The sequence below is a fragment of the Variovorax sp. 01T432 genome (assembly GCF_056398605.1).
This window is the reverse complement of sequence record NZ_JBFTPS010000002.1, coordinates 1-220,229: the sequence shown is the minus strand read 5'-3', so window position 1 is coordinate 220,229 and position 220,229 is coordinate 1. Positions and strand designations below refer to the sequence as shown.

218 protein-coding genes and 3 pseudogenes (1 of these 221 running past the window's edge) are annotated in these 220,229 nt (G+C 68.1%); 109 read left to right on the top strand and 112 right to left on the bottom strand.

Annotated features, from left to right (window positions below; translation table 11 throughout):
- Together AC1DNF_RS02695 and AC1DNF_RS02690 are read right to left on the bottom strand one after the other, a co-directional pair.
- On the bottom strand, positions 1-577 hold the 5' portion of the coding sequence (locus tag AC1DNF_RS02695; protein WP_478146994.1) for a glutathione S-transferase family protein. It extends 107 nt beyond the left edge of the window; only the first 577 of its 684 coding nucleotides appear in the window; the start codon lies at positions 575-577; its stop codon lies off the left edge, out of view.
- The gene (locus AC1DNF_RS02690; protein ID WP_478146993.1) at positions 577-2,583 is read right to left on the bottom strand and encodes a lytic transglycosylase domain-containing protein; all 2,007 of its coding nucleotides are present in this window, start codon (positions 2,581-2,583) and stop codon (positions 577-579) included. Before AC1DNF_RS02690 ends, AC1DNF_RS02695 begins: the two co-directional genes overlap by 1 nt.
- Positions 2,584-2,619: 36 nt before the next feature.
- On the opposite strand from AC1DNF_RS02690, the gene AC1DNF_RS02685 reads away from it, so the two are divergent.
- From AC1DNF_RS02685 to AC1DNF_RS02675, 3 genes are all read left to right on the top strand, one after another.
- Positions 2,620-3,237 carry a 5-formyltetrahydrofolate cyclo-ligase gene (locus AC1DNF_RS02685; protein ID WP_478146992.1) on the top strand — a complete coding sequence of 206 codons (618 nt, stop codon included), beginning with the start codon at positions 2,620-2,622 and terminating at the stop codon, positions 3,235-3,237.
- A gap of 373 nt (positions 3,238-3,610) precedes the next feature.
- Positions 3,611-4,405 carry an ESPR-type extended signal peptide-containing protein gene (locus tag AC1DNF_RS02680; protein WP_478146991.1) on the top strand — a complete coding sequence of 265 codons (795 nt, stop codon included), beginning with the start codon at positions 3,611-3,613 and terminating at the stop codon, positions 4,403-4,405.
- The gene (locus tag AC1DNF_RS02675; RefSeq protein WP_478146990.1) at positions 4,362-5,567 is read left to right on the top strand and encodes an autotransporter domain-containing protein; all 1,206 of its coding nucleotides are present in this window, start codon (positions 4,362-4,364) and stop codon (positions 5,565-5,567) included. The genes AC1DNF_RS02680 and AC1DNF_RS02675 overlap by 44 nt, the downstream gene beginning before the upstream one ends.
- Before the next feature lie 15 nt (positions 5,568-5,582).
- Here AC1DNF_RS02675 and AC1DNF_RS02670 read toward each other — a convergent pair whose 3' ends face one another.
- Positions 5,583-6,566, bottom strand: coding sequence for a LysR substrate-binding domain-containing protein (locus tag AC1DNF_RS02670; protein ID WP_478146989.1), 984 nt, complete (start codon positions 6,564-6,566; stop codon positions 5,583-5,585).
- Positions 6,567-6,725: 159 nt separating this feature from the next.
- Here AC1DNF_RS02670 and AC1DNF_RS02665 point away from each other — a divergent pair, with 159 nt between their 5' ends.
- The gene (locus AC1DNF_RS02665) at positions 6,726-7,055 is read left to right on the top strand and encodes a DUF2917 domain-containing protein (RefSeq protein WP_478146988.1); all 330 of its coding nucleotides are present in this window, start codon (positions 6,726-6,728) and stop codon (positions 7,053-7,055) included.
- Between the two features lie 3 nt (positions 7,056-7,058).
- Here the strand turns inward: AC1DNF_RS02665 and AC1DNF_RS02660 are convergent, their stop codons facing one another.
- Positions 7,059-7,454, bottom strand: a complete 396-nt coding sequence (locus AC1DNF_RS02660; protein ID WP_478146987.1) for a BLUF domain-containing protein — start codon at positions 7,452-7,454, stop codon at positions 7,059-7,061.
- A 102-nt stretch (positions 7,455-7,556) separates the two neighbouring features.
- Between AC1DNF_RS02660 and AC1DNF_RS02655 the strand changes: the two genes are divergently transcribed.
- Positions 7,557-8,327 (top strand): Crp/Fnr family transcriptional regulator, encoded by a 771-nt coding sequence (locus AC1DNF_RS02655; RefSeq protein ID WP_478146986.1) that lies wholly within the window; start codon positions 7,557-7,559, stop codon positions 8,325-8,327.
- Between the two features lie 115 nt (positions 8,328-8,442).
- Positions 8,443-9,711 carry a polysaccharide biosynthesis protein gene (locus tag AC1DNF_RS02650; RefSeq protein WP_478146985.1) on the top strand — a complete coding sequence of 423 codons (1,269 nt, stop codon included), beginning with the start codon at positions 8,443-8,445 and terminating at the stop codon, positions 9,709-9,711.
- 28 nt (positions 9,712-9,739) lie between these two features.
- On the opposite strand, the gene AC1DNF_RS02645 is transcribed toward AC1DNF_RS02650, so the two are convergent.
- A complete protein-coding gene (locus tag AC1DNF_RS02645; protein ID WP_478146984.1) occupies positions 9,740-10,672 on the bottom strand; it encodes a hypothetical protein in 933 nt (310 codons plus the stop codon).
- Positions 10,673-10,839: 167 nt separating this feature from the next.
- Between AC1DNF_RS02645 and glmU the strand changes: the two genes are divergently transcribed.
- Positions 10,840-12,276, top strand: coding sequence for a bifunctional UDP-N-acetylglucosamine diphosphorylase/glucosamine-1-phosphate N-acetyltransferase GlmU (gene glmU, locus AC1DNF_RS02640; RefSeq protein WP_478146983.1), 1,437 nt, complete (start codon positions 10,840-10,842; stop codon positions 12,274-12,276).
- Positions 12,277-12,287: 11 nt separating this feature from the next.
- On the opposite strand, the gene AC1DNF_RS02635 is transcribed toward glmU, so the two are convergent.
- Positions 12,288-12,770, bottom strand: coding sequence for an Lrp/AsnC family transcriptional regulator (locus tag AC1DNF_RS02635; protein ID WP_478147029.1), 483 nt, complete (start codon positions 12,768-12,770; stop codon positions 12,288-12,290).
- A 136-nt stretch (positions 12,771-12,906) separates the two neighbouring features.
- Between AC1DNF_RS02635 and glmS the strand changes: the two genes are divergently transcribed.
- Positions 12,907-14,784 (top strand): glutamine--fructose-6-phosphate transaminase (isomerizing), encoded by a 1,878-nt coding sequence (glmS, locus tag AC1DNF_RS02630; protein ID WP_478146982.1) that lies wholly within the window; start codon positions 12,907-12,909, stop codon positions 14,782-14,784.
- Between the two features lie 83 nt (positions 14,785-14,867).
- Here glmS and AC1DNF_RS02625 read toward each other — a convergent pair whose 3' ends face one another.
- The 6 genes from AC1DNF_RS02625 to AC1DNF_RS02600 form a co-directional block, all read right to left on the bottom strand.
- Entirely contained in the window at positions 14,868-15,341 is a 474-nt protein-coding gene (locus AC1DNF_RS02625) for a DUF6130 family protein (RefSeq protein ID WP_478146981.1), read from the bottom strand.
- Between the two features lie 24 nt (positions 15,342-15,365).
- Complete coding sequence (locus AC1DNF_RS02620) at positions 15,366-15,767, bottom strand: cupin domain-containing protein (RefSeq protein ID WP_478146980.1); 402 nt, start codon at positions 15,765-15,767, stop codon at positions 15,366-15,368.
- A 358-nt stretch (positions 15,768-16,125) separates the two neighbouring features.
- Positions 16,126-16,356, bottom strand: coding sequence for a hypothetical protein (locus AC1DNF_RS02615; protein WP_478146979.1), 231 nt, complete (start codon positions 16,354-16,356; stop codon positions 16,126-16,128).
- An 86-nt stretch (positions 16,357-16,442) separates the two neighbouring features.
- Entirely contained in the window at positions 16,443-17,522 is a 1,080-nt protein-coding gene (gene hppD, locus AC1DNF_RS02610) for a 4-hydroxyphenylpyruvate dioxygenase (protein ID WP_478146978.1), read from the bottom strand.
- Between the two features lie 106 nt (positions 17,523-17,628).
- On the bottom strand, positions 17,629-18,780 hold the full coding sequence (locus AC1DNF_RS02605; RefSeq protein WP_478146977.1) for a CaiB/BaiF CoA transferase family protein: 1,152 nt from the start codon (positions 18,778-18,780) through the stop codon (positions 17,629-17,631).
- A 26-nt stretch (positions 18,781-18,806) separates the two neighbouring features.
- Positions 18,807-19,760 (bottom strand): hydroxymethylglutaryl-CoA lyase, encoded by a 954-nt coding sequence (locus AC1DNF_RS02600; RefSeq protein ID WP_478146976.1) that lies wholly within the window; start codon positions 19,758-19,760, stop codon positions 18,807-18,809.
- Between the two features lie 332 nt (positions 19,761-20,092).
- Here AC1DNF_RS02600 and AC1DNF_RS02595 point away from each other — a divergent pair, with 332 nt between their 5' ends.
- Complete coding sequence (locus tag AC1DNF_RS02595; protein ID WP_478147028.1) at positions 20,093-20,470, top strand: VOC family protein; 378 nt, start codon at positions 20,093-20,095, stop codon at positions 20,468-20,470.
- On the opposite strand, the gene AC1DNF_RS02590 is transcribed toward AC1DNF_RS02595, so the two are convergent.
- The gene (locus AC1DNF_RS02590; protein ID WP_478146975.1) at positions 20,448-21,407 is read right to left on the bottom strand and encodes a LysR family transcriptional regulator; all 960 of its coding nucleotides are present in this window, start codon (positions 21,405-21,407) and stop codon (positions 20,448-20,450) included. The genes AC1DNF_RS02595 and AC1DNF_RS02590 overlap by 23 nt on opposite strands.
- Positions 21,408-21,472: 65 nt before the next feature.
- The gene (gene ilvB / locus AC1DNF_RS02585; protein ID WP_478146974.1) at positions 21,473-23,254 is read right to left on the bottom strand and encodes a biosynthetic-type acetolactate synthase large subunit; all 1,782 of its coding nucleotides are present in this window, start codon (positions 23,252-23,254) and stop codon (positions 21,473-21,475) included.
- A gap of 64 nt (positions 23,255-23,318) precedes the next feature.
- On the opposite strand from ilvB, the gene AC1DNF_RS02580 reads away from it, so the two are divergent.
- The 9 genes from AC1DNF_RS02580 to AC1DNF_RS02540 all read left to right on the top strand — a co-directional run bounded on the left by AC1DNF_RS02580 (position 23,319) and on the right by AC1DNF_RS02540 (position 31,432).
- Positions 23,319-23,813, top strand: coding sequence for an Lrp/AsnC family transcriptional regulator (locus AC1DNF_RS02580; protein ID WP_478146973.1), 495 nt, complete (start codon positions 23,319-23,321; stop codon positions 23,811-23,813).
- Between the two features lie 191 nt (positions 23,814-24,004).
- A complete protein-coding gene (locus AC1DNF_RS02575; RefSeq protein ID WP_478146972.1) occupies positions 24,005-24,955 on the top strand; it encodes an NADP-dependent oxidoreductase in 951 nt (316 codons plus the stop codon).
- 156 nt (positions 24,956-25,111) lie between these two features.
- Positions 25,112-27,382, top strand: a complete 2,271-nt coding sequence (locus tag AC1DNF_RS02570) for a TonB-dependent receptor (RefSeq protein WP_478146971.1) — start codon at positions 25,112-25,114, stop codon at positions 27,380-27,382.
- A gap of 38 nt (positions 27,383-27,420) precedes the next feature.
- Positions 27,421-28,107 (top strand): Fe2+-dependent dioxygenase, encoded by a 687-nt coding sequence (locus AC1DNF_RS02565; RefSeq protein ID WP_478146970.1) that lies wholly within the window; start codon positions 27,421-27,423, stop codon positions 28,105-28,107.
- 201 nt (positions 28,108-28,308) lie between these two features.
- Entirely contained in the window at positions 28,309-29,028 is a 720-nt protein-coding gene (locus tag AC1DNF_RS02560; protein WP_478146969.1) for a pirin family protein, read from the top strand.
- A 165-nt stretch (positions 29,029-29,193) separates the two neighbouring features.
- Positions 29,194-30,015, top strand: coding sequence for an alpha/beta fold hydrolase (locus AC1DNF_RS02555; RefSeq protein ID WP_478146968.1), 822 nt, complete (start codon positions 29,194-29,196; stop codon positions 30,013-30,015).
- A 163-nt stretch (positions 30,016-30,178) separates the two neighbouring features.
- Positions 30,179-30,496: a hypothetical protein gene (locus tag AC1DNF_RS02550; protein ID WP_478146967.1), complete on the top strand. Its 318-nt coding sequence runs from the start codon at positions 30,179-30,181 to the stop codon at positions 30,494-30,496.
- Complete coding sequence (locus AC1DNF_RS02545) at positions 30,493-30,807, top strand: GNAT family N-acetyltransferase (RefSeq protein ID WP_478146966.1); 315 nt, start codon at positions 30,493-30,495, stop codon at positions 30,805-30,807. The genes AC1DNF_RS02550 and AC1DNF_RS02545 overlap by 4 nt, the downstream gene beginning before the upstream one ends.
- Positions 30,779-31,432 (top strand): antibiotic biosynthesis monooxygenase, encoded by a 654-nt coding sequence (locus AC1DNF_RS02540; RefSeq protein ID WP_478146965.1) that lies wholly within the window; start codon positions 30,779-30,781, stop codon positions 31,430-31,432. Before AC1DNF_RS02545 ends, AC1DNF_RS02540 begins: the two co-directional genes overlap by 29 nt.
- Positions 31,433-31,452: 20 nt before the next feature.
- Here the strand turns inward: AC1DNF_RS02540 and AC1DNF_RS02535 are convergent, their stop codons facing one another.
- A complete protein-coding gene (locus AC1DNF_RS02535; RefSeq protein WP_478147027.1) occupies positions 31,453-32,157 on the bottom strand; it encodes a YoaK family protein in 705 nt (234 codons plus the stop codon).
- 112 nt (positions 32,158-32,269) lie between these two features.
- On the opposite strand from AC1DNF_RS02535, the pseudogene AC1DNF_RS02530 reads away from it, so the two are divergent.
- Positions 32,270-32,422, top strand: a pseudogene (locus AC1DNF_RS02530) (helix-turn-helix domain-containing protein); the annotation flags it as partial.
- 159 nt (positions 32,423-32,581) lie between these two features.
- Positions 32,582-34,408, top strand: a complete 1,827-nt coding sequence (locus AC1DNF_RS02525) for a tannase/feruloyl esterase family alpha/beta hydrolase (protein ID WP_478146964.1) — start codon at positions 32,582-32,584, stop codon at positions 34,406-34,408.
- A gap of 28 nt (positions 34,409-34,436) precedes the next feature.
- On the opposite strand, the gene AC1DNF_RS02520 is transcribed toward AC1DNF_RS02525, so the two are convergent.
- Positions 34,437-35,210: a M23 family metallopeptidase gene (locus AC1DNF_RS02520; protein ID WP_478146963.1), complete on the bottom strand. Its 774-nt coding sequence runs from the start codon at positions 35,208-35,210 to the stop codon at positions 34,437-34,439.
- Between the two features lie 129 nt (positions 35,211-35,339).
- On the opposite strand from AC1DNF_RS02520, the gene AC1DNF_RS02515 reads away from it, so the two are divergent.
- Positions 35,340-36,662, top strand: coding sequence for a lytic murein transglycosylase (locus AC1DNF_RS02515; protein WP_478146962.1), 1,323 nt, complete (start codon positions 35,340-35,342; stop codon positions 36,660-36,662).
- A gap of 13 nt (positions 36,663-36,675) precedes the next feature.
- Here AC1DNF_RS02515 and AC1DNF_RS02510 read toward each other — a convergent pair whose 3' ends face one another.
- Positions 36,676-36,912, bottom strand: a complete 237-nt coding sequence (locus tag AC1DNF_RS02510; RefSeq protein WP_478146961.1) for a hypothetical protein — start codon at positions 36,910-36,912, stop codon at positions 36,676-36,678.
- 172 nt (positions 36,913-37,084) lie between these two features.
- Positions 37,085-38,128: a D-cysteine desulfhydrase family protein gene (locus tag AC1DNF_RS02505; RefSeq protein ID WP_478146960.1), complete on the bottom strand. Its 1,044-nt coding sequence runs from the start codon at positions 38,126-38,128 to the stop codon at positions 37,085-37,087.
- A gap of 180 nt (positions 38,129-38,308) precedes the next feature.
- Here AC1DNF_RS02505 and AC1DNF_RS02500 point away from each other — a divergent pair, with 180 nt between their 5' ends.
- Genes AC1DNF_RS02500 through AC1DNF_RS02490 form a run of 3 tightly spaced genes read left to right on the top strand, consistent with a single transcriptional unit; the run spans position 38,309 to position 40,925 of the window.
- The gene (locus AC1DNF_RS02500) at positions 38,309-39,766 is read left to right on the top strand and encodes a sensor domain-containing diguanylate cyclase (RefSeq protein WP_478146959.1); all 1,458 of its coding nucleotides are present in this window, start codon (positions 38,309-38,311) and stop codon (positions 39,764-39,766) included.
- Between the two features lie 60 nt (positions 39,767-39,826).
- Positions 39,827-40,267: a CBS domain-containing protein gene (locus AC1DNF_RS02495; protein WP_478146958.1), complete on the top strand. Its 441-nt coding sequence runs from the start codon at positions 39,827-39,829 to the stop codon at positions 40,265-40,267.
- Between the two features lie 25 nt (positions 40,268-40,292).
- Positions 40,293-40,925, top strand: coding sequence for a class I SAM-dependent methyltransferase (locus tag AC1DNF_RS02490; protein ID WP_478146957.1), 633 nt, complete (start codon positions 40,293-40,295; stop codon positions 40,923-40,925).
- 8 nt (positions 40,926-40,933) lie between these two features.
- Here the strand turns inward: AC1DNF_RS02490 and AC1DNF_RS02485 are convergent, their stop codons facing one another.
- Positions 40,934-41,944, bottom strand: coding sequence for a class I fructose-bisphosphate aldolase (locus tag AC1DNF_RS02485; RefSeq protein ID WP_478146956.1), 1,011 nt, complete (start codon positions 41,942-41,944; stop codon positions 40,934-40,936).
- A gap of 183 nt (positions 41,945-42,127) precedes the next feature.
- Here AC1DNF_RS02485 and AC1DNF_RS02480 point away from each other — a divergent pair, with 183 nt between their 5' ends.
- Positions 42,128-44,170: an AsmA family protein gene (locus tag AC1DNF_RS02480; protein ID WP_478146955.1), complete on the top strand. Its 2,043-nt coding sequence runs from the start codon at positions 42,128-42,130 to the stop codon at positions 44,168-44,170.
- Here AC1DNF_RS02480 and AC1DNF_RS02475 read toward each other — a convergent pair.
- From AC1DNF_RS02475 to AC1DNF_RS02450, 6 genes are all read right to left on the bottom strand, one after another.
- Complete coding sequence (locus tag AC1DNF_RS02475; RefSeq protein ID WP_478146954.1) at positions 44,167-46,533, bottom strand: gluconokinase, GntK/IdnK-type; 2,367 nt, start codon at positions 46,531-46,533, stop codon at positions 44,167-44,169. The two genes, AC1DNF_RS02480 and AC1DNF_RS02475, sit on opposite strands and share 4 nt — an antisense overlap.
- Positions 46,530-47,378 (bottom strand): Cof-type HAD-IIB family hydrolase, encoded by an 849-nt coding sequence (locus AC1DNF_RS02470; RefSeq protein WP_478146953.1) that lies wholly within the window; start codon positions 47,376-47,378, stop codon positions 46,530-46,532. Before AC1DNF_RS02470 ends, AC1DNF_RS02475 begins: the two co-directional genes overlap by 4 nt.
- Positions 47,375-48,355, bottom strand: coding sequence for a phosphogluconate dehydrogenase (NAD(+)-dependent, decarboxylating) (gene gnd, locus AC1DNF_RS02465; protein WP_478146952.1), 981 nt, complete (start codon positions 48,353-48,355; stop codon positions 47,375-47,377). The genes AC1DNF_RS02470 and gnd overlap by 4 nt, the downstream gene beginning before the upstream one ends.
- A 16-nt stretch (positions 48,356-48,371) precedes the next feature.
- Positions 48,372-49,517 carry a transaldolase gene (gene tal, locus AC1DNF_RS02460; RefSeq protein WP_478146951.1) on the bottom strand — a complete coding sequence of 382 codons (1,146 nt, stop codon included), beginning with the start codon at positions 49,515-49,517 and terminating at the stop codon, positions 48,372-48,374.
- Positions 49,514-51,613, bottom strand: a complete 2,100-nt coding sequence (tkt, locus tag AC1DNF_RS02455; protein ID WP_478146950.1) for a transketolase — start codon at positions 51,611-51,613, stop codon at positions 49,514-49,516. Before tkt ends, tal begins: the two co-directional genes overlap by 4 nt.
- A 117-nt stretch (positions 51,614-51,730) precedes the next feature.
- Positions 51,731-52,942, bottom strand: coding sequence for a YbfB/YjiJ family MFS transporter (locus tag AC1DNF_RS02450; RefSeq protein WP_478146949.1), 1,212 nt, complete (start codon positions 52,940-52,942; stop codon positions 51,731-51,733).
- A gap of 100 nt (positions 52,943-53,042) precedes the next feature.
- Here AC1DNF_RS02450 and AC1DNF_RS02445 point away from each other — a divergent pair, with 100 nt between their 5' ends.
- The 7 genes from AC1DNF_RS02445 to AC1DNF_RS02415 all read left to right on the top strand — a co-directional run bounded on the left by AC1DNF_RS02445 (position 53,043) and on the right by AC1DNF_RS02415 (position 58,718).
- Positions 53,043-53,990 carry a LysR family transcriptional regulator gene (locus tag AC1DNF_RS02445; RefSeq protein WP_478146948.1) on the top strand — a complete coding sequence of 316 codons (948 nt, stop codon included), beginning with the start codon at positions 53,043-53,045 and terminating at the stop codon, positions 53,988-53,990.
- Positions 53,991-54,129: 139 nt separating this feature from the next.
- Positions 54,130-54,882 carry an SDR family oxidoreductase gene (locus tag AC1DNF_RS02440; RefSeq protein WP_478146947.1) on the top strand — a complete coding sequence of 251 codons (753 nt, stop codon included), beginning with the start codon at positions 54,130-54,132 and terminating at the stop codon, positions 54,880-54,882.
- 19 nt (positions 54,883-54,901) lie between these two features.
- Positions 54,902-55,639 (top strand): SDR family NAD(P)-dependent oxidoreductase, encoded by a 738-nt coding sequence (locus AC1DNF_RS02435; protein ID WP_478146946.1) that lies wholly within the window; start codon positions 54,902-54,904, stop codon positions 55,637-55,639.
- 17 nt (positions 55,640-55,656) lie between these two features.
- Entirely contained in the window at positions 55,657-55,863 is a 207-nt protein-coding gene (locus tag AC1DNF_RS02430) for a tautomerase family protein (RefSeq protein WP_478146945.1), read from the top strand.
- Between the two features lie 9 nt (positions 55,864-55,872).
- On the top strand, positions 55,873-56,907 hold the full coding sequence (locus tag AC1DNF_RS02425; protein WP_478146944.1) for a pyridoxal-phosphate dependent enzyme: 1,035 nt from the start codon (positions 55,873-55,875) through the stop codon (positions 56,905-56,907).
- A 19-nt stretch (positions 56,908-56,926) separates the two neighbouring features.
- Complete coding sequence (locus AC1DNF_RS02420) at positions 56,927-57,754, top strand: oxidoreductase (protein ID WP_478146943.1); 828 nt, start codon at positions 56,927-56,929, stop codon at positions 57,752-57,754.
- A complete protein-coding gene (locus AC1DNF_RS02415; protein WP_478146942.1) occupies positions 57,747-58,718 on the top strand; it encodes a DMT family transporter in 972 nt (323 codons plus the stop codon). The genes AC1DNF_RS02420 and AC1DNF_RS02415 overlap by 8 nt, the downstream gene beginning before the upstream one ends.
- Before the next feature lie 269 nt (positions 58,719-58,987).
- Here AC1DNF_RS02415 and AC1DNF_RS02410 read toward each other — a convergent pair whose 3' ends face one another.
- On the bottom strand, positions 58,988-60,082 hold the full coding sequence (locus AC1DNF_RS02410) for an NAD(P)H-dependent flavin oxidoreductase (protein ID WP_478146941.1): 1,095 nt from the start codon (positions 60,080-60,082) through the stop codon (positions 58,988-58,990).
- Positions 60,083-60,285: 203 nt separating this feature from the next.
- On the opposite strand from AC1DNF_RS02410, the gene AC1DNF_RS02405 reads away from it, so the two are divergent.
- Entirely contained in the window at positions 60,286-61,161 is an 876-nt protein-coding gene (locus AC1DNF_RS02405; RefSeq protein ID WP_478146940.1) for a LysR substrate-binding domain-containing protein, read from the top strand.
- Positions 61,162-61,181: 20 nt separating this feature from the next.
- On the opposite strand, the gene AC1DNF_RS02400 is transcribed toward AC1DNF_RS02405, so the two are convergent.
- Positions 61,182-62,207, bottom strand: coding sequence for a zinc-dependent alcohol dehydrogenase family protein (locus tag AC1DNF_RS02400; RefSeq protein WP_478146939.1), 1,026 nt, complete (start codon positions 62,205-62,207; stop codon positions 61,182-61,184).
- Positions 62,208-62,311: 104 nt separating this feature from the next.
- On the opposite strand from AC1DNF_RS02400, the gene AC1DNF_RS02395 reads away from it, so the two are divergent.
- Both AC1DNF_RS02395 and AC1DNF_RS02390 read left to right on the top strand, forming a co-directional pair.
- Positions 62,312-63,163, top strand: a complete 852-nt coding sequence (locus AC1DNF_RS02395; RefSeq protein WP_478146938.1) for a LysR family transcriptional regulator — start codon at positions 62,312-62,314, stop codon at positions 63,161-63,163.
- A gap of 109 nt (positions 63,164-63,272) precedes the next feature.
- Entirely contained in the window at positions 63,273-63,950 is a 678-nt protein-coding gene (locus tag AC1DNF_RS02390) for a hypothetical protein (protein ID WP_478146937.1), read from the top strand.
- On the opposite strand, the gene AC1DNF_RS02385 is transcribed toward AC1DNF_RS02390, so the two are convergent.
- Positions 63,947-64,714 (bottom strand): IclR family transcriptional regulator, encoded by a 768-nt coding sequence (locus AC1DNF_RS02385; protein WP_478146936.1) that lies wholly within the window; start codon positions 64,712-64,714, stop codon positions 63,947-63,949. The genes AC1DNF_RS02390 and AC1DNF_RS02385 overlap by 4 nt on opposite strands.
- Before the next feature lie 149 nt (positions 64,715-64,863).
- Here AC1DNF_RS02385 and AC1DNF_RS02380 point away from each other — a divergent pair, with 149 nt between their 5' ends.
- The 4 genes from AC1DNF_RS02380 to AC1DNF_RS02365 are packed head-to-tail and all read left to right on the top strand — an operon-like array spanning position 64,864 to position 68,888.
- Entirely contained in the window at positions 64,864-66,135 is a 1,272-nt protein-coding gene (locus tag AC1DNF_RS02380) for a Rieske 2Fe-2S domain-containing protein (RefSeq protein WP_478146935.1), read from the top strand.
- Positions 66,136-66,157: 22 nt separating this feature from the next.
- On the top strand, positions 66,158-67,129 hold the full coding sequence (locus AC1DNF_RS02375) for a Bug family tripartite tricarboxylate transporter substrate binding protein (RefSeq protein ID WP_478146934.1): 972 nt from the start codon (positions 66,158-66,160) through the stop codon (positions 67,127-67,129).
- Between the two features lie 5 nt (positions 67,130-67,134).
- Positions 67,135-67,908, top strand: a complete 774-nt coding sequence (locus AC1DNF_RS02370; RefSeq protein ID WP_478146933.1) for an SDR family NAD(P)-dependent oxidoreductase — start codon at positions 67,135-67,137, stop codon at positions 67,906-67,908.
- Between the two features lie 11 nt (positions 67,909-67,919).
- The gene (locus AC1DNF_RS02365) at positions 67,920-68,888 is read left to right on the top strand and encodes a PDR/VanB family oxidoreductase (protein ID WP_478146932.1); all 969 of its coding nucleotides are present in this window, start codon (positions 67,920-67,922) and stop codon (positions 68,886-68,888) included.
- Here AC1DNF_RS02365 and AC1DNF_RS02360 read toward each other — a convergent pair.
- Both AC1DNF_RS02360 and AC1DNF_RS02355 read right to left on the bottom strand, forming a co-directional pair.
- Complete coding sequence (locus AC1DNF_RS02360; RefSeq protein WP_478146931.1) at positions 68,885-69,571, bottom strand: anti-sigma factor family protein; 687 nt, start codon at positions 69,569-69,571, stop codon at positions 68,885-68,887. The genes AC1DNF_RS02365 and AC1DNF_RS02360 overlap by 4 nt on opposite strands.
- Complete coding sequence (locus AC1DNF_RS02355) at positions 69,558-70,133, bottom strand: sigma-70 family RNA polymerase sigma factor (protein ID WP_478146930.1); 576 nt, start codon at positions 70,131-70,133, stop codon at positions 69,558-69,560. Before AC1DNF_RS02355 ends, AC1DNF_RS02360 begins: the two co-directional genes overlap by 14 nt.
- A 155-nt stretch (positions 70,134-70,288) precedes the next feature.
- Here AC1DNF_RS02355 and AC1DNF_RS02350 point away from each other — a divergent pair, with 155 nt between their 5' ends.
- A complete protein-coding gene (locus AC1DNF_RS02350; protein ID WP_478146929.1) occupies positions 70,289-71,506 on the top strand; it encodes a YVTN family beta-propeller repeat protein in 1,218 nt (405 codons plus the stop codon).
- Positions 71,507-71,520: 14 nt separating this feature from the next.
- On the opposite strand, the gene AC1DNF_RS02345 is transcribed toward AC1DNF_RS02350, so the two are convergent.
- Complete coding sequence (locus tag AC1DNF_RS02345) at positions 71,521-72,291, bottom strand: IclR family transcriptional regulator domain-containing protein (protein ID WP_478146928.1); 771 nt, start codon at positions 72,289-72,291, stop codon at positions 71,521-71,523.
- 202 nt (positions 72,292-72,493) lie between these two features.
- Between AC1DNF_RS02345 and AC1DNF_RS02340 the strand changes: the two genes are divergently transcribed.
- The 3 genes from AC1DNF_RS02340 (at position 72,494) to AC1DNF_RS02330 (ending at position 76,961) form a co-directional block, all read left to right on the top strand.
- The gene (locus AC1DNF_RS02340) at positions 72,494-74,398 is read left to right on the top strand and encodes a bifunctional sugar phosphate isomerase/epimerase/4-hydroxyphenylpyruvate dioxygenase family protein (RefSeq protein ID WP_478146927.1); all 1,905 of its coding nucleotides are present in this window, start codon (positions 72,494-72,496) and stop codon (positions 74,396-74,398) included.
- A 30-nt stretch (positions 74,399-74,428) separates the two neighbouring features.
- Positions 74,429-75,838 carry an MFS transporter gene (locus tag AC1DNF_RS02335; RefSeq protein WP_478146926.1) on the top strand — a complete coding sequence of 470 codons (1,410 nt, stop codon included), beginning with the start codon at positions 74,429-74,431 and terminating at the stop codon, positions 75,836-75,838.
- 130 nt (positions 75,839-75,968) lie between these two features.
- Positions 75,969-76,961 carry a rhodanese-like domain-containing protein gene (locus tag AC1DNF_RS02330; protein ID WP_478146925.1) on the top strand — a complete coding sequence of 331 codons (993 nt, stop codon included), beginning with the start codon at positions 75,969-75,971 and terminating at the stop codon, positions 76,959-76,961.
- A gap of 37 nt (positions 76,962-76,998) precedes the next feature.
- Here AC1DNF_RS02330 and AC1DNF_RS02325 read toward each other — a convergent pair whose 3' ends face one another.
- The 7 genes from AC1DNF_RS02325 to AC1DNF_RS02295 all read right to left on the bottom strand — a co-directional run bounded on the left by AC1DNF_RS02325 (position 76,999) and on the right by AC1DNF_RS02295 (position 84,211).
- Entirely contained in the window at positions 76,999-78,417 is a 1,419-nt protein-coding gene (locus tag AC1DNF_RS02325) for an MFS transporter (protein ID WP_478146924.1), read from the bottom strand.
- Positions 78,414-80,015 (bottom strand): OpgD/OpgG family glucan biosynthesis protein, encoded by a 1,602-nt coding sequence (locus AC1DNF_RS02320; protein WP_478146923.1) that lies wholly within the window; start codon positions 80,013-80,015, stop codon positions 78,414-78,416. The genes AC1DNF_RS02325 and AC1DNF_RS02320 overlap by 4 nt, the downstream gene beginning before the upstream one ends.
- A 61-nt stretch (positions 80,016-80,076) precedes the next feature.
- A complete protein-coding gene (locus AC1DNF_RS02315; protein WP_478146922.1) occupies positions 80,077-80,907 on the bottom strand; it encodes an urease accessory protein UreD in 831 nt (276 codons plus the stop codon).
- 55 nt (positions 80,908-80,962) lie between these two features.
- Positions 80,963-81,379 carry a RidA family protein gene (locus tag AC1DNF_RS02310; RefSeq protein ID WP_478146921.1) on the bottom strand — a complete coding sequence of 139 codons (417 nt, stop codon included), beginning with the start codon at positions 81,377-81,379 and terminating at the stop codon, positions 80,963-80,965.
- Complete coding sequence (locus AC1DNF_RS02305) at positions 81,369-82,505, bottom strand: DSD1 family PLP-dependent enzyme (RefSeq protein ID WP_478146920.1); 1,137 nt, start codon at positions 82,503-82,505, stop codon at positions 81,369-81,371. The genes AC1DNF_RS02310 and AC1DNF_RS02305 overlap by 11 nt, the downstream gene beginning before the upstream one ends.
- A 14-nt stretch (positions 82,506-82,519) precedes the next feature.
- Positions 82,520-83,509 carry a tripartite tricarboxylate transporter substrate-binding protein gene (locus AC1DNF_RS02300; RefSeq protein WP_478146919.1) on the bottom strand — a complete coding sequence of 330 codons (990 nt, stop codon included), beginning with the start codon at positions 83,507-83,509 and terminating at the stop codon, positions 82,520-82,522.
- A gap of 27 nt (positions 83,510-83,536) precedes the next feature.
- Entirely contained in the window at positions 83,537-84,211 is a 675-nt protein-coding gene (locus tag AC1DNF_RS02295) for an HAD family hydrolase (RefSeq protein ID WP_478146918.1), read from the bottom strand.
- Between the two features lie 72 nt (positions 84,212-84,283).
- Between AC1DNF_RS02295 and AC1DNF_RS02290 the strand changes: the two genes are divergently transcribed.
- The 12 genes from AC1DNF_RS02290 to AC1DNF_RS02235 all read left to right on the top strand — a co-directional run bounded on the left by AC1DNF_RS02290 (position 84,284) and on the right by AC1DNF_RS02235 (position 94,637).
- Entirely contained in the window at positions 84,284-85,180 is an 897-nt protein-coding gene (locus AC1DNF_RS02290) for a LysR family transcriptional regulator (protein WP_478146917.1), read from the top strand.
- 204 nt (positions 85,181-85,384) lie between these two features.
- Positions 85,385-86,239 (top strand): glycosyltransferase family 25 protein, encoded by an 855-nt coding sequence (locus AC1DNF_RS02285; RefSeq protein ID WP_478146916.1) that lies wholly within the window; start codon positions 85,385-85,387, stop codon positions 86,237-86,239.
- A gap of 33 nt (positions 86,240-86,272) precedes the next feature.
- Positions 86,273-87,187, top strand: coding sequence for a LysR family transcriptional regulator (locus tag AC1DNF_RS02280; protein ID WP_478146915.1), 915 nt, complete (start codon positions 86,273-86,275; stop codon positions 87,185-87,187).
- Between the two features lie 155 nt (positions 87,188-87,342).
- Positions 87,343-87,762 carry a malonate transporter subunit MadL gene (gene madL / locus AC1DNF_RS02275; protein ID WP_478146914.1) on the top strand — a complete coding sequence of 140 codons (420 nt, stop codon included), beginning with the start codon at positions 87,343-87,345 and terminating at the stop codon, positions 87,760-87,762.
- A gap of 4 nt (positions 87,763-87,766) precedes the next feature.
- Positions 87,767-88,531, top strand: coding sequence for a malonate transporter subunit MadM (gene madM / locus AC1DNF_RS02270; RefSeq protein ID WP_478146913.1), 765 nt, complete (start codon positions 87,767-87,769; stop codon positions 88,529-88,531).
- A 10-nt stretch (positions 88,532-88,541) separates the two neighbouring features.
- Positions 88,542-90,224 carry a malonate decarboxylase subunit alpha gene (mdcA, locus tag AC1DNF_RS02265; RefSeq protein WP_478146912.1) on the top strand — a complete coding sequence of 561 codons (1,683 nt, stop codon included), beginning with the start codon at positions 88,542-88,544 and terminating at the stop codon, positions 90,222-90,224.
- A 12-nt stretch (positions 90,225-90,236) separates the two neighbouring features.
- Positions 90,237-90,566, top strand: coding sequence for a malonate decarboxylase acyl carrier protein (mdcC, locus tag AC1DNF_RS02260; protein ID WP_478146911.1), 330 nt, complete (start codon positions 90,237-90,239; stop codon positions 90,564-90,566).
- A complete protein-coding gene (locus AC1DNF_RS02255; protein WP_478147026.1) occupies positions 90,566-91,444 on the top strand; it encodes a biotin-independent malonate decarboxylase subunit beta in 879 nt (292 codons plus the stop codon). The genes mdcC and AC1DNF_RS02255 overlap by 1 nt, the downstream gene beginning before the upstream one ends.
- 28 nt (positions 91,445-91,472) lie before the next feature.
- Positions 91,473-92,174, top strand: a complete 702-nt coding sequence (locus AC1DNF_RS02250; RefSeq protein ID WP_478146910.1) for a biotin-independent malonate decarboxylase subunit gamma — start codon at positions 91,473-91,475, stop codon at positions 92,172-92,174.
- Between the two features lie 11 nt (positions 92,175-92,185).
- Positions 92,186-92,869: a malonate decarboxylase holo-[acyl-carrier-protein] synthase gene (mdcG, locus tag AC1DNF_RS02245; RefSeq protein WP_478146909.1), complete on the top strand. Its 684-nt coding sequence runs from the start codon at positions 92,186-92,188 to the stop codon at positions 92,867-92,869.
- Positions 92,866-93,738 (top strand): triphosphoribosyl-dephospho-CoA synthase MdcB, encoded by an 873-nt coding sequence (gene mdcB / locus AC1DNF_RS02240; protein ID WP_478146908.1) that lies wholly within the window; start codon positions 92,866-92,868, stop codon positions 93,736-93,738. Before mdcG ends, mdcB begins: the two co-directional genes overlap by 4 nt.
- Positions 93,735-94,637: an acyltransferase domain-containing protein gene (locus AC1DNF_RS02235; RefSeq protein WP_478146907.1), complete on the top strand. Its 903-nt coding sequence runs from the start codon at positions 93,735-93,737 to the stop codon at positions 94,635-94,637. The genes mdcB and AC1DNF_RS02235 overlap by 4 nt, the downstream gene beginning before the upstream one ends.
- A gap of 34 nt (positions 94,638-94,671) precedes the next feature.
- On the opposite strand, the gene AC1DNF_RS02230 is transcribed toward AC1DNF_RS02235, so the two are convergent.
- Entirely contained in the window at positions 94,672-95,184 is a 513-nt protein-coding gene (locus tag AC1DNF_RS02230) for a nucleoside deaminase (protein WP_478146906.1), read from the bottom strand.
- A gap of 155 nt (positions 95,185-95,339) precedes the next feature.
- Here AC1DNF_RS02230 and AC1DNF_RS02225 point away from each other — a divergent pair.
- The 4 genes and pseudogenes from AC1DNF_RS02225 (at position 95,340) to AC1DNF_RS02210 (ending at position 98,286) form a co-directional block, all read left to right on the top strand.
- Positions 95,340-96,414, top strand: a pseudogene (locus tag AC1DNF_RS02225) (aromatic ring-hydroxylating dioxygenase subunit alpha).
- Positions 96,415-96,501: 87 nt separating this feature from the next.
- Positions 96,502-97,110 (top strand): sulfite oxidase-like oxidoreductase, encoded by a 609-nt coding sequence (locus AC1DNF_RS02220; RefSeq protein WP_478146905.1) that lies wholly within the window; start codon positions 96,502-96,504, stop codon positions 97,108-97,110.
- The gene (locus tag AC1DNF_RS02215; protein ID WP_478146904.1) at positions 97,107-97,856 is read left to right on the top strand and encodes a ferredoxin reductase; all 750 of its coding nucleotides are present in this window, start codon (positions 97,107-97,109) and stop codon (positions 97,854-97,856) included. Before AC1DNF_RS02220 ends, AC1DNF_RS02215 begins: the two co-directional genes overlap by 4 nt.
- Before the next feature lie 31 nt (positions 97,857-97,887).
- Positions 97,888-98,286 carry an OsmC family protein gene (locus AC1DNF_RS02210; protein WP_478146903.1) on the top strand — a complete coding sequence of 133 codons (399 nt, stop codon included), beginning with the start codon at positions 97,888-97,890 and terminating at the stop codon, positions 98,284-98,286.
- Between the two features lie 19 nt (positions 98,287-98,305).
- Here the strand turns inward: AC1DNF_RS02210 and AC1DNF_RS02205 are convergent, their stop codons facing one another.
- From AC1DNF_RS02205 to AC1DNF_RS02150, 12 genes are all read right to left on the bottom strand, one after another.
- Positions 98,306-98,620, bottom strand: a complete 315-nt coding sequence (locus AC1DNF_RS02205; protein ID WP_478146902.1) for a cytochrome C oxidase subunit IV family protein — start codon at positions 98,618-98,620, stop codon at positions 98,306-98,308.
- Between the two features lie 10 nt (positions 98,621-98,630).
- On the bottom strand, positions 98,631-99,332 hold the full coding sequence (locus AC1DNF_RS02200) for a heme-copper oxidase subunit III family protein (protein WP_478146901.1): 702 nt from the start codon (positions 99,330-99,332) through the stop codon (positions 98,631-98,633).
- 12 nt (positions 99,333-99,344) lie between these two features.
- Complete coding sequence (locus AC1DNF_RS02195) at positions 99,345-99,974, bottom strand: cytochrome c oxidase subunit 3 family protein (RefSeq protein WP_478146900.1); 630 nt, start codon at positions 99,972-99,974, stop codon at positions 99,345-99,347.
- Entirely contained in the window at positions 99,971-101,749 is a 1,779-nt protein-coding gene (gene ctaD, locus AC1DNF_RS02190) for a cytochrome c oxidase subunit I (RefSeq protein WP_478146899.1), read from the bottom strand. The genes AC1DNF_RS02195 and ctaD overlap by 4 nt, the downstream gene beginning before the upstream one ends.
- Positions 101,750-101,774: 25 nt before the next feature.
- Positions 101,775-102,947 carry a c-type cytochrome gene (locus tag AC1DNF_RS02185; RefSeq protein ID WP_478146898.1) on the bottom strand — a complete coding sequence of 391 codons (1,173 nt, stop codon included), beginning with the start codon at positions 102,945-102,947 and terminating at the stop codon, positions 101,775-101,777.
- A 47-nt stretch (positions 102,948-102,994) separates the two neighbouring features.
- Positions 102,995-103,522, bottom strand: a complete 528-nt coding sequence (locus AC1DNF_RS02180) for a DUF1269 domain-containing protein (protein ID WP_478146897.1) — start codon at positions 103,520-103,522, stop codon at positions 102,995-102,997.
- 97 nt (positions 103,523-103,619) lie between these two features.
- A complete protein-coding gene (locus AC1DNF_RS02175; protein WP_478146896.1) occupies positions 103,620-103,838 on the bottom strand; it encodes a SlyX family protein in 219 nt (72 codons plus the stop codon).
- Between the two features lie 37 nt (positions 103,839-103,875).
- Entirely contained in the window at positions 103,876-104,352 is a 477-nt protein-coding gene (locus AC1DNF_RS02170; RefSeq protein WP_478146895.1) for a nucleoside deaminase, read from the bottom strand.
- A complete protein-coding gene (locus tag AC1DNF_RS02165) occupies positions 104,345-105,115 on the bottom strand; it encodes an ABC transporter permease (protein WP_478146894.1) in 771 nt (256 codons plus the stop codon). The genes AC1DNF_RS02170 and AC1DNF_RS02165 overlap by 8 nt, the downstream gene beginning before the upstream one ends.
- Positions 105,116-105,121: 6 nt before the next feature.
- The gene (locus tag AC1DNF_RS02160) at positions 105,122-105,979 is read right to left on the bottom strand and encodes an ABC transporter ATP-binding protein (RefSeq protein WP_478146893.1); all 858 of its coding nucleotides are present in this window, start codon (positions 105,977-105,979) and stop codon (positions 105,122-105,124) included.
- Positions 105,980-105,982: 3 nt separating this feature from the next.
- Positions 105,983-107,008, bottom strand: coding sequence for an ABC transporter substrate-binding protein (locus AC1DNF_RS02155; protein ID WP_478146892.1), 1,026 nt, complete (start codon positions 107,006-107,008; stop codon positions 105,983-105,985).
- A gap of 87 nt (positions 107,009-107,095) precedes the next feature.
- The gene (locus tag AC1DNF_RS02150; protein WP_478146891.1) at positions 107,096-107,653 is read right to left on the bottom strand and encodes a peroxiredoxin; all 558 of its coding nucleotides are present in this window, start codon (positions 107,651-107,653) and stop codon (positions 107,096-107,098) included.
- Positions 107,654-107,683: 30 nt separating this feature from the next.
- Here AC1DNF_RS02150 and AC1DNF_RS02145 point away from each other — a divergent pair, with 30 nt between their 5' ends.
- Entirely contained in the window at positions 107,684-109,267 is a 1,584-nt protein-coding gene (locus AC1DNF_RS02145) for a phospholipase D-like domain-containing protein (protein WP_478146890.1), read from the top strand.
- Positions 109,268-109,280: 13 nt separating this feature from the next.
- On the opposite strand, the gene AC1DNF_RS02140 is transcribed toward AC1DNF_RS02145, so the two are convergent.
- From AC1DNF_RS02140 to gcl, 4 genes are all read right to left on the bottom strand, one after another.
- On the bottom strand, positions 109,281-111,581 hold the full coding sequence (locus tag AC1DNF_RS02140) for an NADP-dependent malic enzyme (RefSeq protein ID WP_478146889.1): 2,301 nt from the start codon (positions 111,579-111,581) through the stop codon (positions 109,281-109,283).
- 416 nt (positions 111,582-111,997) lie between these two features.
- Positions 111,998-112,888, bottom strand: coding sequence for a 2-hydroxy-3-oxopropionate reductase (locus AC1DNF_RS02135; protein WP_478146888.1), 891 nt, complete (start codon positions 112,886-112,888; stop codon positions 111,998-112,000).
- Positions 112,885-113,652 (bottom strand): hydroxypyruvate isomerase, encoded by a 768-nt coding sequence (gene hyi, locus AC1DNF_RS02130; RefSeq protein WP_478146887.1) that lies wholly within the window; start codon positions 113,650-113,652, stop codon positions 112,885-112,887. The genes AC1DNF_RS02135 and hyi overlap by 4 nt, the downstream gene beginning before the upstream one ends.
- Positions 113,653-113,675: 23 nt before the next feature.
- The gene (gene gcl, locus AC1DNF_RS02125) at positions 113,676-115,469 is read right to left on the bottom strand and encodes a glyoxylate carboligase (protein WP_478146886.1); all 1,794 of its coding nucleotides are present in this window, start codon (positions 115,467-115,469) and stop codon (positions 113,676-113,678) included.
- 206 nt (positions 115,470-115,675) lie between these two features.
- Between gcl and AC1DNF_RS02120 the strand changes: the two genes are divergently transcribed.
- The gene (locus tag AC1DNF_RS02120) at positions 115,676-116,608 is read left to right on the top strand and encodes a LysR family transcriptional regulator (protein ID WP_478146885.1); all 933 of its coding nucleotides are present in this window, start codon (positions 115,676-115,678) and stop codon (positions 116,606-116,608) included.
- Positions 116,609-116,768: 160 nt separating this feature from the next.
- Here the strand turns inward: AC1DNF_RS02120 and AC1DNF_RS02115 are convergent, their stop codons facing one another.
- Positions 116,769-118,499 (bottom strand): peptidoglycan D,D-transpeptidase FtsI family protein, encoded by a 1,731-nt coding sequence (locus AC1DNF_RS02115; protein ID WP_478146884.1) that lies wholly within the window; start codon positions 118,497-118,499, stop codon positions 116,769-116,771.
- A gap of 153 nt (positions 118,500-118,652) precedes the next feature.
- Here AC1DNF_RS02115 and AC1DNF_RS02110 point away from each other — a divergent pair, with 153 nt between their 5' ends.
- Complete coding sequence (locus AC1DNF_RS02110) at positions 118,653-119,462, top strand: fumarylacetoacetate hydrolase family protein (RefSeq protein WP_478146883.1); 810 nt, start codon at positions 118,653-118,655, stop codon at positions 119,460-119,462.
- On the opposite strand, the gene AC1DNF_RS02105 is transcribed toward AC1DNF_RS02110, so the two are convergent.
- From AC1DNF_RS02105 to AC1DNF_RS02075, 7 genes are all read right to left on the bottom strand, one after another.
- Positions 119,463-121,217 (bottom strand): chloride channel protein, encoded by a 1,755-nt coding sequence (locus tag AC1DNF_RS02105; RefSeq protein ID WP_478146882.1) that lies wholly within the window; start codon positions 121,215-121,217, stop codon positions 119,463-119,465.
- A complete protein-coding gene (locus tag AC1DNF_RS02100) occupies positions 121,214-121,639 on the bottom strand; it encodes a MarR family winged helix-turn-helix transcriptional regulator (protein ID WP_478146881.1) in 426 nt (141 codons plus the stop codon). Before AC1DNF_RS02100 ends, AC1DNF_RS02105 begins: the two co-directional genes overlap by 4 nt.
- Positions 121,640-121,808: 169 nt before the next feature.
- Positions 121,809-122,504 (bottom strand): molybdate ABC transporter substrate-binding protein, encoded by a 696-nt coding sequence (locus AC1DNF_RS02095; protein ID WP_478146880.1) that lies wholly within the window; start codon positions 122,502-122,504, stop codon positions 121,809-121,811.
- Between the two features lie 39 nt (positions 122,505-122,543).
- Positions 122,544-124,679, bottom strand: a complete 2,136-nt coding sequence (locus AC1DNF_RS02090; RefSeq protein WP_478146879.1) for a xanthine dehydrogenase family protein molybdopterin-binding subunit — start codon at positions 124,677-124,679, stop codon at positions 122,544-122,546.
- 5 nt (positions 124,680-124,684) lie between these two features.
- Positions 124,685-125,194 (bottom strand): (2Fe-2S)-binding protein, encoded by a 510-nt coding sequence (locus AC1DNF_RS02085; RefSeq protein WP_478146878.1) that lies wholly within the window; start codon positions 125,192-125,194, stop codon positions 124,685-124,687.
- Positions 125,152-126,144 (bottom strand): tripartite tricarboxylate transporter substrate binding protein, encoded by a 993-nt coding sequence (locus AC1DNF_RS02080; RefSeq protein WP_478146877.1) that lies wholly within the window; start codon positions 126,142-126,144, stop codon positions 125,152-125,154. Before AC1DNF_RS02080 ends, AC1DNF_RS02085 begins: the two co-directional genes overlap by 43 nt.
- Positions 126,145-126,182: 38 nt before the next feature.
- Positions 126,183-127,061: a fumarylacetoacetate hydrolase family protein gene (locus tag AC1DNF_RS02075; protein ID WP_478146876.1), complete on the bottom strand. Its 879-nt coding sequence runs from the start codon at positions 127,059-127,061 to the stop codon at positions 126,183-126,185.
- Positions 127,062-127,208: 147 nt separating this feature from the next.
- Here AC1DNF_RS02075 and AC1DNF_RS02070 point away from each other — a divergent pair, with 147 nt between their 5' ends.
- Positions 127,209-127,928, top strand: coding sequence for a FadR/GntR family transcriptional regulator (locus AC1DNF_RS02070; RefSeq protein ID WP_478146875.1), 720 nt, complete (start codon positions 127,209-127,211; stop codon positions 127,926-127,928).
- Positions 127,929-127,933: 5 nt separating this feature from the next.
- On the opposite strand, the gene AC1DNF_RS02065 is transcribed toward AC1DNF_RS02070, so the two are convergent.
- Genes AC1DNF_RS02065 through AC1DNF_RS02055 form a run of 3 tightly spaced genes read right to left on the bottom strand, consistent with a single transcriptional unit; the run spans position 127,934 to position 131,105 of the window.
- Positions 127,934-129,007 (bottom strand): AI-2E family transporter, encoded by a 1,074-nt coding sequence (locus AC1DNF_RS02065; RefSeq protein ID WP_478146874.1) that lies wholly within the window; start codon positions 129,005-129,007, stop codon positions 127,934-127,936.
- Between the two features lie 43 nt (positions 129,008-129,050).
- Complete coding sequence (locus AC1DNF_RS02060; protein ID WP_478146873.1) at positions 129,051-129,749, bottom strand: GntR family transcriptional regulator; 699 nt, start codon at positions 129,747-129,749, stop codon at positions 129,051-129,053.
- 33 nt (positions 129,750-129,782) lie between these two features.
- A complete protein-coding gene (locus tag AC1DNF_RS02055) occupies positions 129,783-131,105 on the bottom strand; it encodes a C4-dicarboxylate transporter DctA (RefSeq protein WP_478146872.1) in 1,323 nt (440 codons plus the stop codon).
- A 138-nt stretch (positions 131,106-131,243) separates the two neighbouring features.
- On the opposite strand from AC1DNF_RS02055, the pseudogene AC1DNF_RS02050 reads away from it, so the two are divergent.
- From AC1DNF_RS02050 to AC1DNF_RS02040, 3 genes and pseudogenes are all read left to right on the top strand, one after another.
- A pseudogene (locus tag AC1DNF_RS02050) lies at positions 131,244-131,367 on the top strand (NAD(P)-dependent alcohol dehydrogenase); the annotation flags it as partial.
- Positions 131,357-131,602, top strand: a complete 246-nt coding sequence (locus AC1DNF_RS02045; protein ID WP_478146871.1) for a hypothetical protein — start codon at positions 131,357-131,359, stop codon at positions 131,600-131,602. The pseudogene AC1DNF_RS02050 and the gene AC1DNF_RS02045, both read left to right, overlap by 11 nt.
- A gap of 57 nt (positions 131,603-131,659) precedes the next feature.
- Entirely contained in the window at positions 131,660-132,163 is a 504-nt protein-coding gene (locus AC1DNF_RS02040) for a carboxymuconolactone decarboxylase family protein (protein WP_478146870.1), read from the top strand.
- A gap of 185 nt (positions 132,164-132,348) precedes the next feature.
- Here AC1DNF_RS02040 and AC1DNF_RS02035 read toward each other — a convergent pair whose 3' ends face one another.
- From AC1DNF_RS02035 to AC1DNF_RS02020, 4 genes are all read right to left on the bottom strand, one after another.
- Positions 132,349-133,572 carry an NAD(P)/FAD-dependent oxidoreductase gene (locus AC1DNF_RS02035; protein WP_478146869.1) on the bottom strand — a complete coding sequence of 408 codons (1,224 nt, stop codon included), beginning with the start codon at positions 133,570-133,572 and terminating at the stop codon, positions 132,349-132,351.
- A gap of 165 nt (positions 133,573-133,737) precedes the next feature.
- Positions 133,738-134,064: a non-heme iron oxygenase ferredoxin subunit gene (locus AC1DNF_RS02030; protein ID WP_478146868.1), complete on the bottom strand. Its 327-nt coding sequence runs from the start codon at positions 134,062-134,064 to the stop codon at positions 133,738-133,740.
- An 8-nt stretch (positions 134,065-134,072) separates the two neighbouring features.
- On the bottom strand, positions 134,073-134,543 hold the full coding sequence (locus AC1DNF_RS02025) for an aromatic-ring-hydroxylating dioxygenase subunit beta (protein ID WP_478146867.1): 471 nt from the start codon (positions 134,541-134,543) through the stop codon (positions 134,073-134,075).
- A gap of 1 nt (position 134,544) precedes the next feature.
- Positions 134,545-135,810 carry an aromatic ring-hydroxylating dioxygenase subunit alpha gene (locus AC1DNF_RS02020; RefSeq protein ID WP_478146866.1) on the bottom strand — a complete coding sequence of 422 codons (1,266 nt, stop codon included), beginning with the start codon at positions 135,808-135,810 and terminating at the stop codon, positions 134,545-134,547.
- A gap of 128 nt (positions 135,811-135,938) precedes the next feature.
- On the opposite strand from AC1DNF_RS02020, the gene AC1DNF_RS02015 reads away from it, so the two are divergent.
- Positions 135,939-136,853, top strand: a complete 915-nt coding sequence (locus AC1DNF_RS02015; RefSeq protein WP_478146865.1) for a LysR family transcriptional regulator — start codon at positions 135,939-135,941, stop codon at positions 136,851-136,853.
- A 153-nt stretch (positions 136,854-137,006) separates the two neighbouring features.
- On the opposite strand, the gene AC1DNF_RS02010 is transcribed toward AC1DNF_RS02015, so the two are convergent.
- Genes AC1DNF_RS02010 through AC1DNF_RS01990 form a run of 5 tightly spaced genes read right to left on the bottom strand, consistent with a single transcriptional unit; the run spans position 137,007 to position 142,004 of the window.
- On the bottom strand, positions 137,007-137,837 hold the full coding sequence (locus AC1DNF_RS02010; protein WP_478146864.1) for an intradiol ring-cleavage dioxygenase: 831 nt from the start codon (positions 137,835-137,837) through the stop codon (positions 137,007-137,009).
- Between the two features lie 45 nt (positions 137,838-137,882).
- Complete coding sequence (locus AC1DNF_RS02005; RefSeq protein WP_478146863.1) at positions 137,883-138,950, bottom strand: maleylacetate reductase; 1,068 nt, start codon at positions 138,948-138,950, stop codon at positions 137,883-137,885.
- Complete coding sequence (locus AC1DNF_RS02000; protein WP_478146862.1) at positions 138,947-139,828, bottom strand: FAD synthetase family protein; 882 nt, start codon at positions 139,826-139,828, stop codon at positions 138,947-138,949. Before AC1DNF_RS02000 ends, AC1DNF_RS02005 begins: the two co-directional genes overlap by 4 nt.
- 43 nt (positions 139,829-139,871) lie before the next feature.
- Complete coding sequence (locus AC1DNF_RS01995; RefSeq protein ID WP_478146861.1) at positions 139,872-141,425, bottom strand: 4-hydroxyphenylacetate 3-hydroxylase family protein; 1,554 nt, start codon at positions 141,423-141,425, stop codon at positions 139,872-139,874.
- A 42-nt stretch (positions 141,426-141,467) separates the two neighbouring features.
- Positions 141,468-142,004: a flavin reductase gene (locus AC1DNF_RS01990; protein WP_478146860.1), complete on the bottom strand. Its 537-nt coding sequence runs from the start codon at positions 142,002-142,004 to the stop codon at positions 141,468-141,470.
- A gap of 337 nt (positions 142,005-142,341) precedes the next feature.
- Here AC1DNF_RS01990 and AC1DNF_RS01985 point away from each other — a divergent pair, with 337 nt between their 5' ends.
- From AC1DNF_RS01985 to AC1DNF_RS01975, 3 genes are all read left to right on the top strand, one after another.
- The gene (locus tag AC1DNF_RS01985) at positions 142,342-143,292 is read left to right on the top strand and encodes a LysR family transcriptional regulator (RefSeq protein WP_478146859.1); all 951 of its coding nucleotides are present in this window, start codon (positions 142,342-142,344) and stop codon (positions 143,290-143,292) included.
- Between the two features lie 151 nt (positions 143,293-143,443).
- Entirely contained in the window at positions 143,444-144,493 is a 1,050-nt protein-coding gene (locus AC1DNF_RS01980; protein WP_478146858.1) for a glycosyltransferase family 4 protein, read from the top strand.
- A gap of 27 nt (positions 144,494-144,520) precedes the next feature.
- Positions 144,521-146,677 carry an amylo-alpha-1,6-glucosidase gene (locus tag AC1DNF_RS01975; RefSeq protein ID WP_478146857.1) on the top strand — a complete coding sequence of 719 codons (2,157 nt, stop codon included), beginning with the start codon at positions 144,521-144,523 and terminating at the stop codon, positions 146,675-146,677.
- Between the two features lie 530 nt (positions 146,678-147,207).
- Here AC1DNF_RS01975 and AC1DNF_RS01970 read toward each other — a convergent pair.
- On the bottom strand, positions 147,208-147,576 hold the full coding sequence (locus AC1DNF_RS01970; protein ID WP_478146856.1) for a hypothetical protein: 369 nt from the start codon (positions 147,574-147,576) through the stop codon (positions 147,208-147,210).
- 177 nt (positions 147,577-147,753) lie between these two features.
- On the opposite strand from AC1DNF_RS01970, the gene AC1DNF_RS01965 reads away from it, so the two are divergent.
- The 8 genes from AC1DNF_RS01965 to AC1DNF_RS01930 all read left to right on the top strand — a co-directional run bounded on the left by AC1DNF_RS01965 (position 147,754) and on the right by AC1DNF_RS01930 (position 156,503).
- Positions 147,754-148,707, top strand: coding sequence for a DUF72 domain-containing protein (locus AC1DNF_RS01965; protein WP_478146855.1), 954 nt, complete (start codon positions 147,754-147,756; stop codon positions 148,705-148,707).
- Between the two features lie 277 nt (positions 148,708-148,984).
- A complete protein-coding gene (locus AC1DNF_RS01960) occupies positions 148,985-150,298 on the top strand; it encodes an MFS transporter (protein ID WP_478146854.1) in 1,314 nt (437 codons plus the stop codon).
- Between the two features lie 21 nt (positions 150,299-150,319).
- Positions 150,320-151,540: a serine hydrolase domain-containing protein gene (locus tag AC1DNF_RS01955; RefSeq protein ID WP_478146853.1), complete on the top strand. Its 1,221-nt coding sequence runs from the start codon at positions 150,320-150,322 to the stop codon at positions 151,538-151,540.
- A 56-nt stretch (positions 151,541-151,596) separates the two neighbouring features.
- Positions 151,597-152,742: a serine hydrolase domain-containing protein gene (locus tag AC1DNF_RS01950; RefSeq protein WP_478147025.1), complete on the top strand. Its 1,146-nt coding sequence runs from the start codon at positions 151,597-151,599 to the stop codon at positions 152,740-152,742.
- A gap of 22 nt (positions 152,743-152,764) precedes the next feature.
- Entirely contained in the window at positions 152,765-153,487 is a 723-nt protein-coding gene (locus tag AC1DNF_RS01945) for a maleate cis-trans isomerase family protein (RefSeq protein ID WP_478146852.1), read from the top strand.
- 37 nt (positions 153,488-153,524) lie between these two features.
- On the top strand, positions 153,525-154,952 hold the full coding sequence (gene hydA / locus AC1DNF_RS01940) for a dihydropyrimidinase (RefSeq protein WP_478146851.1): 1,428 nt from the start codon (positions 153,525-153,527) through the stop codon (positions 154,950-154,952).
- 26 nt (positions 154,953-154,978) lie between these two features.
- The gene (locus AC1DNF_RS01935) at positions 154,979-155,734 is read left to right on the top strand and encodes an aspartate/glutamate racemase family protein (RefSeq protein WP_478146850.1); all 756 of its coding nucleotides are present in this window, start codon (positions 154,979-154,981) and stop codon (positions 155,732-155,734) included.
- Between the two features lie 61 nt (positions 155,735-155,795).
- Complete coding sequence (locus AC1DNF_RS01930) at positions 155,796-156,503, top strand: GntR family transcriptional regulator (protein WP_478147024.1); 708 nt, start codon at positions 155,796-155,798, stop codon at positions 156,501-156,503.
- 96 nt (positions 156,504-156,599) lie between these two features.
- Here AC1DNF_RS01930 and AC1DNF_RS01925 read toward each other — a convergent pair whose 3' ends face one another.
- Positions 156,600-157,583, bottom strand: coding sequence for an NADPH:quinone reductase (locus AC1DNF_RS01925; protein ID WP_478146849.1), 984 nt, complete (start codon positions 157,581-157,583; stop codon positions 156,600-156,602).
- Positions 157,584-157,597: 14 nt separating this feature from the next.
- Positions 157,598-158,815, bottom strand: coding sequence for a cytochrome P450 (locus AC1DNF_RS01920; RefSeq protein WP_478146848.1), 1,218 nt, complete (start codon positions 158,813-158,815; stop codon positions 157,598-157,600).
- A 171-nt stretch (positions 158,816-158,986) separates the two neighbouring features.
- Here AC1DNF_RS01920 and AC1DNF_RS01915 point away from each other — a divergent pair, with 171 nt between their 5' ends.
- On the top strand, positions 158,987-160,195 hold the full coding sequence (locus AC1DNF_RS01915) for an ABC transporter substrate-binding protein (RefSeq protein ID WP_478146847.1): 1,209 nt from the start codon (positions 158,987-158,989) through the stop codon (positions 160,193-160,195).
- Between the two features lie 87 nt (positions 160,196-160,282).
- Here AC1DNF_RS01915 and AC1DNF_RS01910 read toward each other — a convergent pair whose 3' ends face one another.
- From AC1DNF_RS01910 to AC1DNF_RS01895, 4 genes are read right to left on the bottom strand one after another with little or no spacing between them, the layout of a single operon-like run.
- Positions 160,283-162,262: an oxidoreductase gene (locus AC1DNF_RS01910; protein WP_478146846.1), complete on the bottom strand. Its 1,980-nt coding sequence runs from the start codon at positions 162,260-162,262 to the stop codon at positions 160,283-160,285.
- A gap of 13 nt (positions 162,263-162,275) precedes the next feature.
- A complete protein-coding gene (locus AC1DNF_RS01905) occupies positions 162,276-163,007 on the bottom strand; it encodes an SDR family NAD(P)-dependent oxidoreductase (protein WP_478146845.1) in 732 nt (243 codons plus the stop codon).
- 19 nt (positions 163,008-163,026) lie between these two features.
- Entirely contained in the window at positions 163,027-163,857 is an 831-nt protein-coding gene (locus AC1DNF_RS01900; RefSeq protein ID WP_478146844.1) for an SDR family NAD(P)-dependent oxidoreductase, read from the bottom strand.
- Positions 163,857-165,554 carry an FAD-dependent oxidoreductase gene (locus AC1DNF_RS01895; RefSeq protein ID WP_478146843.1) on the bottom strand — a complete coding sequence of 566 codons (1,698 nt, stop codon included), beginning with the start codon at positions 165,552-165,554 and terminating at the stop codon, positions 163,857-163,859. The genes AC1DNF_RS01900 and AC1DNF_RS01895 overlap by 1 nt, the downstream gene beginning before the upstream one ends.
- A 142-nt stretch (positions 165,555-165,696) precedes the next feature.
- Here AC1DNF_RS01895 and AC1DNF_RS01890 point away from each other — a divergent pair, with 142 nt between their 5' ends.
- The 11 genes from AC1DNF_RS01890 to AC1DNF_RS01840 all read left to right on the top strand — a co-directional run bounded on the left by AC1DNF_RS01890 (position 165,697) and on the right by AC1DNF_RS01840 (position 174,312).
- The gene (locus tag AC1DNF_RS01890; protein ID WP_478146842.1) at positions 165,697-166,479 is read left to right on the top strand and encodes an ABC transporter ATP-binding protein; all 783 of its coding nucleotides are present in this window, start codon (positions 165,697-165,699) and stop codon (positions 166,477-166,479) included.
- Positions 166,479-167,192, top strand: coding sequence for an ABC transporter ATP-binding protein (locus AC1DNF_RS01885; RefSeq protein ID WP_478146841.1), 714 nt, complete (start codon positions 166,479-166,481; stop codon positions 167,190-167,192). The genes AC1DNF_RS01890 and AC1DNF_RS01885 overlap by 1 nt, the downstream gene beginning before the upstream one ends.
- Before the next feature lie 14 nt (positions 167,193-167,206).
- A complete protein-coding gene (locus AC1DNF_RS01880; protein ID WP_478146840.1) occupies positions 167,207-168,079 on the top strand; it encodes a branched-chain amino acid ABC transporter permease in 873 nt (290 codons plus the stop codon).
- 149 nt (positions 168,080-168,228) lie between these two features.
- The gene (locus AC1DNF_RS01875; protein WP_478146839.1) at positions 168,229-169,182 is read left to right on the top strand and encodes a branched-chain amino acid ABC transporter permease; all 954 of its coding nucleotides are present in this window, start codon (positions 168,229-168,231) and stop codon (positions 169,180-169,182) included.
- A 31-nt stretch (positions 169,183-169,213) separates the two neighbouring features.
- Entirely contained in the window at positions 169,214-169,537 is a 324-nt protein-coding gene (locus tag AC1DNF_RS01870; protein ID WP_478146838.1) for a 2Fe-2S iron-sulfur cluster-binding protein, read from the top strand.
- Positions 169,538-169,567: 30 nt separating this feature from the next.
- Positions 169,568-170,212 (top strand): VOC family protein, encoded by a 645-nt coding sequence (locus AC1DNF_RS01865; RefSeq protein ID WP_478146837.1) that lies wholly within the window; start codon positions 169,568-169,570, stop codon positions 170,210-170,212.
- Positions 170,213-170,233: 21 nt separating this feature from the next.
- Complete coding sequence (locus AC1DNF_RS01860; protein WP_478146836.1) at positions 170,234-170,701, top strand: DUF3237 domain-containing protein; 468 nt, start codon at positions 170,234-170,236, stop codon at positions 170,699-170,701.
- Positions 170,698-171,486: an SDR family NAD(P)-dependent oxidoreductase gene (locus tag AC1DNF_RS01855; RefSeq protein ID WP_478146835.1), complete on the top strand. Its 789-nt coding sequence runs from the start codon at positions 170,698-170,700 to the stop codon at positions 171,484-171,486. The genes AC1DNF_RS01860 and AC1DNF_RS01855 overlap by 4 nt, the downstream gene beginning before the upstream one ends.
- 19 nt (positions 171,487-171,505) lie before the next feature.
- Positions 171,506-172,270 carry an SDR family NAD(P)-dependent oxidoreductase gene (locus AC1DNF_RS01850; protein WP_478146834.1) on the top strand — a complete coding sequence of 255 codons (765 nt, stop codon included), beginning with the start codon at positions 171,506-171,508 and terminating at the stop codon, positions 172,268-172,270.
- 15 nt (positions 172,271-172,285) lie between these two features.
- Positions 172,286-173,530, top strand: a complete 1,245-nt coding sequence (locus AC1DNF_RS01845) for a cytochrome P450 (protein WP_478146833.1) — start codon at positions 172,286-172,288, stop codon at positions 173,528-173,530.
- An 8-nt stretch (positions 173,531-173,538) separates the two neighbouring features.
- Positions 173,539-174,312 (top strand): SDR family NAD(P)-dependent oxidoreductase, encoded by a 774-nt coding sequence (locus AC1DNF_RS01840; protein WP_478146832.1) that lies wholly within the window; start codon positions 173,539-173,541, stop codon positions 174,310-174,312.
- Between the two features lie 5 nt (positions 174,313-174,317).
- Here the strand turns inward: AC1DNF_RS01840 and AC1DNF_RS01835 are convergent, their stop codons facing one another.
- From AC1DNF_RS01835 to AC1DNF_RS01825, 3 genes are all read right to left on the bottom strand, one after another.
- On the bottom strand, positions 174,318-175,448 hold the full coding sequence (locus AC1DNF_RS01835; RefSeq protein WP_478146831.1) for an ABC transporter substrate-binding protein: 1,131 nt from the start codon (positions 175,446-175,448) through the stop codon (positions 174,318-174,320).
- Between the two features lie 65 nt (positions 175,449-175,513).
- Complete coding sequence (locus AC1DNF_RS01830; RefSeq protein ID WP_478146830.1) at positions 175,514-176,713, bottom strand: cytochrome P450; 1,200 nt, start codon at positions 176,711-176,713, stop codon at positions 175,514-175,516.
- Between the two features lie 4 nt (positions 176,714-176,717).
- On the bottom strand, positions 176,718-177,173 hold the full coding sequence (locus AC1DNF_RS01825; RefSeq protein WP_478146829.1) for a nuclear transport factor 2 family protein: 456 nt from the start codon (positions 177,171-177,173) through the stop codon (positions 176,718-176,720).
- Positions 177,174-177,380: 207 nt separating this feature from the next.
- Here AC1DNF_RS01825 and AC1DNF_RS01820 point away from each other — a divergent pair, with 207 nt between their 5' ends.
- From AC1DNF_RS01820 to AC1DNF_RS01805, 4 genes are read left to right on the top strand one after another with little or no spacing between them, the layout of a single operon-like run.
- Complete coding sequence (locus tag AC1DNF_RS01820) at positions 177,381-178,274, top strand: branched-chain amino acid ABC transporter permease (RefSeq protein WP_478146828.1); 894 nt, start codon at positions 177,381-177,383, stop codon at positions 178,272-178,274.
- Positions 178,271-179,215 (top strand): branched-chain amino acid ABC transporter permease, encoded by a 945-nt coding sequence (locus AC1DNF_RS01815; RefSeq protein WP_478146827.1) that lies wholly within the window; start codon positions 178,271-178,273, stop codon positions 179,213-179,215. Before AC1DNF_RS01820 ends, AC1DNF_RS01815 begins: the two co-directional genes overlap by 4 nt.
- Positions 179,212-179,970, top strand: a complete 759-nt coding sequence (locus AC1DNF_RS01810; protein WP_478146826.1) for an ABC transporter ATP-binding protein — start codon at positions 179,212-179,214, stop codon at positions 179,968-179,970. The genes AC1DNF_RS01815 and AC1DNF_RS01810 overlap by 4 nt, the downstream gene beginning before the upstream one ends.
- Positions 179,971-179,973: 3 nt before the next feature.
- Positions 179,974-180,693 (top strand): ABC transporter ATP-binding protein, encoded by a 720-nt coding sequence (locus AC1DNF_RS01805; protein WP_478146825.1) that lies wholly within the window; start codon positions 179,974-179,976, stop codon positions 180,691-180,693.
- 4 nt (positions 180,694-180,697) lie between these two features.
- Here the strand turns inward: AC1DNF_RS01805 and AC1DNF_RS01800 are convergent, their stop codons facing one another.
- The 7 genes from AC1DNF_RS01800 to AC1DNF_RS01770 all read right to left on the bottom strand — a co-directional run bounded on the left by AC1DNF_RS01800 (position 180,698) and on the right by AC1DNF_RS01770 (position 187,638).
- Positions 180,698-181,672, bottom strand: a complete 975-nt coding sequence (locus AC1DNF_RS01800) for a Bug family tripartite tricarboxylate transporter substrate binding protein (protein WP_478146824.1) — start codon at positions 181,670-181,672, stop codon at positions 180,698-180,700.
- Positions 181,673-181,694: 22 nt separating this feature from the next.
- A complete protein-coding gene (locus AC1DNF_RS01795) occupies positions 181,695-183,479 on the bottom strand; it encodes an FAD-dependent monooxygenase (protein ID WP_478146823.1) in 1,785 nt (594 codons plus the stop codon).
- A complete protein-coding gene (locus AC1DNF_RS01790) occupies positions 183,476-184,048 on the bottom strand; it encodes a hemerythrin domain-containing protein (RefSeq protein WP_478146822.1) in 573 nt (190 codons plus the stop codon). Before AC1DNF_RS01790 ends, AC1DNF_RS01795 begins: the two co-directional genes overlap by 4 nt.
- Positions 184,049-184,164: 116 nt before the next feature.
- Positions 184,165-185,013 (bottom strand): helix-turn-helix transcriptional regulator, encoded by an 849-nt coding sequence (locus AC1DNF_RS01785; RefSeq protein WP_478146821.1) that lies wholly within the window; start codon positions 185,011-185,013, stop codon positions 184,165-184,167.
- 159 nt (positions 185,014-185,172) lie between these two features.
- On the bottom strand, positions 185,173-186,024 hold the full coding sequence (locus tag AC1DNF_RS01780) for an IclR family transcriptional regulator (RefSeq protein ID WP_478146820.1): 852 nt from the start codon (positions 186,022-186,024) through the stop codon (positions 185,173-185,175).
- A 41-nt stretch (positions 186,025-186,065) separates the two neighbouring features.
- Positions 186,066-186,671: an NAD(P)H:quinone oxidoreductase gene (gene wrbA, locus AC1DNF_RS01775; protein ID WP_478146819.1), complete on the bottom strand. Its 606-nt coding sequence runs from the start codon at positions 186,669-186,671 to the stop codon at positions 186,066-186,068.
- Positions 186,672-186,687: 16 nt separating this feature from the next.
- Positions 186,688-187,638, bottom strand: coding sequence for a quinone oxidoreductase family protein (locus AC1DNF_RS01770; protein WP_478146818.1), 951 nt, complete (start codon positions 187,636-187,638; stop codon positions 186,688-186,690).
- An 86-nt stretch (positions 187,639-187,724) separates the two neighbouring features.
- Here AC1DNF_RS01770 and AC1DNF_RS01765 point away from each other — a divergent pair, with 86 nt between their 5' ends.
- A complete protein-coding gene (locus tag AC1DNF_RS01765; protein ID WP_478146817.1) occupies positions 187,725-188,420 on the top strand; it encodes an NIPSNAP family protein in 696 nt (231 codons plus the stop codon).
- A gap of 16 nt (positions 188,421-188,436) precedes the next feature.
- Here AC1DNF_RS01765 and AC1DNF_RS01760 read toward each other — a convergent pair whose 3' ends face one another.
- Positions 188,437-189,624, bottom strand: a complete 1,188-nt coding sequence (locus tag AC1DNF_RS01760) for an MFS transporter (RefSeq protein WP_478146816.1) — start codon at positions 189,622-189,624, stop codon at positions 188,437-188,439.
- Complete coding sequence (locus AC1DNF_RS01755; protein ID WP_478146815.1) at positions 189,621-190,439, bottom strand: SDR family NAD(P)-dependent oxidoreductase; 819 nt, start codon at positions 190,437-190,439, stop codon at positions 189,621-189,623. The genes AC1DNF_RS01760 and AC1DNF_RS01755 overlap by 4 nt, the downstream gene beginning before the upstream one ends.
- A gap of 351 nt (positions 190,440-190,790) precedes the next feature.
- Between AC1DNF_RS01755 and AC1DNF_RS01750 the strand changes: the two genes are divergently transcribed.
- From AC1DNF_RS01750 to AC1DNF_RS01705, 10 genes are all read left to right on the top strand, one after another.
- Positions 190,791-191,414, top strand: coding sequence for a helix-turn-helix domain-containing protein (locus AC1DNF_RS01750; protein ID WP_478146814.1), 624 nt, complete (start codon positions 190,791-190,793; stop codon positions 191,412-191,414).
- Complete coding sequence (locus AC1DNF_RS01745; RefSeq protein ID WP_478146813.1) at positions 191,411-191,956, top strand: N-acetyltransferase family protein; 546 nt, start codon at positions 191,411-191,413, stop codon at positions 191,954-191,956. The genes AC1DNF_RS01750 and AC1DNF_RS01745 overlap by 4 nt, the downstream gene beginning before the upstream one ends.
- A gap of 173 nt (positions 191,957-192,129) precedes the next feature.
- The gene (locus AC1DNF_RS01740) at positions 192,130-192,951 is read left to right on the top strand and encodes an SDR family NAD(P)-dependent oxidoreductase (protein WP_478146812.1); all 822 of its coding nucleotides are present in this window, start codon (positions 192,130-192,132) and stop codon (positions 192,949-192,951) included.
- 10 nt (positions 192,952-192,961) lie between these two features.
- Complete coding sequence (locus AC1DNF_RS01735; RefSeq protein ID WP_478146811.1) at positions 192,962-193,666, top strand: dienelactone hydrolase family protein; 705 nt, start codon at positions 192,962-192,964, stop codon at positions 193,664-193,666.
- Position 193,667: 1 nt separating this feature from the next.
- A complete protein-coding gene (locus AC1DNF_RS01730) occupies positions 193,668-194,168 on the top strand; it encodes a MarR family winged helix-turn-helix transcriptional regulator (protein WP_478146810.1) in 501 nt (166 codons plus the stop codon).
- A complete protein-coding gene (locus tag AC1DNF_RS01725; protein ID WP_478146809.1) occupies positions 194,165-195,058 on the top strand; it encodes a TauD/TfdA dioxygenase family protein in 894 nt (297 codons plus the stop codon). The genes AC1DNF_RS01730 and AC1DNF_RS01725 overlap by 4 nt, the downstream gene beginning before the upstream one ends.
- A 41-nt stretch (positions 195,059-195,099) precedes the next feature.
- Positions 195,100-196,089, top strand: coding sequence for an ABC transporter substrate-binding protein (locus tag AC1DNF_RS01720; protein ID WP_478146808.1), 990 nt, complete (start codon positions 195,100-195,102; stop codon positions 196,087-196,089).
- A 2-nt stretch (positions 196,090-196,091) separates the two neighbouring features.
- On the top strand, positions 196,092-196,949 hold the full coding sequence (locus tag AC1DNF_RS01715) for an ABC transporter permease (RefSeq protein WP_478146807.1): 858 nt from the start codon (positions 196,092-196,094) through the stop codon (positions 196,947-196,949).
- A complete protein-coding gene (locus AC1DNF_RS01710; protein ID WP_478146806.1) occupies positions 196,946-197,725 on the top strand; it encodes an ABC transporter permease in 780 nt (259 codons plus the stop codon). Before AC1DNF_RS01715 ends, AC1DNF_RS01710 begins: the two co-directional genes overlap by 4 nt.
- 15 nt (positions 197,726-197,740) lie before the next feature.
- The gene (locus AC1DNF_RS01705) at positions 197,741-198,571 is read left to right on the top strand and encodes an ABC transporter ATP-binding protein (protein WP_478146805.1); all 831 of its coding nucleotides are present in this window, start codon (positions 197,741-197,743) and stop codon (positions 198,569-198,571) included.
- Positions 198,572-198,666: 95 nt separating this feature from the next.
- Here the strand turns inward: AC1DNF_RS01705 and AC1DNF_RS01700 are convergent, their stop codons facing one another.
- The 9 genes from AC1DNF_RS01700 to AC1DNF_RS01660 all read right to left on the bottom strand — a co-directional run bounded on the left by AC1DNF_RS01700 (position 198,667) and on the right by AC1DNF_RS01660 (position 206,778).
- Positions 198,667-199,683: an isopenicillin N synthase family dioxygenase gene (locus tag AC1DNF_RS01700; RefSeq protein ID WP_478146804.1), complete on the bottom strand. Its 1,017-nt coding sequence runs from the start codon at positions 199,681-199,683 to the stop codon at positions 198,667-198,669.
- Between the two features lie 53 nt (positions 199,684-199,736).
- Entirely contained in the window at positions 199,737-200,612 is an 876-nt protein-coding gene (locus AC1DNF_RS01695) for an ABC transporter permease (RefSeq protein WP_478146803.1), read from the bottom strand.
- A 20-nt stretch (positions 200,613-200,632) separates the two neighbouring features.
- Positions 200,633-201,436 carry an ABC transporter ATP-binding protein gene (locus AC1DNF_RS01690; RefSeq protein WP_478146802.1) on the bottom strand — a complete coding sequence of 268 codons (804 nt, stop codon included), beginning with the start codon at positions 201,434-201,436 and terminating at the stop codon, positions 200,633-200,635.
- Positions 201,433-202,341 carry a LysR family transcriptional regulator gene (locus AC1DNF_RS01685; protein WP_478146801.1) on the bottom strand — a complete coding sequence of 303 codons (909 nt, stop codon included), beginning with the start codon at positions 202,339-202,341 and terminating at the stop codon, positions 201,433-201,435. The genes AC1DNF_RS01690 and AC1DNF_RS01685 overlap by 4 nt, the downstream gene beginning before the upstream one ends.
- The gene (locus tag AC1DNF_RS01680) at positions 202,341-203,381 is read right to left on the bottom strand and encodes an adenosine deaminase (RefSeq protein ID WP_478146800.1); all 1,041 of its coding nucleotides are present in this window, start codon (positions 203,379-203,381) and stop codon (positions 202,341-202,343) included. The genes AC1DNF_RS01685 and AC1DNF_RS01680 overlap by 1 nt, the downstream gene beginning before the upstream one ends.
- Positions 203,378-204,484, bottom strand: coding sequence for an ABC transporter substrate-binding protein (locus tag AC1DNF_RS01675; RefSeq protein WP_478146799.1), 1,107 nt, complete (start codon positions 204,482-204,484; stop codon positions 203,378-203,380). The genes AC1DNF_RS01680 and AC1DNF_RS01675 overlap by 4 nt, the downstream gene beginning before the upstream one ends.
- 439 nt (positions 204,485-204,923) lie before the next feature.
- On the bottom strand, positions 204,924-205,679 hold the full coding sequence (locus AC1DNF_RS01670) for an NAD(P)/FAD-dependent oxidoreductase (RefSeq protein ID WP_478146798.1): 756 nt from the start codon (positions 205,677-205,679) through the stop codon (positions 204,924-204,926).
- A 191-nt stretch (positions 205,680-205,870) separates the two neighbouring features.
- The gene (locus tag AC1DNF_RS01665; RefSeq protein WP_478146797.1) at positions 205,871-206,449 is read right to left on the bottom strand and encodes a GNAT family N-acetyltransferase; all 579 of its coding nucleotides are present in this window, start codon (positions 206,447-206,449) and stop codon (positions 205,871-205,873) included.
- Entirely contained in the window at positions 206,446-206,778 is a 333-nt protein-coding gene (locus AC1DNF_RS01660; protein WP_478146796.1) for a DUF7661 family protein, read from the bottom strand. The genes AC1DNF_RS01665 and AC1DNF_RS01660 overlap by 4 nt, the downstream gene beginning before the upstream one ends.
- Before the next feature lie 64 nt (positions 206,779-206,842).
- Here AC1DNF_RS01660 and AC1DNF_RS01655 point away from each other — a divergent pair, with 64 nt between their 5' ends.
- The 4 genes from AC1DNF_RS01655 to AC1DNF_RS01640 are packed head-to-tail and all read left to right on the top strand — an operon-like array spanning position 206,843 to position 212,028.
- On the top strand, positions 206,843-208,021 hold the full coding sequence (locus AC1DNF_RS01655; RefSeq protein WP_478146795.1) for an alpha/beta hydrolase: 1,179 nt from the start codon (positions 206,843-206,845) through the stop codon (positions 208,019-208,021).
- Positions 208,022-208,024: 3 nt separating this feature from the next.
- The gene (locus AC1DNF_RS01650; RefSeq protein WP_478146794.1) at positions 208,025-209,251 is read left to right on the top strand and encodes an MFS transporter; all 1,227 of its coding nucleotides are present in this window, start codon (positions 208,025-208,027) and stop codon (positions 209,249-209,251) included.
- A gap of 15 nt (positions 209,252-209,266) precedes the next feature.
- A complete protein-coding gene (locus AC1DNF_RS01645) occupies positions 209,267-210,445 on the top strand; it encodes an acetyl-CoA acetyltransferase (protein ID WP_478146793.1) in 1,179 nt (392 codons plus the stop codon).
- On the top strand, positions 210,445-212,028 hold the full coding sequence (locus AC1DNF_RS01640) for an acyl-CoA synthetase (protein ID WP_478146792.1): 1,584 nt from the start codon (positions 210,445-210,447) through the stop codon (positions 212,026-212,028). Before AC1DNF_RS01645 ends, AC1DNF_RS01640 begins: the two co-directional genes overlap by 1 nt.
- Before the next feature lie 27 nt (positions 212,029-212,055).
- Here the strand turns inward: AC1DNF_RS01640 and AC1DNF_RS01635 are convergent, their stop codons facing one another.
- From AC1DNF_RS01635 to AC1DNF_RS01595, 9 genes are all read right to left on the bottom strand, one after another.
- Positions 212,056-213,267 (bottom strand): NAD(P)/FAD-dependent oxidoreductase, encoded by a 1,212-nt coding sequence (locus AC1DNF_RS01635; RefSeq protein ID WP_478146791.1) that lies wholly within the window; start codon positions 213,265-213,267, stop codon positions 212,056-212,058.
- 105 nt (positions 213,268-213,372) lie between these two features.
- A complete protein-coding gene (locus AC1DNF_RS01630; RefSeq protein ID WP_478146790.1) occupies positions 213,373-214,140 on the bottom strand; it encodes an SDR family oxidoreductase in 768 nt (255 codons plus the stop codon).
- Positions 214,141-214,151: 11 nt separating this feature from the next.
- A complete protein-coding gene (locus AC1DNF_RS01625; protein ID WP_478146789.1) occupies positions 214,152-215,153 on the bottom strand; it encodes an ABC transporter substrate-binding protein in 1,002 nt (333 codons plus the stop codon).
- A gap of 11 nt (positions 215,154-215,164) precedes the next feature.
- Positions 215,165-215,929, bottom strand: coding sequence for an ABC transporter permease (locus tag AC1DNF_RS01620; protein ID WP_478146788.1), 765 nt, complete (start codon positions 215,927-215,929; stop codon positions 215,165-215,167).
- Positions 215,926-216,672 carry an ABC transporter ATP-binding protein gene (locus AC1DNF_RS01615; protein ID WP_478146787.1) on the bottom strand — a complete coding sequence of 249 codons (747 nt, stop codon included), beginning with the start codon at positions 216,670-216,672 and terminating at the stop codon, positions 215,926-215,928. The genes AC1DNF_RS01620 and AC1DNF_RS01615 overlap by 4 nt, the downstream gene beginning before the upstream one ends.
- Before the next feature lie 10 nt (positions 216,673-216,682).
- Positions 216,683-218,152: an acyl-CoA reductase gene (locus tag AC1DNF_RS01610; protein WP_478146786.1), complete on the bottom strand. Its 1,470-nt coding sequence runs from the start codon at positions 218,150-218,152 to the stop codon at positions 216,683-216,685.
- Positions 218,149-219,318, bottom strand: a complete 1,170-nt coding sequence (locus AC1DNF_RS01605; RefSeq protein ID WP_478146785.1) for a LuxE/PaaK family acyltransferase — start codon at positions 219,316-219,318, stop codon at positions 218,149-218,151. The genes AC1DNF_RS01610 and AC1DNF_RS01605 overlap by 4 nt, the downstream gene beginning before the upstream one ends.
- Positions 219,319-219,490: 172 nt before the next feature.
- Positions 219,491-219,721 carry a tautomerase family protein gene (locus AC1DNF_RS01600; protein WP_478146784.1) on the bottom strand — a complete coding sequence of 77 codons (231 nt, stop codon included), beginning with the start codon at positions 219,719-219,721 and terminating at the stop codon, positions 219,491-219,493.
- Between the two features lie 46 nt (positions 219,722-219,767).
- Positions 219,768-220,229 (bottom strand): SDR family NAD(P)-dependent oxidoreductase (locus AC1DNF_RS01595; protein WP_478146783.1); only part of this gene is annotated, 462 nt, incomplete at its 5' end.

Genomic DNA, 220,229 nt, shown 5'->3' with positions numbered 1-220,229 from the left:
AGGCGGAGATTGCCGGCGGCACGGGGAGCGCATAGGTGTTCAGCCGTGCGCAGACGGGCGCGTAGTAGGCGTCCGCGATGCCGAACTCACCAAAGAGCATCGGGCCGCCGTGCGCTTCGAGCAGGCTGCTCCACATCTGCACGATACGATCGAGGTCGGCCCGCACGCCGGGCTGATCGCGAAGAATCAGCCGGCCCTGCACGGCAAGTTCGGCCTCGATGTTCATGCCGCAATGGCTGCGCAGCGCACCGAAGCCCGCGTGCATCTCGGCACAGATGCTGCGCGCGCCGGCGCGCAGCACGCGGTCTTCGGGCCAGAGCTTCTTGTCGGGATGGCTCTCGGCGAGGTATTCGCAGATGGCGAGGGTGTCGTAGACGGCAAGATCGTCATCCTGCAGCACCGGCACCGTGCCCGTCGGGTTGACCTTGCGGATCGCTTGCTTGAACTGCGAATCCGCATCGAAGGAATCGAAACGCACCTTCACCTCCTCGAACGCGATGCCGGCCTGCTTCATGAGCACCCAGGGCCGCATCGACCAGGAGGAGTAGTTCTTGTTGCCGATGTAGAGCTTGAGCATCAGGGAAGGTCCTTGGTGGTCTCGGGAACCGCGGCGTCGCGCGGGCCCACTGTGCCCAGGCGGTCCTTGAGCGACTGCGGCCTACCGGTGATCAGGGCCGCATAGTTGGTGGTGTTCGCCAGCACCTTCTTCACATAGTCGCGGGTCTCGGTGAAGGGAACGTTCTCGGCCCAGATCGCGGTCTCCATCACCGGTCCGTTGCGCCAGTTGCGCGGCCGGCCAGGACCTGCGTTGTAGGCCGCGGCGGCCAGCGCCATCGAGCCGTCGAAATCGTCGAGCGCGAGCTTCAGGTAGTTCGTGCCGATGGTGATATTGGTGTCGCGCTCGTTGAGCTGGCCTGGCGTGAAGTCGGAGAGACCGATCTTGCGTGCGGTCCAGCGGGCGGTGGCGGGCATCACCTGCATCAGGCCGGAAGCGCCGACCCCGGAGCGTGCATCCATGACGAAGCGGCTTTCCTGCCGGATGAGGCCGTAGACGTAGGCCGGATCGAGACCGATCTCCTCGCTCTTGCGCAGCACGGTGTCGCGGAAAGGCATCGGGAAGCGCTGGTCGATGTCGATCGTGCCCTTGGTGCGCTCGCTGGTGTTGATGCAGCGGTCCCACACCTCCCGCTGGCAGGCGAGGTCCGCCGCGGCGAGCAGTTCGCGATCGGCCATGCCACCCTTGTCATGAAGATTGGTCGCGTAGTTCCATTCGCGATTGCCTTCGGCGCGCAGGCCGATCGAAATGGCGTAGAGCGCGCGGTTGAGCGCGGGATTGTTGCGTGCGGCGTCCTTTTCCTCGGGCGTGAGCGGGGTGGGGCGCGTCGGCACGTCGGCGCGCTGGCCCAGTTCCTCGAGCGCCAGCAGTTCGTAGAAACCGCGCGTGCCGGCGATGCTTTCATACAGCGCGCGCGCCTGTGCGCGGCGCTCGTCGCCGCCGTAGTTGCTGAGTGCGCGCGCTTTCCAGTAGACCCAGGTCGGGTCCTGCTGGGATGCCTCGCTCATGGCGTTGATGGCGGCCTGCACGATCTTCCAGTCGCCGCTGCGCAGGGCCGCGCGCGCCTTCCAGGCGAGCATGTCGTCGGAGAGATCGCTGTTCTTCGTGACGTTCGCGAAGGCGTTGTTGGCCTGGGGCGAGAGCTTGGTCGCGTATTGCCGGCCGATCGCGCCCCAGAGCCAGTTTCGTTCCTCGGCGCTCATCATCGGACCCCATTTGCGATCGAGCTGCGCGGCGGCCATGTCCGGGTCGGCAATCGTCATCTTGATGAGCGCGAGTACCACGATTTCCTTGCGCGCCTTGGCGGCGACGAAGACGCGGCTGGTCAGGAACTTCGCGACGCTCGCGTTCATCTCGTCGAAGAGGGGAACCGCATCGGGTGCGACCAGCACGATCGCGGCGCGCGCGGCTTGCGGCTTGTTCGCCTCGATGGCGAGCCGCGCCTTCTTCCATGCATCGTTGGGCGACATGAGGCCGGCGGCGATCATGCGGTCCGCGGCGGTCAGGCAACCGTCGTCGAGTTCGCGCTGCGCATGCCAGTTGCGCCGGACCTCGTCGGCCTTCGCCTTGGTGGCGCTGCCGGTGCGCAGCGCGTCGACCAGAATCGCGTAGCAGGCCACCTGCGCGTCGTCGTTCATGCGGAACGACGCGTGGAAGGCGGCAAAGCCGTCCCAGTCGCGGCGCTGGCCGGTGAGCAGCAGCCAGTCGTTGCGCAGGCGGTCTTCCTGGTAGGTGCCGGCATAGCGAGAGAGGAAGTCCTGCACTTCGGCGACACTGGCCTCCTGCAGGCGTGCCTTGAGTTCCCAGTAAGCCGCCCAGGCTTCGAGCGTATGGCCGCGCGCCTGGGGGAGCAGGGCCGTGAGACGAGTCTTGTCGCCGCGCTGGAAGGCCTGCTTCATCTGCACGATCACGTCGTCGTTGAGGTTCTGAGCGCATGCGGGTTGCAGCATCGCCGTGGCCGCCAGAACGAGTGAAAGAGCCAGCGCGGAGAACGGCCTGGAAGTGAGTGCGCGGGGCTGGGCGCGCATGGATGCCAAAATGCTTGCTAACTGCATCGGGGGATTATGGACAAGTCAAAGGGTGCCGACACCTCGGCAACTGCCACATTTCTCAAGGGCCAGCTGCGCGCGGCGTTGATCGAACAACGCCTCGCCATGCCCGATCGACTCGCGCGCGCCGACCTGCTGCAGCGCGTGATGCGCATCTGGCTGGTGGGCAGGCCGGACGCCGTGATCGGCGCCTACTGGCCGATCAAGGGCGAATTCGACCCGCTGCCGGCGCTCCACCGTTGGAAGGAAGACGGCGAGCTGCTCGACGAGCCGCATCGCCGCCGCATCGGCCTGCCGGTGGTCGACCGTGTCCACAAGACGCTGAGCTTCCATTCGTGGTACCCGGGCTGCCCGATGGAGAACGACGCCTATGACATTCCCAAGCCCAAGGACACCGAGCAGATCGTGCCCACGCTGCTGTTCGTGCCCTGCCTGGGCTACAGCGCCGGCGGGTACCGCCTGGGCTATGGCGGCGGCTTCTATGACCGCACCCTGGCGACGCTGGAGCCGCGGCCGTTCACGGTGGGGCTCGGCTTCACGAACGGCTTCCTGGAAGAGTTCGAGCCAGAACCCCACGATCTGCCGCTGGACGCGATCCTGAACGACAACGGCGTCGTCTGGCCGATTTCCTGAATTCCTCCGCCTTTGATCGGCCGTTGCAACCGAGCGGACCGCTTCCGGGCGCGCAATGCGCCAAGGCCACGACCCGGCCGTTGGACCTTCCGTAAGGTTTCAATTCTTCTTGAAACCGCCGCACGGTGGAATCCCTCCTTGAGATCGAAAGTGTGGTGCGCGAACCGCGGGCGCCGACGCCTTTGTACCTTCGATAAGACGTCAGATCTGATTTCTTAGTGCCTTTTGTTTAATTGATTCTCGCCAATTGTCGCGATCAATTCTTTGGGTGCACATCGCTCGGCATCATGCGCGCTCTCCTCACAAGGGAGACCCGAGAGATGGCCATCGCGGAGCCACAAGCATCACAAAAATGATCGAGGACTGACTCACAATGAACGAAATCTACCGTTCCATCTGGAACGCTGCGCTCGGCGCCTGGGTAGCCGTTGCAGAAATCACCAAGACCCAAGGCAAGCAAAGCCGATCAGGGCGGAATACGGATCGCAAAGGTGGAGGGCGGGCACAGCGACCCGCGGTGCGCGAATGGATGTTGGCCCCGGGTCCGGTGGTCGCCGCGCTGTCGTTGGCCTTGACCCCGCTGCAGCAGGCGAGCGCGGCGAGCGCGAGCTGGGACCCCAACGGCGCGGCCGCGGGCAGCGGGGGCAGTGGCATATGGGATGCCACGAGTACGCGGTGGTTCAATGGCACCACCTTCGGCGTATGGAAGAACGGGGCCTTCGATGACGCTGTGTTCAATGCCCCGGTGGCGCCGCTCGCGGGCAATGGTCTCACGCTCTCAGGTGCGATCAATGCGCACAGTCTCACCTTCAACGCCGCATACATGCTGTCGGGCGGTACCCTGAACCTCGGAGGCGTCGCCCCAACCATTGCAGGAGCGCCGCTGGTGACGATCAACTCGGTCATCACGGGCACGGCGGGACTCATCAAATCGGGCACCGGCGTCCTGACGCTGAACGCTAACAACAGCTACACCGGCGGCACGCGATTGCAGCAGGGCGGGCTGACGCTGGGAAGTGCGAGGGCCTTGGGGTCATCCACCGCGGCGGCCGATTTCGACGTGTCGGCCGGAACCTCCGTGACATGGAGCGGTGGCCTGACCTTCAACTACAACCTCACCGCCCATGGCGGAACGGTGGCCTTCAGCGGCTTACCTGCGCTCGCGTGACAACCGACCGCCGATCCTTGGCTCGGTCGATCCGAAAGAGGTGCTGCCGCCGACGGTGGCCGCGGCCAGCCCGGAGGTCTCGCTCAACAACCGCCTGGGCGCGATGACGCAGCTGTGGGGCATGCAGTCGCTGGGCACCTGGCACACCCGCAGCGGCAATGCCGACGAGGGCCAGAAGCGCGGCGGCACCCACTACTGGGTGCGCGGCTTCGGGGCCCACGGCCAGGTCAAGGGCGGCGGCTTGCAGTCGCGAGGCGCGGACTTCGCCTACAACGCGGCAGGCCTGCAGGCCGGCGGCGACGTGCAGGTCTCGCGCAACGGCCCGCTCGAAGACCGCGCGGGCGGCTATGTCAGCGCAGGCAGCCTGCGCGGGGACGTGAAGCACTTCGACGGCAGCGACGCGGGGCGCAATTCGATGCGCGCCTACAACGTGGGCGGCTACTGGACTCGCACCAGCAGCGAGGGCTGGTATGTCGACGCGGTGGCGCAGGCCACACGCTACGACAGCGTCCAGACGCGCTCGGTGCAGGGCATCAACGGCCAGACCGCCGGCTGGGGCGTGGCCGCCTCGCTGGAGGCGGGCAAGTCGATCGCGCTGTCGCAGACACTGAGCCTCGAACCGCAGGCCCAGCTGATCGTGCAGCACAACAGGCTTGACGATGTGCGCGACAGCAACCTCACCGACGCCGCGCTGGGCAACAGCAACAGCGTGCTGGGCCGCGTCGGCGCGCGCCTGGTGAACAAGTGGAACGAGCCCGGCTCGATGCTGCCGGCAAACACCACCTGGCTGCGGCTGAACGCATGGCAGGAGTTCGCGGGCAAGAGCAGCGTGACCTACCAGACCGCCACCGGCCCCCTGGCCTACGGCAACAACATGGGCGGCAGCTGGGGTGAGGTGGAGCTGGGCTTCAGCGCCTCGCTCACGCCGAGCACCTCCATCCACGCCAGCGTGGCCTACCAGCACAGCCTGAGCGGCACGGGCCGCGAGGGCGCCAGCTTCAGCGCCGGCGTCAACACCGGTGGCATGACCGCGATGGGCGTGGGCCTGAGCACCCAGCTCGCGCCCAACGCCACGCTCAGCACCAAGGCGTCCTATGGCAACGGAGCCAAGGGCCAGCCCGGCGTGATGACCGCCAACGTCGAGCTCGCCCTTCGATGGTGAACGGCCTGTCTGAAGTCAGTCCGGATGGTCGACGGTGTCGGGGTCCGGGACCTCGCCGATGGTTTCGCGCGTGATCGCGGCCTGCCCCTGCAGCCATTCGGAGAAGGCCTGGATCTCGGTCCGGGGCGCGCTGCGGGGCCCGGTGATCAGCCAATAGGCCATGGGCGACTCCATGCGGTGCTGCGGCAGGATTTCGATCAAGTCGCCGTTGGCCAGGCTCTCGGCGATCAGCGAACTACGCGCCAGCACCACGCCCTGGCCGGTGAGCGCGGCCTGGACCATCTGATAGGCGTAGTTGAAGTAGAGCCAGCGCCGTGGCTGCGCGCGCTCCAGGCCGTTGTTCTCGAACCAGCGGCGCCAGGTGAGCCATTCGAGGTGCGTGCGATGTGCGTCGCCGGCCTCGATGAGCGTGAAGCGCATGATGTCGGCCGGCACCTTGATCGCCGGATTGCTCTTGATGAGCCAGGGACTCGCCACGGGCGTCAGCGCTTCGCCGAAGAGGCGAACTGCGCCGGCCGGCATGTTCGCGCGGGGGCCATAGCGCAGCGCCATGTCGACGTCGGCGACGCCCATATCGAGCGCCACGTCGCTGGCGTCGATTCGGATATCGATTTCGGGGTTGTCGCGCTGGAAGGCTTCGAGGCGCGGAATCAGCCACATGGACGCGAAAGAGGCGAAAGTGGTGAGCGAGACGCTCTTGCGCCCGGCGCTCTGGCGTATCTGCCGCACGGCGCCATCGATGCGCGGCAGCGACTGCTGCACGGCGAGCAGGAGTTGGGCGCCGGCGCTGGTGAGCTCGACCGCGCGGGTGTGGCGCAGGAACAGGCTCACGCCAACCTCTTCCTCCAGCGACTGAATCTGTCGGCTGACGGCCGACTGGGTGAGCGCCATTTCTTCCGAGGCGGCCCGAAAGTTCAGGTGCCGCGCGACGGCCTCGAAGGCCCGCAGATGCCCTGCCGCGATGGGCCGGGAGCGCAGATGAGTCTGGGAATGCTGCATGCGAGGTAACGGCCGGGCGTCCTGGCGGAAGAGTGGATTGATGCGAATCCGGAATCAGTAGCCTACTGCGTTTTCATTGGACCGCCAACGGGCGGGCGCCGATCATTCATTCCCGAAGCGCGCAATTGCGTTTTGGAAAACCGCTTCAGGAGTCCGATCATGTCCGCCACTTGTGCCCCTTCTTCGCTTCAGTCCCTTCCGCAGGCTGCGCGCGCCGCCGCCATCCCTCCGGCCGTGCGCCGCGGCGCTTGGCGCCTGGAAGCCGGCCAGGCCATGAGTCTCAGGGCGGCCAATACCAGCATGTTGCATATCCGCCAAGGTCGCGTGTGGGTGACGCGCGACGCGACCGCCCACCGGGGCAGCGAAGATCTGGTGCTTGCGCCGGGTGAGTCGCTTCAAGTCCAGGCGGGCGAGCGCATCGTGATGGAGCCATGGGATGGCCATGGCGCCACCTACAACTGGGATGCGGTGCAGGCCGCGAAGGCCTGAATCTCAACCCGAGATGTCGAAGCGGGGGCGCAGCGCCAGAAAATGCGCGAGCGCCTCAGCCCCCGCGAGTTGGCTGAAGTTCGCCAGATCTTCTCCATTTTCGACCTCGGCCAGACCCATTTCGAAGCGCAGGTAGCGCCGCTGCGCCAACATTCCCTCGTACACAACCCGGATCTGCGCATGTCGTGCATCCGCCGCGATTTGGGTCATCAGGCGAAGCACCTCGTCACGCGGCCCTTCCATGTGCTGGCAGAAACGCAATCCGTCGAAAACCAGCAGACCGGTGATGCCGCGTTCCATGTTCCGCGCGCGCGCTGCGGCAACGATCTGTCCGACGACGATGGGTGATTGATCGGAGGCCAGGACACTATAGAAGAGAATTTCTCGGAGTTCGGTCATTGGGAAAGTGAGGCGGACGCATTCGAAGTCGAGCGCAGTGTAAGGACGCCGAAACTTTGCCGAAATGTCAAAAGACACAGGCTGCTGGCCTATAGTGCTCAAGTGAAATTCGAGGACTATCCTGCCCCCGTCTACCCCCCGCGCTGTGCCCATCCCTGCGAGGCATGCGGGTTGCGGGGGAATCCGGCTTTCGTTCCCGTCACTGCGCAAGAGCTGCGCACCATCGAGTCCTTTCGCAGCGGCACGCGCGTCGTCGATGCCGGCCAGCCGGTTTTCGACGAGCACAGGGCCAGCCCCGAGTTGCTGACGCTCTATTCCGGCTGGGCCTTTCGCTTCAAGACGTTAAGCGACGGTCGCCGACAGATCCTGGGCTTTCTGCTGCCGGGCGACTTCATCGGCCTGCAGGACGAGTTTGCGGACGGCCAGACCCATGGCGTCGAGGCGGTGACCGGCGTCACGCTGTGCGCCTTTCCGCGCGACAAGCTCTGGGACTTGTTCCATGCCCATCCCAAGCTCGGCTATGACGTCACCTGGCTGGCGGCACGCGAGGAAAAGATGGTGGACGACAACCTCGTGACCACAGGGCGGCGCAATGCGAGCGAGCGTGTCGCGATGCTGCTGATGCATCTCTATCGCCGCGCGGAGCGTGTCGGCATGGTGCGCGACGGCTGGGCGGAGTTTCCCTTCAATCAGCAACACATCGCCGACGCACTCGGCCTGTCGCTGGTGCATACCAACAAGACCATGCGCAAGCTCCAGCGCCTCGGGCTGTACAAGCTCGACAGTGGGTGGCTGCGCATCCTGGAGCCGCGGGCGCTCGAGACACTGGGTGACTATTTCGAGCGGGCGCTGCGGCCGACGCCCTTGATCTGAGACATCCGAGGCGGCGGTCGTCCATCGCGTATCGTAGAAGCCGTGCCTGACAATCCCGGGTCACCCGCTTCGATCCGGCAGACGCCGGCCATTTCATGACCGTCCCTGCCTGCCAGTGAAACTCCTGTCCCGTCTGCGTCAGATCGCCATGGTTGGCGGTGTCGAATCCTTCGGCGTGGCCGTCGGCGGCATTGCCGGCCTGCTCATCGTCAATCTGATGCCGAAGGAGCAGTACGCCGCCTACACATTCCTTGTCGCCTGCATGACGCTCATCCTCGGCGTGACCGACCTGGGGCTCGTCCATTGCCCGCTGCCGATCGTCGGGCAGCGAAATCGCGACGTGCCATGGATCGTCGGGGCCTGCCAGCAGGTCTTTCGAAAGCGCTGGCTGTTGCTGGCGCTGGGGCTCGCGGTCGTGGGGCCGTATTGGTTCTACACGTCCAACCAGCATGGGTGGTGGGGAGGTGGCTACCTGCTCGCGTCCGTTCTGGTCCTTGCCGTCGTGCTCTTCACTCTCCGGGAGCATTACGCGAGCACGGTGATGCTGATCATGAGCCGCATCACCGAATTGAACCGCGTCGGTTTCTCCTCGCAGATCGTGCGCCTGTCATTCGTTGGCGTGGTGCTGCTGCTGCCGATGACATCCTGGTCGATCGCCGGGCTTCTTGCCGCAGCCGCGGCCGCCGGCTTCGTCAGCGTGATGCTCTACAAGAGACAGTTCAGGCTGCTGGCGATCCCGGACCTGAAGCTCGACGCCGAGGACGCCAGGCGGGTCGATGCGCAGATCATCCAGATCGCGAAACCTCTCGTGCTGCCGGCCATCTTTTATCAGGTGCAGGGTGTGATTACCGTGTTCCTGGTGTCCTTCTTCGGCACGTCGAGCATGATGGCCGAGGTCGGTGCTTTCGGGCGCTTGAGCATGGTGCTCCTTGTGATGGACCGCGTGACCAACATCCTGCTCTTCCCGGCCATCGCGCGCGCGCCCAAAGGACCGCGCTTGCGCAAGATCGTGGTGCATGCGCACCTGGCCTATATCGTCACGATGATGCTGGTCATGTTGAGCTCGGTCGTGTTCCCTCACTACTGGATACTGCTCCTGGGCAAGCAGTACCTGAGCATGGAGCCGCTGGTATGGATGGTGTTCGTCTCGTCGATCCTCATGAACGCCTCGGGCTTTGCCTTTCGCACGCTGTCGGTTCGCGGGGCGACCGGCGGACAGAGCTTCAGCATCCTCGTGACCGTGGCTGCCCAGGTGCTCTACCTCTGGCTGCTGGGTGTGAGCGATTTGCGCTCGGTGCTTGGCTTCGCCATCGCGACCAGCGTTGCCAATTGCGGCTACCAGTACGTGATGCTCATGCTGCACTGGCGAAAGTGGCGCGAGTAGGGACGCGCGCAACAGGAGGCGAAGCGGCTCAGGCTCGCTTGTAGACGCGGCCAATGGCCGCCGCGATCTTCAGCGAGAGCTGGCGTTTTGCCAGGTCGCCATCGGAATACACCCGGATCGGCGCGTTGGCGAAGTGGTAGTACCACTTGCTCGCGGCCGTCGGCGGCCGCCCGCGCAGGGCCTGCTTGATGTGGCCGCCGTGCCATGGCTTGACCGAGCCGATCGCGTGCGAAAGGTAATAGCCGCCCGGCACGAAATCCATCGCCTCCGGGCCGGCCGTGTTCAGGGGCGCCTCCGTCACGGTGAGCGCGAAGTTCAGCGCGTCCTGGTCCGTGGAGTGGAAAAGGGCCGCCGATCCTCCGGCCTTGAGCTGCTTGGCGCCGTCGTTGTAAGCCACGACCAGATCGCACAGTCGACGCCAGAGGTCCAGGAACTCGAGGTGCGCGCGCGACACCGCGATGAAGCCGGCGTTGTAGTAGCGATCCAGACCGCGCCTCGGGATGGCACCGTGGGGTGCGAAGAAGCGGCCCCACAGGAGACGCTTCGGATGCCTTGCCGGAAAACACCAGTTGACGTCTTCGATCAGCGAGATTCCGTCTTCTGTGAACCAGCCCTCCATCGAGGGCCAGTCGCACTTCACGACGATATCGGGATCGATGTACGCCACTACCGTCGCATTGGGCGAATGCTTTTCCAGCATCTCGCGAATGAACGTGGGCTTGTAGTAGGTGAAGTGGAGCGGGGTGTCGAGCAACACCATGCAGAGCTTGAGCGTGGGCGCCACCTGAAACTGGCCGCTCGCGCGGTCGAAGGAAGGTGAATTCACGATCCACCCCGGCAGGGCGCCGCGGTAGCCGACCCAGAGCTCACCGGCATAGCCAGCCTTGATCAGCGAATTCGACAGCGCCGCGACGCCGAAATGGTAGTTTCCCTCGAAGAGCGTGCAGAGCGTGATTTTCATGGGTCAGTGTGTGTAAACGCGCTCAAGTGTAAACAAATGTTGTACTTTTCGGCGTGATTAACTCGCGGATTCCGAGCCTTCCGCAGGAGTGCGACCGGATTTCGGGCAGAAACAACAGCGCGCCGATAATTCGCGCCAGCTTGGCGAAACGCATTCGGGAAGGACGCATGAATCAGATTCCGCAGGACAACCAGGGACCGGTCGACGTCGTCATCATGGCGGCCGGCAAAGGGACGCGAATGAAAAGCAGCCTGCCCAAAGTGTTGCATCGTTTGGGCGGCCGCGCGCTTCTCAGTCACGTAATCACGACGGCCGCGCGTGTCGGCGCCCGCCGCATCGTGGTCGTGACCGGCCACGGCGCGGCCGACGTCGAGGCGGCCATCGAGGGCACCGTGCCGGGCGTGTCGCCCCTGTTCGCTCGCCAGGTGCCGCAACTCGGAACCGGCCACGCCGTCCAGCAAGCCGCACCGCTGCTGCCGGACGACGGCACGGTGGTGGTGCTGTCCGGCGACGTGCCGCTGATCGGCGAGGACACCCTGCGCGCGTTGGTTGCTGAAAGCGCCGGCCGGCGGCTTGCGCTGCTGACCATTCATGTCGACGACGCGACTGGCTACGGGCGGATCGTGCGCGCGCCGGCTTCCCCCGAAGCAGAAGGCGAAGTGCAAGCCATCGTCGAGGAGAAGGACGCCACCGCTGCGCAACGCGCCATCCGCGAGATCTACAGCGGCGTGATGGCGGTGCCGGCCCACCTGCTGAAGACCTGGCTCGCGCGGCTGGACAACCGGAACGCGCAAGGCGAGTACTACCTCACGGATGTCGTCGGCTTTGCCACCGTCGACGGTGTGCCGGTGGTCGCGCATCGCACCGAAGATCCGCTGCAGGTGGCCGGTGTCAACAGTCCGGCGCAGCTCGCCGCGCTCGAACGCGCCTATCAGCGGCGTCAGGCCGAGGCGCTGATGGACCAGGGCGTCCGTCTGGCCGATCCGGCGCGCCTCGATGTGCGAGGCTCGCTGGTGTGCGAATCGGATGTGGAGATCGACGTCAACTGCGTCTTCGAAGGCGCAGTTTCGCTCGGCGCCGGCACGCGCGTCGGCGCCAACTGCGTTATCGCGAATGCGCGTATCGAAACCGGTGCGGTGATCCATCCCTTCACCCATATCGATGGCGAGAAGGCGGGCGTGACGGTGGGCGCGGGCGCGCGCGTGGGTCCTTTTGCGCGATTGCGTCCGGGCGCCCGGCTGGGGGCCGAGGTGCACATCGGCAACTTCGTGGAGGTCAAGAACTCGACCCTTGGCGCCGGCGCGAAGGCCAATCATCTGGCCTACCTGGGCGACGCCACCGTCGGTGAGCGCGTGAACTACGGCGCCGGCAGCATCACGGCCAACTATGACGGCGCCAACAAGCATCGAACCATCATCGGCGATGACGTGCACGTCGGCAGCAACTGCGTGCTGGTCGCGCCGGTCACCATCGGTGCCGGGGGAACGGTGGGCGGTGGCTCGACGGTCACCAAGAGCACGGAGCCGGGCGCCCTGACGATCTCTCGTGCGCGGCAGGTCAGCTTCGCGAACTGGCAGCGGCCATCGAAGATACCGAAACCCTGAACGGCTCAGAGTCAAGGCGCCGCGACGGGGAGTGGGACGCGCGGCGCGAACTTCGCGCGCTTGAGGCTGAAGAACGCCTTCACGTTGCGCACATTGGCGTCGCTGGTGAAGAGGCGCTGCGCCAGCGCCTGGTAGCCGGGCATGTCGCGCACAGTCACGATCAGCACGAAGTCAGGGCCGGGCGAGACGCGATAGCACTGCTGCACGGCGTCGTCGGCGATGACCCGTTGCTCGAAGGCATCCAGAGACTCCGCATCCTGCCGGTCGAGAGAGACCTCGACCACCGCGCTGAGCAGGGCGCCGAGTCTGTCGACGCTGAGAATTGCTACCTCGCTTGCGATCCATCCCGATTCACGCAAACGGCGCACGCGCCGCAGGCACGTGGGTGGGGAGATGTTGAAGCGCTCTGCGAGCGACTGATTGCTCTCCGATGCATCTCGCTGGAGTGCATCCAGAAGGTGAATGTCAGTCTCATCCAAGTTAGAAACCTTCATATGTGTATACATTATGGAAGAAAATTCCATTTTATAGAAACAGAGAAATATATGATCAATAGCGATGAAATATTGATCATTTATTACATTGAATGAGGCCTACCATCGCACCTGACTTCAATCCGTAGGAGCATCCATGTGTGGCATCGTCGGCGCCGTTTCCGGTCGCAACATCGTTTCCGTTCTTGTCCAGGGCCTGCAGCGGCTTGAGTACCGCGGCTACGATTCCTGCGGCGTGGCGGTTCACGTGGGTGGCCTGCAGCGTGCCCGGACCACTTCGCGCGTGGCCGATCTGCTCGCACAGGTGCGTGACGACCACATCGAAGGCACCACCGGGATCGCTCATACGCGCTGGGCGACCCATGGTGCGCCGGCGGTTCACAACGCGCACCCTCATTTCAGCCACGGACCGGGTTCGGACGCGGAAGCGACGCGGCCCGAGCGCGTGGCTCTCGTGCACAACGGCATCATCGAAAACCACGAGGGGCTGCGTGCCGCTCTTCAGGCCAAGGGCTATGTGTTCGTGAGTCAGACCGACACCGAGGTCATCGCGCACCTGATCGACAGCCACTACGACGGCGATCTGTTCGAAGCGGTGAAAGCCACCGTGCGGCAATTGCAGGGCGCGTACGCCATTGCGGCGATCTGCCGCGACGAACCGCACCGCGTGGTCGGCGCCCGCGCGGGGTCGCCGCTGATCCTCGGCGTGGGCAAGGAGGGCGAGAACTTCCTCGCGAGCGATGCGATGGCCTTGGCCGGCGTGACCGACCAGATCGTCTACCTGGAAGAGGGTGACGTCGTCGACATCCAGCCGGGCAAGTACTGGGTCGTCGATCGCGACCACAAACCGGCGAGCCGGGCCGTGCGTACCGTCCACGCGCACAGTGGCGCGGCCGACCTTGGTCCCTATCGGCACTACATGCAGAAGGAGATCTTCGAGCAGCCGCGCGCCATTTCCGACACGCTCGAAGGCGTCGAAGGCATCGTCCCCGAGCTGTTCGACGGCATCACTGCGGACGGCAAGCCGGGCGCGCCAGCCTGGCGCGTCTTCAATGAGATCGACAAGGTGCTGATCCTCGCGTGCGGCACCAGCTACTACAGCGGCTGCACGGCCAAGTACTGGCTGGAGGGCATCGCGAAGATCCCGACGCAGGTGGAGATTGCGAGCGAATACCGCTACCGCGACTCGGTGCCTGATCCGAAGACGCTGGTCGTCACCATCAGCCAGTCGGGCGAGACGGCCGATACGCTGGCCGCGCTCAAGCACGCAAGGTCACTGGGCATGGAGCAGACGCTCACCATCTGCAACGTCGCGACCAGCGCGATGGTGCGCGAATGCAAGCTGGCCTACGTGACGCGCGCCGGCGTCGAGATCGGGGTCGCATCGACCAAGGCCTTCACCACGCAATTGGCGGGGCTCTTCCTGCTCACGCTGGCTCTGGCGCAAGCCAAGGGGCGCCTGACCGCAGAGGATGAGGTGCGCTACTTGAAGGAGATGCGGCATCTTCCGGTGGCGCTCCAGTCGGTGCTGGCGCTGGAGCCTCAGATCATCAGCTGGTCGGAAGACTTCGTCCAGAAGGAGCATGCGTTGTTCCTCGGCCGCGGCTTGCACTACCCGATCGCTCTGGAGGGCGCGCTCAAGCTCAAGGAGGTGACCTACATCCACGCCGAGGCCTACGCCGCCGGCGAGCTCAAGCATGGTCCGCTTGCCTTGGTCACGAGCGAGATGCCTGTCGTGACCGTGGCGCCGAACGACGTCCTGCTGGAGAAGCTGAAGAGCAATCTGCAGGAAGTGCGCGCGCGCGGCGGTGTCCTCTATGTGCTGGCCGATGCAGACACGCACATCGAGAACAGCGAGGGCATCCACGTGATCCGGATGCCGGAGCACTACGGCGCGCTGTCGCCGCTGTTGCATGTGGTGCCGCTGCAGTTGCTGGCGTATCACACGGCTTGCGCGAGAGGGACGGATGTCGACAAGCCACGCAATCTGGCGAAGAGCGTGACTGTTGAGTAGTGGGCACTGATTGATTGGGCGCGCGGGGCCTGGCGGCAATCAGTATGTGGGTAGCGCGGTGCAGCACCGCCGTGCGGCGCAGGTCAATGCGCGTGGGAGTGGGACGATGCCAGACGCTCTGGGACATTCACGGAGAAGGTCTCGCTGGTCAGGATCTTGTGCGTCGGGTCGGCGACTTCGATCAGGAACTTGTGCGCGCCCGGTGTCAGCCCGACCACGATGATCGGGTCGTTGCTGGTGTGGGCCCAGGTGCCCGGCCGATCATCGACCGTCACGTGAAGATGGGCGACACGCGGCGAGACGCCACGGGCTGCTTCGCCGAAGATCGGAATGATCCGAAAGTTCTCCGCGCGGAACTGGACAATGACGACCCCGCGAGCCAGAGCCTCAGGCAAGGGCGGATACACGACGAGCTTCGCTTCCGGCTCCGATGCGACCGGAAGCACCGCCGCGGGGCGGCCGAGGTCCGTGGCGGTCTGCGCGCCGGCAGGGATCGATGCGAAGGCAAGCGCCGCGAACGACGTGGCGGCGGCAATGAGGGAAAGGGAAAGCTTCATGATGATGATCTCCGTCGACAGTCGTTACCTGGCCGGCACCAGGATGGGCTTGCCTGTTTCAACGATGTAGGTGGCGAGTTCCGAGGCACCGCCGGTGCCGACGTTCCTGGCAGAGTGGACTGCGCCCTCCGGTATGAACAATCCGTCGCCGGCCTTCAGCGTGACCGGTGGCTTGCCTTCGATCTGGTATTCGATCGTGCCGTGGATGACATAGGCGACCTCCGCGCCCGGGTGCGAGTGTCCGGCCGCCACCACGCCCGGGGCAAAGTCGACGCGCACCTGGACGACCTCGCGACCGGGAATGCCGAGATCGTGCTGCAAGACGTCGGTGCGTCCCAGCCCTGCCGGCTGCGCCTGCGCCAGTTGCGCGATCAGACCACTGCCGGCGATCAGCACCGCTGCCGTCATGAATCGAGTTGCCTTCATTGGATGTCCTTCAAAGATGGATCGCGTGGAGCTCGCTAGAACCGGTCTCATGCGGGTCTGGAGCGGGTGAACGAATTACATCGGCCGGCTGTATCCCCGATGTGTCCACCTGCAGGGGTCTTTGAAGCCTCATGTGTTTGCGCAGCGTCGAGACACACTGGCATACACAAACAAAGGAGCGCGGCGACGCCGTTCGCCATGGGACAGGGGGGAGCCGTGTGCGCCAGCGTGGTCCGTCAAGGACGCCTGGCAAAGGCCGTCAGGCATCGGACCGATGCCGTGAATGGCGGCGGACGGCGGCAGGTGGCGCCGCCGTGCGCATCCGCGACCATGCGCGGATTGTTGACCGGGCTCTGGGCTAAGCCTTCTTCGACAATCGCTTCCACATCACATTGACGTCCCGAACCCAGGTCTCGATGCGTTGCTGACGAGCACGGTGATCGCCGGCCGGCTTGTGCGCGAGCATCGGCACCTCGCCGATGTCGAGCTTGTACTCCGGCGGCAACTCGCTATAGGGGAAGGGCGGCTCCTTCAACCCGGCGTCCCGGATGGCTTGCAGTTTGGTTCGGAGGCTGACGGGTTCGTTCATGTGTCGAGTATGACCTCGAAATCCGCGCTGTCCCGGCGCCAGCGATCACGCAAGCGGCCCTAGATGATGGGCAGTGGAGTCGGATCTCAGTTCGTCTTCAACACGCCGCGGCGCACCTGGTCGCGCTCGATCGACTGGAACAGCGCCTTGAAGTTGCCTTCGCCGAAGCCGTCGTCGCCCTTGCGCTGGATGAATTCGAAGAAGACCGGGCCTCCGAACGCGGTCTCCGAGAAGATCTGCAGCAGCAGGCGGGGGCTGCCGCCCTCGGTGCTTCCGTCCAGCAAGATGCCGCGTGCCTGCAACTCGGCCACCGGTTGGCCGTGGCCGGGCAGGCGCGTCTCGAGCATCTCGTAGTAGATGTCGTTGGGCGCGCTCATCAGGGGCACGCCGGCGAGGCCGAGCTGGTCGATGGTATCGATCAGGTTGTCGCTGAGCAGCGCGATGTGCTGGATGCCCTCGCCGTTGAACTTCATCAGGTATTCCTCGATCTGGCCGGAGCCCTTGGAAGATTCCTCGTTCAGCGGGATACGGATCTTGCCGTCGGGCGCGGTCAGCGCTTTCGAGGTCAGGCCGGTGTAGTCGCCCTGGATGTCGAAGTAGCGGATCTCGCGGAAGTTGAAGAGCTTCTCGTAGAAGTTGGCCCAGAAGGCCATGCGGCCGCGATAGACGTTGTGGGTCAGGTGGTCGATCAGCTTCAGGCCGTGGCCAACCGGGTGGCGATCGACGCCTTCGATGAATTCGAAATCGATGTCATAGATCGACTTGCCGTCCTCGAAGCGGTCGATGAGGTAGAGCGGCGCTCCGCCGATGCCCTTGATGGCCGGCAGGCGCAATTCCATCGGGCCGGTCGCGATCTCGATCGGCTGCGCGCCGAGTTCCAGTGCCCGCGCATAGGCCTTGTGCGAATCCTTGACCCGAAACGCCATGCCGCAGGCCGAGGGCCCATGTTCAGCGGCGAAGTACGCGGCCGGGCTGTGCGGCTCGCGGTTGACGATGAAGTTGATGTCGCCCTGACGGTACAGCACGACGTCCTTGGACCGGTGCCTGGCCACCAGTTGGAAGCCCAGCTTCTCGAAGTAAGGCTCCAGCGTGTCGGGCGTGGGCGAGGCGAACTCGACGAATTCGAAACCCATCAGGCCCATGGGGTTCTCAAACAGATCGGCCATTGTGTCCTGCTCCGTGAATCAAGGAAGTGAGATGAACGAAGCCATGCTTGGGCTTCGGGTCTGCATTGTCAATCTTTGCTTGCCCATGCTGAGCGCGGGCCTGCCGTCAGGCCACGACGCGGCTTGCGAGGCCGCGGAGGATCTCTTCGGTGTGCTGGCCCACGCTCGGCAGCGCATGCCGCACGCCTGGACGGCGTCCGTCCATCAGCAGCGGCAGCAGAACGACGTCGGTTATCTCGCCGTCGTCGCATTCCATGGGCACCAGGCCGCCGCTGGCCTTGAGGTGCGGATCGTCGAGCAATTGATCGGGCCGTATGATCCGCGCGTAGGGGATGCCCGCGGCTTCGAGCTTGGGCGACAGCTCGTCCGCGCGCTGATGCTGGAGGATGTCGGCGAGCCTCTTGAGCAGTGCGGGCCGCACCGCGACGCGCAGGGCATTGTTGGCCAGCGCCGGATCGGCGGCCATCTCGGGCGCTTCGATGACGCGGCACAGCGTGAGGAACTGCTTGTCGCTGACCGCGCCGATGAAGAGCTGCTCGCCATCGGCCAGCGTGAACACGTCATAGACGCTCCAGGCCGATACGCGCGAGGGCATCGGCGGTGGCGCTTCGCCGGTCATCGAGTACTGCTGCATGTGCTGCGAGGACAGGAACACACAGTTCTCGAAGAGGGCGCTTTGCACCTCCTGGCCCTTGCCGGTGCGTTCACGTTCGCGCAGCGCGGCCAGCACGCCGATGGCGCCGAACATGCCGCCCATGATGTCGTTCACCGACGTCCCGGCGCGCAGCGGCCGGCCGACCGGGCCGGTCATGTACGACAGCCCGCCCATCATCTGAACCACCTCGTCGAGCGCCAGCCGGTTCTCATAGGGGCCAGGCAGGAAGCCCTTGTGCGTCACGTAGATCAGGCGCGGAAACTTCTTCGAGAGCGTCTCGTAGTCGAGGCCGAATCCGGCCATCAGGCCCGGACGGAAGTTCTCGAGCACCACATCGCATTCGCCGGCCAGCTCGGTGGCGGTGGCTCGGCCCTCTTCGGTGGCAATGTCGATCACCACGCTCTTCTTGTTGCGGTTGAACGAGCGGAAGAAGCCGACGCCGAGCCCGGGAAGCTTGCGGGTCTTGTCGCCGCCGGGAGGCTCGACCTTGATCACTTCGGCGCCCAGGTCGGCGAGGATCATCCCGCACGTCGGGCCCATGACCATGTGAGTGAATTCAAGGACGCGCACGCCGGCGAGCGGCAGCGATGTGTGGTCGGTCATGTCGGAGGGTCTCGTGAAGGGTCTGTTCAGCCTTGATGCGCGGCACGCGGGGCGAAGGTCTTGGGCACGCCAGCCCGCCAGAGCGAGCCATGCAGTGTTTCGCCGGCGAGCCAGCCCGCGACGCGCCGGCGCAGCGCGAGCAGCTGCTCGATGTCCACGCCGGTCTCGATGCCCATGCTGCCCAGCATGTAAGCCAGATCCTCCGTCGCTACATTGCCGCTGGCGCCGGGGGCGTGCGGGCAGCCGCCGATGCCGGCGAGGCAGGCGTCGAAGCGGCTGACGCCGACGTCGAGCGCGGCATGGACGTTGGCCAGGCCCAGGCCGCGCGTGTCGTGGAAATGGCCGCACCAGAAGCGGTCGCCGGCAATCTCCAGGGCGTCCTCGAAGAGGTCGCGCACCATGGCCGGGTCCGCATAGCCGACGGTGTCGGCAATGCTCACGCGGTCGGCACCAGCGTCGAGCAAGGCGCGCATGAGACGCAGCACTTCACTTTTCTCGACCTGGCCTTGGATGGTGCAGCCAAAGGCCGTGCCGACGCCGCCTTCGATCAATGTTCTTGACCCGGCCGAGTCCCTCGCGGCGCGGATGCGCGCCAATTCGGCCACCACGTCGTCGGGTGTCTTGCGCAAGTTGGCCAGACTGTGGGCATGGCTGGCGGACAGCGGGACGATCATGAGGTCGGCCTTCGCCGCGATGGCGCTCTCGCCGCCGCGCAGATTGGGGACGAGGACCGAGACGGAGAGCCCGGGGAGAGTCCTGGCGAATGCCACGAGTTCCGCGGTGTCGGCCAGCTGAGGCAAGAGCCGAGCGGGAACGAAGGAGCCGACCTCGATCTCCCGCTGACCCGCGGCATGTGCCGCGCGGATCCATTCGCGCTTCTGCTCGGTCGGAAGTACGGTGGCGATGCTCTGCAGGCCATCGCGCAGGCCAACCTCGCGGATGACGGCGCTGCGCGGGAGGAGAGTGGTGGAAATGCTCATGAACTTGTCTCCGGGCTCTTCGACGCCTGACGCGGTGCCGTGGAGCGACTGTAGAGATTCCCAACAAGCCCAGGAAGCGCTAATTTGGAATGCGGAGCGTTCCGATGCGGAAGCTCTGAATTCGATCGATGGGCGCCAATGGCGCCGAGTCATGGGATGGGGCAGCGCCACTTGGCATCATGAAATTCGATGCTTAGCCACAAAATATATCGTTTTCAATCATGAGATTCATTGCTTACAGTCTCGGCCATCCTGAACCTTCAACTGCGCCGACTCCCATGAGCGAATCCAATACACGAATTCCGTTCCACCTGGCATTTCCTGTCCGCGACATTGCGGAGGCCCGCGCCTTCTATGGCGAGCTGCTGGGCTGCCGCGAGGGCCGAAGCGCGCCCGAATGGGTCGACTTCGACTTCTACGGTCATCAGATCGTGGCGCATCTGGCACCGGATGAATGCGGTCACAGCGGGCACAGCGCCGTCGACGGCCACGCCGTGCCGGTGCGCCACTTCGGCGCGATCCTTCCGATGGACGAATGGCAAGCGCTTGCGGACAAGCTGGTGGCCCGCCAGACCCGATTCGTCATCGAGCCTTACATCCGCTTCAAGGGCGAGCCGGGGGAACAAGCGACCATGTTCTTTCTCGACCCATCGGGCAATGCCATCGAAATGAAGTCCTTTGCGGACCTCAATTCGCTGTTCGCCGTCTGAGAGGGGCTCCGGGCGCCGGGGCCCCAGGGTGTCTTGACCTTTGCTTCGGCGCCGACGAGCTTGCTTGCGGGAGTTCCGCGGCTTGTTGCAGGCACTGAGCGAACCGCGCGACGATGGGCGGGCTCGATCGCGGCTTGCGCTGGAGCAAGCCGATTTCTCGATGGAATGTCAGTTCGCCGAGCGAGAGCATGCGCACGTCCGGAGGAAGAGGAAGGTGTGCCTCGACCAGCGGTACGAGCGCGACGCCCAGGCCCTTCGATGCCAGATGAATGAGTCCTGCAATTTCGTCGACCTCGATGGAGTCCTTGACCGAGATCCCTTGGCGGCGAAGAAATCCTTCCACCAATCGACCGCCAAATGACGAGCGGTCATAGCGCAGGAAGGGGTGCTCCTGGATGAGCGCTCGCCAATCCTTTCCCGGCACGCCTTTGGGCACCAGGAGTACGAAGGGTTCGTGCACCAAGGCTTGCCAGGTCAGGTCCGGGGGCATTCCGAACGGAGGTCGGATGATCAATGCCGCATCGATCATCCCGGTGTCCAACTCATCCATCAGGCGCATCGACACGCCGGGCGCCACATGCACACGCACCAGCGGAAACTCCCTGCGCAACCCGACGAGTGCACGCGCGAGGAGCGTCGACTGCGTCGATGCAATGGCGCCGATGCGTAGGAGTCCGCGAGCGGACGTGTCTTTGGGTGGCTCGCCGAGGTTTGCGTAGAGGGCGCAGATCTCCTCCGCGCGTGCCAGCGTGGTCTGGCCGGCTGCGTTCAATGTGGCGGACCGCCCTGTACGGTCGAACAGCTCGAATCCCAGTGCCTCCTCGAGCCGTTTGATCTGGCTGCTCACAGCCGATTGCGTCAGGCCGATGCGCAATGCCGCAGAAGAAAATGTTCCGTGTCGACACACGGCGATGAATGTCTTGAGTTCGCTGATCACCGTTTGAGCATCTCAAGAATCGATGCTTGGGTCAATGACGCATCGACCTTCATGATTGTCGGCGATCACTTCCCTTCGTACCAGCGATCCTTGCCCAGCATCACCCTGTGGTGGCCGTGCCCGGAGGGCATCATCGGAAAGCAGTTCTCCTGCGCGGCCACCTGCACGTCGAGGAAAAAGGGGCCGTCGAAGGCCAGGCATTCGGCCAGCGCCTTGTCGAGTTCCTCGGGCGCGCTCACGCGCCGCGCGCCCCACCCGAAGGCCTTGGCGAGCGCCACGAAATCGGGTAGCGCCTCGTTCCAGCTGTGGCTCAGGCGGTTGCCGTGATTGAGTTCCTGCCACTGGCGCACCATGCCCATGTAGCCGTTGTTCGAGAGCACGAGCTTGATCGGCGCGCGGTGCTGCATGGCCGTGGAAAGCTCCTGGATGTTCATGAGCACCGATGCATCGCCGCTCACGCAGACGGTGAGGGTGCCGGGGTGCGCGATCTGCGCGCCGATCGCGGCCGGCAGGCCGTAGCCCATGGTGCCGGCACCGCCCGAGGTGAGCCAGTGTCGCGGCTTGTCGAACTGCAGATACTGCGCGGCCCACATCTGGTGCTGGCCCACGTCGGTGGAGACGATCGCATCGCGCCCTTCGATGGCCATCTGGAGCGAGCGCATGAGCTGCTGCGGCAGGATGAGGTCGTCGCGCGGCGCGAAGGCCAGGCAATGCTCCGCGCGCCAGCCGTCGATGCGCTGCCACCACGGCGCGAGCCGTTCCGGCACGAGGGCTTCGAGTCCGGGCATCGTGAGCAGCGCATCGAGCACCGCGCCGCAATCGCCCACCAGCGGCGCGTCGACCTTCACCACCTTGTTGATGCTGCTGGGGTCGATGTCGATGTGGATCTTGCGCGCGTGCGGGCAGAACTCGTCGAGCTTGCCGGTCACGCGGTCGTCGAAGCGCGCGCCCACGCAGACCACCAGATCGGCTTCATGCATCGCGAGATTGGCTTCAAGCGTGCCGTGCATCCCGAGCATGCCGAGAAAGCGCGGGTCGCTGGCCGGGAAGGCGCCCAGGCCCATCAGCGTGAGCGTGCAGGGCGCGTCCAGCCGGCGCACCAGCCGCGTGAAGCCCTCGCAGGCCGCCGGTCCGGCGTTGATGAGCCCGCCGCCGCCGTAGATCACCGGCCGGCGCGCGGTCGACAGAAGGTCCGCCGCGCGTTGCAGGCCTCCGCGCGGCGGGAGCGCGGCGGCCCGGCCGGCGCGCCAAGCCCGTGACGGCGAGGTCGGCGCGTGGCCCAGCGGCGTCAGCTGCACGTCCTTGGGCACGTCGAGCAGCACCGGCCCCGGGCGGCCGGTGATGGCGATGTCCAGTGCGCGCCGCACGGTGGCCGGGATGTCGTCGGCCACGCGCATCTGGTGGTTCCACTTGGTCACGGGTCGCGACATGCCGAGCGCATCGCTCTCCTGGAATGCGTTGGTGCCGATGACCGCCGTCGCGACCTGGCCGCTGATGCACAGCACCGGCACCGAGTCGCTGAGCGCATCGAGCAGGCCCGTGATGGTGTTGCCGACGCCGGGGCCCGAGGTGACGAGCACCACGCCCACGCGGCCGGTGCTGCGTGCGTAGCCCTCGGCCGCATGCACGGCGGCCTGCTCGTGCCGCACCAGCACATGCCGCAGCCGCGGCTCGCCGTGCAATGCGTCGTAGAGCGGCAGGGCCGCGCCGCCGGGATAGCCGAACAGAGTGTCGACCCCGCATTCAACCAGGGTGTCGAGCAGGGCTTCGGCGCCGTTGCGGACACGGGCGACTTGCCTGGAGGTTTCGACGGCGGAGAAGGAAGCTTCGGGTGCGAGTATGTGCATACGAGCATTCTTCTGGTTCTAGTGCAGAATTTGCTTCATTCTTTGGATCAAATCCGCCATTTAGATGAAGAACAATCGGCTAGACAAGGAAGACCACGAAAAATCGTTCGACAAGATCGATATGGCGATCCTGCGCGTTCTCCTGTTGGACTCGCGCAAGACACTGCAGGAGATCGGCACCGAAGTCGGCCTGTCGCCGACCAGCTGCTGGAGCCGCATCAAGAAGCTGGAAGCCCAGGGCGTGATCAAGCGTTACACGGTCGACCTGGATGCCTCCAAGCTCGGCTACCACGACACGGTGATCGTGCAGGTCACGCTGGAGAGTCATAGTGACGAGACGCTCTACGAGTTCGGCCGCGTGCTGGCCACCATTCCTGAAATCCAGGAGGCATATCTGGTTTCGGGCGACTACGATTACTACATCCGCATCGCCGTACGCGATACGCGGGACTATGAGCGGCTCCTGCGCGAGAAGCTCTACAAGATCCCCGGCATCCGCCACAGCCAGTCGCACTTCGTGCTGCGCGTGCTCAAGGAAGCGAGCGTGCCGCTGCTCTGAGCAAGGCCGCGGCTGAGCCCGGTGCTTGTTGCTGCATCGGCGTTGTCGCGCGCGACGTCAGAAGAGGCACATGAGGGCGACTGGTTCGAGCTGCCCATGCCAGGGATCTTCGCCAGCATGCGAATCCGGATCAACCGCCGTTGACCGGTGCGATGATCGTGGCGGCCGCCGATTCTCTTCGACACCCCAGCATGCAAGCCATCCAATTCCAACGCTACGGTCCGCCAGACGTCCTGCAGCAAGTCACCGTGCCCGATCCGGAACCCGGTCCTGGGGAATTGCGCGTGCATCTGCAGGCAGCCGGAGTCGCGCCTGTCGATGCCAAGCTGCGCGCCGGGAAGCTGCAAGCCCACTTCACGCTCGACCTGCCGAAGATACCGGGCCGCGACGGCGTCGGCGTCGTGGACCAGGTGGGCCCGGGCGTGACGGGGTTCGCTGTCGGCGACGCCGTGTGTGTGCTTGCCGACCCCTTGCGCGCCGGTACTTATGCGCAAGCCGTGGTCTGCCCTGCGGAGCGAGTGGTGCGGCGGCCCCGAAACTTGTCGATCCACGAGGCCGCGGCGCTGATGCAGCCGGGCGTCAGTGCTTGGATCGCGGTCATGCAGACGGCCGTCGTCAAGCCCGGCATGCGGGTGTTGGTGCACGGCGGAGCCGGTGCGGTGGGCAGCCTGATGGTGCAACTCGGGCGACATCTGGGCGCGGAGATCTCTGCGACCTGCCGCGCCGCCAACCGTGACTTCGTCCTCGGCCTGGGAGCGTCACGGGTCGTCGCCTACGACACCGAAGACTTCGGTGTGCTGGATGGTCAGGATGTGGTCTTCGACCTGATCGGCGGGAACACGCATGAACGTTCCTATTCGGTGTTGCGCGATGGCGGTCAACTGGTCTACCTGACGGCCGCGCCCATCGTGGACCGCGGCAGCGCATTCGGCGTCCGCGTGAGCCGCGCAGTGGTCGTGGATTCGCCACACGTCCTTGCTGCGGTGCTGCGCGCGGCGGAGGAGGGCATCTTCAGGCCGCAAGTGGCCGCCGTCCTTCCGCTTGCGAACGCGGCGCAGGCCCATGCTGCCCTTGAGGATGGACAAGTCACCCGCGGTCGGCTCGTCCTTGACATCCAGGCGCGGCGGCCAGCCTGCACCTGAGCCCACGAACTTAACACAGGCCGGGCCGGCCGTTGTTTTTTTTGGACAGGCTGATCGTCAAACGGAAATAAGAGTGATTCGCAGTTAAAGTTCCTGGATCGATGGCTCACAGGGCGCCCAGCGGGGCTGCCGGCGCCATCTGCGACCCAGGACATCATGCATTCCATCCCACCGCAGACCCGCTGCCGCACACCCATCGCGGCGGCACTGATCGGCTTGCTCGCCGTGCCCGCCGCCTTCGGGCAGCAAGCCCCCGCGCCTACCGCTTCGCCCGCCGTCGGCACGTCGACACCGGCGACGCTGCGCGAAGTGCAGGTGCAGGATTCAGCCGACAAGGCCGGTTTCGGGGTCAACCCGGTATCGATCAGCCGCCTGCCCGCCGACCAGAAGGACATCCCGCAGTCCATCACCGTCATCAATCAGGCCCTGATGCAATCGCAGGCCGCCACCTCGCTGGCAAGTGCGCTGCGCAATGTGCCCGGGCTGACCATCGGCGGTGCCGAGGGCGGACAGATCGGAACCAACATCAACCTCAATGGCTTCTCGGCGCGCACCGACATCTACCTCGACGGCGCGCGAGATCGCGCGCAGTACTACCGCGACACCTTCGCGCTGGACTCTGTCGAAGTGCTGATGGGTCCTTCCTCGATGCTGTTCGGCCGCGGTTCCACAGGCGGCGTGATCAACCAGGTGACCAAGAAGCCATCGCTCACGCCGGCGAGCGAAGCGTCGATATCCGGCAGCACGACAGGGCTGGTGCGTTCGACGATCGACATCAACAGGCCGCTGTCCGACACGTCGGCTTTCCGCATCTCCGCGATGGGGCAGGGCGGCGATGCCACAACGCGCGACCAGACCAAGCTGCAGGACGTCGGCATTGCGCCGTCGCTCAAGTTCGGCATCGGCACACCGACGCAGGTCACCTTGTCGGCGCTGCTGCAGCACAACCGCGACATGCCCGACTATGGCGTGTCGCCATTGAACGGCAGTCCGGCACGGGTCAATCGCAACAACGCCTACGGCTTCAGCGACGATCGCACGATCTCCGATATCGGCGCCTTCAGTGCGGTAGTGCAGCACAAGCTCACGCCAACGAGCTCGATTCGCAACCAGACGCAATACAACCAGGTGACGACCGACGCGCGCGAGACCGCGCCGCAGGTCATCGGCACGGTCACGGCGCAAGGCTTCCAGCCGCTGTCAACCGGCACCACCGCCGCTCCGGCCGCCGCCTCCAGTACGCTGCCGCTTGGCCAGCTGTGGGTGCGGCAGCAAAGCCATGATCGCGTCATTCACGACAAGTCGCTCTTCAATCTCACCGAGTACAGCGCGAAGTTCGACACCGGCGCCATCAAGCACAACTTCCTCGCGGGCCTTGAACTCGGACGCGACATCTACAGCAACCAGGCCTATTACCGCAACGGGAGCTGCAACGGCGTGGCGCTCAACCCGGCCGGAGGCACGAGCGGCTATGCGTCGTGCACGCCGCTGCTCGATCCGATCGAGGTCGCTTCTCCCGCGACGGCGCCAAGCCTGCCCGGCAACCTCGGCACTGCGAACGCGACGACAGTCGCGGGCTACGTCAACGACAGCATCGATCTCAGCCCGCATTGGAAGCTGGTCGGGGGCGTGCGGCAGGACAACTACCGCGCGAGCATCAACAACACGATCACCAGCGCGACCACCCTGGGCTTCGAGAAGCAGACGATCAATTTCACGAGCGTGCGGGCGGGCGGCATCTGGCAGCCGACGCCGGAGCAGTCGTACTACGTGTCGTACAGCACCTCTTTCAATCCGTCGCTCGAGCAACTGGTCGCGACCACGGGGGGCACGCAGCCGCTGCCGACGCAGAAGAACAAGGCCTACGAGTTCGGCGGCAAATGGGATGCCAACAACGGGGCGCTCTCGTTCACCGCGGCGGCCTTTCAGATCACGCAGTACAACGCGCGCTCGCAGAACTCCGACGGCACCTACAGCGCCACCGGCACCGTGCGGGTGAATGGCGCTCGAGCCGGCGTCGCGGGACGTGTCACTGACAAGCTCCAGCTCTTCGGCGCCTATACCCACCTCGATGCGACCATCGTGGATGGCATCGCTCCGGGTACGCTCGGCAAGACACCGGCCAACACGCCCAAGGACGCCGCCAGCCTCTGGGCCACGTACGAGATCTCACCGGAGTGGGAGATCGGCGGCGGCACGACCTACAGCGCCAAGCGCTTCGCGAACAACACGGACCTTGTGCAGGTGGGCGGCTATGCGCGGCTCGACGCGATGCTCGCCTACCATCAGCCGAAATACGATATCCGCCTGAACCTGTTCAACCTGGCAAACCGCTACTACTACGATGCGTTGATCGCGTCCGACGGCGGTCGCGCGGTACCCGGCTCGGGGCGCTCGGCAACACTGTCGCTGAACTACCGCTTCTGACACCGGCCCGACCGGATCTTTCACACTGCCCGCCGCCCATGCTCGTCTGCATTCCCAACGTCCTCGATGCCGCGTCTCTGGCCGCGGTCCGCGATCGGCTGGACTCGGCGGGCGACGCGTGGGTCGACGGGCGGGTCACGGCCGGGCACCAGGGCGCGCCGGTCAAGTTCAACCAGCAGATCGACGAAGGGTCGCAGGTCGCGCTCGAATGCCAGTCCATCGTGGCCGCCGCGCTGGAGCGCCATCCGACCTTCATCAGCGCCGCCTTGCCGAACATCCTGTATCCGCCGATGTTCAATCGCTACAGCGAGGGCATGTCCTTCGGCCTGCACGTCGACGGCGGCGTACGCATTCACCCGCACAACGGGCGCAAGGTGCGCACCGACGTGTCGGCCACGCTCTTTCTTTCGCCGCCCGACAGCTACGATGGAGGTGAGCTTCAGATGGAAGACACGCACGGCATGCAGAGCGTCAAGCTCGCCGCCGGCGACATGGTGGTCTACCCTGCGACCAGCGTCCACTGCGTCGGGCCCATCACGCGCGGCGTGCGCGTGGCATGTTTCTTCTGGGTCCAGAGCCTGGTACGGGATGCCGGCGACCGCGCCTTGCTCTTTGACATGGACAACGCGATTCAGCGCCTGAACCAGAGCGGTGCCGACGAGTCGGCCCGCCGGACGCTGATCGGGACCTATCACAACCTGCTCAGGAAGTGGAGCGACACCTGAGCTCTTGATCCAGCTGCCGGCGCGTCGAGGCGCGAACCGATGGGTTTGGGTCCGATGTTCGAAATATTCGATCGTGAACCACTAAAGATCTCGTCAAGCCGCCCCTTCGGAAGACAGAAGATCCACTCATGCATTGGAAATTGACTCCGATGCCTACCGTGAATTCAATCGAATTCATCGGAACTGATAAGGAGTGGATCAATGTTGGAAGTTCGCCGCGCCGACGACCGTGGGCTCGCAGATCTCGGCTGGTTGAAGTCGCGCCACACCTTTTCGTTCGGGCACTACCACGATCCCCGGCAACAGGGCTTCTCAGACCTGCTGGTGGTCAACGACGACCGCGTGCATCCCGGTCGCGGCTTCGGCACGCACCCGCACCGCGACATGGAGATCTTCTCGTATGTGCTCGATGGCGCCCTCGAGCACAAGGACTCCATGGGCACGGGTTCGATCATCCGGCCGGGCGACGTTCAGATGATGAGCGCCGGCACCGGCGTGCGGCACAGCGAATTCAATCCATCGTCCACGAGCCCCTTGCACTTCCTGCAGATCTGGATCCTGCCGAATGTCAGGGGTGTCACGCCTCGCTATCAGCAAGTGCACTTCGCGACGGCGGAAAAGCGTGGGCGCCTGCGGCTCATCGTCTCGCCCCATGGCACCGGTGGCTCACTCGCGGTGCACCAGGACGCCCGCGTCCATGCGGGCCTGTTCGATGGCAAGGAAGCGGCGTCGCTGGCCCTCGGTCCCGACCGCTATGCCTATGTGCATGTGGCGCGCGGCAGCATCGAAGTCAACGGAGAGCGCCTGCGCGAGGGCGACGGCGTACGCGTGCGCCATGAGCGGCAGCTCGATCTGGCACGCGGCAGTGATGCCGAAGTGCTGCTGTTCGATCTGCGGCCGCACGAACTGCCCTCGTTCTGAGCCCCGGGGTCCGCGAGGGCGGCAAATATCCAAAGGATCCCACGAATCGACAAGACATGCGTGCGCGCGGAAACGAGGATGCACGGTGTGCACTCGCGCGACGGGGCGCGCACCGGCACCCACGAAATGACGACCGCATCCGCGGGCCCTTCACCAGGAGAATCCATGACCACACTGACATTGCGCGACGGAACCGAGCTCTACTACAAGGATTGGGGAACGGGCCAGCCGATCCTCCTCAGCCACGGATGGCCGCTCAGTGCCGACATGTGGGAGTACCAGATGCTCTTCCTCGCGCAGCGCGGCTACCGCGTCATCGCCTTCGATCGCCGCGGCTTCGGCCGTTCGAGCCAGCCATGGGAAGGCTATGACTACGACACCTTCGCGGACGACATCGCCGAACTTGTCGAAAAGCTGGACCTGAAGAACGTCGTGCTCGCCGGCTTCTCGATGGGCGGCGGCGACGTCGTGCGCTACATCGCGCGCAAGGGCACGGCACGCGTTGCCAAGCTCGCCCTCATCAGCGCCGTGACCCCGCTCTTCATGAAGACAGCCGACCACCCCGAGGGCACCGACAAGGCGGTCTTCGAGGGCATTCGCGCCGGCCTGGCCGCGGACCGGCCGCAGTTCCTGGACGATTTCAGCACGCTCTTCTACGGCACGAACCGGCAGGGCGCCAAGGTCTCGCAGGGCATTCTCAAGCAGACCCTGGCCATTGCGTTGCAGGCCTCGATCAAGGGCACCATTGATTGCGTGACGGCCTTCTCCGAGACCGACTTCAGGCCCGACATGAAGAAGATCGACGTGCCCACCCTCGTCATCCATGGCGACGACGACCAGGTGGTTCCGATGGCTGCCACGGGCAAGCTCGCCGCCGAGTTGATCGCAGGCAGCCGGCTCAAGGTCTATGCCGGCGCGCCGCACGCCACCTGCTTCACGCACAAGGACCAGGTGAACGCCGACCTGCTCGCCTTCATCCAGTCGTAGAGAATCGTCGGGTGCCATCATGCAAGGTGCGGTGAGATGACTTCCCCACTTCCCCACTTCCCCACTTCCCGACGGTACCTGTGGCGACCGGCTGGGGCGGTATTTCGAGTTGCCGGCCGCGCCCGCGCTCGTCATGCTCCCTGCATCGAGCGGCCCGTTCGCGGTGACGCGCATCACCTGCACGCCCGACCAGCTCGGCACGAAGCAGGAAATTCCGGCGGAGGATGCCTTTGTCGTGACGCTGCACCTCGTCGGCATGCGCCACCCTGAACTCTGGGGGCGCGGCTATTCGCGCGGTGCCATCAGCACGCCGATCTGCGCGACGAGGTCGCCAACTACCTCGGCAGTTCGCTGGACGCACTCAATTTCCATGCACCGGCGGCTGGCGCCATGGCATCCTCATCCCACCGATATGCCTTCAACCGTGTGGCCTTGCCGCGGCCCGCATGGCGCGGGCGGCAACCGCATTGAAACACCATGACCCCTGCTTCATCCATTTCCGTTCGCGACAATCCCTCGGAGCACCGTTTCGAAGCCGAGTCCCAGGGCGAACTTGCGGTGGCAATCTACGCGCTGACGGACGAGATCATCACATTCGTCCACACCATCGTCCCGGACGCCTTGCGTGGCCAAGGCATCGCCACGCAGCTCGTGCTCGCGGGTCTGGCCTCTGCGCGCGAACGCGGCCTTCGGGTCATTCCGAAGTGCCCCGTTTTCGCGGCCTACATGCGGGCACATCCCGAGACGCATGATCTGTTGGCCGATGAGGGCCGCGTCCTCCTCGGCGTCTGAGGGGGCGTTCATGGCAACCGAGGATCGCCACCCTGAATTGCGGACAGCGACGCTGGACGAAATCGCCGGACGCGAGCCGCCGAGGCCGGACACCGTTACCGCCGTCATCGAGCAGACCGTCAAGCCGCAATCGATTGCGCAGTATGAGCAGTGGCTGAAGAAGGTGATGCCGATCGCCGCTCGATTTCCCGGGCATCGTGGCGTCAACGTCATCCATCCGGCCGCGGGCAGCCTGCAATACACGATCACGATTCGATTCGATTCCCTGGCGCACGCGCAAGACTGGTTCGCGTCAGCTGCTCGCCGGCAACTGGTCGAGGAGGCTGCCGCGTTCCTGGACGCCGACGAACGGGTGGAAACGCGCACTGGCCTGGAATTCTGGTTCACGCCGCCGGTCGGGCAGAAGCAGGCCAAGCGCTACAAGCAGTTCCTGCTGACCCTGTCGGTGATCTATCCGTTGTCCATGCTGGTTCCGGCCGTGCTGCGCGGAGTGTTCGAACGCGTGCTGCCGACGCCTGGCTACTTCGGCGAGCACCTTGTTGCGTCGGGGGTGATCGTGGCCCTGATGGTGTATGTCGTCATGCCGAGATACACGCGGCTGATGGCCCGATGGCTCTACAAGTAGAAGAAGGCGCGACCTGCCCTTCAGCGCTGAGCGCCGGCTTGTACTTCGGCTTCGCCCTCGCGCGTGCTGTGTTGAAGAATGACAGCGCAGCCGGCCAGAACCGGGGGAACCACGAAGCACCAGACATTCGTCCCGCTGTATGTGAGCGCAGCCGCCGCGCAGCCCGCCGCGAACACGAGGACGCTGCCCGACATTCGCCGCAAGCGCGCGCGCGCGGGGAGGGCTTCCTGAGATGGCAGGCCGCGAAGCAGGTCGGCGATGTCGATCATGATCTGCGTGGTGGTGCCGGTCATGAGGGTTGTCGGCGGGGCGCTCGCCAGATGAATCCGGTGGGCCGCGTTCTGGATGGCCATCGCCGACACCAGCACCATGCCCGTGAGCATCGCGAATCCGCTGTCGCCGTCATCGAAGGGACCGAAGCGGATCGCGATGGCGGCGCTTGCTGCGAGCAGCAGCGTCTGGAGGATCAGCATCGTTCGCAGGATCGGAAGGCCGAAGTCGGGCAGCTTGTAGCTCGACCATCGCGTCAGGACGACGACGGCGCAGAACACCGGCAGTGCAAGAAGCTTGGACAGCGCGCCCGAGGTGCCATGCACCAGCGCCGCCCCGAAGGTCACGAAGTTGCCCGTGACATGGGCAGTGAACAGGCCCTGGAGTGCCAGATAACCGGCGGTGTCCACAAAGCCCGCGTTGAGGCTCATGAGCAAAGGCAAGGATGGTTTCATTGGAGGGTCCTGTGCGCCGCGGGCGGATCGCCTCCTGAACGGCGGGTTGATCTTGCCCCAGGTCGCTCGCCGGGTCTTGTCCGGATGAGCGCCCTTTTGGACATTCTGATGCGCACGCACGCTGCTCATGGAGTTCGAGCGGCCCCTGGCTGAGATCGCAGCGGCGAGCGGCTTCTCGGACCAGAGCCACTTCACACGCGTCTTCACGCAGTCCACGGGCACGCCGCCCGGCCGTTGGAGGCGAAGGACGCGGATCGGCGGCTGAACCCGGGCGGGCAAGCGGGCCCAAGCGATGTGCCAGGTAGGCGACCCCAGGGCGCGAGGGATCGGCATCGTCCTACATCGATCATCCACTTCGCGGGCGATCACCGCTCTGTCACTCCAGCCACGCGATCGTGGCGAGCCGAACACATGGGAGACCGTCATGCGCATGAATCTCGGGTTCGATTCTTCCTCGGTGAAGGCTGTGCTCCGCGTGATGTGTATCGCCGCCGCGAGTGCCCTCGTCGCCTGCGGTGGCGGAGGCCACGACGATCACGGACACGGCGGCGGTGGTGTGGCCAGGCTGGCCTGCGACGACTCGATGAAGACGGCCTTCAGGCCCGACGACAACACGACGGTGCTTCTGGTCAAGTCCTTCAGGAAGGGCGACCCGTTGATCCTGTCCGGCACGGCAAATGCATCGACACCGACGGCCTCCAACGACGTGTGCGTCGTGAAGCTCCTGGTGGGGCCGGGCAACCCGGGCCCGGCCGACGCGCCATCGACATCCCCCGGCATCGGCATCGAGGTCTGGCTGCCCAGCCCGGCGAACTGGAACCATCGCGTGCATGTGAAGGGCGGCGGCGGCTGGGCCGGCGGCGTGCAGGCGTCGTTGACGGCGCTCGCGGGCACGTCGGGCGGCACGGCCGGTGCCCCGGCCACCACGGCGATGGTCGAGGGCGCGGTCTCCGCCAGCACCGACACCGGCCATGCCAACACGGCGAACGGCGGCTCGTTCGCGCTGAACCCAGACGGCACCATCAACACCGTGCTCTGGAACGATTTCGCCGTGCGCGGCATCCACGAGATGGCCGTGAAGACCAAGGCACTGGCCGCTGACTACTATGGTTCGCCGGCCAGGTACGCGTACTGGAACGGCTTCTCCACTGGCGGCCGGCAGGGCCACATGGAGGCGCAGGCGAACCCGGGCGACTTCGACGGCATCCTCGCCGGCGCGCCGGCCATCAACTGGACCAAGTTCATCACCGCCGAGCTGTATCCGCAGATCGTGTACCAGCGCGACCTGGGCGGCGTGGCGCTCACGACCGCGCAGGCGGCGTTGATGGGCAATGCCGCCATCAACGCTTGCGACGTGGTCGGCCGCCAGCACCTGGGCTATATCCCCGACCCCTCGCAATGCCGCTACGACCCGACGCAGGACACCACGGTCCTGTGCTCGTCCGCTGGCGGAACCGGCCCCGCCGGAAGCTGCGTGACGCAGGCGCAGGCCCTCGCGATGAACAAGATCTGGTTCGGCCAGACGCCCGACGGCTCCGTGCCTTCGCCCGCGGCCGACAACGGCTTCGCGACCGTGCCCAGCGGGCAGCTGTGGTACGGGCTCACGCGCGGCACGAGTCTCGCCGGGCTCGGCGGCCCGGCGCCTTTCAGCATCGCCACCGACATGGTCGCGCTGGAACTCCAGGACCCGACCTACGCAACGGTCTCCTTCATCAACGCGACCGGCAATGGCGCGGACCGCTGGAAGACGCTGAGCTACGCCCAGCTGGCCGACGCTTTCGCCAAGGGCATTGCCCTGCAGCCCTCCTTCGCCAACATCAACACCGATGATCCGGACCTGAGCAAGTTCGCCATTCGCAACGCGAAGATGCTGGTCTACCACGGCCTCTCGGATTTCCTGATTCCGCCGCAGGGCACCATCAATTACTACGAGCGCATGGCTTCACGCATGGGCGGCAACTCGGTGGTGCGCAACTTCTACCGCCTGTTCCTCGTGCCCGGCATGACGCACGGCTTCGCCAACGGCACCACCAACACCGCCGCCAATCCGCCGCTGCCGACGATCGACCAGCTCTACAACGCGCTGACGGCCTGGGTCGAGGATGGCAACGCGCCGTCCCGCATCGACATCTCGTCGCAGGTGACGGCGGGATCACCCGTGGCCACCTCGCGGCCGCTGTGCCTCTATCCGAGCAAGGCAACTTTCACGGGGACGAATCCGCTGGTGACCAGTTCCTACGTGTGTTCCTGATGCCGTGAGTCAATGAAGCCCCGCCGGGCTACTCCATCGACGCATCCGTCGCGATCTTGTCGGCACCCGAGGCGGCTGCGGGGGGTGCCGGCGCCTTGGCGGATTCCGAAGGCTGGCCGGACGCGAAGTAGGGCATCGGGTCGACGGCGCTCCCGTTTCTCCTCAGCTCGAAATGCAGCTTGACGCGGTCGGCGTCGGTGCTGCCCATGCGAGCGATCAGCTGGCCCCGCTTGACAGCCTGCCCTTCCTTGACCAGCAGTTGGCTGTTGTGCGCATAGGCCGTCACGTAGTGCGCATCGTGCTTGACCAGGATCAGTTGCCCATAGCCGCGCAGGCCACCGGATGCGTAGACAACCCGGCCTTCGCGACTCGCATACACCGGGTCGCCCTTGGACCCGGTGAAATCCAGGCCCTTGTTCGCACGGCCGTCGAACCGGGCGATGACGGTTCCGGTCGAGGGGCGAAGGAAGTTCTTGTCGGCCTTTCCGACCACCGGCGACTTGCCTTCCCGTGTCCGTGAGGAGACAGCGGTGGAGCGGTCCTTGCGTGCTGTGGCGGCGGCCTTGGAAGCGCCGGTCTTCTTCTGCTTCGCGGTTGCTTGTGCCGACTTCGCCGACCGCGGCGCCGGTGATGACGGCGGCGCGGCCCGTGCGGCCTCGGCTGCGGCGACGGCCGCGGGAGAAGCGGATCGCGCCGAAGGCTTCGAAGCCGGCGTCGAGGCAGGCTTCGTCGCACAACCGATGAGCGCAAGGCTCAAGACCGCGCAGGCGAAGCCCAGCGCGCGCCCGCGAAGGAGGGGCAAGGTCGATCCTTGCCGATGAACTGATTCGGATGTCGTTTGATTTCCTGGCATGGCCTCGACTGTATTCGGACATGGAGGCGCCGACGGGCATCGGCCGCAAGCCCGGCGCGGCGCATCAAAATCGCGGGCATGCACCCATCTCCCTCCCTGCCGTGTCGTTCCACCGGTCTCGCCGCCATTGCGCTGGCGGCGAGCGTCCTTGCAGGCTGCGCCTCCGCGCCGCCCACCCCGCCACCCCAGCCTGCCGGCCCCGCCGTCTCCGCCCAGCCCGCGCCCGCCCAGGCAGCGCCACCCGGCCCCGCGCCGCTCGGCGAAAACCAAGCGCTCCTCGAGCAGGGATTCGCCCGCTGGGTCGCGGACTTCCGGGAGCAGGCGCGCGCGCGCGGCGTCGGCGAGGCGACGCTGCGCGATGCCTTCGACAACGTGCACTACCTGCCGCGTGTGATTGAGCTGGACCGCTCCCAGCCCGAGTTCGTGCGCGCGGTCTGGGACTATCTGGACAGCGCCGTGTCGCCCCAACGCGTCGCGCTGGGAATGGACAAGCTGCAGGAGGTCCGTGTCGAGGCCGATGCCGCGGCGGCCCGTTACGGCGTGGCGCCGAGCATCATCGTCGCCATCTGGGGCATCGAGAGCAACTACGGCAGCAACTACGGCAACATCCCCACCATCGATGCGCTGGCGACGCTGGGTTTCGACGGGCGGCGCCAGGCATGGGCGCGCGGCGAGCTTCTGGCCGCGCTGAAAATCATCGGCAACGGCGACATCGACCACGCGCACATGATCGGCTCGTGGGCCGGTGCGATGGGCCAGACCCAGTTCCTGCCGTCGAACTTCCTGGCCTACGCCGTGGATGCGGACGGCGATGGCCGGCGCGACATCTGGGGCAGCATGGCTGACGTCACGGCCTCGACAGCGAAGTTTCTCGCCAGTTCGGGCTGGCAGGCCGGCCAGCCCTGGGGCGCCGAGGTGCAGTTGCCTGCCGGCTTCGACTACGCCCGTGCCGACGCGGCCCTGCGCCAGTCCAGCGCCCAGTGGGCCGACGAGGGCGTGCGCGGCATCGGCGGACAGGCGCTGCCGGAGTTCACCGACGGCGCGATCCTCCTGCCCGCGGGCGCGCGCGGGCCTGCCTTTCTGGTCGGGCCCAATTTCCGCGCCATCCTGCGCTACAACAATTCGGACAGCTATGCGCTGGCGGTCAGCCTGCTTGCGCAGCGACTGGCCGGGGGGCCCGGGGTGCAAGCGCCCTGGCCGCGCGATCTGCCCACGCTCACGCGCGGCCAGTTGCTCGAAGTGCAGGGCGCCCTGAACGCGCGCGGCTTCGCGAGCGGCGAGCCCGACGGCATGATGGGTCCGGCCACCCGCGCTGCGCTGCGCCGCTACCAGCGCAGTGTCGGATTGCCCGCGGACGGCTATCCCAGCGCGGATCTGCTCGAACGCTTGCAGGCGCCGTAGCAGGCGCCGCGGCTCAGCTCTTGGGAGTCGCCATCGGCGTTTCGGTCGGCCCCGACTGCCACTTCGCTACCAGACCGTCGCCGTTCTTCTGAGCGGCATTCCATTGCAGCAGCCCCTTGATGCGGCGGCCGTCCTGCGAGATGTGCATGCCCGCGCCGCGCAACTGCTCCACGATCGCCCTGTGGTCCAGTTGTTGCAGTTGGGCCTCCGTGAAGGGCACTTCGATTGTTTCGGCTTTGATGATATCCATGGGTCGATGATGCCTGACGCGAGGACGAGATCCATTCTTCGGTCGGAGCCTCGGGTCCCGGCAATGTCCTGCGCGGCTTCCAGGATCACCCGCCGCCCGTCAGCATGGGTCGAGGTGATCGTCAGCGGCCTTGAAGCGCGCAGCCAGGCGGAGCGGGAACGCGCGGGTTGACCTACTGTCCCGGCCCTGGCTCGAAGACACTCCGGTAGGCATAAAGCCCCGGCGTGCCACCTGTCATGATGAACAGCACGTTCTGCCCCGCCGAGTAACGCCCCGCGCGGACATCGGCCAGCAATCCGGCGAAAGCCTTGCCTGAATAGACCGGATCCAGCAGCAGCCCTTCGGTGCGCGCCAGGGCCTTGACCGCATCGATCATTTCCTGCGTTGGCACGCCATAGCCCGGCCCCCGGTGCTGGCCATCCACATCGATGTCCGCATCGGCGAGCTGCGCGTGGATACCCAGAAGGCCCAGGGTCGCGTCGGCCAATTCGTGGGACCGGCGTCGCGCCTGATCGCCGGGCGCCAGGGTCGCGAAGGAGCGCACCGTCGATGCGGGTCGGCCCGCCGCATGGAAGCCCGCGGCCAGTCCGGCATGTGTGCCCGAACTGCCGTTCGCGAGCACCACCTTCGCGAATTCGATGCCGAGCTCATCCTCCTGCCGCAGGATCTCCTTCGCGCAAAGCGCATAGCCCAGCGACCCGACCGGTGTCGAGCCCCCTATGGGCGCGACATAGACGTGGCGGCCCATCGAGCGCAATGCCTCGGCGCGCTTCAGTGCCGCCGCCAGGGCATCCTCGCCGGGCCGCAGCTCATGGACCGTCGCGCCGAAGATCTCGTCCAGCAGGACGTTGCCGTTGCGTTCGTAGTCGATGTCGTCGCGCGGCACCTGCCGGCCCAGCACCAGTTCGCAGGCCAGTCCCGCGCGCGCGGCAGCGGCCGCGGTCAGGCGGGCATGGTTCGACTGCAGGCCGCCCACGGTCACGACCGTGTCGGCGCCTTCGCTCTGCGCGGCGCCGATCAGGAATTCCAGCTTGCGCAGCTTGCTCCCCCCGCCGCCCAGCGACATGTGGTCGTCCCGCTTGACGAAGAGATGGACGCCCTTGAGAGCGGGGCCCAGCGACGCCTCGAGCCGCAGCAGGCGCTGGATCGGCGTCGGTCCGTCGAGCAGCGGAAACCGAGGAAAACGGTCGATGGCGTCAAGCTTGTGGAATGGCACGTTGATGCTCCGAACAAAACCAGATCCGCGGATCTTCGCAGCAGAAGCGCAACGCTGCAGCCGCCAGCGCTCGCGGAGTGTCGGAGCGCGGACGGGGCGCGCGCCAATGCATGGACAATATCCGACTGAGCCGCCCCGGGGCCGGAGTGTCCCGAACGCAATCCAAGGAATATCTGCATCATGTCGTTTTCCGCCGACCTCGAATCGATGTTCGATCTCGCGCCTTCGTCGCTCTGGCTTGAGGATTACAGCGGGGTCAAGCGGCTTTTCGAGGAATGGCGCGCCGCCGGCGTCGTCGACGTGGTCCGGCACCTGAGCGAGGATCCGCAGCGCGTGCAGGAATGCCTGGCCCGGTTCAAGGTGCTGCGCGTCAACCGGAGCACCCTGACGCTCTTCGGCGCTCAAAGCCAGGAATCCCTGCTGGCCCAGCTCGACAAGATCTTTCGCGACGACATGGGTGCCTCGGTCATCCACGAACTCGACCAGCTCTGGCAGGGCAATCTCAGCTTCGACAACGACACCGTCAACTATGCCCTCGACGGGCGCCGGCTCGACGTCCACGTGCGCGTGCGCGTCTTGCCGGGGCACGAGTCGGCATGGGACCGCGTGCTGGTTTCGCTGGAGGACATCACCGCGCGACGGGTGGCCGAGAGGAAGCGCGCCGAGAGCGAGCGCTATGCGCTCGGCCTGTTCGATCATTCGCCGGTGTCCCTCTGGGTCGAGGATTTCAGCGCGGTCAAGCTGCTGCTCGACGACATTCGCGGGCGCGGCATCACCGACTTCACGACCTTCCTCAAGGTCCATCCGGACTTCGTCACCCGCTGCATGCAGGAGATTCGCGTCATCGACGTGAACAACGAGACGCTGCGCATGTTCGGCGCCGCCGACAAGCCCACGCTGTTGCGAGACCTGCAGCGCGTCTTTCGCGACGAGATGCACGACTCCTTCGCCGAGCAGCTGCTGGACCTGTGGAACGGGAAGACCTTTCAGCACCGCGAAGTCGTCAATTACTCGCTCACTGGGGAGGTCATCAACATCCACATGCAGTTCGCGGTCCTGGAGCACCACCTTGCGACGTGGGACCTGGTGCTGGTGTCGCTGGTCGACATCACGGCGCGCAAAAAGGCCGAGGCCTATCTCGAATACCTCGGCAAGCACGACGTGCTGACGCGGCTGTGCAATCGCACCTTCTACACCGATGAACTGAACCGGCTGGCGCGCAAGGGCCCATGGCCCGTGTCGGTGCTGGCGATCGACCTGAACGGGCTGAAGCGGCTCAATGACGAAGAAGGCCATGCCGCCGGCGATGCCCTGCTGCGCCGCGTGGGCGAGGTGCTGTCCAAGGCGGTGGATGCGCCGGCCTGGCCGGCACGCATCGGCGGGGACGAGTTCGCGGTGCTCCTCCCCACGACCGACGAGCGCGGAGCGGAAGCGATGCGCGAGCGCATCATGACCTTGCTCGAGCTCAACAACCAGTTCTATGCCGGGCAAAGCGGGCACGCCCTGAGCCTCGCGATCGGCATGGCGACATGTGCCGCCGGCGACCAGCTGGACGCCGCGCTGCTGCGCGCCGACAAGGCGATGTACGAAGACAAGGCGCGCCACTACCGTGAACATCCGCAAGACCATCGTGCGTGAGGGGCCGGCGGCGATAAAATCGCCGGACGATGGCGCTGGGCCATTGCCGGAGGAATCTCCATGAAAATCGTGGCGGAAATTCTCAAGGCCAAGGGCGACTCGACGGTCCACGCCATCGAGCCCACGGCCACGGTGTTCGATGCCGTCCAGCTGATGGCGCAGAAGAACATCGGCGCGGTCCTGGTCATGAAGCAGGACAAGATCGTGGGCATCCTCACCGAGCGCGACTACGCGCGCAAGGTCGTCCTGATGGCGCGCTCATCCAAGGACACGCCGCTGCGCGACATCATGACCACCTCGGTCATCTACGTGCGTCCCGATCAGACCAGCGAGGAATGCATGGCACTCATGACCGAGAACCGCATGCGGCACCTCCCGGTCATCGACAAGGGCAAGCTGGTCGGCCTGATCTCCATCGGCGACCTGGTCAAGGGCATCATCTCGGAACAGAAGTTCATCATCGAGCAGCTGGAACACTACATCACCGGGGAGCGCAGCTGAGTTCCCCAAAAGGCGGTGCCCTGCCTTGACCCTGAAGCCGCAAGACCTCGATCGGATCGCCGCATCCACGCTCGCGCACTACGACCAGCGCGCGGAAGACTTCTGGGCCGGCACGCGCGACCACGACGTGGGCCAGAACATCGCGGCGCTGCTCCAGGCCATCGAGGGCGCACCGCCGTTCAGGATCCTCGATTTCGGCTGCGGACCCGGACGCGACCTCCAGACCTTCAGGAAGCTCGGCCATGTCGCGATTGGGCTGGAGGGCTCCGCGCGCTTTGCCCAGATGGCGCGCGCCTACAGCGGCTGCGAGGTTCTGCAGCAGAACTTCCTCGCGCTGGATCTGCCCGCCGGCCACTTCGACGGCATCTTCGCGAATGCATCGCTGTTCCATGTCCCGACGCAGGAACTCCCGCGCGTGCTGCGCGAACTGCACGCCACGCTCAGGCCGGGCGGCGTGCTGTTCAGCTCGAATCCGCGCGGCGATGGCCAGGAGGGCTGGGGCGGCGGCCGCTACAGCGCCTTCCACGACCTGGCGGCGTGGCGCGGCTACATGTCGGCGGCCGGATTCGTCGAACTCGGCCACTACTACCGCCCCGCCGGCCTGCCGATCGACCAGCAGCCGTGGCTGGCCAGCGTGTGGCGCAAGCCCGGGTCCTGAGAGCGGCCTCAGGCTTCCATCTCGGCGCTGTATGTCCCCTCGCAGGCCGCGGCATTCAGCCGGGCGCGCATGAGCAGGGCCTCCTGGGCGCGGCCCGCCTGGGCGGCCTGGCCCATCCAGGCCTGCATCGCCGGCTCCTGCAGCGCGCGTCCATACGAGAAAGTCAGCTGCCAGGGCTGGGGGCCCATGCGGTTCAGCGCGTCCAGATTGGCCGTGGCCTCCGCGGGTGACTGCCCGCCGGACAGAAAGTTGATGCTGGGCACCGCCGCCGGCACCGTGCGCCGCAGCACACGCAGCGTCTGCGCAGCGACCTCGGCCGGCGCCGCTTTCGGCCCGTGGGCCTTGCCGGGCAGCACCATGCTGGGCTTCAGCAGCATGTGCTCGAACGCCACCCGGTGGCGATGCAGGGCCACGAACACCTCCTGAATGACCGCCTGCGTGACCTCCGCGCAGCGCTGCATCGTGTGATCGCCGTCGATCAGCACCTCGGGCTCCACGATCGGCACCACGCCCTGCGCCTGGCAGACCGCCGCGTAGCGGGCCAGTGCCTCGGCGTTGGCTTCGATCGCCGCCCGGCTCGGCAGCGTGTCGGAAACGTTGTAGACGGCGCGCCACTTGGCAAAGCGCGCGCCCTGCTGCTTGTAGCGGTCCAGCCGCTGCGCCAGCCCGTCCAGCCCCAGCGTGATCTCGTCGCCGGGCGCCAGCGCAAGCGGGATCTTGCCGGCATCGACCTTGATGCCCGGCACGATGCCCTGCCGCGCGGCCACCTGCGGCAGCGGCTCGCCGGCGTCGCTGCGCTGCCCGAGCGTCTCCTCATAGAGGATGACGCCGCTGACGAATTGCCCGAGTCCCGGCGCGGAAAGGATCAGGCTGCGATAGGCGCGTCGGCTTTCCTCGGTCGACTCGACGCCGATCGCCTTGAAGCGCTTGGCAATCGTCGGACCGCTCTCGTCGGCGGCAAGAATGCCCTTGCCCTTCTGGACCAGTGCGTCCACGGTGGCTTGAAGTTCGGTGCTCATGGCGTGATGTCCCCGTTAGAGCTTTCCAGTCTGCGGCGAGGGCCGCCGCTGCGCAAGCCCTATTTCTGGCCGCACGCAGGCCCCTCGGGATGTCGTCCGACCCTTACACGGGAAGCCGCCCGCCGCGCCATCGGCGCTCGAGCCGCGAGGCTGGGTGCTTTTCCAATCCAGGAGTGGGCCTTCATGGCATCCGTGATGAGAGGATTTCCGCGACGCCATCCCCTGTGGACCGCCTGGGGCGCGTTGGCGCTCGCGCTGGTCGCCGTGGTGATGCTGTTCGACTGGAATTGGCTGCGGCCGCCGCTGGAGCGGTACATCTCGCGCAAGACCCAGCGCAGCTTCCACATCTCCGACCTGCATGTCTCGCTCGGCCTCTCGCCCACCATCCGCATGCGCGACGTCTATTTCGGCAATGCCGACTGGTCGAAGGAGAAGGCGATGGCGCGGATCGAAACGCTGGAGTTCTCGGTGTCGCTGCGTGATCTGCCTGAGAAGATCCTGGTCACGCGCGCCGCGCTGACCCGTCCCGAACTGGTCTTCGAGCGCCAGAAGGACGGCCGCAAGAACTGGAAACTCTCGGATCCCTCCGACACTTCGCCGAGCCGGTTGCGCATCAGCTCGCTGTCCGTCGATCAGGGCGAACTGCGCTATCTCGACCACGGCGAGCCCTTCGAAGTCGACGTGCGGGGCAGCACCTTCGACCCCGAGAGCCAGGCCAAGGTCAGGGATGCCGGTGCCAAGGCCTCGAACACCCGCTACTCGACCCGATACACCTTCAGCGGCAAGTACCACGGCGCGGGCTTCTCGGGCACGGCGCTCACGGGTGAAGTGCTCAGCTTCCAGGAATCCGGCATTCCCTTCCCGCTCAAGGGAAGTCTGGTCGCCGGCACCACGCGCGTCGACGTCGAGGGCACGATCGCCGACGCGGCCAACATCTCGGCCATCGACACGCAGCTGCGCATCCAGGGCCAGACCCTGGCCAACCTTTATCCCTTCCTGCTGCTGCCCCTGCCGGCCTCTCCGCCCTACGAACTTCGCGGGCACCTGATCCTCAAGGGCAAGCACTACTCGATGGACGATCTGGCAGGCAGGATCGGCTCCACCGACATCACCGGCCGCGGCGCCTACATCGACCGGGAGCCGCGCCCCTTGCTCACGGCGGACTTGCACAGCAAGCTCCTCAAGCTCGCGGACCTCGGCCCCCTGGTGGGCGTGCAGACCCGGGAGTCGGGCGGCAAGCCGGCCGTCTCGCAGGCCGAGACCCGAGACCGGCCCGCGGCGAAGGCGGCCGAAAGGGCCGGGGACCCCGGCCACATTCTTCCCGCCGGAAGCTTCGAAGGCAGCAGGCTGCAGAAGATCGATGCCGAGGTGGACCTGGAGGCCGGCAAGCTGGAGGTCCCGCATGCGCTGCCGCTGGAAAGCCTGCGCGCGTCGCTGCGCCTGCACGACGCGGTCCTCAAGCTCGCGCCGCTTGATTTCGGCTTCGCGGGCGGCACCATCGCTTCCCAGGTCACGCTGGATGCGCGCGAGCCGACCCTCAAGTCCGAGCTGCAGGCGAACTTCCGCCGCATCCGTGTCGACCGGCTGATGCCCTCCAGCAAGGAGGCGATCGCCAAGGGGGCCGGGCTGCTCGGCGCGACGATCCAGCTCAAGGGCAGTGGCAATTCGATTGCCGATGCCGCCGCCAGGTCCGACGGGCGCATCTCGGCCGCCATCGCCGGCGGCCGTATCTCGAATCTGCTGGATGCCGCGAGCGGCCTCAACGGCGGCAAGGTGCTGCGCCTGCTGGCGGGCGGCGACAAGACCATCGACGTGAATTGCGGCGGCATGGCCTTCGACGTCAAGGATGGCCAGGGCACCTCGACACTTTTCGTGGTCGACACGGAGCAGACCCAGATCCTGGGCAGCGGCAGCTTCGACCTGGCGCACGAGCGCTTCGACATGACCGTGCAGCCCAAGCCCAAGCACATGGGCATCCTCTCGCTGCGCACGCCGGTGCGCCTCTACGGGAGCTTCAGGCAGCCCGACTTCGAGATCCAGAAAGGGCCCTTGATCGCGCGTGCCGGGGGCGTCATCGCATTGGCGGCACTGGCGCCCATTGCGGCACTGATCCCGCTGATCGAGACCGGACCGGGCGTCGATGCCAATTGCGCGGCTGTTGGCCGCGAGGTCGGCGAGGCGCGCAAGCAGGCCGACGCGCCCGCGCGCAAGGGCCGCAAGCCCTAGCGCCGCGCGCGGGCGGGCCTGTTCCGGCCCGGCCAGGTAAGCCATGTCAGCGCCTGAAGGCAGGCCTCGCCGACGTCGACTTCGCCCTCGATGATCAGCGTCCGCTCCGATGCGTCGGGCTGCTCCAGCGTGTGCAGCTGGCGCCTGAGATCCGAGGGCCGCATCCAGTGGGTCCGGCGCGCGCCGATGCGTTTGAGAAGCACGGCTTCGCTCGGCGCGAGCAGGACGAAGGCCAGGTTCGCGTGGCTCGCGCGCAGGCGGTCGCGAGAGGCCTTCTTGAGCGCCGGGCACGCGATGATCCCGTGCTCACCCGCCCTGGAGCGGGCCGCGATCCAGTCCGCCACCTGCGCCAGCGTTGGCGCGCGGTCGTCCTCGTCGAGCGGCTCGCCCGCGCGCATCTTCCTGGCGGGCGCCGCGGGATGGAGCCGGTCGGCATCCACGAACTTGCATTCGAGCTGCGCCGCCAGGGCCTTGCCGAGCGTCGTCTTGCCGGAGCCGGACACACCGCTGATGACGACGATCAACGGCTCCCCCGAGCTGGCCTTGCCGTCGCGATCGACCAGTTCCCAGACCCCGCCGGCCGCGGAGGACAGCGCATGCACGCTGTTGATCAGGCCGATATGCGAGAAGGCCTGCGGGAAGTTGCCCAGCTGCCGACGCGCGACCGGGTCGTATTCCTCGGCGAACAATCCGAGGTCGCTGCCGAGTGACAGCAGGTGATCGAGCAGGGCCCTGGCCTCCTTGAGCCGGCCCATCGCGACATACACGTTCGACAGCCAGAAGCTGCAGGCGAGAAAGGCGGCCTCGCCGCCCTCGAGGCCGTCGACGCCCTGCTCGGTGCGATAGCGGTAGACGAGTCTCTTGAAGACCAGTTCGCGCTCGATGCGGGCCACCGTCCTCTCGACGCGCGGATCGTGGATCGGCAGGAAGCCCACCAGCGGCATCAGCAGCAGCGCCGCGTCGACCGCGTCCGCGCCGTAGTACTGGACGAAGGAGCCGCTCGCCGCGTCGTAGCCCTTCGCGCAGACATCCGCGTGGATCTCGTCTCGCACCTTGCGCCATTCGTCGACCGGACCATCGAGATGGAAGTCCCGCGCGCTCGCGATCATGCGGTCGAAGGCGAGCCAGCACATGAACTTGGAATGGACGAAATGCCGCAGCTCCCCGCGCACTTCCCACAGGCTGCAATCGGGCTTCTTCCACAGCACCGTCAGCTGCTGGGCAATGGCGCACTCCAGCGGCCAGACCTTGTCCATGTCCTTGAGCCCGGCCTTTCGCGAGGCGTGGAAGGCCGCGATGACCGCGCCATACACATCGAGCTGCCGCTGCGCCTGTGCGCCGTTGCCGATGCGCACCGGCCGGCTGTCCTCGTAGCCCCGCAGCCAGCCCAGTTCGACCTCGGTCAGGGTGCGTTCGCCGTGCAGGCCGTACATCACCTGCAATTCTTCCGGCGAACCGCCGACCGCGCGCATCAGCCACCAGCGCCAGTCGCTGGCCTCTTCGATGTAGCCCGATCCGATCAGCGCATAGAGCGTCAGCGCCGCGTCGCGCAGCCAGCAGAAGCGATAGTCCCAGTTGCGCTCGCCGCCCGGATGCTCGGGCAGCGAGGTGGTGGGCGCGGCGACGATGCCGCCGGAGGGCTCGTAGGTGAGGGCCTTGAGCGTCAGCAGCGAGCGCGTGACGGCCTCGCGATACTCGCCGTCGTAGCCGCAGCGGTCGGTCCATTCGCACCATTCCCCGGCGGTGCGGGCCAGCAGCGCATGGGCGTCGCGCGTGACCGGCGGCGTCTGGTGCGAGGGAAACCACTCGAGGCAGAAAGCGATGGCTTGCCCGGCCGTGACCGTGAAGTCCGCGGTGCTCGCGAAGTTCTCGTTGATCAATTCCACGCCCGAGGTGACGCGAACCCCATCCGGCCCCGCGACCGCGTAGACCGCGCCTTCGCGCCGCTCCACCCACGGGCACCATTCGCCATAGTTGAAGCGGATGCGAAGTTCGGTATGCATGGCCGCCGTGCCCCGCACGCCGCGCACGATGCGCACCACTTCATGCATGCCGTCGGAGGCCGGCCGCGGCATGAAGTCGGTCACGGTCGCCACGCCCTGGGCGGTGCGGAAGGTGGTCTCGAGCACGAGCGTCCCGGGCAGATAGCGCCGCGTGATGCGCGCCTTGCGGTCGCGGGCACGCATGGACCAGCGACCGTTGTTCTCGTCGCCGAGCAGGCTTGCGAACATCGCCGCGGAGTCGAAGCGCGGCAGGCAGAGCCATTCGATGTCGCCGCCGCGATGGACCAGCGCGGCGCTGTGCGTCGAGCCGATCAGCGCGTAATCCTCGATCGGCCGGGCAGGACCTGGCCGGCCGATCATGAGCGCATGTCCCCGATCAGGCGGTCGATCGCCTGCGCGACGCCATCCGCTTCGTTCGACGCGGTGGTCCAGTCGGCAGCCCCTCGCACGGCATCGGGCGCCTGGCCCATGGCGATCGAGAGCCCGGCGCGGGCGAACATCGGCAGGTCGTTGGGCATGTCGCCGATCACCGCGACGGCCGCCAGCGCCACGCCCATCGCAGCGGCCACCGCTGCGACGCCGTCGCCCTTGTTCGCCAGCAGGGCGGTGGCGTCCAGGAAGTAGGGCTGCGACAGGGCGACGGTGGCCTCGCCGCGCGTCGCATCCTGCATCGCCGCTTCGAGCCGCTTCAGCAGAGCGGCGTCGTCGCTCACGCCCACGATCTTGTCGACCGGCGCATCGCACAGGCGCTCAAGGTCCCGGCGCAGCGTCGGCTCCATGCCGGCGGACAGCCTTTCGCGCGGCACGTGCGGGCTGGCGTCGTCGCGCGCATACCAGTGCTCGTCGGCGAACAGCCAGACGTCGATGCCGGCCTCGTCGAGGATCGAGAGAATCCGCCTGGCCACCTCGGGCGCGATCCGCCGGGCGTCGCCGACCACGCCGAGGCGGTTGAAAAGGGTGCCGCCGTTGAATGCGCCGAAGGTGCCGTCCAGCCCCAGCGCATCCACGATCCACAGCATGCCGCTCATCGGCCGCGCGCTGATCAGCGTCATCGCCGTGCCGGTGGCCGTCAGCCGACGGGCGGCGGCGACATTGGCCTCGGACAGGGACTTGTCGTGCCGCACCAGCGTGCCGTCGATGTCGCAGACGAGCAGGCGGACGGCGGCGCCGCTCGCTTGCGCGGCCGATGCCTGGGGCAGCGTCATTTGCGCGGCAGCTCCAGGTGGCCACCGAAGCCGAAGCGCATGGCCGACAGCAGCTTGTCGCCGAAGGTGCTCTCTACCCGGCTGCGGTAGCGCGCGAAAAGGGCCGAGGAGAGAACGTAGGCCGGCACGGCTTCCTCCATTGCCGCGTCGATCGTCCACTGTCCTTCGCCGCTGTCGGCGACCTTGCCCGAATAATTGTCGAGCCCGTGGTCCTGCGCCAGCGCGGATGCGCTCAGGTCGAGCAGCCATGAAGAAACCACGCTGCCGCGCCGCCAGACCTCGGCCACGTCGGGCAGGTTGATGTCGAAGCGCTGGTCCTGCGGCAGCTTTTCCGAGCCCTTGCCCTTGAGGATGTCGAAGCCTTCGGCGTAGGCCTGCATCAGGCCGTATTCGATGCCGTTGTGAACCATCTTGACGAAGTGCCCCGCGCCGGCGGGCCCGGCATGGATGTAGCCGCGCTCGGCGCGGTCGTCCTGGCCTTCGCGGCCGGGCGTGCGGGGGATGTTGCCGTAGCCGGGCGCGAGCGTCTCGAAGATCGGGTCGAGCCTGTCGACCGTCTCCTTGTCGCCGCCGATCATCATGCAGTAGCCGCGCTCCAGCCCCCACACGCCGCCGGAGGTGCCGACGTCGACGTAGTGCAGCGACTTCGATCGGCACGCGGCGGCGCGGCGGATGTCGTCCTTGTAGAAGGTGTTGCCCCCGTCGATGATGATGTCGCCCGGCGCGCACAGCGCCATCAGCGCGTCGATCGTCGTCTCGGTCGGCGCGCCGGCCGGAAGCATCGACCAGAAGATGCGTGGCGCGGCGAGCTTGCCCGCCATCTCGTCCAGCGACGAGGCCGCCGTGGCGCCTTCCTGGCCGAGCGCCGCCACCGCCTTGTCGTCGTGGTCGAACGCCACCACGCCATGGCTGCCGCGCATCAGGCGGCGCGCGATGTTGCTGCCCATTCGGCCGAGGCCGATCATTCCAATCTGCATGGCTGACTCCGTTTTCTCAGGTGAGGCCGCCGCTCAGGAACGCGGCCCGCTTCTTCTCGACAGCGGCCAGCAGTTCGTCGGCGGCATCGGCGAATTGCCGAACGCCATCTTCGACCAAATCGGCCGTCACGCGGGCGAGGTCGAGGCCCAGCCGTTCGGTCTCGGCCAGGATGTGGCGCGCGCCCTCGATGTCCTGCGTGAGCGTGGGAGCCACGACGCCATGTTCGCGAAATGCGTCCATGGTCTTGAGCGGCATCGTGTTCACCGTGTCGGGGCCGATGAGCTGGTCGACGTAGAGCGTCGGGGAATAGCCTGGGTCCTTGGTGCCCGTTGAGGCCCACAGAAGCCGCTGCGGCATCGCGCCCTCGGCCGCCAACGCTTTCCAGCGTGCCCCGGCGATCTGCTCCCGGTACCATGCGTAGGCGAGCTTGGCGTTGGCGATGGCGACCTTGCCGCGCAGCGCCTTGTACGCCGGGCTGCCGGCATCCCGGTCCTCGATTCGCTGGTCGATGGCCTTGTCGATCCGCGCGTCGATGCGGCTCACGAAGAAGCTCGCGACACCGGCGATCCTGTCGATCGGCCGGCCCGTCTTCACCCGGGCTTCCAGCCCCGCGACGAAGGCCTCGGCCACGGCCCTGTACGCGTCCTGGGCGAAGAGCAGCGTGACATTGATGTTGAGTCCGTCTTCGATCAGCTGGCGGATGGCCGGCACGCCCGCGGCGGTGCCGGGCACCTTCACCATCAGGTTCGGCCGGCCGACCGCCGCCCACAGGCGCCGCGCCTGCGCGATGGTGGCCTGGGTGTCATTGGCCAGATTAGGCGAGACCTCGAGGCTGACATAGCCGTCCTTTCCGCGCAGCCGGTCATACACCGGGCGCAAGTCGTCCGCCGCGGCCTGGATGTCGCGGATCGCCTGCGCCTCGTAGATCTCGGTCGCGCTGGCATCCGGCCCGGCTTCGGCCAACCAGGCCTTGAAGCCTTCGTCATAGGCATCGCCGTGGCCCATCGCCTTCTCGAAGATCGAGGGGTTCGAGGTCACGCCGGTCAGCGCGTCGTCCTCGATCAGCCTGCGCAGGCCGCCCTCGGCCAGGAACTTGCGATCGAGGAAATCGAGCCATACCGCCTGGCCCGCCGCATGGAGTTGTCGAAGCGCAGAGGTCATGGCCTGTTCGCCTCCATGCACGCGCGCGCCACCTTCAGGACGTTGTCGAGCGTGAAGCCGAACTTCTGCTGAAGCATGGCGAGCGGCGCGGAGGCGCCGAAGGTGGACATGGTGACCGTCGCGCCCCGCGCGCCGATATAGCGGTCCCAGCCGAGCGCGCCGGCCTGCTCGATGGCGATGCGCGTCTTCACGCCAGGCGGCAGCACCTGGTCGCGATAGGCGCGGTCCTGTTGTTCGAACAGGTACCAGCTCGGCATCGACACGACGCGCGAGCGCACGCCCTGCGCCGCCAATGCCTCGTGCGCCGCGACGGCAAGCGAGACCTCGCTGCCGGTCGCGATGAAGAGGACCTCGGCCTCTCCGCCCGGCGGGTCGGCGAGTACATAGGCGCCTCGGCGCAGCCCCTCGGCGGGAGCGTACTTCGCGCGGTCGAGCGTCGGCAGCGCCTGGCGCGAGAGGATCAGCGCGGTCGGCTGGTGCGTCCGGCCGAGCGCCACCTTCCAGGCGACGGCCACTTCGTTGGCGTCGCAGGGGCGGATCGTGTCGAGCCCCGGGATCGCGCGCAGGGTCGCCAGGTGCTCGATCGGCTGGTGGGTCGGACCGTCCTCGCCGACGCCGATCGAGTCGTGGGTGAACACGAAGACCACGGGTATCTCCATGATCGACGCCAACCGGATGGGGGCCCGCATGTAGTCCGCGAAGACCAGGAAGGTGGCCGTGTACGGACGCAGGTAGCTGAGCGCCATGCCGTTGGCAACGGCGCCCATCGCATGCTCGCGCACGCCGAAATGCATGTTGCGGCCCGCATGGTCCTCGGGCTCGAAGGAGCCCGCGCCTTCGAAAGTGAGCAGGGTCTTGGTCGAGGGCGACAGGTCGGCCGCGCCGCCGATGAGCATCGGCACGTGCGGCGCGATCGCGTTCAGCACCTTGCCGCCCGCGTCGCGGGAGGCGATCCCCTTGGCATCGGCCGCGAAGCCGGGAATGTCCGCATCCCAGCCATCGGCCAGCTTGCCCCGTCGCAGCCGATCGAACTCGGCCGCTTCCTTCGGGAAGCTCTGGCGATAGCGCTCGAACTCGGCTTCCCATGCCTCGCGCGCCGCCTTGCCGCGCCGGGCGACGACGGCGCCGAAGGCCTCTGCGACGCCCTCCGGCACCAGGAACTGCGCGTCCTCGGGCCAGCCGTAAGCCCTCTTGGTGGCGCGGACGTTGTCGGCGCCCAGCGCCTCGCCATGGGCCTTCTCGCTGCCGGCCCTGGGGCTGCCCCAGCCGATGACCGAATGCACGACGATGAAGGTCGGGCGGTCATGCGTATGGCGGAAGTTGTCGAGCGCCTGGGCAATGGCCTTCGTGTCGTTGGCGTCGGCCACGTGCAGCACGTTCCAGCCGTAGGCCTCGAAGCGCTTGCCGACGTCCTCGGTGAAGGCGAGGCGGGTCGAGCCCTCGATGCTGATGTGGTTGCTGTCGTAGATCCAGCAGAGATGGGACAGCGCCAGGTGGCCGGCCAGCGAGGCGGCTTCGCCGGAGATGCCCTCCATCATGTCGCCGTCGCCGCACAGCACATACACATCGTGATCGAAGAGCGTGAAGCCCTCGCGGTTGAAGCGCGCCGCGAGCGCGCGCTGCGCCACGGCCATGCCCACGGAGTTGCCGCAGCCCTGGCCCAGCGGCCCGGTCGTGGTTTCGACGCCGGTCGTCATCCGGTACTCCGGATGTCCGGGGGTCTTCGAACCCAGCTGCCGGAACTGGCGGATGTCGTCCAGGCTCACGGCCGGCTGGCCGCTGGGTTTGCCCTCCGCGTCGATTTCCCGGACCCCGGCGAGATGCAGGAGTGCATAGAGAAGCATCGATGCGTGGCCGGCCGACAGCACGAAGCGGTCCCTGTCCGGCCAGTCCGGCACCTCCGGGTCGTAGCGCAGGAAATCGCGCCACAGGGTGTAGCCGACCGGCGCGAGCCCCATGGGCGTGCCGGGGTGGCCGGAGTTGGCCTTCTCGACGGCGTCGATGGCCAGCGTGCGAATGGTGTCGATGGCCAGGCGCTCCGGGGATCCGTCCTCGTGGACCGATGATGCCGGGGTCGCGATCGATGGTTCGTTCATGCTTGAAACTCCGCGTGTGTTGCCGACGAACAGAAGCACGGACGATAGCCCTTGGCGCTCGTCCGTGAGGTAGTCATTCTTCCTCTGTTGCGTGGCCCGCGCGGCGCGGGCCCGGCCTCAGCCCCGCGCGCGGTGCGCGATCGACGATACGGCGTCGACGGCCAGGGCGAGGACGATCGCGCCCGTCCCGATGCCGAAGAGCAGCGCGTAATTGCCGCCACTGCTCACCAGCAGGAAGGACATGCCATAGGCCGCGGCCGCCTGCAGCACGGCGAAGCCGGTCGTGGCGCGGCTCCACGCCGCGCGGTGCAGCGCGGGATGGTGGGCGAGCAGTTCCTGTACGCGGCCCAGCACCAGCGGAACGATGCCCGGCGTGAACGCGCCGACCAGCGCGCTCGAGACGATCAGCCCGCCGCTGCCGAACAGCCCCAGCGCGGGGATCGCGACGGCGGCGGCCTGGATCAGGAAGGCGAGCCGCAGCGCCGGCCCGAAGCCGGCGCGATCGGCAAGGTGGCCGCTCAACAGCGGCCCGACCACGGCACCGAGGCCGAACACGACCCAGTATTGCGAGCCGGCCGCAAGGCCTTGTCCGAGGCCGCGCGCGACATAGTCGACCAGGAAGATCATGTGTGGCACGAGCCCGGCCGCATTGAGCGCGTATTCCGCGTAGAGCGCGCGCAATTGCAGGGTCGGGTGCGCGGGCGCCATGGCGCGATGCGCCGGGGGCGCCGTCGCGCCGCCGGTCGGCCAGCCGCCCCATGCGACCACGGTGAGCACGAGCGCGAGTGCCCCCAGGCCGAGCCAGGCCTGCGTCAGACCCTGGCGCAGCAGCAGCGGCACGAGCGTGCCCGACGCCGCGATGCCCAGGCCCACTCCCATGAAGATGAAGCCGCTGGCGGCGCCGCGCCGCGCGGGTGGAACGTGCGGCAGGACCGAGGGCGCGGCCAGCACCATCAATGCGCCCCCGCCGATGCCCGAGACGAAGCGCCAGGTGAAGAACCAGGCGAAGTCCACCGGCCGGGCGCAGGCGAAGAGCGCGAGGGTGGTGACCGCCATCATGGCGCGCAGCACGGAGCGCGCCGGCCACCGCGCCGCGAGCGGGCCGGCCAGCAGCGCGCCCGCCAGGTAGCCTCCCAGGTTTGCCGCCCCGAGGTAGGTGGCCTGCGAGGCGCCGAACCAGTGCGCGCCGATGATCGCCGGCAGCAGTGGCGTGTACGCGAAGCGCGCCAGGCCGAGCCCCACGAGGCTCGCGCAGAAGCCCGCCAGCGCGGCGCGCCAGGCGGTGGGCCCGGCGCGATGCGATGGGATGCCGGTTGTCGCTGAAGGCATGGTTTTCTCCTGGGAGGTGATGCGCCCCATGCTACGAATTGCCGGGCCTCGAATGAATGCCTATGCTCCGGCATTCAGTGTTTCACTCTGGGGAAGAGTCTTGGATCGGATCGATGCGATGAAGGTGTTCGTGGCGGCACTCAACGAGGGCAGCCTGGCCGGCGCGGGACGCAAGCTCGGCAAGTCGCCCGCAGCCGTCAGCCGCGCCATCGCCTTTCTCGAGTCTCACGTCGGCACGGAACTGTTGCATCGCACGACGCGGTCGATCAAGCTCAGCGAGGCTGGCGAGCGCTATGCCGTCGCGTGCCGCCGGATCCTCACCGACCTCGAGGAAGCCGACATGGCCGCCGCCGGCGAGCGATCGGCGCCGCGCGGCATGCTGACGATCACGGCGCCGGTCGCCGCGGGCGAGACGCTGCTGCGCCCCGTGCTCGACGCGTTCATGGACAAGTATCCCGCCGTGTCCGTGCGGCTTGACATGCTCGACCGTCCCGCCAACCTCATCGAGGAAGGCATCGACGTGGCGCTGCGCATCGCCCATCTCGCGGACTCCACGCTGGTCGCCCTGCGCGTCGGCGACGTGCGGCGGGTCGTGGCGGCCTCGCCGCGCTACCTCGCGCGCCACAAGCGCATCGCGCAACCCGCCGACCTTGCCGAGCACCAGATCATCGCGATGACGCACTTCGGCATCGACTCGTGGAGCTTTCCGCCGAGCGACGGCTCGACGATCCCGCGAACGGTGCAGTTCACCCCGCGCTTCATCGTCAACAGCATCCGCGCCGCCGTCACGTCCGCGGTGCAGGGGCGCGGCGTGGTGCGCATGTTCTCGTACCACCTGGCCGACGCGGTGGCCGACGGCACGCTGAAGATCATCCTCGCCGAGGACGAGCATGCGCCCCTGCCGGTGCACCTGGTCTCGCCGCACGGCCGCCTTGCCGTTCCGAAGGTCCGGGCCTTCGTCGACTTCGCATTGCCCCGGTTGCGCGAAGGCTTCGAGGCCTTGGCCCAGGCCTGCAACGAGACCGCCAAGGCGGCGCGCGGCAGCTAGCGAGCGCGCGAATTCGATCGATCAAAGGAAGAGTGTCTGCCGGGGGACGGCTATTCACTCGGAGACTGCACGACTCTACATTTCCTTCCAGACGGCGCCGCATCCGGCAGGCGCCGCAGAACCTGGAAAGGAATGGACCATGAGCGTGCAGGACAACATCAGGAACAAGGTCGTCATCATCACCGGCGCGAGCAGCGGCCTTGGCGAGGCGACGGCGCGCCTGCTGGCGCAGCGGGGCGCCAAGCTCGTGCTGGCCGCGCGCCGCAAGGAGCGCCTCGACGAGATCGCCGCAGAACTGCGCCAGAGCGGCGCGCTGGTCACGACCGTCGCCGCCGACGTCTCGCGCCGCGCCGACGTCGATGCGATCGCCGCCGCCGCGCTGCGCGACTTCGGCCGCATCGACGTGCTCGTCAACAACGCCGGCATCATGCCGCTCGCGTCGCTCGACAAGCTCAAGGTCGACGAGTGGGACCGCATGATCGACGTCAACATCAAGGGCGTGCTCTACGGCATCGCCGCCGTGCTGCCGGGCATGCGCGAGCGCGGCCGCGGCCACGTGATCAATCTCTCCTCTGTTGCCGGCTTCAAGGTCTTCGCGCCGATCGGCACCGTCTACAGCGCCACCAAGTTCGCCGTGCGCGCCATCTCCGAAGGTCTGCGCGCCGAGGCTTCCGCCGGCATCCGCAGCACGATCATCTCGCCCGGCGCCATCGACAGCGAACTCAAGCACACCACTTCCGACGCCGACACCGCGGCCGGCGTGAAGGCCTTCTACGAGGCGAACCAGATCTCCGCCGATGCGGTCGCGCGCGCCATTGCCTACGCGATCGAGCAGCCGGACGACGTCGACATCAACGAGATCGTCATCCGCCCGACGGTGCAGGAATTCTGAGAAAGCAGGCGCGGTCATCATGAACACACAACGCAAGATCGCCGTCGTCACCGGGGCCTCCAGCGGGATCGGCCTGGGCATCTCCAAGGCACTGCTCGCACGCGGCTGGAGCGTGGTGGGCAACGCGCGAACCCGCGCTCGACTCGACGAGGCCGCCGCGCGGCTGGATGCCGGGGCGCGCTTCTTCGGCGTGGTCGGCGACATTGCCGAGCCCATCACCGCGAAGCGGCTGCTGGATGACGCGGTCGGCCACTTCGGCCACGTCGACCTGCTGGTCAACAACGCCGGCATCTTCCTGCCCAAGCCCTTCATCGAGTTCACGGCGGAGGAGATCGAGCAGCAGATCGCGACCAACGTGAAGGGCGTCGTCTTCGCCTCGCAGGAAGCGGCACGCCGGATGATCCCGCGCGGCGAGGGGCAGATCCTCAACATCACCGCCTCGCTCGCGATGCAGCCGCGCAGCAACGTGACGGCCTTCCTGGCGGTGCTGCTCAAGGGCGGACTGAATGCGGCGACGCGAGCCCTCGCGCTGGAACTGGCGCCGCACGGCATCCGCGTCAACGCGGTCGCGCCGGGGATCATCGACAGCCCTCTGCATACGCCCGAGACCCACGAGTTCCTCAAGACGCTGCAACCGGCTCGCCGGCTCGGCACGATCGAGGAGATCGCAGACGCCGTGCTCTACCTGGCCGGCGCCCACTTCACCAATGGCATCGTCCTGCCCGTCGATGGCGGCGGCAGCGCGGGCAGCTGCTGAGCAGCGGGGAGACACACATGCCTTACGTCAACGTTCGCATCACGCGCGATGGCGTCACCGTCGCGCAGAAGGCCCAGGTCATCGCCGAGATGACCGAGACCCTGCAGCGCGTCCTCGGCAAGCAGCCCGAGCTGACCCACATCGTCATCGACGAGGTCGACACGGACAACTGGGGCGTCGCGGGCGAGACGACGACCGTCATCCGTGCCCGCGCATCGAAGTGAGGTGCGCGCATGACCGCCGCGACCCGTTTCGATCGCCATCCCCGAGCCCGGCTGCTCGAAGGGCCGACGCCGATCCAGCGGTTGAGCCGGGTCGAGGCGGCGCTCGCCCCCGCGTTGAACGGCGCTCGCCTGTTCGTCAAGCGCGATGACCTGACCGGGCTGGGCGGCGGCGGCAGCAAGCTGCGCAAGCTCGAATTCCTGCTCGGCGATGCGCTCGCGCAGGGCGCGGACACCGTCATCGCCACCGGCCCGCGCCAGTCGAACAGCGCGCGGCTGGCCGCGGCCGCTGCCGCGCGCCTCGGCCTGCGCTGCGAACTCGGACTGCGCCCGCTCGCCGCGGACGACGGCGCCGAGTACGCGCAGGGCGGCAATGCGCTGCTGGCCGGCCTCTTCGGAGCCACGATCCATTCGCTGCCCGACGCCGCTGCCGCCGCCGGCTTCTGCGCGGAGCGGCTGGCGACGCTCGAGGCCCATGGAGGGCAGGGCTACGTGCTGCCTCCCGGCGCCAGCTCGCCGCTGGCGAGCCTGGGCTACGCCGAGTGCGCGCTCGAGATCGCGGACCAGGAGCATGCCCTCGGCATTCGCTTCGATCGCGTCATCGTGGCCAACGGCAGCGCAGGCACCCAGGCCGGACTCATTGCCGGTTTCGCGCTGCTCGATCGGCGCGCCGTCGTGCATGGCTTCTCCGTGCTGGCGGATGCCGCGGCTGCGCATGCGGCCACGCTCGCGCTCGCCCGCGAGTGCTTCGCCCTCCTGGAGGGCGACGGCGAGATCCGCGGAGACCACGTCGTGGTCGACGACAGCCACCGTGGACCCGGCTACGGACGGGTCACGCGCGAAGCCCTCGGCGCGATCCGATTTCTCGCCACGCGCGAAGGCTTGCTGCTGGACCCGGTGTATTCGGCCAAGGCCTTCGCCGGGCTCCTGTGCCAGGCGCGCCGCGGCAAGTTGCCGCCGCAGCGGAACATCCTCTTCCTCATGACGGGCGGCACGCCGGCGCTCTTCGCGTATCGCGACGCGCTGGACTATCCCTCGATCCCATGAAAAGACCTGGAGCACTCACATGCGACGAATCCTGATCACCGGCGTGAGCTCCGGCCTGGGCCGGGCGTTCGCCGAGGCGGCACTGGCCGCGGGCCACGGCGTGGCCGGCACCGTGCGCAACGGCGCCGATGCCGCGAAGTTCGAGGCGCTGCATGCGGCGCATGCCCGGGCGCTCGTCCTCGATGTCGCCGATTTCGACAGGGCCGCGCCGGCCGTCACCGCGCTCGAGCGCAACTTCGGACCGATCGACGTGCTCGTCAACAACGCGGGCTACGGCCACGAAGGCACGGTCGAGGAATCGCCTCTCGATGAACTCCAGCGCCAGTTCGAGGTGAACGTGTTCGGCGCCGTGTCGATGATGAAGGCCGTCCTGCCCGGAATGCGCGCGCGCCGCCACGGCCGCATCATCAACATCACCTCGATGGCCGGGCGGGTCGGGCTGCCCGGCGTGAGCTACTACGCCGGCAGCAAGTTCGCGCTCGAAGGCATCTCCGAGTCGCTGGACAAGGAAGTGAGCGGCTTCGGGATCCGGGTGACGGCCGTCGCGCCCGGCTCCTTCCGCACGGACTGGGCCGGCCGCTCAATGGTGCGGACGGCGCGCTCGATCGCGGACTACGACGCCGTCTTCGATCCGATCCGCCGGCGCAGGCAGCAGGCCAGCGGCCGCCAGGCGGGGGATCCGGCGCGTGCCGCGCAGGCCCTGCTCGCGCTCATCGAATCCGCATCGCCGCCACGGCACCTGGTGCTGGGCAGCGACGCGCTCCAGCTGTTGCACAACGCGTCGATGGAGCGCGCCGAGGAGCGCGCGGCCTGGGACCGCATTTCACGTTCGACTTCTCATGACTGACTCAGACCTCTCTTCCGCGCAGCCCCTGGTGCCCGCTGCCGCGTCGCCGATGGTGCGTTCCGCCAGGGAATGGCAGGGCCTGCTGCTCGCCGCCGCCGGCTCGATCGCCTTCGCCGGCAAGGCGATCATCATCAAGCTCGCCTACCGCCACGGCGTCGACGCGGTATCGCTGATCATGTACCGCATGCTGTTCGCGCTCCCGCTGTTCGTCGGGCTCGCATGGTGGTCGGGGCGCGGACGGCCAGCGCTGACCTGGCGCGACTGGCGAGTCGTCGTCGCGCTCGGCTTCTGCGGCTACTACCTGGCCAGCTTCCTCGATTTCGCGGGACTCGCCTATGTCAGCGCCGGCCTCGAGAGGCTGGTGCTCTACCTGAATCCGACGCTGGTGCTGATCCTCGGTCGCGTCCTCTTCAAGCGCGCGGTCTCTCGCGGACAACTGGTGTCGCTGGCGGTCAGCTATGCGGGCGCGGCGCTCGTCTTCGGCCACGAACTGAGCCTGTCGGGCTCGCATGTCCTGCTCGGCTCCCTGCTGGTCTTCGCGAGCGCCGTCAGCTATTCCCTCTACCTGGTCTTCAGCGGCGAGGAGGTCAAGCGACTCGGGTCCCTGCGCCTGACCGGCCTGGCCTCGACCGTGGCCTGCATCCTGTGCATCGCGCAGTTCCTGGCCCTGCGCCCCCTGTCGGCGGCGATCGTGGATCCGGCGGTGATCTTGCTGTCGCTGATCAATGCGACCGCCTGCACGGTGGCGCCGGTGCTGATGCTGATGGTCGCGATCGAGCGCGTCGGCGCGACGGTGGCGGCGCAGACCGGCATGATCGGGCCGGTCAGCACGATCTTCATGGGCACGCTATGGCTGGGCGAACCATTCACGCCCTGGATCGCGGCGGGCACCGCCTGCGTGATCGCCGGCATCTGGCTGCTGACCCGGCAAGCCGAGCGCGGGCGCGCGCCGGCCGGCAAGTAGGCGTTTGAAGACCTGGCGCGGCCTGGCCCCGGCGCTCACGCCTGGCGACCTCCGGTCAGGTGCCGGGCCGGCTCTGGCACATCCACATCCAAGATGAACAAGGCCGAAATGCGGGAACTCGATCGCCTGCTCCAATGAGCTCCATCAGGCGCGTTCAGGAATGTCGGCCCCTGGGCATGGGCCTCGCCGATTCGCGCTTCGCCGCCGGCGCTCGCCGGGACATCGAATCGCCGGCTTGGATCCCGCGCACGCGACGCGGGTGCTTCGAATCAGGACCTCGTTGTCGCGCCGCCAGGTGGTTCGGACGATGCCGCGAATCCGAGCATCGCCGCGCCGAGTTCCCGGGTGATCTGAGCGGCGGGGGCCTCGCGCAGGTGGGAGGCATTTTGTCCGGCCCACATGGGCGTGAACGCATCGCTGCCCCGCCGCTCGGCTTCGGCGCGCAGGGGCCCGACGCCCGCCGCGCCGAGCGGGAAGGGGGGAGGCTGGTCGCTCATCGGGCCCAGCGCTTCCATGAAGCGATTCAGGATGCCGCGCGCAGGCGCGCCGGTGAACAGATTCGTCAGCGCCGTGTGCTTCGCGCGAGGGCTCTTCAAGGCCGCGCGATGCATGGCGCTGGTTGTCGATTCCGGGCACAGCAGATAGGCGGTGCCGAGCTGGACCGCGCTGGCGCCGAGCGCCAGGGCAGCCTCGATGCCGTGTTCGTCGGCGATGCCACCGGCGGCGATGACCGGCACCTTGACCGCATCGCGGATCTGCGGGATCAACGCGAACGTTCCGATCTGCGTGTTCACATCGCTGCTCAGGAACATGCCCCTGTGGCCGCCGGCCTCGAGGCCCTGGGCAATGATCGCGTCGACGCCGCGCTGTTCCAGCCAGATGGCCTCCTCGACCGTTGTGGCCGACGAGATGATCTTCGCGCCGAGCCTTCGCACGCGCGCCAGCAGCGCTTCCGACGGCAGGCCGAAATGGAAGCTCACCACGGCGGGCGGAAACGCCTCGAGCACCTCGGCCGCTTCCTCGCTGAAGGGCAGGCGGCCAGGGCCGGAGGGAATCGCGGCCGGGTCCAGGCCCAGCTCCGCATAGAAGGGCGCCAGGGCGGCATGCCATCGGCGCTGGCGCTCGCTGTCCAGGCCCGCGGGCGGCACGTGGCTGAAGAAATTGACGTTGATCGGCTTGCGGGTGGCGCCGCGGATCGCCACGAGTTGTTCGCGAAGCATCGGGGCCGTGAGGGTCGCGCAGGGCAGGGAGCCGAGACCGCCCGCGTTCGACACGGCGATCGCGAGCGCGGCGTCCTGCACACCCGCCATCGGTGCCTGTATCAAGGGGTATTCGGTTCCGAACAGGGATGTGATTGGCGTCATGCGGTGCTCCTTGAACTCGACGAAGCGATTCAGCGGCGCCGGCGCCGCTTGCGGCCGATTCTTGCACTTCGTCGGTGACTCATCTTAGGATTGGGAGCTCATTCTTCAAAGTTAATTAAAATGAACCATTGATTCTCTTTTGGTGAATCAAAACCCTCATCCGTCCTCGATGAGGAATCCTCGATCGCAAGGTGTCGAATACCGTGGAACTGTCGGATCTTCAGATCTTCAAGGCCGTCGTGGAGCAGGGCGGCATCGTTCGCGCCGCGCGCAAGCTGCACCGGGTTCCGTCGAATGTGACGCAGCGCGTGAAACAGCTGGAGGCCTCGTTGTCGGTGGAGCTCTTTTCGCGCGATGGCCGTCAGCTTCATCTGACGCCCGGCGGCCACACGCTCCTGAGCTACGCGGACAGGCTGCTTCAGCTGGCGGAGGAGGCCAAGGGCGCGGTCAGCGCAACGCCGCTGCGAGGCACCTTGCGCCTGGGTTCGATGGAGAGCACCGCGGCGACCCGGCTTCCCGGCATCCTCGCGCGCTTCCATGTCGAATATCCCAATGTCCGCGTGGAACTCACGACCGGGACGAACGACGCGTTGACGGCCGCGCTCGCCGACAGAAGCATCGATGCCGCCTTCGTCGCGGAGCCGCCGAAGTCCGCGCGCTTCGCATCCGTGCCGGCCTTCGACGAGCGATTGGTGCTCATCACCGCGCTGGGACATGCGTCGCTCACACGGCCGCGGCAGCTGCAAGGGCAATCGGTCATCGCCTTTCCCCGGGGATGTGCCTATCGGCGCATGCTCGAGCGCTGGCTGGGCGATCGCCAACTCGCCACCGTGAGGGTGATGGAGTTGAGCTCCTACCACGCCATCGTGGCCTGCGTCGCGGCCGGATCGGGTTTCGCCGCAGTCCCTGAATCGCTGCTCGCCACACTCGCTTCGGAGCAAGTCGGCGCGCATGCGGTGCCATCGCTGAGTCGCGCCATCGTGACCTCGCTGGTCTGGCGGGTTTCGGATGCCATGCCCGCGGTCGCGGGATTGCGCAAGCTCCTCGCGGGCGACGACCTGGTCGAAGTCAAGGACTGAGCCGTCGGCTCGCGGGCCGGCTATGCCGCGCCGGATGCCTGCGCCTCGGCCACATCCACCACGACCTTCCCCTCGGCCTTGCCCTGCGCGACCCGTTCGTGCGCCTGCAGGGCGCTGTCGAGCGTGAACCGGCACGCGTCCACGCGCGGCAGCAGAAGGCCGGCCTCGGCGAGCCTGGCCGCCTCCCTCAGGATCTCGCCGTGGTGCGCTCTGCCCGCGCCGGTGAGGATGGGAAGCAGGGTGAAGACGCCTGAGTAGGTGGCGGCGCGGAAGGAAAGCGGCGCCAGCTTGTGGGTGCCCCAGCCCAGGATGCTGAGCACGTGGCCCGTGTAGTTGCGCACGGCGGCGAATGAGGCATCCAGGGTGGCACCGCCCACCGTGTCGTACGCAACGTCGAAGCCGATGCCGTCGGTGAAGTGCTTCACATAGTCTTCCACCGAATACTTCTCGTAGTCGATGGCGGTCGCGCCGTAGCGCTCGACCAGCTCGGCCTGCCGTGCGTTGACGGTGGCATAGGCCTGAGCGCCTCGTGCGCGCGCGAGTTGAACCGCGATGTGTCCGACACCGCCCGCGCCGCCCTGCACCAGCACTTTCTGGCCGGGGCCGACGCGCGCGTGGTCCACGAGCCCTTCCCACGCCGTGATGATGGCCAGGGGGAGCGCGGCGGCTTCGCGCATGCTCAGGTTCTGGGGCTTCAGCGCAATGAGGTCCGCATCGACCGCCGCGTATTCGGCCAGCGTGCCTTGCAGCCCGCCGATGCCTCCGACCATGCCGTACACCTCGTCGCCGACGCGGAAGTGCTCGACGCCGGCGCCGGTGCCGACGACGATGCCCGCCATGTCGATTCCAAGGACTGCCGGCAGCGGCTGCCGCGCATGGGCGGCGGCGCCGGCGCGGATCTTGGTGTCGAGCGGATTGACGCCGCTGGCGACGATGCGGACCAGCACCTGGCCGGCGCCCGCGACAGGCCGGGGGAGGAGGGCATCCGAAAACGGGGCGCCGGCATGTTCGACCATGAGCGCGCGCATGGGGTGGGCTGAGGACATTCGAAACTCCTGATCGGTTGTGAGGCCTCCAGTGTTCTCCTAACGGAATTGCATGAGAAGTCCCGAATGCGCATGGCTCTCATGCATTTATGTATGCTTCGGCCATGGATTGGGACAACGTCAAGGTCTTCCTGGCGGTTGCGCGCCTGGGTTCCCTCGGGGCCGCGGCACGGGCGCTGGGCCAGACGCAGCCGACCATCGGCCGGCGCGTGCGCGCCTTCGAGGCGTCGCTCGGTCAGGCCTTGTTCCAGCGAGGCTCCGAAGGCTTCGTCCTGACGGACGAAGGCGCGCTGGTGCTGGCGCACGCGGAGCGCATGGAGGAAGAGGCGCTGAGCTTCGAGCGGCGCCTGGCCGGGCAGGAGGTGCAGCTCGGCGGGCTGCTGCGCGTGTCCTCCTCGGAGTGGTTCGGCGTGCATATTCTCGCCCCCGTCTTCTCGCGCTTCCAGGAGGCACACCCCAGGGTCTGCATCGAACTGGTCACCGATTCGCGCCTCTTCAGCCTCGCGCGGCGGGAAGCCGACCTGGTCTTCCGGATCCGGCCGTTCGACGATGCCGAGGTTGTGCAGCGGCGCCTGATGCGCATCTCCTATGCGGTGTATGGCGCGTCACATTTGCCCAGGCCCGCCGCGGGTGACGGGGCGGGCGCGACGCTCATCACCATGGACACCGCCTTCGAAGGCCTGCCCGACGTGGAGTGGCTGCGAAGCCGGTTTCCCAATGCGCACGTCGGACTGCGCAGCAACAACCGCGAAGTGCAGGCGGCGTTCTGCGCGGCCGGCAGCGGATGGGCGGTGCTGCCATGCGCGCTCGGCGACCGGCTGCCCGGCGTCGTCCGGCTCGATCTCGAAGCCGCGCCCCCCTCGCGGGAAGTGTGGGTCGGCTTTCACCGTGACCTGCGGCGCCTGCCGCGGCTGCGCGGCCTGCTCGACTTCACGATCGAGGCATTGGGGAACTGAGGCGCGGCGGCGCCCGCGACCACGCCCTCACCGAAGTAGAGCTTCATTCATAGGCCTTCCGGGAACTGGCGCAAGGGCGCCGCATCGCGCACGATCGGGATTTCGACACATGCCCGCCGAATCCTTCAGCATCCGCCCCGCCAGGCCCGGCTTCATGGTCTATGAAGACGGCAATGAGGGTTCCATTGCCTTCGATTGCAGGTCGATGGAGGAGCCCCCGCAGGTCATGGTGCCGGCGCCGGAGCACTGGATGGCGAAGACGCCGCCCTGGGCGCATGCCCGGCGCAAGCGCATCATCGAGCGCCTGCGGGCTGCCGGCTGCGTGGTCTTCGAGGAGGGCGACGAGCTGACGACAGCCCTGTCGCTGGACGGCAGCATCCGTGTGGAGCTCGACCATGTCGAAGACGAGCGCTCGGGTGTCTGGACCACCATCCAGATCGTCCGCGTGCCGGGCGAGGAAGTTCTGGTGAGCGAGACCAACTACGGCGCATCCAGTGCCTTCGCCTTCCCGCGTCCGGGGGTCGTCGAAGTCACCATGACGGACAGCGCGGGCCAGCGGCGAAGCTTCGAGGTCAATGCCGCGTCGCGCAGCTTCCGCATGCATCCATCCGAAGCCGACGAGCCGCTGGCGCTGCTGCCGGCCAGGTTGGGGCAGGTGGATCCGCGGCCGGTGTTCGCGCCTTCGCCGGCCAGCCGCTTCATCGGCGGCTTCGCCGTCCTCTTCCGCGCCATCGGCCGCCACCTGCTGTTTCACCGCCGGCGCAAGCAGGTGGCGAGGCGGCCCTAAGGGCTTCCAAGGGCCTTCGACAGCGCGCGCGCCTCCACCACCAGCAGCTTGCCGATGGTCTCGACTTCCGCCGCGTGCACCCGCGCGCTCGGGCCGAACACCGCGATCGAACCCGCGACCTCGCCCGCGCCGTTGAAGTAAGGCGCCGCGATGGCGACGGCACCCTGCAGCAGTTCGTCGCGGCTGGTCGCGTAGCCGCGCTTGCGGATCGATTCGAGTTCCTTCGGATAGGTGCTCAGGTCCACCTTCGTGTCCGCCGCGTAGGCTTCCAGCTCGCCCTCGCCGAGCACGGTGTGCGCGAGGATCGCGCGCCCGCTGGCGCCCACGACGATGCGCTCGGAGTAGCCGACGCCGCGCTTGAAGCTCAGCGGCTGGTTGCTCGGCAGTTCCGCCACGCAGACGCGATACATGCCCTGCGGCACGAACAGCGCCACCGTCTCGCCGGTCTGTTCGCGAAGCCGCTGCATGATGGGCTGGGCGAGGGCGCCGATGTCCTGCGTCGAAGTCCAGACGTGCGCCAGCCGCGCCACGGACGGCCCCAGGCGAAAGCGCTGCGGTTCACCCACGGAGATGACGAAGCCGCTCTGCTCCAGCGTGTAGAGCAGCCGGTAGAGCGTGGGCCGGCTCAGGTCGACGCGCTTGAGGAGTTCGCCGGCCGACAGCTCGTGGTCGGTCGGGGTGAAGGCCAGCAGGATCTCCAGCGCCCGGTCCACGGCGCGCACGCTGTCATTCAACTTCTCGCTCGACTTTTCATTCTCGGCCACGGGATTCCCTCTTCTGTTTCTTTGGGCATTGACGCCCCGAATGGTATGCGCGGGCGAATCGACCCTTGACTTTAATAGTCCACTGGATGGATACTAGTCTCATCAGACGGACAATCATTGATCTTCATCAAGGAAAGAGGTACCCACGAATGAACAAGGAAATGGCTGAAACGCTGGTTCGAACCGGCCCCGGGACACCCATGGGCAACCTCATGCGCCGCTACTGGGTGCCGATCCTGCAATCCAGCGAGATCGCCGAGCCCGACGGGCCGCAGGTGCGTGTGAAGATCCTGGGCGAGAAGCTGCTCGCATTTCGAGACACCGAGGGCCGTCCGGGCCTGATCAGCGAGTTCTGCTCGCACCGCGGCGTGTCGCTCTATTTCGGGCGCAACGAGGAAAACGGCATCCGCTGCGCCTACCACGGCCTCAAGTTCAACCGCGACGGCCAGTGCGTGGATGTGCCTTCGGCGCCGCAGGCCTGCGCGCGCATGGCCATCACCGCCTACCCCTGCATCGAGCGCGCCGGCCTGGTCTGGGCCTACATGGGCCCGGCCGACAAGCAGCCCGCGCCACCCGGCGTCGAGTGGTGCAACCTGCCGGCGAGCCACATCTTCGTCTCCAAGCGGCTGCAGGAAAGCAACTACCTCCAGGCCATGGAGGGCGGCATCGACACCAGCCATGTGTCCTACGTGCACCGCTACGAGGTCGACATCGACCCGATGCACCAGGGCACCAAGGCCAACGACTACATCAAGGCCGACGGCAACGTCATCTTCGACATCGAGAAGAACCCCTTCGGCCTCACGCTGTTCGGACGGCGCAACGGCGAGCCCGACTCCTACTACTGGCGCGTCACGCAATGGCTGTTCCCGTGGTTCACGCTGATCCCGCCCTTCGGCGAGCATGCGCTGGGCGGCCACGTGTGGGTGCCGATCGACGACCACAACTGCTGGGCATGGAGCATCAACTTCCACCCCGACAAGCCGCTGTCGGCCGAGGAGCGCCGCGACATGGAACTGGGCAAGGGCATTCACGTCGAGTACGAGGAAGGGAGCTTCCGCCCCAAGTCCAACAAGGACAACGACTACCTGATCGACCGCCGCGCCCAGCAGGAAAAGCGCGCCTACAGCGGCGTCTTCGGCTTCTCGATGCAGGACGCCTCGCTCCAGGAGAGCATGGGCCCGATCCAGGATCACGAGGCCGAAAGGCTGCTGCCCACCGACAAGGCGATCGTCATGGCGCGCCGCATGCTTCACGAAGCCGCGCTCGGCCTCGCCGAAGGCATCGAGCCGCCGGCGCTCGACGCGGCCATGCAGCATGTGCGCGCGGCGGGCGTGCTGCTGGCGCGCGAGCTCGACCCGACCGAATGGGCCAAGGCGCACCTCGCGGACGGCAAGAATCAACCGGTCTATTCGATCTGAGATCCACCACAAGAGGCCCCACATGAACGCTTTCTTCAAGGCCCTCGCGGCCGTGACCGTCGGCCTGGCGCTGAGCGCCGCCGCCGCCGCACAGGAGTGGTCGCCGACCAAGCCGGTGCGCATCATCGTGCCGATCACCGGCAGCACCAACGACACGCTCGCGCGCATCGTCGCCGCCAAGCTGGGAGACCTCATCGGCCAGCCGGTGATCGTCGAGAACAGGCCGGGCGCGGGCGGCAACATCGGCGCCGATTTCGTCGCCAAGTCGCCGCCGGACGGGCTCACGCTGCTGGTCGGCTACAACGGCCCGATCGCCATCAACCCGACGCTGTTCGACAAGATGCCCTTCGACCCGGTGAAGGACCTGATGCCCATCACGCTGGCGGTCAACTCGCCGCAGTACCTGGTGGTCACGCCGAGCCTGCCGGTCAAGACGCCCAAGGAGTTCGTCGCCTGGGCCAAGTCGCACAAGGGCCAGCTGTCCTATGCCTCGGTGGCGATGGGCAGCGCCTCGCACCTGACGATGGAGATGTTCAAGTCGGCCGCGCATTTCGATGCCACGCACGTTCCCTACCGCGGCGCCGCGCCGGCCCTGACCGACCTGGTCTCGGGCCAGGTGCAGGCGGCCTTCATGGTGCCGGGCAATGTGCAGCAGTTCGTCAAGGACGGGCGCCTGCGGATGATCGCCACCTCCGGCCAGAAGCGCTTCCCCAGCACGCCCGACGTGCCCACGCTGGCGGAATCGGGCTACCCGGATTTCGTCGCCACTTCGTGGATCGGCTTTCTCGCCCCGGCCGGCACGCCGAAGACCATCATCGACCGCTACAACAAGGAGATCGTGAAGATCCTGCACATGCCCGACGTGAAGGAAAAGCTCGAAGGCATGGAGTTCGAAGTCGTGGCGAGCTCGCCGGCCGAGTTCGGCGCCTGGATCAAGGCCGAGATCCCGCGCTGGGGCAAGGTGATCAAGGCGACCGGCGCCAAGGCGGACTGAACGCGATGACACGACTCTCGAACAAGGCCGCGCTCATTACGGGCGGCGGCGCGGGAATCGGCGCGGCGACGGCGCTGCTGTTCTGCGCCGAAGGCGCCGCCGTGACGCTGGTCGATGCCGACGCGGCGGCGCTCGAAAGAACGCTCGACAACGTGCGCCGCCAGGTGCCCGGTGCGCGCGTGGCGGCCTACGCCGCCGACGTGGCCGATGCGGCCCAGGCGGCGAGGGCGGTCGAGCAGGCGCTCGCGGCCTTCGGCGGCCTGGACGTGCTGGTCAACAACGCCGCGATGCGCAACTACACGGCGCTCGCCGACGCGCAGCCGGCCGAATGGCAGGCCATGGTCGGCGTGAACCTGATCGGCAGCTCGAACTATTGCCGGGCCGCCCTGCCGGCGCTGCGGCGCTCCGGGCGCGGCAGCATCGTCAACGTCTCGTCCTGCTATGCGGTGACGGGCCGCAAGGGCATGGGCCTCTACGACGCGACCAAGGCCGCGCAACTGGCGATGACGCGCACCCTGGCTTTCGAGGAGGCCGGGCACGGCATTCGCGTCAACGCCGTCTGCCCCGGCTCCACCCTCACGGACTTCCACGTCGCCAAGGCCGACAAGGCCGGCAAGAGCGCCGAGGCGCTCAAGGGCGAACGGCAGACCACCTCGCTGCTGGGCCGCTGGGCCGCGCCCGACGAAATCGCCCGGCCCATCCTGTGGTTCGCGTCGGACGAAGCCTCCTTCATCACCGGCGCGACGCTGATGGTGGATGGCGGGCTGTCCATCATGTAGCCCGGGGGCCGATGTCCATGTCCACCATCGACGCACGGGTCCATACCCTGCGCCACGAGGCGCCTGGCGTCATCAGCGTCGAATTGCGCCCGCGGGGCGACGCGGCCGAGCTGCCCGCCTTCGAGGCCGGCTCGCACATCGACCTGCACCTGCCCAACGGCATGGTGCGCAGCTACTCGCTGATCAACCCGGTCGACGAGCGGCATCGCTACGTGGTCGCGGTGCAGCAGGACCGCCAGAGCCGCGGCGGCTCGCGCTATGTGCATCAGCAGCTGCGCGTGGGCAGCACGCTGCCGATCTCGGCGCCGCGCAACAATTTCCGCCTCCGCGAAGAGGCCGAGGCCAGCGTGCTGGTGGCCGGCGGCATCGGCGTCACGCCCTTGCTTGCCATGCTGCGGCGGCTCGCCTCGCTCGGCCGGCCGGTGGATTTCTACTACTGCGCCCGCTCGCGCGCGGAGGCCGCCTTTGTCGGCGAGATCGAGGCGCTGGCGGGCGACCGGATCCATGTCCACTGGCATTTCGACGACGAGGCAGGCGCGCCGCCCGATCTGATGCAATGGCTGCGCGGGCGGCCGGCCGCCGCGCATTTCTACAGCTGCGGCCCGGCGCCGATGCTTGCCGCGTTCGAGCGCGCCTGCGAGACGCTGGGCTACGTCCATGCGCACGTGGAACGCTTCGCCGCCGCGCCCGTGCCGCCGGCGCCGCAAGGGCAAGGGGCCTGCGTGGTCGAATTGCGCCGCAGCGGCCGCACGCTCACGGTCGCGCCTGGCCAGTCCATTCTCGACACCCTGCTCGAGGCCGGCATCGACGCCGACCACAGCTGCAGGGAAGGCGTCTGCGGCGCCTGCGAAACCAGGGTGATCTCGGGTGAGGTCGAGCATCACGACAGCATCCTCACCAAGGCCGAGCGCGCGGCCGGCAAGAGCATGATGATCTGCGTCTCGCGCTGCGCGCGCGGTCCGCTGGTGCTGGATCTCTAGGGCCTCGCGTCGGCCGCCGCCAACTGTTCGCGCACGCGCTGGGTGAAGGTCGCCAGCTCCCTGGCATTCAGGTCCGAGACCGCCCACAGCCGCATGCCGGCCTGCTGCCAGTGTTCCAGGTTGTAGCCGCGCCGCGTGCCGGATTCGGGTGCCGTGTCGGCGCCCGGACCCGGCCACACGAACAGGTTGATGACGTGTGGCCCGCTGGCGTAGACCAGCGCGGCGACCGGCCGCCCGTCGAGGTAGTCGAGCCGGCCGCCGGTTAGGGGCATGCCCTCGTCGGCGAGGTCGATCACCGGCGGCGAGAAATCGAGCTTGCCGGCGAACCATGGCTTGACGGTGTGGCGATCCGACGAGGCGACGTCGGCCAGATGCGAGCCCATGAGCGAGCGCACGTGGCTGGCCGTGACGGCCTCGCTCATCACGTCCTGCGCCGGCGCCACCAGCAGGCTCAGCGCCAGGCCCCACGCGGTGGCGGCACCGGCGCCGAACAGCGCGAGGGCCTGGAGCCAGCGCCATGGTGCGCCTTGCCGCGGCCCTTGCGCCCGCGGCGGCGTCTCGGCCTTCGCCCCGGCCGCGCGCAGCGCGCCCTGGATGCGCGAGCCCAGCGCCGGCGGCGGCGCATGCCGCGCGGCCTCGCGCCGGATCAGCGCGCCGAGCTCGTCGTCTTCAGCCATTGGCATCTCGTCCCCTTTCCGGTTTCGCCTGCGGGGCCTCCGTTCGCAAGGCGTCGCGCAGCAGGGCCCGCGCGCGCGACAGACGCGACATCACCGTGCCGATCGGAATCCCGGCGACCCGCGCGATGTCCTCGTAGGACATCTCTTCCAGCTCGCGCAGCACGATCACCTCGCGAAAGGCCGGCGCCAGCGCCTCGATCGCCGCGTTGACGCGCCGCCCGCGCGTGCGCTGCTCCCACAGCGCCGCGGGATCGCCGCCGTGCTCGGCCTGCTGCGCGATGCCGGGGCCGTCGACATGGCTGTCGCGCAGCTCGTCGAACTCGACCTGGTCGGCCAGGTGGCGGTGCTGGCGCATGCAGTCGTAGCAGGCGTTGCGCACGATGCCCAGCAGCCACGGCCGCGCGCTCTCGCCGCGCAGCTCGTCGTGGAAACGGAAGGCGCGCAGGTACGCCTCCTGCACCGCGTCCTCCGCCTCCCGGTCGTCGCGCAGCAGCCAGCGCGCGAGGTTGTACGCGGCGGGCAGGTGCGGCAGGGCCGCGGCTTCGAATCGGCGGATGCGGTCGTTCAACGGAGTCCTTCCGTGCATGACGGCCGGGCGCGTCGTTTTATTCCAAGGCACCGCCGCGGGCAGGGTCTTCGGGGCCATCGGGAATAGGCGGCGGCGGCGGGCCGTCATGCGAGAGGTCGATTCTGTTCCTTCCACCGCCCCAGAGGAGTTCACCCATGAAGCCGCTTTCGATCCTTGCGTCCGCCTTCGCGGCGCTCTCGCTGGCCACCTCGGCCCTTGCCGCGGGCCCCAAGGCCTATGTCGGGAATTTCAAGGACAACACCGTCAGCGTGATCGACACCGCCGCGCAGCGCGTCGTGGCGACGGTGCCGGTCGCCGCGGGGCCCGACGGCATCGTCGTCGCCCGCAACGATGCGCAGGTGTTCGTCAGCGGCTCCGGCGCATCGAGCCTCAGCGTGATCGACGCGGCCGGCGACAAGGTGTCGCGCACCATCGAGGTCGGCAAGGGGCCGCAAGGCCTGGCGATCACGCCCGACGGCCGCTGGCTGCTGGTGGCCGTCAACGGCGAGGACCGCGTGGCGATCGTCGACACCGCCTCGCTGGCCGTGGCCGCCACGGTGCCCGTGCCCAAGCCGCACACCATCGCGATCCTGCCGAACGGCAAGCAGGCCTACGTGTCGTCGCAGGAGCCGGGACACTTCGGGCTGACGGTGATCGACCTCGCCACGCGCGCCGTCACCGCGAACATCGCGCTCGAGAAGACGCCGCGCGACCTCGAATTCGGCCCCGACGGCAAGGCGCTCTACTTCACGCTGGCGGGCGTGAGCGCGGTGCAGGAGCTCGACCCGGCGATGAACAAGATCGTCGGCCAGATCCCGACCGGCAACTCGCCGCACATCGCCCATCATTTCCCCGGCACCGCGGCCGGCGTGGTCGTTGTCCAGGGGCCCGGCGAGCTCATGCTCTTCGACCCGGCGACGCGCGCGCCCATCCGCAGCATCGCCGTCGGCAAGCAGCCCCACTGGGTCGACGTCCTGCCGGGAGGCCGGAAGGCGATGGTGAGCAACGAGGGTTCCAACGATGTCAGCGTGGTCGACCTGGCCGATCCGGCCGGCCAGACCGCCACCATCGCCGTCGGCAACGCGCCGCGCAAGGTGGCCGTGCAGCACGGGGCGACGGCTGGCGCGAAGGTCTCCATCAAGGACTTCGCCTTCGAGCCCGCGCAAATCACCGTCGCTGTCGGCGAGGCCGTGCGCTGGAGCAACGACGACGGCGCCCCGCACGGCATCGCCTTCAAGGACGGCGCGCCGGGCATGCCGCTGATGCTGCCGGGCCAGGGCTTCAGCCGCAGCTTCGCGAAGGCCGGCGTGTACGACTATGTCTGCGCGGTGCATCCGTACATGACGGCACGCGTGACGGTTCGCGCCCAGTGAGCGGCGGGCCGCCCTCAGATGATCGGCCGCAGCGCTTCCGCCACCTCGCGCAACACCGGCAGCAGCTTCGCGACCAGCTGATCATCCGGGTACATCTGCCGCTGCACCGTCACGCTCAGCGCGTACCCGCAGCGGCCCCGGCGGTCCTTCAGCGCGACAGCCAGTCCGCGCAGCCCGAAGTTGAGGAGCTGGTCCGCCTGCCAGTGGTCGAGCGCGCGGGCGAGCACCACCTCCTGGCGGAACCGGACCGCGTCGACCGGCGCGGAACCGGTGAAGGTGACGAAGTCATGCGCGGCGATCCATGCGTCCAGCGCCGCGTCATCGAAGGTCGACAGCAGCACGAAGCCCTGCGAAACCACGTGGGCCGGCACCCGCGCGCCCGGATGGAAGCCGATCGACACCATCCGCGGCGCGTTGCTGCGGGCCAGGTAGACCACCTCGTGCCCGTCCAGCGCGCCGAGGTTGAGCGTCTCGCCGCACTGCATCGAAGCGCGCTGCAGGTAGGGCTGCACGATGCGCGGCACGCGCGCACCGTCCAGGAAGGCCTGCCCCAGCCGGAGCACGCGCGGCAGCAGCCAGTAGTACTTGCCGTCGGTCGCGGCGTAGCCGAACTGCACCAGGCTCATGAGGTAGCGGCGCGCGGCGGTGCGGGTCAGGGCGGCCTGCTGGCCCGCTTCGGTCGCCGTCATCCGCGTGCGCTCCTCCGAGAACGCCTCGATCACGCGCAGGCCCTTGCCCAGGCCCTCGATGAGGAGCTTGCGGTCGATGTCGGCGCCGTCGCTCATGTCCTAGGTCTAACCCCAATTACGATCGCGCAATGAACACGCGCGATCGATCATCGATCGCGCAGAGACCGCGCGGCGTTGTGGATAACCCTGGGGCTTCCTACAGTCCATGGCATGAACACAGCACATTCCCCACGAAGCGTCTCGGTTGCCACACGCGGCGCCGGCGGCATGCGGACCCACCTCCGCTGAGGGCCGCGCCGTGCATCGCTCCATCGCCACCGTGTCCCTCAGCGGCACCCTGCGCCAGAAGCTCGAGGCCATCTCGGCCGCCGGCTTCGACGGCGTCGAGGTGTTCGAGAGCGACTTCATCAACTTCAACGGCACGGCCTCCGAACTGGGCCGCATCGCCGCCGACCTCGGGTTGTCGATCGACCTGTACCAGCCCTTCCGCGATTTCGAAGGCATGCCCGAGGCGCAGTTCCGCCGCAGCCTGGACCGCGCCGAGCGCAAGTTCGACCTGATGCAGGCGATGGGCGCGCCGCTGATGCTGTGCTGCTCCAATACATCGCCGCTGGTCATCGACGACGCCGAGCTCGCCGCATCGCAGCTTCGCGAACTCGCCGGGCGTGCGATGCGCCGCGGCCTGCGCGTGGGTTTCGAGGCGCTGGCATGGGGCCGCGCCACTTCGCGCTACGGCCAGGCCTGGGACATCGTGCGCCGGGCCGACCACCCGCACCTGGGCCTGATCCTCGACAGCTTCCATACGCTGTCGCTCAAGGACGATCCGGCGGGCATCGCCGACATTCCGGGCGACAAGATCTTCTTCCTGCAGATGGCCGATGCGCCCCTGATGGCCATGGATGTGCTGCAGTGGGCGCGCCATCACCGCTCCTTCCCGGGGCAGGGCGAGTTCGACGTCGAGACCTTCTTCGAGAAGACCCTGCTGGCCGGCTACAGCGGCCCGCTGTCGCTGGAGATCTTCAATGACGTGTTCCGCGAGACGCCGAATCGCCGCACCGCCGTCGATGCGATGCGTTCGCTGCTGTACCTGGAGAGCCGGGTCAGGGACCGTCTGGCGGGCGCCGAGGCCGGGGCGGCCGGCGCGCCGGCGCGGCGCGTCCTCGACAGCATCGCGCTCTTCGACCCGCCGCCGGTGCCGGCGCTCTCGGGCTTCTCCTTCATCGAGTTCGCCGCCGACGAGGCATCGGCCGAGCGGCTCGCCGCGCTGCTGCGGCAGCTCGGGTTCCAGCGCGTGGGTCGGCATCGTTCCAAGGCGGTCGTGCTGTATCGGCAAGGCGGCATCCACCTGATCGTCAATGCCGAGCCCGGCTCCTTCGCCCACGAGCGCTTCGCGGCGCATGGCACCTCGGTCTGCGCGCTGGGCCTGCGCGCCGCCGACCCGAAGGCCGCCGTCGAGCGGGCGACCGCGATGTGTTCGCAGCGCCACGACAGCCCGGTCGGCCCCGGCGAGATGCTGGTGCCGGCGATGGTCTCTCCCGGGGGCAACCTCATTCACTTCGTGGCTTCGGAACTCGGCGCCCGCGGCCTCTTCGAAGCGGATTTCGTGCTCGACGACGCGGCCGACACCTGCGGCGCGGGCCTGCAGTCGATCGACCACGTGGCGCTCGGCCTTGCGCTCGACCAGCTCGACACCTGGGTGCTGTTCTCGCGCGCCGTGCTGGGCCTGGAGCCCGGCGAAAGCCTCGAACTGGCGGACCCTTTCGGCCTGATCCGCAGCCGCGGCGTCGCCAGCGCGAACCGCAGCGTGCGGCTGGTGCTCAACGTGTCGCTGAGCCAGCGCACCCGCACCGCGCGCGCCGTGCGCAAGAGCGGCGGCGGCGCGGTCCATCACATCGCGCTGGCATGCGAGGACATCTTCGAGACGGTGGCCCGGCTGCGCGCCAACGGCACGCGCTTCGTGCCGATCTCGGACAACTACTACGACGACCTGCCGACGCGCCTGGACATCGATGCCGCGCTGCTATCGCGCATGCGCGCGGCCGGCGTGCTGTTCGACCGCTCGGCCGCGGGCGAATACCTGCACATCTACACCGAGAGTTTCGAGCACGGCATCTTCTTCGAGATCGTGCAGCGCGTGGGCCGGTACGACGGGTATGGCGCCAGCAACGCACCGGCGCGCATGGCCTCCCAGGCGCAGGAATGAGTTCTTTCAATCACCCCATGGAGACAGACAATGTCAAGCATCACCGCGCATGAGCCGCAAGGCACGCACCAGTCCAGAAAGGCCACGGCCAGCGGCTGGATCGGATCGGCACTGGAGTACTACGACTTCTTCATCTACGCCACAGCGGCGGCGCTGATCTTCCCGCAGATCTTCTTTCCCAAGGGTGACCCGCAGATCGCGATCATCGCCTCGCTCGCGACCTACGGCGTCGGCTACGTGGCGCGTCCCATCGGCGCCTTCGTCCTGGGCCATTGGGGCGACACCCATGGCCGCAAGCACGTGCTGATCCTGTGCATGTTCCTGATGGGCTTCTCGACCGTGGCCGTCGGCTTGCTGCCGACCTACGATCAGGTCGGCCTGCTGGCCCCGACGTTGCTCGTGATCCTTCGCCTGATCCAGGGCTTCGCCGTCGCCGGCGAGATCTCCGGCGCCAGCTCGATGATTCTCGAGCACGCCCCCTTCGGCCGGCGCGGCTTCTTCGCCAGCTTCACGCTGCAAGGCGTGCAGGCCGGGCAGATCCTGGCGGCGGCCGTGTTCCTGCCGCTGGCGCACTACATGCCGGCGGAGCAGTTCAATTCGTGGGGCTGGCGCATTCCCTTCCTGCTGAGCTTCATCGTCATCGTCGTGGGCTACATCATCCGCCGCGAAGTCAGCGAGACGCCTGCCTTCGCGGAAGTCGACAAGGCCGGCCAGGTGCCCAAGGCGCCGGTCATCCAGGCCATCACCGAAAGCTGGGGCGACATGCTGCGCGTGGTCTGCTGCTCGCTCATGAATGTCATTCCCGTCGTCACCACCATCTTCGGCGCGGCCTACGCGGTGCAGCCGGGCTACGGCATCGGCTTCGAGAAGGACGTCTACCTGTGGATCCCGGTGATGGGCAACATCGTGGCGGTGATCGTGATTCCCTTCGTCGGCAACCTCGCCGACAGGATCGGCCGCAGGATTCCCATCATCGTGGGCTCGGTCGGCTCGGGCCTGCTCTCGTTCGGCTACCTCTACGCCATCAGCGTGCACAACGTGCCCATGGCCATCGTCATGTCGCTGCTGATGTGGGGCGTGGTCTACCAGGGCTACAACGCCGTGTTCCCGAGCTTCTACCCCGAGATGTTCCCCACCCGCACCCGGGTCTCGGGCATGGCCATCTCGCAGAACCTCGGCACGCTGGTGACCGCCATGCTGCCGGCGCTGTTCGTCGCGGTGGCGCCCCCCGGTGCGACCAACATCCCGATGTTGATCGGCGCCATCACGCTGGGCGTGACCGTGGTGGCGGCGATCGCCGCGTTCACCGCCCGCGAGACCTACAGGGTGCACATGAACGACCTCGGCGACGCCCGCGCGGTGCCGGTGCCCAAGCCGGAATACGACCGCATGCGCGTGCAGACGCTGTCGCAGGGCAGGCTGCCCAAGTCCCTGGCCTGACCGGGTTTCCGGTGCGCGGGGGGGACAAGACCCGTCCCGCGCGCTACGCTCGCGCCTGTTCCCACAGCCCGAGTTCGCGCACCATGCTCCTCTTCCCGATCCCGCGCCAGCCGCCCACCGGGAGCGCCGCATGCAGGCGCTGATGACCCTGATGGTCGACCACGCGCTCGCCGTGGTCTTCCTCATCACCTTCGCGGCCCGGGTCGGGCTGCCGGTTCCAGCGGCGCCCGTGCTGGTGGTGGCCGGCGGGCTGGCCGCGGTGGCGCAACCCGTGCTGCTCCTGACCATGGTCCTCGCCGCGGTGGTGGGCAATATCCTCGGCGACAGCGTCTGGTTCTACACGGGGCGCAAGTACGGCTACCGCTTCATGCGGCTGCTGTGCAAGATCTCGATCTCGCCGGACTCCTGCGTGCGCAGCAGCGAATCGTTGATCACCCGCTGGGGCGGCATGTCGCTCGTGGCGGCGAAGTTCGTGCCGGGCGTGTCGGTGGTGGCGCCGCCGATGGCGGGCGCGCTGGGCATGTCCTCGTTGCGCTTCCTGAGCTTCGAGGCCGGCGCATCGCTGTTGTGGACCGGCATCTTCCTGAGCCTGGGCTGGCTCTTTCGCGAGCAGATCCAGGCCGTGCTCGATGCGCTGGCGAATGCCGGCGGTGTCGCCACCGTCGTGCTGATGCTTGCGCTGGCGCTGACGCTGGCCGTGCGCTACTGGCGGCGGCGGGCCTTCCGGCAACTGACCGACATGCCGCGCATCACCGTCGACGAACTGCACGAACTGATGAGCGGCGACCCGCCGCCCATCGTCGTCGACGTGCGGGGCGAGGCGGCCCTGGAGCTCGACGCGCGGCGCATTCCGGGCGCCTTTCCCGTCTCGCTCGCGACGATCCAGCAGCGGCGCTCGCAGCTGCCCTGGGATGATCGGGAGCGAGACATCGTGCTCTACTGCAACTGCCCCAACGAAGGATCGGCCGCGCTGGCCGCGCGCGCGCTCGCCGCACGCGGCATGAAGCGCGCGCGGCCGCTGGCCGGCGGCCTGGAAGCCTGGGTTGCGGCGGGGCGGCCCACCACGCAGCACGGGGGCGCCGTCTCGGCGAGGCCCACCACGCCGCACGAAAGCGCCGCCTAGAGGCGATGCCCCCGCAGCCGGGCGACGCGCGCCGCTTTCAGCCTCGGATGCCAGGCGGCGCCACTTCTTCCAGCGGCTTGCGCTCCGCATTCACCGCATAGCGCAGCGCCAGAAGACCGGCCACGATCACCAGTCCGGCGCCGATCGCATAGCCGACGGCGACCGCCCCCCGGCTGCCCGTCTCGATCAGCGCGCCGAACAGCAGCGGCGCGGCGAAGCCGCCGGCGCCCGTCCCCACCGCGTAGAAGATCGAGATGGCGACGGCGCGTATTTCCAGCGGGAACACCTCGCTCACCGTGAGGTAGGCCGAACTGGCCGCCGCAGAGGCGAGAAAGAACACCGCCGACCAGCACAGGGCCTGGCTGCGCGCGTCCAGCCAGCCTTCCATGAAGGCCCAGCCCGTCAGCGCCAGGCCGACACCGGACAGCACGTAAGTCAGCGCGATCATCCGGCGCCGCCCCACATGGTCGAACAGCGGCCCGAGCAGCAGCGGCCCCAGCACGTTGCCGAGCGCGAACGGAAAGATGTAGAGCGCCACCCGGCCTTCGGGCACGCCATGGAAGCGCGTGAGCACCAGCGCGTAGGTGAAGAAGATCGCGTTGTAGAAGAAGGCCTGGGAGACCATCAGGGCCAGGGCGACCATGCTGCGCTGCGGATAGCGCCGCAGCAGCACGTGCGCGACTTCGCGCCAGTCGGGGCTCGCGCGTTCGCCGCAGGCCGTGCTGCCGATCGCGGGCCGCAGCGCGCCATGGCGCTCGCCCGCCTGCGCCTCGATCGATGCGACGATGCGCTCGGCCTCCTGCGCGCGGCCGTGCGACAGCAGCCAGCGCGGGCTCTCGGGCACGTCCCGCCGCACCAGCAGGATGGCGACGGCCAGCAGGGCGCCGAGCCCGAAGCCGGCGCGCCAGCCCCATACCGGCCCCAGCACGCGCGGGTCCAGCAGCACCAGGCTCAGCCCCGCCCCCAGGGCCGCGCCGATCCAGAAGCTGCCGTTGATCGCCAGGTTCACCCGGCCGCGCATGCGCGCCGGGACCAGCTCGTCGATGGCCGAGTTGATGGCCGCGTACTCGCCGCCGATGCCCAGGCCCGTGACGAAGCGGCACAGCGCGAAGAGGGCGAAGTTCGGCGAGAAGGCCGTGGCCAGCGTCGCGGCCGCGTAGACCGCCAGCGTGACGAGGAAGAGCTTCTTGCGGCCGAGCCGGTCGGCGAGCCGGCCGAACACCAGCGCGCCGACCACCGCGCCGCCGATGTAGAGCGAGCCCGTCCAGCCGACCTGCCCGGCGCTCAGGCCCAAGGTGTCGCTGCGCTCCAGCACGCTGCCGACCGAGCCGACCAGCGTCACCTCCAGACCGTCGAGCACCCATGCCACGCCGAGCGCGATGACCACGCGCCAGTGCCAGCGCGACCAGGGCAGGCGATCCAGGCGTGCGGGGATGTCGCTGCGCGTCAGGCTCATGCGAGCGTGCGCTCGGCCAGCGGCGGCGGCATCCATTCATAGAGCCAGGTCTCGCTGAGGGCGCGCTCGCTGCCGGAGACCGTGCCCTTGAGGTGCATGCGCAAGGTGATCGGCCCGACGAAGTCGCCGGGCACGATGTCGAACATCGCACGCACGCCCTTGACGGCATCCAGCGGCCGGGCCGAAACGATCTCGACCTCGCCGGTGGAAACCGTGATGACCGGTTCGATCTTGGCGTTGAGCACGTCGAGCCCGCTCAGCGGCCCGCCGGCGAAGTCGATCGCGAAGCGGTACGACCAGTGCGCGCGCTTCTGCCCGATCACGCCGCCCACGCCCGTGCGGGTGGCGACGCAGGTGGCGAGTGCCGGGCGAACCGGTGCATCCGTGCCCCAGTAGAGCCGGTAGCCGTACAGAAGCTCCTCGCCGCGCCGCGGCTTCCTCGCCGGATTCCAGAAGGCAACGATGTTGTCGAAGGTCTCGTTCGCCGTCGGTATCTCGACCAGTTGCACCGTGCCCTCGCCCCAGCCGCTCTTGGGCTCGACCCACAGCGAAGGCCGCCGGTCGTAGAACACGCCGTCGTCCTGGTAGTGGTCGAAGTTGCGGTCGCGCTGCAGCAGGCCGAAGCCCTTGGGATCCTTGTCGCTGAAGGCGTTGAAACTCAGCGCGGCGGGGTTCGACAGCGGGCGCCAGATCCATTCGCCGGCGCCGGTCTGCATCGACAGGCCGTCGGAGTCATGGATCTCGGGGCGCCAGTCGTCGGCCACGCGCCGGTCGTTCTCGCCGGTCTGGAACATGCTCGTGCAGGGGGCGATGCCCAGGCGCTCGATCTCCTTGCGCGGGTAGAGCGCCGCGTCGATGTCCATCAGCAGCGGCTCGCCGGGCGTGATGGCGAAACGGTAGGCGCCGGCGATGCTGGGCGAATCGAGCATCGCGTAGACGACCAGCGTGTTCGAGCCGGGCGCCGGTCTCTCGAAATAGAAGTCGGTGAAGTCCGGGAACTCCTCGTCGCGCGGCAGCGCCGTGTCCACCGCCAGGCCGCGCGCCGACAGGCCGTACTGGCCCTGTGCCCCGACGGCGCGGAAATAGCTCGCGCCCAGGAAGGCCGCGACGTCGCTCTTGAAGCCGGGCGCCACGTTGACGCGGAAGCCCGCGAAGCCAAGGTCCTTCGGCTGCTTCGCGCCGTCGAGTCCGCTCTTGCCGTAGTTGAACATCCGCGGGTCGTAGGCCAGCTCCCGGGCCCGGCCATCGGCCACGTCGAACATGCGCACCGGGCGCTTGAAGAACAGGCCCAGGTGGAACAGCCGGATCTGGAAGCGCATGTCCTGGTCGGCCCAGAGCGCGTGCTCGGGCTTGAACTGGATGGCCTGGTAACGGTCCCAGTCGAGTGCCGCCACTTCGAGCGGCAAGGCACGGCCGTGGGCCTTGTAGGGCGCATTGGCAAGATCGCGCGCCGCCTCCTTGAGCCAGGCGTAGTCGAACTTCGCGGCCTGACCGAGGGCCTGCGGGCCGGCGGCCCGCGCGGCCGCATGGGTCGGCGTCCGGGCACAGCCTGCCGTCGCCAGCGCGCCCAGGGCGCCGAGGAAACTTCGTCTCTGCATGGGAAGGCAGTCTAGGCAGGATCGCCGCCCCACGTCGTCGGACGAGCGCCTGTCCCGCGCCCTACATGGCCCAGATTCGCGGCGCGGCGCTGTTCATGCCCCACAGCTCGGCGCGCCACGCCTTCCACACCTGCCGCAGCAGGTGCATGGCCGGCTCGACCACCGGTGCGAGCGCGCGCAGCACGATGATCTCGGCGTGCGGGCTGGTGGCGCCGGCGCTCTCGCGCAGCGCGTGGGCGTCGATCAGCGCGCGCGCGGCGTCGAGCGCCGCATCGCGCCGCGCGCGCGCGATCGGCGTGCCGGCGACGAAGAAGATCGAGGCCAGGCACCGCTGCCCCGCCAGGCCGATCGGGCTTTCGAGCAGGCGCCGGTCGGCGGCGTCGATGCGCCCGCGTTCCAGCCATACCCCTGGCGCCTCGATGTGCTGCAGCAGGCTGCCGCTGTCGAAGGGCTTGCCAGCGTTCGGCAGGCCCAGTGCGCTCACGTCCCAGCCGATCAGTTCGGCGCCGTCGGCGACGCACAGGCTCAGCCGGTTCTCGGCACGGCAGCCGCTGTAGCAGATCGCCTCGAGCGGCAGCCATTCGAGCCGCGCGCCGGCGTCGAGCGTCAGCACCGAGCGCTGCAGCGCCAGCTCGCCATCCGAGCGGTAGAAGCGCGACGCGCCCGGGGTGGTGATGAGCCCATGGCTGCCGGCAGCGGCGCGCACGCGGATGTCCAGCGTGTCGCCGCCGACCAGGCCGCCGGGCGGATGCACCAGCACGTTGTGGCATACCACGTCGCCTTCGGGATAGAGGCTCTGCAGCACGCGCAGCGGGCCGTCGTGGCGGAAGCGGGCGACGCTGCGCCGGGATTCAAGCTGGTAGTCGAGTTCGAGGCGGGCGTGCCAGGGCATGGGCAGGAGTGTAGGAGGTCGTCGGAAGGTGCATCCGCCATGTCGGCGTGCCGCCTCACTGAACGGCGGTCGCCTCCACCTCCACCTTGAATCCAAAGTGGAGCGGCCCTGTCGGCACGACCGCTCGCGCTGGCCGCGAGGCCCCGGCCCACTCGCCGTAAATTCTGTCGAACAGTGGCCATTGGGCGATGTCGTCCAGGTAGACACGAACCTGTACCAGGCGGTCGACGTCCGAACCCGACGCCAGCAGGGCGGCGCGCAGATTCGCCAGCACCTGGGCTGCCTGGACCTCGAAGGCCGCATCGACCAGACGCTCACCGCCCGGCGTGATGGGCAACTGGCCCGAGATGAATACGAGCCCGCCCGCCAGGCTCGCATGGCTGTAGTGGCCGCCCGGCGTGGCAAGGGCGGGCACTGCGAGATGGATGGGGCTGGCCGCCTTGCCGGGCCGGACCATGTCATCACCATCCATGGAAACGGGTCCATGTCTGCAACGAGCCGTCGCCCAGGAGCGCGTGATATTCCGGAAACTGCGCGCCAGTGGCACAGGCATGGTTGGGCAGGATGCGCAGCCGGGTACCTGTCGGAAAACGCGCAACGATGCCGGTGTCCGCGGTGCCTTCGCGCGACAGGATGCCGTGCTCCTGGTTGGCCGCCGACAGCAGATAGCCCTCTATCGGCACCCCATCCACGGTGCACACCTGGCCATAGCCGTAGTCGCGCTGCTGCTTGGCGGTGCCCCGGTCGCGGCTCATGGCCATCCACCCGGCGTCGACGATGGCCCAGCCCTTGTCGGCCTGGTGCCCGATGACGGTGGTGAGCACGCTCAGCGCGATGTCCTCGGCGCTGCAGACGCCCACGTTGCGCATCACCAGGTCGAAGAACACGTACACGCCCGCGCGCAGTTCCGTCACGCCCTCCAGCGTTGCGGCTGCCAGGGCGGTCGGGGTGGAGCCCACGGAGACGACGGGGCACGGCAGGCCGGCGGCGCGCAGGCGCTCCGCGGCCAGCACACAGCCGGCGCGCTCCTGCTCGGCGAGGGCCGCGATGGCCTGGGGGTTGTCCAATTCGTAGCTGGACCCCGCATGCGTCAGCACGCCGGCCAGGCGCATGCCGCCTTCGTGCAGCACGCGGCCCACGTCGAGCAGGACATCTTCCGCGGGCTGGATACCGGAGCGGTGGCCGTCGGTATCGATCTCGATGAGCACCTCGAAGGCGTGCCCGTGTCCGCGACCGTAGTGGGCGATGGCATGCGCACCCTCGACGCTGTCGGTCAGGATCTGCAGTGCGCAGCCGCGCCGGCGCAGGTCCAGCGCATGGGCCAGCCGGTGCGGCGCCATGCCGACGGCGTAGAGGATGTCGGTCACGCCCTGGCCGAAGAACTGCTCGGCCTCCTTCAGCGTGGAAACCGTGATGCCCGCCGCGCCCGCGGCGCGCTGAGCGGCGACCACATCGCCGCACTTGCTGGTCTTGACGTGCGGGCGCAGGCGCACGCCCAAGGCGTCGGCGCGCTGTTGCATGCGGGCGATGTTGCGCTGCATCCGGGAGAGCGAAACGATGGCGGCGGGGGTATCGAGAGTGGCGAGGGTGTTCTCCATGGTGTTCGTTCGATTCAGTCGAGGTATTCGCCTTTGGCCTTGAGGGTCGGCACGTCGTCGCGGATGCCGCGCATGATGAGCGCGGTGACGGCGGCGGGCGTTGCATCGGCGGCCGCGGGCAGTTCCACGCCGAGGCCTTCCATCTGCTTGCGTAGCGCGGGATCGGCGACCGCGTGCTGCAAGGCGCCGGTCAGCCTCGCCAGCACGGGCTGGGGCGTTCCGCGCGGTGCGAAGAAGGCGTTCCATGAGCGCACGTCCAGCGGATAGCCGGCTTCGGTCGCCGTGCCGGTGCGGGGCAGTTGCACGAGACGCGTCCCTGACAGCACCGCGACGGCCTTGATGCGCCCGCCTGCGATCTGGGGCAGGGCGGTGGTGGTCTGATCGCACATGAAGTCGGTCTGGCCGCCCATCAGGTCGTTGACCGCCGGCGCCACGCCCTTGTAGGGCACGTGGGTGGCGTTCTGCCCGATGGAGGACAGCAACAGCACGCAGCCGTAATGGGAGATGGAGCCGACGCCGGCGCTGGCGTAGGAGGCCTTGTCCCTGTTCTTCGCCAGCCATGCGGCGAATTCGCGCAGGTTGCCGGCCGGCAGGTCGGCGCGCGCCAGCAGAAGCATGGGGGCAGCCCCCGCGGGGCCGATGGGGGCGAAATCGGCGACGGGGTCGTAGGGCAGTTTCTTGTAAAGCGCGACGTTGGCGACGTGCGTACCGATGCCCCCGAAGGCGATGGTGTATCCGTCGGCGCCGGCCTTGATGGCCTTGGTCAGGCCGATGACGCCGTTGGCGCCGGCGAGGTTCTCGATGACGATGGGCCGGCCCAGGTTTTCGGCCATCTTCTGCGAGACGGCGCGGGCCAGCGCGTCGCTGGGTCCGCCGGCGGGGAAGGGCACGATCAGCGTGACCGGGCGGGTCGGGAAAGCGGCCTGGGCGATGGCGCCCGGCGTGGTCAGCATGCAGGTGCACAGCGCGGCAAGGCCGGCGATCAGGCGAATGAAGCGTTTCATGAAGAAGTCCTGGTTCGGTGACAGTGGTCAGGAAGCGGCGGCCTGGAAGCGACGCAGCCATGGCAGCGCGTCGTCCAGCGTGGGCGATTCGACTTCCGCCGCCGGCGCGCCTGGCGGGCGGGTGAGACCGACGCGGTTGTGCCAATAGGTTCGCAGGCCGACGCTCGCGGTGCCGAACAGGTCATAGCCCGACCCAGCCACGAAGGCCGCGTCTTGCGCCTGTACGCCCAGGCGTCCCAGAGCCAGGCGGTACGGCCTGGGATCGGGCTTGTAGAAACCCGCCTCCTCGGAGGTGACGACCCCGTCCCAGTCGACGCCCAGCCGCGCAGCGGCGCGTTCGCCCAGGCGCCGCGAGCAGTTGGTCACCACGGCCAGCTTGCAATGCGGTTTCAGCGCGTGCAGAAGTTCGGCCGCGCCGCTCCAGGCGGGCAACTCGTCCCAGTGGTCGTCCAGTGCCTGCGGCGCGGCGGCGGGCAGCCCGACGGTGGCGGCGGCCTGGCGCACCAGGTCCTCGTAGGGCAGGTAGGCGCCGCAGCCATAGGTCAGCCGCAGGTATTCGGCGCGCCAGGTGCGCCCCAGCTGCTCCGAGCCGGCGGCGGCGCTCCAGAGGGTCCAGGAGTCGAGCAGCGCGGTGAGAAGGTCGAACAGCACGGCGCGGGGGTAGCGGTCGGCCGTGACGATGGGAGTCGAGGTGTTTTGCATGGCGTCGACTTTAGGCGTGACGGACCTGCTCCGTGCTTCACTCTTGGGTCATCAATGGTTAAGCTGGCGTGAATGATGCAGATAGAAGATCTCCGCCTGGCCGCCGCGCTGTTGCGCGAAAGCTCGCTCAGCGCCGCGGCGCGTTCGCTGGGCGTCACGCCTCCCGCCCTGTCGATGCGACTGCGCAAGCTCGAGGCGGCGCTCGGCCTGATGCTGGCCAACCGCACCGCGCGCAAGCTGCAGCTGACATCCGAGGGGGAGCGCTTCGGCCGCGAGGCCCATGAACTTCTGCTGAAGATCGACAGCCTGCGCGAATCGCTCCAGCGCGACGACCGGCGCTTGACCGGCACCCTGCGGGTCGCGGCGCCCTTCGGCTACGGGCGCACCCATGTCGCGCCGCTGCTGTCGCGTTTCTCGCGCCTTCATCCGGCCCTTCAGCTGCAACTCGACTTGCGCGAAACGCCCTGGCCCGACCGGCACAACTCCGACGCCGTGGTGCACGTGGGTTCGGTGCGCGATTCGTCCTGGGTGGGCCACACCCTCGCGGCCAACGACCGATGGTTGTGCGCCAGCCCCGGCTACCTGCGCGAGCACGGCACGCCGCGCGGCCCGGCGGACCTGGCTTACCACGCCTGCATCTGCATTCGCGAGAACGATGAGGATGTGACGCTGTGGCACATGCGCCCCGCGGGCAGCAGCACCCGCAAGAGCGAGACGCTGCGAATCAACCCGGCCTTCGTCACCAACGACGGCGGCGTGGCGCGGCAATGGGCCGAGGACGGCATGGGTATCGTGCTGCGCTCGCAATGGGATGCCGCGGAAGCGGTGGCTGCGGGGCGCCTGGAGCGAGTGATGGCGGACTGGGCATTCGGCACCGCGCCGATCGTTGTGCTGGTACCGAATCGCAAGGGACGAAGCGCGCGGGCGCACGCCTTGGTCAGCTTCCTGGTGGAGGCGACGCGCGAATAGCGCGAGCTCCGGGAGGAAGCGCCTGGCCCCGGCCACGGGCCACGGCCGCTCGGAACTTGCCTCGCGGCTCGCCCAGGGGCCCTCTCGTTAGATAAGCCAAATCTATTGAATTGTTCCAATCAATAGATGTAAGAAGATATAAGCATTCCAATGTGCCGGGCAAGCTGCGGCGCGTCGCCGCGGTCACATACCGGAGGGATCGGCGTGCGCGCCAAGGACTTGAGCAAACGAATGGGGCACGGCGCATGGGCTGGCCAGGCGCAGGTTCCGGACCTCGGCGTCATGGACATTCACGCCGGGCTGCAGGTGCTGGTCATCAATCTCGATCGCTCGCCCGACCGCCTGGCCGTGATGCGGCAACGGCTGTCTCGCACGGGCCTGCCTTGGAGGCGCGTGACCGCGGTGGATGGGCATGCGCTGGACCTCCCGGCCTGTGCCGAACTGGACATCAAGGGCTATCAACGCCGCCACGGAAAGGCCCTCAACCCGGCCGAGGCAGGTTGCTACTTCCCGCATATCGAAGCCTTGCGCCAGTTTCTCGCGGGCCCCTGCGCCCATGCGCTGGTGCTGGAGGACGATGCCGACTTTCCCTTCGATTTCTCGTTGCTGCTGCGGCGCCTGATGGCCGTGGAGCATCTGTGGGACATCGTCAAGCTGTCGAGCTTCCACTCCGGCACGCCGGTGCGCATTGCGGACCTGAATCCGCCTCATGCGCTGGCGATTCCGTTGTCGCGGCACATGAATGCCAACAGCCTGCTGTTCAACCGGCGTGCCGCGCAGGTGCTGCTCGAACGGCTGCTGCCGATGCGCCTGCCCTATGACCACGCGCTGGAGCGTGCGTGGCTCTATGGGCTCCGGCTGCGCGTGGTCACGCCGTCGCCCTGCCCGTCGAGCACGGGCCTGGCCAGCACCATCTGCGACCACCGGTTGGCCAGGGCTTTCAAGTTCCCCTTGTACAGGCGCATGCTGGCCATGCTTTTTCGCCTTCACACCGAGCTGTTGCGCGTGGCTTTCGGTTTGGCCCACGTACTGCGTGCCAGGGTTCTCCGGTTGCGTTGAGCAGCCGCGCGATGCGTGTATCGTGCTGAGCCCATGCAGTTCCGCGTCGACGAAGAGATCACTTTCCGCAAGCTGGAGATCCTGCTGGCCTTCATGGAGACCGGCAATCTCGCGCGCGCGGCCGAGCGGCTCGACACCAGCGCCGTCAGCGTGCACCGCGCGCTGCACTCGCTGGAGGTCGGCGTGCGCTGCGCCCTGTTCCGGCTCGAAGGCCGCAACCTTCATCCCACCGAGGCGGCGCGCGCATTGGCCGACGTGGCGCGCGAGGTCTTGCGCACCATGAGCGAGGGCGTGCGCATCACGCGCGAGGTGGCGGGCTACTCGGCCGACCGCATCCGGATCGGTTCGCTCTACTCGCTGACGATCCGCACCGTGCCGACGCTCGTGATCGGCCTGAAGGTGCGCAAGCCCGAACTGCACGCCGAACTGGTTCTCGGCTCCAACGCGGACCTGCTGCTGAAGCTGCGCGACGGTGCGATCGACGCGGCGCTGATGGCGATTCCCGAGGCCGCGGGCGACGTCGAATCGGAGCCGCTGTTCGAAGACGACATCTATTTCGCCGCGCCGGCGGGCTCGCGCTACGCGGGGCTGCAGGAGATCGACCTGAGCGCCTGCGCCGACGAGCGCTTCGTCAGCCTGGGCGAGGGCTTCGCCACCTACAACGGCTTCGTGGAAGCCTTCCGCGTCGCCAGCTTCACGCCCAACGTGGTGATGAAGACCGGCGACATCTTCTCGCTGATGAACCTGGTGAGCGGTGGCATCGGCTGCACGCTGCTGCCGGGCCGCGTGCGGGATGCCTTCGGGCACAAGGTGCAGTTGATACCGCTGCAAACCCGCTACCTGATGCGCCAGACCATCGGCCTGAGCTTCCTGCGCACGCGCGAGCGCGACCCCAACCTGCTGGCGCTCCTGGCTGTCTGCCGCGGCGCCAAGGCCGAGTTGGCCTGAGCGTCGCCGCTGGGGAGGCGATCAGGGTAAACCCCCGATCGTTCCACGCGGCGTAAGCGTCGCCGCGGGCCCGTGATTGATCGAGAGGGGCAGGCCGGACACCATCGGTCTCCAGAAGCAGCGCTCTTCGTGCGCTCTCACCCGGAGACAGACCCATGATCATTTTCGGTACCGCACTCCTGGCCTTGTGCCATCTGCTGGGCATCTTCATCGGCGACCTGCTCGGGCAGGCGCTGGGCGTGAAGACCAATGTCGGCGGCGTCGGCATCGCCATGCTGCTGCTCATCTTCGCGCGCCTCTACATGCAGAAGAAGAACATGCTGCCCAAGCTGACCGAACTCGGCGTCGAGTACTGGGGCGCCATGTACATCCCGGTGGTGGTCGCCATGGCGGCGCAGCAGGACATGGTCTCGGCCCTGCGCGGCGGACCTGTGGCCCTGCTGTCGGCCGTGGCGGCGGTTGCGGTCTGCGCCGTGGTCATCTCCCTGATCAACCGCGCCGAGCGCCCGGCGCCCGACGAAGCGGCGGCCGAGCCGCTGCTCCACGACAACCCCCTTCTCGCCGACGCGGAGTGACACCATGCTCGAAATCCTCGAAAAAGCCGCCCTTCAGAATGGCCTGGTCACGGCCTTCGCCGTGGTCGGCTTCATCGTCCTGCTGTCGGGCCAGATCTCGCGCCGGCTCACCTTCGGCCGCGTCCACGGCTCCGCCATCGCGATCGTGATCGGGCTGGCCCTGGCCTACTGGGGCGGCACCCAGACCGGGGGCCACAAGGGCCTGGCCGACATGTCGCTGTTCGGCGGCATCGGCCTCATGGGCGGGGCCATGCTGCGCGACTTCGCCATCGTCGCCACCGCCTTCGAGGTGCAGGCCACCGAGGCGCGCAAGGCGGGCCTGGTCGGCGTCGTCTCCCTGCTGCTGGGCACGCTGCTGCCCTTCATCGTCGGCGCGGCGATCGCGTGGAGCTTCGGCTACTCGGATGCCGTGAGCATGACGACCATCGGCGCCGGCGCGGTCACTTACATCGTCGGCCCGGTCACGGGCGCGGCCATCGGCGCGAGCCCCGACGTGATGGCGCTGAGCATCGCGACCGGGCTGGTCAAGGCCATCATCGTGATGGTCGGCACGCCCATCGCGGCGCGCTTCCTGCGGCTGAAGACGCCGCGCTCGGCGATGGTCTTCGGCGGCCTCGCCGGGACGGTGAGCGGCGTGTCCGCCGGGCTCGCCGCCACCGACCGCAAGCTGGTGCCCTACGGCGCGCTGGTCGCCACCTTCCACACCGGCCTGGGCTGCCTGCTCGGGCCCTCGCTCCTGTTTTTCGCCACCAGGGCACTGGTGGGTTGAGGCACGAACCATGGACCGCATGAACTGGAACACCCGCAGCGACAACCGTGGCGAGCGCCTGGCGCGCGCGGCGCAGGCCCTGGGCACCCAACTTGCCGGCAAGCGGGTGGCCGCCGAGGCGATCGGCCGTCTGCTCGAAGCCGTGCTGGAGCCCGGCGACCGCGTCTGCCTGGAGGGCAACAACCAGAAGCAGGCCGACTTCCTGGCGCGCGCGCTGGTGGGGGTGGACCCGGCACGGGTGCACGGCCTGCACATGGTGCAGTCGGTGCTGGCGCTGCCGGAGCATCTGGACATCTTCGAGAACGGCGTCGCCGCCCGGCTGGATTTCAGCTTCTCCGGCCCGCAGGGCGCGCGGCTGGCAAAGCTGGTGTCGGCCGGGCGCATCGAGATCGGCGCGATCCACACCTACCTGGAGCTGTTCGCGCGCTACTTCGTCGACCTGACGCCGCGCGTGGCACTGGTGGCCGCGCAGGCGGCCGACGCCGAAGGCAACCTCTACACCGGTCCCAACACCGAGGACACGCCGGCCATCGTCGAGGCCACCGCCTTCTCGGGCGGCATCGTGATCGCCCAGGTCAACGAACTGGTGGACGGCCGCACGACGACCCTGCCGCGCATCGACATCCCGGCCGACTGGGTGAGCTTCGTCGTCAAGGCGCCGCGGCCCCATGTGATCGAGCCGCTGTTCACGCGCGACCCGGCGCAGATCAGCGAGATCCAGGTGCTGATGGCGATGATGGCGATCAAGGGCATCTACGCGGAATACGGCGTGCAGCGGCTCAACCACGGCATCGGCTTCGACACCGCGGCCATCGAGCTGCTGCTGCCCACCTACGCCGAGTCGCTGGGCCTGAAGGGCAGGATCTGCAAGCACTGGGCGCTCAATCCGCATCCGGCGCTGATCCCGGCCATCGAGGCGGGCTGGGTGGAATCGGTGCATTCCTTCGGCTCCGAACTGGGCATGGAGGCGTACGTGCGCGCGCGCTCCGACGTGTTCTTCACCGGGCCCGACGGCGCGCTGCGCAGCAACCGCGCCTTCTGCCAGGCGGCGGGCCACTATGCCTGCGACCTCTTCATCGGCTCGACCCTGCAGATCGACCTCGACGGCAACAGCTCCACCGCGACACTGGGCCGCATCTCCGGCTTCGGCGGCGCGCCCAACATGGGGGCCGACGCGCGCGGCCGGCGTCATGCCAGTCCCGCCTGGCTCAAGGCCGGCCAGGAGTCGCGCGCCGGCAGGAGCGGCGCCGCCGGCACGCCGCGCGGGCAGAAGCTGGTGGTGCAGATGGTCGAGACCTTCCGCGAGCACATGCAGCCGGCCTTCGTCGACCGGCTCGATGCCTGGCAGCTCGCGGAGCAGTCCGGCATGGAACTGCCGCCGATCATGATCTACGGCGACGACGTCAGCCACATCCTCACTGAGGAAGGCATCGCCAACCTGCTGCTGTGCCGCAGCGATGCCGAGCGCGAGCAGGCGATCCGCGGCGTCGCGGGCTACACGGCGATCGGGCTCGCCCGCGACCGGCGCGCGGTGGAGAACCTGCGCGACCGCGGCGTCATCCGGCGCCCGCAGGATCTGGGCATCGACCCCCGCGACGCCACCCGCAACCTGCTGGCGGCACGCAGCATGCGCGACCTGGTGCGTGCCTCGGGCGGGCTGTACCAGCCGCCGGAACGTTTCAGAAACTGGTAGGAGCCGAACACCATGAGCATTCCAGCAGGGCTCGAGACCCTCGACTTTTCCTTTCCCGGCCGGCAGGCCGCGGGCCGCTTCGCGCCGGTGCTCGTCGGCGTGGTCGGCTCGGGCAATCTCGAAGTGATGCTCGAAGCCGCCGCCGGCAATGCCTGCGCGGTGCGTGTGGAGACCTCGGCGCGCGGCTTCGAGCCGATCTGGCAGGCCGTGCTGGGCGATTTCCACGCCCGCCACCCGCTCGGCGGCGTGCGCATCTCGATCAACGACATGGGCGCCACGCCCGCGGTGGTGAGCCTGCGGCTCGACCAGGCCGTGGCGGCGCTCGCGGGAGCACGGCCATGATCGTCAGCTATGCCGAATGCACGGCGCGCGAGCGCCTGGCCCAGGTGCTGGATGCGGGCAGTTTCCACGAATGGCTGCCGCCGGCCGAGCGGCTGACCAGCCCGCACCTGGCGCAACTCGGCGTGCCGTCCGCCTTCGACGACGGCGTGGCGATCGGCCGGGCCATGCTGGGCGGCCGCGGCGTGTTCGCGGCCGCCCAGGAGGGCGCCTTCATGGGCGGCGGCGTCGGCGAGGTGCATGGCGCCAAGCTGGTCGGCCTGCTGCGGCGCGCGCTGCGCGACCGGCCGGCGGCCGTGCTGCTGCTGGCCGAATCGGGCGGCGTGCGGCTGCACGAGGCCAACGCCGGCCTCATCGCGGTGTCGGAGGTGATGCGCGCCGTGCTCGACGCGCGCGCGGCCGGCATCCCGGTCATCGTGCTGATCGGCGGGGCCAACGGCTGCTTCGGCGGCATGGGCATCGTGGCGCGTTGCGCCGACCACATCGTGATGAGCGATGTCGGCCGGCTGGCGATGTCCGGGCCCGAGGTGATCGAGGCCTCGCATGGCGTGGAGGAATTCGATTCGCGCGACCGCGCGCTGGTCTGGCGCACCACCGGCGGCAAGCACCGCTGGCTCACCGGCGACTGCGACGTGCTGGTGGAAGACGACGTGCGCGCCTTTCGCGACGCCGCCATCGCCGCGCTCGGCGCCGCCCGCCCGGTGACGCTGGATGCGCTGGAGGCCGAGCATGCGCTGCTCGATGCGCGCCTGCGCGAACTGCCGCCCGCCAGCGCCGCTGGCGACGATGCCGTGGCGGTGTGGCGGCGCCTGGGCGTGCCCGACGCGGCGCGCGTGCCCGACATGGACGTGGCGGCGCTGCACGCGCTGCGCGCGGCCTGAACCTCGACCCCGGACCCGGAGAAACGACATGGAATGGAACACCCTCGCCACGCAGCTGTTCGGCGCCGACCACGGCATCGCCATCGACGGCGATTTCCTGCACGGCACGGCGCTGCTGGACGGCCGACCGCTCAGCGTCGTCGGCACCACCCACCACGCCCCGATCGGCGTCGCGATGGCATTGGCGCAGGCACGCGTGGTGCTGGACACGGTGGCGCGGCATCCGGGCCGCCCGATCCTGCTGCTGATCGATACACAAGGGCAGCAGCTGCGGCGGCGCGACGAACTGCTGGGCATCAACCGCGCGATGGCGCACCTGGGCACCGCCATCGACCTGGCGCGCCGACGCGGCCATCGCGTCATCGGGCTGGTGTACGACCAGGCGCTTTCGGGCGGTTTCATCACCTCCGGCCTGATCGCCGATGCCTGCTACGCCCTGCCCGAGGCCGAGATCCGCGTGATGCGCATCCCCGCGATGGCGCGGGTGACCAAGCTGTCCGAGGAACTGCTGGCGGCGATGTCGGAATCGAATCCGGTCTTCGCGCCCGGGGTCGGCAACTACGTGGCGATGGGCGGCGTGCGCGCGCTCTGGCGGGATGACCTGTCGGCCGCCCTGCGCCAGGCACTGGCCGACAGCCCGACCGATGACCGGCGGGCGCTCGACGGCGCGGCGCGCGGGGGGCGCCGCCTGGCGGCCGCGGTGGCGCAGCGCGTGCTCGACGCGGCCTGATGGGGGAGGGCATGGTGGTCCCGCTGCGCCGACATCAACTGGCTCACCTTTGCGCCGACGCGTGGACGCAGGTGCTGGCGCGCGAATGGGACGCCGAGGCGCGAGCCTGCCTCGACCATTGGGCCTCGCACCGGCTGCCGCTCGTCGTGACGCGTCAGGCCGCGACCGGCGATGCGGCCGGCATCGCGCTCGGCTTGCCCGCGCCCACGGCGTGGGGCCGGCGGCGCCTGGCGCTGCAGGTGCCGCGCACCGCGATCGTCTGCTTCGGCGAGTTCCCGCGTGCGGCGCAGGTGCGCTCCTTGCTGCCGCGCCATGCGCAGCCGGCATGGCGCGCATTGACGGCGTCGCTGGCGGCCTGCCGCGCGCCGGCGCGCGTGTACGGCAGCCATGGCTGGCAGCAGCTGAGCGGCCTGCGTTATCTGCGTCCGGGCTCCGACGTCGACCTGTGGATCGCGGTCGACGATGCCGCGCACGCGGACACCGTGGCGTCCCTGCTCCAGGGCTTCGCGGCGCGGCGGCCCCGGCTCGACGGCGAGCTGGTGTTCGACGACGGCAGCGCGGTCCACTGGCGCGAATGGCTGGCCTGGCGCTCCGGGCAGGCCCACGGCGTGCTGGTGAAGCGCTTGAACGGCGCGGCGCTGGCGAGCCAGCCCTTCGTGCCCGAACGGATGGGCGCCATGGCGCTGGCCGCATGAACGCCCTGCGTGCCCCTGCGGTTTCCGACACGCCGCTCACCCCGCACGAGATCGGCCGCGCCGCGACGCTGGCGCTTCACGACGAACTCGCGCTGGCGCCCAAGCCCGGATTGGTCTCTTTTGTCGACAATGGCAGCCACGACGACATGGACGCCCACACCTTCATGCGCAGCCTGTTCTCGCTGCGCCACTACTTCGCGCGGATCGCCGCCCTCGGGGAGGCGCGTGCGTCCTTCGACGCGCTGGAGGCCTGCGGCGTGGCCGCCGAGGCGCGCATGCGCGAGGCCACCGGCGGCGTCAACACCCATCGCGGGGCGATCTTCATGCTGGGCCTGCTGTGCGCGGCAGCCGGCGCGGCCCGGCACGAGGGCGAGCCGATGCAGCCCGATGCGCTGCGCGCCACACTGCAAGGGCATTGGGGCGCGGCGCTGCGGGCCCGCAGCCGGCGTGTCTCGACCTTGCCCGGCGGCATTGCGGCGCGTCGCCATGGCCTGCGCAGCGCCTCGCAAGAGGCGGCCCTGGGGTTCCCGGCGCTGTTCGAAACGGCAGTGCCCGCGCTCGCCGGCGCGCTGCGCCGCGGCCTCGATGCGCAGCGGGCGCGCGTCGACACGTTGTTCGCCGTCATGGCGGTGCTCGAAGACAGCAACCTGGCGCACCGCGGCGGCATGGCGGGCCTGCATCACGCCCGGCATCAGGCGCGCCGTTTCCTCGCGCAGGGCGGGGCGGGGCGCCCTGGCGGTCTCGATGCCGCGCGCGCCATCCACCACGATTTCGTCGCCAGGCGCCTCTCGCCCGGCGGCGCGGCGGACACCCTGGCGGCGGCCTGCTTCCTGCGGCGCCTCTGCGCGGCGGGAAGGCTTGAATCATGAGTCTGGCGTTGCTCTTCTCCGGCCAGGGCATGCAGCATCCCGCGATGCTGCCCTGGCTGGCGCAGGACGATACCGTGCTCGCCGTCGAGCACGTACTGGGCGCCGACTGGCGCGGGCGGCTGGCGGACGGCGAGTGGGCCGGCCGCAATGCCGTCGCGCAGCCCTTGCTGACAGGACTGTCCCTGGCCGCATGGAACCAGCTCGCGCCGCTGCTGCCCACCCCGGCGGCACTGGCGGGCTACAGCATCGGCGAAATTGCCGCGTGCGCGGCCGCCGGCGTCTACGACAACATCAGCGCGATCAAGCTGGCGCAGCGGCGCGCCGCGCTGATGGATGCGGGCGGCCAGACCCATCCCACGGGCCTGCTCGGCATCGGTGGCCTCGCAGCGCCGCTGCTGGCGCGCCTGTGCACCGACTTCAACCTGGCCATCGCGATCCGCAACGACATCGACAGCGTCGTGGTCGGCGGCCTGCGGGCGGTGCTGCCGGCGGCGGCGGAGGCCGCGCAGCGCCAGGGCGCGCGGGTCACCGTGCTCAATGTGCGGATCGCGTCCCACACGGCCTGGATGGCCGATGCGGCGCGCGGCTTCGCCCAGTGGATGGAACCCTTGCCCTTCGAAGTGCCGCAAGCGGCCTTGTTCAGCAACGTCGCCGGCCGGGTGACGAGCGTGCCGGCCATCAAGGATGCGCTCGCGGGCCAGATCGATCACACCGTGCGCTGGGACGAGTGCATGGAGAGCATCGTCGCCCGGCGCGTGCGCTGCGTGCTCGAGATCGGACCGGGCCACGCGCTGGCCCACATGTGGACGCGTCACTATCCGCGGATACCGGCGCGCTCGGTGGATGAGTTCCGAAGCACGCAGGCGATCGTGGATTGGGTGGGCCGCTGGTCGGAGTGAGGGCGCCCCGGGGGCGGCGCGCCCTGCGCGGAACTCAGGCCGCCCAGCCCCCGACGTGCGCCGCGCCGGCTTCGTCGATCAGCGCTGGCCCGATGCATTCGATGGCGTGCGGCGAGGCGCGGAACACGTCGCGGCAGGACAGCGCCACGTCGCGCTGGTCGGCGCGGTCGCCGCGGAACACGCGCAGCCTCTCGGCGTCGATGCCGTACACCACCCGGCGGATGTTGGACCAGAAGATCGCGCCGGCGCACATCACGCAGGGCTCGCCCGAAGCGTAGATCGTGGCGCCGGCCAGTTCGTCGCGCGGCAGCCTGCGCTCGCCCAGCGCGCGCAGGGCGTTGATCTCGGCATGGCCCGTGACGTCTCCGGTCTCGGCCGTGTTGCAGTAGGCCTCGGCCAGCACCTCGCCAGCGGCGGAGACCACGACGGCGCCGAAGGGCCGGTTGCCTTCGCGCCGCGCCAGGTGCGACCACACGATCGCCTTGCGGAGGTAGCGGCTGTCGCGGTCGTCGAGTTCGTTTTCTTCGGGCAGGGGGGTGAAGCTCATGTCTTATGCTACTTTCGAATCCTGGCGCGCAATTTGCATGCCGAGTTCCGCGGAGTAGAAGCGTTCAGCCCGGTGCCCGCCGATTCCGGCAAGCGGACCCGTGGTGGGAAATTGCTCTTTCATCGTGTCCCCACGCCTTCGAAGGAGTCATTCTCATGCTCGTCACGCAGCAACCCGTGTTCCGCAAGTTCTGGCATGCCGTGATGCCGCTCGCCGACCTGCAGCAGGGGCCCCGGCCCTTCACGCTGCTGGGCGAGAACATCGTTCTCTTCCTGGATGCCGAAGGCCGGCCCGCCGCACTGCGCGACCGCTGCTGCCACCGCACCGCCCGGCTATCCAAGGGCTGGTGCGTGGACGCCGACGGCAAGGCCTGCGGGCAGGGCGCCATCCAGTGCGGCTACCACGGCTGGACCTACGACCGCGAGGGCCGGGTGGTGCGCATTCCGCAGTACGAGGCCGGGCGCCCGATCCCGCCCGACTACCGCACGGCCGCCTACCACTGCACCGCGCGCTACGGCTACGCCTGGGTCGCCCTGGAGGAGCCGATCGGCGGCATCCCGGAGATCCCCGAGTTCGCGGACCCGGCCTACCGCACCATCCATCAGTTCTACGAGGAGTGGCGAACCAGCCCGATGCGCGCGCTGGAGAACTCCTTCGACAACTCGCACTTCTCCTTCGTGCACCGCGCGACCTTCGGCGTGGCCGCGAGCCCGAAGCCGAGCAGGTACGAGCTGGTGGAGAACGAGAGCGGCTTCCATGCGGAGACCGTGATCGAGGCGGTGAACCCGGAGAAGTTCCATGCCATCAGCGGGGTGAGCGAGCCCATCACCACGCGCCACATGCGCAACGCCTATTTCCTGCCCTTCTCGCGCCGGCTCGACATCGAATACCCCTCGGGCATCCGCCACATCATCATCAACTGCTTCACGCCCATCGACGACGGGCGCATGCAGCTGTGCCAATGGCTGTTCCGCAACGACAGCGAGGCGGACTGCCCGGCCCGGATGCTGATCGACTTCGACGAGCAGATCACGCGTGAGGACAAGGACATCCTCGAATCGACGGACCCCGACGCGCTGGTCGACACGCGGCGGCGGGGCGTCGAGTACTCGATGGAGTCGGACCGGCATGCTGATCCGCAAGCACCTGATGCAGCTGCTGGCCAGGCATGGGGAGGTGGAGGTGCATCGCACCCGGAGCCTGGCGAGCGCGGCGCGTGTCGAGGGTTGACCGAGCGGCGCCTTCAGCACGGATGGCCGCTCCGGTGCGCCATCGCATCTGCGGCTAACATCCTCGCCCAACCGCAGGAGCTTTCCCATGGCGACTCGAGGATTCACCGGCCGCCGCCCGACGGCAGCTTTTGCCCGGCGCCTGCCGCCGGGCCAGTTCGAGACCGATGACTTTCCGGTGCTCGCCAAGGGCCCGACGCCGCGCGTCGATCTCGCGACCTGGCGCTTCACTCTCAGCGACGGGCCCCGACCGCTCGCGAGCTGGAGCTGGCCCGAGTTCGAGGCGCTGCCGCGCACGGTCTGGCAGGGCGACATCCATTGCGTCACGACCTGGTCGAAATTCGACACCACCTGGGAAGGCGTGAGCATCGACGACCTGCTGGCCGCCGCCGGCATCGCGCCGCCCACGGCCTACCTGTTCGCGCTCTCGCATGACGACTACGACACCAACGTGCCGGTGGCCGACCTCCTCGGCGGCCGCGCGATGATCGCCACGCGCTTCGGCGGCGCCCCGCTCACGGCCGAGCACGGCGGCCCGGCGCGGCTCCTGGTGCCGCATCTCTACTTCTGGAAGAGCGCCAAGTGGATCAAGGGCCTGCGCTTCACCGCGCGCGACGAGGCCGGCTTCTGGGAGCTGCGCGGCTACCACATGTACGGCGACCCCTGGCGCCAGCAGCGCTACTCGGACGACCCGTGAGCGCGCCGGCAGCAGGGGCGGCCAGCCCCTGGCGCGACGCCGTCATCAGCCGCATCGAGCAGGCCACGCCGCGCATCAAGCGCTTCTTCCTGGATGCGCCGCTCGCGCCGCACATCGCGGGCCAGCACGTCGACGTGCGCCTGACCGCGCCCGACGGCTACGAGGCCAGGCGCAGCTACTCGATCGCCTCGGCGCCGGGCGCGCCGCAACTGGAGCTGATCATCGAGCGGCTGGACGACGGCGAGGTCTCGCCCTTCTTCCATGACGTGGCCCAGGTCGGCGACACCATCGAGGTGCGCGGCCCGCTGGGCGGCCATTTCATCTGGTCGGCGGCGGCGGGCGGGCCCTTGCTGCTGGTGGCCGGCGGCTCCGGCATCGCGCCGCTGATGGCGATGGTGCGCGGCTGGGCCGCGCAGGGCGCGGCGATGCCCGCGCTGCTGGTCTGCTCGGCGCGCACCGCGCGGGAGCTGGTCTTCCACGACGAACTGCTGGCGCTGCAGGCGCGCGAACCGGGCTTCGACTTCGTGGCGGTGACCACGCGCGAGGCGGCGCGGCGTGCCGGCGACCTCGACCGCCGCCTGGACGCGGCGGCGTTGCGCGAATTGCTGGCGCGCTGGGGCCATGCGCCGCGCCACGTCTACGTGTGCGGCGCCAACCCCTTCGTCGAAGCCGTGGCCGGCGGCCTGGTGGATGCGGGCATTGCGCCCGCCTTCATCCGCACCGAGCGCTATGGCGGCGGCGACTGATTTTTTTCTCCCTTCCACAAAGGAAACTTCCATGAGCATCACGGTCCGACGCGAGAGCACCGGCGCAACCAAGCACATCGTCAAGATCCGGGCACACGAGTTCGCGGTCGATGCCTCGCCCGACGGCGGCGGCAAGGATGCGGGCCCCACGCCGCACGACCTCTACGATGCCTCGCTCGCCGCCTGCAAGGCATTGACCATGCTGATCTACGCCCAGCGCAAGAACATGCCGGTCGAGGACATCGAGGTCACGGTGGACCGCGACGACAGCGAGGAACGCAAGGGCACCTACCGGCTCAGGTCCACGCTGCGCGTGACGGGCGAGCTGAGCGAGGCGCAGCGCGCCGAGCTGCTGCGCGTGGCGGGCAAGTGCCCGGTGCACCGGCTGATGACGGAGGTCAAGACGGAGATCGAGACCGGCTGGGCCTGAGGGCGCGGGCGCCCCGGCGCTAGTGGAAGAACAGCAGCCGCGTCACGAAGGTATGCCCGGCTTCCGCCGCCATCAGCCCGACCAGCACCAGCAGACACAGCGGCGGCACCAGGATGGCATAGACCAGCGCCAGCCGCTCCCAGGCCATGTGCATGAAGACCGAGACGATCAGGCCGGCCTTCAGCAGCATGAAGAGAATGATCAGGCCCCAGCGCAGGTAGCCCTGGAGGTGCAGGTAGTCGACCAGGTACGACATCGTGCTGAGCACGAACAGCAGCCCCCAGATCTTGAGGTAGAGGCTGATCGGATGTTGCTGGCCGGTGCCGGGGTTCATGGTCATCACCTCACCAGAGATAGAACAGCGCAAAGATGAACACCCACACCAGGTCGACGAAGTGCCAGTACAGCCCGGCGATCTCGACGATCTGGTAGTTGCCGCTCTTCTCGTAGTCGCCGCGCAGCAGCTTGAATGCCACGGTCAGCAGGTAGACCACGCCGGCCGAGACGTGCAGGCCGTGGAAGCCGGTGATCATGAAGAAGGTCGAGCCGAACTGCGCCGCGCCCATCGGGTTGCCCCAGGGCCGCACGCCTTCATCCAGGATCAGCTTGGACCACTCGAAGGCCTGCATGCCGACGAAGAGTTCGCCGCAGGTGGCCGTCACGATCATCAGCGTGGCGGCGTTGACGCGGTCGTGCCGGTAGGCGAAATTGACCGCCATGGCCATCGTGCCGCTGCTGCTGATGAGCACGAAGGTCATGATCGCGATCAACAGCAGCGGGACGTCGGCGCCGCCCACGTGCAGCCCGAACACCTCGCTCGGGTTGGGCCAGGGCGCGGTGGTCGACACCCGCACCGTCATGTAGCCGGTGAGGAAGCAGCTGAAGACGAAGGTGTCGCTCAGCAGGAAGATCCACATCATCGCCTTGCCCCACGCCACGTGGAAGGCCTCGCGGTCGGACGACCAGTCGGCGACCAGTCCGCGCAGGCCCGCCGGCGCGGCCGCGGGGCCGGCGGAAGCAAGAGGCAGGGAGGCGGTGGTGTCCATGGCGTGCTCCCTTCAGGCCGTGCCGCAGATGAAGCGTGCCACTTCCGGCGTCAGCCAGCCCAGCGTGGCGAACAGCAGCAGCCACACCGCCAGCATGAAGTGCCAGTAGCGCGCGCACAGCGCGATGCGCCAGGCGACCGCCGCCGGGCCGATGTCGGGGCGCCAGGCGGCGCGGGCCGTCCACGACCAGGCGACGAGGCCGCCCGCCAGGTGCAGGCCGTGCATGGCCGTCAGCAGGTAGAAGAAGCTGCCCGCCGGATTGCCGGCCGGCAGCACCCGCGCGGCCAGCAGCGCCTGCCAGGCCCACAGCTGCACGCCGAGGAAGGCGAGGGCGCAGAGGCCGCCGGCCATCAGCAGGCGGCGCGCGCTGTCCGCGCTGGCGCCGCGCGCCGCCGCGCCGGCGCGCTGCAGCGTCACGCTGCCGGCCACCAGCAGGGCGGAGCTGAGCCAGAGCTGCCAGGGCAGCGCGAGCGTCACGGCGTCGTCGCCGCTCATGCGCAGGAGGTACGCCATGCCGAAGAGCGAGAACAGGACGCTGGCCACGCCGATGAACACCCACAGGCCGATGCTGGCCGCGCTCGCGCGATCGTCGCCGAGGCGGCCGGACGCGCCGGTGGCGCGCAGGGCGGCGCTGGTGTTCATGCCGTGGCTCCCCGTGCACCGCCTTCGCCGCCATGCGGCGCGGGCTCGATGCCGCCGGCCTCGGGCGGCGCGTTCTGCGGGATGAAGTCCTGGGCCGCGCCCGGCACGCTGTACGCGTAGGCCCAGCGATAGACCACCGGCAATTGCGGACCCCAGTTGCCGTGGCGCGGCGGCGTCGCCGGTGTCTGCCATTCCAGCGAGGCGGCGCGCCAGGGGTTGGGGTCGGCCCGCGGGCCGCGGAATGCGCTCCAGACCAGGTTGTAGACGAAGAGCAGCTGCGCCGCGCCGACGATCAGCGCCACCACGGTGATGAAGGTGTTCAGCGTGAAGGCCGAGGGCGGGATGAACTGGTAGTTCTCGAAGTTGTAGTAGCGCCGCGGCATGCCCAGCACGCCCAGGTAGTGCATGGGGAAATAGATCAGGTAGGTGCCCAGGAAGGTGATCCAGAAATGCAGCTGCCCGATCCGGTCGTCCAGCATGCGGCCGCTGACCTTGGGGAACCAGTGGTAGATGCCGCCGAAGACCACCAGCAGCGGCGCCACGCCCATCACCATGTGGAAGTGGGCCACCACGAAGTAGGTGCCCGACAGCGGAATGTCCACGCTCACGTTGCCGAGGAACAGCCCCGTCAGCCCGCCGATCAGGAAGGTGCAGACGAAGGCCAGCGCGAAGAGCATCGGCACCGTCAGGTGGATGTCGCCGCGCCACAGCGTCAGCAGCCAGTTGTAGACCTTGATCGCGGTCGGCACGGCGATGATCAGCGTGGTGGTCGCGAAGAAGAAGCCGAAGTACGGGTTCATCCCGCTCACGAACATGTGGTGCGCCCACACCACCACGCTGAGTCCGCCGATGGCCACGATGGCCCACACCATCATCCGGTAGCCGAAGATGCTCTTGCGCGCGTGCACGCTGATCAGGTCGGAGACGATGCCGAAGGCCGGCAGCGCCACGATGTAGACCTCGGGATGGCCGAAGAACCAGAACAGGTGCTGGAACAGCAGCGGGCTGCCGCCCTTGTAGCCGGTCACCTGGCCCATCGACACCAGCGCCGGCATGAAGAAGCTGGTGCCCAGCGTGCGGTCGAGCAGCAGCATCACGCCGCTGACGAACAGGGCCGGAAAGCCCAGCAGCGCGAGGATGGTGGCCACGAAGATGCCCCACACGGTCAGCGGCATGCGCAGCAGCGTCATGCCCTGGCAGCGCGCCTGCAGGACGGTGGTGACGTAGTTGAGCCCGCCCATGGTGGTCGCCACGATGAAGATCAGCAGCGACACCAGCATCAGCACGATGCCGCCCGCGTAGCCCGGCGTGCCGGGCAGGATCGATTGCGGCGGGTACAGCGTCCAGCCCGCGCCGGTGGGGCCGCCGGGCACGAAGAAGCTCGCCATCAGCACCACCACCGACAGCAGGTAGACCCAGAAGCTCAGCATGTTGAGGTAGGGGAACACCATGTCGCGCGCGCCCACCATCAGCGGAATCATGTAGTTGCCGAAGCCGCCGAGGAACAGGGCTGTGAGCAGGTAGATCACCATGATCATCCCGTGCATGGTGACGAACTGGTAGTAGCGCTCGGCGTTGATGAAGGCGAACTGGCCGGGAAATCCCAGCTGCAGCCGCATCAGGTTGGACAGCACCAGCCCCACCAGCCCCACCCCGATGGCGACGCTGGCGTACTGGACGGCGATCACCTTGTGGTCCTGGCTCCAGACGTAGCGCGTCAGGAAGCTGTGCGGTTCGTGAAGGGCGGCGTCGTCGGCGTGGGCAACGTAGGACATGGCACTCCTTGGGGGTGGCGCGCGCTCACCGCTGCGCCTTCTGCTGCTCCGGTGCGGCCTGGGCCGCGGGGGTTGCGGGGGGCGCGGGAGCGCCCAGGCTCTGGATGAAGGCGACCAGCGCGGCCAGTTCGTCGTCGCTCAAGTCGATCTTGGGCATGATGGGCGCGAAGCCCTTCACCGTGCGGGCCTGCGGGTCGCGGATGAAGCTCTGCAGGTAGGCTTGGTCGACCCGCGCGGTGGAGCCGTCGCTCATGGTCTCGGTCTTGCCGTACAGGCCTTTCCAGGTCGGCCCCACGCGCGGCGTGCCGTCGGTGGTGTGGCAGGCCACGCAACCCTTGGACTGCGCCAGGGCCTGGCCCTGCGCGACCTGCCCGCCGGCGCCTCCGGCCGGCGCGGGCGTCGCGGCGGCGGCCGCCATCGTCGCGAAGGTCGGCTGCTCGCGCAGCCACGACTGGAAGCTCGCCGCGTCCACCACCGCCACGTAGCCGCGCATGTTCGGGTGGCCCACGCCGCACAGCTGGGCGCAGAGCGCCTCGTAGCGCCCCAGCCTGGTCGGCGTGAACCAGAAGGTGCTGACCTGCCCGGGCACCGTGTTCATGCGCGCGCGCATCGGCGGCAGGTAGAAGTCGTGCAGCACGTCGTGGGATCGCAGCAGCACCTTCACCGGCTTGTCGAGCGGCAGGCGCACCTCGTCGGCCGTGATCAGGATGTCGTCCTGCCCCGCGGGGTCGGCGGGGTCGATGCCGAAGGGGTTGGCCGCGCTGACGAAGCGCGCGTCGGTGGCCCCCAGCTTGCCGTCGGCGCCGGGAAAGCGGAAGCGCCATTGCCATTGCTGGCCCAGCACCTCCAGCACGAGCGCGTCCTGCGGCGCCCTGATGTAGTTCGCGTACACCACCAGGCCGGGCGCCAGCAGCGCGGCGATGCCCACCGTGGTGGCGCCGATCAGCCAGCGCTCGAGCGTCTTGCTCTCGGGCTCATGGGAGGCGCGGCTGCCTTCGCGATGGCGGAAGCGCAGCAGCGTGTAGACCAGGAACAGATTGATGACGACGAAGAACAGGCCCGTGATCACCAGCGTGATCGTCAGCGTGTCGTCCATCTCCTTCCAGTTCGATGCCAGGGGTGTCGTCCACCAGGGATTGACGAAATGGAACAGCACCGACCCGAGGACGATGAGCGCGAGCGCGACAGCGATGATCATCTGCGGCCTCTGGGCTCGGCATCGGCAAGCCGCCCTTCATGCGCGCTTCAGGGGAGCGCCGGAATCAGGCGCTCTTCGCCTTCGAACCGGGCTTCCGGGTGGGCGGTTTGAAGCAGCGCCTCGACATCCCGCAGGCGCTGGGGCGGCACGTCCACCATCAGCAGGAGCCGCCCCTGGGCGATCGCGCCCTCGAAGCGCTGCAGCCGGGGGCTCGGGATGGACACGCCGATCATGCTGGAGGACCAGGCGCCGACCAGGCCGCCCAGGACGGCCAGCACGGCGGCGGCTTCCCACTGCGGAGAGGATGGCGGAAACTCCCCGGAGAAGGGGAAGAGCAGCGCGGTCGCAAGACCGACGACGATGCCGAAGCCGCCGCCGACCACGAGGCCGGTCTCGCCGGCGTGGACCAGGTCCGAGGTCTGCCACACGCTGGCCGCGTGCAGCTCGCTCAGGTCCATGTCGGCGCGTCCGTAGAAATGGACGTGCGCGGCATCGATGCCTGCCGCCCGCAGGTCATGCATCGTGCGTCTGGCACTCGCCAGATCGGGCATCAGCCAGTAAAGGCGTCGTTTCATGGCACCCTCCTTCCCGTCTCGGACGAACAAGGAAACCATGGACGACTTATAGGCCTTTGCGCGGGCCTAATCAAGTCCGTGGCGATGCCGCCGGGCCCTAGTAATGGGGCGGCAGCTCGTCGCGCGCGTTGCGCGCCGCGCCGCTGCCGCCTTCCGGGCTTTGCTGGCGAAGCCGGGTGACCTGCAGCACCAGGCTGTCGATGAGCTGCTGCTGCCTGTAGAGCGTCAGGTTCAACTGGTCGAGCAGGTCTTCCGTGAAGCTCGCCTTGATCTCCAGTTCGTTCAGTCGGTCTTCGACGTCGTGCGTTTGTTCCATGCCGCTATTGGACAGGAGTTTGCCGCGCCTGCCCGGATCAGCGCGCTTCCCAGAAGCCCCGGTGGGTCGCGATCATCTCCTGCGCCACCTCGGGCACCGGCCCGATCACCTCGATCGCCTTCTGGCCGCGCGCGAACACCTCCCGGCAGGGCAGGCTCAGGGTCGGGTTCTCGGCATGGTCGCCGGTCAGCGCGAGCAGGGCGGATTCTTCCGCGCCGTAGACGATGCGGCCGATGTTGGCCCAGTAGGCGGTGCCCGCGCACATCGCGCAGGGCTCGAAGGTCGTGACCAGCGTGCAGCGCCAGAGATAGTCGGCCGGGTAATTGAGCGAGGCGGTCCGCGCGAGCGTGGCCTCGGCGTGATGCACGGTGTCGATGTTGCCCTGCTCGGCGAGCACCGTCTCGCCGTCGGGCGCGATCAGCACGGCCCCGAAGGGATGGCGGCCCATCGCCATCGCGCGCCGGGCCACTTCGTTCGCGCGGCGCAGCGCGCGCACGATCTGGTCGCTAGTCATTCTGAGAACCCCGATGCGCCCAGCCGGTCGTGTGCTTCTCGATCGCGCTGAACAGTTCATACATGCCCATCGCCATCGCGCCCACCACCATCAGCCCCGCGAAGGCCAGGCCCATCTGCATGGCCGAGCCGGCCGAGATCAGCAGGTAGCCGATGCCTTCGTTCGCCGCCGTCATCTCCGACACCGTGGTGCCGACGAAGGCCAGCGTGATCGCGACCTTGAGCGAGGCGTAGAAGTAGGGCATGGAGCGCGGCAGGCCGATCTTGACCAGCACGTCCCAGCGCTTGGCGCCCAGCACGCGCAGCACATCCTCCAGCTCGGGTTCGAGCGTTGCCAGGCCGGTCGCGATGTTGACCATGATGGGGAAGAAACTGATCAGGAAGGCCGTGAGTATCGCCGGGCCCGCGCCGATGCCGAACCACACCACCAGGATCGGCACGAAGGCCGCCTTGGGCAGCGCATTGAAGGCCGTCATCAGCGGGTACATCGCCGCGTACGCGAGGCGCGAACTGCCGACCACGAAGCCCAGCAGCACGCCCACCACGATGGCAAGGCCGAAGCCCGCCATCGTGACCCAGAAGGTGCGCCACGCATGGCCGGCGATGATCTCCTTGAATTCCCAGAACTGCGTCCAGATGCGCCAGGGGCTCGGGAAGATGAACTCCGAGACGCCGAAGCCGGAGCAGATGATCTGCCACAGCACGACCACCGCGACGAGCAGCAGCCAGGGCGACCAGCGTTCGATTTGCCTGTTGTTCTTCATGGCATCCTAGGGCGCGAGAACCGCGGGCCGCGCGGCGGCGGAAATGGCATGGCTTCGGATCGCCCCGATGTGTTCGCGCAGCTCCAGCACGATGTCCGTGAACGCGGTGGTGTAGGTCAGCTCCAGCTCGCGCGGGCGCGGCAGGTCGATCTCGCGCCTGACCACGAAGCGCCCCGGGCTCTTGCTCATCACGTACACCGTGTCGGCCAGGAACACCGATTCGCGCAGGTCGTGCGTCACCAGGACGACGTTGAAGCGCTGCTCGGTCCAGAGGTCGCGCAGGATGCACCACAGCTCCTCGCGGGTGAAGGCGTCCAGCGCGCCGAAGGGCTCGTCGAGCAACAGCATCTTGGGCTCGTGGATGAGCGCGCGGCAGATGCTCGCGCGCTGCTGCATGCCGCCCGAGAGCTGCCAGGGGAACTTGTCCTCGTAGCCGGCGAGGCCCACCTTCTGCAGCAGCCGGCGCGCGCGCTCGATGTATTCCTTGCGCCGCGCCTTGAAGCTGGAGCGGTAGGGCTCCACGATCTCCAGCGGCAGCAGCACGTTGTCGACCGTGGTGCGCCACGGCAGCAGCGAAGGCGCCTGGAAGGCCATGCCCGAGATCTTCAGCGGCCCGCTCACGGGCTGGCCGTCGATCCGGATCCTGCCCATCGACGGCATCCGCAGGCCCGTCGCGAGCTTCATGAAGGTCGACTTGCCGCAGCCCGAAGGCCCGACGATGGCGATGAATTCGCCGCGCCCGACCTTCAGGTCGATCGCCTCGACCGCGAAGTGGTTCTGCGCGAGCAGCTCGTCGTTGTAGGCGAGCCAGACGTCCTGGAAGTCGACGAAGGGCGTGAGAGCCGTGTCCTGCGTGCCCTCCATCGCTTACTTGCGAAGGATGTTGAGTTCGGCCGCGGAGGGCAGCATGGCGGCCGTCCACACAGCGTCCGGGCTCACGCGCGTCTTGGTGTTGAAGGCATCCGACACCTGCGAGGCCATCAGCGACAGCCGCCCGGCGTTGACGACGCCGAAGCCCTCGGCGCGGGCGTCGGGGCTGTCGATGACGGTGTCGATCGCCATCTTGAGGCGGCGGGTTTCGAGCGCCGTGTCGATGATGCCGTCACGCTTCTTGACCGACTCGATCGCCACCGCCGGATTGGCGATGACTTCCTTCGCGCCCTTGGCGAAGGCCGTGAGGAAGGCCTTCACGGCCGCCGGGTTCTCCTTGATGAGCCGGGGCGAGGCGATGATCACGTTGCCATAGAGCTTCACGCCGTAGTCGGGGTAGGCCAGCACCACGATGTCGGCCGCCTTGGCACCGCGCGCCTCGAGGTTGAGCAGCGAGGTGAAGGTGAAGCCGGTGATGGCGTCGATGTCGCCGCGGATCAGCATGGTCTCGCGCAGCGTCGGGTCCATCGCCGTCCAGTTCACGGCGCCGAGCTTGTTGGCCTTGGCGAAGATCGGGAAGGCGCGGCGGCCGGCATCGAACACCGGGGCGCCGAGCTTCTTGCCTGTCAGGTCGGCCGGCTTGGTGATGCCGCTCTTCTTCAGCGCCATGACCGAGGCGGGGGTGTTGTTGTAGACCATCATCACCGCCACAGGCTTGTTCGGCGCGTCGGGGTTGTTGGCATGGAATTCCATCAGCGCCGCCAGGTCGGCGAAGCCCATGTCGTAGGCGCCCGAGGCCACGCGCGTGACCGTGCCGCCCGAGCCGTTGCCCGCGTCGATGCTCACGTCCAGGCCGGCGTCCTTGAAGTAGCCCTTGGCGGCCGGATGAAGGAAGAGCGCGGCCGGTCCTTCGAAGCGCCAGTCGAGCTGGAACTTGATCGGCGTCTGCGCGTGAGCGGCTCCGAGGCCGAAGCAGAGCGCCGATGCGGCGAGGAAGGACTGGATCAGTTGGCGCTTGTTCATTCGAATTCCGTGTGGGTGGGTGCACGGGATTCAAGCAAAAAAGGTGCCCGCACGCACTTGGTGCGAACCCGGCAGGCGGCGAGGCTCTTACCTGGCCCGCTCCCGCGCGAGTTCCCGGGCGGCTGCCAGCATCTTCGCGACGTGCTGGTCGGGGTTCAGGCTCTGGTACGTCGCGGCCACCTTGCCGTCCGGCGCGATCGCATAGGAGATGCGGTTGGCGTAGCCGGGGCGTGTCTGCAGCCCGGCGTCGAAGGACTTGACGATCGCCTCCGTGTCGTCGGAGGCGACCGGGAACTTCCCCTGGCACGCCTGGCTGGAAAACCGGGTCAGCGTATCGATGTCGTCGGTCGACACGCCGATCACCGTCGTGCCAAGGGCCGCGAACTGGTCGACGGCCTCGGCGAAGGCGTGGGCTTCCAGCGAGCAGCCGACCGTGAAGGCCGCGGGGAAGAAATAGACGATGACCGGTCCGCGCGCCAGCGCCTTCTCGAGCGAGTAGCTGAAGGGCTTGCCGTCGAGGGCGGCCTGCGCGCTGAACATCGGCACCACTTGCCCGATGGGCAGCGCCGCCCGGGCGGTGCCGGCCAGCCCGGCAGCGAGCATGATCAGGGGCCACGCCACGCTGCCCTTCGTCATCCATCTCATATTCAGCTCCCGGGTCAGTCGATGTTCCGCATGTTATTGCAAGGTTCCCTGGGCCACAGCTTCCGCCGCGCGACGCTGGTGGCGCTGGGGTTGTTGCTTGCCGCCTGCGGCAGCCTGCCGCCGGTCAAGCAGATGGAACACTCGATGTCGCTGGCGCCCGATCCGACGACGCCGCTCGCCAGGGTCGTCGAGGCCTCCACGCCACCGGGCGAACATTCGGGATTCCGGCTGATGCCGACGGGGGTGTATTCGCTCGATGCCCGCATCCAGCTCGCCGACCGCGCCCAGCGCAGCCTCGACCTGCAGTATTACGTGCTCGCGGACGACGCCGCGGGCCGCATGCTGCTGCGTTCGCTCAAGAAGGCCGCGCAGCGCGGCGTGCGCGTGCGGCTCCTGGTCGACGATCTCTACACCGTCGGCACCGAGCAATTGCTGCTGGCGCTGCAATACACGCCCAACGTCGAGGTGCGGCTCTTCAATCCCTTCTGCTGCCTGCGCGGGAGCCTGGGCGGGCGTTTCGTGGCGTCGGCCTTCGACATCCGGCGGCTCAACCACCGCATGCACAACAAGCTCTTCATCGCCGACGGCGTGATGGCGGTGGCCGGGGGACGCAACATCGCCGACGAATACTTCACGCTGAACACCTCGCAGAACTTCGTGGACATGGACGCGGTGGTCGTCGGCAAGGTCATCGGGCAGCTCGGCGCCATCTTCGACGACTTCTGGAACAGCGAGGAGGTCTACCCGATCGCCGCGATCGTCCGGCCCCGGCTCGACCGCGCCGCCGCCGTGGCCGCCTTCGATGCCGAGGTCGGACTCGACGGGCCCGGGTCCCGGATTGCGCTGCCCTCCACCGACATGCTGGGCTACGGGCCGATCGGGGAGGAACTCGACGAGGGCAAGCTCGGCTTGCTCTGGGGGCGGGCCAACGCGGTGGCCGACCCGCCCGACAAGCTGCGTTCCGCGACGGGGGATGACGCCTACGCCTCCAGCGTCACCAGGCGCTTCTGGAGCCGCCTGCTCGAAACCGAGCACGAGCTCGTCCTGACGACGCCCTACCTGGTGCCCGGCGACCGGGGCATGGACGCGTTCGAATCGCTGCGCAAGCGCGACGTCAAGGTGACGCTGCTGACCAATTCGCTGGCCGCCAATGACGAGCCGCTGGTGCACAGCGGCTATGCGCGCTACCGCAAGCGGATGCTGCGCGAGGGCATCGACCTCTACGAGCTGAGCCCGGCGCGCACGACGCACACCCCGCGCTTCGGCATGCTGGGCAGTTCGCGCGGGCGTCTGCACGCCAAGACGGCGGTGGTGGATCGGCGCCGGATGTTCATCGGCTCGGTCAACCTCGACCCGCGCTCGGCCACGCAGAACACCGAGATGGGCATCATGATCGACAGCCCGCAGCTCGCGCGCGAGATGCTGCGCATCATCAACATCAGCAAGATCGAGAGCGCCTACCGGCTGCGCCTGTCGGCGGAAGACGGCTCGATCGAATGGCTCACGATGGACGCCGACAAGGAGGTCGTGCTCCACGCGGAGCCGGAGTCCACCTGGCTTCAGCGCGTCTACAACAAGGTCTTCGGCGAGCTGGTGCCGGAGGACCTGCTGTAGCGCGCGCCTCGCCCTAGCGGGAAGACGATGCGTTGGCCACCGCCAGCGCCGTCATGTTGACCACGCGGCGCACGGTCGAGGAGGGCGTCAGGATGTGGGCCGAGCCGTTGGTGCCCATCAGGATCGGGCCGACCGTCACGCCGTTGCCGCCGGTCATCTTCAGCACGTTGAACAGGATGTTCGCGGCGTCGAGGTTGGGGCAGATCAGGAGGTTGGCTTCGCCCTTCAAGGTGCTGTCGGGCATGGCGGTCATGCGCACTTCCTCCGACAGGGCCGAGTCGCCGTGCATCTCGCCGTCGCACTCGATGTCCGGTGCCATCTTGGCGAACAGGTCGCGCGCGAGGCGCATCTTGCGTGCCGAGGCGCGTTCGGACGAACCGAAGTTGGAATGCGACAGGAATGCGACCTTGGGCGGCAGGCCGAAGCGCCGCACTTCCTCGGCCGCCATGGCGGCGATGTTCGCCAGCGTCTCCGCGCTCGGGTCCTCGTGCACATTGGTGTCGGCGATGAACAAAGTGTATTTCTGCAGCGTGAGTGCGTTGAGCGTCGCGAAGCCCGGCGCGCCGCGCTTGAGGCCCAGCACGTTGCTCAGGATGCGCAGGTGGCTGTCGAAGCGCCCGACCAGGCCGCAGAGCATGGCATCCGCGTCGCCCAGGTGGACCATCAGCGAGGCGATGGTGGTGTTGGAGCGGCGCACCATGGCCTTCGAGGCTTCGGGCGTGATGCCGCGGCGGCCCATGAGCTTGTGGTACGTCTCCCAGTAGGTGCGGAAGCGCGGGTCTTCCTCGGGGTTCACGCAGTCGACGTCGACGCCCAGGCGGATGTGCAGGCCAGCCTTCTTGATGCGCGTCTCGATCACCGCGGGGCGCCCCACCAGGATCGGCTTGGCGAAGCCTTCGTCCACCGCGAGCTGGGCGGCGCGAAGCACGCGGTCGTCCTCGCCTTCGGCGAAGGCCACGCGCTTGGCGGTGGCGAGCTTGGCGGCGCTGAACACCGGGCGCATGAACATGCCGGTCTGATAGACGAAGCGCGTGAGGTGCTGGCGGTAGGCCTCGAGGTCTTCGATCGGGCGCGCGGCGACGCCCGAGGCGGCGGCGGCCTTGGCGACGGCGGGCGCGATGCGCAGGATCAGGCGTGAATCGAAGGGCTTGGGGATGATGTAGTCGGGACCGAAGGCGAGTTCCTGGCCCGCATAGGCGGTGGCCACCTCTTCGCTGATGTCGGCCTTGGTGAGTTCGGCGATTTCGCGCACGCAGGCGAGCTTCATCTCCTCGGTGATCTTGCTTGCGCCGCAATCCAGTGCGCCGCGGAAGATGTAGGGGAAGCACAGGACGTTGTTGACCTGGTTCGGGTAGTCGGAGCGGCCGGTGGCGATGATGCAGTCGGGCCGCACGGCCTTGGCGAGTTCGGGCCGGATCTCGGGCTCGGGGTTGGCCAGCGCGAGGATGATGGGCTGGCTGCCCATGCTCATGACCATGTCCTGCGTGACGACGCCGGGGGCGGAGCAGCCGAGGAAGACGTCGGCGCCCTTCATGACGTCGGCCAGCGTGCGGGCGCCGGTGTCTTTCTGGGCGTAGCGTGTCTTGGAGTCGTCGAAGCCGCCGGCGCGGCCGACGTAGATCAGGCCCTTGGAGTCGACGGCGAAGATGTTCGCGGGCTTGGCGCCGAGGCCGACCATGACGTCGAGGCAGGCGATGGCGGCGGCGCCGGCGCCGGAGACGGCGATCTTCACGTCCTCGATCTTCTTGCCGACGAGTTCGAGGCCGTTGATGAGCGCGGCGGCGGAGATGATGGCGGTGCCGTGCTGGTCGTCATGGAACACGGGGATGTTCATGCGCTCGCGCAGCTTCTTCTCGATGTAGAAGCATTCGGGCGCCTTGATGTCCTCGAGGTTGATGCCGCCAAGGGTGGGTTCGAGCGAGGCGATGATGTCGACGAGCTTGTCGGGGTCGTTCTCGGCGAGTTCGATGTCGAAGACGTCGATGCCGGCAAACTTCTTGAAGAGGCAGCCCTTGCCTTCCATCACGGGCTTGCTGGCGAGCGGGCCGATGTTGCCCAGGCCCAGCACGGCGGTGCCGTTGGTGACGACGCCCACGAGGTTGCCGCGCGAGGTGTATTCGGCGGCCATGGAGGGGTCGGCCTGGATGTCGAGACAAGGGTAGGCGACACCCGGCGAATAGGCCAGCGAAAGATCGCGCTGGTTCAGCAGGGGCTTGGTGGGGGAGATCGAGATCTTGCCCTTGACAGGCGATCGGTGGTATTCCCGTGCGGCGTCGCGCAACGCTTCTTCTGCGGGGGAAAGAGGGTTGGCCATCAGTGTCTCCTTGCTGTCTTTTTGGCTGATGAGAGAGGCTACTCCAAAGTAGTGTCTGTCTGGTTGGTGGAAGCACCTTGGTCCGTGGAATTTCTTGTGCGCGCAAAGAGCGCCCGGCATGCGAGCATCGATGGCACCTCCAACGGATCGACCCATTCGCAACAACGAGGCTTCCGGCGGAGAAATGATCCCCTGGCGTGTCCTGCGGAGGCGGGCGGTGTGCCCTTGGGTGGCCGTTGAGGCACCGCCGAGCAGCGCAGCGGCGGGCGGATAAGGGCACGTGCTGTTTGAGCGAAGCGAGTTTGCACGTGACCCCGCCTGACGCGAGCAGCGCAGGGAACCCCGAAGGGGCGGTGACGTCGGCCGCCCAAGGGCACACCGCCCGCCTCCGCCGCCCCCCGCCGCATCTCTGACTTTCAAGAAGCCACAGGATGTCCCGCCAAGGCCTCCAGCGCAAGCACCAATGCCGAGTGGTCCTCTTGCCCATGCCCCAGCGCGGCACATGCGTTCATCAGTTGGGCCGCACTCGCGGTCTGAGGCAGCGCCACCCCCAGCGCCCGTGCGCCCTGCAGTGCGAGGTTCAGGTCCTTCTGGTGCAGCGAGATCCGAAAGCCTGGCGCGAAGGTGCGCTTGATCATCCGCTCGCCGTGCACTTCCAGGATGCGCGAGGATGCGAACCCACCCATCAGCGCCTGCCGCACCTTGGCCGGATCCGCGCCGGCCTTGGATGCGAACACCAGCGCCTCGCCCACCGCCGCGATGTTGAGCGCCACGATGATCTGGTTCGCCACCTTGCACACCTGGCCGTCGCCCACGCCGCCCACCAGCGTGATGTTCTTGCCCATCTTTTCCAGCAGCGGCCTGACGTTGGCGAACACCGCCTCGTCGCCGCCGCACATGATGGTCAGGCTCGCCGCCTTCGCGCCCACCTCGCCGCCCGAGACCGGCGCGTCGACATAGCCGCATCCGAGTTCGGTGATTCTTCTGGCGAAATCCTTGGTCGCGATCGGATCGATCGAACTGCAGTCGACCACCGTCTTGCCCTTCGACAAGCCCGCCGCCACGCCGCCTTCGCCGAACAGGACCTTCTCCACATCCGGCGTATCCGGCAGCATCAGGAAGACCGCGTCGGCCTGCCGCGCGACCTCCGTGGCCGAGGCGCAGACCACTGCGCGCGAGGCGAAGGGTTCGGGCACCTTGCTTCGCGTGTGGATGAAGAGCGAGTGCCCCGCCTCCAGCAGATGCCCGGCCATGGGCGCGCCCATGATGCCCAGGCCGATGAAGCCGATCTTTTGAGCCGTGCTCATTGCATCCACCCCAGACCTTCCACCGTGCTGCCGCGCGGCTTGTATTCGCATCCGATCCAGCCGGAATAGCCCAGCGAATCGATGTGCTTGAAGAGCCAGGTGTAGTTGATCTCCCCCGTGCCCGGCTCGCCCCGCCCCGGGTTGTCGGCCACCTGGATGTGGCCGATGCGCGCGATGTTCTTCGCCAGCGTGTTGCCCAGCTCGCCCTCCATGCGCTGCGCATGGTAGATGTCGTACTGCAGCAGCAGATTGGACGAGCCGACCTCGTCGATCAGCGACAGGGCCTGGTCCGTGCGCGTCAGATAGAAGCCCGGAATGTCGAAGCTGTTGACAGGCTCGATCAGCAGGCGGATGCCGGCGGCCCGCAGCTCCTTCGCGGCGAAGCGCAGGTTGTCGACCACCACCTTGCGCGCGTCGCCGGCCGTCACGCCCGGCGGCAGCTTGCCGAGCAGGCAGTTGAGCTGCGGGCAGCCGAGCGCGATCGCATGGTCGATCGCGCGCGTCACGCCCTCGCGGAACTCGCCCGCACGCTCCGGGTGGCACGCGATGCCGCGCTCGCCGGCTTCCCAGTCGCCGGCAGGGAGGTTGTGCAGCACCTGCGTCAGGCCGTTGGCGCGCAGCGCGGCGGCCAGCTCCTTCTTGTCGTAGGCGTAGGGGAAGAGATACTCGACGGCCTTGAAACCCGCCTTGGCGGCGGCCTCGAAGCGCTGCATGAACGGCACCTCGTTGAAGAGCATCGTGAGATTGGCGGCGAACTTGGGCATGGTCCTTTCCTTCTTTCTGACAATCAATCCAGCATGGCGGCCGCGATGGCCGTGGGCGCGTCCTCCAGCCCTTCGGCCAGCGGCTCGAATTCGTTGATGGCGTCGATCTCGGTGCCCATCGCGATATTGGTCACGCGCTCGAGCATCACCTCGATCACCACCGGCACCCTGAACTCGGCCATCAGGGCCTCGGCGCGCCGGATGGCCGGCGTCATCTCCTCCTGCTTGTACACACGGATCGCCTTGCAACCCAGCCCTTCGACGACCTTCAGGTGATCGACGCCGTAGCTGCGCTCCACGCCGGCGTCGGCGTCGGCATTGATGTTGTCGAAGCCCAGCTGCACGCAGTAGTCCATCTCGAAGCCGCGCTGCGACTGGCGGATCAGGCCGAGGTAGGAGTTGTTGACCACGATGTGGATGTAGGGCAGCTTGAACTGCGCGCCCACGGCCAGCTCCTCGATCATGAACTGGAAGTCGTAGTCGCCCGAGAGCGCGACGATCTTGCGGCCCGGGTCGGCCGCGCGCACGCCCAGCGCGGCCGGGATGGTCCAGCCCAGCGGCCCGGCCTGGCCGCAGTTGATCCAGTGGCGCGGGTTGTACACGTGCAGGAACTGCGCCGCCGCGATCTGCGACAGGCCGATGGTGCTCACATAGCAGGTGTCGTGGCTGAAGTTGTTGTTCATGCACTGGTACACGCGCTGCGGCTTCATCGGCACGTCGGCGAAGTTGGTCTTGCGCAGCATGGTCTTCTTGCGCTCGCGGCACTCGCCGGCCCAGTCGCCGCGCGCGGGCAGCCTGCCGGCGGCCTTCATCTCCTCGGCGACCTGCACGAAGAGTTCGAGCGCGGCCTTGGCGTCGGAGACGATGCCGAAGTCGGGCGTGAAGACGCGGCCGATCTGCGTCGGCTCGATATCGACGTGCACGAAGGTGCGGCCCTTGGTGTAGACCTCGACCGAGCCCGTGTGGCGGTTGGCCCAGCGGTTGCCGATGCCGAGCACGAAGTCCGAGGCCAGCATGGTCGCGTTGCCGTAGCGGTGGCTGGTCTGCAGGCCGCACATGCCCGCCATCAGCGGATGGTCGTCGGGGATCGTGCCCCAGCCCATCAGCGTCGGGATCACCGGCACGCCGGTGGCTTCGGCGAAGCGCACCAGCAGGTCGCTCGCATCGGCGTTGATGATGCCGCCGCCGGCCACGATCAGCGGGCGCTCGGCGGCGTTGAGCATGGTCATCGCCTTCTCGATCTGCGCGCGCGTGGCGGCGGGCTTGTAGGGCTTGAGGGGCGTGTAGGTGTCGATGTCGAATTCGATCTGCGCCATCTGGACGTCGAAGGGCAGGTCGATCAGCACCGGGCCGGGCCGGCCCGAGCGCATCAGGTGGAAGGCCTGCTGGAACACCTGCGGCACCTGGCCGGGCTCGCGCACCGTCACCGACCACTTGGTGACGGGCTTGGAGATGGATTCGATGTCCACCGCCTGGAAGTCTTCCTTGTAGAGCCGGGCGCGCGGGGCCTGGCCGGTAATGCACAGGATGGGGATCGAATCCGCCCAGGCGGAGTAGAGGCCCGTGATCATGTCGGTGCCGGCCGGCCCGGAGGTGCCGATGCACACACCGATGTTGCCGGCGACGGCGCGGGTGTAGCCCTCGGCCATGTGCGATGCGCCCTCGACGTGGCGCGCCAGGATGTGGGCGATGCTGCCCTGTTTGCGCAGGGCCGAATAGAGCGGGTTGATGGCGGCGCCGGGCACGCCGAAGGCCTGCGTCACGCCTTCTTTCTCCATTACCAGCACGGCGGCCTGGGCTGCGGTCATCTTTGTCATGTCGATCTCCTTTAATTGAACTCACCCCCGGGCTTGCCCACTTCGTGTGGCCGCCCGGCCCCTTGCAGGGGGGCAACACCTGCGGCCCGGCGCAGCCGGTTCCGCGGTGTTTCTGGGGCTCACTGTAGGAGCGGCGGGGGTGCGATGGAAGACGGCGCGGGGCCATATGGCCTATTCCGGGCTGGAATAACTGGCTACGATGGCGCATGGACCGATTGCTCGCGATGGAGATGTTCGTGCGCGTGGTGGAGACCGGCAGTTTCTCCAAGGCCGCGCGCGAGTTCAACACCACCCAGCCGACCGTGACGAAGCAGGTCGCCGCGACCGAGGCGCGCCTGAAGGTGCGCCTGCTCAACCGCAACACGCGGGGCGTGAGTCTCACGGAGTCGGGGGCGCTTTACTATGAGAAGTGCAAGGGCATCGTGCGCGACGCGGAGGAGGCCGAGAGCATCGTGAAGCTGCGGCAGTCGCAGGCGCAGGGGCTGCTGCGCATCGGCACTTCGACCGCCTTCGGGCGCCGCGTGGTGGTGCCGCTGGCGCTGGAGTTCATGGCGCGGCACCCGCAGGTGCAGGTGGACCTGAGCTTCGAGGACCGCTATGTGGATCTGGTGGCGCAGGGTCTCGATGTCGCGATCCGCATGGGCAAGCTGGCCGATTCATCGCTGGGGGCGCGCTTCCTGGGCATGAACCCGTGGGTGATGGTCGCCGCGCCGGGCTACCTGAAGAAGCACGGCACGCCGAAGAAGGCGCAGGACCTGAGCGGCCATGTGGCGCTGATCTACAGCAGCGTGGTGGGTGACGACGTGTGGCACATGCACACGCCCAGGGGGGAGGCGGTCACGGTGCCGGTGTCGGGGCGGCTGCGCTCGAACAACGTGTCCGCGGTGCTGGCGGCGGCGCGCGCCGGGCTCGGGATCGCGCTGATGCCGCGCTATGTGGCGAGCGACTCGCTGGCGTCCGGGCAGGTGGTGGAGGTGCTGGCGGACCATGCGCTGGCGGAGCAGGAGATCCACGCGGTGTTTCCGTCGCCCAAACTGGTGCCTGGGAAGGTGTCGAGCTTCGTCGCGTTCCTGCAGGGGCGCTTCGGGGAGCGATGGTGGGTTGGGGAAGAGGGTGTGGACTTGGCGATGGGGTCCTGAGTGCGCCCCATGGAGGCACGCCCGGCATGCGGTGCGGGCTCCGGGGTGTGCAAACACCGAGGGCGCCTCCAACAGATCAACCCCCGCCGCGCCCCCGAACCTAAGGGCCCCCGAACCTAAGGGTCACACGCCCTCCCGCGCTCATGCGCCCACACAGCCCCTAGTGCGCCTGCGAAGTCACCGCCAGATCCGGCATCACATTCAGGATCCGCAGCGTCTGCTGCACCACCTGGCTGAAGACGGGCGCCGCCACCAGCCCGCCGAAGTATTTCCCCGCGCTGGGCTCGTCGATCATCACCGCGACGATGATGCGCGGCTTGTCGATCGGCGACATGCCGGTGTACCAGGCGCGGTACTTGTTGCTGGCATAGCCCTTGCCGACCTGCTTGTGCGCCGTGCCCGTCTTGCCGCCCACCGAGTAGCCGACCGTCTGCGCGAGCGGCGCCGTGCCGCCCGGCGCGGCGGCCATGTGCATCATCTTGCGCACTTCGCTCGCGACCTCGGGCGTGAAGACCGGCACCCCGACCGCCGGCGCAGTGGACTTCAGCAGGCTCACCGGCACCACCTCGCCGTCATGCGCGAAGGCCGTGTAGGCATGCGCGATCTGGAACAGCGAGGCCGACAGGCCATAGCCATAGGACATCGTCGCCTGCTCGATCGGCCGCCACGACTTCCAGGGCCGCAGCCGACCCGTGACCGCGCCCGGAAAGCGCGTCTGCGGCTTCTGCCCGAAACCGACCGCGGTGAACGAATCCCACATCTCCTGCGCCGACATGCGCTGCGAGATCTTGGTCGCCCCCACATTGCTGGACTTCTGGATCACCCCCTCGACCGTCAGCACGCCGAAGTTCTCGTCGTCATGGATGGTCGCGCCCGCCACCGTGATGCGCCCCGGGTTGGTGTCGATCACCGTCTGCGGCTTCACGCGGCCCAGCTGCAGCGCCGTCGCGACCGTGATCGGCTTCATCGTCGAGCCGGGCTCGAACACATCGGTCATCGCGCGGTTGCGCAACTGCTCGCCCGTGAGGTTGTGGCGGTCGTTGGGGTCATAGCTCGGGTAATTGGCCATCGCGAGCAACTCGCCCGTGCCCGCATCCACCACCACCACGCTGCCCGCCCGGGCCTTGTTCTCGACCACCGCGTCGCGCAGCTTCTCGTAAGCCACGGCCTGCACCCGGTCGTCCAGGCTGAGCTGGATGTCCTGCCCGTCGATCGGCGGCACCTGCTCGCCCATGTCCTCGACCATGTTGCCCAGGCGGTCCTTGATGACGCGGCGCGAGCCGGCCTTGCCGGAGAGCTCCTTGTTGAAGGCCAGCTCCACGCCTTCCTGGCCGACATCCTCCACATTGGTGAAGCCCGCCACGTGCGCGGCCGCCTCGCCCTCGGGGTAGCTGCGCCTGTACTCCTTGCGCTGGTAGATGCCCTTGACCTTGAGATCGGCGATCTGCCTGGCCACGGCATCGTCGACCTGGCGCTTGATCCAGACGAAGCTCTTGTCCTCGTCCTCGAGCTTCTTGTCGAATTCCTTCTGCGGCATGCCCAGCAGCCTGGCGATCTGCTTGAGCTTGACCTGGACGGCGGGGTCGTCGCTGTCGACGTCCTCGGGAATGGCCCAGATGCTGGGCGAGGGGATGTCGGACGCCAGGATCAGGCCGTTGCGGTCGAGGATGCGGCCGCGGCTTGCCGGGAGCTCGAGCGTGCGCACGAAACGCAGCTCGCCCTGTCGCTGGAAGAAGCTGTTCGCGATGACCTGCACGTAGGCCGCGCGGCCCGCCAGCACCAAAAAGCCGAACGCAATGCCGGCCACGATCAACTTGCTGCGCCAGACCGGCGTCTTGCTCGCCAGCAAGGGACTGGTTGCGTACTGGACGCTGGGACCGCTTCGCCTCATCGATTATTCATTTCCTTCAACACCCCTGATTCTCTCCCGGGGAGAAGGTAGAGGCGCGGGTGGCGGCGAAGTTCCGGGCCGGCGCCACGAGACTGCTTGTGCGAAGGTCGCGCGGCCTCCATGATGGCGTCCCCACAACAAGACAGACGAGACATGACCATCACGAATCGAAGGGCCCTCCTGCAGCTGGGCACCGCCATGACCGCGGGCGCCCTGGCCGCCGGCTGCGCGACATCCGGTGCCGCCTCCGGTGCCGTGGCCGATGGGCGCAAGGCCCGCTTCCCGGTCGCCGGCACCTACATCCCGATTCTCGGCAGCGACGAGGTGTTCCCGGTGCGCCGCATCTACTGCATCGGCCGCAACTATGCCGCCCATGCGATCGAGCGCGGGTCCGACCCGAGCCGCGAGCCGCCGTTCTTCTTTCAGAAACCTACCGATGCGGTCCAGCTGGTGCCGCGGGACACGACAGTCGACCATCCCTACCCCCCGGTCACGAAGAACTACCACTACGAGGTCGAACTCGTCGCCGCGCTCGACAAGGGCGGGCGCAACATCCCCGCCGACAAGGCGCTGGACATGGTCTTCGCCTACGCCGTCGGCCTGGACATGACGCGGCGGGACCTGCAGAACAACATGGCCAACGAGAAGAAGCCATGGGAGATCGGCAAGTCCTTCGACCACTCGGCCGTGATCAGCCACCTGCACCCGACCAGCCGGACCGGCCATTTCGACAAGGGCGCGATCACCCTCAAGGTCAACGGTCAGGTCAAGCAGTCGAGCGACCTGTCCAAGATGATCTGGAGCGTCGCCGAGCAGATCGCCAACCTGTCGACCTACCAGGAGCTGTTTCCGGGCGACATCATCTACTCGGGGACGCCGGAGAACGTCGGGCCCGTGGTGCGCGGCGATGTGATGACGGGTCACATCGACGGCCTGTACGACATCAGCGTGAAGGTCGTCTGATCAGGGTTGCTGGGTCTGCCAGGGCATCCCGCGCATGCGTTCGCGCATTTCTTCCTCGTCGAAGTGCGCGAGCGAGGGCTTGATCAGGTCGCTGCGGGCGACGATGCCCACCAGCGCGAGGGATTGCGCGTCCTTCACCACGGGCAGTCGTTCGAGCCGATGCCGTGCGAGCCGCGTGGCGACCGTGCGGCAGCTCTCTTCCGGCAGGGCGACGACTGGCGGCGTCGCGCCGCAGGCCTCGCCCACCGTCGCCGCCGAGCGCGCGAGGCCCGCGGCGAGCGTGGCTCGGTCGGCCACGCCGATCACGCTGTCGCCGCGCAGCACCGGAAAGGCCCGGTGCGCCTGCCCGGCGCCGAAATGCACGGCGATCGCATCGGCCGTGGCCATGTCCGCGTCGATGCTCAGCACCTCGCGCGTCATGACTTCCTCGACGAAGTGGCGCTCCAGCGGATCGATGCCGTACTCGCGGTAGATGTGATAGCCGCGCCGAGCGATCTTCTCGGTGAGGATCGAGCGGCGCATCGTCAGCACGGTGAAGCCGTAGGCGACGGCCGAGGTGGTGAGCAGGGGCAGCAGCGCATTGCTGTCGTGCGTGAGCCCGAAGGCGAAGATGGTGGCGGTGAGCGGCGCCCGCATCACGCCGCCGAGCGTGGCGGCCATGCAGACCAGCGGCCACAGCATCGGGTCGTTGCCGGGCAGCACCGGCGAGAGCGCGACGCCCAGGCCCGCGCCCATCATCAGCAGCGGCGCGAGCACGCCGCCCGAGGTACCCGAGCCGAGCGCGATGACCCAGATCACCGCCTTCACGCCCAGCAGCGCGAGCACGACGCCGAGCGCGAGGTGGTTGTGCAGCAGGTCGCCGATGACGTCGTAGCCGACGCCCAGCGCGCGCGGTTGCAGGTAGCCGCCGATGCCGACGGCGAGGCCGCCGATCGCGGGCCACCACATCCAGTGCAGGGGCAGCTTGCCGAAGAGATCCTCCACCTTGTAGAGCGAGGTCGAGAGCGCGGCGGCCAGCCCGCCGCAGAGCAGGCCGGCGAGCACGCAGGACAGCATCGTCACGGGGTTCGCGGCGGCGGTCTGCAGGGGAAAGAGCGGGCCGGGGGCCATCAGCAGCGGGCGCGCGAAACCGGCGACGGCGCAGGCCACGGCGACGGGAAGCAGGCTGCGCGGGCGCAGTTCGAACAGCAGCAGCTCGACGGCCAGCAGCACGGCGGCCACGGGGGTGCCGAAGACGGCTGTCATGCCGGCGGTGGCGCCGGCGACGAGCAAGGCCTTGCGCTCGGCCGCGGTGAGGTGGAAGTGCTGCGCGATCAGGGAGCCGATGGCGCCGCCGGTCATGATGATCGGGCCTTCGGCGCCGAAGGGGCCGCCGCTGCCGATCACGATGCCGGAGGACAGCGGTTTGAGCAGGGCGACTTTCGGCGACATCTTGCTCTTGCCGAAGAGGATGGCCTCGATCGCTTCGGGGATGCCGTGGCCGCGGATCTTCTCGGAGCCGAAGCGCGCCATGAGGCCGACGATGAGGCCGCCCACGACCGGCACGGCGATGACCCAGGCGCCGAGGGTGTTGGCGGCGGGGGAGCGGTCGGCGAGGGAGAGCGTCTGGAAGAAGAAGAGGTTGGTGAAGAAGCGGATCAGGTCGAGCAGCACGTAGGCGGCGACGGTGCTGAGGGCGCCGATGACGGCGGCCATGGTCGTGATGCGCAGCAGCCGCGCGTTGAGGGCGAAGTCGCCCCGGTGGAGGTGGTTCATGGTGGCGGGACGTAGTCGATGTCTGGAATCTGGAACACGCCCTTGAGCGACTTGAGCTCGGCGCGGTGCAGGGCGGCCAGGCGCACGAGCAGGTGCTCGCCCTTGGGCAGGAGATGGACCTCGACCTGGCGGCGGTCGGTCTCGCTGGGGCGGCGCTCGACGAGTTCGAGCGACTCGCAACGCGTGACGAGCGCGACCGCGCCATGAGGCTGCATCTGCAGGCGGTGCGCCAGCTCGCCGACGGTGGCCCACTCGCGGCCGGGGAAGCCCTTGATGTGCAGCAGCAGCAGGTACTGCTGAGGCGTGATGCCTTCGCCCTGTGCGGCCTGCTCGGAGAAGCGCTCGAAGCGGCGCATCTGGTAGCGGAATTCGGACAGGGATTCGAAGTTCTTCTTGGTCAGCGTGCGCGCTGGGGTGGACATGGGGGATGGTGGAGGAAACGGCTGGTGAATATATCACGACGTGATGTATTTGTTCCTGGGACGTACCTTGTCCCATGGAAGCACGCCCGGCATGCGGTGCGGGCTGCGCGACCCCGTACCTATCGGCGCGCAGCCCGCCGCCGCCTGCCGCGCAGCGAACCCCCAGCCTTCAGACGCCGAAGCCGGACCGACGCCGCAGCGCCAGCGACGCCTCGCCTGACAGGGCCTCGACGAAGCGCGCAGCCAGCGCAGGCTGCGCCGCCCGCACACACACGGCTGCCGTATAGATCGTGCTCAGCGCATGCTCTGCCGGCAACTCTGCCACCAGCCTGATGCCCGGCGTGTACATGATCTCCGTCACCTGCGTGCAGCCGATCGCCCCTTCGGCGCCGCTCCTGGCAAGCTCGCGCATCGCCGTCGCGCCGTTGGGATATTCGTGGATGCGTCCCGCCAGCGTGCCATCGAGCCCGAGTGCCTTCAGCATCCCCGCGATGTGAATGCCGGCCGTGGACTTGGTGAGGTTGGGTACATAGAGCCCGCTGGCCGCCCCGAGCGTCTTCTTCAGCGCCTCGACCGTATCGACCGTCACCGCCGGCGCCCCTTCGGCCACCGCGATACCGGTCGCCACCGTCCCCAGCGCGCGCGCGCTGCCGGCCACCACGTGCCCTTGCTGCGTCAGTTGCTCGATCAACGATGCCGAGAGCACCAGCAGGTCGCAAGGCGCGCCGCCGAGCAGCTTGTCGCGCATCGCGCCCACCGCGTCGAAGCTCGCATCCAGCGTGCAGCCGTTCGCCTTCTCGAAGTCCTGTTGCAGCCCGGTCACCACGGCCTGCGCGGCGCCGCCGCTGAAGAGAGTCAGTTTCATGGAAGTTCCTGTGAATGAAAGAAGAGGGGCGCGCGGCGCTCAGAGCGCCATGGCCTGGATGATGCGTTCCGGCGTCAGCGGCAAGTCGCGCACCCGCACGCCCAGGGCATCGAAAACAGCATTCGCGATCGCCGCCGCAGTCGGCCCGAGCGAGGCCTCGCCCGCGCCGACGGAAGGATCGGCCGCGTTGGGAACGATGTGGACATCCACCCGCGGCGCATCGGGGAAACGCAGGATCGGGTAATGCTCCCACCCCACGTCCAGCATGCGCGTGCGGTCGAAGTGTGCCGCCTCCATCAGCGCCCAGCTGCAGGCCTGCAGCGCGCCGCCCTCGATCTGCTGCCGCACGCCATCAGGGTTGATCGCAAGGCCCACGTCCACCGCGACATGCAACTGATGCACGCGCACCTTCTGCCCGGCCTCCACCTCCGCGATCACCGCGCAGTAGGCGCCCGTGTTCTTGTAGCGCGCGAAGCCGATCCCTCGGCCGCGTCCTTCGCCGGCCGGTTCCGCGCGCGGCTGCCAGCCGGCCTGCGCCGCCACCGCGCGCAGCACGCCGACCGCGCGCGCGTCCGCCAACTGGCCGATGCGGTATTCCAGCGGGTCGCAAGCAGCCGCGAGGGCCAGCTCGTCCATGAACGATTCGATCGCGAACACATTCGCGAAGGCGCCCAGCGCGCGCAGGGCCGAGGTGCGCATCGGCACATCCAGCACCCGGTGGCAACGCACCGCCAGCCCGGGAAACGCATAGAGCGGATCGGCATTGCGGTCGCCGCCGCCGCCCGCCGCGCGCGGCGCGTCCGACGCCGCGACCCGCTCGAAAGGCGCGCCCAGGTACCACGAGCCGAGCAGCGTCGGCGTCGCGCCGCGGCCGGGCCGCAGCCCATGCCCCGGGCTCCATGATTCGTGCCGCCAGGCGACCACGCGGCCGGCCTCGTCGACATCGGCCTCGAGCTCGACCGCCATCGCAGGCCCCACCGGCGACCAGCAGAGCTCGTCGGCGCGCGACCATTGCACCCGCACCGGGCGCCCCGGACAGGCAAGTGCCAGCCACGCCGCATCGAAGGCCACGTCGTCCGCGCCGTTGTGCCCATAGCAGCCGGCGCCCTGCACATGCTGGACGACGATGTCCTGCGCCGGCATGCCCAGCGCCAGGCCCAGGTCCTTGCGCAGGTTGTAGACGCCCTGGCTGTGGCTCCAGACCTTCATGACGCCATCCGACAGCAAGGCCAGCGCGCACGAGGGCCCGATGGAGGCATGCCGGATGAAGGGCTTCGAATAGGCCGCGCGAACCGTGGCCGCCACCGGCGCCGCGGGCGCGCGCGCCGCATGCCCGAGTTCGAGCGTGGTGCAAGGCAGCGTCTTGAGCCATGCCGCCAGTTCGCCTTCTTCAGGCAGCGTGGGCGCCTCTGTCCACACCGCGAGCGCCGCCAGCCGCCGGGCCGCGCGCTCCGCCAGCGCCTCGCTCTCCGCGACCACGCCGAGCTGGGAGCCGTCCCTCAGGACATCGATCACGCCGTCCCAGGCGGCCACCTCCGCGGCCTCGCATGCGCGCAGTTCCGCGTGCGGGGAGGGCGGCCGCACGATGCGCCCATGCGCCATCGCCGGCAGCACCATGTCGTGGATGAAGACGAAGTCCCCGAACACCTTGTCCGCGATGTCCTCGCGCGGCTGCGACTGGCCGACCACGCGATAGTCGGCGGGGCGCCTGAGAGCCACGTCCGCGCTGGCGGCGACGTCGAGCAGCGCGGGGTCGGCCATCTCCCAGTAGCTGCCAAGGCGCCGATCGCCATCGAAGAAGACGCCGTCGGCCACCCGAATTGCCGCGGGCGGCACGCCCTGCGCTTCGGAGACCGCCGCCAGGTAGATGGCCCGCGCCTGCGCGCAGACATGGCGCAGCGCCGCCCCCGAGTGCTGCACCGACAGGCTGCCGGAGGTCACCGCCTCGTCCGGGCTCGTGCCCGTCACGGCCGCCACCATGCGAACCCGCGCGAAGCCGATGCCGAGCTCTTCCGCCGCGATCTGCGCCAGCGCATTCAGGATGCCCTGGCCGAGCTCGACCTTGCCGGAGTACACCTGGGCATGCCCAGAGGGGTCGATGCGCAGCCATGTCGCCAGCCGGCTGTTGGCCAGCAGGCTGGCCGGCAAGGGCGCGTTCGAAGTAGGTCCCGCCATGGGCCTCAGGCCTGGCTGCCGGCGGCGCGGCCGATCGCCCGCAGCACGCGCGGATGCGTGCCGCAGCGGCACAGGTTGCGCGCCATCGCCTCGCGCATTTCCGCATCGCTGGGGCGCGGGTTGCGCCGCAGCAGGGCCACGGCTGAAACCAGCATGCCCGAGGTGCAATAGCCGCACTGCGCCGCCTGTTCGGCGATGAAGGCGCTCTGCACCGCATGCGGAGCCGCGCGCGTGCCCAGCCCTTCGGCGGTCCGCACGCGCTTGTTTTCCACCGACCACATGGGCGTGTCGCAGCTCGGCACGGCCTGGTCGTCGATCAGCACCATGCAGGCGCCGCACTCACCCTCGCCGCAGCCGAAGTGGCTGGCCTTCAGGCCCAGCTCGTTGCGAAGCACGTCCAGCAGCGAGCGCTCCGGGTCGACCGTCAGCGTCTGCGGCCGGCCATTGACCGTCAGCGGCACCGGCCTGGCGTTCAGTCCACCGTGATGTGCGCCGACTCGACGATCTTGCGCCACTTGGCGATGTCCTGGTTGAGGTACTGCGTGAAGGCGGCGGGCGGCATCGCCATCCCCACCACGCCGGTCTTGGCCCAGGTCGCGCGGATCTCGGGGTCCTGCACGATCTTGCCGATCTTCTGGTTGAGCAGGTCGACGATCGGCTGGGGCGTGCCCTTGGGCGCCAGGATGCCAAGCCAGAGCGTCGCCGTGTAGTCGGGCAGGCCGAGCTCGGCCATGGTCGGCACATCGGGCAGCACGGTCGAGCGCGTCTTGCCGGTGGTTGCCAGCGCGCGCACCTTGCCGGTCGCGATCAGGTCGCCCATGGTGCTGACGGCGTCGAACATCATGTCCACCTGCCCGCCGAGCACGTCGGTGCGGGCGGCGCCGCTGCTCTTGTAGGGGATGTGGACGACGTTGATGCCCGCCATGCTCTTGAAGAGTTCGCCGGCCATGTGATAGGGCGTTCCGGTGCCGGAAGACGCGTAGTTCAGCTTGCCCGGGGCGGCCTTGGCCTGCGCGATCAGCTCGGGCAGCGTCTTCGCCGGCAGGCCGGCGCGCACCACCAGCACCAGGGGCGAATCGTTCACCGGCGCCACGGCGACGAAGTCGCGCATCAGCTCGTAGGGCTTCTGGCGCAGCAGCGATTCGTTCACCGTCTGCGTGTTCGACATCATGAGCAGGGTGTAGCCGTCCGGCGGCGACTTGGCCACGTACTGCGTGCCGATGACCGCGCCGGCGCCGGGCCGGTTCTCCACAATGAAGGACTTGCCGCTTTCCTTGCCCAGCTGCAGCGCCAGGATCCGCGCGTAGATGTCGGCCGACCCACCCGGGCCGAAGGGCACCACGATGGTGACCGGCCGCGAGGGATAGCCCTCCGGCGCCTGGGCCTGGGCCGGCTGCGTCAGCGCCAGTGAGGTGAGGGCGGCGAGCGCCCATGCGGCCAGGCCGCGGCGAGGATTCGTCTTCAAAGTCTTGTCTCCTTGTGTCGTGCGTTCCGGCCGAGGTGTCAGCCGACGGTGTTCTCGAGCACGCCGATGTCCTGGATCTCGATGCGGATCGCGTCCCCCGACTGCAGGAACTTCGGCGGGTTGAAGCCGATGCCCACGCCGGCGGGCGTACCGGTCGCGATCAGGTCGCCGGGCAGCAGCTCGATGCCGGCGGAAATGGTTTCGATCAGAGTCGGGATGTCGAAGATCAGCTGCGAGGTGTTGGCGTTCTGGCGCAGCTCGCCGTTGATCCAGCACTTGACGTCGAGCTTGGCCGCGTCCAGCTCGTCGGCCGTCACGAGGTAGGGGCCCATCGGGCAGAAGCCGTCGAGCGACTTGCCCAGGAACCACTGGCGGTGCAGCTTCTGCAGGTCGCGCGCGGTGACATCGTTCACGATCGTGTAGCCGAACACGTGCTTGAGCGCATCGGCCTTCTTGATCCCGCGTCCGGCCCTGCCGATGACGACGGTCAGCTCGGCTTCGTAGTCGAGCTGCTTGACGACGCCCGTGTGCGGGGGGATCGCATCGCCGGGGCCGATGATCGAGGTGAAGGCCTTGGTGAAGACCACCGGCGCTTCAGGCGCATGCTCGCCTTCCTTGGCGCTGCTGTCGAAGCCCGACTTGCTGAACTCCACCGCGTGCTCCGCGTAGTTCTTGCCCACGCACAGGATGTTGCGCCGCGGCTTGTCGATGGGCGCCAGCAGCCTGGCGCCGCTCAAGGGCCGGCCCTCTCCCTTGGGTACCAATTGGCTCTTGACCTGGTCGTAGTTCGCGATGAGATCGACGAGGTCGCCGGCGAAGCCCGGAACCAGCTCGGCGATCGGCCAGAAGCGCTCAGCGCGGGTATCGACCAGGGCAGGTGTGCGGTTGCCGGCCAGGGAAAGCGATGCGAGTTTCATGTCAGCGTGACCGCCGGACGGCGGCAGAATGGCGAAATGGGTTGCGGGAAGCGCAATGTAGAACCAAAATGGCCTTGACTCAATACCAATGCTCAAAATTATTAAACCAATTGGTCCAATTCAGATGAAGACTCACGGGAGTTTCGAATGAGCGAGCGGGAAGCCCAGGCGGCGGGCGCGGTGCCCAAGGCCGCGGGCGCCAAGGCGCTCTCGCGCTACCTGCAGGAGGGCATGGCCAGCGGCAAGCTGCGCGCCGGCGTCAAGCTGCCGGCCGAGCGCGAGCTGAGCGAGCGTTTCGGCGCTTCGCGCGGCGCCGTGCGGCGCGTGCTGTCGGGCTTTCGCGAGCGCGGCCTGATCACGCAGGCCGTGGGCAGTGGCACCTTCGTCGCCGGCGCGGCCGAGGAATTGATGCACGGCGTCGCCGACGCGGGTTCGCCGATGGACGGCAACGTCAGCCCGGCAGAGTTGATGGAAGCGCGCCGACTGATCGAGCCCTTGATGCCGGCTTTGATCGCCCGCAACGGCACGGCGGCGGATTTCGCCGCGATGCAGGAATGCCTCAGGCAGTCCGAGGCCGCGCAGAGCATCGAGGACTTCGAGCATTGGGACGGCGAGTTGCACAAGGCACTGGCCGTGGCCACCCACAACGCCTTCTTCGTGCGCATCCTCGACCTGACCCAGCGCGTGCGCGACCAGGGCGAGTGGGGCCGGCTCAAGGCGAAGTCATTGACCGCGCAGCGCCGCGCGCAGTACGAGCAGCAGCACCGCGCGCTGGTCGACGCCCTGCGCGACCGGGATGCGGCCGCCGCCGCCCGCCTGCTGATCGCGCACCTGGACCAGATCCAGCGCAACCTGTTCGAGGATTGAAGCGTTCAGGGCGAGGGCGGCGCGTTGCCGTCTTCGTCGTTGGAGGCCGCGAACAGGCTCCATGCGGCCATGAACAGCGCCGCGATCACCGGCCCGATCACGAAGCCGTTGATGCCGAAGAGCGCCATGCCGCCGAGGGTCGAGATCAGCACGATGTAGTCGGGCATCTGCGTGTCCTTGCCGACCAGCAGCGGGCGCATGACGTTGTCTACCACGCCGACCACCAGCACGCCGAAGGTGATCAGCGACACGCCCTGCCAGATGTGGCCGGTCGCGAGGAAGTAGATGGCCACCGGCAGCCAGATCAGCGCGGCGCCGACCGCGGGCAGCAGCGAGAGGAAGGCCATGATCACCGCCCACAGCAGCGCGCCCTGCACGCCCAGCACCCAGAACGCGAGCCCGCCCAGCGCGCCCTGGGCGATGGCGACCGCCACGTTGCCCTTGACCGTCGCGCGGATCACGGTGGTGAACTTGTTGAGCAGGTAATGGGTGTGCGGCCGGGCCAGCGGCAGCGCCTGGCGGATGGTCTTCGACAGGTCGCCGCCGTCGCGCAGCAGGAAGTACAGCAGGTACATCATGACGCCGAAGCTCACCAGGAAGTCGAAGGTGTTCTGGCCGATGCTGAGCGCGTGGGTGGCGATGGCCTGGCTGCCCTGCGCCGCATTGGCGGAAATGCGGGCGATGAGGCCTTCGAGATTGCCCAGGCCGAAGCGGTCCAGAAGATTGAGCGCCCAGTGCGGGATGGCGGCCACGATCTGCTGGAAGTAGTTGGCGAAGTTGATCTCGCCCGAGCGGATGCGCTGCGCCACCAGCGACACCTCCTCCACCAGCGAGACGGTGATCATGCTCAGCGGGATGATGACGATCACCAGGGCCACCGCCAGCGTGGCCAGCGCGGCCATGTTGCGTCTTCCGGGCATCCGCTTGAGCAGGGCCCGGTACAGGGGCGTGAACAGGATCGCCAGCGCCACGCCCCACAGCACCGCGCCGAAGAAGGGCATCAGGATCCAGCAGAAGGCGGCCGTGACCACGGCCAGCAGGAACAGGAAGACCGCGCGCTGGAGTTCGGGAGAATTCATAGGCGGGTCGACTTTAGCCGACCTTGGCGCCGCCCGGTTCGCTTCAGCGCCCGCCGCGCGGCAGCGCGACCGGCGCCAGCGTGGCCCGCAGGCGCTCGTCGGCGCCCGGGCCGGCGACCACCTCGACCTGCAGCGCCTCCTCGACGTTGCCGATGTGCTCGAGCATCAACTGCCGCGCCTGCGCCGTGTCGCCCGCGTCCAGCGCGGCCACGATCGCCGCGTGCTCGGCGCACGATTGCGCGGCCTCGTGCTTCGACTGGAAGAGGGTGGCCGCCAGGGTGGTGCGCGCGGTCAGGTCGCGCAGCACGTCGCACAGCAGGCGGTGCCCCATCTGTTCGGCCAGGCAGACATGGAAGTCGGCCAGCAGGAAGGCGCGCGTGGCGGCGTCGGCGCCCGCGATGGCGCGTTTCTCGTCGGCGATGTGCTCGCGCAACTTGCGGATCACCTTCGACAGCGGCCGGCCGGCCTCGGCCAAGATGCCGGACTCGACGATGCGGCGCGCCGCGAAGGCGTCGCGCGCCTCCTCGGCCGAGGGCTGCACCACATACCAGCCGCGGCGCGACTGCACCTCCACGAAGCCGCGTGCCTGCAGCTGCATCAGCGCCTCGCGGACCATCGTGCGGCTGACGCCGAAGTTCTCCGCCAGCGCCTGCTCCCCGAGCCGCTCGCCGGGCGCGAGCTTCTGCGCCAGGATGGCTTCGACCACGCGCGCGGCGATGGTGGTGGGGGTGACGTCGGTCATGGCGCCATTCTCGTCGGCCTTCGGCGACGTCCTTCAGTGCGCGGGCTGGATCGCCACCGGCGCGCCGTGCTCGGCCAGGGGTTCGTCTTCCGGCGAGTGCGTGCCGTTGAGCACCGCGTGGGCGCGCTCGCGGTCGATGTCGCCCTCCCAGGCCGCGATCGCGACCGTCGCGACGCAGTTGCCGATCAGGTTGCCGAGCGCGCGGGCGATGCCCATGAACCAGTCGACCGACAGCACCAGCACCAGCCCGATGGCGGGAATGGCGGGGATCGCATGCAGGGTCGCGGCCAGCACGACGATCGCGGAGCCCGGCACGCCGTGCGCGCCCTTGGACGTGACCAGCGCGATGGCGAGGATCGTCAGCAGGTCGGCCATCGAGATCGGCGTGTTGGTGGCCTGCGCGATGAAGACCGCGGCCAGCGTGATGTAGATCGAGAAGGCATCGAGGTTGAAGGAGTAGCCCGTCGGGATCACGAGGCCGACGGTCGAGTCGCGGATGCCCATGTGGCGCAGCTTGGCCATGATCTGAGGCAGCACGCTGTCGGAGGAGGTCGTGGCGAACACGATGGTGAGCTCCTCCCGCAGGTAGCGCAGCAGTTTGACGAGGCTGAAGCCCGACAGGCGCATCACGAAGCCGAGCACGACGAAGACGAAGATCAGCACCGCGCCATAGAAGAGCGCGACCAGCATGCCCAACTGCTTGAGCGAACCGATGCCGTACTTGCCGACCGTGAAGGCGATGGCGCCCAGCACGCCCAGCGGCGCGAGCTTGATGAGGATGCCCATGATCTTGAAGAGCACCAGCGACAGGGCATCGACCACCACGGCGACCGGCTTGCCGCGCTCGCCGAGCAGCGAGAGCGCGCTGCCGAAGAGCACCGCGAACAGCAGCACCTGCAGCACGTCGCCGGTGGCGAAGGCATTGACCACGGTGGTCGGGATCAGCTTCATCAGGAATTCGACCGTGCCGCCGCTGGTGAGCCTCTCGGCGGTGGTGGTGTAGGCGCCCAGGGCCGAGGCATCGAGCTTGCCCGGGTCCACGTTCATGCCGACGCCCGGCTTGAACACGAAGGCGAGCACCAGGCCGAGACCCAGCGCGATGGTGGTCAGCACCTCGAAGTAGATCAGCGCCTTGACGCCGACGCGACCCACGCGCTTGAGGTCACCCGCGCCGGCGATGCCGTGCACCACCACGCAGAACACCAGCACCGGAATGATCATCTTGATCAGCTTGATGAAGCCGTCGCCCAGCGGCTGGAGCTTGACGGCGAAGGCGGGAAAGAACAGGCCCGCCACCACGCCGAGAAGCAGCGCGATGACCACCTGACCGAAGAGCGATTTGGCAAAACGGGGCATGGCGGATCTCCGTGAATGGTTGCATGCAAGGAGTCATTGAACTTGCATACAAGCAATGTAGGCAAGATCCTGGGAAATTCTGTGAGGGTATTCCCGAGGCCTGCCGCGACGGATGATGGGTATGGGGCTATGCCAAGGGTCGGTGTGGGCTGCCTGGTGGATTCCTGCCGACATTGCGCCGCGTGCGGCAAGGGGCTGGGAGCAGTATTGCGAGAACGGCCGCGTCGACACCTACAACAGCGTCGACCGCCATGACGGCCAGCCGAGCGGCAGATCGCCGAGGTGCTGGTGCGCAGCCTGAGCTCGGATGCCGCAACCCAAAGACCTTCGAACTGGTGGCCGAGCGCGGCCCTGCGACGGCGGACCTCGACGCCTTGTTCGCCCGCCTGGACGCGGATGCCGCCGGCGCACTCGATGCGGTCCGCGACGCCGCGAACATGCCTTTGTCCGACGAGCCCGCGCGGGTGCGCGAAGACCTGCAGCGGCTCGCCGCCTGACGGGCCGGATCGCCCGTCACTTCCTTCCTGTCCCATCGCCCAAGCAAAGGAGCCCGCATGAAGTCACTGATCGCCGCCGCCACCATGGCCCTCACGATGCTCGAACCGGCTGCCGCCGCCGACCCCGAGCTGCACATCACGCGCGCCGGCACGCGGGCGGTCAATACCGCGCCGGCCGACTGGCTCGAGAAGGTTCCGGACGAGCAGTATCGGGTGACACCGCTGAAGGTGGCTGCCGCTGCTGCCTCTGCCCCGCGGGGGCGGCAACTGTTCGGCGATGTCGCGCCGAAGTTCGCGCAACTGACGGACGAAGTGCTGTTCGGCGACGTCTGGGCCCGGCCCGGACTCTCCCAGCGCGATCGCAGCCTGATCACGGTAAGTGCGCTGATCGCGATGAACCGCCCGGACCAGTTGCGGGCTCACATGGCGCGTGCGCGGCAGAACGGCCTGAGCGACGCGGAGCTGATCGAGACCGTGACGCACCTTGCGTTCTACGCCGGCTGGCCGAGCGCCGTCACGGCCATCGGCGTCGCTCGCGACGTGTTCGCCGCCAAGCCTTGACGGCGGATTCCTTGCCGGCACGAATGTCGGGACGAAGTGCCGTGAGAGTCGGCATCGGCAGACTTCAGTGCACAGCCTGATCCGCCGCAGGGCCTGCGGGCCCGGTCGGCGGGACTGTCCAAGGATAGGTAGTGGTCATGATGCTTCCTGGAGTGTGAATGGGGTCTGTTGCCGGTTCGTTGGCGTCAGAGCTTGGCGAGCGGCACCTGGAGATCGGCGAGCTGCTGTGGATCGACGCTGGTGCGGCGTTCGATAAGGCGGCGCGCGAAGCGCAAGTCGCGAGCAGCGTTCGGCCCCATTGCTGCCACGACCTTGTCTCCATCCAGGAAGAACATCACGAAGGTGTTGGAGTCCGGGTCTCCCCGAACCACGACTTGGTGCGCTGGCGTCGGGATTCCATAGATCTGGAGATTGACGTCGTACTGATCCGACCAGAACCAGGGCAGCGGCTGGTGGTTCACTGTGGTTCCAAGCGCAGCGCGCGCGGCGGCGATCCCTTGCTCCTGCGCGTTTTGCCAGGATTCAAGGCGCATGCGGCGTCCGGCCCACTCGCAATGCCAGACGGCCACGTCACCAGCGGCGAAGATGTCGGGATCCGACGAGCGGCACTGCGCGTCAACGCAGACGCCTCCATCGCAATCAAGGCCCGCCTCGCATGCGAGCTCATCGTTGGCGATCAAGCCCACGCCGACGAGGACGATATCGCATTCGATCTCTCGCCCGTCGCCCAATGCGGCGCTCAGGCTTCCCCCGGCTGTCCGGCCCAGACGAGCGACGTTCGCACCCAGTTCGATCCGAGCCCCGTGGGATGTGTGCAGACGCCGCAGATAGGCGGAAATCTCCACCGGAACCGTACGCTCGCACAGCCGATTCATCGTTTCCACGACGGTCACTTCCAGTCTCTTCTTCTTGGCCGTCGCGGCAACCTCGAGGCCGATCCAGCCGCCTCCGATGACCAGAAGTCGCTTGCCGGCGACCAGCGCGTCACCCAAAGCCTGCGAATCCTTGATGCTGCGTAGGGTGAAGACTCCGGCAAGATCCGCTCCGGGGATGCTCAGGCGACGGGCCCGACCTCCCGTGCAAAGAATCAACTTGTCATAGTTGACGGACTCTCCCTGCGTGAGCCGAACCTGCCTGGACCTCGTGTCGATGGCCGTCGCACTGACGTTGGGGCGCCAGTCCACGTGGAGAGCATCGAAGGCTTCCGGCTTCTGCAGGTAGGTTGTGTCCGCGCTTGCGTTGCCGGAAAGAACCGCCTTGGACAGCGGCGGGCGTTCGTAGGGCCGATGTGCTTCGTCGCCGATCAGGACGATCCGACCCGCGAAACCCTCGCTGCGCAAGGTCTGAGCTGCCCAGCCGCCTGCCTGGCCGCTGCCGACAATGACGATTGTCTGGGCGCTGGCGCTCATGAGCACGGGCAGTCGATGGGGCAGCGTGCCCCTGTCTTGTGCGCAATCGCACGGAGATTGGTTTGGCGCATTGAAGCTTCCAGTCCTGTGGATGTAGCGCGCAGCGGGATCTTCAACCCGTGGCCGTGGGCCGGTGGTGCCGCCGCGCGAGGTGCACCGAGGGGTTCAGGAGGATCGGCCCAGCGAAAGAAAGACCCGATTGGCTTCGATCTTCACTGGGTACGATCGAATGGCCTCGGTGACGGGGGCGCAAGTGGGCGCCCCGTTGCGGACGTCGAACCTGCCCTGATGCAAGGGGCATTCGATCTCATGCCCTTCGAGGAAGCCCTCGCACAGGCGGGCGTGCCCGTGGGTGCAGATGTTGTCGGTGGCGTAGATCGTGCCCTCCACGCTGTACAGCGCGATGTCGCGGCCATCGACCACCACGCCTACCACGTCGTCTGCGGGCACCTGGTCCAAAGGTGCGGCGTCGGTCCATTGCAACTCGCTCATGACTGGCCTCAAATCGGATAAATGATGGAATTCGGGATCATTTCGCTGTCGTAGATGACTTGCCGCGAAGCGAACTTCAGGCCCTGCTCGGTGCGAACCACGGTGTCGATGTAGCGGCCAACGCTGAAGACGGAAGAAAGCTCGGAGAGCTTGGTGCGGAACACCGCGTAGTTGGCCTCGCATTCGAAGCGACCTGCTTCGGCTTTCAGGACGAGCGGCGTTCCGACGACATGGCGCTGGTAATAGGGGTCGTGGAACAGCGTCTCGCGAATGCCGTAGACGCGATCCTTCAGCATGCCCTTGCTCTCGAAGGACAGCGTGGCGAGCGGAAAGCCGCGCTCGTGGTTCTCTCGCGGCTGCAGGCGGTAGCTGCACTCGTCCGTGAAGAATTCGGGCCACAACTCCCATTGCCCGGAGCTGACTGCATTGGCGTAGCTGGCGTAAAGCTGATTCAGTTCGAAGTAGTCTTGATGGTTCATCTCAAGCCTCCATGACCTTGCGCCAGTATTCGTACATTCCACGGATCAGGGTCTCCGTGACCATGTGATCGGTGTCGCCGACTTCGCGACCCCCGAGCTCCGCGAGCGCGCGATGGAAAGGCTTCTGTTCGAAGCCCTTCTGAGAAAGCTCGATGACTTCTCCGTCATCGGCCGACACGAAGCCGGCTGGCCCGAAGAGGTTGGCCTGGCGCAGCCGGCGCCGCGTCATCGCGGCATCGTCGTTCTCGAAGCCGAAGTGCGTCCAGACAAAATCGAAGGCGCCCGGGCCACTCGGCTGGATATGTCTCGTCGAGACGCTGTTGACCTGCTGCTGGAAGATCACGCTGGGGAACAGCGTCATCATGACCGCAGTCGGGCCGCCCCACCAGGGCTCCGGCACGATGTCGAGGAAGCGATCATCGTTGAGCTGCATGCTCTCCTTGAAACTGGAGACCTGGGTGACCTGGTCCGCCTTGCCGCTCGCGCCGCGGGTCGAGATCATCGCGGCATGGCGATGATGCCGGTCCATTCGGAGCTCGGACTTGTTGTCTGCGCGCCAGAGCCCAAAAGTCACGAACCAGGTGTGGAGCAGGCCGGGGTGGTACGGATCCTTGATGTTCTCCTGCATCAGTTTCCAGTTGCCTGGGATGCGCTGGCGGTTGTAGCCGAGGATCGTCAGTTTCCGGCCGTCGAACAAGCGATCGAAATACCGCAGGATCTCCGGCCCCATGAAGTCTTCAAGTGATTCGACATCAGGGTCGAACGAAGCAAAGACCACGCCGCCGCGCGTCGCAACCTTCAGCTTGTTGAGGCCATGGTCGGCGGGCTTGAAGTCGGGCGGCATTCCGCCATTGATCTTGCCATCCTGTTTGACGCCGCGTCGAAAGGGCACCCCCTGCAGGTCGCCGGTCAGCGAATAGTTCCACTGATGGTAGGGACAGGTGAGTCCCCCTGCCTTTCGATTGCCATGGCGCTCCCGGCAGAACTGCATGCCCCGATGAGCACACACGTTCTCGACGACGCTGATGGAGTTCTCGGAGTCCCGCACCATGATGACTGAGCGTTCGCCCACCACAGTGCGCTTGAAATCGCCGATCTCCGGGATCTCCGCCTCAAGGCCTGCATAACACCAGTGCCCCTTGTAGAAGAGCCGCTCCAGCTCGCGCCGATGCTGATCGGCTTCGGTGTATGCCATGAAGGGGATGCGGCTCGTGCCTTTGTCTTCCCAGTGAATCTTCTGAGGGAACACTGCTGATGTGTCATCCATGTTTGTCTCCTGTCAGGTCGTGTGGGTCGACCTGCGCATCGCGGTAGGGCAATGATCGATCTGTCGAGCTCATCGTTCAATAGAATATGGTCAATAGTCAAAATTGATTTTGAGAATGTAGGGATGCCGTGGAACTCAAGGACATCGATCTCAATCTCTTGGTCGTCTTCCAGCAATTGCTGGTCGATCGGCGGGTTTCGAAGGTTGCCGAGAACCTCGGGCTGTCCCAGCCGGGCGTGAGCAACGCGCTGGCACGGTTGCGCAAGCTCACCGACGACCCCCTCTTTCTTCGGACGCCTAAGGGAATGGAGCCAACCCCGTTCGCGCAACAGCTCGCCGAGCCGACGGCGAGTGCCCTGCAAATCATCCATTCGGCGATCAACCAACGCGCCACGTTTGACCCGGCTGCCTCGAAGCGGGCATTCACCGTCGGAATGTCCGACATTGGAGAGATCTACTTCCTGCCCAAGCTCATGAAGGAACTGGCCCGTAGCGCGCCCAACGTGTCGCTGAGCACTGTCCGCAACACCGCAGTCAATCTTCAGGATGAAATGGAGTCAGGCCATGTCAGCCTTGCGATCGGGCTGCTGCCGCAGCTCAAAGCCGGCTACTTCCAGCGCCAATTGTTCAAGCAGCACTACGTGTGCATGTTCCGGCGCGGCCACCCGCTCGACAAGCGGACGATCTCGCTCGATGCCTTCTCGGCGGCCGAGCATGTGGTCGTGGTCTCCGAGGGGACGGGGCATGGCAGGGCGGACGAGCTCCTGGTTCGCAGGAAGGTGGTTCGCAAGGTCGTCTTGACTGTTCCTCATTACGTGGCAGTGGGGCACATCCTGCACGACTCCGATCTGGTGGCCACAGTGCCGGAGCGGCTAGCGCAAGCGCTGTTGGAACCCTTCGGGTTGTCCTATGTTCGCCACCCCGCCAAACTGCCTGAGATCGCGATCAGCTTGTTTTGGCATGGGCGTTACCAGAAGGATCCGGCCATTTCCTGGCTGCGTTCGTTGATTGTCCGATTGCATGGAGAGAGAACCGCCGATTGAGCCGGTAGAGCGACCGACGGGGGTGGGCAAGATGTGGGACCAGGGCCTCGGCATACGCGGCGAAGGGGCGGCCGGATTGACGAGGGTCGGTGTTATCGAGAGGCTCCGAGTCTGCCGACAGCCTTGATACAGCAGCAATCAGCCACGCCTCTTTCATGGTTGCGGGTTGAGCACCAGGTCGAAGTCCAGCGAATAGCGGCCGTCGGGCGCCTGAACCCAGTCGCCCAGCAGCGACTCGCGCACGCCGAACACGGCGTCGGAATCGAGGTACTTGTCGCCCCTGCGAAACACGTGCGTGACCAGCGTCTCGAAGCCGGGCGCGCGAACCATGAAGTGCAGGTGCGCCGGTCGCCAGGGGTGCCGCCGGGTGGCGCGCAGCATGTCGCCCACCGTGCCGTCGACCGGGATCGGATACGCCTGGGCGACCACCGTCCTGAAGCTGAAGCGGCCTTCGGCATCCGATGCCAGCACACCGCGCGCCTGGTGCCTGTCCAGGCCGTCGTACTGCACGTCGTAGCGGCCCTGCGCATCGGCCTGCCAGACCTCCAGCTCGGCACCCGCGATCGGCTTGCCGTCCAGTCCGCGCACCGTGCCGCGCACCTCGCAGGGCTCGCCGATCGCGCCGTTGCCGACGTCATCGCCGTTTTGGTAGTGCGGCGCGCCTTCGACGTGGAAAGGCCCGAACACCGTCGCCTCGGTGCACCCGGCAGGCTTGTCGTGGTTCATCGCGACGGTGAGCATCGAGAGGCCGAGCGTGTCGCTCAGGAGGATGAACTCCTGACGCTTCTCGGTGCACTTCTGCCCGGTGGCCGTGAGGAACTGGATGCCCTGCATCCACTCGGCCTCGGTGAGCTTCACCTCGCGGGCGAAGTCATGCAGGTGATGCACGAGGCTGGTGAGGATTTCCTTCAGCCGGGGATCGGGCGTGTCGGCCAGGCGTTCGATCACGGCGCCGGTGATGGTGTGCTGGTTCAGGTTGCGCATGGGGTCGTCTCCTTGGTTGGGATCGGCTGGGTGGATGGATGGCGCTCAGTGCGAAGGCCGAATGCCGTCGAACGCATCCTGAAGAAGCTGTCGGATCGCACCGGCCTCCAGCGGCCGCGGATTCCAGTAGGGGTTGGTCATCGCAATCCGGCAGGCGCGATCGAGATCGGCGCCGCGCATGTCGATGTCCTTCAGGGCCATGGTGGCGCCGGCGCCGGAGGCCAGATCGAAGACGCTCTGCGCCGCGCTCGTTCCGCCGAGGGCTCTCGCGATCCGCTCCATGGCTTGCGGCGCCGCCTTGGCGTTGTAGGCAAGCGCATGGGGCAGGACGATGGTGTGCGTTTCCGCATGCGGCAGGTTGAAGCTGCCGCCGAGCGTGTGGCAGAGCTTGTGATGCAGGGCCATGCTCACGCTACCCAGCACCGCGCCGCACAGCCATGCGCCATACAGGGCCTCGCTTCGGCCGGCCGATGCCTGCGCGGTGCCGCCGGTCGCGAGAAGGGGCAGGGCGCGGCCCAGCGCGGCGATGCCCTCCTGCGCCATCAGGTCCATGATCGGATTGGTGTCGCGTGCATAGAAGCTCTCCGCCGCATGCGCGATGGCGTTGATTCCACTGGCGACGCTGACGGCCACGGGCAGCGAACGCGTGAGAGCGACGTCGTAAATCACCGTGCGCGGCCTCACCCGCGCGCTGGTCCCGGTCTTCTTCAGGCCGTCCACCGTGATGCCGTAGATGCCGGTCATCTCGGAACCGGCATAGGTGGTGGGAATGGCCAGCACGGGCAGTCCCGCTTCGAGCGTCATGGCCTTCGCGAGGCCGATCGTGGACCCGCCGCCCAGGGCCACCAGGCAGTCGGCGCCCAGGTCACGCGCAGCCTTGCGGCCCTGGTGGACGAGGTCGAGAGGAACGTGCATGGCGGCCTTGTCGAAGACCCCGGCACAGCAGGCGCCCAGAATCGATGCGATGCGTTCGGCCTCGGCGCGTTGACCCGGTGTGCTGAGGACCATGGCACGCGCGGCGCCCAGAGCATCGACTTCGGCGCCGAGGCGGGCCAGTATGCCGTCGCCGAACAGGATGCGCTGGGCGTGGCTGGTATGAGTAAAGGTCTTCATGCCGTGCCGATCTCGTGCAGCGAACCCGCCCGGTGATGTCGTGCGCGGTCGACGAACCTCATGCGCAGCAGATCGCCCGGATCCGCCTCGACTTCATCGTCGGCGACCAGGTGCACCGTGCGCCGGCCGGAGAGAGGGCCGCCGCGGACCTGCAACAGCGCAGGAATCCACGACGACCCCGTGCCGCCGCGCCTGACCGCGCCGACGTAGTCCGCGGGAGCCGGTGCGCACATGGCCATCGGCAGCTCCGCCTCCACGACGCGGCGCGATGCGATCACCGCGCGGGTGACGGTCCCGGTCATCTCGTGCGGGCGCTGGAGCATGGCCGCCGCACCCGCGAGGTCCCCGAGCTGGATCAGGCGGCGCGCCTCCGTCGATGAGCTGTGCACCGGATCCCGCGACCCCGGTATCGCATCGAGACGCACCGGCGCGACGGCGAAGCCGAGTTGCAGACCCAGCGTCGCCAGGTAGCTCACCGTGCCTTGCCGTGCGCGTCCGCAAGCGAAGTTCTCGCCCACGATCAGCTCCCGCATGCCCAGCTGTTCGACCAGCGTAGTGAACACGAATTGGTCGGCGGGCTGCCGCCTCCTGGCCTGGTCGAAGCGCAGCACCAGGCAATGGTCGACGGCGCCGGTGGCTGCGAGCAGCTGCATCCTGTCGTCGAGGCTGGACAGCAGCATCGGGCGCGCATCGGGTCGGACCACGGCCCGCGGATGCGGGTCGAAGGTGACCACCGCGGTGGGCAAGCCCAGCTGCGAACCCCGCGAGCGCAACTGGCGCAGCACCTTCGTGTGTCCGCGGTGGACGCCGTCGAACATGCCGATCGAAACGACCGAGGCCGGCAGGCGGAAGTCGCTGGATCCCGTGATGACATTCATGAGAAGGCCTTTCGCCCGGCGGGCAGGTCGTTGCGATCGAGGCTCAGATGGCGAGCGTGCCGCTCAGGGAGAGCCGCTCCTGATGCCTTGCCGCGTCCATCGCCTTCGCATAGTCGGCCGTCGCCTTGTAGTCGGTGTTGTCTTCGGCCACCGAGTCGATGCCGCAGACCTGGCGTGCCAGCTTGCCGTAGGTGCCGGAGCCGGAGAACTCGGCGCGCTGCATCGTCAGCATGCGGATGCTCTGCAGCGGCGTGCCGTTGAAGTTCTCGAACACGAACAGGCGGTTGCCCCAGTCGGTCAGGAACAGGTCACGGATGACCCGTCCGATGCGCAGGCGATCCTTCGGCCGGCCGACGGGACCGGAGTTCATCTTCTCGAACATCGTGTTGAGCTTGGAGTCTTCCCATTGATCCTCGGTGGCGAAGAGCAGGGCGCTGCGGCCCGACAGGTCGACCAGCTCGTAGATCATCTGGGAGAAGTTCTCGAGATAGAGTGCGCGCCCGAAGTCGTAGATCAGGATGTTCGGCTTGTAGAGCCCGCCCGGCGTGTGGAAGCCGAGTTCCTCGCTGGCGACCACGTGCGCCAGCATGGCCTGGTGGAAACCGATGAGCTTGGCGACCCGTGTCTGCACCGCCGGGATCTTGCTGGTGCCGATGTGCTCGGTGATGAGAACGGCCAGGCCGGCCATCAGCTCTGCTCGAACCATCTGGCGAACGAGTGCGTGGTAGTGCAACCAGTCGAAGACGCGCTGCGGATAGAGCTTCGCGTGCTCGGGGTTGCCCAGGTGGAAGACGTGCGACCATGGGATGAAGACCTTGTCGAAGACCGTCATGCCGTCGAGCTCGTCGCCCTGCGAGGCCAGCGGATGCTCGGTGCGGTCTTCCTTCACCAGGCTCTCGCGGCACACCAGCGTGAGCCCCTTGGTTGCCACCGGGACAGCGGCGAAGATGATCTGGTCGGCCGGGATGCCGGGCCTGAAGAAGACGCCGATGTGGACCCAGTCCGCGAACGCGGTGCCGGTCGAGACGGCCTTGACGCCGTCCACGATGATGCCCTTGTCGTTGCGCTCGATCACGCGCAGTCCGGGCGATCGGGCCTGGGCTTCGGGTGTCGATCGGTCCATCTGCGGATCGACGAAGTTCGGCGCGCAGTTGTGATCGCGATTGCGCACGAACTCGGCGAACTCGACGATGTTCTTCGACAGCGCCTGGCCTTCGGTGCCGATCGACTGCTCCTGCCAGGGCGTCGGATCGTCGGTGTAGGTGGTGAGAACGTAGTTGTTGACGTCCGGCGTGCGCGGGAAGGAGGCACCGGCCATCTCGCGCATCACGGTCTCGTGGTAGCGGCGCTTGCGCTTGAGCTCTTCCTTGGTGCGATGGCCGAACCACATCATCGAGCGGCGCTCGCCCTTGTCGTCCACGTAGGTCATCACGTCCTGCAGGTCGGGGCGATGGTGCAGGTCGTAGAAGTCCGCGTGTCGCTGCGCGTAGTCGCGAGTCTTCGGATGCGTCGCGATGTTGTCGATCTTCTCGTTGCCGACCCAGACGACGCGGCCGTCGTTGAGGGACGCGAGATATTGCTTGCCCGTTCTTAGCATTTCAGTTCCTTTGGTTTGGAGGGGGACACAAGAAGCGTCGGCTCACGCTTGAGCGGTCGGCTGGGTGGTTGCATAGGCGCGCTTGCAGTACACAAGCGGTTCGCGGTGCTCTTCGATATGCGCCTTCGTCGCCAGCACCCTGGCGAGAAAGACGCTGTGTGTTCCGACTTCCATCGCGCTGACGACGCGGCAATCGAGCGCGATCATGGCGTCTTCGCTGTAGGGAGCGCCGGTCGCCAGCGTGCGCCAGTTCCCCTGCTCGAAGCGAGCCTTCATGGGGATCGCGCCGACGCCGGCGAACATGTCGGATGTGCTGCGCTGCTGCGAACTCAACCAGTTCACGCACAGCACATCGTTGGCCTTGATCACGCCGTTGACATAGCTTCGGCGGTTCATGCATACCAGCACGGTCGGGGGTGTGTCGCATACCGAAGCCACCGCCGAACAGGTGACACCGGCCAGGCCGCCCGGCCCGTTCGTGGTGACGACCGTCACGGCGGTGACGGCGCGGGCCAGTGCATCCCGGAACTCCGGCACCGAGATCCCGGTGTCCTGCTCATTCATTGTCTCGTGGGTCATGTTTGCGCTCCGTTGAATGGTTGGGAGAGAGGAGGGACCTGATGCGGTGTGCGCCTGGAGAAATAGTAGGTGGGGCCTCTGCGGGGCGCCATGAGCGGGGGGGAATACGGACTATTCCGCGCCGTGAGCCGGAACGATCGAAGCCGCTCCCGCTGGTCTTGCACCACGAACCGACGCCGACGGGGTGACGCCTGGGACGCGGCTGCCGTCACTGTCCGCATGCCCTGGAGGAATAGTGCCCATGCCCCGGCAACGCTGTCCAAAGCCGGGTGGCAGCCCTAAGGTCGGACCCGCCAGGAGGGTCGGCGGTATATTTCGCAAACCAGGACTCGAGCATATGGGTACGAACCTACGCGGCCACGCAGATCAACTGGACCTCTACCAGCTTCAGGTCATCGACGTTCTGCTGCGCGAGCAAAGCCTCACCCGCTCCGCGCTGGTCCTCAACACCACGCAGCCCGCGTTGAGCAAGACCTTGGCGAGGCTGCGCGTCTACTTCGAGGACCCCCTGTTTGTGCGCGTGTCGCTGAGCATGGAGCCCACGCCCAAGGCCCTGGCGCTTGCGGCACCCATCCGGCTGATACTCGACGAGATGCAGCTGCTGCGCTGTACGCAAGTGCCCTTCGATCCCGGCACCAGCGACCGCAGCTTCAGCTTCTTCGCGGCGGACGCGGGCATGGTCGTGATGCTGCCTCCGCTGGTCAAGTCGCTGCATGAGCAGGCGCCGGGCGTGCGCCTGAAGGCGGTGCAGCTGGAAGAGGACCATCTGCATGACTGGCTCAAGTCGGGCAAGGTCGACCTGGCGATCGGTTCCTATCCCTCGCTGACCCAGGGCATCCGGCGACAGCGGCTCTTCATGGCGACTTTCATGAGCCTGGTGCGCAAGGGCCATCCGCGCCTCACGACGGAGCCCACGCTGGAGGATTTCGCGGCCGAGCAGCACGTGCTGGTCTCGTCGTCGGGCACGGGCCACGGCGTTGAATTGACCGAACATGCGCTCGAAGCCGCGATCCCGGCCCACCATTTCACGGTGCGCGTGCCCGGCTTCACTGCCGCGGCCGTGGTTGCCAAGCATACGGATGCCGTGGTGACGTTGCCCTCGCCGCTCGCCGCCGTGCTGGCCCGCGAGCTCGACCTCGAATTGATCAAGCCGCCGCTGCGACTTCCGCGATTCGAGGTTGCACAGTACTGGCACGAACGCTTCCACCGCGAGGCCGGCAACCAATGGTTTCGCTCGGTGCTGCATCAGCGATTCAGCGGCGACGCCCGATTCGACGGCAGCGACTGAACTCCTGGACCCGGCCTCCTTGACCCGGCACCAGGTCTGCGTGGCGTGCCGCGCCCGTAGGAGCGCGCCGCACCCTCAGCAGCGCTCCTGTCCTCCCCGAATCCGATGCGCTTCGTGTAGCTTGACACCAGCGTTCCCAGCGAGGACCCCGATGAAGATTGCCCAGATCGCTCCTCTCTACGAGGCCGTGCCGCCGCACCTCTATGGCGGCACGGAACGGGTTGTCGCGAACCTGACCAATGCGCTGATCGATCAGGGCCACGACGTCACCTTGTTCGCCGCCGCGGGCTCGCGTACGCGAGCCGAGCTGCTCGGGTTTCGCGACCAGGCGCTGCGCCTGGATCCCGCCGCGCTCAAGTCGGACCTCGCGAGCCATCTCGTGCTGCTGTGGGAGGCGCGCCGTCGCGCCCACCAGTTCGACGTGCTTCACTTTCACATCGATATGCTTCATTTCCCCTTCTTCGAGGACATGGCTGGCCGCACCTTGACCACCGCGCACGGCAGGCTCGACATCCTGGATCTGCCGCAAGCCTACGGTTGCTGGAACACCTTTCCCCTGGCATCCATCTCGAATCAGCAGCGCAAGCCCTTGCCCTTTGCAAACTGGATCGGGACCGTCTACAACGGTATCGATGAGACGCTCTTTCCGTTCCGCGCCGTGCCCGCGGGTGGCTACCTCGCGTTCCTGGGCCGCATTTCGCCCGAGAAGCGGCCGGACCGCGCCATCGCTATCGCCATCCGCGCGGGCATGCGGCTGCGGATCGCAGCCAAGGTAGACGCCGTGGACCGCGCCTATTTCGAGCATCGCATCCAGCCTCTACTGAAGCATCCGCTCATCGAATTCGTCGGCGAGGTAGGAGATGCGCAGAAGGCGGAGTTCCTGGGCAATGCCCAGGCTCTGCTTTTTCCTATCGACTGGCCGGAGCCCTTCGGCCTCGTGATGATCGAGGCGATGGCCTGCGGCACGCCGGTCGTGGCCTGGCGCTGCGGCTCCGTGCCAGAGGTGGTCGAGGAGGGCGTGACAGGCTTGGTGGTGAGCAGCGAGGAAGATGCCGTGGCTGCGGTGGGCGCAGCGGCGCGGCTCGATCGTCGGGGCGTGCGAGCGGGCTTCGAGCGGCGCTTCTCGTCGAGGGTGATGGCGGACGCCTATGTCGAGCTCTACCATCGGCTCCCCGCCATCGCCATGCCCGAGGCGGCCTGAACAGCCGGCGGTCGAATGACACAGGGCATGACTCAGGAGCCGGCACTGCTCGGGGGCGACACGCTTCCCGAGGTCCTCGAGCGCACGCCGCAGCGCCTCTTCGTCCTGAAGGAAGGCGACACTTTCCTGGTCGCCGACATGTACGGCGACGTGACGGGCGAGGCCGACGGTCTGTTCTCTAACGACACCCGGATGCTCTCCACGTTCCGCCTGCGCCTGGGCGGGCGCAGGCCGTCGCTGCTGTCTGGCGGCGTGAGCCAGGACAACGTCTTCTTCACGGCCCACATGACCAACCAGCCGCTGCCTCCGCTGGGCGATGCCGCAACGCCGCAAGGGGTCCTGCACGTCGAGCGGGAGCGCTTCCTGTGGAGCGGCCGTGTATTCGAGCGCGTCACGCTCTTCAACTACGGCCAGACGCCGGTGCGCGCGCCGCTCGTTGTCCAGTTCGCAGCGGACTTCCGCGACATGTTCGAAGTGCGCGGCCAGAAGCGCGCGCGACGCGGCGAGCGGCAGCCGCCAGTGCTGAGCGAGCGGGCGGCGCAGCTGGGTTACGAGGGGCTCGACAAGGTGATGCGCAAGGTGTGCATCGAGTTCTCGCAGATGCCGCAGCGCCTCGATCAGGCGCATGCCGAGTTCCGCGTGGACGTCGTCGAGCGCAGGCCCTGGACCCTCTACATCGAGGTCGGGCCCGGGCCGACCGAGCCGCCCGGCCGCGGACGCTACCGGCAGGCCGCGGCGGCGGCGCGGCGCAGCATGCGTGTACGGCAGCGCAGCGGGGCGCGGGTGCAGGCCTCGGCTCGATTGTTCCAGTTGTGGCTCGACAAGTCGCGCGCCGACCTCGCGCTGCTGACCACGGAGTTGCCCACCGGGCCCTACCCCTATGCCGGCATCCCCTGGTTCTCCACGCCATTCGGCCGCGATGCCATCATCACGGCCCTGCAGACCCTGTGGCTCGACCCGTCGCTCGCGCATGGTGTGTTGGCCTTCCTCGCGCGCAACCAGGCGCAGCAGACCTCGACCTTCCGCGACTCGGAGCCCGGAAAGATCATGCACGAGACGCGCAAGGGCGAGATGGCCGCGGTCGATGAGCTGCCCTTCGCCAAGTACTACGGCGGGATTGATACCACGCCGCTCTTCGTGGTGCTCGCCGGCGCGTATGCCGAACGCATGGGCGGCGCGCGCGCCATCGAGCCTTTCTGGGCGGCGCTCGATTCGGCCGCGCGCTGGATGGAGCGCAGCATCGCCGGCAACCCCGACGGCTTCCTGAGCTATGCGCGCGGAGAGTCCAGCGGCCTGGCCAATCAGGGCTGGAAGGACAGCAACGATTCGGTCTTTCACGAAGACGGCACCACGCCTGAAGGGCCGATTGCGCTGGTCGAAGTGCAGGGCTATGCCTACCGTGCCTACCTCACGATGGCCGAGCTCGCGCAATGGCGCGGCGACGACGCGATGGCCGGCGATTGGAGGCGTCGCGCGGAGGACTTGCGCGTGGCGGTCGAGGAGCGCTTCTGGCTGGAGGACTTGCGGTTCTACGCGCTGGCGCTCGACGGAGCGGGGCGGGCGTGCAGGGTCAGGGCCTCCAATGCGGGCCACTTGCTGTTTTGCGGATTGCCGCGGCCCGAGCGTGGTCGGGCGCTGTCACACCAGTTGCTGTCGAGCGCTTTCGACTCGGGCTGGGGCATCCGCACGCTGCCGACGGAAGCCGTGCGCTTCAACCCCATGTCGTATCACAACGGTTCCGTATGGCCGCACGACGTCGTGTTGTGCGGCGCCGGCATGGCGCGCTACGGCGAGCGCGAGGGCCTCGTGCGGCTGATGAGCGGCATGTTCGAGGCCGCGACCTACTTCGGCATGCGCCTGCCCGAACTCTTTTGCGGCTTCGCGCGCTCGCCGGGCGAAGCCCCGACCTCCTACCCGGTGGCCTGCCTGCCGCAGGCCTGGGCTGCGGGTTCGGTCTTCATGCTGCTGCAGGCGACCCTCGGCCTGCGGATCGACGCACGCCGCATGATGATCCTCGTGGAGCAGCCGCGGCTGCCGCAAGACATCGACCGTTTGCATCTGCGCCACATGGACGTGGGCGGGCAGTGCGTCGACCTGAGTTTCCAGCGGCTCGGCGACCGCGTGGTCGCGTTCATCGAAGCGCAGCGCGGTCCGCACCAGGTGCGCCTCTCCGTGCAATATTGACCGGCGCGGGGCCCTCGGGTGCGTCCGTCGCGCGGTCGCCGCCTGCCCACACATCACGGCAGAACCTCCGCACTCGGCTTGTGCGAGGCCGCATGCAAGCGTTGCTCTGCGACGGCCAGCCTCGCGAACATGAGCAGCTCCACATCCGTGGGTCCAGGGCCCAAGCCTTCGAGGTGCAAGCGGAATGCGCGAACGATGCGGCCCTGCATTGCTTCCCTGACTTGCATCGCCGCCATCCATCCCCTGTGCGCAATCATGTCGTCAGCGTCCACCGAGAGTGGCGCCGGACCATGTCTGCTGCGAGAAGCGGTCGACGCGCGCTTCCGTGGCCGGGCCGCCGGTTGGCTGGGAGTCGCAGGCTCTGGCATTTCGTTCTCCTGAGAAGATCGCCCGAAAGGGAGTCTTTCAAAGACTGCCATTTGGCCGCGGCGCCAGGCCGCGGCTGTAAGACGGGGGCGCGATGTCTCGCCGGAATTTCCAAGGAGACCCGCGCAAGCCCGCCGGAGTTGCCCGGTCGCCGCTCGAAGCCCTTAGCGCCGTGAACCCGGCTCGCCGAGGGGCTGGCGCAGCGAAGCGACCGCGCTCCAGTAGACCCGGGCGTGCCGGAGGAGAAAGCCCAGCGCGAAGCCTACGAAGCCGCCGGCCATCACGCGGAAGATCAGTGGCACATCCTCGTCGCCGCTCGTCAACCCGAGCAAGAAAAGCGCAAACAGGCACAAGAAGGACCAGCGCAGCAGGTACGTCGGTGCGTGCGCACGAAGCCAATGGTTGTTGCGACGCCGCAGATCCGAGAGCTCCTCGCGCGCTGCGTCAGGCGGCGGGGCTTCGATGCACGCGTCGAAGAACCAGAATCTGCGCCAGACCGACGCATCGGTGGGCTTGCTGCTCAGGTTGTTCATGCCGTGGGTTTGGCTCGCGCGGCCATGCATCCCAGCAGGCCTGTACCGCATCCGCATGTCGGAAACGGCTGGCGAGTCATTGCTTCACTCGATCCTTCCGATCGCGGAATAATCGACCCCGGCACGGCGCGCATTCGCCATCGAATCCATGCCGCGTCCACAAGCACGGTATGGCACATGACGAGTGGGAAAAGCAGCGCCGACGTCCGCATCGGAATCTCAGGCTGGAGATACGCCCCGTGGCGCGGCCGCTTCTATCCGCGCGGGCTGACCCAGCGGATGGAGTTGGCCTACGCATCGCGCGTGCTGTCGTCGGTGGAGATCAATGGCTCCTTCTATTCGCTGCAGACGCCTGCGTCCTACCGGAGATGGCATGACGAGACGCCCGACGGCTTCCTGTTTGCGGTCAAGGGACCCCGCTACATCACCCACATGCGCCGACTCAAGGACGTGCGCATCCCGCTGGCCAACTTCCTGGCGTCGGGTCTGTTTGCGCTGGGGGCCAAGCTGGGACCGATCCTCTGGCAATTGCCCCCGAGCATGGCCTACGAGCCGCAGCGGCTGGATGCCTTCCTGTCGCTGCTTCCGCGGGATACGGCGGCCGCCGTCGAACTCGCGCGCGAGCACGACCCGCGGCGCTTGCACGACCGCAACTGGCTCGAAGCTCCGCCTGTGCGAAGGCTCCGGCACGCCGTGGAGGTGCGGCATCCCAGCTTCGTGGACGCGGGCTTCATTGCGATGCTGCGGCGGTACAAGGCGGCGCTGGTCGTGGCCGACACGGCGGGCAAGTGGCCGCTCCTGGAGGACCTGACGGCGGATTTCGTCTATGTGCGCCTGCACGGCGACAAGGCGCTCTACACCAGTGGCTATGACGATTCCGCGCTCGACCGCTGGGCCGCGCGGGTGGACGCATGGCGTTCCGGCGGGCAGGTCAACGATGCGCGCACCGCATCGCCCCGTGTGCCGAAGCGACGGACACGCCGCGATGTCTTCTGCTACTTCGACAACGACGTCAAGGTGCACGCGCCCTACGATGCCGCGCGCTTGGCCGCGCGGCTCGGGCTTGCGCATGGCATGAATGAGGACGGACGGTTCCCCACGCTCGAGGACTTGCTGTGCGGCGCGGCATGACCTTGCGCTGGTGTCCCTGCCTAGGTGTTTACGATAGTTTCATCATTTATGTCGACAGTGATGTTGACAATGATGTCGCCGACACCTAAATTTCACCTGCAGCTTCCGTTCAACCCAGAAGGGGGCTGCAGTCCCGCCGATGGGCCGCAGAACCTCGACGCGCCGACAGAGCGCGCGGGCTTCCATGCATAGCGGATCACCGTGTTTTCAATCTGCAACGGAGCGCACCGTCGCACAGGGCCGGCAGCCACTGTGCAGCGCCAACAGGAGACAAAGAATGCATTCCACAGTCGCGACCCCGGCCGCGCTCGCCAATCCGGCCCTCCAGCCCACCAAGGTGCGCTGGAAGATCTTCCTGATGATGCTGTTTCTCATCTCGATCAACTACATCGATCGCGCCTCTCTCTCGGTGGCCATGCCGATGATCGCCAAGGAGTTCGACATCGGCCCGGCGGTGCAGGGCCTGTTGCTCAGCTCGTTCTTCTGGACCTATGCCCTGATGCAGATCCCGGGCGGCATGCTGGCCGACCGCTTCGGGCCGCGCGTGGTCATCGCCGGTGCCACCCTGGGCTGGGGCTTCTTCCAGGCGATCGCCGCCGTCTGCACGGGCTGGGTGCCGCTGCTGCTCACACGCCTGGGCCTCGGCGCGGCGGAAGCGCCGATCTACCCGGCAGGGGGCAAGCTCAACGGCATCTGGATGACACAGACCGAGCGAGGCCGCGGCGCCACCCTGCTCGATGGCGGCGCACCGCTGGGCGCCGCGCTGGGGGCCATCCTGATCTCCGCGCTGATCGCCGTGCTCGGCTCCTGGCGCCTGTCCTTCGTCATTGCCGGCATCGGTACCGTCCTTGCCGGCTACTTCGCCTGGAGCTACATCCGCAACCATCCGCGCCAGCATCCGGGCGTCAACGACGCCGAGGCGAGCTACATCGAGGCCAGCCATGCCGCCGATGCCGCCAAGGAATCACCGCACGCGAGCGGTCGTGTGCTGGACTTCTTCCGCTACCGCTCGGTGTGGGGCATGTTCTTCGGCTGGATGTGCTTCAACGCGCTGTTCTATGGCCTGCTGACCTGGATGCCGAACTACCTGTCGAAGGTGCATGGCTTCGACATCAAGCAGATGGGCGGCGCCGTGTTCATCATGTTCTTCTCGGGCTTCGTCGGCGAAATGTTCGGCGGCTGGCTGGCCGACAAGTGGCAGGCCGCCGGTGCCACGCAGAGCAAGGTGCTGCGCACGCTGTTCGGTGTCTCCTCGATCATCGCCACGGTCTCGATCTACATGGTCGCGCAGATCAAGGACCCGGTCGCCGTCGTCGCGCTGCTGTCGGTGACGCTGTTCTTCCTGCGCTGGTGCGGCCTGTTCTGGTGCGTGCCGTCGATCCTCGGCACGCGCGCCCGGGTGGGCTTCCTCGGCGGCACCATGAACCTGGGCGGCAACGTGGCGGGCATCGGCGTGCCGATCGTGGTCGGCCTGATCGTGCAGGTCACCGGCTCGTATTTCATGGCGTTGATGTTGTTCGCGGCGGCGGGTGCCGGCCTGTTCGTCTGCTCGACGATGCTGATCGACTACAGCAAGAAGCTGCCCGTCTGATTCATCCACGCGGAGACGATGATGCTCATGTCCCATACCCTTACCCTGCGCGCCGCTCGCGCCGCGGCCGCCGCATTGGCGCTGAATGCCGCCTTCCTCGGCGCTGCCCTGGCCCAGCCCGCGGTCGAGGCCGAGCCGGGCATCGGCGCGGCCAGTCCCGAGGCCGTCGGCGTGGACTCGGCGCTGCTGGTGCGCATGTCCGAATGGATCCGCAAGGACAAGCTCGATGTACGCAGCCTGCTGGTCATCAAGGATGGCAAGCTGATCTTCGAACGCTACGCCGGCGGCCTCGGCCGGGAGCACAACTACGAACTCTATTCGGTGACCAAGACGATCACCGCGCTGACCTTCGGTGCCTTGGCCGGCCAGGGAAAGATCGACACCGCCGATCGCGCCGCTTCCTGGATCCTGAAGACCCATCCGGAATTCGCGCAGTCCCTGAGCGACAAGAAGGACATCGAACTGGGCCACCTGATGTCGATGTCCAGCGGACTGCTCTACAGGCAGGTGGAAGGGTCCGACCCGATGTACTTCCAGGCGCCCGATCGGCTGAAGGTCGCGCTCTCCACGGTGCCGCGAATCCCGCCGGCCACGCGCTTCGAGTACACCGACGCCAATCCGGTACTGGTCGGCGCCGCCATCGCGGCGGCATCCGGCCAGCGAGAGGACCGCTTCGCCGAGGAGCAGATCTTCAAGCCGCTCGGCATGCGCAACTACCGCTGGACCGGCGCCGACCAGACCGGCACGGTGTCGGGCGGCTGGGGCCTGCGCCTGCGTGCCATCGACATGGCCAAGCTCGGCATGCTGATGCTGGACGAGGGCCGCTGGCAGGGGCGGCAGATCGTTCCGGCCTCGTGGATCCGGGAGATGACCACGCCGTCGCCCAAGGCCACGGCGCAGGACTACGGCTATTACTGCTGGATCAACCATATCGTCGAATCCGAACCCGAGTTCGGCGCGATGGGCTTCAAGGGGCAGTTCATCACCGTGCTGCCCAGGGAGCACGCGGTGGTCGTGATGACCGCGATCCTGCCCACCGACGGCGGCCTGCGCACCGGCACCTACCTGAACCTGTACCGGCGCATGGTGAACGACTACATCCTGCCGGCGATGCAGACGCTGCCCCGGGTGCGGCCCAGCGAGAACGCCCGGCAGGCGCTCCGGCGCGAGCTCGAACTCAGCGCCCAGGCGCAAGGCGTGCCGGGCACCGACCTGGCCTTCAACGACGCACCGGAAAAGTGAGAACCCCCATGAACATCCTCCAGTCTCCCGCTCGCCGCGTCGCCGTGCTGGCCGCGATGGCCGTGCTCTCGATCCCGCTGGTCGCATCTGCCGCCGGCAACGGCACCGACCTGCCGACGGCCCTTCCCGAAGCCGTCGGTGTCGACTCCCGCCCCCTGGTGCAGCTGTCCGAATGGATCCGCAAGGAGAAGCTCGACGTGCGCAGCTTCCTCGTGGTCAAGGACGGCAAGCTGATCTTCGAGCGCTACGCCAAGGGCCTCACCCGCGACCACAACTACGAGCTCTACTCGATCACCAAGAACGTCACCGCGCTGGCCGCCGGCGTGCTGATCGACGAAGGGCGCGCGCGCCTCGACGAGAAGGTCGCGCCCGTGCTGGTCAAGGCGCGCCCCGATCTGAAGGAGGCCTTCGCCGACAAGCAGGCCATCGAGCTGCGGCACGTGATGTCGATGTCGAGCGGCCTGTTCTACAACTTCAAGCCGACCGACGACCCGATCTACTACGGCGCGCCCGACCGCCTGAAGCTCGCCGCCGAAACCACGGTCAAGCGCCCGCCGGGCGAGGCCTTCGAATACACCGACGTCAACCCGATCCTCGCCAGCGCCACCCTCGGCGCCGATGCGGGCATGCCGCTGGAGAAGTTCGCCGAGCAGAAACTGTTCAAGCCCATGGGCATGACGCACTACGCCTGGGAACGCGCCGACGACAAGGGCCTGGTGTCCTCCGGCTGGGGCCTGCGCCTGCGCGCCGTCGACATGGCCAAGCTGGGCATGCTGGTGCTCTCCGGAGGGCGCTGGAACGACCGGCAGATCGTGTCGCAGGCCTGGGTGCGCACGATGACCGCGCCCTCGTCCGCGCCGTGGTACGGGCAGTTCTGGTGGATCAACGACGTCGTCGCCACCGAACCCGAAGTGCACGCCATGGGCTTCAAGGGCCAGTTCATCGTGGCCCTCCCCGAGCGCAATGCCGTGGTCGTCATGACCAGCATGCTGCCGATCGAAGGCGGCCTGCGCGAATCGAAGAACGTGCTGGCGATCCGTCACATGGTCAATGACTTCGTGCTGCCCGCGCTCGACAACAAGTCGCACGCCAGGCTGACGCCCGCCGGCGAGAAGGCCCTGGCGCGCGAAGTCGAGCTGGCCTCGCGCCAACAGGGGCTGCCGGGCGCACCCGTCGACCCGACCGACACGCCCAGACTCTGAGCCCCCCGACGCATCGAACACCATGACACAGCGAAAACTCATCGGCGTGCTGACGCCTTCCTCCAACACCGCCCTCGAGCCGCTGACCAGCGCCATGGTCGGCGCCGTGCCCGGCGTATCGGCGCATTTCTCGCGCTTCCCGGTCACCGAGATATCGATGCGCGACGCCTCGCTGAACCAGTTCGACGACAGCAGGATCCTCGAGGCCGCGCGGCTGTTGGCCGATGCGCATGTCGACGTGATCTGCTGGAGCGGAACGTCGGCGAGCTGGCTCGGCTTCGAGAAGGACCGGGCGCTGTGCGCGCGCATCACCGAGGCGACCGGCATTCCCGCCACCACCTCGGTGCTGGCGCTGAACGAACTCCTGGCGGCGCAGGGCGCACGCACGCTGGGCCTGGTCTCGCCCTATGTCGAGGACGTGCAGCGGCGCATCATCGCCAACTACGCGGGAATCGACATCGAATGCGTGGCCGAGCGGCACCTCGACCTGACGGTCAACTTCTCATTCAGCGAGGTCGAGCCCGACACGCTGCGCCGCATGCTGCGCGAGGTGGCGCGGCAGCGCCCGGACGCGATGACCATCATGTGCACCAACCTGCATGGCGCCCAGCTGGTGGAGGAGATGGAGCGCGAGCTCGGGATTCCGATCTACGACTCGGTCGCCACCGTGGTGTGGAAGGCGCTCAAGACCATCGGCGCCGACACGCGCGGCGTCCAGGGCTGGGGCCGCCTGTTCGAGCGGTAGTCCCGGATCTGAAGCACAGCCCCAACAAGAGATGAACATGACCCAGCGCGAACTCGATCTCGTCGTGCGCAACGCGCGCGTTGCGACGGCCAGCGACACCTTCGATTCGGACATCGGCATTCGGGATGGCCGCATCGTGCAACTCGGACTCGACCTGCCCGCGGGCCGGCGCGAGTTCGATGCCGCCGGTCGCTACGTCACGCCCGGCGGCGTCGATGCCCACTGCCACCTCGACCAGCCGATGGAAGCCCCCGCGCGCATGGCCGACGATTTCGACAGCGGCACGCGCGCCGCGGCCTGCGGCGGCACCACCACGGTGATCCCGTTCGCTGCCCAGCACAAGGGCCAGTCGCTGCGCGCCGCGGTGCGGGACTACCACCATCGTGCCGAGGGCCGCGCCCATGTCGACCACGCCTTCCACCTGATCGTCAGCGACCCGACCGAGGAGGTGCTCAAGCACGAGCTGCCGCAGCTGATCGCCGAGGGCTACACCTCCTTCAAGATCTACATGACCTACGACGATCTGAAGCTCGACGACGGCCAGATCCTCGACGTGCTGGCGGTCGCGCGCGAGCAGGGCGCGATGGCGATGATCCATGCCGAGAATGCCGACTGCATCGAATGGCTGACCCGGCGCCTCGAAGCCAGCGGCCGCACCGCGCCGCGCTTCCACGCGCATGCGCGGCCGATGCTGGTCGAGCGCGAGGCCACGCACCGCGCCATCGCGCTGGCGGAACTGGTCGACGTTCCGATCATGGTGGTGCACGTCTCCGGCCGCGAGGCGGTCGAGCAGATCCGCTGGGCGCGCGCGCATGGCCTGAACGTGTTCGCCGAGACCTGCCCGCAGTACCTGTTCCTGACCGCCGAGGACCTCGGCATCGACGACAGCTACCAGGGCGCGCGCTGCATCTGCAGTCCGCCGCCGCGCAACCGCGACAACCAGCAGGTGATCTGGAACGGCTTGGCCGACGGGCTGTTCACGATCTTCTCTTCGGACCATGCGCCGTTCCGCTACGACGCGCCCGAAGGCAAGAAGCCGGGCGGCGAGGAAGTCGCGTTTCGCCACATCCCCAACGGCATCCCCGGCATCGAGACGCGGCTGCCGCTGCTGTTCTCGCACGGCGTGCTCGATGGGCGCATCACGATCAACCGCTTCGTCGAACTCACGTCGACCAACCCGGCCAAGGCCTATGGACTGCATCCGCGCAAGGGCACGATCGCCGTCGGCGCCGATGCCGACCTGGTGGTGTGGGGCACGACGCCGCGCGCCATCCGCAACGTCGACCTGCACCACGACGTCGACTACACGCCGTACGAGGGCATCGAGGTCCAGGCCTGGCCGGCACTGACGCTGGCGCGCGGCGAAGTGGTGTGGGACGGCGAGCGCTTCCATCCTCGCGCCGGAAAAGGGGAATTCCTGCGTCGATCGCGTCCGACGCTGCTGCCATCGCCCCGGCGCGCCTGAATCCTGATGCATACCGAGAAGACACCATGAAGCTGCTGCTCATCAACCCCAACACCTCGCAAAGCGTGTCCGACCTCATCGCGGCGGAAGCCCGGCGTGCCGCGGCGCCGGACACGCGCATCGAGGTGCTCACGGCGCCCTTCGGCGTTGCCTACATCGAGACACGCTTCGAGTCGCTGATCGGCGCCTATGCGGCAGCGACCCTGGCCGCCGAACACCATGCGCGCCACGATGCGATCGTCATCGCGGCTTTCGGCGATCCGGGGATCGACGGCCTGCGCGAGGCGCTCGACATCCCGGTGGTCGGCCTGACCGAGGCCGCGCTGATGACCGCGTGCCTGCTCGGCAAGCGCTTCTCGATCGTCGCGATCTCGCGCCGCATCACCGCCTGGTACTGCGAGTGCGTGCAGGCCAATGGCCTGCTCGACCGCCTGGCGAGCATCCGCAGCCTCGACGGACCGCTGCAGGACATCGGGCGCGTGCAGGAGGACCACGAGCAGCGCCTCCAGGCACTCTGCCTGTCGGCCGTCGAGGACGATGGCGCCGACGTGATCATCATCGCGGGTGCGCCGCTCGCGGGCCTGGCGCGCTCGATCAAGGACCGCATCCCGGTGCCTGTCGTCGACGGCGTGTCCAGTGCCGTCTGCCAGGCGCAGACGCTGGTGTCGCTCGCGCCCGTACCGGCGCGGCGCGGCAGCTTCGCGCCGCCACCGATCAAGCCGAACCACGGGCTGCCAGAGGCCATGGTGCGCCTCCTCGCACGCGACACCCGATCGACGTAGGGCATGCGGAAAAATGCGCGCGCGCCGCACTCCCATGGGCTCGCCGATAGAATTGGTTTCGATGTCCACCAAAGCTTCAGCCCGCAAGGACGGCACTGCCGCTCCCCGAGAACGCAGCGTCGACGAGATCGCCGAGAAGATCTCGACGGCTGTCCTCGAACACCGGCTCGCGCCCGGAACGAAACTCGGCGAGGACCGCCTGGCCGCGATCTTCGCCACCAGCCGCGCCAAGGTGCGCGAAGTGCTTGCCCGCCTGGCCTATGAGCAGATCGTCGAGCTCGTCCCGCAACGAGGCGCATTCGTCGCCAAGCCGACCATCGAGCAGGCGCAGGACGTGTTCGAGGCGCGCCGGCTGATCGAGCCCGGTGTGCTGCGCCGCCTCATGGCCACCTTCGACGACGTCAAGCAGCAGCGCCTGCGCCGGCACCTCGACCTGGAGGCGGATGCGCGCCGCCGCGGCGACGCCCGGGCGATCGTGCGCCTGTCCGGAGAATTCCATGTGCTGCTGGCTGAACTGGCCGGGAACTCCGCGCTGAGCCGCACGATGCGGGAGCTGTCGGCGCTGACCTGCCTGATCATCTCTCTCTATGACTCACCGACCGCCACCAGCTGTCGCGCCGACGAGCACGAGGAGATCGTCGCGGCGGTCAAGCGCGGCGATGCCCAGCAGGCGGTGAAGCTGATGCTGCATCACCTCGACCACATCGAGCAGAGCCTGAAGCTGGACGCCAGCGTCGAGGAAGCCGACCTCGAGAGCGTCTTCAGCTAGGCCGCGGGCGAGCGGGCACCGCCCCCCACGGCACCCCTCACGGAAGGCGGCTCGGGTCCACCTCCCGGGGCGTGAGGGCTGCGTCTGCCGAAGACCTCAGGCCACGGCCAGCACGACGTTGCCGATCACCTCGCCGCGCTCCAGCAGTTCGTGCGCCTGCGCGGCCTGCGCCAGGGGCAGGGTCCGTCCGATGGTGTGCCGCAGCCGGCCTTCCTCCAGCAGCCGCCCCAGCTCGGCCAGGCATTCCTGCCGATCGCTCTGGGCGATCTCGTAGATCATGAAGAACTGCAAGAGGATGCTCTTCTGCATGAGGGCGACGGCGGGAATCGGCGCCTCCGGCCCCGAGCTGCCGTAGACGATGACGCGGGCGCCCTCCCGCAGGACCTGCGGATAGAGCCTTGCGTTGCCGGCGAGGTCCACTTCGAGCACGGCGTCCACGCCGCTGCCGCCGGTGATCGCTCGCACGCGTTCGCCGACATCCTCTTCGCGGTAGTCGATCACGTGGTCGGCGCCGGCGCTCGCCGCGTGCGCCGCCTTCGCCGCGGAGCTGACGGTGGTGATGACCTCCGCGCCGCGCAGCTTCGCCAGCTGGATCGCATAGTGCCCCACGGAGCCGGCGCCGCCGGGCACGAGCACGCGCATGCCGGGCGCGCACCGCGCCAGGCGCACCGCCTGCATCGCGGTGAAGGCCGGGATGCCGAGGCAGGCGCCCTCGGCGAAGCCCAGGTGCGCCGGCAGCGGCACCGCTTGCGCCGAAGGCAGGGCGACGAACTCCGCCGCGGTGCCGAAGGCGCGCTTCCATTGCGCGTTCCAGGTCCACACGCGCTCGCCGACGCGCGCGGACGGCACGCCTTCGCCCACGGCCTCGATGACACCCGCGCCGTCGCTGTGCGGAATGATGAGCGGCGCGAACAGGGGGCGGTTGCCCCCGCCGCGGCGCGTCTTCCAGTCCGAGGGATTGACGCCGGAGAAGTGCAGCCGCACGAGCACCTCGCCAGGGCCCGCGGCCGGCTTCGGCTGCTCGCCGATGCGGATCACTTCGTCGGCGGGACCTTGCCGTGTGTAGAAAGCCGCGCGCATGTTTTCCCGCGCGCTCAGGCCGGCACCAGGCGCATCGGCAGCTTGTCGAGCGTGCGCATCTGGTTGATCGGGCGGTAGGTGGCCGGCGCTGTCAGCTCGATGCGGGCCGCGCGGCGCGACAGCGCGCCGATGAGCGCCTCCGACTCCTGGCGCGCCAGCATCTGGCCGATGCACGCGTGAATGCCGTGGCCCAGGGCCAGATGGTTGCCGGCGAGCGCGGCGCGGTCGACGTCGAAGCGGTCGGCATCGGCGAACTGGCGCGGGTCGCGGTTGGCCGCGCCCAGGAACACGCCGATCTTGGTGTCGGCCTCCAGCCGCACGCCCGACAGCTCGGTCGCTTCGCGCGTCGTCCGGTAGGTCACCTGGAACGGCGTCTCGTGGCGGATGCCCTCCTCGAAGGCGGCCTTCACCTTGGCCGGCTCGTCGCGCACGCGCTGCCACTGCGCCGGGTTCTTCGCCAGCTGGTGCAGCGTGAAGCCGATGCCGGCGATGGTTGAATCGGTGCCGCCGCCCACGAAGCTGCGCACCACGTTGGAGGCGATGCCCTCGTCGAGTTCGCCCGCATCCTCGGCGCGGAACAGCAGCTCGGCGATCGAGCCGGGGATCACGCCCTGGCGCGACACGCTTTCCTCGAACCAGGCCAGGTAGGGCTGCGCCGCCTTCATCGCGCGTTCGTACAGCGCGTTGACCGGGCCGCTCTGGTTGAAGCGCATTTCGCCGATGGCCAGCGTCTCGGTGCGCGGCAGGCGCACGCCGACGGCCGCCGGGAAGGCCTCCAGGATGAAGCGCTCGGCGCAGTCTTCCACGCCGTCGAATTCGCGCCGCGCGAGCAACTGCTCCACCAGCTCCTCGGCCTTGCGCTCGAAGCCTTCCTTCCACCGGCGCACCACCAGCGGCGACAGCAGCCGCGTCACCACCGTGCGGATCTTCGTGTGGTCCGGCGGGTCGGCCTCCAGCAGCCGGCTGGGGATGCGGAACTCGCCGGGCTTGCGGATGTCCTGGATGCCGATGCCGCCGGCGTTGGTGAAGCGCGTGTAGTCGGACAACACCGCCTTGGCTTCGGCATGGCGGCCCACCGCGTACACGCCGTGCGGCCGGATGAAGGCCACCGGCCCGGCCTCGCGCAGCGCCTGGTGGAAGGGATAGGGATCGCGCAGCACCTCGATCGAATAGGGATCGATGTCCAGCACGGGTGCTTCGCGAAGGGCGACGCTTTCGTCGGCGGAGGTCATGCTCAGGCTCCTGGCTTGGGGAATGCGCTGAATCTAGGCATTGCCGGCGCGCTCGTCTGTCCCCTTGCCGGGGACGGTGGGCCACCCTGTCACTCGCCATGGGGACAGACGCTTCTCCCCCCGCTTGATTTACTGGCGCCACCGAATCCATCCCAAGACCCAGGAGACACCATGCGCGCTTACCTCTATGCCCTGCTGGCCGGCACCGCCCTCGCGGCCGCCGTCCCCGCGCAGGCCCAGAAGAACTATGGCCCCGGCGCCAGCGACACCGAGATCAAGCTCGGCCAGACGGTCGCCTACAGCGGCCCGGGCTCGGCCTATTCGATGGTGGGCCGCATGTCGGTGGCCTACTTCAAGATGATCAACGAGACCCAGGGCGGCATCCGCGGGCGCAAGATCAACCTGCTGTCGGTGGACGACGCCTACAGCCCGCCGAAGACGGTCGAAGTGACGCGCAAGCTGGTCGAGTCCGACCAGGTGATGGCCATGGTCAACTCCATGGGCACCGCCCCGCAGACCGCCGTGCAGAAGTACCTCAACGCCAAGAAGGTGCCGCAGCTTCTCTTCTACGCATCCAGCCCCGGCCTCCATGATTCGAGCGCCACGCCCTGGACGGTGCCCTTCTCCTTCGCCTACGACATCGAGGGCTCCATCTATGGCAAGTACCTCGCCGAGGCCCGCCCCGACGCGAAGATCGGCGTCCTCTACCAGAACGACGACGTGGGCAAGTCCTACATCCGCGGCTTTCGCAAGGCGCTCGGCGCGAAGCAGGCCAACATCGTGAAGGAAGTCAGCCAGGAGATGAGCGACCCCACCGTGGATTCGCAGATCCTGCAGCTCCAGGCCGCGGGCGCCGACACGCTGGTCGTCTTCACCTCCAACAAGGCGCAGGCGCAGGCGATCAAGAAGGTGGGCGCGATCGGCTGGAAGCCCTTCTACATCGTGCCCTACGTCTCCAGCTCCATCACGGGCGTACTGACGCCGGCCGGCCTGGACAACTCGGTGGGCCTGGTGTCGAGCTACTGGTTCAAGACCCCATCGGACCCGACCTGGGCCGACGATAAGGCGATGCAGGACTACCTGGCCTTCTTCAAGAAGTACCTGCCCAACGACGATCCGGGCGACACCACCTCGGTCTACACCTACATGGGCGCGCAGCTGACGGTGCTGGCGCTGGAGCGCTGCGGCGACAACCTCACGCGCGAGAACCTGCTCAAGCAGATCCAGGGCCTGAAGGACGTGGAACTGGGCATGCTGCTGCCCGGCATGAAGATCAACTTCCGCGCCGACGACTACTACCCGATCCGCCAGGCGCGCCTGGCCCGGTTCGACGGCAAGTCGTGGAAGCCGATGACGGAACTGATCACGATCGAACGCTGATCCCGCGTTCGCTTCAGTCAGGAAAAGAGGCCGCTGCGGCCTCTTTCTTTTTGGCCCGGGCGCCCGAGGCACCCCGGGCATGCGGGCTCAGGCGATCGCGTGCGCTTCGCGGAAGCCTTCCAGCACCGCGTCGTCGGCTTCGCGCGGCGCGACGCAGTCGCCGATGCGGCGCACCGGCAGGCCGCGCGCCTTCAGCTGGTGGTAGAGCGCGTCGTCGCTGGTGCGCAGCATGGACAGCACCACGGTGTCGGCGGCCAGCGATTCGGCCGGGCCGGCCAGCGTGCTGCGCAGGATGGCGCGGCCAGGCTCGATGCGCTCGACCGAGGTGGAGGCGCGCAGCGCGATGCCGGCTTCCATCACGCGCGGCATGAGCCACGGCCAGTCCAGCGTGGCTTCGAGCTTGCGCCCGAGCAGGGCGTCGGCCGTGACGACCGTCACCTCGCGGCCCGCCGCCGCCAGCAGCCGCGCCAGCCCCAGCGGCAGGTAGTCGCCGTTGTCGTCGACGATCAGCACGCGACGGCCGCAGGCCGCCAGGTCGTCGAGCGCGCGCAGCGCGTCGACCACGTGCGGCAGCTCCGCGCCCGGGATGGCATCGCGGTCGGTGCGGAACATCGAGAAGCCGCTGCGCTGCCAGCGCGCGCCGGTGGCCACGATCACCTCATCGGCCGCCAGCGCCGCCACGGCATCGGCCGTGGCTTCCTTGTTCAGCAGCACCTCGACACCCTGCCGCCGCACCGAGGCCTCCAGGTCGTCGACCAGGAAGTTCCACGATGCATAGTCCGGCAGCAGGCCGGCCTTGCGGATCTGGCCGCCGAGCTGGCCGGCGCGTTCCCACAGCGTGACCCGATGCCCGCGCGAGGCCGCGGTGTCGGCGAACTTGAGCCCGCCGGGACCGCCGCCGATCACCAGCACCTTCTTCGCCGCGACGGCGGGCTTCGCCATCGCCACGCCGAACTGCAGCTCCCGCCCAGCCGCCGGGTTCACCGTGCAGCTGACGTTCTGGCCGAGCCTGCGCCAGCAGCCCTGGTTGGCGCCGACGCAGCGGCGCGTTTCCCGCGCACGGCCTTCCAGCGCCTTCTTCACGATCTCGGGGTCGGCAATGTGCGCGCGCACCAGGCCAACCATGTCCGACTGCCCGCGCCGCACGATCTCGGCCGCCGTCTCCAGCCCGCGCACCGAGCCCTGGATCAACAGCGGAATGCGGCCGCCGAGCGCGTCGCGCACCCGCGCCGCGTTGGCCGCCAGCGGCGCCGTCTCGCCGCTGGACTGCGGCGGCACCAGCTTGTGGTTCTGGTGGTAGTCGGTGTGCGACAGGCACACGTAGTCGAACAGCCGGGCCTGCTCCAGCAGCTGGAGCACGCGGATGGTTTCATGCGGCGTGGTGCCGGCCTCGCCCAGGTATTCGTCCAGGCTCAGCTTGATGCCGACGACGAAGTCGCTGCCGCAGCGCTGCCGCACCGCCTTGCCGATCTCCAGCGCGAGGCGCGCGCGACGCTCGGTGTCGCCGCCCCAGGCATCGTCGCGGCGATTCCAGTAGGGCGACAGGAAGTTGCTCAACAGGTAGCCGTGCGAGCCGTGGATCTCCACGCCGTCGCCGCCGCCCGCCTGGACGTTGGCGCAGGTGGCCGCGAAGCCTTCGATCACCTCGCGGATGTCTTCCTCCTCCATCGGCTTGGGCATCGCCCGGTGCACCGGCGAAGGGAGCTGCGAAGGCGCCATGACCGCGCCCCACAGGCCGATGTCGTCGGTGCGCCGGGTGCCGCTCGCGCCCATGTGCGTGATCTGCACGAACACCGGCACGCCCTCCTGCCGGCTGGGTGTCACGAATGCGCGGACCGCTTCGGCCCAGCCCGGCTCCCAGGGCGAGACACCGGCGCGGGCGCTGGCTGGGTGCACGTGGAAGCCGTGCGTGACGATCAGCCCCACGCCGCCGCGCGCGCGCTCGGCCAGGTAGGCGCCGTAGGGCGCCGGCGGCAGGCTCACCTGGTGCGCGGGCAGGTAGATCCGGTTGCGGCACTCCACGTGGCCGATGCGCACCGGGTTCCAGAGTGCATCGAGCGTGCTCATCTTGATGTGGCCCTCAGGAGAAGCACATGCCGCCGTTGACGTCCAGCACCGCCCCGGTGGTGAAGCTGGCGCCGCGCGAGGCCAGGAAGGCCGCCGGCCAGCCGATCTCCTCGGGCTGGCCCAGCCGCTTCATCGGGTACTGGTCCACCGTGAAGGGCTGGTTGGCCGAGATCAGCAGCGGCGTCAGGATCGGTCCGGGCGCGACGCCGTTCACGACCACGCCCGAAGCCGCCGCCTGGCGCGCGAAGTAGCGCACCAGCGCCGACAGGCCGCCCTTGGAGGCGGCGTAGGCCGGCTCCACGGCCAGCGTCGAGCCGGCATTGCGCGCCGCCATCGAGCTGGTGAGCACGATGCGGCCGCTGCCGCGCTTCATCATCGCCGGCAGCACGGCGCGCACCAGGTTGACCGGGCCCTTGACGTTAACGGCCATGGTGCGATCCAGCAGCGCCTCCCACTCGTCGCCGCCGTCCAGCCAGTCGCCCTTGACGTAGTAGCCGCTGGTGTCGATCAGCGCGTCGAGCGCGCCGATGTCCGCGACCAGCGCGTTGACGTCCGCGCGCTTCGTGTTGTCCAGCGCCGAGGCGCGCGCCTTCAACTCGTCGGCCAGCTCGGCGGGCGCCTTCAGGTCGGCGAGGAACAGCTCGGCGCCGAGCGCCGCGCACACGCGCGCCGTGGCGCCGCCGATGGCGCCGCCGGCGCCGGTGATCAGGATGCGCTCGCCGCGCAGGTCGAACAGGTTCTTCATGGGGAGTCCTTGGAGTGGGTTATTCGGGTTGGCCGTAGGCGCCGGCTTCCAGCAGCGCGCGCGAGCCCAGGTCGGCGCCGTTCCAGCGCGTGAAGAAGCCGGCGGAGCTGCCGCCGTCGACGGTCAGCACGGCGCCGTTGACGTAGCTGGCGGCATCCGACAGCAGGAAGAGGGTGGGGCCGGCCTGTTCGTCCGGGCGCGACAGGCGGCCGAGGGGGTTGCGGTCCACCATCGCATGCCGCAGGTGGTCCGGCGGGATATTGGCCTTGAGCAGCGGCGTGTCGACCACGCCCGGCGCCACCGCGTTGACGCGCACGCCGAAGCGGCCCCATTCGATCGCCAGCGCGCGGGTCAGGCCGATCACGCCGTGCTTGGAGGCGCTGTAGTGCGCGCGTCCCGCATGGCCGCCCAGGCCGTCGATCGAGGCGATCGTGACGATGGCGCCCCGCCGGCGCGCCACCATGCGCCTGCCCACCGGCTGCACCGAGCGGAACATGCCGGTGAGGTTGACGTCCAGGCAGCGGGTCCAGATCTCGTCGGGCATCTCGTGGGCGGCCGAGGGCGGCGAGATGCCGGCGCAGGCCACCATGCCGTCGATGGCGCCGAACGCTTCTTCGACACGGGCCACGGCGGCCTCGCACGCCACCGCGTCGCGCACGTCCAGCGTCTCGGCCGTGGCCTGGGCGCCCAGCTCGCGCAACTCGGCGGCCACCTGGGCGGCCCGTTCGGCCACCGCATCGACCACCGCCACCCGCGCGCCGCCGCGCGCGGCCTCGATGCCGATCGCGCGGCCGATGCCGCTGCCCCCGCCCGTGATGAAGATCACCCGGTCCTCGAGTCCGTAGTCCATCATGCCGCCTCCGCGAGTTCCTGGCGGCCGGCCCGCGCGCGGCCATCGGCCATGTGCCGCGCCGCGATGTAGCCGAAGGTCATGGCCGGCCCGATGCTGCTGCCGCCGCCGGGGTAGCGGCCGCGCATCATCGAGTTCATGTCGAGGCCGGCGGCATAGAGCCCGGGAATGGCCTGCCTCCGCGCGTCCAGCACCTGGGCGCGGCCGTTGGTCTCGAGTCCGCCGACCGTGCTGAGGTCGCCCGGATGGAGCGCGACGGCGTAGTAGGGCCCCGCGCCCACCGGACCCACGGAGGGGTTGGGCTGATGCGTCTGGTCGCCGCGAAACCTCGAGTGGGCGTCCGCGCCCTTGCCGAACTCCGGGTCCTCGCCGCGCCGCGCCGCTTCGTCGAAGCGCCGCACCGTCTCTTCCAGTGCAAGAGGGTCGGTGCCGATCTTGCGCGCCAGTTCCTCCAGCGTGGCCGCCTCCACCAGGTAGCCCGCATCGACAAAGCGCTGCGGATTGAAGGGTTCGGGCCGCGCCAGCCCCAGGCCGTAGGTGCGCACGAAATCGCGATTGGCGATCAGGTGCACCTTGGTGAGGCCGCGTTCGTGCATGGTCCGCACGAAGGTCTGGTAGGAAGTGCCCTCGTTGACGAAGCGGCGGCCCCGCGGGTCCACCGCGATGCAGCCGGGCATGGCGCGGTCGATGAAGATGTGCGGGTACTTCACGATGCTGCCGTCCGGCTTGCGAAGCACCGACACCGGCGTCCAGATGCAGTCGCCCGCGTGCGCCGGGTCGTGCACCGCGCCGGCGGCCAGGCCCAGCTGGATGCCGTCGCCCACATTGCCTTCCGGCTGCAGCGAGTGGTGGTGCTCGGCGAAGGGGATGTACCTGGCGCGCATCTTCTCGTTGGCGCCGAAGCCGCCGGTCGCCAGCAGCACGCCTTGCCGCGCGCCGATGCGGGTGCGCTGGCCGTCGTGCTCCACCACCACGCCGCGGACGGCGCCGTCCTCGACGATCAACTCCAGCGCCGGCGTGTTCTTCCACAGCGTGACGCCGGCATGGATGGCCGAGTGGAAGAGCCGCGCCGCCAGCGCATTGCCGTTCACGAGGCGGGTGCCGCGGCCGTGCCGCACCCGGTCGCCGACGAAGCGGCGCATCACCCTGGCCGTGTGCGTGAAGCCGGCCCAGGTCTTCAGCGCGTGGCGCATGGGGTGGATGTCGGCGCCCTCGACCTGCATGCTGCCGAACAGCATCAACTGCGGCAGCGGCATGCGCAGGTCGCCCAGCCGATCGCCCAGCAGGCGGCCGTCGAACTCCGGCGTGAGCAGCGAGCGGCAGCGCGCGGCGCCCGGCAGGTCGCTCTCGTAGTCGGGCAGGGGGAAGGGCTTGAAACGCACCTCCGAGTGGCTCTCCATGAACTGCAGCATGGCCGCGGCGTTGTCCAGGTAGCTGGTGACCAGGTCCTCGTCGAAGGCCTCGCCTAGCACGGCGCGCAGATAGGTCTCGGCCGCCGCGCGGCTGTCGTCCAGGCCGATCTGCTTCATCACGTGGTTGCAGGGAATCCAGGGCGCGCCGCCGGAATAGGCGGTGGTGCCGCCGAACAGGCCGGTCTTCTCCACCACCAGCACTTCCAGTCCGAGCTGGCGGGCCGTGAGGGCGGCCGTGAGTCCGGCGGCGCCGCTGCCGATGACTACGACGTCGGTTTCGATCATGAGGGTGCCTTTCGCTTGAATGCTTCGCCGAATGTGGCAGCGGCCTCCCCGGGCGTCTGTCCCCGTGCCAAGGGACAAGGCCCCGTGGCGGTACCACCGGCAGGGGACAGACGCGGCTGCCTTCGGCGCGAATACTCCGCCCATGTCTTCCACCTCCGATGTCCTGCTGCGCGTGAGCGACCTTTCCGTGCGCTTCGGCGGCATCGTCGCGCTCGACGGCATTTCGTTCGACGTGCGCCGCGGCCAGATCTGCGGCGTCATCGGTCCCAACGGCGCCGGCAAGACGACGCTCTTCAATTGCCTGAGCCGCCTGTACACGCCGGCGGCCGGCAGCATCCGCTTCGACGGCGAGGACTTGCTGGCCAAGCCGCAGCACGCCATCGCCGCGGCCGGCATCGGCCGCACCTTCCAGAACGTGGCGCTGTTCCCGGCCATGACGGTGCGCGAGAACGTGATGGTGGGCCGCCACTGCCGCACCGCCACCGGCTACCTCGCGAACGCTTTCCGCCTGGGCGCGGTGCGGCGCGAGGAGGCCGAGGTGCGCGAGTGCACCGACCGCCTGCTGGCCCTGCTGGACCTGGGCGAAGTGGCGCAGACGCCGGTCAAGCATCTGTCCTTCGGCACCCGCAAGCGCGTCGAGATGGCGCGCGCGCTGGTGGCCGACCCCAAGCTGCTGCTGCTGGACGAGCCGGCCGCCGGCCTCAACCACGAGGAGGTGGACGGCCTGCGCCAGCTGATCACGGACGTGCGCGACCGCTTCCGCGTCACCGTGCTGCTGGTGGAGCACCACCTCAACCTGGTCATGCGCGTGTCGGACCAGGTGGTGGCCATGAACTTCGGCCGCAAGATCGCCGACGGCCCGCCCGCCCAGGTGCAGGCGGACCCGGAAGTCGTGCGCGCCTATCTCGGAACGGAGACCGCCTGATGGCCGCCCTGCTGGAAGCGAAGAACGTCGAAGCCTTCTACGGCCCCACCCGCGTGCTCAAGGGCATCGACTTCGAGGTGGCCGAAGGCGGCATCACCACCATCCTGGGCGCCAACGGCGCGGGCAAGACCAGCACCCTGCGCGCGCTCAGCGGCCTGGTGCGGCGCACCGGCGAGATCCGCTTCGCCGGCCAGCGCATCGACGGCCACAGCACCGAGAAGATCGCCGCGCTCGGCATCGCCCACGTGCCCGACGGCCGCGGCACGCTGGTCAACATGACGGTGGAGGAGAACCTGCGCGTGGGCGCCTACCTGCGCCGCGACAAGCAGGAGGTCGCGCGGAGCATGGACCGCATGTTCGGCTACTTCCCCCGCCTGCGCGAACGACGCCAGCAGCAGGCCGGCACGCTCTCCGGCGGCGAGCAGCAGATGCTGGCCATCAGCCGCGCGCTGATGCAGCGGCCGAAGCTGCTGCTGATGGACGAGCCCTCCTTCGGCCTGGCGCCGCTCATCATCCGCGAGATCTTCGAGATCATGCGCATCATCAACAAGCAGGAGGGCGTGAGCATCCTGCTGGTGGAGCAGAACGTGGCTCGCGCGCTGGAGCTGGCCGACCACGCCTGGCTGCTGGAGACGGGAAGCACCGTCATGTCCGGCACGGCGAAGGAGCTGCGCGACGACGCGCAGATCCGCCGCTCCTATCTCGGCTTCTAGGAAAGACGCACCTCATGTACAGCCTGCTGCAACAGCTCGCCTCCGGCATCGCCATGGGCGGCATCTACGCCTGCCTGGGGCTGGCGCTGGTGATGATCTACCAGTCCACCCACCACATCAATTTCGCGCAGGGCGAGATGGCGATGTTCTCCACCTTCATCGCCTTCCTGCTGCTCAAGTGGGGGCTGCCCTACTGGGCCGCCGCGCTCCTCACGCTGGCCTTCGGCTTCGTGGCCGGCTTCGCCATCGAACGGCTGGTGCTGCGGCCGCTGGGCGAGGTGCCGGAGCTGTCGGTGATCGTCGTCTTCATCGGCCTGTTCGTCGGCATCAACTCGCTGGCCGGGTGGATCTTCGGCCACCAGCTCGAACCCTTCCCCAGCCCGTTCCCGGAAAGGCTGCCGGGGGGCTCGATGCTGATCTCCGGCCACGAGGCGGGGACGGTGGTCGTGGTCTTCGTGGTGATGGCGCTCCTCTTCGGATTCCTGCGCTTCACCAAGGTCGGGCTGGCGATGCGCGCCTCGGCCGAGAACCCGGTGTCCTCGCGGCTGGCGGGCATTCCGGTGTCGCTGATGCTCTCGCTCGGCTGGGGCCTGTCGGCGCTCATCGGCGCGGTGGCGGGACTGATGGTGGCACCGGTGGTCTTCCTGGAGCCCAACATGATGGGGGGCGTGCTGATCTACGCCTTCGCCGGGGCCCTGCTGGGCGGCATCGACAACCCGTGGGGGGCGGTGGCCGGCGGTTTGATCGTGGGCGTGATCGAGAACCTGGCCGGCACCTACGTGGTGGGCACCGAGCTGAAGCTCTCGCTGGCCCTGGTGCTGATCGTCGGCGTGCTGCTGATCCGGCCCTCGGGCATCTTCGGGCGCAAGCTGGTGGCACGAGTATGAGCGAGCACACCCCCAGGCTTCGCGCACTTCGTGTCGCATCGCCTTCCCCCTCTCCGGGGGCAACACCGGCGGACCGGCAGAGCCCGATCCGTGGTGTTCCGGGATGGGGGGGCGGTGGCGGTGGGGGCGCGGGTTTGTCTTGGCGGTGGGTGGCATTGGGGGGGCTTGCGCTGGCGGCGCTGGCGGTGCCCTTCTTGCTGTCGGACTACCGCATCTTCCTTTTCACCATGACGCTGATCACGGCGATCGCGGTGCTGGGGCTGAACATGCTGGTGGGCTACAACGGCCAGCTCTCGCTGGGGCACGGCGCGCTCTACGCACTGGGCGCCTACGTCACGGCAGGGCTGATGGAACACGCCGGCTTCGCCTGGTGGGCCACGCTGCCAGTCTCGGCGATCGTGTGCTTCGTCTTCGGCTTCCTGTTCGGCTGGCCGGCGCTGCGCCTGCGCGGCCACTACCTGGCACTGGCCACCTTCGCGCTGGCACTGGCGACGCCGCAACTGCTCAAGCACAAGGCGCTGGAGTCCTGGACCGGCGGCGTGCAAGGCCTCAGCCTGCTCAAGCCCGAAGCCCCTTTCGGACTTCCGCTGTCGTCCGACCAGTGGCTGTACCTGGTCGTGCTCGCGATCGCGGCCTTCCTCTTCCTGTGCGCCTGGAACATGCTGCGCGGCCGGCTGGGGCGCGCGACCATCGCGATCCGCGAGCAGCCGATCGCCGCCTCCGCGATGGGCGTGAACGTGCCCTACATCAAGGCCATGACCTTCGGCATCAGCGCGCTCTACACCGGCGTGGCCGGCTCGCTGGGCGCGATCGCCACGGCCTTCATCGCACCGGACAGCTTCGGCATGTTCGTCTCGATCTTCCTGCTGGTCGGCGTCGTGGTCGGCGGCCTCGGCACGATCTCCGGCGCGCTGGTGGGCGCCGCGTTCATCCAGTTCATTCCCAACGTCGCCGACCAGATCTCCAAGTCCGCGCCCTCGGCCATCTTCGCCGGCTTCCTGATCCTGTGCATGTTCCTGATGCCGCAGGGCTTCGTCGGCCTGGTGCGCGACGGCATGCGCCGCCTGCGCGATCGCGGCCAACGTCCCCGGCGAGGGGACTGACGGCCGCGCGCCCCTGAACGAAAGTCACGATATGCCACTCGTCATCTACATCCATCCGAACGGCGAACGCGCCGAAGTCGAAGTCGCCAATGGCCAGAACCTGATGCTGGCCGCGACGGCGCACGATCTCAACGGCATCGTCGGCGACTGCGGCGGCGTGATGAGCTGCGCCACCTGCCACGTGATCGTGGACGACGCATTCGCCACGCTGCTGCCGCAGCCGGTCGACACCGAGAACCAGATGCTCGACTACACCGCCGCGCCGCGCGAAGCCGGCAGCCGGCTGTCCTGCCAGATCGTCATGAGCGATGCGCTCGACGGCATCGCGGTTCGCATCGCCGATCCGCAACTGTAAGAACCACTTCCCACTCCGGAGAACCCTCCCATGCAAGCCACAGCCCCCGAGACCCGCGCGAAGCCCCAGGCCGTCCTGACGCCCAACCCCGGCCTCACGCCGATGATGCTCAATCACGCGGCCTGGGTGACTCCCGACGCGGCGGCCACCACCGACTTCTACACCCGCATCATGGGGATGGAACTCGCCAGCACCGTGCTGGACGACAGCGTGCCTTCGACCGGCGACGCCATTCCCTATTTCCACATCTTCTTCCGCATGGGCGACGGCTCCACGCTGGCCTTCTTCGAGGCCCCCGGCGTGCCGCCCCCGTCCAAGGCCAGCCACACGGCCTACGACATCTTCAATCACATCGCGCTGCAGGCGAAGGACCGCGCCGAGGTGCTGCGCTGGTACGACTGGCTCAAGTCGCAGGGCGTCGACGTGATCGGGCCGACGGACCACAAGGGCCTGATCCTGTCGATCTACTTCCACGATCCGGCCGGCATCCGGCTGGAGATCACGACCCCGCTGGACAAGGAGTGGAACCGCCACACCGAGAAGGGCTACGCCGACCTGAAGCTGTGGGAAGAGTGCAAGGCCAAGGCCAGGACCGAAGGGCGCGACGTGCCGGAGGCGCTGCTCGAACTCATCAAGGACGTGCGCAAGCGCTACGAGAAGAAGGAGCAGGCATGAGCACGGCGCGGAGCTGAGGCGATGACCCCCATCGAGCTGCGCCCCCTGTTCACCCTCAAGGCCGACGTGAATGCGCCGGCCCAGCTGGTGGGTGCCGTGCCCCAGGGCTACACACGGCGCGTGATGTGCGTCGACGGCGGTCGCTTCGAGGGCGAGCGCCTGCGCGGCCGGGTGCTGCCGGGCGGGGCCGACGTGGTGCTGGAGCGGCCCGACGGCGGCCTGCACCTCGACGTGCGCCTCGTGCTCGAGACCGACGCCGGCGAACTCGTCTACATGACCTACAGCGGCCGGCGCAACGGGTCGACGCCGGAGATCATGCGCAAGATCGTCAACCGCGAGCCCATCCCGCGCGGCGCCGACTACTTCCGCGTCGCGGTGCAGTTCGAGACGGCCGCGCCCGGACTGCTGTGGCTCAACGACAGGATCGCGATCGGCACCGGCACCCGCGAGCCCGACGGGCCGGTGTACGACATCTGGGAAGTGGCATGAAGCGCTTCGCCGGCCGCGCGGCCATCGTCACCGCCGCCGCCTCGGGCATCGGCCGCGCCATCGCGCTGCGGCTGCACGAGGAGGGCGCCCGGGTGCTGGCGGTCGACATCAACGACGAGGGCCTGGCCGCGCTGCCGCGCTCGGACACGCTGCGCACCCTGGTCGCCGACGTCACCGCCAGTGGGGCACCGCAGGCGATCGTCGACGCGTGCCTGCGCCACTTCGACGGCATCCGCGTGCTGGTCAACAACGCCGGGCTCGGCAACTGCCCGGCCTTCCACGAGACCACCGACGCCGACTACCAGAAGTTCGCCGACATCAACCAGAAGGCGACCTTCATGATCACCCGCGCCGCGTTCCCGGCGCTGATCCGATCCGGCGGGGTGGTGCTGAACATCGCGTCCACGCTGGGCCTGGTCGGGTACCGGCGGCAGGCCGTGTACTCGATGGCCAAGGCCGGCGTGATCGGCCTGACCCGCAATCTGGCCGCCGACTACGCCGACCAGGGCATCCGCGTCAACGCCATCGCCCCCGGCATCATCGCCACGCCGCAGACCGCGGGGCGCCTGGACACGGCGCGCTTCCAGGCCACGATCGTCGGCACCACGCCGATGGGGCGGCCCGGCATGCCCGAGGAGATCGCGGGCGCCGCCGCCTTCCTGTGCAGCGACGACGCGGGCTACGTCACCGGCCAGGTGCTGGCGGTCGACGGCGGCCAGACCACGAGCGCCTACATCAGCGAGCCATTGGTGCAGTGCTGGGTCGACGCCCACCCGGACCATTGAATCCCAGGAGCCTTTCTTCATGCGCATCGCACTCATCACCGGCGCCGCGGGCGGGCTGGGGCTGGCCAGCGCCCGCAGGCTGGCCGAGGAAGGCCTGAGCATCGCCGTGGCGGACCTGCATGCGCAGGCCGCCGAACGCGCCGCCGCCATGCTGCCCGGCAGCGGCCACATCGGGCTGGCCTGCAACGTGGCCGACGAAGACAGCGTGCGCGCGGCCTTCGACACCACGGAAAAGAGGCTGGGCCGCGTCGGCGTGCTGGTGTGCTTCGCCGGCATCCTCAGCGCCCATCCCGCGCCTGGCCGGCTGCCGACCGTGGACATCACGCTGCAGGAGTGGGAAGGCGTCATGCGCGTTAACGCGCTCGGCACCTTCCTGTGCGTGCGCGAGATGCTGCGCCGCTCGGCCGGCCGCACCCTCGAACACGGCCGCATCGTCACCGTCGCCTCGCTGGCCGGGCAGATGGGCGGCATGCAGAGCGGCGCGGCCTACAGCGCGTCCAAGGGCGCGGTGCTGGCCCTGTCGAAGGTCGTGGCGCGCGAGGCGGCATCGCTGGGCATCACGGTCAACACCGTGGCGCCCGGCCCGATCGACACGCCGATGCTGCAGCAGACGGTGCCCACCGGCAGCGGCGGCGAAAAATACATGGGCACGGCGGCGGTGCCGCTGGGCCGCATCGGGCTGCCGGAGGAAATCGCCGCCGCGGTCGCGTACCTGGTCTCACCCGGCGCCGGCTTCGTCACCGGCGCCACCCTCGACGTCAACGGCGGCATGCTGATGCGCTGAACAGGAGAAGCACGAATGAACACCACCGCAGTCTGTCCCTTCCAGTCCGCCACCCGGGACTTCAAGCCCTACTACACCCCCGAGCTGCACGCCGCATTCGAAGTGCAGCGGCGCACGGAGCCGGTGTTCTGGTGCGAGGAGATCGGCTACTGGGTGCTGACCCGGCACAGCGATGTGTACGCGGTGCTGCACGACGGCGAGCGCTTCTCCTCGCAGAACACCACGCGGCCGGTCACGCCCATGCCGCCGGACGCCGAGGCCATCCTGCGAGAGGGCGGCTTCCTCAACCAGACCGGCAGCCACTCCAGCCTGAACGGCGCGGTGCACAAGCGCATCCGCGGCGTCACCAGCCAGACGCTCAACCTGCGCGAGTTCGTCAAGCTCGAGCCGCACATCCGTCGCCTGGTGGGCGAGGCGATCGACCGCATCGCCGGCAAGGACGAGGTCGACCTGCTGGCCGAGGTCAACTACGAGCTGCCGGCGCATGTGGTGTTCAAGCTGATGGGCATCCCGGACGCGGATGTCCCCGACGTCAAGAAATGGGCCGGCGCGCGCAGCGTGATCGACTTCAGCCCGGCGACGCACGAGCAGCAGCTGGAGGGCGCGAGGAACATGGTGGCCTTCTGGCAGTACTGCGCGGCAATGGTGGCCGACCGGCAGAAGAACCCGGGCGACGACTTCACCAGCCGTATGCTGGCCATCCGCAATGGCGACGACAGCGTGATCAGCATCCCCGAGATCATCACCCACACTTTCGGCGTTGCCTTCGCCGGCCACGAGACCACCACCAACCAGCTGACCAACACCTTCCGCTCGCTGCTGGAGAACCGCGGCCAGTGGGAGGCGCTGTGCGCCGATCCGACGCTGGCCGCCAACACGGTGGAGGAGGGCATGCGCTATGCGGGGGCGGTGATCGGCTGGCGCCGCATCGCGCTGCAGGACGTGGAGTTCCGCGGCGTCAGGATCCCCGAGGGCGCGCCGATCATGCTGTCCTTCGCCTCGGCCAATCGTGACGAGGAGGTGTTCCCGGAGCCGCACAGGTTCGACATCCGGCGCGCCAACGCGCGCAAGCAGCTGACCTTCGGCAACGGCGTCCACTTCTGCCTGGGCGCGCCGCTGGCGCGGCTGGAGATGAAGATCGTGTTCGAGGAATTCGCCAAGCGCTTCCCCAGGATGCGGCTGGTGGAGCCGGACACGGCGCGGCACCTGCACACCTTCGTGTTCCGCGCGGCCGATGCGCTGCGGGTGCGGCTGCAATGAGCGCCCGCGTGTTCGAAGACAAGGTGGCGGTGGTCACCGGCGGCGCCAGCGGCGTCGGCCTGGCCCTGGTGCGCCAGCTGCTGGAGGCCGGCGCGAAGGTGGCGGTGGTGGACCGCGATGCCGCGTCGCTGGACCGGGCGCTGGAAGGGCTGGACGGCAGCCGCGTGCTGGCGCTGCGCGCCGACGTGGCGCAGGACGCCAGCGCGCAGCGCTACGCCGATGCCACGGTGCAGAGATGGGGCCGCATCGACCTGTTCCACAACAATGCCGCCATCGTCGGCCCGCAGTCCCCGCTGCTGGACTTCCGCATGGCGGACTTCGACCGCATCTTCGCCGTCAACGTGCGCGGCGTGCTGCTGGGGATGCAGGCGGTGGGCAAGGTGATGCGGGCGCGGGGCGGGGGCGCGATGGTGAACACCTCCTCCGTGTCGGGCCAGCGCAGCAGCCGGGTCGAAGCGGGGCTCGGCGTCTATGGCGCATCGAAGGCCGCGGTGATCCGCATGACCCGGCAGGCGGCGCTGGAGTTCGCGCCGCACGACATCCGCATCAACGTGATCTGCCCGGGGCCGATCGACACGCCCTTGCTCCGAAGCACCTTCCGGGTCGAGGGGCGCGACGAGGCGCAGGTGGAGGCGGCGCTGAAGCAGCACTTCCTGAACCAGCCGCTGCACCGGGCGGCGACGGCGCAGGAGGTGGCGAACCTGGTGTTCTGGCTGCTCGGGCCGCAGGCGAGCTTCGTCACCGGCGGGGTCTACAACGTCGATGGCGGCATGACCGCCTGAGCGCGTTATCGGACGGCGACGAAGTTGCCGTCCTTCACCTGCAGCAGCACCCCGCCATAGCTCGGGTTGCGCCCCGCATCCACGCTCCACATCCCGTTGCCCAGGACCATCGGCACCTTGTTCAGCTTGGCCAGCTCGTCGCGGATCTTCGCGCGGTCCGGGTCCGGCCCGGCGTTCTTCACCGCCTGCACCGCCACCTGGCCGAGCGCGTAGCCCATGCCCGCCCAGTTGTCCGGCATCGCCTTGTACCTGACCTGGTAGGCCTTGACGAAGGCCTGGTTCATCGGCGCCGGATTGTTGGGCGAATAGTCGGAGACGACGTAGGTGCCTTCCACCGCCTTCCCGCCGGCCTTGATGAAGCCGAGCGAGCCGAGCGTGGACGGGCCGATGAACTTCACCTTGGAGTCCAGGCCGGCCTGGCGGATCTGCAGGATCAGGTTGGCCGTCACCTCGGCCGGCGCGGCGATGAAGATGGCATCGGTCGGCGTGGCCGCCACCTTGGTGGCCAGTGCCAGGAAGTTGGATTCGGAGGAGACGAACTTCTCGTCGGCGACGATCTTCGCGCCCGCCTTGGTCAGGTAGTCGCCCAGCGCCTCCTTCTGCCCGACGTAGCCGTCGTTGCTCTGGTCGTGCAGCAGGACGATGCGGCTGACGCCCAGCTGCTCCACCGCGAGCTTGCCCAGGAAACCCATGATGTCCACCGGCGTGGCCTGGATCTTGAAGGCCCACGGGCCGGTGGCCAGGATGCCGGGCGAACTGCCGATGGCCAGGATCGGCACCTTCAGGTCGTTGGCCACGGGCGCGCCGGCCAGCGCTTCGCCGCTGATGGTGGGACCCAGGATCAGCATCACGTTGTCGCGCTTGACGAACTGGTTGACCAGGTTGATGGTCTGGCCCTTGTCGCCGGCCGTGTCGCCTTCGAAGACCTTGAACTTGTTGCCGCCGGGGAGGCCCTGCGCATTGGCTTCTTCCAGGGCCTGCTTCATTCCGTTCTGGATCGGCACGCCGCCGAAGGCATAGGTGCCGGTCATGGCGTTGAACACGCCGACCGGGATCTCCTTGCCTTGCCCGAAGGCCAGGCCGCTGGTGGCGAGAAGGAGCGCGCCGGCGGCGACGGCTCTGCGTTGGATGGGCATGTTGTCTCCGTTTTGAAAGTACTCCGGCAGTGTGGACACTGGCGCCGGTGGCGTCTGTCCCCGTCTCAGGGGACGAGCGCCAGGGGCAGCACGTCCAGCGTGCGCAGCGTGTTCACCGGCCGCCAGCGCGCCGGCCCCGCGGGCTCGATGCGCCGGATGCGACGCAGCACCGCGCCGAGGATGCATTCGGCCTCGAGCCGCGCGATCATCTGCCCGATGCAGACGTGCGCGCCGGCGCCGAAGGCGCGGTGCACGCCGGTGGTCTGGCGCGTCACGTCGAAGCGGTCCGGGTCCTTCCACTGGCGGGGGTCGCGATTGGCGGCGCCCATGTGGTAGCCGACCTTGGTGTCGGCGCGCAGGCGCACGCCGCCGAGCTCGACCTCTGCCGTGGTGGTGCGGAACATCACCTGCGCCGGCGATTCCATTCGCAGCGCTTCCTCGAAGGCACCCTTGATCAGCGCCGGGTTGGCCTTCACCAGGGCCAGCTGCCGCGGGTGCTCCGACAGCAGCTTCAGCGTCGAGCCGATGCCGGCGATGGTCGTGTCCACGCCGGCGCGGAAGAAGGTCCGCACGTGAAAGGGCGCCGTGCCCTTGTCGAAGTCGCCCGCGTCCTCGGCCTGGTAGATCTTCTCGCCGAAGCCGCCGGGCAGCATGTACTCGCGCTGCAGCACCTGCTGGTACCAGTCCATGATCGGCGCGGCGCGTTCCAGCGTGCGCGCCACGCGCTCGTTGTTGGGCCCGATCTGGTTGAAGTTGAGCTCTCCCGTCAGCTTGATGCGCTCGGGCGGCACGTCGACGCCCAGCACCGAGGGGAAGACGTCGAGCACGAAGGCCTCGGCGATGTCGGCCACGCCGTCGACGCTGCCCCTGGCCACCACCTGGTCGGCCACTTCCTCGGCACGATGGGCGAACTTCTCCTTCCAGGTCTTGATGACGAGCGGAGACAGGATCTTCTGCAGCGCCGCGCGCACCCGCGTGTGCTCGGGCGGGTCGAGTTCGGCGATCGGGCTGCGGGTGCGCCAGGCGCCCGGCTTGCGGATGTCGCTCATGCCGACGCCACCCTCGGTCGTGAAGCGGGCATGGTCGCTGGCGACGATGCCGGCCTCGTGGTGGCGGCCCACGGCGTAGTAGCCGTGCGGCGCGATGAAGACGGCCGGCCCCAGTTCGCGCATGCGCTCGAAGAAGGGGTAGGGGTCGGCGATGTTGGCGTCGGAGAAGGGGTCCTCGTCGAGGACCGGCGCGTCGGGGGCGGGGATGGTGTTCATGTCTTCAGTCTCCGCTCGGCAGCACGCGCACCGTCATCTCGCTGATGCGCCAGCCCACCTCGGTGCGGCGAAAGCGCATGTCGTACTTGCCGAACATGGCGATCTTGCCGGGGCCGTCGCGCCAGTCGGTGATCAGCGCCCGCGCGTGGCCCATGGCGTCGTCGGCGTTGGCGCCCGGCACCACGTAGAAGTCGGTCATCTGGTGGTGCATGCGCTGCCTGAACTTCTTCCTCATCACCTCGTCCATCAACGCCAGCAGCTTGTCGCGGCCCCGAAGGGTCTCCGGCGGCAGGCCGCTGCCGCCCTGCGCGGGCGGCGGCGAATTGGCGCGCGTCCAGCTCGCGTCCTCGGTGAACAGCTGGACGAAGTTCGGGTCGCCGGCGTCGGCGAGGTGGCCGTAGCGGGCGAAGACCGATCGGATCTCTAGCTCGTCGTCGACGGGCAGGTGGGGGAAGCGCATGTCGTGGTCTCCAGGAAGCGGTCTCGGGGCACCAGTGCCCGTTCGCCGGTTGCGCCCGCGCGGGTGAACACGCCGGCGGCGCGTGCGTCTCCAGGCAGTGTCATGACGCGCCGCGTCGCCGTCTGTCCCCATGGCAGGGGACCCCCTGCAAACCCGTCCCACCCCAAGGGGACATACATGCGGGGCCCGCATTCCTATCCTGCTCGCATGCTGATGCAACAACTTCTCAACGGCGTGGTCGTGGGCAGCGTCTATGCCCTGTTCGCGCTCGGGTTCACCCTTCTCTTCGGGGTGAACCACATCATGAACATGGCCCACGGCTCGGTGTTCATGTGGGGCGCCTTCGCCGGGTTGTATGCCGTGACCATGCTGGACGCGCCGATCTACGTGGGGCTGCTGCTCGGGATGCTGGCGGGCGGGCTGGTGTCGGTGGCGCTCGACGTGTTCGCCTTCCGGCCGCTGCGCCGCCGCAACGCGCCCGAGTTCTCGGCCATCGTCTCCTCGATCGGCGCCGACCTCGTGCTGCTGGCGATCGCGCAGAAGGTCTCCAACACCGCGGTCATGCGCTTTCCCTTCGATGCCTTCCCCGTGGTGGTCTTCACGGTGGCGGGCTTGCGCATCCAGCTGCTGCAGCTGGTGATCATCGCGCTGGTGGTGGCGATGGTCTTCGGCCTGGTCTGGTACCTCTACCGCACCGGCTTCGGCCAGCGCATCCGCTGCGTCGCCTATTCGGAGCAGACCTCGCGCCTGCTGGGCATCAACCCGGGGCCGGTCAACATGCAGGTGTTCATGATCTCGGGCGCACTGGCCGGCATGGCGGGCGTGCTGATCGGCCTGGTCTTCAACTCGGTGCACTTCGCGATGGGCGAGCCGCTGCTGCTGCGCGCCTTCGTGATCATCATCCTGGGTGGCCTGGGCAGCATCCCGGGCGCGCTGATCGCGGGGCTCGCCATCGGCATCGTGCAGACGCTGGCCGTGGCCTACGTCTCCTCCGGCGTCGCCGAGGCCGTCGTGTTCGTCACCCTCTTCATCGTCATCCTGGTCAAGCCCACCGGCCTCTTCGGCCAGGCCTCCGCCGCGATGCGGATTCAACGCGCATGATGAATTTCCTCTACACCTACCAGTCGCTCTTCGACCACATCCTGGTCTACGCGCTGCTGGCGATGAGCCAGTACGTCGTGCTGCGCGCCGGCGTGTTCTCGCTGGGCACCGCGGGCTTCGCCGCGCTGGGCGCCTACGGCTGCGCGCTGCTGATCACCAAGGCCGCCTGGCCGCCCTTCGCGGCCATCGTCGCCGGCACCGTGCTGGGCACGCTGGCCAGCGCCTTGCTGGCCTTTCCGCTGTCGCGGCTGCGCGGCGTGTTCCAGGCGGTGGCCACGCTGGCACTGGTGCAGATCGTGCTGTCGGTCACGCAGAACTGGGCCGGTGTCACCAACGGCGCGCTGGGCGTGAACGGCATCCCCAAGGCGGCCGGCACCGGCGTGCTGCTGTCGGTGGTGGCGGTGGTGGTGCTGCTGCTGGTCGCGATGGGCCGCTACAGCGTGGGCCGCGCCATGGACGTGATCCGCGAGGACGAGACGGTGGCGGTGTCATTGGGCATCTCGGTGCCTTACTACCACCGCATCGCGTTCATCCTCTCCGGGTTGCTGGCGGGCCTGGGCGGGGCGCTGCAGGCCACCAGCAGCTACGCCATCACGCCGGGGGAGTTCGGCTTCGGCATGCTGGTCGCGGCGCTGACGATGGTCGTGCTGGGCGGGCGCACCTCGGTGTGGGGCGCGCTGGTGGGCGCCGCCATCCTGACCACGCTGCCGGAACTGTTCCGCGTGTTCGCCGACTACCGCAACGTGGTGCAGGGCATCCTGCTGATGCTGGTGATCGTGTACCTGCCCCGGGGCGTGGCCGATTCGGCGATCGCGATGCTGCGCGACCGCCGGCGGTCGCGCGTCGCCGGCCGCATCCTGGCCGGGTCCAAGGCGACCGGCGCCGGTGGCGAAGGGGCCGCGTCCGTGAATCCCTCCATCGAAGCAGGAGCGCGCCCATGACCGCAACACTGGTCCTCCAGGACGTGGCCCGCCACTTCGGCGGCGTCCCCGCCGTCGACGGCCTGAGCCTGCAGGTTCCCGCCGGGCAGATCACCGGCCTGATCGGCCCCAACGGCGCGGGCAAGACCACCGTCGTCAACCTCATCACCGGCCTGCTGCACCTGAGCGCCGGCAAGGTGCTGCTGGATGGCAAGGACGTCTCGCGCCAGGAGGCGCCCGAGCTGGCGCGCGCGGGCGTGGCGCGCACCTTCCAGAACATCCGCCTGGTGCCGGACGCGACTGTGATCGAGAACGTGATCGCCGGGTTCCACCGGCACGAGAAGGCCGGCCTGTGGGCCAACCTGCTGGGCTTGCCCTCCGCGCGCGCCGAGGCGAAGCAGATGCACGAGCGGGCGATGGCGCTGCTGGAGCGCTTCGGCATGGCGGCGCTGGCCGGGCACCGCGCCGGCGGGCTGTCCTACGGCCACCAGCGCCGCATCGAGATGATGCGCGCGCTGGCCACCGAGCCCAGGCTGCTGCTGCTCGACGAGCCGGTGGCCGGCATGAACGATGCTGAGGCCGAGAGCCTGGCGGGCATCTTCCGCGGCGTGGCCGCCAGCGGCGTCGCCGTGCTGCTGATCGAGCACAACATGCGCTTCGTCATGTCGCTGTGCTCGCAGCTCTACGTGCTGGCCTCGGGCCGGCTGATCGCCCAAGGCCTGCCGGAAGCGGTGGGCCGCGACCCCAAGGTCGTCGAAGCCTACCTGGGAGCCTGAGGCATGCTGGACATCCGAAACCTCGACGTGCACTACCGCGGCATCCAGGCGCTGCGCGGCGTGAGCCTGACGGTGAAGAAGGGCGAGATCTTCGCGCTGATCGGCCCCAACGGCGCGGGCAAGTCGAGCCTGGTCAATGCGCTGTCCGGCATCGTGCCCGCCACGGGCGAGATCCTGTTCGAAGGCGAGCCGCTCGGCCGCCGCGCCGCCCACCTGCGTTCGCGCGCCGGGATCATCCAGGTGCCCGAGGGCCGGCGCGTGATCGCGCCGCTGTCGGTGGCCGAGAACCTCGCGCTGGGCCGGCAGGCGGCGGGCGTGCGCGGCAGTGATGCGGGCGACGACCTCGATCGCGTGCATGCGCTGTTCCCGGTGCTCAAGGAGCGACGCAACCAGCTCTCGGGGTCGCTGTCCGGCGGCCAGCAGCAGATGCTGGCGATCGGCCGCGCGCTCATGGGGCGTCCCAAGCTGCTGATGCTGGACGAGCCCAGCCTGGGCCTCGCGCCGGTGATCATCAAGGACGTGTTCCGCGCGCTGGTGCAGCTCAATCGCGAGGGCATGACGATCCTGCTAGTCGAGCAGAACGCCCGCCTCGCGCTGCAGACCGCGCATCGTGCCGCGGTGCTGGAGCAGGGCCGCCTGGTGCACCAGGGCCTGGCCTCGGACCTGGCGAACGACCCGGCGATCGCCGACCACTATTTCGGCCGCGCGGGCCTGATCGCGTGACGGCCTATTCGGCCCTGATGTTGCGCTCGCGCACGACGGCGCGCCACTTCACGGTCTCGGCCTGGATGTAGGCGGTGAACTGCTCGGGTGTGCCGCCGACCGGGTCGATGCCGGCCTCGTCGAGCTTGCGTTTCACCTCGGCCGGCGCGATGGCCTTCAGGTAGGCGGCGTTCATCGCGCGGATGACCGGCTCGGGCGTGCCCGTGCGAACCGTGAAGCCCTGCCAGCCTTCCACCTCGAAACCCTTGACGCCCTGCTCGGCCAGCGTCGGCAGGTCGGGGTACGCCGCGATGCGCTTCGAACCGGCGGCGGCGATCGGGCGCAGCCGGCCGGATTCGATGTGCGGCCGGGCCGAGGCGCGGTCCAGGAACATCATGCCCACCTGGCCGCCCAGCAGGTCCTGCACGGCGGGGCCGCCGCCCTTGTACGTGATGGCCACCAGCTTCATGCCGGTATCGCGCGCGAGCAGCTCGGTCGCGAGGTGATGGGTGGTGCCCGCGCTGGGCGAGGCATAGTTCAACCCCTGCGGCGTGCGCGCGGCCAGCGCGATCAGCTCCTGCACGTTGCCTACCGGCAGCACCGTGGGGTTGACCACCAGCACGAAGTCGAACTTGGCGGTCATGGTCACCGGCGCCAGGTCCTTCAGCGGGTCGTAGGCCAGCTTCTCGAACATGCTGGGGTTGACGGCGTAGGTCGTCATGTCGCCCAGCAGGAGGGTGTGGCCGTCCGCCGGCAACTGCCGGGCCACCGCGGTGGCGCCGATGATGCCGGAGGCGCCCGGGCGGTTCTCGACGATCACCGTCTGGCCCAGCGCCTCGCCCATGCCGGGCGCGACCAGTCGCGCGAAGAAGTCGGTGCCGCCGCCGGCCGGGTAGGGCACGATCAGGCGGATCGGCTGGCCGGGCCAGTTCGATTGGGCGAAGGCCGCCGGGGCAAGAGTGGCGGCGGCGGCGAGCGAGAGAAGCCTGCGTCGATTCATGGTGGATGTCTCGTTGTTGCGGTTACTGCGCTTGCTGCGCGACGTCTCGTTGAAGAATTCTCGTCAGCGCCGCCGCCAGCGTCGCCTGCGCCTTGTCGCTGCGTCCCACCGAGCGCCAGCCCACGTGCTGGTCGGGCCGCACCAGGATCGCGCCGTCGGCGGACACGCCGCGCAGATGGCGCCAGGCGCGGTCCGCATCGCACACCTCGGACTCGTCCGAGATCTCGACCACCTCGATCGGCACGCGGCTCGCGCGCGCCACGGCGGCCGCTGCCTCGGCCCATCCCGAGGCCTTGCGGCCGGTGAGCAGGACGAAGCTGCCCGGCTTCACCAGGTCGAGCGTGGAGAGCCTGCGGCCCTCGCGCTCGAGCCATGCGTGCGGCAGGCGATGCCCGGGGCGCGTGGTCGGCACATAGGTCTGGCCCAGCGGGTCGCGCTCCGGCGTCGGCGTGCCGTCGGGCATCACCGCGCCGTCGTCGTAGTGGTAGCCCAGCTCGATGTCGTGTGCCTGCCATTCCATGCGCTGCACGTCCATGATCCGCGCCAGCCGCGCGCGGCGGGTGCGGCCTTCCGGGTCGTCGGCGAAGTAGCGGCGGAAGTTGGCCTGGCTGAGCTCGGCGTCGCCGCGCACCAGCCCGATCCCGGCATCGGTGAGCTGGTGGTTCTGGAAGGTCATCAGCGCCCACTGGATGTTGGCCGCCGCGACCGGCCGGCGCTCGGCTTCGTAGCTGTCGAGCAGGCTGTCGTGCGCCTGGCCCTTGAGCACGGCGGCGAGCTTCCAGGCCAGGTTGTGGGCGTCCTGGATCGCGGAGTTCAGGCCCAGGCCGGTGGTGGGCGGATGGCGGTGCGCGGCATCGCCGGCCAGCAGCACGCGGCCCCAGCGGTAGCGGTCGACCAGCACGCCCTCGACCGTCCAGTGGCCGATGCCGATGATGTCCGGCGCCAGGTCCGGGATCTTCAGCAGCTCGCGCATGCGCGGTAGCAGCGAGGCTTCCTCGAAGCGCGAGGGATCGTCCGGGCGGAAGCTGAAGTGGAACATCCACTCCTCCGAGTGCCGGCCGAATTTCGTCGGGCCCAGTTGTCCGAGCACGCCGCTGGCCCAGGACCCGCCCTGCGGGTTCACGAACCAAGTCGTCATCGAATAGTCGTCGTCCCAGTACTGCGACAGGTCGGCGCGGAAGTACACGGTGACCATGTGCGCCAGGTCGGTGGCGCCGCTCATGACGGCGCCCACCGCCGGCCCCACGGCCTTGCCGCCGTCGGCGCCGATCAGGTACCTGGCGCGCACGCGGATGTCCTGGTCGGTGGCGCGATCGCGCACGATCGCCGTCACGCCGTCCGGGTCCTGCTCGAAGGATTGCAGCTGGTGGTTGTAGAGCACCTGCGCCCGGTCCTGGGCCGAGGCGATCTCGCGAAGCAGCGGCTCCATGCGCACCTGCGGGAACAGCGTCGACTCGCAGGGGCTGTCCTTGGCGTAGTGCTGCGCGAGCGAACCGCCGCCGAAGGATTCGATGCGGTAGAAGGTGCGCCGGTCGAGCTCGCCGTCGCCGGCGAGGGTGGTGCACCAGCGGATGTGCGAGATGTGCTTGAGCGGCATGGAGCGCTCGTAGACGCGCTCAGCCACGTCGAACTGGCGCAGCAGTTCCATGGTGCGCTGGCTGACGTAGCGCGCCTTGGGCAGGCGGCCGGGCGCGGGATGGCGTTCGACCAGCAGGCTTCGGATGCCCTGGCGCGACAGGAACAGCGAGGAGGCGAGGCCGCAGCCGCCGCCACCGACGATGAGGACGGGAATTTCGATGTCTTTCATGGGCATTTCTTGTGGAGAGAATCGTGGGCCGTGATGCGCTCGAACAGCGCGCGGTGGCCTTGCGCCATCGATGCGTGGAGTTCGCCGCGCTGGCGGGTGAGGGCCTCGGCGAGCTCGCGCCAGTCGGCGGGCGACAGGAAGTCGACGGCCACCGGCAGCACGTAGCTCTCCTCGACCTCCATGTGGCCGAGATAGACGTTGACGTGGGTCTGCAGCAGCAGCTCGAAGGACTCGCGGTGGATCTCGCCCATCACCTCCCAGGCGGTCAGGGCGTGCTCCAGCTCGCGCACGGAGGATTCGCCGCGCTCGTGTTCGGCTTCCAGCCGATCGAGCACCGGGCGCAGCGCCGGGCAGCGCGCGCGGATGCGCGGGAACAGCAGCTCGCTTTCGCTGGCGTGGTGCACGCGCGCGGGCATCTCGTCGAGATAGAACAGCATTGCGCGCAGCTCGTCGAAGTCCGGCGCGCCTCCGCAGCGGCCGGCGCGCTCGACCGCGTCGCGCAGCGCCCGCAGCACCGTGGCGAGGGCCCGGTGGTCCTCGACGATCAACTGGATGGCAATCGGCTGCATGGGAGGCATCGGCGGCGCGTTGGCATGCTCACATTGACGCATGGCCGCGCGTCGAGGTCAGTCCCCGCAACGGGGGACGCCGAGGGCCCCGGGGCGGGAAACGGGGGCGCGAAATGTCAGTGCAGGGCGGTCGAGGCCGCCGCCTGGAAGCGCTCGGCGCTCCACCGGCTCCAGCGGGCCAGGTACCAGGTCAGCAGCTCGCGCTCGCTGCCGATGGCCAGGCGCTGGTAGGCGCGCTTGCGGTAGGTCTTGACGGTTTCCTCGCTCACCGTCAGGTCCAGCGCGATGCCCACCGAGGACAGGCCGTACAGGATGCGGGCGCAGACCTCGGCTTCGCGCCGCGGCAGGGGACTGGTGGCGACGATGCAGTTCTCGATCTCGGGCAGCGTGGTCAGCGCCTGCGCCACGTTGGGGCGGCTCTGGCAGACATCGGCGTGCTTGGCCAGCATGGCCACCAGCAACTCGGCCGCCTGGCCCAGCCTCTCGATGGCCTCGTGCGCGAAGGGCGAATGCGAATCGGCGCGCAGCACGCTCAGGCCGAAGGCGCCATTGGCGCCGCGGCCGCACAGCAGGATGCGGTCGCGCACGTGCGGGTAGACGCGCGGGCGCAGGTCGTCGTAGCCGCGGTCGCTGAAGTCGACGTGGATGATCGCCGCCGCGGCGCCCTCGACGCAGCGCTGCGCCTCGGTCATCGCCGGGTCGTGCTTCCACAGGCCCTGGTTGACGTAGCTCTCGACGCGATCGCGGGCGGTGCGCTCGGGCTCGACGCAGCAGGCGGCGACTTCGCGCAACTCGTCGCGTCCGAGACGGAAGGCCGCGAAGTGGTCCGCACCGCACAGCGAATGCAGGTAGCTGGCCAGCGCGGGCCCGAAGCGCTCGTTGCCGAGGCCGTCGACCAGGCGGGCGAGGGAAGCCTCGAGGCTGTGGCCGGCGGCGGGCCGGTCCTGAACCATCACGGTCATCATGGTTGTCTGTCTCCTGGCGTGGCTGGGATGCGCCCGGGAGCGGCGCACGGCGCGCGGACTTCTGTGGTCCGTCTCACTTTCAAACTACGTAATCAGATTACGCCTATCGAAATCCTGACTGTTCCAGTGGAAACCCTCGGTCGCGAGGAGCGCAGACCCTCAGGCCCAGCCGAGGCGTCGCGAGACTTCCTCTGCGCGCGCCGCCAGGGTGGTGGCGACGCGGCCATCCAGCCGGGTGTCGATGAGGCCGGCCGAGCCCATCACGGTGATCACGCCGGCCACCGCGCCGGCGTGATCGAAGATCGGTGCCGAGACGCCGTGCAGCCCGGGATTGAGATCGCCCTCGACGCGCGCGAGCTTGTGCTTGCGCACGCTCTCGAACAGCGCCTCGACGTCTGCCTTGCTCATCTTGCGAGCGATCTGGCTGGGGGTGGCGCCGGGATGCTGAAAGCCGCTCATTTCGCGCTGGATGAGTGGCGCGGTCAGCGCCGCGGGCAGGTAGGCGCCGAACACCCGTCCGGTGGACGAGGTGAGGACCGGCATGACCGAGCCGGGCCGGCCGCTGATGATCAGCGCGTCGTTCGTTTCCTCGAAGCGCACGAAGGTCGGACCGGCCGCGCCCCAGACCGCCAGGCCGGCGGTGAAGCCGAGTTCGTCGCGCAGTTCGGCCAGCGTGGGCGATGCCACCTGGACGACGTTGAGCCGCCGCAGCGCCGCCAGCCCCAGCCGCACCGCCAGCGGTCCCAGCCGGTAGCCGCCGCTCGCGGTGTCGCGCTCGGCCAGGCCGTTGCGGCAGAAGCTCACCAGGTAGCGGTGGGCCTTGGGCGGCTGCATGTCGGAGCGCTCGGCCACGGTCTTCAACATCAGCGGGGCGCCGGTGTCGATCAGCGCCGACAGCACGCGCACCGCGGTGTCGACCGCCTGCACGCCGCCGGCGTCCTCGTCGCTCGCGGCACCACCGTTGCCGTTGCCGGGTGCGTGCTCTTCGGTCGTGGGCGTGGACGGGTTCATCCGCACCAGCCTAGCATGGGCTTCCCTGCGCTCGCATGGGCTCAGGCGCGGGCCGCGGCCAGGATGGAGGCGAAGCGCGAAATGCGCTGGCCCTGGAAGCGCGCGGCGGCCAGCTTCTCCGGCGGCAAGCCGTTGCCGCGGCCGTCGGTGAAGCTCACGCCATAGGGGTTGCCGCCCGCGGCGTACAACAGCTTGTCGGTGTAGCCGACGGGCACGATGATCGAACCCCAGTGATAGAAGACGTTGTGCAGCGCCAGCAGCGTCGCCTCCTGGCCGCCATGCAGGTTGCCGGCCCCTGTGAAGGCGCCGGCGGCCTTGTCCTGCAGCTTGCCCTGCGCCCACAGCGGGCCCAGCGTGTCGATGAACTGCTTGAGCTGCGCCGTCGGCAGGCCGAAGCGCGTGGGCGTGCCGAGGACGAAGCCGTCGGCCCACTCCATGTCGTCCAGCGTGGCCTCGGGCACGTCGCGTGTGGCTTCCAGGTGTTCCTTCCAGGCCGGCTTGGCGGCGATGGTTTCGGCGTCCGCCAGCTCGCGCACCTTGCGCAGGCGTGTCTGGGCGCCTGCGGCGCGCGCCCCTTCCTCGACGGCGCGGGCGATCTGCCAGGTGTGGCCGGTGCTGCTGTAGTAGACGATGGTGACCTTGGCCATGGCGTTTCTTCTTTGCTCAGACGGTGAGGACGATTTTTCCGAAATGCAGGTTGGCGCTCATGCGCTCCAGCGCGGCGCCGGCCTCGGCCAGGGGGAAGCGGCTGTCGATCGGCAGCCGGAGCCGGCGCTCGGCGACGGCGCCGCCGAGTTCGGCCAGCATCCTGGCGTTGAGCGCGCGGATCTCTTCGAGCGAGCGGGTGCGGAAGGTGACACCGATGTAGCTGATGCGGCGCAGCGCATGCAGCTGGAAGTCGAACTCGCCGCCGGCGCCGCCCAGGCGCCCCAGGTTGACGATGCGCCCGCCGAGCGCGGCCGTGCGCATGGTCTGCGCGAACTGCTTGCCGGTGACCTGGTCGACGATGATTTCCACGCCCTTGCCGCCGGTCGCCTCCAGGACGCGCTGGTGCCACTCGGGCTGGCCGGGGTCGAGCGCCAGGTCGGCGCCGAACTCGGCCAGCCGCGCCCGGCGCGCCGCATTGGTGGAGGTGCCGATCACCTTGCCGGCGCCGAGCAGCCGCGCGATCTGCAGGCCCATCAGGCCGACGCCCGAGGCGGCGCCGTGGATCAGCACGTCCTGCCCGCGCCGGAGTTCGCCGTGGGTGACGATGGCATCGTGCATGGCCTGCAGCGCCAGCATGAGGATGCTGGCTTCCTCGTAGGGAAGGGCGCTGTCGGGAATCCCGCAGGCGCGGCCGCCGTCGGTGACGGCGTATTCGGCAAAGGCGCCGGCGCCGGTGCACATGACGCGGTCGCCCGCCTTCCAGCCGCCGGACTGCGGCCCTGCCTCCACCACCTCGCCCGCCCATTCCATGCCGATCACCTGGCCGTCGCGCGCGGCGAGTCCGGCGAGGTCGGCGCGGTTGAGGCTGGCCGCCTTCACGCGCACGAGGATTTCATGGGGCTTGGGCTGCGGCATGGGGACGTCGGCCAGACGCGCGCCTTCCGCTGTGGAGATGATGGCTTTCATGCACCCAGCTTAGGCAGGGCACCGGCGGCGGTATGCCCCCCTCCGACGGGACAGACAGCGGCCGTCGCGCGGATAAGCTGAAGCCCATGATCCACGAGCTGCGCCTCTACTCCGTCGCCCCGGGCCGCATGGCCGACGTGCACACCCGCTTCAACGCGCACTTTCCGCCGCTGTTCGCCCGCCATGGCGTCGATTGCGTGGCGCGCTGGACCGCGGTGGCCGGCCCCGACGCGCCGCGCTTCGTCTACCTGATGGCCTACCGCGACTACGCGCACCGCGAGGCCGTGTGGGCCAGCTTCTACGCGGACGCCGAATGGTGGCGCATCCGCGCCGAGACCAATGCCGGGCACGAGATGGTCGAGCGCCACGACCTGTTCTTCATGAAGCCCAACGCGGCCTGGGCGCCGGCCGCCGATCCGGCGACGGCGGTGGGCGGCCTGCACGAGATGGTGCAGCAGCAGATCGCGCCCGGACAGAACGCCAATGCCAACCTCTTTCTGCAGGAGACGTGGCTGCCGCTGGTGCGCGAAGCGGGCGCCCGCGTGCTGGCCGTGTGGGACATGGCCGCCGGCGCGGGCATGCAGAAGATCGTGCTGCTGTACGCCTGGCCGGATGCCGCGACGTGGCACGCGGGCCGCCGGTCGCTGGACGGGAACGAGACGCTGCGCGCGGCCTTCGCCGAGCAGCGCGGCACGCATGGCACGGCCTTGTTCCAGCGTGCCGAGGTGAACCTGCTGGACCCGGCCCCGGGCATGACGATCCGCGCGGGACTGGGGCGCTGAGCGGCGCTCGCGGCGCCTAGGACGCCGGGCGCGGGCTGGCCGGCCGGCGCTGCCGGAGGCTGAAGGCGAACACGGCGCCCAGCGCCGCTAGCGCGAGCGCGCTGGCCAGGAACACCGGGCGCGTGCCGATGGCATCCACCACCGCCGAGGCCGTGGCGACACCCGCGGAGATGCCGAGGAACATCATGGAGGCGAACAGGCTGACGGCGGTGCCGCGCAGCGCTGGCACCATCTGCGTGGCGTGCGTCTGCAGCGTGCCGTGCAGCATGTAGAAGCCGAAGCCGGCCAGCAGCGAGGCCGGCAGTGCCAGCGTCCAGTGGTGGCCCATGGCCAGCGCCAGCCAGCCGGCGCCCATGGCGAGCCCGCCGACGATCGCCATGCCGCTTTCACCCAGCGTCGTCACGAGCCGGCGGGCGGCGAAGGTGTAGAAGAAGCCGCCGGCGCCGTACAGCGCCACGATGGCCGCCGCCGCCGACAGGCCGAGCCCGAACTCGCGCACCAGGAAGGCCGGCAGGAAGGCCAGGCCGCAGAAGGCGAAGACGCCCTCGACCAGCACCACCAGCAGCATCCAGCGCGCCCACGGCACCGACAGGACGTGGAGGAGATCGCGCACGTGGCCGTGCGGGGAGGGCGGCCTCACGGCTTCGCCGCGGACCTCGCGATTGAAGGTGATCGCCAGCCCGCCGACGCAGAAGGCCACGGCCAGCAACGCGAACACGGCACGCCAGCCGAGCCACTCGGTGAGCACGCCCGACACCCACTGGCCCGCGATCATCCCGCCCAGCGAGAAGCTGAGGAAGCGCGCCAGCACCGGCTGGCGCTCCGCGTAAGGCACGGTGTCGCCGACCCACGCCAGCACGAGCGCGATGATGCCGGAAGCCGTGGCCCCGGCGAGGAAGCGCGCCACCACCAGCATCTCCAGGCTCATGGCGAACAGGGCGAGCACGTTGCCCGCCACGCAGCCGAGCGCGGCGATGCCGATCATGCGCCGCTTGCCGTAGCGGTCGCCGAGCGGCCCGAAGACGAACTGCATCAGGCCGTAGGCCACGGCATAGGTGGAGATGGTGAGCGCGGCGCGGCCGGTGGTGACGCCGAAGCTCTGCGCCAGCGCGGGCAGCATCGGGTCGCAGACGCGCATCATCGCGCTGCTGCAGAAGTGGACCGTGGCGAGCGCGGCCAGGCCGCTGCGCCCCGCGCCGGTCATGCCTTCTCCGCGTCCTGCTTCTCGAAGCCGGGGCGCGGGATCAGCGACAGCCAGGTGGTGCTGAGGCCGCCGTCGACCAGCACGTCCTGGCCATTCACGTAGCCGGAGCGCGGGCTAGCGAGGAAGGCCACCACCTCGGCGATGTCCTTCGGTCCGCTGATGCGCCCGGCCGGCACGATCGATTCGCGCTTCTGCCGCACGGACGCATCGAGGTAGATGCCTTCGGTCAGCGGCGTGCGCACCATCGCCGGGCTGACGACGTTGCTGCGGATGCGGTGCTCGCCCAGTTCCACCGCCAGCAGCTGCGAGAGCATCTTCACGCCCGCCTTGCTGATGCTGTAGGGGCCGCTGTAGGGCTGCGGCACGCGGCCGGAGATGGAGGCGATGTGGACCATGCTGCCGCCGCCCGCGGCGATCATCTGGCGGCCGAAGGATTGCGCGCAGAGCAGGAAGCCGTTGAGGTTGACGGCCATCAGCTGGTTCCAGCGCTCCAGCTCGATGTCCATCAGCGCCGCGGCGTAGATGGTGGCGGCGTTGTTGACCAGCACGTCGCAGCGGCCCAGTTCGCGCTCCACGGTCGCGGCGGCGCGTTCCACGTCGGCCTTGTCGGTGATGTCGCAGCCGAGCGCGATGGCGCGCGCGCCGGTCTGCGCGATCTCGGCCGCGGCCCTGGCCGCGCCTTGCGCGTCGCGGTCCAGCAGGGCGACGCGGGCGCCCACCGCCGCGAGTTCGCGTGCGATGCCGATTCCGATGCCGCCGGCCGCTCCGGTGACGACGCAGACCTTGTCTTCGAGTTGGAGCCAGGAATCAGCCATGGCGTCAGGCCTGCGGCGCGCTGGCGCGCATGCGCATGTCTTGGAGATGGCGCAGTGCGCCGCGGGGGCGAGTGGAGGTGGTCTTGTGCATGGGTGCCACTGTCGGCCGCGCACGAGCCGATGTCAGTCCCCTCGGAGGGGACGCAGCGCCCTGGTGCCGGGGTGCACCGGTTCCGACCAAGGCTGGTCGCAGTCGGTGCGCCGTGCCTTTGGGCAGGGCGTGTGGGACGTTACTGGCGTCCGTAGACAGCCACATAACCAGACTGACGTAACGCGGCCCGTTTCGCGCCTGGAATCCAGAAAATCCAGAAATCCAGTTTAATGGAGGTATTTTCCATTAAACTGTCAGGCATGGACATCAATGCCCGCATCGCCCAGCGGCTGCGCGAACTGCGCGATGCGCGCGGCTACTCGCTCGAAGCCCTGGCAGAACGCAGTGGCGTGAGCCGCTCCAACATCTCGCTGATCGAGCGCGGCCAGAGCAGTCCCACGGCTGTTGTGCTCGACAAGCTGGCCATCGGCCTGAGCGTGGCGCTCGCCTCACTTTTCGACGGCGGCGCGGACCGCGCTGGCAGCGCATCCCCATCACCCATGATTCGCCTGCGCGACCAGCCGGTGTGGCGGGACCCAGCCTCGGGCTATGTGCGCCGGCAGCTCTCGCCACCCGCTGCCTCGCCACTGCAAATGGTGGAGGTGCTGTTTCCGCCCGGGCAACGCGTGGCCCTGGACTCGGCGGTGCACGATGCAGACATCCACCAGCAGGTGTGGTTGATCGAGGGCCGCATGGAGCTGACCGTGGGCGACACCACATGGCCACTGGCGGTCGGCGACTGCTTGGCCATGCAGCTCAACCAGCCCATCGTGTTCCATAACCCCGGGACACGGCCCGCGCGGTACCTGGTAGCGCTGACCACCCTTGCCAGCCCGCCCAGCCGCATTGCATCTCGTCGTTCGACTGACCAGAGAAAGCGATGACTGATCCTGTTCTTGCCCCGCTCCCCATCACCATCCGCCGCTTTGGCGCTGACGAGGCCGCTGCTTGCATTGAAGCCCTTGCCGACGTGCTGATCGACTGCGTGCAGGGCGGTGCTTCGGTGAGCTTCATGTGGCCTCTGCCGCGCGCCGCCGCACTGACTTTCTGGCGCGGCGTTGCCGAAGGCGTGGCCCGCAAGGAGCGCGTCTTGTTGGTCGCAGAGGATGCGGACGGCGCCATCGTGGGCACCGCACAGCTGATTACCGCCATGCCCGAGAACCAGCCTCATCGCGCCGACGTGGCCAAGATGCTGGTCCATCGAAGGGCCCGCCGTCAGGGTCTGGCGCAGCGCTTGCTGGCTGCGGTGGAAGATGCCGCGCGTGCGGAGGGAAAGACCGTGCTTGTGCTGGACACCGCGACGGGCGGTGATGCCGAGCGGCTCTATCAGCGCGCAGGCTGGCACCGGGTGGGAGTGGTGCCGGACTACGCGCTCATGCCGGACGGTGCGATGTGCGCCACGACGCTTTTCTGCAAGCGCCTCTGAATTCCGGGCGGCCATCCGTCCGTACAGGCATACCTGCAGCGCACGCGCGCGCGGCCTTGAGGTCTTCTGTGGCGGCGCGGCCCTGAATTCGTGACCCGCTCCGTCTCGAGCCGGGAGCGCCTCGGGTATTCCCTTTGTTGACGAATCATTAAATGCCAAATCAAATAGATGACATGAAAGCATGCGATCTGTTCAACGTCGAAGGCCGCGTTGTCGCCATCACGGGCGCCGCCGGCGGCATCGGGCTGGCCTATGCCGAAGTGATGGCGGCCAACGGTGCCAATGTCAATCTCATCGACATCGATCCGCAGGCACTTGCAGCGGCTGTCGAGCGGCTGCAGACCGGCGGTGTCGACGTTCACGGCGAGGTCGCCGACGTGACGAAGCCCGACACGGTGCGCCAGGCCTTCGCCAACATCGTCGAGCGCCACGGTCGGCTCGATATCGTGTTCGCCAATGCGGGGATCAGCGGCGGCCCGGGCTTTCTCAACGGAGCCGGCGAACGCAATCCGGCCGGCGCGATCGAGAACCTTTCGCTCGAAGTGTGGGAGCGCGTCATGGCGACCAACACGACCTCGGTCTTCCTCACCTTGCAGACCGTCGTGCCGTACATGAAGAAGCAGCAGGGCGGCGGACGCATCATCGTCACGAGCTCGATCTCGGCGTCGAAGACCGAAACACTGGTCAGTTCGATCTACGCGACCTCCAAGGCGGCCGTCGGCTACCTGGTGCGGCAGGCCGCACATGAGCTCGCCAAGTACGACATCCTGGTCAATGCGATCTCGCCCGGCCCCGTCATCACGAACATCGGTGGCGGACGGCTCAAGGACGCCACGGCGCGCAAGCCATTCGAGCGCGCTGCGCCGCTCGGGCGCATCGCCACCACGCAGGACCTTCAAGGCGCCGCGTTGTACCTCGCTTCGCCCGCGTCGAGCCTCGTCACGGGGGCGCAGATCATCATCGACGGCGGCACGGCGCTCGGCCCGGCGGATTGAAGCCAATCACATGAACACCCAGAACAAGGTCAGCAACATCCGGGAGCCGGGTCCTGTCGAGATCACATCGCCCGACGGGCACGTCTTCGGTTGCTGGGTTGCTCCGGCCGAAGGTACGTCGCGCGGTGCGGTCATCGTGCTGCAGGAAATCTTCGGCGTGAACGCGCACATCCAGACGGTCTGCGCGCGGCTCGCCAAGGACGGCTACGACGCCTATGCGCCCGCGCTTTTCGATCGCCTGCAGCCGGGCTTCACGTCCGGCTATAGCAAGGAAGAGGTCGCGCAAGCGCTCAAGTTCCTGCCGCGGCTGGACTGGCCGGCGATGGTGGCGGACACGCTCGCGACGGTGGACGTCGCGAGGCGGACCCAAGGCTGCGTTGCCCTGATGGGCTTCTGTCTCGGCGCCTCGGTCGCGTGGATGGCGGCACAGTCCCGCCCCGGCATCGCGGCGGTGGTCGGCTACTACGGCGGCCAGATCGTCCGGCACCTCGACCGGCCGGCGCAGAGCCCGACCCTCCTGCACTATGGCGAAGCCAATCACACGATCCCGATGGCCGATGTGGAGCGCATCCGCTCGGAGCGGCCCGAGTGCGAACTGCATGTCTACCCGGCGGGCCACGGCTTCAACTGCGATGCACGCGCCTCGTACGAGCCCGCGTCCGCGACGCAGGCCTGGGACCGCTCGATGCGGTGGCTCGCGGCGCACAGGGGTTGACATGGCCGGCAAGAAATTGGAGCCCCGCGACGGGGCCCTGGGCGCGCTCGCCGCACCGATCGCGCCCCTGGCCGACGAGTACATCGCCGTGCTGGTGATGAGCCTGGCCGGCCGGCTGAACCGCGGTGCGTCGAACCATTACCTGAAGCATTTCGACATCAGCATGGTGGACTACCGGATCGTGCTGGCGCTCGGGCTCGCCAAGAACCTGAACATCAGCGCGGTGGCGGCTTCGGCCGATGTCGACAAGGCGGCTGCGAGCCGCAGTCTCCGCGCGCTGGAGCAGCGCGGCGTGGTCGAACTGGAGCAGACCGCGACGCGCGGCCGCGCGGCCATCGTCCACCTCACGGAGTCCGGCCGCGAACTCGAGCGCCAACTCAAGAAATCTTCGCGCCTGCGGGAGCGGCGTTTCATCGCCGGACTCTCCGAGGACGAGCGCAAGCAGGCCGTCGCGCTGCTCAAGAAGCTCATCGCCGGCGTACCGAACATGAACAAGGAATGAACTCCGTGACATCGATCTACGACAATCCCCTCAAGTTCAAGCGCATCGAGGTCCGCCCGATGAACAGCACCATCGGCGCCGAGATCCATGGCCTCGACCTGACCCGCCCGCTCGACGAGGAGACCTGGCAAGAGGTGCGGCAGGCCTTCGCCGACTACCTCGTCGTCTACTTTCCGAACCAGCCGTTGACGCACGATCAGCATCTGGCTTTCAGCGAGCGCTTCGGTCCGCTGATGGCGATGCCGCAGCTGCTGTCGGTCGAGGGCCACGAGCAGATCCACATCATCAAGCGCGACGGCGACGACAACAGCCGCGTGATCGGCGAAAGCTGGCATTCGGACAGCACCTACTTCGAGTCGCCGCCGGCCGCGGTGATCATGCGCGCGGTCACGGTGCCTGAGTTCGGCGGCGACACCGGCTTTCTGAGCATGTATGCCGCATACGAAACGCTGTCGCCCAAGATGCGCTCGATACTCGACGGGCTCAACGTCGTTCACAGCGCGACGCGCATCTACGGCTCGGCCTATCACGCGCAGAAGAAGAAGTTCAGCTCGGTCAATGCGCGCACCGATCTCGACATCGAAGCCGGCGATCGCGAGCAGATCCATCCGGCGGTGTGCACGCATCCGATCTCCGGCCGCCGCTTCCTGTACCTGAACCAGGTCTACGTGCAGCGCTTCGAAGGCATGACGGAGGCCGAGAGCCTGCCGCTGCTGCGCTTCCTCTACGACCACGCCGCGCGCTTCGAGAACACCTGCCGCGTTCGTTGGCAGAAGGATCAGGTGCTGATCTGGGACAACCGTTGCACGATGCACAAGGCCATTCCGGACTACATCGGCCGCGCTCGCTACATGACGCGCACAACCATCGCCGGCGAGCCGCCGCGCTGAGATCCCCCGAGCCTACCGAGACAACCACCGAGGAGACCCCCATGAATAGCAAGCTCTTTCGCAGAACCTTTGTCGCTGTCGCGGCCGTCGCCGTCGGCGCCATCGTTGCCGGCGCCGGCCTGTTGTCGGCCACGCCGGCCATGGCGCAGGCCGCGCCCGCGCTGACCACGGTCAATGCCGGCTTCGTGCCCGTGACGGACGTGGCCGCGCTCTACCTCGGCGAGGAGGTCGGCATCTGGAAAAAGCACGGCCTGCAGCTCAAGGCCAACGTGGCATCTACCGGCTCGGTGCCGTCCGTCATGAGCGGCGAATACCACTTCGGCTTCACCGCGCTGGTCAACGTGCTGCAGGCACGCGACAAGGGCTTGCCGCTCAAGATCATCGCGGCGGGTTCGAGCTCGACCGGCGTGAAGGGCGCCGACGTGACGATGATCCACGCCGGCCCGCAAAGCGGCATCAAGTCGGCCAAGGATCTCGAGGGCAGGACGGTTAGTGTGAACGCGCTCAACGGCCTGCTGCAGATGCTCGGCAAGGCGGCGGTGAAGGCCGACGGCGGCGACCCGTCCAAGGTGCGCTTCATCGAGCTTGGCTTCGCCGAAGCACTCGCCGCACTGCAGGCCGGCAAGATCGATGCCATGGTCGGCGCCGAGCCCTTCGGCACCGCGGCGATCGCGGCCGGCTTTCCGCCGATCGCTTCGCCGTACCAGTCGATGTCGACCAAGAGCATGATGACCTCGTCGTACTTCACGAGCGAGCCGCAGCTCAAGGCCAACCCCGAGCTGTTCAAGAAGATTCACGCTGCCATCAACGAGTCGCTCGAGTATGCGCAGAGCCATCCGGACGAAGTGCGCAAGCAACTGCCCAAGTTCACCAAGCTCGGCCCTGACGTGGCGGCCAAGCTGATCCTGCCGCGCTACCTGACCGACATCTCGCGTGACTCCGTCGAGATGTTCTCCAGGACCGGCAACGAATTTGGCATGCTCACCAAGCCCGCCGTGTACGACGTCGTCGTCTGGACCGAAGGCAAGTGATCGTGGCCGCGAGCAACGGACTGGCGGGGAACGACGCAGTGCCGAGGATGACGCCGGCTGCTCGCGACCGCGCCTTCGACACGGCTACGATCGGGCGATGGCTGGGCAGCATGACCGGCATCCTGTTGCTCGCGGCGTTGTGGGAAATCGCGCCGCGCGCGGGGTGGCTCAACCGCGACTTCTTTCCGCCCCTGTCGGTCGTGCTGGGACGCCTGTCGGTGCTCGTCGCGACCGAGGAATTCTGGGGCTTCGTCGCCAGCACGGTCCGCACCTGCGTGCTGGGCCTGACCATCGCGGCCATTGCGGGCGTGCTCATCGGTCTGGCGATCGGGCTCACGCCCGGCGCGCGCAAGTACACGCATTCGACCATCGAGTTCCTGCGGCCGATCCCATCGGTCGCGCTGATTCCGGGCGTGATCCTCCTCTTCGGTGCGCGCTACCAGTCGGGCGTCGTGCTCATCACCTACGCGGCCTTCTGGCAAGTCCTGCTGCAGATGCTCTACGGCCTGAACGACATCGACAGCGTGGCGCGCGACACCGCCCGCACCTTCCGTTTCAGCCGCTTTGGCTATGTGCGTCATGTGGCCTGGCCGACCCTGCTGCCCTACCTGTTCACCGGCTTGCGGCTCGCCGCCGCCATGGCGCTGGTGCTGGCGGTGACGGCGGAGATGGTCATCGGAAGCCAGGGGGTCGGTCGGGGCATCGTCGTGGCCCAGGCCTCCAACGCGACGCCCGAGGCCTACGCCTATGTGCTCGTGGCGGGCTTGATGGGCGTGGCCATCAACATGGCGGCGCGCCTGCTGGAACGACGCCTGCTTCGATGGCACCCGAGCGTGCGCAATGCCGGAGGCGCACGATGATCCCGTCCTTCCTGCGCAAGCTGGTGGTCGAGCTGGCGCTGCCGCTCATACTCTTCGGCCTGCTCTATGCGCTGAGTGCGGATTCGACCAACTTCTACTTCCCGTCGCTCGCCGCCGTGCTCGAAAAGTTCAACGGTCTGTGGCTCGGCCCGCGATTTTTCTCCGACGTCATCCCGAGCTTCCAGCGGCTGATGGCCGGCTACCTGATCGCGAGCATCCTGGGCGCGGCCATCGGCATCGCCATCGGCAGCCATGCCGGCGTTCGGCGCGCGGCCGAGCCGGTGCTGGAGTTCTTCCGTGCCGTGCCGCCCGTCGCCATGATCCCTCTGCTGATCATGAGCATGGGTTTCGGCGACGCGATGAAGATCACCGTCATCGTGGCGGGCGCGATCTGGCCGATCCTGCTCAATACGGTCGAAGGCGTGAAGGCGGTCGATTCGGTGCTCGACGACACCTGCCGTACCTACCAGATCAAGGGCCTGGCGCGGCTCTGGCACTTCATTCTGCCCGCCGCGTCGCCACAGATCATCGTCGGCATGCGGCTCGGGTTGTCGATCGGCATCGTGCTGATGGTCATCAGCGAGATGTTCGCGGCGCTCGACGGGCTGGGCTCGGCCATCATCTATTTCCAGCGCAGCTACGAGATCCCGCAGATGTGGAGTGGCGTGCTGATGCTCGGCCTCTTCGGCTTCGGGCTGTCGATGGCCTTCAGGCTGTTCGAGCACCACGTGCTCGGCTGGTACTACGGATTGCGCGATCTCGAAAGAAAGAGCTGAACCATGAGCGCTGTCATGAGCAACGAAGAACCCGAGGTTGGCACAACCGGTGCTTCCGTCGCGTCGGTGGTGTCGGTCCGGCATCTGAACAAGGTCTACGAATCGAAGGAGCGGCGCGTCGAAGCCATCGGCGACCTGAGCTTCGAGGTGCGGCATGGCGACTTCACCTGCATCGTCGGCCCATCTGGCGCCGGCAAGACCACCTTGCTGAAATGCCTGTCGGGCCTGCTGGCGCCGACGCGCGGCACGATCCGCGTGAACGGGCACGACGTGACGTCACCGCCCGAGGAGATGGCCATCGTGTTCCAGGAATACGGCCGCAGCCTGTTTCCGTGGAAGAGCGTCCGCGAGAACGTCGAGCTGCCCTTGCGCGAACGCAGGGTGCCCAAGGACCAGCGCCGGCGCATGGTGGATGCGGCGCTCGAAGCCGTGGCGCTCGCGGGTGTCGGCGACTCGTATCCGTGGCAGCTGTCGGGCGGCATGCAGCAGCGCGTCGCGATCGCGCGCGCCGTTGCCTATCAGCCCAAGGTGATGGTGCTCGACGAGCCTTTCGCCGCGGTCGATGCGCAGACGCGCGCCGACCTCGAAGACCTGATGCTGCGCCTGTGGAGCGAACTCGACCTGACCGTGATCTTCGTCACCCACGACATCGACGAGGCCGTGTACCTGGGCCAACGCGTACTCGTGCTGTCGTCGTCGCCGACACGGGTGCTCGATGACGTGCCCATCGACATCGCCGGCCCGCGCACGCAGGCGCTGACGCGGGTCGAACCCGGCTTCGCGGAGCTGCGAACGCGTGTCTATCAGGGCATCCAGGCCGCGAAGGCGAAGAAGGCCGCCGCATGAAGCGGCGAGCGCCGCGGGGCACGATGGGGGCTGCCGCCCTGTCGTTGTCGGGTGCCGGGATCACCTGGGCGAATGCGTGCTTATCGAGGGTGAACTCAGGCGGTCTGCAGTTCGGCCGGTGTCTTGTACTTCTGCACCTCGGAGAAGCGCTTGACCAGGTAGTCGCCGGATTTCACCGGCGCGTGCCGCGAGGGGTTGTCCGCGGATTGGAACTGCGGCAGGCACGCGACTGGCGTGGCGTAGTCGAGGTTGAAGAAGGTCGGGATCGAGAAGCGTTCCCGGCCCGTTCGGTTCGCCACGCGATGCGGGTTCGACACGTAGCTGTCGTTGGTCCAGACCCTGACCATGTCGCCCAGGTTGATGACCAGTGTGTCCTCGATGTAGGGTGCCGCCACCCATTCGCCGCCGCGTGTGCGCAGTTCGAGCCCGCCGATCGGGTCTTGCGCGAGGATCGTCAGCATGCCGTAGTCGGTGTGCGCCGCGGCGCCGAGTTCAAGCGCCGTCGGGCTCGATTGCGGCGGATAGTGAAAGAGCCGCGACTGCACCATCGGCTTCCGGCACCACTGCAGGAAGAAGTCTTCGGGTTGCTCGAGTGCCGTCGCGAAGATGCGCAGCAGGTTCTTCCCCAGCGCGACCGCGTGGCCGAAGTACGCGTCGGCGGCCTCCTTCAACCATGGCTTGTCGGCCGGCCAGCGGTTGGGGCCATGCAATGGCAATCCGGCCTGAACGTCGGGGTCCGTCAACGGCAGGTCGAGGCCTAGTTCATAACTTTCCTTCAGGTCGGGCTTGTGACCGGGATGCTGCGTCACGCCATAGGGCATGAAGCCACGGCGGAAGCGCTCGTCGATCTTGTCCTCGAGGCGTTCTTCCATCGACAGGCTGAAGTAGCGGCGCGTCGCATCGAACACCGCATCTACCGCGGAACGCGGAATGCCATGGTTGTGAACGTAGAGAAAGCCGGTGTTGGTACACGCCGCCTTGAACTGCGCGACCAGCGGCTCAATCGATCCGCCGGCGAGCCAGTCACCCAGATCGAGAATGGGCATCTCGGTGGCCGATGCGCGGCGGGGGACGGCCACCTGCGGGTTGATGGCGGGTTCGGTCGAGGACATGGGGTCTCCTTGATGGGGTGAGCGGGGGGGATGAATGGGTGTCGCGGTTCGGCTCAGGAACCCCGCGACAAGTCGGTGAAGGCGTCCGTCCAGAAGATGACGTGGCGCGCGATGAATTTCATCAGGCGGTGCAGCATCAGCCCGATGAGCGACAGCACAACCAGGATGGCGAACATGCCCGCGGCGTCCATCGAGAAGTTGCGCTGCAGGATGAGATAGCCCAGCCCGGCCTGCGCGCCGACGAACTCGCCGACGATGGCGCCGATCACGGCCAGCACGATGCCGATGTCCAGCCCCGCGAACACATAGGGCAAGGCCTGCGGCAAGCGCACCATCCTGAGCACATGCCAGGCAGACGCGGTGAAGGCCCTCATCAGCTCGATCTGGTCGCGCGGCGCCGAGCGCAGGCCCACGATGGTGTTGGCCAGCACCGGAAAGAAGACGATGGTCGCGGTGATCACCACTTTCGATGTCGTGTCGAAGCCGAACCAGAGCACGAAGAGCGGCGCCACCGCCACCTTGGGCACCGTCTGAAACGCGACCACGTAGGGATACAGCACGGCTTCGAGCAAGGCGCTCTGGCCGATCGACGCGCCCAGCACCAGGCCGAAGATCGCACCGAAGGCAAAGCCTGCCAGGATCTCGTACAGCGTCACGCCCAGGTGCTTGACGATCTCGCCCGACTGCACGAGTTCGACCAGCGCACGCGCCACCGCGAGCGGCCCGGGAAAGATGAGCGGCGACACCCGCAGCAGCACGACGGCAAAATGCCAGATGGCCATGACCAGCACGAAGAAGCCCGCCATCAGCACGCGGCGCCGCGTGGGGCTCAGGCCGGTCGTTTCGACCGGCGCCTTCGCCCTCGCCGTTGCCGATGCGGTCACCGCACCCTGCGGGTCGTCGTTCGTCCCGTCCAGCGGCGTCTTCATCGGTAATGCACTGCTGTTCATCAGTCGAGCCCCCCGGCGGCATTCAGATTGGCGCGGATGCCCGACACATAGGTGCCGAAGCGGTCCGTGTTGATGATGTCGAGCGAGCGCGGATGCGGCAGGTCGACCTTGACGATCTGCGTCACGCGCCCCGGGCGCGGCGACATCACGACCACGCGGTCGCCGAGGAAGACTGCCTCGGGAATGCTGTGCGTCACCAGCATGATGGTGGCGCCCGTGCGCTCCTTCAGCTTGTGGAGTTCGAGGTTCATGGTCTCGCGCGTCATGGCGTCGAGTGCCCCGAAGGGTTCGTCCATCAACAGCAGCATCGGGTCGTTGACGAAGGCGCGCGCGATGCCCACGCGCTGCTGCATGCCGCCCGACAGCTCGCCTGGATACTTCGTCGCGAAGTTCTCGAGGCCGACCAGCGCGAGGTAGTGCTTGGCGCGTTCGGTGGCGACCTTGATGTCGCGGCCCTGAATCTGCGCCGGAACCAGCACGTTCTGCAGCACGGTGCGCCAGGGCAGCAGCACCGGCGCCTGGAAAACGACGCCGATGTCGCGGCTCGGCCCGGCGACGGCCTTGCCGCCGAGCGCCACCGTGCCGCTGCTCGCGCGCTCCAGCCCCGCGAGGATGCGCAACAGCGTGCTCTTGCCGCAGCCGCTCGGCCCGACCACGGTCACGAATTCGCCCTTGCGCACCTCGAAGCCGACATCGCGCAACGCGATCACGCCGCCGCCGTCCTTGGAACGAAACTCTTTCTGCAGTCGGTCGAAGCTGAAAGCCGGGGCCTCCGCTTGCCGGGGGGTCAGAGGCATGTTCATGCGTGCTCCAGGTCCTCGAACTCTTTCTTGATGGTCTCGACGAACACCGCCGCGATCGGACTCGGCGTGCGGCCCTCGCAGGTGCAGATGGTCATGCGTTGGTGTTTCACGCGCGAGTCCTTGATGGGCACATAGCGAAAGCCCGGCATGTCCGCGCTGTCGCCCGGGCGGGCGTTGACGAGCGTGATCGCCATGCCGGTCTCGGCCACCGAACGCATCATTTCGTACGAGTTGGTCACCAGCACCTCGCGCGGCTGGATGCGTGCCCTGGCGAACATCTCGTCCTGGTCGCGCTTGGCGCTGATGGTCTCGTCGGGCATCGCCAGGCCGTAGGCGGCGCAGTCGGTCAACTTGACCGTCGCGAGTTGTGCCAATGGGTGATGCTTGGCCACCATCACGCAGGTTTCCAGCGTGCGTTCATAGACATGCTTCACGCGCAACGAGGGCGGCGGGTTGAAGGTCACCGCCACGTCGAGTTCGTCGTGGCCGACCAGTTCGATGAGCTTCGTCGTCGGCGCCACTTCGACCTGGTAGGTGACGCCGGGATAGCGGTCGTTGAAGCGCCGCAGGATGCCGGGAATCACCTCGCGCACGAAGGTCTCGACGACACCCAGACGGACGTTGCCCTTGCGCAATCCCTTGAGGGCCTCGATCTCGGAACGCACGCGATCGAGTTCGCGATCGACATGTCGCGTATGCCGCAACAACAGTTCGCCCGCCGCGGTGAGCCGCAGCAACGTGCGGCCAGGGCCACGCTCGATCAAGGGCGCACCGAGTTCATCCTCCAGCAATGCGAGTTGTCGGCTGATCGCCGATGCCGCCACGAACAGGTGCTCGGCGGCGGCGCGGATCGAGCCGGCCCGCACGACCTCCGCGAAGTAGCGCAGTGAAACGGCAGAGATCATCAGGCTGACATGACGGACGCGCCCCACGGCGCGGCATCGCGGTCGTAGGCATCAATGGCGGCCAGCGCCGCTTCGCGCTGGGCGGGCGGCATGAACGATGCAATGAAGCTGTTGCGCGCCAATGCGACCAGTTCGTCGCGGCGGAGCCCGAGCGCGGCCTGGCAGGCAACGTAGTTGTCGTTGACGTAGCCGCCGAAGAACGATGGATCGTCGGAATTGAGAGTGACACAGAGCCCTGCGTCCATCAGCTTCTTGAGCGGATGAACGTCGATCGACGGCACGACCTTGAGCTTCACGTTGGACAGCGGACACACGGTCAGCGGAATCTGCCGCTGCGCCAGCACCCGCATCAATGCCGCGTCGTCGAGGCTGGCATTGCCGTGGTCTATGCGCTGCACATCGAGCAGTTCGACCGCCTCGCGCACATAGGCGGCGGGGCCTTCCTCGCCGGCATGCGCCACCACCTTGAATCCACGCTCGCGGCAACGGCGAAAGAACTCGACGAACTTCGAGGGCGGATTGCCCACCTCCGCCCCGCCAAGGCCGAAGCCGATTAGCCGGTCGGCCCACGGCATCGCGGCATCGAGCATCGCAAGCGCCTCCTCCTCGCTGCGATGGCGCTGAGCCAGCAGGATAAGGCCGCTGGTGATTCCGTCTTCGCGCAGGGCTTCGTCCATGGCGGCAAGGGTGCCTTCGACCACCGTCCCCAGCGCCACGCCACGCGCCGTGTGGCCTTGCGGCCCGAGAAAGAGTTCGGCGTGCAGCACACGGTCGGCATGGGCGCGCGCCAGGTACTCGCGGGTGACGTCCCGGAAGTCAACCGCATTCACCAGAACGCGGCAACCGTCGTAGTACAGGTTGAGGAAGGACTGCAGATCGCGAAAGCTGTAAGCCGCGCGGAGTTCGACCTCGGACTTCCACCCGATCGTCACGCCGTTGCGGCGCGCCAGTTCAAGAAAGAGAGCCGGCTCGATTGAGCCTTCGACGTGCATGTGCAGTTCTGCCTTCGGCAGGCCTGCGATGAATTGCGCGGGGGTCATGCGCCGGCGCAAGCCTTGGCGGCGTCGATGACGGCCTTGTGGTCGAAGCGGTTGATGGCATCGACAAAGCCCGGCCTGCCGATGAGCAGAGTCTCGGGTGGCACGGTGCGCTTGATCGTGCCGTCCTTGAGCATGAAGTCCTGCATGCGGCCGTAGGCGGCGGGGTCCATCGCGCCGATGAGCTTGCCGCCGTTCATTTCGAAGGCGCTCTTCATGGATTGCAACTGCGCGTCGAGCAGGCGCATGTCCCAACTGACCAGCGTGGTCTCGTCCGCGCCCGTGGGCTTGCTGCCGGGATAGTTCTTCCAGTGCAGCTTGAGCGCGCACATCGGGTTGGTCTGGACGAACAGCGTGGCCTTGGCCGCACCGCGCGAGATCGCCTCCACCATGGCCGGGTCGGCGTCTATGGTCTTCTGCAGGGCGCCGAAGGTGAAGTCGGGCAGCGCGCGCCAGGCCGGGTCGAACAGCACGCGCAACTTTGTGCCTGCGTTCTCGAAGCCGGCCAGTGCGGAGCCCCAGAACATCAGCGCCTGCACGCGATCATTCTTGAGTGCTTCGAGGGCAGGCGCACCCGCGCCGGTCGCAATGATCTGCACATCGGAATCGGGGTTGATGCCGTTCGAGCGCAGGAAGCCCTTGAGCAGCGGCACGCCGCCCGTGCCGAGGCTGAAGATCCCGATCTTCTTGCCCTTGAGGTCGGCCACGGTCTTGATCGGGCCGTCCTGCATGACGCCGACGCCCCAGTCGATGACGCCGGTACCCATGAGACCGCGCACGGCGATGTTGTTCTCCGTATTGGCCTGAATCAGCCCCGTCGAATTGAGCTGCGCGAAGTCGACCGCGCCGCCCACCATCTGCTGGATGCCCTGCAAGGACCCGCCCACGGTGATGACCTTGACGTCGTAGCCCTCATCGCGCCAGTAGCCCAGAACGATCGGCAGCGTCAACCAGGGGTAGGTGACGTTGAGCACTTGCGTACCCACTGCGATCGTCACGGGCTTGAGCGGCTTCGCCGGCGCCTGCGCCGCAGCGTGGAACGCCGTGATGGCAGCCACGCAGAGGAGCCCGAAAGTGCGAAAGCCGGAGAAGAGCGGAGATGACATGTGCGGGTGATCCGTGGCTTGGAGATTGATCGGAAGGCCAAAGTTAGCAGGCACCGAATGATTCCTAAAACACTCGTTTCAGGGGTCTATGCGCACATTTTTGGAACATAGGATGCCCGCGGGCCGCCGTACGCAAGGCGCGTGCCCAGGATTGCGGCTCGTGGGGGCTTGCTCGATTTCTCTTGCGTGCGCTTCGCCTGCACATCAGCGGCCTTGATCAGGCCTGAGCGGCATTCACATTCAGGGAGCGAGTTCCGCTCTCGTCTCGCCGAGCACCGCCATACCTCCCAGGCGCCCCATCTCATCCGAGCATTTGGCGCTCTTGCCATAGCAGCCGAAAGCGACCGCGACGCGGTCCGAAAGCGGTCCGATCTGAGGCAGGCCCGAATCGCTGAAGGTGGCCATGCAGGGCACGACGCGGCGTGCCTCGAACCGCAAATCATGAATGCGATCGAGGATTTGCGCTTGCAGACCATCGGCCACGCGAGTCGAGCCGCCAGATCGAAACCAATCTCTGATGTCTGCCTCGTTTTGGAGTTCGACATCGCCCGGATCGCTTCCGAGCTTCAGCCACGTGTGACCGTCGGGATACGGAATCGGCGGCAGGATGTATAGGTCCCTTGATCGTCACACCGGAGCCGCATTCCGAAATACGCAGGGCAGGCTCGTCGATGATGCGTGCGCCGGCTCGCCGCGCTGCGACCGTCTGCGCCTGGACGAGGCGGCGCGGGCTGATGTAGCCCGCATCGACTGGCTCGAAGAAGCCACGCATGCCTTTTGTCGATCGCAAGAACGGAAATCGCTTCGCCAGGCTCGCATCCTCAAATGCTTCGCATGGGATGCCGGCAGCATCAGCGATTTCGCCGATCAGGGCGACGTCGGGGCTATCGCTGGCTCCGATGTGAAGCACGCCAACTTCACGGTAGAAGCCGATGGCGCTTTCCGCCGCGACTTCGCCGTAGCGCGAGATCGACGCCCGGTTCATTTGCATCCAGTACGGATGCGGCTCCAGCCTTCGGGTGATGCGGCCCTCGTCATAGTGGCTGCCGAAGACGCCATCGTGATGTGCATAGTCGGTCGGCTCGGAAGGCCCGATCAGTGTGACCTCGTGACCCATCTTGCTCAGATGTCGGGCGGCCGCCGATCCGATCAGGCCGCGTCCCACGACCGCGAGTTTGATTGCTTTGCTCTTCACTGTGACTACCTCGTGGCCCTTTTATAGCCGCCCTGGGTCTCAGCGACCGCAAAGCTGGTCATTGGCCATCTTGGCGAACGTGAGCAGCGCGACCGGCTGCTGAAATCGGATCAGGCAGGAACTCCGCCGCATCGCTGCCGGCCGGGGGCTCAGGCGCTCGCGCTTGGCCGCCTTCAGCCTTTGGCTGAGCCCTAGTCAGCGGGCGATGCGAGCCCACGGGTCCGTATCCATGCTTCTTTGCGCAACCGGTACAAAACATGCCTTTGCAGGGCGTGGCCGGCCGGGACAAGCGGGTGGTCAAAGTCATCCGACGCTTCTCGCGCCATCCCAAGCTTGGACATCACGGCACGAGAACGCGCGTTGCCTGGCACGGTCAACGCGACGATTTCGGGCAGGTCGAGGGACTCGAAACCGAACTCCAGGGCCGCTTGAGCTGCCTCGGTCGCGAAGCCCTGGCCCCAGTGCTTGCGCGCGAGCCGCCAGCCTACCTCGACGCACGGCGTAAAGGGGGCCGTATAGCTCGGGATGCCAAGACCGACCATTCCGATGAAGCTCGCAACGCCTGGCGCTTCGACCGCCCAGAAGCCAAAGCCTTCACGAAGGAAGTGCTCGGTGATGCGTCCAACGAGTGCGTCGCTCTGCGGCCGCGGGAGCGGACCCAGCAAGTACCGCGTTACCTCGTCGTCGGCGTTCAATTCCGCGAAGAGAGGCAGGTCTTCATCGCGCCAGGCCCTGAGGCGCAGCCGGGGTGTCTGCAGTTCTTGTATCACGGGGTCATTCGAAAATGGGAGGAGGAGGAGGGATACATCAGGTTGTGGCCGACAGTAGCCAGTCGGCGTCGCTCCGCTTCCCTCCAGACAGACGACTGGAGCTGCTTGGAAGCGAGTTCGACGACATCGCCCTTCGTCGGCGTCGCGCTCTCGTGGTAGATGTCATACCGATACCGCGAGAGTTCTTCATGGCCGACGTCAACTGGAGGGGCATGAGGAACTTCCGTCTTGGCCGACTGTAGCCGGTCGCGACCTCGGTTCGGCGGGCCGCTTTGCGCGGTCCGAACATGACAGGTCAGCCGGCGGTTAGCCGGGTTGACAGCCCGCACTGGGGCTCGGCTGTACCACCGCCGGGGGACTGTGGCTGCGACGTCGCCTGCCTACAGTCGGGCCATGACCCAAGCTCCCGCTGTCCAGACCGAATGGGTGCACCTCCAGTACGAGGAGCGCGCCGCCTTCACCGAAACCTATGGCTTCTCCGGCAACCAGGGCGCGGTGAACCTCGAAGGCATCCGCTTCCGGCCCGTGGGCCGGGACTCCGACACGCTGATGATCTTCATGCACCCGGCCTCCACGCTGCAGCTGCTGCCTGTGCCGCGCGCCATGGCCGAGAGCGGAGCGCACGTGTTGTGCGCCGGCAGCCGCTACCAGCGCAACGACACCGCGCTCATCATGGAGAAGGTGTTCCTCGACCTGGGCGCGTACATCCGCCACGCCAAGGAGGTCTGGGGCTACGCCAAGGTGGTGCTGGTCGGCTGGTCCGGCGGCGGCGCGCTGGCGGTGAGCTACCAGGCCGAGGCCGAGAACCCCACCATCACGCACACGCCGGCCGGCGATCCGGTCGACATCAAGGGCGCGGGGCTGATCCCCGCCGATGCCCTGGTCTACCAGGCGGCGCATCTCTCGCGCGCCCACCTGCTGGCCGAAGCCATCGACCCCTCGGTGAAGGACGAACTGGACCCGGACGAGCGCGAGCTCGAACTCGACATCTACGATCCGCGCAACCCGAACCAGCCGCCGTACTCGGCCGCCTACATCGAGCGCTACCGGGCCGCGCAACTGGCGCGCATGCGCCGCATCACCGCCTGGGCCAGGCAGACACTGGCGCAGCTGAAGGCCCGCAACTCCGGCGAGATGGAACGCCCCTTCATCGTGCACCGCACGCTGGCCGATCCGCGCTTCCTCGATCCGGCGCTGGACCCCAACGACCGCAAGCCGCGCTGGTGCTACATGGGCAACCCGGAGACGGTGAACACCGGCCCGGTGGGGCTCGCGCGCTTCACCACCCTGCGCTCCTGGCTGTCGCAATGGTCGCTGGACGACTCCTGCGGCAACGGCCTGGAGGGCGCCAAGCGCATCCAGGCGCCGCTGCTGGTGATCGAGAACAGCGCCGACGACGCGGCGCCGCAGACCCACCCGAAGATGCTGTTCGAGGCGGCGGCGTCGCCGGACAAGACTTTCCGCGTCATCAAGGGCGCCACCCACTACTACGCCGGCCAGCCCGAACTGCTGAAGGAAGCCACGGCATTGATCCGTGGCTGGCTGCAGCAGCGCGGCCTCCTGGAGTCGTGATCATTGAACGCCAAGGTGGCCATGCGGCCGGCCCTGGTGGTCCTCGTCGTGACCCTGGCCACGGCGGTGCAGCCGCTCGGCACCGATCTCTACCTGGCGGCACTGCCCGCCATCCGCAATGAGTACGCCGCGCCGGTCGGGGTGGTGCAGCTGACGCTGGCCGTGCTGGTGTTCAGCTTCGGCCTCAGCCAGCTGTTCTGGGGCCCCGCCTCCGACCGCTTCGGCCGCCGGCCGGTGCTGGTGGCGGGCTTCCTGCTCTATGCCGCGGGCGCCGGCGTGGGCGCGCTGGCGCCAGGCATCGAGGTGCTCATCGCCGCCCGTGCCATGCAGGGCCTGGGCATCGCCGCCACGATGGTGTGCGGCCGCGCCATCGTGCGCGACCTGTTCGAGCAACAGCATGGCACCCACGTCATGACCCTCGCGATGTCGGTGCTGGGCTGCATGACCATGCTGATTCCGGTGGCCGGCGCGCTGCTGACGCAGGCCCTGGGCTGGCGCTCCACGCTGTGGTCCATGGCCCTGTGCGGCCTGGGCGGCGTCGCGCTGGTGCTGCTGCGGGTGCCGGAGACGGCGCGCGCGCTCAAGCCCGACGCCTTGCAGCTGGGCCCGCTGTTCGCCGGCTATGCCCGCATCTCCCGCAACCCGGCCTTCCGCTCGTGGACGCTGCTCAACTCCTGCGGCTACGCGGCCAATTTCGGTTTCTTCTCCAGTTCCGCCTACCTCTACATCGAGACCTTCGGCGTTTCGGGCGTCGTCTTCGGGCTGGTGATCGGCGGCGCGTCCGTCGCCTACCTGATCGGCACCTTCCTCTGCCGCAGCTGGATCGACTCGCACGGCATCGTGATCTCGGTGCGCCGCGCCGGCTACCTGTCGCTGGCGGCCGCGGCGCTGCTGATCGCGCCGCAGCTGGCGGATGCGCACACCCCCTTCACACTGACGGCCGGGCTGTGGCTGATGCTGCTGGCCTATGGCATCCACCAGCCCTGCGGCCACGTCGGGATGGCGACGCCTTTCCCGCTGCAGGCGGGCGCCGCCTCGGCGCTGGGCGGCTTCGTCTTCGCGGCCGCCGCCTTCCTGTGCGGCACCTGGATGGGCATGATGCACCGCGGCGGCAGCGCCGCCGTGCTGGCGCTCACCACCGGGCTGCTGGCAGGCGCCACCGGCATGATCGCCCTCACGCTGGTGCAGCGCCACGGGCGGCCCGGCCTGGCCCAAACCGTCGTACCCTGAATCGCCTTTCATTTCATGAGGACCACCATGACCCACGCATACATCGCCGGCTGGGGCCACACGCCCTTCGGCAAGCTGGACAACGCCGACCTGGAACAGCTCATCCGCGACGCCGTGCAGCCGGCGCTGGACAGCGCGGGCCTGGAGCCGAAGGACATCGACGGCATCTTCGTCGGCCACTTCAACGCCGGCTTCGTCGCCCAGGACTTCACGGCCTCGCTGCCCGCGGTGGCGATACCGGCGTTTCGCCACACGCCGGCGGTGCGCACCGAGAACGCCTGCGCCACCGGCTCGGCGGCGATCTGGGCCGCGCTGGACGCGATGGCGGCCGGCCGCATGAAGCGCACGCTGGTGATCGGCATGGAGCGCATGAACGGCTTGCGCACGCCGGAAGTGGCCGCCACGCTGATCAAGTGCTCCTACGTCAAGGAGGAGGGCAGCGATCCGGCCGGCTTCGCCGGCATCTTCGGCGGCATCGCGACGAAATACTTCGAGCGCTTCGGCGACCAGTCCGATGCGCTGGCCGCCATCGCGGCCAAGAACCACGCCAATGGCATGCACAACCCCTACGCCCACATGCGGCGCGATTTCGGCTTCGACTTCTGCCGCACGCCCTCGGACAAGAATCCCTTCGTCTCCGGGCCGCTCAAGCGCTCCGACTGTTCGCTGGTTTCCGACGGCGCCGCCGCGCTGGTGCTGTCGACCGAGCCCCTGCCCGGCGCCCGGGTGGCGCCGGTGCGCTGGCGCTCGCGCACCCACGTCAACGACTTCCTGCCGATGTCGCGGCGCGACCCGACCCGCTTCGAGGGCGCCGCCCTCGCCTGGCAGAAGGGGCTGGCGGCGGCCGATGCGAAGCTGGACGACCTGCACTTCGTCGAGACGCACGACTGCTTCACCATCGCCGAGCTGCTCGAATACGAAGCCATGGGCCTGGCGCCGCACGGCCAGGGCGCGCGCGTGATCCTCGACGGCGTCACGCGCAAGGACGGCCGACTGCCGGTCAACCCGTCGGGCGGCCTGAAGTCCAAGGGGCACCCCATCGGCGCCACCGGCGTCTCGCAGCACGTGATGGCGGCGATGCAGCTGTCCGCCACGGCAGGGGGCATGCAGGTGGGCAACGCCCGCCTGGGCGCCGTCTTCAACATGGGCGGCTCCGCGGTGGCCAGCTACCTGAGCATCCTGGAGGCCGTGTGATGAATGCGGCGCGGGTGATGAACCTGGGGCAGCTGCTGACGCAGACCGCCCGCCTGTTTCCGGACCGACCGGCCCTGATCCAGGAGGGCGGGCGCACCTGGACCTGGGGCGAGATGGAGCAGCGCGTGGCCGCCATGACGGCGGCGCTGCGCAAGCTCGGCCTGCGCAAGGGCGACCGCATCCTCGTGCAGTCGCGCAACAACGTGCAGATGTTCGAGAGCTGCTGGGTCGCGTTCCGCCTGGGCTGCGTCTGGGTGCCGACCAACTTCCGGCTGACGCCGCCGGAGGTCGCGTACCTGGGCGAATCCAGCGGCGCGAGCGCCATGATCGTGGAAGATCTGTTCGCGGGCCATGCCGATGCGGTGCGCGCGGCCGCGCCGGCGCTCAGGCACGTGATCACGATCGGCAAGGCGCGCCCCGGCGAACATTCCTATGAGGAACTGCTGCGTGAACACCACGGCCAGCCCGCCGCGCACGAGACGGTGGACCGCGACGACCCGCTCTGGTTCTTCTACACCTCCGGCACCACGGGCCGCCCCAAGGCCGGCGTGCTCACGCACGGGCAAATGAGCTTCGTGGTCGTGAACCACCTCGCCGACCTGATCCCCGGCACCACCGAGCGCGACTGCTCGATCGCGGTGGCGCCGCTTTCGCACGGCGCCGGCATCCATGCGCTGCTGAACGTGGCGCGCGGCGCGGCCACGGTGCTGCCGGCGAGCGAGAAGCTGGATGCGCAGGCCTTCTGGCAGTCGGTGGAGAAGCACCGCGTGAGCAACCTCTTCACCGTGCCCACCATCGTGAAGACGCTGGTGGAACACCCGGCGGTGGACCTCCATGACCACCGCTCGCTGCGCTACATGATCTACGCCGGCGCCCCGATGTACCGCGCCGACCAGAAGCTGGCGCTGCAGAAACTGGGCAAGGTGCTGGTGCAGTACTTCGGCCTCGGCGAGGTGACCGGCAGCATCACGGTGCTGCCCCCGGAGATGCACTCGGCCCACGACGAGGACCCGGATGCCAACATCGGCTCCTGCGGTCGCGCGCGGACGGGCATGGAGGTGGCGATCCTCGATGCCGAACTCCACCGGTTGCCGCCCGGCGAAATCGGCGAGATCTGCTGTCGCGGCCCGGCGGTGTTCGGCGGCTACCACGCCAACCCCGAAGCCACGGAAAAGGCGCTGCACGGCGGCTGGTTCCACACCGGCGACCTCGGCAGGATGGACGCGCGCGGCCTGCTCTACATCACGGGCCGCGAATCCGACATGTACATCTCGGGCGGCTCCAACGTGTACCCGCGCGAGGTGGAGGAAGTGCTGCTGACCCATCCCGCCGTCGCCGAAGTGGCGGTGCTGGGCGTGCCGGACCGCAAGTGGGGCGAGGTCGGCGTGGCCGTGGTGGTGCGGCGCGAGGGCGCGCAGGTGGATGGCGAGGCGCTGCTGGCGCACCTGGACGGCCGCTGCGCGCGCTACCGCTGGCCGCGGCAGCTGTTCTTCTGGGACGCGCTGCCGAAGTCGGGCTACGGAAAGATCGTGAAGAAGGACATCCGCCAGCGGCTGCTGGAGAGCGGCGAACTGCAGGCGTGAAGGCGCGGCGCCGGGCCGCGCCAGGGCTCAGGCGAGGTCCTTGAGCTGGAAGCCGGGCGCGCGCGCCTGGGCGCCGCTCACGCCCGCGCCCTTGGCCAGCAGCCGGCGCGCGAGCATGTGCTCGCCGGCGCGGTCGATCGTCTCCACCGCCGCGAGCCGATCGTCGCGGATGCACAGCACCGTGCAGGCGCGCGAAGACGGGTCGGCCAGGACCACGTGCTCGTCGTCCGGGGCGCGCAGGCCGGCGATCTGCAGCTTCAGCTCGCCCTGGTCGCTCCAGAACCAGGGAACCGGGCGGTGCGACACCGTCTTGCCCGCGAGCCGCGCGGCCACGCTGCGCGCCTGGTCGGTCGCGTTCTGCACCGACTCGAGCCGGATCCGCCGTCCCGACACCCGATCGGGGAAGGCCGCCACGTCGCCGATGGCGGAGATCGCGGGATCGGCGCTGAGCAGCTGCTCGTCGACGCAGATGCCGTTGTCGATCGCCAGCCCGGCCTGTTCGGCGAGCTGCGTCCGCGGCTGCGCACCGATGCCCACGACCACCATGTCGGCCCGCAGCGCCTGGCCGTCCGCGGTGTGCACGGCGGCGATACGGCCCGCGTTGCCCTCGAGGGCCGAGACGCCGCAGCGGAACAGGAGCCGGGTGCCGCGTTGCGCGTGCGAGTCGACGACGATGCGCGCGCATTCGACGGATGCCGCGCGGGCCAGGGCGCGCTCGGCGACATCGAGGACGGTCACCTCGAGCCCGAGGGCGCGCGCCACCGCGGCGAATTCGAGGCCGATGAAACCCGCGCCCACCACCACCGCGCGCCGGGCGGACTGCATGCGTTCGCGCAGTTCGTCGGCATCGCCCAGGGTCTGCAGGCTCAGCACGCCATCGAGCCCCGCCCCCTCCATCGGGATCTTGCGCGGCTTCGAGCCGGTGGCGATCACGAGGTGGTCGTAGGGAATGCTTTCGCCGGACTGCAGCAGGATGCGCTGCGCCGCGCGGTCCAAGGACTCGACGCGCGCCTGCACCAGTTTGACGCGCTGCTCGTCGAAGAATCGCCCCGGGCGAAACTGCAGGTCGGCGGCCGTGGCCTTGGCGAGCAGGTAGGCCTTGGAGAGCGGAGGGCGCTGGTAGGGCAGGCCGCCCTCGTCACCCACCAGGACGATGTCGCCGCCGAAGCCTTCCTGCCGCAGCGACGCCGCGCACTGGAAGCCCGCGTGGCCGGCGCCGATGATCACGACCTGCTGCATTGCGAGCTTCTCCAAACGGGGCAGAACATGCGCCGGAATGTTGAAGGCAAAGGGGGGATGCGTCTGTCCCTGCGAAGGGGACGTTCTGCGGCGCGCCGGCGCCGGTCACTTCATCACAAGGCCGCCATCGACGAACAGCACCTGGCCCGTCATGAACCCGCTCCATTCGGAGGCGAGGAACAGCACCGGGCCGGCGACGTCCTCCGGTCGCGCGATGCGTCGCAGCGGGGTCGCCGCGATCAGCGACTCGCGGAATTCTTCCCGGGTCGCGCTGCTGGCCTGCGTCGGGTAGACGAGGCCGGGGGCGACGCAGTTGACACGGATGCCGAGCGGCCCCAGTTCGGCGGCCAGATTGCGGCTGAAGCCGACCAGCGCCGACTTGGCGGTCGTGTAGTCGTGATAGGGAATCACCGGCCGCTCGACCAGGTCGCTGACGATGTTGACGATGCTGCCCTGGGCGCGCTGCCTGAAGTGCGGCAGCACGGCCCGGCAGACGTTGTAGGCGCCGCCGACGGCGCTGTCGAACTGCGCCTGGTAGTCCTGCCATGCCGTGTCGCCGAACAGGGTGCGGCGCTGCGGGTCGAAGGAATACGGCCGCAAGGCATTGTTGACCACCACGTCGATGCGGCCGGCTTCGTCCAGGGCCTGTTCGACCATGGCCTGCACGGCCGCGCTGGAATGGACGTCGGCCTTCACCGCCCAGGCATCGCCACCGGCCGCCTTGCAGTTCGCCACCGCCTCGGCGGCCGCGGCGTCGTTGCTCAGGTGGTTGAGCACCACCGTTGCGCCTTCGCGGGCGAAGGCCAGCGCGATGGCGGCGCCGATGCCGCGGCTCGCGCCGGTCACGAGCACGACCTTGCCGTCGAAGTTCATGGCGCCTGCCTTCATCGCGCCGGCAGCAGGTCCGAGCTGACCACGTCGCGGATCTGGATGTCGTGCTCGATCATGCCCAGCTGGCGGTAGGTGTTCGCGGCCTTCTGCAGCGCCTCCATGTCGAAGGCGCCGAGACCGTTCTTCGCGGTGGCGGCCGACACGCTGGCGGCATTGCGCAGCCGGATCACGTCCAGGTTGGTGAAGCGGTCGGTTCCGTCGATGGCGTATTTCGTCGCCAGGCCGGCCGCCTCGTCGGGGTTGGCGATCATCCAGGCCGCGCTCTCGCGATAGGCCTTCAGGAAGCGCTTCAGCAAGGGCTTCTTCTGCTGGTAGACCTGCTCGCGCACGACGAACAGGTCGCTCGGCACGTTCAGGTAGTTTCGTACCTCCATCACGTTGACCTCGCCCAGGCCCTTGCGCTGGCCCACCAGCAGGCCGGTGTCCGTGGCGGCGGTCGCATCGACCTGGCCCTGCAGCAGCGGCGCGAAATTCAACAGGCCCGTGACCACGATGGTGACGTCGGATTCGGACAGCCCGGCCTGGTGCAGCAGCACCAGCAGGTTCTGGCGGGTGCCGCTCGACAGGCTGTAGACGCCGATCTTCTTGCCCTTCAGGTCGGCCGGGCGGGTGATGTTGGCGGACTTCAGCGAGACCACGTTGAAGACGTTCTGCGGATAGATGTCGTAGATCGCGCGCAGCTTCTCGCCCTTGTCGAGGGCCGAGAAGAAGGCGCCGGGATCGGTGAAGGCCACGTCCGCCTGGCCGGTGAGGATGTTGCGGATCGCGTCGCCCCCGCCGGCGCCCGAGACGTAGGCCAGGTCGATCCCGTTGGCCTTGAAGATGCCCTTGTCGGGCTCGACCAGCAGGTGCGTGATCTCGGTGATCGGCTTGCTCCAGCCGGCCACGGTGATCTTCTCCAGCGCGTCGGCCGCGTGCGCTCCGCTCGCGGCGACCAGGGTGAAGAGGGCTGCGCTTGCCAGCAACGCGCGGCGGCGTGCGATGGGTTTGTTCATGGTTCTTTCCGTCATGAGGTTCTTGTGTAGGGAAGCAGCAGTCTTCGTTCGACCGCGAGCGTGATCTGGTAGAGCAGCAGGCCGAGCGCGGCGATGACCACCAGCACCGCGAACATGAGCGAGGTGTCCATCATTCCCTGCGAGGCGATGATCAGCGCGCCGAGCCCCTGGCTGGCGCCGATGAACTCGCCCACCACCGCCCCGACCAGGGCGAGCACCACCGCCACCCGCAGGCCCGCCAGGATGCCGGGCAGGCCGGAAGGCAGCTTCAGGCGCAGCAGGGCCTGGCGCCGCGTGGCGCCCAGCATCCGGAACAGCTCCAGCCGTTGCGGATCGACCTGCTGGAGGCCGGTGAGCGTGTTCTCCATCAGGGGGAAGAAGCAGATCAGCGCCGTCATCACCACCGTCGAGGTCATGCCGAAGCCGAACCACACGATGAAGAGGGGCGCCAGCGCCAGCTTGGGGATGACCTGGCTGACCACGACGTAGGGCTTGAGCACGCGGTGCAGCAGCGCCGACTCGGCCATCGCCACGCCGCTGGCGAAGCCGATCACGCAGCCGGTGAACAGCCCGAGCAGCAGTTCGAGACCGGTCGCGCGGATGTGGGGCCACAGATAGCCGGTGGACAGGCCCTTCCAGAGCGACTTCATCACCGCCGAAGGCGCCGGCAGGACCAGGGCGGAGACGCCGGAGCGCGACGCCAGTTCCCACGCCGCGAGCAATGCGAGCAGAAGCGCCAGGGACCAGGGTGGCGTGCGTGCGGAGAGCGGCTTCATGTCGTCGCCGTGTCCATGGCATCGCGCACCTGCGCGCAGTACAAGTTGAAGGCGGCGCCGTAGCGCATAGCCGGCGCGCGTGGCCTGCTCAACTCGACGCGGATGTCCCGGACGATCCGGCCGCTTTCCATCACCGCGACCCGGTCGCCGAGGTACACCGCCTCGGCGATGTCGTGCGTCACGAACAGGACGGTGGTGCGGCGCAGGCCGCACATGTGAAGCAGGTCGTCCTGGATCTCGCCGCGGGTGATCGCGTCCAGCGCGGCGAAGGGCTCGTCGAGCAGCAGCAGGGCCGGCTCCAGGATCAGCGCGCGTGCCAGGGCCACGCGGCTCTGCTGGCCGCCCGAGAGCTGCCGGGGGTAATGCTGCGCGTGGGCCGACAGTCCGAGCAGCGCCAGCAGCTGCCGCGCCTTGTCGATCTCCGGGGCGGTGGGCTTGTGTTGCAGCGACACCGGCAGCAGCACGTTGTCGATCACGCGATGCCACTCGAGCAGCGTGGGCGACTGGAACACGAAGCCCAGCCGCGGGCCCGGCGCGACCACCTCCTTGCCCTGCAATCGGATGCTGCCGGCGTGCGGATGCAGCAGTCCCGCGGCGAGCTTGAGCAGGGTCGTCTTGCCGCAGCCGCTGCGCCCGACCAGGCAATGGAACTCGCCTTCGGCGATGCGCCAGTCGACGCCGTGCACCACGGGCGGCCAGCCGGGGTAGGTGAAGCTCACCTGGTCGATGTCGAGGAAGCTCACGATGGGGGTCCTAGTCCGCGTACGGTACCAGCTTGTCGGCCGCCCATTCCGCCGCCTGCTCGATCTCGACCACGCGCACCAGGTCCAGCAGGTTGAACCGGCCATCGTGGTGCCAGCCCGCCTCGGGCGAGGTCATCGAACCGATGGCCGTGATGCGCGTGACGCCGGCGGCGCCCAGCAATTCCGATAGCCGGAACAGTTCAGCCGGCGAGGCCGCCACGCCCGCCGTCTGCAGGAAGGGCTGGCACCCCGCGAGCTGCGTGATCACGTGGTCCAGCGCGTCGACGGCGATGACCTGGATGTTCCGATTCAGCGCCGTGGGCGCCAGGGCCCGCGCGTCATCGGCGTAGGCAACGCCCCAGGCCGCGCCGTCCTCGCCGATCAGCTCGCCGGCAGACTCGCCGCCCGCCGACATCGATTGCAGCTCGAAAGCCTGCCGCCATCCGGCGACCGCGGCGGCATCCTCCAGCGCCAGGGCCCGGCGCGGGAAGCGGTGTTGCAGGTTGGCGAGCTCGCTGGCGAGGTACTGCGCGAATTCGCGCGGCGACACCCTGCCGCCGCGCTCCACGTAGAAGACATGCGGCGAATAGCAGCCCTGCTGGTCGTAGCGCATCACGTCCCAGGCGGCCAGACGGGCCGTCTGCGGCGCGCGCAGGGTGTCGAGGGCGGCGGCGCCCACCAGGCCGAAGCCCAGCTTGTGGCCGTAGGGCAGGAAGCGTGTCGTGACCGGCAGCCGGCGGCGGATCTCCTCCAGCGAGTCGTTGCCGCCGTAGGCGAGCACCGTATCGGCCTCGGCATAGAGGGCCGAGGCCTGCGCCTGCTCGCCGCCCTTCCACCACACCACGGCCAGGCAATCGGCCCAGGGCGGATGGACCTCGGCCAGCAGCCGCGCGAACAGGCTCGCGAACAGGGGCTCGGCGCTCGGCAGCTTGCCGATGTTGCCGGCCTTCACCAGCAATCCGCAGACCAGGCTCCACAGCGGCAGCGCCGGGACGTTGCCGGCCCAGCTGTGAACCAGCAGCTCCGGTCCGAAGGCCTTGGCCGCGCCGCCCTTGGGTCGCGGCTGGAACTCGTCCAGCACCTTCGGATTGGCGAAGTCCTCGGCGACGAAGCGATGCAGTTGCGGCGCGCGAAAGTTCTTGAGGAAGGCCGTGAGTCCCAGGCGAACCATCTCCGCGTCGTAGCCGCTGACGATCGGCAGCAGCTGGTCGGCCTGCATGCGGTAGGGGTCGCCCGGGTCGAGGAGGCGGGCGATCGCGCGATCCACCACGGCCACGATCTGCGACACGGTCATCGTCTTCAGATGGAGGCGGCTGGCCTGCTTGACCCGCAAGGCGAGCGCGCTCATCTGCTGCGGGCTCAACACGGGCACGGCGACTTCGAGCCGCGTGGCGCCCGACGCGAAGACCAGCGGCTGCCACCGCACGTCGGCCGGCGCGAGGCCGGGCAGGTAGCCGGCGGTCGCGTGCAGCGTCGTCATGCCGCTGCCGCCCGGATGAATTCCTCTACTGCCAGCGAGCAGCCCTTGGCCTGCGCGCCTTCGGCGCGGCCGAGCAGCAGGAAGCCGCCATCGGCCGCCAGGCCCACGTCCTCCGTCAGGATGGTGGTCACCGAATTGAAGTTGGCGAGGTCGCAATGCGCCAGGATGCCGCGCTCGCCGCGCGCGACCTCGCGGCCCGTGAGCGGATCGACCAGGCGCGAGCGGATCCAGTGCGGCCCCGACTTCACCGACGGCACCGACGCGTTGCCGTCGTCGTAGAACTGCGTGCTCAGCTCGGTCATGCCGTACATGTTGATGCACTGCGATCGGTCGATGCCGAACAGGGCCGACAGCTCCGCATAGAAGGCGTCGAGCGGCAATTCGCGCGACTGGCCCTTGTAGCCGCCGGTGTCGAGGAACCGGCTGCCCGCGGGCAGGCGGAAGGATCGACCCCGCTGCCGGAGTTCGTCGATCAGGTGCACGAAGCTGTAGCTGGCGCCGAGCAGGGCGTAGGGCCGGCCTTGGCTTTCGGCCTGCGCCAGCGCATCGCACAGGCCGGCAATGTCCAGCCCCTGCGGGCTCACGAAGTAGCGACTTTCCTCGGTGCCGAATTCATGGAGAGCGAGCGCCAGGTAATGGGCGAGCGAGGAATTGGGCATCACCGTTTCGGTGGGGAACAGGATGCCCATGCGCATCCGGCCGCTGCCCCGCATGAACCGGCGCGAGAAGTTGCGGATCATCGACTCGTCGTAGACCGCCAGCGTGGGATGGTGATGCCGGCCCTTCACCTCGCTGCGGGTCGTGCCGCTGGTCATGAAGACGCGGTCGCTTGGCGCGGGCGGCTCGCAGCGCAGCGCCAGTTCCTTGAAGGCGTCGATCGGCACCGCCGGGATGTCGCTCCAGCGCTTCACGCTGCGAAGGGTCGCGCCGCGCCGCTGGCAGAAGCGCCGGTAGGCCGGGTTGTTGCCGTACTGGTGGGCGAACAGGCGCAACGCCAGGGTGTCGAACGCGTCGTCCGTGCACCCGTCGCGCGCGATGAACGCGAGCACATCGGCGACGATTTCCGCGCTGGCACCCGTGAGCGCGCGGCTGTCGCGCGCCGGATGGGGAAGTGCGGAAGACCGATCCCCCCGCGTGGGCGGGCTCTCAGCAGGGGCGTTGTTCATGAGGACCTCTTCGTGACCGTGAAACGGGTGCTCCGAAGGCCACCCCGTCCCCGGCCGGATTCGCCGAAGGTCAAGGTGAAGGCTCTTCTTCCGCCGGCATTAACCGGTTCAAGTTCGCGGGTGTGAATCTCAGCACTGTCGCGTGCACCCCGGAGCGGCGGCGATTTTACCTTTATCCCGTCTTGCGCTGCCGCCGGAACTCCAGCGCAGGCAGACCGCCCCATCCCCAGTTGTCGGGATCGACCTCTTCGATGACCACGAAGGTGCTGTCGAATGGCTTGTTCAGCACGTCGCGCAGCAGTTCGCTGGCGCCCTTGATGAGGGCGGCCTTTTCTTCGGCGGTGACCGCGTCGGTCCCTGGCTTCGTGCCTTCGCGGGTGACCTGAATGGTGACGATTGGCATGATCTCTTCCTTTGATTGCGGGGCGTGGTGATTCGCTGGGTGTGCGTCAGTGGCCCGCGGCCTGGCCGCCGTCGACGTGCAGGATCTCGCCCGTCACGAAAGGCGCGGACTCCAGGTAGAGCACGGCGTCGACGATGTCGCCGATCTCGCCCATGCGGCCCACCGGATGCAGCGAGGCGAGCGTGGCATGGGTCTCGGGGGCATGCATCGGCGTCTTGATGACGCCCGGCGCCACGGCATTGAAGCGCAGGCCGCGCGCGGCATATTCGATGGCCAGCGACCGGGTCGCCGCATTCAGGCCGCCCTTGGTCAGCGACGCGAGCACCGAGGGCACGTTGACGTTGGCATGGTCGACCAGGCTCGTCGTGATGCTCACCACGTGACCGGAGCGATTGCGTTCCATCACTTCGACGGCGGCCTGGGTGATGTGGAAGAAGCCCGCGACGTTGGTCGCGATCTTCGATGCGAAGTCGGACTCCGTGTATTGGGTGAAGGGCTTGGCGACGAA

Excerpts from the sequence above, each read along its gene's own strand:
- AC1DNF_RS02690 (WP_478146993.1), bottom strand. The coding sequence starts at position 2,583 with ATGCGCGCCCAGCCCCGCGCACTCACTTCCAGGCCGTTCTCCGCGCTG.
- AC1DNF_RS02685 (WP_478146992.1), top strand. The coding sequence starts at position 2,620 with ATGGACAAGTCAAAGGGTGCCGACACCTCGGCAACTGCCACATTTCTC.
- AC1DNF_RS02680 (WP_478146991.1), top strand. The coding sequence starts at position 3,611 with ATGAACGAAATCTACCGTTCCATCTGGAACGCTGCGCTCGGCGCCTGG.
- AC1DNF_RS02675 (WP_478146990.1), top strand. The coding sequence starts at position 4,362 with ATGGCGGAACGGTGGCCTTCAGCGGCTTACCTGCGCTCGCGTGACAAC.
- AC1DNF_RS02670 (WP_478146989.1), bottom strand. The coding sequence starts at position 6,566 with ATGCAGCATTCCCAGACTCATCTGCGCTCCCGGCCCATCGCGGCAGGG.
- AC1DNF_RS02665 (WP_478146988.1), top strand. The coding sequence starts at position 6,726 with ATGTCCGCCACTTGTGCCCCTTCTTCGCTTCAGTCCCTTCCGCAGGCT.
- AC1DNF_RS02660 (WP_478146987.1), bottom strand. The coding sequence starts at position 7,454 with ATGACCGAACTCCGAGAAATTCTCTTCTATAGTGTCCTGGCCTCCGAT.
- AC1DNF_RS02645 (WP_478146984.1), bottom strand. The coding sequence starts at position 10,672 with ATGAAAATCACGCTCTGCACGCTCTTCGAGGGAAACTACCATTTCGGC.
- glmU (WP_478146983.1), top strand. The coding sequence starts at position 10,840 with ATGAATCAGATTCCGCAGGACAACCAGGGACCGGTCGACGTCGTCATC.
- AC1DNF_RS02635 (WP_478147029.1), bottom strand. The coding sequence starts at position 12,770 with ATGAAGGTTTCTAACTTGGATGAGACTGACATTCACCTTCTGGATGCA.
- glmS (WP_478146982.1), top strand. The coding sequence starts at position 12,907 with ATGTGTGGCATCGTCGGCGCCGTTTCCGGTCGCAACATCGTTTCCGTT.
- AC1DNF_RS02625 (WP_478146981.1), bottom strand. The coding sequence starts at position 15,341 with ATGAAGCTTTCCCTTTCCCTCATTGCCGCCGCCACGTCGTTCGCGGCG.
- AC1DNF_RS02620 (WP_478146980.1), bottom strand. The coding sequence starts at position 15,767 with ATGAAGGCAACTCGATTCATGACGGCAGCGGTGCTGATCGCCGGCAGT.
- AC1DNF_RS02615 (WP_478146979.1), bottom strand. The coding sequence starts at position 16,356 with ATGAACGAACCCGTCAGCCTCCGAACCAAACTGCAAGCCATCCGGGAC.
- hppD (WP_478146978.1), bottom strand. The coding sequence starts at position 17,522 with ATGGCCGATCTGTTTGAGAACCCCATGGGCCTGATGGGTTTCGAATTC.
- AC1DNF_RS02605 (WP_478146977.1), bottom strand. The coding sequence starts at position 18,780 with ATGACCGACCACACATCGCTGCCGCTCGCCGGCGTGCGCGTCCTTGAA.
- AC1DNF_RS02600 (WP_478146976.1), bottom strand. The coding sequence starts at position 19,760 with ATGAGCATTTCCACCACTCTCCTCCCGCGCAGCGCCGTCATCCGCGAG.
- ilvB (WP_478146974.1), bottom strand. The coding sequence starts at position 23,254 with ATGCACATACTCGCACCCGAAGCTTCCTTCTCCGCCGTCGAAACCTCC.
- AC1DNF_RS02580 (WP_478146973.1), top strand. The coding sequence starts at position 23,319 with ATGAAGAACAATCGGCTAGACAAGGAAGACCACGAAAAATCGTTCGAC.
- AC1DNF_RS02575 (WP_478146972.1), top strand. The coding sequence starts at position 24,005 with ATGCAAGCCATCCAATTCCAACGCTACGGTCCGCCAGACGTCCTGCAG.
- AC1DNF_RS02570 (WP_478146971.1), top strand. The coding sequence starts at position 25,112 with ATGCATTCCATCCCACCGCAGACCCGCTGCCGCACACCCATCGCGGCG.
- AC1DNF_RS02565 (WP_478146970.1), top strand. The coding sequence starts at position 27,421 with ATGCTCGTCTGCATTCCCAACGTCCTCGATGCCGCGTCTCTGGCCGCG.
- AC1DNF_RS02560 (WP_478146969.1), top strand. The coding sequence starts at position 28,309 with ATGTTGGAAGTTCGCCGCGCCGACGACCGTGGGCTCGCAGATCTCGGC.
- AC1DNF_RS02555 (WP_478146968.1), top strand. The coding sequence starts at position 29,194 with ATGACCACACTGACATTGCGCGACGGAACCGAGCTCTACTACAAGGAT.
- AC1DNF_RS02545 (WP_478146966.1), top strand. The coding sequence starts at position 30,493 with ATGACCCCTGCTTCATCCATTTCCGTTCGCGACAATCCCTCGGAGCAC.
- AC1DNF_RS02540 (WP_478146965.1), top strand. The coding sequence starts at position 30,779 with ATGAGGGCCGCGTCCTCCTCGGCGTCTGAGGGGGCGTTCATGGCAACC.
- AC1DNF_RS02535 (WP_478147027.1), bottom strand. The coding sequence starts at position 32,157 with ATGAAACCATCCTTGCCTTTGCTCATGAGCCTCAACGCGGGCTTTGTG.
- AC1DNF_RS02525 (WP_478146964.1), top strand. The coding sequence starts at position 32,582 with ATGCGCATGAATCTCGGGTTCGATTCTTCCTCGGTGAAGGCTGTGCTC.
- AC1DNF_RS02515 (WP_478146962.1), top strand. The coding sequence starts at position 35,340 with ATGCACCCATCTCCCTCCCTGCCGTGTCGTTCCACCGGTCTCGCCGCC.
- AC1DNF_RS02510 (WP_478146961.1), bottom strand. The coding sequence starts at position 36,912 with ATGGATATCATCAAAGCCGAAACAATCGAAGTGCCCTTCACGGAGGCC.
- AC1DNF_RS02500 (WP_478146959.1), top strand. The coding sequence starts at position 38,309 with ATGTCGTTTTCCGCCGACCTCGAATCGATGTTCGATCTCGCGCCTTCG.
- AC1DNF_RS02495 (WP_478146958.1), top strand. The coding sequence starts at position 39,827 with ATGAAAATCGTGGCGGAAATTCTCAAGGCCAAGGGCGACTCGACGGTC.
- AC1DNF_RS02485 (WP_478146956.1), bottom strand. The coding sequence starts at position 41,944 with ATGAGCACCGAACTTCAAGCCACCGTGGACGCACTGGTCCAGAAGGGC.
- AC1DNF_RS02480 (WP_478146955.1), top strand. The coding sequence starts at position 42,128 with ATGGCATCCGTGATGAGAGGATTTCCGCGACGCCATCCCCTGTGGACC.
- AC1DNF_RS02475 (WP_478146954.1), bottom strand. The coding sequence starts at position 46,533 with ATGATCGGCCGGCCAGGTCCTGCCCGGCCGATCGAGGATTACGCGCTG.
- AC1DNF_RS02470 (WP_478146953.1), bottom strand. The coding sequence starts at position 47,378 with ATGACGCTGCCCCAGGCATCGGCCGCGCAAGCGAGCGGCGCCGCCGTC.
- gnd (WP_478146952.1), bottom strand. The coding sequence starts at position 48,355 with ATGCAGATTGGAATGATCGGCCTCGGCCGAATGGGCAGCAACATCGCG.
- tal (WP_478146951.1), bottom strand. The coding sequence starts at position 49,517 with ATGACCTCTGCGCTTCGACAACTCCATGCGGCGGGCCAGGCGGTATGG.
- tkt (WP_478146950.1), bottom strand. The coding sequence starts at position 51,613 with ATGAACGAACCATCGATCGCGACCCCGGCATCATCGGTCCACGAGGAC.
- AC1DNF_RS02450 (WP_478146949.1), bottom strand. The coding sequence starts at position 52,942 with ATGCCTTCAGCGACAACCGGCATCCCATCGCATCGCGCCGGGCCCACC.
- AC1DNF_RS02440 (WP_478146947.1), top strand. The coding sequence starts at position 54,130 with ATGAGCGTGCAGGACAACATCAGGAACAAGGTCGTCATCATCACCGGC.
- AC1DNF_RS02435 (WP_478146946.1), top strand. The coding sequence starts at position 54,902 with ATGAACACACAACGCAAGATCGCCGTCGTCACCGGGGCCTCCAGCGGG.
- AC1DNF_RS02430 (WP_478146945.1), top strand. The coding sequence starts at position 55,657 with ATGCCTTACGTCAACGTTCGCATCACGCGCGATGGCGTCACCGTCGCG.
- AC1DNF_RS02425 (WP_478146944.1), top strand. The coding sequence starts at position 55,873 with ATGACCGCCGCGACCCGTTTCGATCGCCATCCCCGAGCCCGGCTGCTC.
- AC1DNF_RS02420 (WP_478146943.1), top strand. The coding sequence starts at position 56,927 with ATGCGACGAATCCTGATCACCGGCGTGAGCTCCGGCCTGGGCCGGGCG.
- AC1DNF_RS02415 (WP_478146942.1), top strand. The coding sequence starts at position 57,747 with ATGACTGACTCAGACCTCTCTTCCGCGCAGCCCCTGGTGCCCGCTGCC.
- AC1DNF_RS02410 (WP_478146941.1), bottom strand. The coding sequence starts at position 60,082 with ATGACGCCAATCACATCCCTGTTCGGAACCGAATACCCCTTGATACAG.
- AC1DNF_RS02400 (WP_478146939.1), bottom strand. The coding sequence starts at position 62,207 with ATGTCCTCAGCCCACCCCATGCGCGCGCTCATGGTCGAACATGCCGGC.
- AC1DNF_RS02395 (WP_478146938.1), top strand. The coding sequence starts at position 62,312 with ATGGATTGGGACAACGTCAAGGTCTTCCTGGCGGTTGCGCGCCTGGGT.
- AC1DNF_RS02390 (WP_478146937.1), top strand. The coding sequence starts at position 63,273 with ATGCCCGCCGAATCCTTCAGCATCCGCCCCGCCAGGCCCGGCTTCATG.
- AC1DNF_RS02380 (WP_478146935.1), top strand. The coding sequence starts at position 64,864 with ATGAACAAGGAAATGGCTGAAACGCTGGTTCGAACCGGCCCCGGGACA.
- AC1DNF_RS02375 (WP_478146934.1), top strand. The coding sequence starts at position 66,158 with ATGAACGCTTTCTTCAAGGCCCTCGCGGCCGTGACCGTCGGCCTGGCG.
- AC1DNF_RS02370 (WP_478146933.1), top strand. The coding sequence starts at position 67,135 with ATGACACGACTCTCGAACAAGGCCGCGCTCATTACGGGCGGCGGCGCG.
- AC1DNF_RS02365 (WP_478146932.1), top strand. The coding sequence starts at position 67,920 with ATGTCCATGTCCACCATCGACGCACGGGTCCATACCCTGCGCCACGAG.
- AC1DNF_RS02360 (WP_478146931.1), bottom strand. The coding sequence starts at position 69,571 with ATGCCAATGGCTGAAGACGACGAGCTCGGCGCGCTGATCCGGCGCGAG.
- AC1DNF_RS02350 (WP_478146929.1), top strand. The coding sequence starts at position 70,289 with ATGAAGCCGCTTTCGATCCTTGCGTCCGCCTTCGCGGCGCTCTCGCTG.
- AC1DNF_RS02345 (WP_478146928.1), bottom strand. The coding sequence starts at position 72,291 with ATGAGCGACGGCGCCGACATCGACCGCAAGCTCCTCATCGAGGGCCTG.
- AC1DNF_RS02335 (WP_478146926.1), top strand. The coding sequence starts at position 74,429 with ATGTCAAGCATCACCGCGCATGAGCCGCAAGGCACGCACCAGTCCAGA.
- AC1DNF_RS02330 (WP_478146925.1), top strand. The coding sequence starts at position 75,969 with ATGCAGGCGCTGATGACCCTGATGGTCGACCACGCGCTCGCCGTGGTC.
- AC1DNF_RS02325 (WP_478146924.1), bottom strand. The coding sequence starts at position 78,417 with ATGAGCCTGACGCGCAGCGACATCCCCGCACGCCTGGATCGCCTGCCC.
- AC1DNF_RS02320 (WP_478146923.1), bottom strand. The coding sequence starts at position 80,015 with ATGCAGAGACGAAGTTTCCTCGGCGCCCTGGGCGCGCTGGCGACGGCA.
- AC1DNF_RS02315 (WP_478146922.1), bottom strand. The coding sequence starts at position 80,907 with ATGCCCTGGCACGCCCGCCTCGAACTCGACTACCAGCTTGAATCCCGG.
- AC1DNF_RS02310 (WP_478146921.1), bottom strand. The coding sequence starts at position 81,379 with ATGGATGGTGATGACATGGTCCGGCCCGGCAAGGCGGCCAGCCCCATC.
- AC1DNF_RS02305 (WP_478146920.1), bottom strand. The coding sequence starts at position 82,505 with ATGGAGAACACCCTCGCCACTCTCGATACCCCCGCCGCCATCGTTTCG.
- AC1DNF_RS02300 (WP_478146919.1), bottom strand. The coding sequence starts at position 83,509 with ATGAAACGCTTCATTCGCCTGATCGCCGGCCTTGCCGCGCTGTGCACC.
- AC1DNF_RS02295 (WP_478146918.1), bottom strand. The coding sequence starts at position 84,211 with ATGCAAAACACCTCGACTCCCATCGTCACGGCCGACCGCTACCCCCGC.
- AC1DNF_RS02290 (WP_478146917.1), top strand. The coding sequence starts at position 84,284 with ATGATGCAGATAGAAGATCTCCGCCTGGCCGCCGCGCTGTTGCGCGAA.
- AC1DNF_RS02280 (WP_478146915.1), top strand. The coding sequence starts at position 86,273 with ATGCAGTTCCGCGTCGACGAAGAGATCACTTTCCGCAAGCTGGAGATC.
- madL (WP_478146914.1), top strand. The coding sequence starts at position 87,343 with ATGATCATTTTCGGTACCGCACTCCTGGCCTTGTGCCATCTGCTGGGC.
- madM (WP_478146913.1), top strand. The coding sequence starts at position 87,767 with ATGCTCGAAATCCTCGAAAAAGCCGCCCTTCAGAATGGCCTGGTCACG.
- mdcA (WP_478146912.1), top strand. The coding sequence starts at position 88,542 with ATGGACCGCATGAACTGGAACACCCGCAGCGACAACCGTGGCGAGCGC.
- mdcC (WP_478146911.1), top strand. The coding sequence starts at position 90,237 with ATGAGCATTCCAGCAGGGCTCGAGACCCTCGACTTTTCCTTTCCCGGC.
- AC1DNF_RS02250 (WP_478146910.1), top strand. The coding sequence starts at position 91,473 with ATGGAATGGAACACCCTCGCCACGCAGCTGTTCGGCGCCGACCACGGC.
- mdcG (WP_478146909.1), top strand. The coding sequence starts at position 92,186 with ATGGTGGTCCCGCTGCGCCGACATCAACTGGCTCACCTTTGCGCCGAC.
- mdcB (WP_478146908.1), top strand. The coding sequence starts at position 92,866 with ATGAACGCCCTGCGTGCCCCTGCGGTTTCCGACACGCCGCTCACCCCG.
- AC1DNF_RS02235 (WP_478146907.1), top strand. The coding sequence starts at position 93,735 with ATGAGTCTGGCGTTGCTCTTCTCCGGCCAGGGCATGCAGCATCCCGCG.
- AC1DNF_RS02230 (WP_478146906.1), bottom strand. The coding sequence starts at position 95,184 with ATGAGCTTCACCCCCCTGCCCGAAGAAAACGAACTCGACGACCGCGAC.
- AC1DNF_RS02220 (WP_478146905.1), top strand. The coding sequence starts at position 96,502 with ATGGCGACTCGAGGATTCACCGGCCGCCGCCCGACGGCAGCTTTTGCC.
- AC1DNF_RS02210 (WP_478146903.1), top strand. The coding sequence starts at position 97,888 with ATGAGCATCACGGTCCGACGCGAGAGCACCGGCGCAACCAAGCACATC.
- AC1DNF_RS02205 (WP_478146902.1), bottom strand. The coding sequence starts at position 98,620 with ATGAACCCCGGCACCGGCCAGCAACATCCGATCAGCCTCTACCTCAAG.
- AC1DNF_RS02200 (WP_478146901.1), bottom strand. The coding sequence starts at position 99,332 with ATGGACACCACCGCCTCCCTGCCTCTTGCTTCCGCCGGCCCCGCGGCC.
- AC1DNF_RS02195 (WP_478146900.1), bottom strand. The coding sequence starts at position 99,974 with ATGAACACCAGCGCCGCCCTGCGCGCCACCGGCGCGTCCGGCCGCCTC.
- ctaD (WP_478146899.1), bottom strand. The coding sequence starts at position 101,749 with ATGTCCTACGTTGCCCACGCCGACGACGCCGCCCTTCACGAACCGCAC.
- AC1DNF_RS02185 (WP_478146898.1), bottom strand. The coding sequence starts at position 102,947 with ATGATCATCGCTGTCGCGCTCGCGCTCATCGTCCTCGGGTCGGTGCTG.
- AC1DNF_RS02180 (WP_478146897.1), bottom strand. The coding sequence starts at position 103,522 with ATGAAACGACGCCTTTACTGGCTGATGCCCGATCTGGCGAGTGCCAGA.
- AC1DNF_RS02175 (WP_478146896.1), bottom strand. The coding sequence starts at position 103,838 with ATGGAACAAACGCACGACGTCGAAGACCGACTGAACGAACTGGAGATC.
- AC1DNF_RS02170 (WP_478146895.1), bottom strand. The coding sequence starts at position 104,352 with ATGACTAGCGACCAGATCGTGCGCGCGCTGCGCCGCGCGAACGAAGTG.
- AC1DNF_RS02165 (WP_478146894.1), bottom strand. The coding sequence starts at position 105,115 with ATGAAGAACAACAGGCAAATCGAACGCTGGTCGCCCTGGCTGCTGCTC.
- AC1DNF_RS02160 (WP_478146893.1), bottom strand. The coding sequence starts at position 105,979 with ATGGAGGGCACGCAGGACACGGCTCTCACGCCCTTCGTCGACTTCCAG.
- AC1DNF_RS02155 (WP_478146892.1), bottom strand. The coding sequence starts at position 107,008 with ATGAACAAGCGCCAACTGATCCAGTCCTTCCTCGCCGCATCGGCGCTC.
- AC1DNF_RS02150 (WP_478146891.1), bottom strand. The coding sequence starts at position 107,653 with ATGAGATGGATGACGAAGGGCAGCGTGGCGTGGCCCCTGATCATGCTC.
- AC1DNF_RS02145 (WP_478146890.1), top strand. The coding sequence starts at position 107,684 with ATGTTATTGCAAGGTTCCCTGGGCCACAGCTTCCGCCGCGCGACGCTG.
- AC1DNF_RS02140 (WP_478146889.1), bottom strand. The coding sequence starts at position 111,581 with ATGGCCAACCCTCTTTCCCCCGCAGAAGAAGCGTTGCGCGACGCCGCA.
- AC1DNF_RS02135 (WP_478146888.1), bottom strand. The coding sequence starts at position 112,888 with ATGAGCACGGCTCAAAAGATCGGCTTCATCGGCCTGGGCATCATGGGC.
- hyi (WP_478146887.1), bottom strand. The coding sequence starts at position 113,652 with ATGCCCAAGTTCGCCGCCAATCTCACGATGCTCTTCAACGAGGTGCCG.
- gcl (WP_478146886.1), bottom strand. The coding sequence starts at position 115,469 with ATGACAAAGATGACCGCAGCCCAGGCCGCCGTGCTGGTAATGGAGAAA.
- AC1DNF_RS02120 (WP_478146885.1), top strand. The coding sequence starts at position 115,676 with ATGGACCGATTGCTCGCGATGGAGATGTTCGTGCGCGTGGTGGAGACC.
- AC1DNF_RS02115 (WP_478146884.1), bottom strand. The coding sequence starts at position 118,499 with ATGAGGCGAAGCGGTCCCAGCGTCCAGTACGCAACCAGTCCCTTGCTG.
- AC1DNF_RS02110 (WP_478146883.1), top strand. The coding sequence starts at position 118,653 with ATGACCATCACGAATCGAAGGGCCCTCCTGCAGCTGGGCACCGCCATG.
- AC1DNF_RS02105 (WP_478146882.1), bottom strand. The coding sequence starts at position 121,217 with ATGAACCACCTCCACCGGGGCGACTTCGCCCTCAACGCGCGGCTGCTG.
- AC1DNF_RS02100 (WP_478146881.1), bottom strand. The coding sequence starts at position 121,639 with ATGTCCACCCCAGCGCGCACGCTGACCAAGAAGAACTTCGAATCCCTG.
- AC1DNF_RS02095 (WP_478146880.1), bottom strand. The coding sequence starts at position 122,504 with ATGAAACTGACTCTCTTCAGCGGCGGCGCCGCGCAGGCCGTGGTGACC.
- AC1DNF_RS02090 (WP_478146879.1), bottom strand. The coding sequence starts at position 124,679 with ATGGCGGGACCTACTTCGAACGCGCCCTTGCCGGCCAGCCTGCTGGCC.
- AC1DNF_RS02075 (WP_478146876.1), bottom strand. The coding sequence starts at position 127,061 with ATGAAACTCGCATCGCTTTCCCTGGCCGGCAACCGCACACCTGCCCTG.
- AC1DNF_RS02070 (WP_478146875.1), top strand. The coding sequence starts at position 127,209 with ATGAGCGAGCGGGAAGCCCAGGCGGCGGGCGCGGTGCCCAAGGCCGCG.
- AC1DNF_RS02065 (WP_478146874.1), bottom strand. The coding sequence starts at position 129,007 with ATGAATTCTCCCGAACTCCAGCGCGCGGTCTTCCTGTTCCTGCTGGCC.
- AC1DNF_RS02060 (WP_478146873.1), bottom strand. The coding sequence starts at position 129,749 with ATGACCGACGTCACCCCCACCACCATCGCCGCGCGCGTGGTCGAAGCC.
- AC1DNF_RS02055 (WP_478146872.1), bottom strand. The coding sequence starts at position 131,105 with ATGCCCCGTTTTGCCAAATCGCTCTTCGGTCAGGTGGTCATCGCGCTG.
- AC1DNF_RS02045 (WP_478146871.1), top strand. The coding sequence starts at position 131,357 with ATGACGGCCAGCCGAGCGGCAGATCGCCGAGGTGCTGGTGCGCAGCCT.
- AC1DNF_RS02040 (WP_478146870.1), top strand. The coding sequence starts at position 131,660 with ATGAAGTCACTGATCGCCGCCGCCACCATGGCCCTCACGATGCTCGAA.
- AC1DNF_RS02035 (WP_478146869.1), bottom strand. The coding sequence starts at position 133,572 with ATGAGCGCCAGCGCCCAGACAATCGTCATTGTCGGCAGCGGCCAGGCA.
- AC1DNF_RS02030 (WP_478146868.1), bottom strand. The coding sequence starts at position 134,064 with ATGAGCGAGTTGCAATGGACCGACGCCGCACCTTTGGACCAGGTGCCC.
- AC1DNF_RS02025 (WP_478146867.1), bottom strand. The coding sequence starts at position 134,543 with ATGAACCATCAAGACTACTTCGAACTGAATCAGCTTTACGCCAGCTAC.
- AC1DNF_RS02020 (WP_478146866.1), bottom strand. The coding sequence starts at position 135,810 with ATGGATGACACATCAGCAGTGTTCCCTCAGAAGATTCACTGGGAAGAC.
- AC1DNF_RS02010 (WP_478146864.1), bottom strand. The coding sequence starts at position 137,837 with ATGCGCAACCTGAACCAGCACACCATCACCGGCGCCGTGATCGAACGC.
- AC1DNF_RS02005 (WP_478146863.1), bottom strand. The coding sequence starts at position 138,950 with ATGAAGACCTTTACTCATACCAGCCACGCCCAGCGCATCCTGTTCGGC.
- AC1DNF_RS02000 (WP_478146862.1), bottom strand. The coding sequence starts at position 139,828 with ATGAATGTCATCACGGGATCCAGCGACTTCCGCCTGCCGGCCTCGGTC.
- AC1DNF_RS01995 (WP_478146861.1), bottom strand. The coding sequence starts at position 141,425 with ATGCTAAGAACGGGCAAGCAATATCTCGCGTCCCTCAACGACGGCCGC.
- AC1DNF_RS01990 (WP_478146860.1), bottom strand. The coding sequence starts at position 142,004 with ATGACCCACGAGACAATGAATGAGCAGGACACCGGGATCTCGGTGCCG.
- AC1DNF_RS01985 (WP_478146859.1), top strand. The coding sequence starts at position 142,342 with ATGGGTACGAACCTACGCGGCCACGCAGATCAACTGGACCTCTACCAG.
- AC1DNF_RS01980 (WP_478146858.1), top strand. The coding sequence starts at position 143,444 with ATGAAGATTGCCCAGATCGCTCCTCTCTACGAGGCCGTGCCGCCGCAC.
- AC1DNF_RS01975 (WP_478146857.1), top strand. The coding sequence starts at position 144,521 with ATGACTCAGGAGCCGGCACTGCTCGGGGGCGACACGCTTCCCGAGGTC.
- AC1DNF_RS01970 (WP_478146856.1), bottom strand. The coding sequence starts at position 147,576 with ATGAACAACCTGAGCAGCAAGCCCACCGATGCGTCGGTCTGGCGCAGA.
- AC1DNF_RS01965 (WP_478146855.1), top strand. The coding sequence starts at position 147,754 with ATGACGAGTGGGAAAAGCAGCGCCGACGTCCGCATCGGAATCTCAGGC.
- AC1DNF_RS01960 (WP_478146854.1), top strand. The coding sequence starts at position 148,985 with ATGCATTCCACAGTCGCGACCCCGGCCGCGCTCGCCAATCCGGCCCTC.
- AC1DNF_RS01955 (WP_478146853.1), top strand. The coding sequence starts at position 150,320 with ATGCTCATGTCCCATACCCTTACCCTGCGCGCCGCTCGCGCCGCGGCC.
- AC1DNF_RS01950 (WP_478147025.1), top strand. The coding sequence starts at position 151,597 with ATGGCCGTGCTCTCGATCCCGCTGGTCGCATCTGCCGCCGGCAACGGC.
- AC1DNF_RS01945 (WP_478146852.1), top strand. The coding sequence starts at position 152,765 with ATGACACAGCGAAAACTCATCGGCGTGCTGACGCCTTCCTCCAACACC.
- hydA (WP_478146851.1), top strand. The coding sequence starts at position 153,525 with ATGACCCAGCGCGAACTCGATCTCGTCGTGCGCAACGCGCGCGTTGCG.
- AC1DNF_RS01935 (WP_478146850.1), top strand. The coding sequence starts at position 154,979 with ATGAAGCTGCTGCTCATCAACCCCAACACCTCGCAAAGCGTGTCCGAC.
- AC1DNF_RS01930 (WP_478147024.1), top strand. The coding sequence starts at position 155,796 with ATGTCCACCAAAGCTTCAGCCCGCAAGGACGGCACTGCCGCTCCCCGA.
- AC1DNF_RS01925 (WP_478146849.1), bottom strand. The coding sequence starts at position 157,583 with ATGCGCGCGGCTTTCTACACACGGCAAGGTCCCGCCGACGAAGTGATC.
- AC1DNF_RS01920 (WP_478146848.1), bottom strand. The coding sequence starts at position 158,815 with ATGACCTCCGCCGACGAAAGCGTCGCCCTTCGCGAAGCACCCGTGCTG.
- AC1DNF_RS01915 (WP_478146847.1), top strand. The coding sequence starts at position 158,987 with ATGCGCGCTTACCTCTATGCCCTGCTGGCCGGCACCGCCCTCGCGGCC.
- AC1DNF_RS01910 (WP_478146846.1), bottom strand. The coding sequence starts at position 162,262 with ATGAGCACGCTCGATGCACTCTGGAACCCGGTGCGCATCGGCCACGTG.
- AC1DNF_RS01905 (WP_478146845.1), bottom strand. The coding sequence starts at position 163,007 with ATGAAGAACCTGTTCGACCTGCGCGGCGAGCGCATCCTGATCACCGGC.
- AC1DNF_RS01900 (WP_478146844.1), bottom strand. The coding sequence starts at position 163,857 with ATGGACTACGGACTCGAGGACCGGGTGATCTTCATCACGGGCGGGGGC.
- AC1DNF_RS01895 (WP_478146843.1), bottom strand. The coding sequence starts at position 165,554 with ATGATCGAAACCGACGTCGTAGTCATCGGCAGCGGCGCCGCCGGACTC.
- AC1DNF_RS01890 (WP_478146842.1), top strand. The coding sequence starts at position 165,697 with ATGTCTTCCACCTCCGATGTCCTGCTGCGCGTGAGCGACCTTTCCGTG.
- AC1DNF_RS01885 (WP_478146841.1), top strand. The coding sequence starts at position 166,479 with ATGGCCGCCCTGCTGGAAGCGAAGAACGTCGAAGCCTTCTACGGCCCC.
- AC1DNF_RS01880 (WP_478146840.1), top strand. The coding sequence starts at position 167,207 with ATGTACAGCCTGCTGCAACAGCTCGCCTCCGGCATCGCCATGGGCGGC.
- AC1DNF_RS01870 (WP_478146838.1), top strand. The coding sequence starts at position 169,214 with ATGCCACTCGTCATCTACATCCATCCGAACGGCGAACGCGCCGAAGTC.
- AC1DNF_RS01865 (WP_478146837.1), top strand. The coding sequence starts at position 169,568 with ATGCAAGCCACAGCCCCCGAGACCCGCGCGAAGCCCCAGGCCGTCCTG.
- AC1DNF_RS01860 (WP_478146836.1), top strand. The coding sequence starts at position 170,234 with ATGACCCCCATCGAGCTGCGCCCCCTGTTCACCCTCAAGGCCGACGTG.
- AC1DNF_RS01855 (WP_478146835.1), top strand. The coding sequence starts at position 170,698 with ATGAAGCGCTTCGCCGGCCGCGCGGCCATCGTCACCGCCGCCGCCTCG.
- AC1DNF_RS01850 (WP_478146834.1), top strand. The coding sequence starts at position 171,506 with ATGCGCATCGCACTCATCACCGGCGCCGCGGGCGGGCTGGGGCTGGCC.
- AC1DNF_RS01845 (WP_478146833.1), top strand. The coding sequence starts at position 172,286 with ATGAACACCACCGCAGTCTGTCCCTTCCAGTCCGCCACCCGGGACTTC.
- AC1DNF_RS01835 (WP_478146831.1), bottom strand. The coding sequence starts at position 175,448 with ATGCCCATCCAACGCAGAGCCGTCGCCGCCGGCGCGCTCCTTCTCGCC.
- AC1DNF_RS01830 (WP_478146830.1), bottom strand. The coding sequence starts at position 176,713 with ATGAACACCATCCCCGCCCCCGACGCGCCGGTCCTCGACGAGGACCCC.
- AC1DNF_RS01825 (WP_478146829.1), bottom strand. The coding sequence starts at position 177,173 with ATGCGCTTCCCCCACCTGCCCGTCGACGACGAGCTAGAGATCCGATCG.
- AC1DNF_RS01820 (WP_478146828.1), top strand. The coding sequence starts at position 177,381 with ATGCTGATGCAACAACTTCTCAACGGCGTGGTCGTGGGCAGCGTCTAT.
- AC1DNF_RS01815 (WP_478146827.1), top strand. The coding sequence starts at position 178,271 with ATGATGAATTTCCTCTACACCTACCAGTCGCTCTTCGACCACATCCTG.
- AC1DNF_RS01810 (WP_478146826.1), top strand. The coding sequence starts at position 179,212 with ATGACCGCAACACTGGTCCTCCAGGACGTGGCCCGCCACTTCGGCGGC.
- AC1DNF_RS01805 (WP_478146825.1), top strand. The coding sequence starts at position 179,974 with ATGCTGGACATCCGAAACCTCGACGTGCACTACCGCGGCATCCAGGCG.
- AC1DNF_RS01800 (WP_478146824.1), bottom strand. The coding sequence starts at position 181,672 with ATGAATCGACGCAGGCTTCTCTCGCTCGCCGCCGCCGCCACTCTTGCC.
- AC1DNF_RS01795 (WP_478146823.1), bottom strand. The coding sequence starts at position 183,479 with ATGAAAGACATCGAAATTCCCGTCCTCATCGTCGGTGGCGGCGGCTGC.
- AC1DNF_RS01790 (WP_478146822.1), bottom strand. The coding sequence starts at position 184,048 with ATGCAGCCGATTGCCATCCAGTTGATCGTCGAGGACCACCGGGCCCTC.
- AC1DNF_RS01785 (WP_478146821.1), bottom strand. The coding sequence starts at position 185,013 with ATGATGACCGTGATGGTTCAGGACCGGCCCGCCGCCGGCCACAGCCTC.
- AC1DNF_RS01780 (WP_478146820.1), bottom strand. The coding sequence starts at position 186,024 with ATGAACCCGTCCACGCCCACGACCGAAGAGCACGCACCCGGCAACGGC.
- wrbA (WP_478146819.1), bottom strand. The coding sequence starts at position 186,671 with ATGGCCAAGGTCACCATCGTCTACTACAGCAGCACCGGCCACACCTGG.
- AC1DNF_RS01770 (WP_478146818.1), bottom strand. The coding sequence starts at position 187,638 with ATGAAAGCCATCATCTCCACAGCGGAAGGCGCGCGTCTGGCCGACGTC.
- AC1DNF_RS01765 (WP_478146817.1), top strand. The coding sequence starts at position 187,725 with ATGATCCACGAGCTGCGCCTCTACTCCGTCGCCCCGGGCCGCATGGCC.
- AC1DNF_RS01760 (WP_478146816.1), bottom strand. The coding sequence starts at position 189,624 with ATGACCGGCGCGGGGCGCAGCGGCCTGGCCGCGCTCGCCACGGTCCAC.
- AC1DNF_RS01755 (WP_478146815.1), bottom strand. The coding sequence starts at position 190,439 with ATGGCTGATTCCTGGCTCCAACTCGAAGACAAGGTCTGCGTCGTCACC.
- AC1DNF_RS01750 (WP_478146814.1), top strand. The coding sequence starts at position 190,791 with ATGGACATCAATGCCCGCATCGCCCAGCGGCTGCGCGAACTGCGCGAT.
- AC1DNF_RS01745 (WP_478146813.1), top strand. The coding sequence starts at position 191,411 with ATGACTGATCCTGTTCTTGCCCCGCTCCCCATCACCATCCGCCGCTTT.
- AC1DNF_RS01740 (WP_478146812.1), top strand. The coding sequence starts at position 192,130 with ATGAAAGCATGCGATCTGTTCAACGTCGAAGGCCGCGTTGTCGCCATC.
- AC1DNF_RS01735 (WP_478146811.1), top strand. The coding sequence starts at position 192,962 with ATGAACACCCAGAACAAGGTCAGCAACATCCGGGAGCCGGGTCCTGTC.
- AC1DNF_RS01730 (WP_478146810.1), top strand. The coding sequence starts at position 193,668 with ATGGCCGGCAAGAAATTGGAGCCCCGCGACGGGGCCCTGGGCGCGCTC.
- AC1DNF_RS01725 (WP_478146809.1), top strand. The coding sequence starts at position 194,165 with ATGAACTCCGTGACATCGATCTACGACAATCCCCTCAAGTTCAAGCGC.
- AC1DNF_RS01720 (WP_478146808.1), top strand. The coding sequence starts at position 195,100 with ATGAATAGCAAGCTCTTTCGCAGAACCTTTGTCGCTGTCGCGGCCGTC.
- AC1DNF_RS01710 (WP_478146806.1), top strand. The coding sequence starts at position 196,946 with ATGATCCCGTCCTTCCTGCGCAAGCTGGTGGTCGAGCTGGCGCTGCCG.
- AC1DNF_RS01705 (WP_478146805.1), top strand. The coding sequence starts at position 197,741 with ATGAGCAACGAAGAACCCGAGGTTGGCACAACCGGTGCTTCCGTCGCG.
- AC1DNF_RS01700 (WP_478146804.1), bottom strand. The coding sequence starts at position 199,683 with ATGTCCTCGACCGAACCCGCCATCAACCCGCAGGTGGCCGTCCCCCGC.
- AC1DNF_RS01695 (WP_478146803.1), bottom strand. The coding sequence starts at position 200,612 with ATGAAGACGCCGCTGGACGGGACGAACGACGACCCGCAGGGTGCGGTG.
- AC1DNF_RS01690 (WP_478146802.1), bottom strand. The coding sequence starts at position 201,436 with ATGAACATGCCTCTGACCCCCCGGCAAGCGGAGGCCCCGGCTTTCAGC.
- AC1DNF_RS01685 (WP_478146801.1), bottom strand. The coding sequence starts at position 202,341 with ATGATCTCTGCCGTTTCACTGCGCTACTTCGCGGAGGTCGTGCGGGCC.
- AC1DNF_RS01680 (WP_478146800.1), bottom strand. The coding sequence starts at position 203,381 with ATGACCCCCGCGCAATTCATCGCAGGCCTGCCGAAGGCAGAACTGCAC.
- AC1DNF_RS01675 (WP_478146799.1), bottom strand. The coding sequence starts at position 204,484 with ATGTCATCTCCGCTCTTCTCCGGCTTTCGCACTTTCGGGCTCCTCTGC.
- AC1DNF_RS01655 (WP_478146795.1), top strand. The coding sequence starts at position 206,843 with ATGACCCAAGCTCCCGCTGTCCAGACCGAATGGGTGCACCTCCAGTAC.
- AC1DNF_RS01645 (WP_478146793.1), top strand. The coding sequence starts at position 209,267 with ATGAGGACCACCATGACCCACGCATACATCGCCGGCTGGGGCCACACG.
- AC1DNF_RS01640 (WP_478146792.1), top strand. The coding sequence starts at position 210,445 with ATGAATGCGGCGCGGGTGATGAACCTGGGGCAGCTGCTGACGCAGACC.
- AC1DNF_RS01635 (WP_478146791.1), bottom strand. The coding sequence starts at position 213,267 with ATGCAGCAGGTCGTGATCATCGGCGCCGGCCACGCGGGCTTCCAGTGC.
- AC1DNF_RS01630 (WP_478146790.1), bottom strand. The coding sequence starts at position 214,140 with ATGAACTTCGACGGCAAGGTCGTGCTCGTGACCGGCGCGAGCCGCGGC.
- AC1DNF_RS01625 (WP_478146789.1), bottom strand. The coding sequence starts at position 215,153 with ATGAACAAACCCATCGCACGCCGCCGCGCGTTGCTGGCAAGCGCAGCC.
- AC1DNF_RS01620 (WP_478146788.1), bottom strand. The coding sequence starts at position 215,929 with ATGAAGCCGCTCTCCGCACGCACGCCACCCTGGTCCCTGGCGCTTCTG.
- AC1DNF_RS01610 (WP_478146786.1), bottom strand. The coding sequence starts at position 218,152 with ATGACGACGCTGCACGCGACCGCCGGCTACCTGCCCGGCCTCGCGCCG.
- AC1DNF_RS01605 (WP_478146785.1), bottom strand. The coding sequence starts at position 219,318 with ATGAACAACGCCCCTGCTGAGAGCCCGCCCACGCGGGGGGATCGGTCT.
- AC1DNF_RS01600 (WP_478146784.1), bottom strand. The coding sequence starts at position 219,721 with ATGCCAATCGTCACCATTCAGGTCACCCGCGAAGGCACGAAGCCAGGG.